Annotated in this window: 147 protein-coding genes, 7 tRNA genes and 3 pseudogenes; 102 read left to right on the forward strand and 55 right to left on the reverse strand. The window is 40.5% G+C overall.

The window, feature by feature from the left end; genetic code table 11:
• The first annotated feature begins 109 nt into the window (after positions 1 to 109).
• The 3 genes from uvrC to pgsA all read left to right on the forward strand — a co-directional run bounded on the left by uvrC (position 110) and on the right by pgsA (position 3,510).
• Positions 110 to 1,909 (forward strand): excinuclease ABC subunit UvrC, encoded by a 1,800-nt coding sequence (uvrC, locus tag HLH16_RS03390; RefSeq protein ID WP_171528254.1) that lies wholly within the window; start codon positions 110 to 112, stop codon positions 1,907 to 1,909.
• A 109-nt stretch (positions 1,910 to 2,018) separates the two neighbouring features.
• Complete coding sequence (locus HLH16_RS03395; protein WP_171528255.1) at positions 2,019 to 2,813, forward strand: thioesterase family protein; 795 nt, start codon at positions 2,019 to 2,021, stop codon at positions 2,811 to 2,813.
• A 109-nt stretch (positions 2,814 to 2,922) separates the two neighbouring features.
• Positions 2,923 to 3,510 carry a CDP-diacylglycerol--glycerol-3-phosphate 3-phosphatidyltransferase gene (gene pgsA, locus HLH16_RS03400; RefSeq protein ID WP_131290674.1) on the forward strand — a complete coding sequence of 196 codons (588 nt, stop codon included), beginning with the start codon at positions 2,923 to 2,925 and terminating at the stop codon, positions 3,508 to 3,510.
• 782 nt (positions 3,511 to 4,292) lie between these two features.
• On the opposite strand, the gene HLH16_RS03405 is transcribed toward pgsA, so the two are convergent.
• Both HLH16_RS03405 and argH read right to left on the reverse strand, forming a co-directional pair.
• Positions 4,293 to 4,562, reverse strand: coding sequence for an oxidative damage protection protein (locus tag HLH16_RS03405; protein WP_171528256.1), 270 nt, complete (start codon positions 4,560 to 4,562; stop codon positions 4,293 to 4,295).
• An 11-nt stretch (positions 4,563 to 4,573) separates the two neighbouring features.
• Positions 4,574 to 6,004 carry an argininosuccinate lyase gene (gene argH / locus HLH16_RS03410; protein ID WP_171528257.1) on the reverse strand — a complete coding sequence of 477 codons (1,431 nt, stop codon included), beginning with the start codon at positions 6,002 to 6,004 and terminating at the stop codon, positions 4,574 to 4,576.
• Between argH and HLH16_RS03415 the strand changes: the two genes are divergently transcribed.
• From HLH16_RS03415 to HLH16_RS03560, 30 genes are all read left to right on the forward strand, one after another.
• Positions 5,995 to 7,149 (forward strand): sensor histidine kinase, encoded by a 1,155-nt coding sequence (locus HLH16_RS03415; RefSeq protein WP_171528258.1) that lies wholly within the window; start codon positions 5,995 to 5,997, stop codon positions 7,147 to 7,149. The two genes, argH and HLH16_RS03415, sit on opposite strands and share 10 nt — an antisense overlap.
• A gap of 53 nt (positions 7,150 to 7,202) precedes the next feature.
• Positions 7,203 to 7,943 carry a LytR/AlgR family response regulator transcription factor gene (locus HLH16_RS03420; protein WP_171528259.1) on the forward strand — a complete coding sequence of 247 codons (741 nt, stop codon included), beginning with the start codon at positions 7,203 to 7,205 and terminating at the stop codon, positions 7,941 to 7,943.
• Between the two features lie 108 nt (positions 7,944 to 8,051).
• The gene (gene hemC / locus HLH16_RS03425; RefSeq protein WP_171528260.1) at positions 8,052 to 8,969 is read left to right on the forward strand and encodes a hydroxymethylbilane synthase; all 918 of its coding nucleotides are present in this window, start codon (positions 8,052 to 8,054) and stop codon (positions 8,967 to 8,969) included.
• A gap of 1 nt (position 8,970) precedes the next feature.
• Positions 8,971 to 9,750 carry a uroporphyrinogen-III synthase gene (locus HLH16_RS03430; protein ID WP_171528261.1) on the forward strand — a complete coding sequence of 260 codons (780 nt, stop codon included), beginning with the start codon at positions 8,971 to 8,973 and terminating at the stop codon, positions 9,748 to 9,750.
• Positions 9,747 to 10,589: a hypothetical protein gene (locus HLH16_RS03435; RefSeq protein WP_171528262.1), complete on the forward strand. Its 843-nt coding sequence runs from the start codon at positions 9,747 to 9,749 to the stop codon at positions 10,587 to 10,589. The genes HLH16_RS03430 and HLH16_RS03435 overlap by 4 nt, the downstream gene beginning before the upstream one ends.
• A 7-nt stretch (positions 10,590 to 10,596) precedes the next feature.
• Positions 10,597 to 11,790: a heme biosynthesis protein HemY gene (locus tag HLH16_RS03440; protein WP_171528263.1), complete on the forward strand. Its 1,194-nt coding sequence runs from the start codon at positions 10,597 to 10,599 to the stop codon at positions 11,788 to 11,790.
• A 10-nt stretch (positions 11,791 to 11,800) separates the two neighbouring features.
• Positions 11,801 to 12,223 carry an acyl-CoA thioesterase gene (locus HLH16_RS03445; protein WP_171528264.1) on the forward strand — a complete coding sequence of 141 codons (423 nt, stop codon included), beginning with the start codon at positions 11,801 to 11,803 and terminating at the stop codon, positions 12,221 to 12,223.
• A 172-nt stretch (positions 12,224 to 12,395) separates the two neighbouring features.
• Positions 12,396 to 12,722 (forward strand): H-NS histone family protein, encoded by a 327-nt coding sequence (locus HLH16_RS03450; protein WP_171528265.1) that lies wholly within the window; start codon positions 12,396 to 12,398, stop codon positions 12,720 to 12,722.
• Positions 12,723 to 12,894: 172 nt separating this feature from the next.
• Positions 12,895 to 13,638, forward strand: a complete 744-nt coding sequence (gspN, locus tag HLH16_RS03455) for a type II secretion system protein N (protein WP_171528266.1) — start codon at positions 12,895 to 12,897, stop codon at positions 13,636 to 13,638.
• Positions 13,638 to 14,486 carry a type II secretion system protein N gene (locus HLH16_RS03460; RefSeq protein ID WP_171528267.1) on the forward strand — a complete coding sequence of 283 codons (849 nt, stop codon included), beginning with the start codon at positions 13,638 to 13,640 and terminating at the stop codon, positions 14,484 to 14,486. The genes gspN and HLH16_RS03460 overlap by 1 nt, the downstream gene beginning before the upstream one ends.
• A 43-nt stretch (positions 14,487 to 14,529) precedes the next feature.
• A complete protein-coding gene (gene gspD, locus HLH16_RS03465) occupies positions 14,530 to 16,803 on the forward strand; it encodes a type II secretion system secretin GspD (RefSeq protein ID WP_171528268.1) in 2,274 nt (757 codons plus the stop codon).
• 69 nt (positions 16,804 to 16,872) lie between these two features.
• Positions 16,873 to 17,607 (forward strand): FHA domain-containing protein, encoded by a 735-nt coding sequence (locus HLH16_RS03470; RefSeq protein WP_171528269.1) that lies wholly within the window; start codon positions 16,873 to 16,875, stop codon positions 17,605 to 17,607.
• Positions 17,608 to 17,700: 93 nt separating this feature from the next.
• Positions 17,701 to 18,372, forward strand: coding sequence for a phosphoglycolate phosphatase (locus HLH16_RS03475; RefSeq protein WP_171528270.1), 672 nt, complete (start codon positions 17,701 to 17,703; stop codon positions 18,370 to 18,372).
• A gap of 116 nt (positions 18,373 to 18,488) precedes the next feature.
• Positions 18,489 to 19,982, forward strand: a complete 1,494-nt coding sequence (gene trpE / locus HLH16_RS03480) for an anthranilate synthase component I (protein ID WP_171528271.1) — start codon at positions 18,489 to 18,491, stop codon at positions 19,980 to 19,982.
• Between the two features lie 98 nt (positions 19,983 to 20,080).
• Positions 20,081 to 20,156: transfer RNA gene (locus HLH16_RS03485), tRNA-Thr, on the forward strand.
• A gap of 53 nt (positions 20,157 to 20,209) precedes the next feature.
• Positions 20,210 to 20,293, forward strand: a tRNA-Tyr gene (locus HLH16_RS03490).
• A gap of 38 nt (positions 20,294 to 20,331) precedes the next feature.
• Positions 20,332 to 20,407: transfer RNA gene (locus HLH16_RS03495), tRNA-Gly, on the forward strand.
• A gap of 14 nt (positions 20,408 to 20,421) precedes the next feature.
• Positions 20,422 to 20,496, forward strand: a tRNA-Thr gene (locus HLH16_RS03500).
• Positions 20,497 to 20,643: 147 nt separating this feature from the next.
• Complete coding sequence (gene tuf / locus HLH16_RS03505) at positions 20,644 to 21,834, forward strand: elongation factor Tu (RefSeq protein ID WP_131291179.1); 1,191 nt, start codon at positions 20,644 to 20,646, stop codon at positions 21,832 to 21,834.
• Between the two features lie 52 nt (positions 21,835 to 21,886).
• A tRNA-Trp gene (locus HLH16_RS03510) sits at positions 21,887 to 21,962 on the forward strand.
• A 73-nt stretch (positions 21,963 to 22,035) separates the two neighbouring features.
• Entirely contained in the window at positions 22,036 to 22,476 is a 441-nt protein-coding gene (gene secE, locus HLH16_RS03515; RefSeq protein WP_171528272.1) for a preprotein translocase subunit SecE, read from the forward strand.
• A 7-nt stretch (positions 22,477 to 22,483) separates the two neighbouring features.
• Positions 22,484 to 23,017: a transcription termination/antitermination protein NusG gene (gene nusG / locus HLH16_RS03520; RefSeq protein WP_067726918.1), complete on the forward strand. Its 534-nt coding sequence runs from the start codon at positions 22,484 to 22,486 to the stop codon at positions 23,015 to 23,017.
• Between the two features lie 120 nt (positions 23,018 to 23,137).
• Positions 23,138 to 23,566 (forward strand): 50S ribosomal protein L11, encoded by a 429-nt coding sequence (gene rplK / locus HLH16_RS03525; RefSeq protein ID WP_131291175.1) that lies wholly within the window; start codon positions 23,138 to 23,140, stop codon positions 23,564 to 23,566.
• A 3-nt stretch (positions 23,567 to 23,569) separates the two neighbouring features.
• Positions 23,570 to 24,265 carry a 50S ribosomal protein L1 gene (gene rplA / locus HLH16_RS03530; protein WP_131291173.1) on the forward strand — a complete coding sequence of 232 codons (696 nt, stop codon included), beginning with the start codon at positions 23,570 to 23,572 and terminating at the stop codon, positions 24,263 to 24,265.
• A 304-nt stretch (positions 24,266 to 24,569) separates the two neighbouring features.
• Entirely contained in the window at positions 24,570 to 25,076 is a 507-nt protein-coding gene (gene rplJ, locus HLH16_RS03535; protein WP_131291171.1) for a 50S ribosomal protein L10, read from the forward strand.
• A 48-nt stretch (positions 25,077 to 25,124) separates the two neighbouring features.
• Complete coding sequence (gene rplL / locus HLH16_RS03540) at positions 25,125 to 25,490, forward strand: 50S ribosomal protein L7/L12 (RefSeq protein ID WP_131291169.1); 366 nt, start codon at positions 25,125 to 25,127, stop codon at positions 25,488 to 25,490.
• A 304-nt stretch (positions 25,491 to 25,794) separates the two neighbouring features.
• Positions 25,795 to 29,883 carry a DNA-directed RNA polymerase subunit beta gene (gene rpoB, locus HLH16_RS03545; RefSeq protein WP_171528273.1) on the forward strand — a complete coding sequence of 1,363 codons (4,089 nt, stop codon included), beginning with the start codon at positions 25,795 to 25,797 and terminating at the stop codon, positions 29,881 to 29,883.
• A gap of 142 nt (positions 29,884 to 30,025) precedes the next feature.
• A complete protein-coding gene (rpoC, locus tag HLH16_RS03550; RefSeq protein ID WP_131291166.1) occupies positions 30,026 to 34,216 on the forward strand; it encodes a DNA-directed RNA polymerase subunit beta' in 4,191 nt (1,396 codons plus the stop codon).
• A gap of 165 nt (positions 34,217 to 34,381) precedes the next feature.
• Positions 34,382 to 34,921 (forward strand): hypothetical protein, encoded by a 540-nt coding sequence (locus HLH16_RS03555; RefSeq protein ID WP_171528274.1) that lies wholly within the window; start codon positions 34,382 to 34,384, stop codon positions 34,919 to 34,921.
• A 139-nt stretch (positions 34,922 to 35,060) separates the two neighbouring features.
• A complete protein-coding gene (locus tag HLH16_RS03560) occupies positions 35,061 to 35,420 on the forward strand; it encodes a YMGG-like glycine zipper-containing protein (protein ID WP_171528275.1) in 360 nt (119 codons plus the stop codon).
• A gap of 47 nt (positions 35,421 to 35,467) precedes the next feature.
• Here the strand turns inward: HLH16_RS03560 and HLH16_RS03565 are convergent, their stop codons facing one another.
• Positions 35,468 to 35,956 carry a PaaI family thioesterase gene (locus HLH16_RS03565; RefSeq protein WP_171528276.1) on the reverse strand — a complete coding sequence of 163 codons (489 nt, stop codon included), beginning with the start codon at positions 35,954 to 35,956 and terminating at the stop codon, positions 35,468 to 35,470.
• A gap of 117 nt (positions 35,957 to 36,073) precedes the next feature.
• On the opposite strand from HLH16_RS03565, the gene HLH16_RS03570 reads away from it, so the two are divergent.
• The 5 genes from HLH16_RS03570 to htpG all read left to right on the forward strand — a co-directional run bounded on the left by HLH16_RS03570 (position 36,074) and on the right by htpG (position 41,913).
• On the forward strand, positions 36,074 to 36,940 hold the full coding sequence (locus HLH16_RS03570; protein WP_171528277.1) for an alpha/beta fold hydrolase: 867 nt from the start codon (positions 36,074 to 36,076) through the stop codon (positions 36,938 to 36,940).
• Positions 36,941 to 37,070: 130 nt separating this feature from the next.
• Positions 37,071 to 38,438 carry a Na+/H+ antiporter family protein gene (locus tag HLH16_RS03575; RefSeq protein ID WP_171528278.1) on the forward strand — a complete coding sequence of 456 codons (1,368 nt, stop codon included), beginning with the start codon at positions 37,071 to 37,073 and terminating at the stop codon, positions 38,436 to 38,438.
• A gap of 318 nt (positions 38,439 to 38,756) precedes the next feature.
• A complete protein-coding gene (locus HLH16_RS03580; RefSeq protein ID WP_171528279.1) occupies positions 38,757 to 39,389 on the forward strand; it encodes an OmpW/AlkL family protein in 633 nt (210 codons plus the stop codon).
• 166 nt (positions 39,390 to 39,555) lie between these two features.
• Complete coding sequence (locus HLH16_RS03585; protein WP_171528280.1) at positions 39,556 to 39,900, forward strand: lysozyme inhibitor LprI family protein; 345 nt, start codon at positions 39,556 to 39,558, stop codon at positions 39,898 to 39,900.
• Positions 39,901 to 39,993: 93 nt separating this feature from the next.
• On the forward strand, positions 39,994 to 41,913 hold the full coding sequence (htpG, locus tag HLH16_RS03590) for a molecular chaperone HtpG (RefSeq protein WP_171528281.1): 1,920 nt from the start codon (positions 39,994 to 39,996) through the stop codon (positions 41,911 to 41,913).
• A 91-nt stretch (positions 41,914 to 42,004) separates the two neighbouring features.
• Here the strand turns inward: htpG and HLH16_RS03595 are convergent.
• The 5 genes and pseudogenes from HLH16_RS03595 to HLH16_RS03615 form a co-directional block, all read right to left on the reverse strand.
• A pseudogene (locus HLH16_RS03595) lies at positions 42,005 to 42,991 on the reverse strand (hypothetical protein); the annotation flags it as partial.
• Positions 42,992 to 43,213: 222 nt separating this feature from the next.
• Positions 43,214 to 44,689, reverse strand: a complete 1,476-nt coding sequence (locus HLH16_RS03600; RefSeq protein WP_171528283.1) for a hypothetical protein — start codon at positions 44,687 to 44,689, stop codon at positions 43,214 to 43,216.
• 10 nt (positions 44,690 to 44,699) lie between these two features.
• The gene (locus HLH16_RS03605) at positions 44,700 to 44,879 is read right to left on the reverse strand and encodes a hypothetical protein (RefSeq protein WP_171528284.1); all 180 of its coding nucleotides are present in this window, start codon (positions 44,877 to 44,879) and stop codon (positions 44,700 to 44,702) included.
• A 348-nt stretch (positions 44,880 to 45,227) separates the two neighbouring features.
• Positions 45,228 to 45,413, reverse strand: coding sequence for a hypothetical protein (locus HLH16_RS03610; RefSeq protein ID WP_086194216.1), 186 nt, complete (start codon positions 45,411 to 45,413; stop codon positions 45,228 to 45,230).
• A 232-nt stretch (positions 45,414 to 45,645) separates the two neighbouring features.
• A complete protein-coding gene (locus tag HLH16_RS03615; protein WP_131289349.1) occupies positions 45,646 to 45,873 on the reverse strand; it encodes a glycine zipper domain-containing protein in 228 nt (75 codons plus the stop codon).
• Between the two features lie 241 nt (positions 45,874 to 46,114).
• Here HLH16_RS03615 and HLH16_RS03620 point away from each other — a divergent pair, with 241 nt between their 5' ends.
• The gene (locus tag HLH16_RS03620; protein ID WP_067726883.1) at positions 46,115 to 46,315 is read left to right on the forward strand and encodes a dodecin family protein; all 201 of its coding nucleotides are present in this window, start codon (positions 46,115 to 46,117) and stop codon (positions 46,313 to 46,315) included.
• A 90-nt stretch (positions 46,316 to 46,405) separates the two neighbouring features.
• Here HLH16_RS03620 and HLH16_RS03625 read toward each other — a convergent pair whose 3' ends face one another.
• Complete coding sequence (locus tag HLH16_RS03625; RefSeq protein ID WP_131289347.1) at positions 46,406 to 47,107, reverse strand: DsbA family oxidoreductase; 702 nt, start codon at positions 47,105 to 47,107, stop codon at positions 46,406 to 46,408.
• A 180-nt stretch (positions 47,108 to 47,287) separates the two neighbouring features.
• On the opposite strand from HLH16_RS03625, the gene HLH16_RS03630 reads away from it, so the two are divergent.
• On the forward strand, positions 47,288 to 48,037 hold the full coding sequence (locus tag HLH16_RS03630) for a hypothetical protein (protein ID WP_171528285.1): 750 nt from the start codon (positions 47,288 to 47,290) through the stop codon (positions 48,035 to 48,037).
• A gap of 128 nt (positions 48,038 to 48,165) precedes the next feature.
• On the opposite strand, the gene scpC is transcribed toward HLH16_RS03630, so the two are convergent.
• From scpC to ompR, 3 genes are all read right to left on the reverse strand, one after another.
• Positions 48,166 to 49,683, reverse strand: a complete 1,518-nt coding sequence (scpC, locus tag HLH16_RS03635; protein WP_171528286.1) for a succinyl-CoA:acetate CoA-transferase ScpC — start codon at positions 49,681 to 49,683, stop codon at positions 48,166 to 48,168.
• 206 nt (positions 49,684 to 49,889) lie between these two features.
• Positions 49,890 to 51,350, reverse strand: coding sequence for an ATP-binding protein (locus HLH16_RS03640; protein WP_171528287.1), 1,461 nt, complete (start codon positions 51,348 to 51,350; stop codon positions 49,890 to 49,892).
• 269 nt (positions 51,351 to 51,619) lie between these two features.
• Positions 51,620 to 52,384 (reverse strand): osmolarity response regulator transcription factor OmpR, encoded by a 765-nt coding sequence (gene ompR, locus HLH16_RS03645; RefSeq protein WP_131289339.1) that lies wholly within the window; start codon positions 52,382 to 52,384, stop codon positions 51,620 to 51,622.
• A gap of 336 nt (positions 52,385 to 52,720) precedes the next feature.
• Between ompR and HLH16_RS03650 the strand changes: the two genes are divergently transcribed.
• Positions 52,721 to 55,084 (forward strand): Tex family protein, encoded by a 2,364-nt coding sequence (locus HLH16_RS03650; RefSeq protein WP_171528288.1) that lies wholly within the window; start codon positions 52,721 to 52,723, stop codon positions 55,082 to 55,084.
• A gap of 40 nt (positions 55,085 to 55,124) precedes the next feature.
• Here the strand turns inward: HLH16_RS03650 and HLH16_RS03655 are convergent, their stop codons facing one another.
• The 4 genes from HLH16_RS03655 to HLH16_RS03670 form a co-directional block, all read right to left on the reverse strand.
• Positions 55,125 to 56,117 (reverse strand): DUF2806 domain-containing protein, encoded by a 993-nt coding sequence (locus HLH16_RS03655; protein ID WP_171528289.1) that lies wholly within the window; start codon positions 56,115 to 56,117, stop codon positions 55,125 to 55,127.
• Positions 56,118 to 56,176: 59 nt separating this feature from the next.
• Positions 56,177 to 56,491, reverse strand: coding sequence for a hypothetical protein (locus HLH16_RS03660; protein WP_171528290.1), 315 nt, complete (start codon positions 56,489 to 56,491; stop codon positions 56,177 to 56,179).
• An 81-nt stretch (positions 56,492 to 56,572) separates the two neighbouring features.
• Positions 56,573 to 57,460, reverse strand: a complete 888-nt coding sequence (locus tag HLH16_RS03665; protein WP_131289333.1) for an SDR family NAD(P)-dependent oxidoreductase — start codon at positions 57,458 to 57,460, stop codon at positions 56,573 to 56,575.
• A 315-nt stretch (positions 57,461 to 57,775) separates the two neighbouring features.
• Positions 57,776 to 59,053: an O-acetylhomoserine aminocarboxypropyltransferase/cysteine synthase family protein gene (locus tag HLH16_RS03670; RefSeq protein WP_171528291.1), complete on the reverse strand. Its 1,278-nt coding sequence runs from the start codon at positions 59,051 to 59,053 to the stop codon at positions 57,776 to 57,778.
• A 307-nt stretch (positions 59,054 to 59,360) separates the two neighbouring features.
• Between HLH16_RS03670 and ettA the strand changes: the two genes are divergently transcribed.
• Positions 59,361 to 61,022 carry an energy-dependent translational throttle protein EttA gene (ettA, locus tag HLH16_RS03675; protein ID WP_131289329.1) on the forward strand — a complete coding sequence of 554 codons (1,662 nt, stop codon included), beginning with the start codon at positions 59,361 to 59,363 and terminating at the stop codon, positions 61,020 to 61,022.
• A 60-nt stretch (positions 61,023 to 61,082) separates the two neighbouring features.
• Here the strand turns inward: ettA and HLH16_RS03680 are convergent, their stop codons facing one another.
• Entirely contained in the window at positions 61,083 to 61,589 is a 507-nt protein-coding gene (locus HLH16_RS03680; RefSeq protein WP_171528292.1) for a tetratricopeptide repeat protein, read from the reverse strand.
• A 326-nt stretch (positions 61,590 to 61,915) separates the two neighbouring features.
• Between HLH16_RS03680 and HLH16_RS03685 the strand changes: the two genes are divergently transcribed.
• Complete coding sequence (locus HLH16_RS03685; RefSeq protein ID WP_171528293.1) at positions 61,916 to 62,881, forward strand: cation diffusion facilitator family transporter; 966 nt, start codon at positions 61,916 to 61,918, stop codon at positions 62,879 to 62,881.
• 30 nt (positions 62,882 to 62,911) lie between these two features.
• Here the strand turns inward: HLH16_RS03685 and HLH16_RS03690 are convergent, their stop codons facing one another.
• The 5 genes from HLH16_RS03690 to HLH16_RS03710 all read right to left on the reverse strand — a co-directional run bounded on the left by HLH16_RS03690 (position 62,912) and on the right by HLH16_RS03710 (position 65,576).
• On the reverse strand, positions 62,912 to 63,253 hold the full coding sequence (locus tag HLH16_RS03690; RefSeq protein ID WP_131270823.1) for a hypothetical protein: 342 nt from the start codon (positions 63,251 to 63,253) through the stop codon (positions 62,912 to 62,914).
• Positions 63,254 to 63,391: 138 nt separating this feature from the next.
• A tRNA-Glu gene (locus HLH16_RS03695) sits at positions 63,392 to 63,467 on the reverse strand.
• Positions 63,468 to 63,499: 32 nt separating this feature from the next.
• Positions 63,500 to 63,575, reverse strand: a tRNA-Ala gene (locus HLH16_RS03700).
• Positions 63,576 to 63,633: 58 nt separating this feature from the next.
• Positions 63,634 to 65,142 carry a glutamate--tRNA ligase gene (gene gltX, locus HLH16_RS03705; RefSeq protein ID WP_171528294.1) on the reverse strand — a complete coding sequence of 503 codons (1,509 nt, stop codon included), beginning with the start codon at positions 65,140 to 65,142 and terminating at the stop codon, positions 63,634 to 63,636.
• A 131-nt stretch (positions 65,143 to 65,273) separates the two neighbouring features.
• Entirely contained in the window at positions 65,274 to 65,576 is a 303-nt protein-coding gene (locus HLH16_RS03710) for a hypothetical protein (protein WP_171528295.1), read from the reverse strand.
• A gap of 351 nt (positions 65,577 to 65,927) precedes the next feature.
• On the opposite strand from HLH16_RS03710, the gene HLH16_RS03715 reads away from it, so the two are divergent.
• From HLH16_RS03715 to HLH16_RS03755, 9 genes are all read left to right on the forward strand, one after another.
• The gene (locus HLH16_RS03715) at positions 65,928 to 66,947 is read left to right on the forward strand and encodes a sulfate ABC transporter substrate-binding protein (RefSeq protein ID WP_284729904.1); all 1,020 of its coding nucleotides are present in this window, start codon (positions 65,928 to 65,930) and stop codon (positions 66,945 to 66,947) included.
• Between the two features lie 242 nt (positions 66,948 to 67,189).
• Positions 67,190 to 68,209: a sulfate ABC transporter substrate-binding protein gene (locus tag HLH16_RS03720; RefSeq protein ID WP_171528297.1), complete on the forward strand. Its 1,020-nt coding sequence runs from the start codon at positions 67,190 to 67,192 to the stop codon at positions 68,207 to 68,209.
• A 329-nt stretch (positions 68,210 to 68,538) separates the two neighbouring features.
• The gene (rsmH, locus tag HLH16_RS03725; protein WP_131270819.1) at positions 68,539 to 69,462 is read left to right on the forward strand and encodes a 16S rRNA (cytosine(1402)-N(4))-methyltransferase RsmH; all 924 of its coding nucleotides are present in this window, start codon (positions 68,539 to 68,541) and stop codon (positions 69,460 to 69,462) included.
• Positions 69,462 to 69,794, forward strand: a complete 333-nt coding sequence (ftsL, locus tag HLH16_RS03730) for a cell division protein FtsL (RefSeq protein ID WP_171528298.1) — start codon at positions 69,462 to 69,464, stop codon at positions 69,792 to 69,794. Before rsmH ends, ftsL begins: the two co-directional genes overlap by 1 nt.
• 13 nt (positions 69,795 to 69,807) lie before the next feature.
• Entirely contained in the window at positions 69,808 to 71,631 is a 1,824-nt protein-coding gene (ftsI, locus tag HLH16_RS03735) for a penicillin-binding protein PBP3 (RefSeq protein WP_131270818.1), read from the forward strand.
• Positions 71,632 to 71,641: 10 nt separating this feature from the next.
• Positions 71,642 to 73,138 (forward strand): UDP-N-acetylmuramoyl-L-alanyl-D-glutamate--2,6-diaminopimelate ligase, encoded by a 1,497-nt coding sequence (locus tag HLH16_RS03740; protein WP_171528299.1) that lies wholly within the window; start codon positions 71,642 to 71,644, stop codon positions 73,136 to 73,138.
• 9 nt (positions 73,139 to 73,147) lie between these two features.
• On the forward strand, positions 73,148 to 74,554 hold the full coding sequence (locus HLH16_RS03745; RefSeq protein ID WP_171528300.1) for a UDP-N-acetylmuramoyl-tripeptide--D-alanyl-D-alanine ligase: 1,407 nt from the start codon (positions 73,148 to 73,150) through the stop codon (positions 74,552 to 74,554).
• Positions 74,554 to 75,672, forward strand: coding sequence for a phospho-N-acetylmuramoyl-pentapeptide-transferase (mraY, locus tag HLH16_RS03750; RefSeq protein ID WP_067726838.1), 1,119 nt, complete (start codon positions 74,554 to 74,556; stop codon positions 75,670 to 75,672). Before HLH16_RS03745 ends, mraY begins: the two co-directional genes overlap by 1 nt.
• Before the next feature lie 80 nt (positions 75,673 to 75,752).
• Positions 75,753 to 76,556 carry a putative RNA methyltransferase gene (locus tag HLH16_RS03755; RefSeq protein WP_171528301.1) on the forward strand — a complete coding sequence of 268 codons (804 nt, stop codon included), beginning with the start codon at positions 75,753 to 75,755 and terminating at the stop codon, positions 76,554 to 76,556.
• A 38-nt stretch (positions 76,557 to 76,594) separates the two neighbouring features.
• Here HLH16_RS03755 and HLH16_RS03760 read toward each other — a convergent pair whose 3' ends face one another.
• On the reverse strand, positions 76,595 to 77,899 hold the full coding sequence (locus HLH16_RS03760) for an IS4 family transposase (RefSeq protein WP_171528363.1): 1,305 nt from the start codon (positions 77,897 to 77,899) through the stop codon (positions 76,595 to 76,597).
• 97 nt (positions 77,900 to 77,996) lie between these two features.
• Positions 77,997 to 80,525, reverse strand: a complete 2,529-nt coding sequence (ponA, locus tag HLH16_RS03765; protein WP_171528302.1) for a penicillin-binding protein PBP1a — start codon at positions 80,523 to 80,525, stop codon at positions 77,997 to 77,999.
• A 165-nt stretch (positions 80,526 to 80,690) separates the two neighbouring features.
• Between ponA and HLH16_RS03770 the strand changes: the two genes are divergently transcribed.
• The 17 genes from HLH16_RS03770 (at position 80,691) to HLH16_RS03850 (ending at position 101,023) form a co-directional block, all read left to right on the forward strand.
• Positions 80,691 to 81,752 (forward strand): type IV pilus assembly protein PilM, encoded by a 1,062-nt coding sequence (locus HLH16_RS03770; protein WP_323127607.1) that lies wholly within the window; start codon positions 80,691 to 80,693, stop codon positions 81,750 to 81,752.
• Positions 81,752 to 82,393, forward strand: a complete 642-nt coding sequence (locus HLH16_RS03775; protein ID WP_171528303.1) for a PilN domain-containing protein — start codon at positions 81,752 to 81,754, stop codon at positions 82,391 to 82,393. The genes HLH16_RS03770 and HLH16_RS03775 overlap by 1 nt, the downstream gene beginning before the upstream one ends.
• Positions 82,390 to 83,115, forward strand: a complete 726-nt coding sequence (locus tag HLH16_RS03780) for a type IV pilus inner membrane component PilO (RefSeq protein ID WP_171528304.1) — start codon at positions 82,390 to 82,392, stop codon at positions 83,113 to 83,115. Before HLH16_RS03775 ends, HLH16_RS03780 begins: the two co-directional genes overlap by 4 nt.
• Positions 83,115 to 83,642: a pilus assembly protein PilP gene (locus tag HLH16_RS03785; RefSeq protein ID WP_171528305.1), complete on the forward strand. Its 528-nt coding sequence runs from the start codon at positions 83,115 to 83,117 to the stop codon at positions 83,640 to 83,642. Before HLH16_RS03780 ends, HLH16_RS03785 begins: the two co-directional genes overlap by 1 nt.
• Before the next feature lie 61 nt (positions 83,643 to 83,703).
• Positions 83,704 to 85,842 carry a type IV pilus secretin PilQ gene (locus tag HLH16_RS03790; RefSeq protein WP_171528365.1) on the forward strand — a complete coding sequence of 713 codons (2,139 nt, stop codon included), beginning with the start codon at positions 83,704 to 83,706 and terminating at the stop codon, positions 85,840 to 85,842.
• Positions 85,843 to 85,878: 36 nt separating this feature from the next.
• Positions 85,879 to 86,427: a shikimate kinase AroK gene (aroK, locus tag HLH16_RS03795; protein WP_214646604.1), complete on the forward strand. Its 549-nt coding sequence runs from the start codon at positions 85,879 to 85,881 to the stop codon at positions 86,425 to 86,427.
• 17 nt (positions 86,428 to 86,444) lie between these two features.
• The gene (gene aroB / locus HLH16_RS03800; RefSeq protein ID WP_171528306.1) at positions 86,445 to 87,530 is read left to right on the forward strand and encodes a 3-dehydroquinate synthase; all 1,086 of its coding nucleotides are present in this window, start codon (positions 86,445 to 86,447) and stop codon (positions 87,528 to 87,530) included.
• A gap of 3 nt (positions 87,531 to 87,533) precedes the next feature.
• Positions 87,534 to 88,379: a hypothetical protein gene (locus HLH16_RS03805; protein WP_171528307.1), complete on the forward strand. Its 846-nt coding sequence runs from the start codon at positions 87,534 to 87,536 to the stop codon at positions 88,377 to 88,379.
• A 163-nt stretch (positions 88,380 to 88,542) separates the two neighbouring features.
• A complete protein-coding gene (locus tag HLH16_RS03810) occupies positions 88,543 to 89,685 on the forward strand; it encodes an RNA-guided endonuclease TnpB family protein (RefSeq protein ID WP_171528308.1) in 1,143 nt (380 codons plus the stop codon).
• A 582-nt stretch (positions 89,686 to 90,267) separates the two neighbouring features.
• Positions 90,268 to 94,743 (forward strand): glutamate synthase large subunit, encoded by a 4,476-nt coding sequence (gene gltB, locus HLH16_RS03815; RefSeq protein WP_155859857.1) that lies wholly within the window; start codon positions 90,268 to 90,270, stop codon positions 94,741 to 94,743.
• 73 nt (positions 94,744 to 94,816) lie between these two features.
• Positions 94,817 to 96,238 carry a glutamate synthase small subunit GltD family protein gene (locus tag HLH16_RS03820; RefSeq protein WP_171528309.1) on the forward strand — a complete coding sequence of 474 codons (1,422 nt, stop codon included), beginning with the start codon at positions 94,817 to 94,819 and terminating at the stop codon, positions 96,236 to 96,238.
• A gap of 166 nt (positions 96,239 to 96,404) precedes the next feature.
• The gene (locus HLH16_RS03825; RefSeq protein ID WP_171528310.1) at positions 96,405 to 96,995 is read left to right on the forward strand and encodes a LemA family protein; all 591 of its coding nucleotides are present in this window, start codon (positions 96,405 to 96,407) and stop codon (positions 96,993 to 96,995) included.
• Positions 96,996 to 97,101: 106 nt separating this feature from the next.
• Entirely contained in the window at positions 97,102 to 98,094 is a 993-nt protein-coding gene (locus HLH16_RS03830) for a TPM domain-containing protein (protein ID WP_502707635.1), read from the forward strand.
• A complete protein-coding gene (locus HLH16_RS03835) occupies positions 98,088 to 98,648 on the forward strand; it encodes a TPM domain-containing protein (protein ID WP_171528312.1) in 561 nt (186 codons plus the stop codon). Before HLH16_RS03830 ends, HLH16_RS03835 begins: the two co-directional genes overlap by 7 nt.
• A 301-nt stretch (positions 98,649 to 98,949) precedes the next feature.
• Positions 98,950 to 99,462, forward strand: coding sequence for a hypothetical protein (locus tag HLH16_RS03840; RefSeq protein ID WP_171528313.1), 513 nt, complete (start codon positions 98,950 to 98,952; stop codon positions 99,460 to 99,462).
• A 316-nt stretch (positions 99,463 to 99,778) separates the two neighbouring features.
• Positions 99,779 to 100,138: an antitoxin Xre/MbcA/ParS toxin-binding domain-containing protein gene (locus HLH16_RS03845; protein WP_004281163.1), complete on the forward strand. Its 360-nt coding sequence runs from the start codon at positions 99,779 to 99,781 to the stop codon at positions 100,136 to 100,138.
• A gap of 99 nt (positions 100,139 to 100,237) precedes the next feature.
• A complete protein-coding gene (locus HLH16_RS03850) occupies positions 100,238 to 101,023 on the forward strand; it encodes a hypothetical protein (RefSeq protein WP_171528314.1) in 786 nt (261 codons plus the stop codon).
• Positions 101,024 to 101,054: 31 nt separating this feature from the next.
• Here the strand turns inward: HLH16_RS03850 and HLH16_RS03855 are convergent, their stop codons facing one another.
• Together HLH16_RS03855 and HLH16_RS03860 are read right to left on the reverse strand one after the other, a co-directional pair.
• Positions 101,055 to 101,675 carry an HAD family hydrolase gene (locus HLH16_RS03855; protein ID WP_171528315.1) on the reverse strand — a complete coding sequence of 207 codons (621 nt, stop codon included), beginning with the start codon at positions 101,673 to 101,675 and terminating at the stop codon, positions 101,055 to 101,057.
• A 103-nt stretch (positions 101,676 to 101,778) separates the two neighbouring features.
• The gene (locus tag HLH16_RS03860; RefSeq protein ID WP_004281168.1) at positions 101,779 to 102,045 is read right to left on the reverse strand and encodes a hypothetical protein; all 267 of its coding nucleotides are present in this window, start codon (positions 102,043 to 102,045) and stop codon (positions 101,779 to 101,781) included.
• A gap of 160 nt (positions 102,046 to 102,205) precedes the next feature.
• Here HLH16_RS03860 and HLH16_RS03865 point away from each other — a divergent pair, with 160 nt between their 5' ends.
• Positions 102,206 to 102,433: a helix-turn-helix domain-containing protein gene (locus HLH16_RS03865; RefSeq protein ID WP_103800479.1), complete on the forward strand. Its 228-nt coding sequence runs from the start codon at positions 102,206 to 102,208 to the stop codon at positions 102,431 to 102,433.
• An 18-nt stretch (positions 102,434 to 102,451) separates the two neighbouring features.
• Here the strand turns inward: HLH16_RS03865 and HLH16_RS03870 are convergent, their stop codons facing one another.
• On the reverse strand, positions 102,452 to 103,450 hold the full coding sequence (locus HLH16_RS03870; RefSeq protein WP_171528316.1) for an Arc family DNA-binding protein: 999 nt from the start codon (positions 103,448 to 103,450) through the stop codon (positions 102,452 to 102,454).
• 112 nt (positions 103,451 to 103,562) lie between these two features.
• Between HLH16_RS03870 and HLH16_RS03875 the strand changes: the two genes are divergently transcribed.
• The 5 genes from HLH16_RS03875 to HLH16_RS03895 all read left to right on the forward strand — a co-directional run bounded on the left by HLH16_RS03875 (position 103,563) and on the right by HLH16_RS03895 (position 109,650).
• Complete coding sequence (locus HLH16_RS03875) at positions 103,563 to 103,712, forward strand: Arc family DNA-binding protein (protein ID WP_228153534.1); 150 nt, start codon at positions 103,563 to 103,565, stop codon at positions 103,710 to 103,712.
• Positions 103,713 to 103,877: 165 nt separating this feature from the next.
• Positions 103,878 to 105,305, forward strand: coding sequence for a tyrosine-type recombinase/integrase (locus tag HLH16_RS03880; protein ID WP_171528318.1), 1,428 nt, complete (start codon positions 103,878 to 103,880; stop codon positions 105,303 to 105,305).
• Positions 105,302 to 107,239, forward strand: coding sequence for a hypothetical protein (locus HLH16_RS03885; RefSeq protein ID WP_171528319.1), 1,938 nt, complete (start codon positions 105,302 to 105,304; stop codon positions 107,237 to 107,239). Before HLH16_RS03880 ends, HLH16_RS03885 begins: the two co-directional genes overlap by 4 nt.
• Positions 107,236 to 109,293 (forward strand): hypothetical protein, encoded by a 2,058-nt coding sequence (locus HLH16_RS03890; RefSeq protein ID WP_171528320.1) that lies wholly within the window; start codon positions 107,236 to 107,238, stop codon positions 109,291 to 109,293. Before HLH16_RS03885 ends, HLH16_RS03890 begins: the two co-directional genes overlap by 4 nt.
• A gap of 3 nt (positions 109,294 to 109,296) precedes the next feature.
• On the forward strand, positions 109,297 to 109,650 hold the full coding sequence (locus tag HLH16_RS03895; protein ID WP_171528321.1) for a hypothetical protein: 354 nt from the start codon (positions 109,297 to 109,299) through the stop codon (positions 109,648 to 109,650).
• A 23-nt stretch (positions 109,651 to 109,673) separates the two neighbouring features.
• Here HLH16_RS03895 and HLH16_RS15990 read toward each other — a convergent pair whose 3' ends face one another.
• A complete protein-coding gene (locus tag HLH16_RS15990) occupies positions 109,674 to 110,039 on the reverse strand; it encodes a prepilin-type N-terminal cleavage/methylation domain-containing protein (RefSeq protein WP_502707636.1) in 366 nt (121 codons plus the stop codon).
• A gap of 790 nt (positions 110,040 to 110,829) precedes the next feature.
• Between HLH16_RS15990 and HLH16_RS03905 the strand changes: the two genes are divergently transcribed.
• Complete coding sequence (locus HLH16_RS03905) at positions 110,830 to 111,198, forward strand: pilin (protein WP_284729905.1); 369 nt, start codon at positions 110,830 to 110,832, stop codon at positions 111,196 to 111,198.
• 464 nt (positions 111,199 to 111,662) lie between these two features.
• Here HLH16_RS03905 and HLH16_RS03910 read toward each other — a convergent pair whose 3' ends face one another.
• Entirely contained in the window at positions 111,663 to 112,058 is a 396-nt protein-coding gene (locus tag HLH16_RS03910) for a transposase family protein (protein WP_171528323.1), read from the reverse strand.
• A gap of 86 nt (positions 112,059 to 112,144) precedes the next feature.
• Between HLH16_RS03910 and tfpZ the strand changes: the two genes are divergently transcribed.
• Positions 112,145 to 112,828, forward strand: coding sequence for a TfpX/TfpZ family type IV pilin accessory protein (gene tfpZ, locus HLH16_RS03915; RefSeq protein ID WP_171528367.1), 684 nt, complete (start codon positions 112,145 to 112,147; stop codon positions 112,826 to 112,828).
• A gap of 89 nt (positions 112,829 to 112,917) precedes the next feature.
• A complete protein-coding gene (locus HLH16_RS03920) occupies positions 112,918 to 114,552 on the forward strand; it encodes an O-antigen ligase family protein (protein WP_171528324.1) in 1,635 nt (544 codons plus the stop codon).
• 50 nt (positions 114,553 to 114,602) lie between these two features.
• Here the strand turns inward: HLH16_RS03920 and bfr are convergent, their stop codons facing one another.
• Positions 114,603 to 115,067 carry a heteropolymeric bacterioferritin subunit Bfr gene (gene bfr / locus HLH16_RS03925; protein WP_171528325.1) on the reverse strand — a complete coding sequence of 155 codons (465 nt, stop codon included), beginning with the start codon at positions 115,065 to 115,067 and terminating at the stop codon, positions 114,603 to 114,605.
• 237 nt (positions 115,068 to 115,304) lie between these two features.
• On the opposite strand from bfr, the pseudogene HLH16_RS03930 reads away from it, so the two are divergent.
• A pseudogene (locus HLH16_RS03930) lies at positions 115,305 to 116,357 on the forward strand (RNA-guided endonuclease InsQ/TnpB family protein); the annotation flags it as partial.
• A 169-nt stretch (positions 116,358 to 116,526) separates the two neighbouring features.
• On the opposite strand, the gene HLH16_RS03935 reads toward HLH16_RS03930, so the two are convergent.
• From HLH16_RS03935 to gmk, 5 genes are all read right to left on the reverse strand, one after another.
• Entirely contained in the window at positions 116,527 to 116,721 is a 195-nt protein-coding gene (locus HLH16_RS03935) for a bacterioferritin-associated ferredoxin (protein WP_005259971.1), read from the reverse strand.
• A 164-nt stretch (positions 116,722 to 116,885) separates the two neighbouring features.
• Entirely contained in the window at positions 116,886 to 117,269 is a 384-nt protein-coding gene (ridA, locus tag HLH16_RS03940) for a deaminase RidA (protein ID WP_067726797.1), read from the reverse strand.
• A gap of 68 nt (positions 117,270 to 117,337) precedes the next feature.
• Positions 117,338 to 119,443: a RelA/SpoT family protein gene (locus HLH16_RS03945; protein ID WP_171528326.1), complete on the reverse strand. Its 2,106-nt coding sequence runs from the start codon at positions 119,441 to 119,443 to the stop codon at positions 117,338 to 117,340.
• A 220-nt stretch (positions 119,444 to 119,663) separates the two neighbouring features.
• A complete protein-coding gene (rpoZ, locus tag HLH16_RS03950) occupies positions 119,664 to 119,945 on the reverse strand; it encodes a DNA-directed RNA polymerase subunit omega (RefSeq protein WP_004650579.1) in 282 nt (93 codons plus the stop codon).
• Between the two features lie 76 nt (positions 119,946 to 120,021).
• The gene (gmk, locus tag HLH16_RS03955; RefSeq protein ID WP_171528327.1) at positions 120,022 to 120,645 is read right to left on the reverse strand and encodes a guanylate kinase; all 624 of its coding nucleotides are present in this window, start codon (positions 120,643 to 120,645) and stop codon (positions 120,022 to 120,024) included.
• A gap of 134 nt (positions 120,646 to 120,779) precedes the next feature.
• Between gmk and ispH the strand changes: the two genes are divergently transcribed.
• From ispH to rplS, 12 genes are all read left to right on the forward strand, one after another.
• Entirely contained in the window at positions 120,780 to 121,730 is a 951-nt protein-coding gene (gene ispH / locus HLH16_RS03960; protein WP_171528328.1) for a 4-hydroxy-3-methylbut-2-enyl diphosphate reductase, read from the forward strand.
• A gap of 163 nt (positions 121,731 to 121,893) precedes the next feature.
• Entirely contained in the window at positions 121,894 to 122,340 is a 447-nt protein-coding gene (locus tag HLH16_RS03965) for a pilus assembly FimT family protein (RefSeq protein ID WP_171528329.1), read from the forward strand.
• 10 nt (positions 122,341 to 122,350) lie between these two features.
• Positions 122,351 to 122,794 carry a type IV pilus modification PilV family protein gene (locus HLH16_RS03970; RefSeq protein ID WP_250850222.1) on the forward strand — a complete coding sequence of 148 codons (444 nt, stop codon included), beginning with the start codon at positions 122,351 to 122,353 and terminating at the stop codon, positions 122,792 to 122,794.
• Positions 122,787 to 123,635, forward strand: coding sequence for a PilW family protein (locus HLH16_RS03975; protein ID WP_171528331.1), 849 nt, complete (start codon positions 122,787 to 122,789; stop codon positions 123,633 to 123,635). Before HLH16_RS03970 ends, HLH16_RS03975 begins: the two co-directional genes overlap by 8 nt.
• A complete protein-coding gene (locus tag HLH16_RS03980; RefSeq protein ID WP_171528332.1) occupies positions 123,632 to 124,408 on the forward strand; it encodes a hypothetical protein in 777 nt (258 codons plus the stop codon). Before HLH16_RS03975 ends, HLH16_RS03980 begins: the two co-directional genes overlap by 4 nt.
• A gap of 10 nt (positions 124,409 to 124,418) precedes the next feature.
• Positions 124,419 to 128,075 carry a pilus assembly protein gene (locus HLH16_RS03985; RefSeq protein ID WP_250850223.1) on the forward strand — a complete coding sequence of 1,219 codons (3,657 nt, stop codon included), beginning with the start codon at positions 124,419 to 124,421 and terminating at the stop codon, positions 128,073 to 128,075.
• Between the two features lie 2 nt (positions 128,076 to 128,077).
• On the forward strand, positions 128,078 to 128,482 hold the full coding sequence (locus HLH16_RS03990; RefSeq protein ID WP_214646605.1) for a type IV pilin protein: 405 nt from the start codon (positions 128,078 to 128,080) through the stop codon (positions 128,480 to 128,482).
• Positions 128,483 to 128,491: 9 nt separating this feature from the next.
• On the forward strand, positions 128,492 to 128,908 hold the full coding sequence (locus HLH16_RS03995) for a type IV pilin protein (protein WP_171528333.1): 417 nt from the start codon (positions 128,492 to 128,494) through the stop codon (positions 128,906 to 128,908).
• 143 nt (positions 128,909 to 129,051) lie between these two features.
• Entirely contained in the window at positions 129,052 to 129,309 is a 258-nt protein-coding gene (gene rpsP, locus HLH16_RS04000) for a 30S ribosomal protein S16 (protein ID WP_067726777.1), read from the forward strand.
• Positions 129,310 to 129,340: 31 nt separating this feature from the next.
• Positions 129,341 to 129,889, forward strand: a complete 549-nt coding sequence (gene rimM, locus HLH16_RS04005; RefSeq protein WP_171528334.1) for a ribosome maturation factor RimM — start codon at positions 129,341 to 129,343, stop codon at positions 129,887 to 129,889.
• A gap of 42 nt (positions 129,890 to 129,931) precedes the next feature.
• Positions 129,932 to 130,672, forward strand: a complete 741-nt coding sequence (gene trmD / locus HLH16_RS04010) for a tRNA (guanosine(37)-N1)-methyltransferase TrmD (protein WP_171528335.1) — start codon at positions 129,932 to 129,934, stop codon at positions 130,670 to 130,672.
• A gap of 149 nt (positions 130,673 to 130,821) precedes the next feature.
• On the forward strand, positions 130,822 to 131,196 hold the full coding sequence (rplS, locus tag HLH16_RS04015; RefSeq protein WP_131217323.1) for a 50S ribosomal protein L19: 375 nt from the start codon (positions 130,822 to 130,824) through the stop codon (positions 131,194 to 131,196).
• A gap of 69 nt (positions 131,197 to 131,265) precedes the next feature.
• Here the strand turns inward: rplS and HLH16_RS04020 are convergent, their stop codons facing one another.
• From HLH16_RS04020 to HLH16_RS04035, 5 genes and pseudogenes are all read right to left on the reverse strand, one after another.
• Positions 131,266 to 132,237: an esterase/lipase family protein gene (locus HLH16_RS04020; protein WP_171528336.1), complete on the reverse strand. Its 972-nt coding sequence runs from the start codon at positions 132,235 to 132,237 to the stop codon at positions 131,266 to 131,268.
• Between the two features lie 216 nt (positions 132,238 to 132,453).
• Positions 132,454 to 132,630 (reverse strand): annotated as a pseudogene (locus HLH16_RS15695) (esterase/lipase family protein); the annotation flags it as partial.
• A 153-nt stretch (positions 132,631 to 132,783) separates the two neighbouring features.
• The gene (locus HLH16_RS04025; protein WP_171528337.1) at positions 132,784 to 133,749 is read right to left on the reverse strand and encodes a lipase family alpha/beta hydrolase; all 966 of its coding nucleotides are present in this window, start codon (positions 133,747 to 133,749) and stop codon (positions 132,784 to 132,786) included.
• 200 nt (positions 133,750 to 133,949) lie between these two features.
• Complete coding sequence (locus HLH16_RS04030; RefSeq protein ID WP_171528338.1) at positions 133,950 to 134,933, reverse strand: esterase/lipase family protein; 984 nt, start codon at positions 134,931 to 134,933, stop codon at positions 133,950 to 133,952.
• Positions 134,934 to 135,021: 88 nt separating this feature from the next.
• Positions 135,022 to 136,050 (reverse strand): lipase secretion chaperone, encoded by a 1,029-nt coding sequence (locus tag HLH16_RS04035; RefSeq protein WP_171528339.1) that lies wholly within the window; start codon positions 136,048 to 136,050, stop codon positions 135,022 to 135,024.
• Positions 136,051 to 136,204: 154 nt separating this feature from the next.
• On the opposite strand from HLH16_RS04035, the gene truB reads away from it, so the two are divergent.
• From truB to HLH16_RS04050, 3 genes are all read left to right on the forward strand, one after another.
• Complete coding sequence (gene truB, locus HLH16_RS04040) at positions 136,205 to 137,113, forward strand: tRNA pseudouridine(55) synthase TruB (protein WP_171528340.1); 909 nt, start codon at positions 136,205 to 136,207, stop codon at positions 137,111 to 137,113.
• A gap of 16 nt (positions 137,114 to 137,129) precedes the next feature.
• On the forward strand, positions 137,130 to 137,897 hold the full coding sequence (locus tag HLH16_RS04045; protein ID WP_171528341.1) for a sulfite exporter TauE/SafE family protein: 768 nt from the start codon (positions 137,130 to 137,132) through the stop codon (positions 137,895 to 137,897).
• 158 nt (positions 137,898 to 138,055) lie between these two features.
• On the forward strand, positions 138,056 to 138,514 hold the full coding sequence (locus HLH16_RS04050) for a hemerythrin domain-containing protein (RefSeq protein ID WP_171528342.1): 459 nt from the start codon (positions 138,056 to 138,058) through the stop codon (positions 138,512 to 138,514).
• Positions 138,515 to 138,580: 66 nt separating this feature from the next.
• Here the strand turns inward: HLH16_RS04050 and HLH16_RS04055 are convergent, their stop codons facing one another.
• The 3 genes from HLH16_RS04055 to serA form a co-directional block, all read right to left on the reverse strand.
• The gene (locus HLH16_RS04055) at positions 138,581 to 139,456 is read right to left on the reverse strand and encodes an EamA family transporter (RefSeq protein WP_171528343.1); all 876 of its coding nucleotides are present in this window, start codon (positions 139,454 to 139,456) and stop codon (positions 138,581 to 138,583) included.
• 178 nt (positions 139,457 to 139,634) lie between these two features.
• Positions 139,635 to 140,516, reverse strand: coding sequence for an EamA family transporter (locus HLH16_RS04060; protein WP_171528344.1), 882 nt, complete (start codon positions 140,514 to 140,516; stop codon positions 139,635 to 139,637).
• Positions 140,517 to 140,621: 105 nt separating this feature from the next.
• Positions 140,622 to 141,854 carry a phosphoglycerate dehydrogenase gene (gene serA, locus HLH16_RS04065; RefSeq protein WP_171528345.1) on the reverse strand — a complete coding sequence of 411 codons (1,233 nt, stop codon included), beginning with the start codon at positions 141,852 to 141,854 and terminating at the stop codon, positions 140,622 to 140,624.
• A 355-nt stretch (positions 141,855 to 142,209) separates the two neighbouring features.
• Here serA and HLH16_RS04070 point away from each other — a divergent pair, with 355 nt between their 5' ends.
• The 4 genes from HLH16_RS04070 to craA all read left to right on the forward strand — a co-directional run bounded on the left by HLH16_RS04070 (position 142,210) and on the right by craA (position 147,130).
• The gene (locus HLH16_RS04070; RefSeq protein ID WP_171528346.1) at positions 142,210 to 143,619 is read left to right on the forward strand and encodes a D-2-hydroxyglutarate dehydrogenase; all 1,410 of its coding nucleotides are present in this window, start codon (positions 142,210 to 142,212) and stop codon (positions 143,617 to 143,619) included.
• A gap of 112 nt (positions 143,620 to 143,731) precedes the next feature.
• Complete coding sequence (locus tag HLH16_RS04075) at positions 143,732 to 144,112, forward strand: hypothetical protein (protein WP_171528347.1); 381 nt, start codon at positions 143,732 to 143,734, stop codon at positions 144,110 to 144,112.
• A 93-nt stretch (positions 144,113 to 144,205) separates the two neighbouring features.
• Positions 144,206 to 145,657, forward strand: a complete 1,452-nt coding sequence (locus HLH16_RS04080) for an AbiH family protein (RefSeq protein ID WP_171528348.1) — start codon at positions 144,206 to 144,208, stop codon at positions 145,655 to 145,657.
• A 243-nt stretch (positions 145,658 to 145,900) separates the two neighbouring features.
• Complete coding sequence (gene craA / locus HLH16_RS04085) at positions 145,901 to 147,130, forward strand: chloramphenicol efflux MFS transporter CraA (protein WP_171528349.1); 1,230 nt, start codon at positions 145,901 to 145,903, stop codon at positions 147,128 to 147,130.
• A gap of 345 nt (positions 147,131 to 147,475) precedes the next feature.
• Here the strand turns inward: craA and HLH16_RS04090 are convergent, their stop codons facing one another.
• From HLH16_RS04090 to HLH16_RS04110, 5 genes are all read right to left on the reverse strand, one after another.
• Positions 147,476 to 147,781: a DUF3817 domain-containing protein gene (locus tag HLH16_RS04090; RefSeq protein ID WP_171528370.1), complete on the reverse strand. Its 306-nt coding sequence runs from the start codon at positions 147,779 to 147,781 to the stop codon at positions 147,476 to 147,478.
• Positions 147,782 to 147,903: 122 nt separating this feature from the next.
• Entirely contained in the window at positions 147,904 to 150,054 is a 2,151-nt protein-coding gene (gene yccS / locus HLH16_RS04095; RefSeq protein ID WP_171528350.1) for a YccS family putative transporter, read from the reverse strand.
• Positions 150,055 to 150,217: 163 nt separating this feature from the next.
• Positions 150,218 to 150,715, reverse strand: a complete 498-nt coding sequence (sodC, locus tag HLH16_RS04100; protein WP_502707637.1) for a superoxide dismutase [Cu-Zn] SodC — start codon at positions 150,713 to 150,715, stop codon at positions 150,218 to 150,220.
• A 163-nt stretch (positions 150,716 to 150,878) separates the two neighbouring features.
• A complete protein-coding gene (locus HLH16_RS04105; RefSeq protein ID WP_171528371.1) occupies positions 150,879 to 152,009 on the reverse strand; it encodes an AI-2E family transporter in 1,131 nt (376 codons plus the stop codon).
• A 139-nt stretch (positions 152,010 to 152,148) separates the two neighbouring features.
• A complete protein-coding gene (locus tag HLH16_RS04110; protein WP_131291672.1) occupies positions 152,149 to 152,793 on the reverse strand; it encodes a ParA family protein in 645 nt (214 codons plus the stop codon).
• A 120-nt stretch (positions 152,794 to 152,913) separates the two neighbouring features.
• On the opposite strand from HLH16_RS04110, the gene HLH16_RS04115 reads away from it, so the two are divergent.
• The gene (locus HLH16_RS04115; RefSeq protein WP_171528352.1) at positions 152,914 to 153,381 is read left to right on the forward strand and encodes a Holliday junction resolvase-like protein; all 468 of its coding nucleotides are present in this window, start codon (positions 152,914 to 152,916) and stop codon (positions 153,379 to 153,381) included.
• A 79-nt stretch (positions 153,382 to 153,460) separates the two neighbouring features.
• On the opposite strand, the gene HLH16_RS04120 is transcribed toward HLH16_RS04115, so the two are convergent.
• Positions 153,461 to 154,084: a class I SAM-dependent methyltransferase gene (locus HLH16_RS04120; RefSeq protein ID WP_171528353.1), complete on the reverse strand. Its 624-nt coding sequence runs from the start codon at positions 154,082 to 154,084 to the stop codon at positions 153,461 to 153,463.
• A gap of 172 nt (positions 154,085 to 154,256) precedes the next feature.
• Here HLH16_RS04120 and HLH16_RS04125 point away from each other — a divergent pair, with 172 nt between their 5' ends.
• Positions 154,257 to 154,817, forward strand: a complete 561-nt coding sequence (locus HLH16_RS04125; RefSeq protein ID WP_171528354.1) for a hypothetical protein — start codon at positions 154,257 to 154,259, stop codon at positions 154,815 to 154,817.
• 90 nt (positions 154,818 to 154,907) lie between these two features.
• Here HLH16_RS04125 and HLH16_RS04130 read toward each other — a convergent pair whose 3' ends face one another.
• Positions 154,908 to 155,240: a HopJ type III effector protein gene (locus tag HLH16_RS04130; protein ID WP_171528355.1), complete on the reverse strand. Its 333-nt coding sequence runs from the start codon at positions 155,238 to 155,240 to the stop codon at positions 154,908 to 154,910.
• Between the two features lie 176 nt (positions 155,241 to 155,416).
• Between HLH16_RS04130 and crcB the strand changes: the two genes are divergently transcribed.
• Entirely contained in the window at positions 155,417 to 155,797 is a 381-nt protein-coding gene (gene crcB, locus HLH16_RS04135; RefSeq protein ID WP_171528356.1) for a fluoride efflux transporter CrcB, read from the forward strand.
• 118 nt (positions 155,798 to 155,915) lie between these two features.
• Here the strand turns inward: crcB and HLH16_RS04140 are convergent, their stop codons facing one another.
• The 4 genes from HLH16_RS04140 to HLH16_RS04155 all read right to left on the reverse strand — a co-directional run bounded on the left by HLH16_RS04140 (position 155,916) and on the right by HLH16_RS04155 (position 159,649).
• Complete coding sequence (locus HLH16_RS04140; RefSeq protein ID WP_131291660.1) at positions 155,916 to 156,170, reverse strand: type B 50S ribosomal protein L31; 255 nt, start codon at positions 156,168 to 156,170, stop codon at positions 155,916 to 155,918.
• Positions 156,171 to 156,273: 103 nt separating this feature from the next.
• On the reverse strand, positions 156,274 to 157,572 hold the full coding sequence (locus HLH16_RS04145) for an ABC1 kinase family protein (RefSeq protein WP_171528357.1): 1,299 nt from the start codon (positions 157,570 to 157,572) through the stop codon (positions 156,274 to 156,276).
• 223 nt (positions 157,573 to 157,795) lie between these two features.
• Positions 157,796 to 159,151, reverse strand: coding sequence for an MATE family efflux transporter (locus tag HLH16_RS04150; protein WP_350643833.1), 1,356 nt, complete (start codon positions 159,149 to 159,151; stop codon positions 157,796 to 157,798).
• 36 nt (positions 159,152 to 159,187) lie between these two features.
• The gene (locus tag HLH16_RS04155) at positions 159,188 to 159,649 is read right to left on the reverse strand and encodes a DMT family transporter (protein ID WP_131291654.1); all 462 of its coding nucleotides are present in this window, start codon (positions 159,647 to 159,649) and stop codon (positions 159,188 to 159,190) included.
• Between the two features lie 124 nt (positions 159,650 to 159,773).
• Between HLH16_RS04155 and hemW the strand changes: the two genes are divergently transcribed.
• Complete coding sequence (gene hemW / locus HLH16_RS04160; RefSeq protein WP_171528358.1) at positions 159,774 to 160,928, forward strand: radical SAM family heme chaperone HemW; 1,155 nt, start codon at positions 159,774 to 159,776, stop codon at positions 160,926 to 160,928.
• Here hemW and HLH16_RS04165 read toward each other — a convergent pair.
• Positions 160,925 to 161,902, reverse strand: a complete 978-nt coding sequence (locus tag HLH16_RS04165; protein ID WP_171528359.1) for a phage baseplate protein — start codon at positions 161,900 to 161,902, stop codon at positions 160,925 to 160,927. The genes hemW and HLH16_RS04165 overlap by 4 nt on opposite strands.
• Positions 161,903 to 162,120 lie beyond the last annotated feature (218 nt).

Consider the following 162,120-nt stretch of genomic DNA (forward strand, 5'->3'; position numbering starts at 1 on the left):
TTGCTGGAACTTTGTATGATTATGGGAAAAATACCAAATTGGCTTGAAAATGGCGTGAAAACCATCACATCATGTAGCAAAGCAGACATCATTGTGAATAAGGCTGAATGTGAACGAAAACGCACGTGACAATATTGAAAAGATTTTAGCCCATATGACCACTTTGCCGGGGGTTTACCGGATGCTGGGTAAAGATGGCGAGCTGCTGTATGTCGGTAAAGCCAAAAATCTAAAAAACCGTGTGTCGAGTTATTTCGTTAAAACCATCGAGCATCCGAAAACACAGGCTTTGGTGGCACGGATTTATGATATTGAAACGCTAGTAGTCCGTTCCGAAACTGAAGCCTTATTGCTTGAACAAAACCTGATTAAACTGCATCGTCCACCGTATAACATCATGCTGCGCGATGATAAATCTTACGTTTATATCTTTGTTTCCAGTGATAAGCCTTATCCGCGTATTGCGGCCGGTCGTGGCAAAGGTAAGCATCAGGTCGGCAAGTTTTTTGGACCGTATCCAAGTGCCTATAATGCCCGGGATACCTTGGTGGTGCTGCAAAAACTGTTTAATGTGCGCCAATGTGAAAATAGCTATTTTGCCCAGCGTAAACGCCCGTGTTTGCAGTATCAGATTAAACGCTGTACCGCGCCTTGTGTCGGCTTAATTTCGCCTGAAGATTATCAGGAAGATGTTAAAAATTCGATTCACTTTTTACAGGGCGATACCAAAGAGCTGAATCAGGAACTGATTGCCAAAATGGAAGCAGCTGCAGAAGCTTTGGAATTTGAAAAAGCGGTCTTTTACCGTGACAGGATGGCATTGCTTCGCGATGTGCAATCACAACAGGCGATTTATAAACTCAAGGGTGAGGCCGATATTCTGGCGATTGCTTATCATGCCGGGGTGACCTGCGTGCAAATCATGCATGTGCGTAATGGCAAAATGCTCGGCGGTAAAAGCTATTTTCCCGATATGCAGGGCGATGATCTGGGGCAAATGCTGTCGGATTTCATGGCGAACTTTTATTTTCAGGTGGCCGATGAAGTACCTGCCGAACTGATTGTGAATGTCGAGATTCCCGATCGCAAAGAATTGGAACAGGCGCTACAACAGGAATTCGCCAAGAAAGTGCAGATCAAGCACAATGTGCGGGAAACCCGTGCTGAGTGGTTAGAGCTGGCCAATATGAATGTACAGCATGCCATTAAAGGGCAGCTGGCCAATCATTTTGAGCTGAATGAACGCTTTCATCAGTTAGAGCAAGTGGTCGGGCGTCCGATTGACCGGATTGAATGTTTTGATATCTCGCATACCATGGGTGAAGCCACGATTGCTTCCTGTGTGGTATTTGATACGGGCGGTGCACGTAAACGTGATTATCGCCAGTTTTCCATTGAAGATATTACCGGCGGGGATGACTATGCAGCCATGCGCCAAGCGCTGACTCGTCGCTATAAAAAAGCCATGTTGCCCGATTTACTGCTGATTGATGGCGGTAAAGGGCAGTTGCATATGGCGATGCAAGTGATGCAAGATCTCGGACTAGATGCCTTTATGGTGGGGGTATCCAAAGGTGAGGGGCGTAAGCCTGGTCTAGAAACCTTGCATTTTACTGATGGCACAAAAATCCAGTTGCCTGAGGACCATAAAGCGCTGCATCTGATTCAACAAGTGCGTGATGAAGCGCATCGTTTTGCCATTACCAAGCATCGCGCTAAACGCGACAAGAAACGTGGTTCCTCTGTACTGGAAGTGATTCCGGGTCTTGGCCCTAAACGTCGCCGTGATTTACTGACCCATTTTGGTGGCATACAAGGGGTGCTGAAAGCTTCGGAAAATGAATTAAAACTGGTTCCCGGTTTGGGTGATGTCATGGCAAGAACGATTTATAAAGTTTTGCATGAATAAATTCAGGAAAATTGGCCAAAGTGCTCACTGACGCAGCAGTCATTGATCATTCACAACAGTTAAAAATAAGTGAAAGATAGAGCAAATTAAAAACTCCAAAGGACTACGGATGTCACTGCGCCAATTATTTACCGCAATTGAACAGGATGAATGGGTCGATATTCCCCAAGGTTGGCTGCAAGGACGCACTATTTATGGTGGTCTGGTCGCAGGGATGATGATGCAAAAGGCATTGGTGACGATTGCTGATCCCTCAAAATGCTTGTTAAGCACCAGTGTGACTTTTGTCGGTCCAGTGCAAATGGCGCCAGTTCGATTAAGTGCTGAAATCTTGCGTCAAGGCAAGTCTGTCACCACTGTTGAAGTGCGGCTCTGGCAGGACGATGCCGTGCAAAGCATCTTGATTGCCAGTTTTGGTACGCATCGTCAGTCGGCTATTTCAGTGCAACAGCAACGACTTGCACCTGAATTTCCAATGCCTGAACAGTTGAAAATTGCACAACATCATCCTTTAGCACCGGAATGCTTTGGGCAGATGGACTTGGTCTGGGTGGATGGTCAATATCCATGTACCGCTAGTGAAAAGCCTGATTTTAGTGGCTGGATGCGTTTTAATCCCACGTTGCATGAGAACAGGGAAATGACCGTGGCTGATTTGATGGTGGCATTTGATATGTGGCCACCGGGGGTATTGCCGATGTTTAAAACCTTCGCACCCGCCAGTTCACTGACCTGGCACGTGACTTATGTTCACCCTTTGAATAATCATGTGCAAGATTGGTTTAAATATAAAGTATTTACCGATTATGCAGCAGAAGGGTATTCCACTGAATATGCTCATCTTTGGGATGCCGAGAATCGACTGATTGCGATTTCCAGACAGACAGTTACCGTGTTTGCCTAGTGACACTTTATAGCAATTCGTATAAAGTGAGTCTGAATTAACGATGAATCCATCCTCAAAATATGTGTGGTTTTTCATTGTACATACAGGGGAAAAATTGGCGGTGTCTATGACTACAGGTCGCATCCTGAATATTCCAAATATCTTGACTTTGGCGCGTATAGCTTTAATACCTGTCTTTTTGTTGGTGGCTTATTGGCCGCCTGCAGTTGGTGTTGCTGAGCAAGACAGTAACATGACTCGTCACATTATTTTAACGGCGATTTTTGTCGTTGCTGCGGTAACCGATTGGTTCGATGGTTATTTGGCTCGTTCACTTAATCAAACCTCGGCATTTGGTCGTTTTCTTGACCCTGTAGCCGATAAACTGATGGTCGCAGCTGCGTTAATTGTTTTGGTGCAATGGCAACCAAGTATGTCCATGGCATTTGCAGCGATTGTGATTATTTCACGTGAAATTACCGTATCGGCTTTACGTGAGTGGATGGCTGAATTAGGGGCACGTACCAGTGTTGCGGTATCCACCGTCGGTAAATATAAGACGGCGTTTCAGATGATTGCGATTTCAGTGTTTTTACTGAACTGGCAACCACTTGATACTTTAGCTTATCTTTTACTGTATACCGCGGTGATTCTGACATTGTGGTCCATGTTTATTTATTTGAAAGCTGCATGGCCATATTTAAAACAGCCCTAAATTAGATTTAAAAATTAAGTAAAAGCACCCTTTTTAGGGTGTTTTTTTTTGATCTTACTTTTAGGGGATTTCAAAATCTGAACACAAAAAAAATCCTAGATTTTGGGGGAAACCTAGGATTGAAATCGGGTATATTTATAGTTTTTATAAGATGTTTAACCATCTTCTTGAAACTGATTATAGGAGAATGAATTCTATGAATCATGTAGGTTATTGTATTGTAATGTAGAGTTTTATTGAGAAATGTAGCTTTGCTTTACAGTTATTTCTAGATGTAAAAAGTCGCATTTCAAAAGCCCTTAATAAAGGGGACTCTTTGCAGATTAAAGCTTGCGCACGCTTTCGGTGCTTGTGTTGCAGGAAAAAGGTAATGCCCTAGTTTTCATTCGAAGCATAGCGTCTCATCTTGTTGCTGAATATATTCCTCAGGGTGGAGCAGTGCTTCCAAAAATAAAAAAAGGAGCCTTTAAAAGACTCCTTTATTACATTAGAAACTACGCGCTTCGCTTATCTTATGTGATTTTTAGATTAGCTTAAAAAAGAAACCCCAAAAATATAGAAATTCTTTTAAAAGCGTACGCGAAGCATAACTTATTGTTTTGAGTAAAAAAGAAAAGAAGTGCTAAGAATAAAAAAGAGCCTCAAAAGAGACTCTTTTCAGACTAAAGCCTACGCGCACCTTCGGTGTTTGTTTTGCGTAAAAAAGAAAGCAGTGCTCTATCTAATTACGCTCAGGCACAGCCTTCGCCTTGCGTTCGGGTGGAGCAGTGCTCCACTGATCCTCACTCAGGCTTCAGCCCTTCAGCTTTTTCTAGTGACTCATCGTTACTAAAGAATTTTTCACGCTGTTCTTCAAGAAACTTTTTCGCATCCGGTTCAAACACGTTTAAACGCTTTTCATTGATCAACGTAGTTTGGTGTTTAAGCCATTCTTGCCAAGCTTGTTTAGACACGCTGTCAAACAATTCTTGACCTTTTGCACCTGGGAAAGGTGCAAAATCTAGACCTTCCATATCGGCTTGATACTTACGGCAAAATACTTGTCGAGACATATCATCCTTCCTTAAGCGTAAAGTTTTTCTAAGCGCGTGTAGGCACGAGCAATGGCTGCTTCGACTTGCGCAGGTGCAGTACCGCCAATGTGGTTACGTGCATTGACAGATGCTTCAAGAGTCAATGCTTTTTCGAACACGTCCGCTTGGATCAAGTTAGAGAACTGTTGCAGTTGTTCAAGTGTCAGTTCAGACAAGTCTTTAGCTTCTTGAACACCCAATGCAACCGCTTTACCGACAATTTCATGTGCATCACGGAAAGCCACGCCATTTTTAACCAGGTAATCGGCAAGATCGGTTGCAGTCGAGAAACCACGAAGTGCTGCTTCTCGCATGATTTCGATATTTGGAACCAATGCAGGAATCATGTCGGCAAAGGCCATCAATGAACCACGAACGGTATCAATTGCATCAAATAATGGTTCTTTGTCTTCTTGGTTGTCTTTGTTATATGCCAATGGTTGACCTTTCATCAGCGTTAATAAGCTCATTAAGTCACCATAAACACGCCCGGTTTTACCACGAATCAATTCTGGAACATCCGGGTTTTTCTTCTGCGGCATAATTGAAGAACCGGTGCAGAAACGATCTGGAATATTCACAAACTTGAACTGCGCAGAAGTCCAAAGAATCATTTCTTCAGACATACGTGATAAATGCATCATAATTAAAGACGCAGCAGCATTGAATTCAATACCGAAATCACGGTCAGACACTGCATCCAGCGAGTTTTCGCAAACCGCTTCAAAGCCTAAAAGCTGTGCTGTGTATTCACGTTCGATTGGGTAAGTTGTACCTGCCAAAGCAGCAGAACCTAATGGTAGACGATTCACACGTTTACGGCAGTCAATTAAGCGCTCAGAATCACGTACCAGCATTTCAAACCACGCCATCAAATGGTGACCGAAAGTCACAGGCTGAGCCGTTTGCAGATGAGTGAAGCCTGGCATAATCGTAGTGGTATTTTTAGCAGCTAAACCTAAAATACCTTTTTGTAATTTTTCCAGTAATTTTAGAATAGCATCAATTTCGTCACGTACATATAAACGAATATCGGTTGCAACCTGGTCGTTACGACTGCGACCAGTATGTAATTTTTTACCGGTGATGCCAATACGCTGAGTCAGACGAGACTCAATGTTCATGTGGACATCTTCCAGATCAACGCGCCATTCAAAGTTACCCGATTCAATATCAGCTTGAATCGCAGTCAAACCAGTGATGATATCGTCACGTTCTTGCTCGGTAAGTACGCCAACTTTTGCAAGCATGGTTGCATGTGCAATAGAGCCTGCAATATCTTGTTTATAAAAGCGTTGGTCAAATTGTACAGATGCTGTAAATTCAGCAACAAAAGCGTCCGTCGCTTCAGAGAAACGACCGCCCCACATACCCGAAGTTTGGGTTTGTGACGGATTTGAGGAATTAGAAGATGTGGTCATGTCGGCTCAATAGGATAAAAAGCATTAGAACTAAAAACAGTATAACAAATTCAGGTTCACTTGCCGAAGGACAAGACGAGCAAAGTTTTGCTGATACACAGGGAAATAAACCATACACTTATTTTTTTACGAAAATAGGGCGTTGGCAACATTTAATCGAATTATTTATTGCCAGTAATATTTTGGCGATGATTTTAGCTTTGGCAGAAGCACAATCCTGGACGGCCTTAAGTGTAGGGCGTTTATTGCAGTATATGTTGTTCATCAACTGGGTTTTGCTGGCTTTTGTCGCATTGGTTGAGCTGTTTCAGAAAAAAATTCAGCATTTAAGTTTTGGGCAAGTCTTATCTGTCGGCTTCATTCTGTTGCAAATGATTGTTTTATTGACCACCATCGTGCTGAATGGTTTGATTTATTTTGGACAAAATTTTCAAATCCATAATTTAAATCTTGATGTTTTACTGGATGGAGTGTTGCTGCATCTCAGTTATGGCGTGCTGATCGGGACCTTCTGTTTCCGTTATCTGTATTTACGCGAGCAATGGGCACGCCAGCAAAATAGTGAATTACATGCACGTATTCAGGCCATGCAAGCGCGAATTCATCCGCATTTTCTGTTTAACAGTTTAAATACGGTAATCAGTTTAATTACCATTGATCCGGATAAAGCAGAGCAAATGTTACTGAATTTATCACGGCTATTTCGTGCGAGTTTTAAAGAACTTAAACTGGTTCGCTTAAAAGATGAAATTGAATTATGTCAGCATTATTTGGCCATTGAGCAGATGCGTTTGGGGGATCGTTTAAGCGTAGAGTGGAAATATGACGATGAAGTTCTATTTTCTCAGATACAAATTCCGTTATTAACTTTACAACCTTTAGTGGAAAATAGTATTTTTCATGGAGTTGAAAAATTTTTAACAAAGAGTACGATAAGCATATTGGTTGAAATATTGCAAAATCAAGTCAATATAGTCATTACTAACCCCCATACACAGGATAAAATAAATATACGACAAGGAAATGGTATTGCAGTTGAAAATGTGAAACAGCGTCTAGAGGCTTATTATGGACGGACTGTGATCTTTCAGACATATGCGGGAAAGGGAATATTTACCACAGTTGTGCAATATCGATATAAATAAAAAATCATAGTTAACCTATAAAAAAAATCATGGTAACTGTGAAAGGAGGAAAAATGGACATCCTGATTTGTGATGATGAACCTCTCGCTGTAGAGCGCTTATCACGTTTAGTCACACAACTGGGACATCAAGTGGTTGCAACCGCAACTCATGGTCAACAGGCGATTGATATGGTTCAGTTTTATGAGCCAGATGTCGTGTTGTTAGATATTCAAATGCCTGAAATGGATGGTTTAAGCTGTGCCCAGCATTTGCGTCAGCTAGAACCTATGCCCGCGATTATTTTTTGTACTGCTTATGATGAACATGCTTTGGATGCATTTAAGTCGCATGCAGAAGGCTATCTATTAAAACCGGTGATGCAGCAAGAATTACAACAGGTTTTAGATCATTTAACCAAACTGACTCAAGCACAAATGAGCACTTTAAAACAAAAAGAAGATATGAACGAAATCAATATAAAACGCCATCAAATTGTGGCGAAAACCTACCGTGGGGTAGAGCTGGTTCCTGTAGAAAATATTTATTATTTTTTAGCAGATCAAAAATATGTCACGGTACGCCATAAAAATGGCAGTGTACTGATTGATGAAACTTTAAAAGACCTGGAAAATGAATTTGGCGACCAATTTGTTAGAATTCATCGTAATGCCTTGGTTTCAGTGCATTTTCTAGACGGACTTGAAGTGATTAGTTCGGGGCAGTACCAGGTGCGTTGTCGTGAATTGGAGGAGCGCCTGGCGGTCAGCCGACGTCATTTACCCAATTTAAGAGAACGAATACAAAAAATGTAAATCTCTTTTCATGATTTTGGTGACAACAACTGTGCAAATTCACTTGCATTTTCAAGTCAGCACGTTAAGTTTAGAATAACGTACTTACATTGACTGTTTCTAAAATTTATGAAGATTTTGAAGATTGCAACTCGACAAAGCCCACTTGCCTTATGGCAGGCTGAACATATTCGTGCCCGTTTAGAGGCATTGCATGCTGATCTTAAAGTTGAGTTGGTAACCTTCGTGACTCAGGGTGACAAAATCCTGGATACGCCTTTGGCAAAAATTGGTGGTAAAGGTTTATTTGTTAAAGAGTTAGAAGCAGCATTGCTGGATGGTCGTGCAGATTTGGCTGTTCATTCGATGAAAGATGTACCTATGGCTTTGCCTGAAGGTTTGAGCTTGCCGGTGATTTGTGAACGTGAAGATCCTCTGGATGCTTTTGTCTCCAATACCTATCACAGTTTTGATGAATTACCACAGGGTGCAAAAGTCGGGACTTCAAGCCTACGCCGTAAATCCCAGATTTTAAAACAACGTCCTGATTTAAATATTATTGATTTGCGCGGTAATGTCGGAACGCGTTTATCGAAACTGGATTCAGGTTTGTACGATGCCATTATTTTGGCGAGTGCGGGTTTAAAACGCTTGGGTTTGGCTGAACGTATTCGCCATACCCTGCAACCTGGAATTAGTTTGCCAGCAGTTGGACAGGGCGCACTCGGCTTGGAATGTCGTGCGACAGACCAAGCGGTACTTGATCTTATTTTACCGCTTTTACATGATGAAACCGATGTTTGTGTTCGTGCAGAACGCGCTTTCAATGCCTATTTAGAAGGCGGTTGCCAAGTACCAATTGCAGGATATGCCACTTTAAATCAAGGGCAACTCCATATAGAAGGCCGTGTGGGGAGTGTAGATGGTTTAACCCTGTTAAAAGTTGAACTCAGTGGCACTCCAGAACAAGCTGAACAGTTGGGGGTGAGTCTCGCACAGCAATTGCTGGAACAAGGCGCGGGTGATTTGCTTAAAGCTCTCTATTAATATGCTGTTTATTAATACCCGTCCTCAAGATCGTGCGGAAAAATTGAGTCATACCTTACGTATGGCTCAAGTTCCTGTTTTGGATTTACCTTTACTGGAATTGGTGGCTCGACCTTGGTCAGTGGCATTATCTGAGTTGTATCAGCAGTTGCTGTCTGCTCAGGTGATCGTGGTGGTGAGTCCGACTGCGGTTCAAATAGGCATGGATTATTTTAAACAAGCCTCGATTAACTTAAATCAGCTTCGGCAGATCCAGTGGATTGCGGTAGGTGAAACTACGGCGCAAGCTTTAGCGACTTATGGAATTGCTGCTGAAGTGCCTTTGGTTGAAACATCAGAAGGGATGTTGCAACTTCCAATGCTTAAAAGCATGAATGCTGGAACGTGCACCGCTTTTTGGCGTGGTGAGGGGGGGCGTCCATTTATGATGGATCAGTTAAAACAGCAAGGCATGCATATTTTAAATTTTATTTTGTATGAGCGCCGTTGTCCTTTACTCACTCAGCAGAATCTTCCCGATATATTGCCTTTATTGGAACAAGAACCAGAGTATGCAATGGTGGTGAGCAGTGAAGCGAGCTGGCTAAACTGGATTAAGTTGATGCAAGGTCAAGAAGCGATTATTGAAAAAGGGCATTACTTTGTTCTCGGTGAGCGCTTGTATCAAGTTGTTTCGGATTATAAAAAAAATCAATTAGCATGTTTTAATATCACGCGATTACCTGATTTAAAAACAGATTCAATTTTGCAGCAGATTGTTGTTGTGCAAGGGAACACATGAAGAAAATTCTCATTTTATTACTCATTTTAAGTTTGCTCTGGATTATAAAATTAAGTTATGAGGTATTTAATATCTCTGCACAACAAACAGAATTAAGCAGCAGCCTGCATCGTATTGAACAAAGCAATGCAAATTTAAATGATCAACTTGTGGCTTTGCAGCGTCATGTGAATGCTGAGGGTGGGGTAGTAGTGCAAGGTGCTCAAGCAGAACATGATTTAAAAACCATCGAAGCATCAAGCATTGATCCAATTGTAGTGATTAAACAGCAGCTGGATTTGATTGAATTTATGCTGAAACAGCAAAAATTAAATGAAGCCTTAGATAAGTTAATGTATTTAGATCGCAATTTGGAGCAATATGCTTTAGCAGCTTCACTGAAGCAAAGTTTGCATCAGGTGATTTTAAAAGATCAGCAGGTGATTCAGCAGTTTGCAAGTGCCCGAGTAGCGCAGCAGACAAAAGTGGATGATTTAATACACCAACTGGATCAAGCACTAACCCAAGAAATAAATACGCCACAATTAAGTTCAAGCCAACCCCAAAGTAAATATTTTTGGCAGCGCTGGCTGGTGATTGAGCCTGCAAAACAACCTGCCGTCGCTTTAATGCAACGTCCATTGATTTTAAAAGAGGCACAGCTCCGATTATTATTGGCGCATCAGGCTTTACAGCAAGGTCAATATTTAGAATATCAAGAATCGCTGACTGAAATTATCCAATTGTTAAATCAAATACCGGATAAGAAATCACGCCAACTGATTCAGAATATCCAAAAAATAAAAGGATTTACTGTTGTTCCGACGCCAAGTTTAAATACGCGTGCATTATTGGGGTGATGAATCAATGAAACAGGTTTTACTTGCCTATGCTTTTATCAGCTTGATTATAATCGCCGGATTAAGTGTTTTAAGTTATGGTTATGGTGCAGGTTATGTTTATTTATATTGGCGTGAATGGCAAATTCAAACCAACATCTGGGTCATTTTTATTTTTCTGGCCTGCCTGAGCTTAATGATTCAATTGCTATGGTTGGCGATCAAGCGTTATTTAACCCGAGAACAAAGAAAGCTAGAAACTGTTTTTAATTTTAAAAATTTACATCCCTATGAACAGTTGGCCGTGGTGTGGTTATTAGAGGCAGCTAAAGACCAGCATGAATTTATTCGAGGGGTATTTTCACAATCGGGTTTATTAAAAGGCATTATTGCTTCGCGATTGTATTGGATGCAGCAGCAATATCCACAAGCGCTTGCAATCTTAAATCAAAGCAATGCCATGGCATTTGAATTGGCTGAAATCCAACGCATTGAAATCTATCTGGCTCAAAATGATGGAGAGCAAGCCTTAACACATCTTGAGTTTTTAAATCAGCATGAGCTTTCACCGTGGTTAAAGGATGTCAAAAGTGCCTATGATTTACGCTTAACAGCGCTATGGGGGAAGTTTGCCCTTCAATTTCCATGGGTGTATTTGCGTTCGACAAAATATGGTCATTTAGGCACCGAAACCAAACAGGAATGGTTGCAACAGTTATTGCTTGATTTTGATCAAGCTGATGTTGAGGATTTGGAAAATTTACAACAACGTTATTTAGACTTGCAAGATCAAATTTATAGTCGCAATTATGAGATAAAAACTTTATGGTTAAAGCTGTTATCTCGTATGCCAGAAATGAGTCGGCAACATGAAGACTTGGCATTACATTTGTTAGATGAGCAGTTTAATCAAGACGTTTTTTATTTATGGTTTCAACAGCAATTATTGAAACAAAACCCTGATTATTTAAGGGTTGAGCAACGAATTGACTATTGGGAAAATAAATATCCTTCTTTGCCGGTGTTTACCTTTGCAAAATGGCATATATACGATGCAACCGCACGTTATGCTGAAGCGGATAAATTGCTTGAACTATACCCAGATAATGTAATGATGAATTATTTAAGAATTAAATCTACTTTAAAAGGTCAGGATGATTTAATTAAGCAGTTAAATTTAATATTTGAAAATAATGCAAATTTTGTTGAAATAAAAATATGAGGCCAAATAAATGTTAACCCTGTCGGATTATCCTGTTATTTATGAGCAGTCAGTCGCTTGGGGTGATATGGATGCCTTTGGGCATGTAAATAACGTCATGTATTATCGTTATATTGAAAGTGCTCGCATTCGTTATATGGATGAACTTAATATTTTTCAACAAGATGTTTATACGGTGGTTGCATCAAATCAGTGCAAATATATTCGTCCGGTATTTTATCCAGACCAGCTTGAAATTGGTGTACGTGTTGAGGAAATGCGTAATAGTGCACTGCGTATGAGTTATTTATTATGGAGTGAGGCACAACAAACGGTAGTTGCATTGAGTGAAGCGGTCATCGTTTGTGTAAATAAAGAAAATATGAATAAAACTGAAATACCTGCTGTGATTCGAGAAAAAGTGACTGAAATTGAGATGATCATAAATCATTAAATTTAAAACTATTAAAAAAGGTTTCATAAATAAATATAGAGATATATAAATGTGTGAAATCCTTTTAAATATTGTTATTTATTTAAATTTTTGTATTGAATATTTTAGATAATAAAAATATTATGATCGAGTTTGAATAAATAATATATAAAATCTATTCTTGGGAGTTAATATGATGCCGGACATTAGTAATTTATCTGTTGAAGAGTTAAAGCGTCTACAAATTGAAGCTGAAGCATTAATTGCTTCTAAAAAAGATCAAGCTGTTGAAGATGCTTATCAGCAAATTTTAGAGATTGCAGATAAAGTAGGTTTGACGATTGAACAAATCTTGGAGTTTGGTGCAACTAAACGCAAAAAAAGCACACGTAAATCTGTAGAGCCACGTTACCGTAGTAAAAACAATCCATCTGAGACTTGGACGGGTCGCGGTAAACAGCCACGTTGGTTGGTTGCTGAACTGGAAAGCGGTGCAAAACTGGAAGACTTCCTCATCTGATTTTAGAATTCATTAGATTGTCATCCAGTTGGATTAGGCTAAAAAAACCAAGCATATATGCTTGGTTTTTTTATATCTTTGAATTGGCGTTGTGGAAAAAGTGTGCATAATGTGTATAGAAATATAATATCGTGGCTCAGGGAAGAAGAATAGATATGTTGGTCGTGGTGGGATGATAAAGAAACCCAAATACATCACGTGGTGGATCTTTGCCATCATCGTTTTTTTTCTGTTTGTATTACTCCAAATTCCAGCGGCTTGGTTCATTTCAAAATTTTATAAAAACAACCAGGTCTTGCAAAATGTAAGCGGTAATATTTGGCAGGGGCAAGCAGATTGGCATAAAGGGAATCTAAGAGGGTCGTTAAGTTGGAAAACACGGCCATTGGATCTGTTTTTGCTGCGTTTAGGGGCACATGTCGAAGTTCATAATGGGCATACCCAGCTTGATGGGGTTATAGGTTATGGCTTGGGCAAGAAAGTCATGATCCAAGATTTGAATGGCCAAATTGCACATGAAACATTAAAAAATATGGTGGATTGGCAGTGGCCTACAAATGCGATTCAATTGCAGGATATCGATTTTAACTATAAAAAAGAGCAGGGTTTTTCCCAGGCAGATGGTCAATTGCAGTGGGCGGGTGGTGAGTTGATTTATAGCTATGCTCAGCGACAGGATCGAATGAATATGCCGTCATTGAAAGGAAAACTATCAGATGAAAATAACAAGCTGATGTTTGATCTTCGTGACCAGCGTGATCAAAAGCTGATTGCTTTAGAGCTGGATCCAAGTTTGATGCTTGATGTGCAATTGACACAACGTTTATTAATGAATATTGCTTCCTATAAAGGTAAAGCGGGTTTAGATACCTATGTCATTAGTTCGCGCCAACCTTTGTTTAAAGGTGGCTTCTAATGAATGAATGGATCGAAAAAATTCAACAGTTAAATTGGAAACAGGCAGATCGTGCTGCACCGATATTACTGGCACTGCTGATTTTATATTTATGCTGGAAGTTGGCGAGTATTTTTTGGTTGTTGATGGCTCCTCCTCAAGTGATACATTTAGAGCGGGTGGAATTAGGCTCACAACAACCCCAAGTCCCTAATCTATCTTCATTTGCACTGTTTCAAGAAGCTGGAAAGAGCGCTGCTGCGGACGAGAACATAAACCTTGTATTGCAGGGTGTGGTGGTGGGTTTCCCGAGTCAATTTTCTTCTGCAGTGATTAAAGTAAATGACGTGGCAGATCGCTATCGGGTGGGAGAAAGTATTGATACGACCTCTTACCAGTTGGCTGAAGTGTATTGGGATCGTGTGGTATTACGCCAAAACAATGGTACGACCCGAGAGTTACCATTTAAAAGGATTGAAAATGGACTGGATCAAACTATCGTTCAACCTGTAGTGAATGCTTCAAACTCAAATCATCAATCGAGTCAAACCAATCAAGCTGCGCCGAGTCAGGAAAATAGTGCTCTGGGGCAAGCAGTACAAAAAATACAGGAAGACCGTGAACAATATTTAAAAGATATGGGGGTTAATGCGGCAAGTGGGGGCTATGAAGTCACTTCAAGAACTCCTGCAGCATTACGCAGCAAGCTGGGTTTGCAACCGGGTGACCGGATTATGTCTTTAAATGGACAGGCTGTAGGGCAGGGACAAAGCGATGCCCAATTGCTGGAACAGGCGAGACGCGAAGGTCAGGTTAAATTGGAAATAAAGCGTGGTGATCAAGTGATGACCATACAACAGAATTTTTAAGTGATGCATTGTCACATTATAGGGTTAGGAAGCACGGAATTTTATGGCTTTATTTAATCATCATCGTTCAGTTTGGACCTTATTTGCAGCTGCACCACTTATTGCTATGGTGAACACTGCAAGCCATGCACAGACATGGAAAATCAATTTACGTGACGCTGATTTAACCGCATTTATTAATGAAGTGGCAGATATTACCGGGAAGAATTTTGCTGTAGACCCACGTGTACGTGGCAATGTGACGGTCATTTCGAATAAACCCTTAAATAAAGCTGAAGTTTACGAGTTATTTCTTGGTGTATTAAATGTGAATGGCGTGGTGGCGATTCCTTCGGGCAATACCATCAAACTGGTACCTGATAGCAATGTTAAAAGTTCCGGTATTCCTTATGATGCCAAGCAACGTGCCACGGGTGATCAGATTGTAACTCGGGTAATTTGGCTGGAAAATACCAATCCCAATGACTTGATTCCTGCGATTCGCCCTTTAATGCCGCAGTTCGCGCATTTATCAGCGGTTGCGGGGACCAATGCCCTGATTGTTTCAGACCGTGCCAATAATATTTATCAGCTTGAAACCATTATCCGTAATTTAGATGGTACTGGGCAAAACGATATCGAGACTGTGACACTGCAGTCGAGTCAAGCGGAAGAAATGATTGGTTTGCTCGAATCAATGAGTTCGACTGGAGCAGCACGAGATTTAAAAGGCTCACGGATCCGCATCATTGCCGATACACGAACCAACCGGATTGTGCTGAAAGGCGATACTGCAACGCGTAAGCGTATCCGTCAAATGATTGAAATGCTGGATGTGCCTGCTGCAGATCGTTTGGGTGGACTCAAAGTCTTTCGTTTAAAATATGCCAGTGCGAAAAGTCTGGCGGAAATTTTACAAGGCTTGGTCACCGGTCAGGCGGTTTCCAGTTCATCAAATTCGAACAGTTCATCGTCGAACGGTAATAATGCGATGAATAATCTCAGCAGTAATAACTCGAATAATTCAAGCAGTGGCTCATCAAATATTTCAACCCCAAGTATTAACTTGGGTGGTGGGTCGAGTAATAATAATCAAAATAGTATCACCAGTTTTAATGGCAATGGCATCAGTATTATTGCCGATGACAGCCAGAATGCATTGGTGGTGAAAGCTGATCCACAATTGATGCGTGAAATCGAATCCGCCATTCAGCAACTGGATATCCGTCGTCAACAGGTGCTCATTGAGGCGGCCATCATTGAGGTTGAGGGAAGTGATGCCGATCAACTTGGTGTGCAATGGGCCTTGGGTGACTTAAGCAGCGGCATTGGATTAATTAGCTTTGATAATGCAGGGGCAAGTCTAGCCAGCCTGGCAGGTGGCTATTTAACGGGTGGGTCTGCCGGTTTAGGTGCTGCAGCAGCCGGGTTAAAAGGCACTTCATTGGTTCTTGCTGATTATAAAGAAGGTAGTAATGGTTCGCGTAAACTTTATGGCGCACTGATTCAGGCACTAAACAGTAGAACCAAGTCCAATTTACTCTCCACGCCATCCATTGTGACCATGGACAATGAAGAAGCGTATATTGTGGTGGGACAGAACGTACCTTTTGTCACAGGTTCCGTTGCGACCACCACAGCCGGCATCAATCCGTATACTACGGTTGAACGTAAAGATGTTGGTGTGACTTTAAAAGTGGTGCCGCATATTGGTGAGGGTGGCTCAGTCCGTTTAGAAGTGGAGCAGGAAGTTTCTGCTGTAGCCCGTGATCGTGGTCAGGCACAGGATTTGGTCACCAGTAAACGCGCAATAAAAACCTCGATTTTGGCTGAGCATGGTCAAACCATCGTTTTAGGCGGTTTGATTTCGGATAATTCTCTTCAGGGTCGCCAGTCTGTGCCGGGTTTGGGTGCTATTCCGGGGATAGGGCGTTTGTTTAGATCTGATGTTAAATCCAATGAAAAACGCAATTTACTGGTCTTTATCCATCCCACCATTGTTGGTGATGCTAAAGATGTGAAGCGTTTGTCTCAGCAACGTTACAGTCAGTTGTATAGCTTGCAGTTGGCGATGGATCAGGATGGGACTTTCTCGAAGTTACCAGAAAATGTGGATGATATTTATCAACAACGTCTACCGGTAACGCCTTCAGCTGCAAAAGTACCGGGTTATCAAACTGTACCCTCAGGTGGGCAAAATAAGTCCAATGCCGCTACGGTTACCACCCCTGTGGCAATTGAGCCAATGGTACAAAGGCAAGTGATCCAAGTACCCAAATCTGAGGTTGAAAGAACTAAAAACACCGTAACTACGACCACGATTCGATCAGCTTCTTAACAGAGTGTGTAAAGAATTGCAGATTTGCCGTGATATGATGAGAAAAAATCGCAAAGAGAAGTGCATTTCATGACTTGGAAAATACAAGCAATTACCGGTGAATTGACGGGACAAGAAATTAGCATCGACCGTGATATGTTGGTCGGTCGTCATCAGAGCGCAGATATTGTATTGCAAGCCGGGGAAATCTCACGCAAGCATGCGGCTTTCTTGCTGAAAGAGCAGGCCTTGTGGCTGCAGGATTTAAATTCATCTAACGGCACATTCGTCAATGATTTACGGATTGAACATGAAACCTTGTTGAAACAAGGCGATATTGTTCAGTTTGCCAGTCTGAAGTTTTCGGTACTGGAACCTGCAAAAGACATTGCACGTGTCGTAATTGAATCAGCTGCAGTTGCGCTTGAACCTGTAGTGGCAGAAACAGAAGAGATTCCTGCTGTTGAGCAGCCTTCAGAAGCCGTTGCTGTTTCTGAAACTGCAGCCGCAGAAGCGGAGGAAGCATCTAAAACAGTTGCGCAACACATGAATGACCAAGGCATGCCTGAACTGAAAGAGCGTGATAGCAGTGTCAATGTGACACGTGATGGCATGCCAACCAATGTGGGTGTGCCAAAACCTGCTCCAATTCCTGAAGGTGTGGACTTAAGTGCCATTCCAGAGAAGCAAGCACCAATAGCCGTTGACGCACCGGTATCGCGTGTAGAGAAAGCCAAAGAAGAGCAAAAAAATGCATCGGTTGGCTTAATGACCATTATTGCATTGATTATCCTTGCAATCATCGCATGGTTATTCTTTAAATAAGTGTCTGCACGACCTACAATTAAGGCATGCAATCGCATGCCTTAATTATTTAGGCGAATGTCGTTGTATGAGATAAATTATGAGAGGAAGAAGATGTCTGTAGCAAAATTGGCAAGTCGTGAACTTATTTTATTTGACTTGGACGGCACCTTGGTGGATTCCGCATCTGATTTATATCGTGCCATGAATATGAGCCTGAATGTTTTGCAATTACCGGATGTGACTGAAGAACAGGTTCGGACTTGGGTAGGTAAAGGCACCTCCCTTTTTTGTCATAGCACTTTGCAGTATTTAACCGGACAGGTTGATCCGGCGCAACATCAACAATTATTAGAGACTTTTTTAAGAATTTATAATGCCGAGCCATGTGTGGATACCCAGCCTTTTAATGGGGTGGTGGATTTTCTTGAATGGGGTTTAAGTAATAATAAACAAATGATCTGTGTGACCAACAAGCCAGAACAGCCTGCGCGCATGATTGTGGAATCTTTGGGTTTAAGCAAATATTTTGTCGACGTCATTGGTGGCGATCGTTTTGAAGAACGCAAACCGCATCCACGTCAGTTACTTTATTGTGTTGATGAATATCAGCTAGCAAAAGAACAGGTATTGATGCTGGGCGATTCCAGTAATGATGTCGAAGCAGCACGACGTGCAGGAGTGGATTGTATTGTGGTGAGCTATGGCTATAATCATGGTGAAGATATTCATGATTGCCAGCCACAACAAGTGGTTGATGATTTAACAGAATTACTCGCGAAATAATTTAAAAGTAAGGATATTGGAATGAGAAATTGTATGGTTTTTCGATGGCGACACTAAGTCAGATAATACCAAAACGAACTTAAAACCCGCCCATATCGAAAACATAGAGAATCCTCATGACCACTCAAATTCAATTCGACAGCTTAAAATCTGACGGTTACAACCTTATTCCTGTTTATCGTCAGCGTTTAGCTGATACCGAAACACCACTTTCAGTGTTTGCACGTCTTAAAGACCATCAACAAGCATATTTGTTTGAATCGGTTGAAGGCGGGGAAAACTGGGCGCGTTATTCCATTATTGGCTTGGGTGAATCCACTGTTTTTTCATGCAATGAAAGTGTTTTAACTATTCAACAAGCCGATGGTTCAATTGAAACCCAAGCCTGTAGTGATCCATTTCAATATATCCGCGATTTTCAAGCCCAGTTCCATGTGCCAACGCAAAAGGACTTGCCAGCCTTGCCGAGTTTTACCGGTGGCTTGGTTGGTTACTTTGGCTATGATTCAGTTCGTTACATCGAGCCGCGTTTAACCAATGTGCCAGCAGCCGATCCAGTGGGTTTGCCGGATATCTGGATGATGTTGTCTAAAACAGTGATTGTATTTGATAACTTGAAAGACACTTTATTCTTAATTGTGCATGCTGATGTCAACGACCCAGATGCCTATGCTAAGGCACAACAACAATTAGATGACCTGGAAGCATTATTAGCCCAACCGATTAGCCTGCAAGCGAAAAAACATACGGCACCGCATTTTGAATCCCTCACAGGCAAAGAAAAGTACCTTGAGTCGATTGAAACGGTCAAAGAATACATTCGTGCAGGCGATGTGATGCAAGTGGTGCCGGGTCATCGTATGGTGTCTGATTTTGATGGTGAGCCTTTACAGGTTTATCGTGCGCTTCGTCATCTCAATCCATCGCCGTATTTGTTTTTGGTGCAAGGGCAAACCTTAGACAATAAAAAACCCTTCCATATTGTCGGTTCTTCTCCTGAAATTTTGTCACGTCTGGAAAATGGCATTGCCACGGTACGTCCACTGGCCGGTACACGCCCACGTGGCAAGACCAAAGAAGAAGATTTGGCACTTGAGCAAGACTTGCTTTCGGATGAGAAAGAGATTGCTGAACATTTAATGCTGATTGACTTGGGGCGAAATGATGTCGGACGTGTGTCAAAAATTGGCAAAGTGAAAGTTACTGATCAAATGGTGATCGAGCGTTATTCACATGTGATGCATATTGTCTCCAATGTACAGGGTGAAGTTCGCGATGATGTCGATGCCTTGGATGTTTTTAAAGCCACTTTCCCGGCAGGCACGCTTTCTGGTGCGCCGAAAATCCGTGCCATGGAGATTATTGATGAGGTTGAGCCAGTAAAACGCGGTGTTTTTGGTGGTGCTGTGGGTTATTTAGGCTGGCATGGTGAAATGGACATGTCGATTGCCATTCGTACCTGTGTGATTCGTGAAAATAAGGTCTATGTACAGGCAGGAGCGGGGCTGGTGGTAGACTCAAATCCTGAATCTGAGTGGAATGAAACCCAGATAAAAGCTCGCGCAGTGATCAAAGCGGTTGAATTATCATCAAATGGATTGATTTTATGAGTTTTTGACGGTTTTTTTGAAAAAAACACTTGCGCGGATTTCAAGTTTTGCTAAACTGCACACCGTTCCGATACGAAACGTACGAAACACTAAGAAACGCCGGCATAGCTCAGTTGGTAGAGCAACTGACTTGTAATCAGTAGGTCCACAGTTCGAATCCGTGTGCCGGCACCATCTTAGAGGTTTGAATGGTTAAGTTGAAGAGTGACACTGAAATAAGTGTATGTGGTGAGGTTCCCGAGCGGTCAAAGGGGGCGGACTGTAACTCCGCTACGAAAGTTTCGAAGGTTCGAATCCTTCCCTCACCACCAATTTAAGAAATTCGATACAGTGTGGTTGTACCAATAATGCGGGAGTAGCTCAGTTGGTAGAGCGGCAGCCTTCCAAGCTGCATGTCGCGAGTTCGACCCTCGTCTCCCGCTCCATCGAATATTTTATTGCTCTTATAGCTCAGTGGTAGAGCACTCCCTTGGTAAGGGAGAGGTCTCCAGTTCAAATCTGGATAAGAGCTCCAGATATACAGTTTAGTGACTTGGTCACAAAGTTTTTAAAAAGCAGGCTTATTAGTCTGCTTTTCAAGTATTGGGTGTTTAGTTTTTTAGGCGACCTGTCGAAGCTGAGTTGTTTAAGACCGTGTTCGACGTAAACGAGGAAGATCATCATGGCTAAGGCTAAGTTTGAACGTAATAAGCCACACGTAAACGTGGGTACAATTGGTCACGTCGACCATGGTAAAACAACTTTAACTGCTGCAATTGCAACAATTTGTGCAAAAACTTACGGCGGTGAAGCTAAAGATTACGCAGCAATTGACTCTGCACCAGAAGAAAAAGCACGTGGTATTACCATTAATACTTCACACGTAGAATACGATTCTCCAACTCGTCACTACGCGCACGTAGACTGTCCAGGTCACGCCGATTATGTTAAAAACATGATCACTGGTGCTGCTCAAATGGACGGCGCGATCCTTGTATGTGCTGCGACTGATGGTCCTATGCCACAGACTCGTGAACACATCCTTCTTTCTCGTCAGGTTGGTGTACCTTACATTCTTGTATTCCTTAACAAGTGTGACCTTGTTGATGACGAAGAATTGCTTGAATTGGTAGAAATGGAAGTTCGTGAACTTCTTTCTACTTATGACTTCCCAGGTGATGACACTCCAATCATCCGTGGTTCAGCGCTTGCTGCACTTAATGGTGACCAAGGTCAGTATGGCGAATCTGCTGTAATCGAATTGGTTGCTGCGCTTGATTCTTACATTCCTGAACCAGAACGTGCGATCGACAAAGCATTCTTGATGCCAATCGAAGACGTATTCTCAATTTCAGGTCGTGGTACTGTAGTAACAGGCCGTGTTGAAGCTGGTATCGTTAAAGTTGGCGAAGAAGTTGAAATTGTTGGTATTAAAGATACAGTTAAAACAACTGTAACTGGCGTTGAAATGTTCCGTAAATTGCTTGACGAAGGTCGTGCTGGCGAGAACTGTGGTGTTCTTCTACGTGGTACTAAACGTGAAGACGTTCAACGTGGTCAAGTACTTGCTAAACCAGGTACAATCAAGCCGCATACTAAATTCGACGCAGAAGTATACGTACTTTCTAAAGAAGAGGGTGGCCGTCATACTCCATTCCTTAACGGTTACCGTCCACAATTCTATTTCCGTACAACTGACGTAACTGGCGCAATCCAATTACAAGAAGGCGTGGAAATGGTAATGCCTGGTGACAACGTTGAAATGTCAGTAGAATTGATCCACCCAATCGCAATGGACCCAGGTCTACGTTTTGCGATCCGTGAAGGTGGTCGTACAGTTGGTGCTGGTGTTGTTGCTAAAGTAACTGCATAATACGATAAGTTGAAACTACAGGTCGGGGACTTTGGTTCCCGATTTGTATTATAGGTCAGTAGTTCAATTGGTAGAGCGTCGGTCTCCAAAACCGAATGTTGGGGGTTCGAGTCCCTCCTGGCCTGCCATTTTTTTAAAAAAAAACTTGATGCTGGTTAAATTGTCATATAATAAGTCGCGAAGCCTACGACGAGTACAAAAATGTCGAATGATAAATCGCGTGACGCATTAAGCGAAGCGCCAATTCCACAAAGAAATAATTCTGCTGAAGTTGTTAATTCTGGTTCTCCTTTAGATATAGTTCTATGGGTTATCGCATTGATTTTATTAGTCGGTGCGGCCATGGCGGGTCAGTATTTGCCAGCGTATTGGGCACCTGCGAATAATGTTGCTGTACGCGTTTGTGTGATTTTGGCTTGTATCGTAGTGGCTTTAGGTTTATTATACGCCACCCATCAAGGCAAAGGCTTTGTTCGTTTGTTGAAAGATGCGCGAATTGAGTTACGTCGTGTGACTTGGCCGACCAAGCAGGAAACAGTGACCACATCTTGGCATGTTCTTGCGGTTGTTGTAATCGCTTCCATAGTTTTATGGTGTTTTGATTACATTTTAGGCTGGTTAATGAAGTTTATTATCGGGTAAGAGAGCTATGAAACGTTGGTACATTATTCATGCCTATTCAGGTTATGAAAAACAGGTGTTACGCTCGCTTAATGATCGAATCCAGCGTAGCGCTGTAGCCGATAGCTTTGGTGAAGTCCTGGTTCCGACTGAAGAAGTCGTAGAAATGAAGGATGGCAAGAAGCGTAAATCAGAGCGTAAATTCTTTCCTGGCTATGTATTAGTTGAAATGGAAATGAATGATGATACTTGGCACATTGTTAAAGAATGTCCAAAAGTATTAGGTTTTATTGGTGGTACGGCTGAAAAACCGGCTCCAATTACGCAAAAAGAAGCTGATGCGATTCTTGCACGTGTACGCAATACTGGTGAAGCACCTCGTCCTAAGACGATGTTTGAACCAGGTGAAGAATTACTTGTTATTGATGGTCCATTCACCGACTTTAAAGGCGTGGTGGAAGAAGTTCAATACGAGAAGTCGCGTTTAACGTTGACCATTAATGTATTCAATCGACCAACTCAGGTTGAGCTCGAATTTCGCCAAGTCGAAAAAGCGAACTAATTTAAGTTGGTTGGAAAACGCCCGATTTGTTATGGATTGGGCATTGTTGTTGTAACGGTTATCGTTACTTGAAATCATTGGGGAGCCTTCATCGGCGTTTGCACCCAGAGGTAATTTGAAATGGCTAAGAAGATTGACGGCTATATCAAGCTGCAAGTTCCAGCTGGTAAAGCGAATCCATCTCCACCGATTGGTCCTGCACTAGGTCAACGTGGTGTTAACATCATGGCATTCTGTAAAGAATTCAATGCTGCTACACAAAAACTTGAAGCTGGTCTACCAATTCCTGTAGTGATTACTGTGTACAACGACAAGTCGTTCACATTCATCATGAAAACTCCACCTGCTGCTGTTCTTCTTAAGAAAGCTGCTGGTATCCAGAAGGGTTCAGCTGTACCTAACAAAACTAAAGTTGGTAAGTTGACTCGTGCTCAAATCGAAGAAATTGCGACTACTAAAGAACCAGATTTGACTGGTGCTGACTTAGACGCACGTGTACGTACCATTGCTGGTTCTGCGCGTTCTATGGGCTTGGAAGTGGAGCTTTAAGACATGGCTAAATTAACTAAACGTCAAAAAGCGATCGTAGCTGCTGTAGAAGCGCACAAAGTTTACACGCTAGAAGAAGCTGTTGCAGTTCTAGAGAGCCTTCCAGCTCCTAAATTCAAAGAATCTTTGGATGTTGCGGTAAACCTAGGTGTTGATCCTCGTAAATCTGACCAGGTTGTTCGTGGCGCGACTACGCTTCCTGCAGGTACTGGTAAAACTGTACGTGTAGCAGTATTCGCTCAAGGCGCTGCTGCTGAAGCTGCTAAAGCTGAAGGCGCAGACGTTGTAGGTTTTGACGATCTTGCTGAAAGCATCCAAGCGGGTAACCTTGACTTTGACGTAGTAATTGCTGCTCCAGATGCAATGCGCGTTGTAGGTAAACTTGGTACGATCCTTGGTCCACGTGGCTTAATGCCAAACCCTAAAGTTGGTACTGTAACTCCTGACGTAGCAACTGCAGTTAAAAATGCAAAAGCTGGTCAAGCACGTTACCGCGTAGACAAAGCGGGTATTATCCACGCTGCGATTGGTCAAGTAGGTTTCACTGCTGAAGCTGTTCGTTCAAACGTTGAAGCACTTGTTGCTGACTTGAAACGTTTAAAACCTGCTACGTCTAAAGGCGTATACATTCAAAAGATCACTTTGAGCTCAACTATGGGTCCTGGTTTGATCGTTGATGTAGCAAACGTTTCTAAATAAGTCTCGACTTATTACAGAATTTTAAAGCCCTGAGTAAAAATCAAAGCGCTGCTTTGATTTTTACGCAAGAAACGCTCCGTCGTATTTTGCAAACTTAGGCAAACTTTGAATTGATAAATATTTGTTTATCAGCGTCAAAGACCTCGGGCGAGGGGAGTTCTTCGGAACTCACTTCTTAAAAGTCCAGTCCGAGTAGACGCGGTGGTGTGATTTGTTCATCCTCCGCGTGTTAGTCCAGTGATGGATTAACGAATTGGGAGTGTGCTTCGCGTAAGCACATAAATCACCGTTAGGAGGTTTTACAATGGCTCTTCTTATCGAAGGCAAAAAACAGATCGTAGCTGAAGTAACTGAAGTTGCTTCTACTGCATTTGCTGCTGTTGTTGCTGACTACCAAGGTTTAACTGTTGAGCAATTAACTGCTCTTCGTGTTGAAGCTCGTAAACTAGGTGTTGCTACACGTGTTGTACGTAATACTCTAGCTAAACGCGCTCTTCAAGATACTCAATTCAATATCTTGAACGACAACCTTGTTGGCCCAACAATCTTAGCTTTCTCTACTTCTGAAGACGACATGGGCGCTGCTGCTCGTTTGTTCGAAGAATTTGCGAAAACTAACAAAGCATTTGAACTTAAAGCTGCTGCATTTGATGGCAAACTTTATCAAGGTGAAGAAATTAGCGTTATCGCGAATCTTCCGAACCAAGAAAAAGCGCTTACTATGCTTGCATCTGTTCTTCAAGCTCCTATTTCGAAATTGGGTCGCTTACTTACAGCGCTTCAAGAGAAAAACGAGTCAGAAGCTGCATAAGCTTAAATCTATTCACACACCATTCAATACCCATTTGGAGTTACTCTCATGGCTTTAACAAACGAAGAAATCCTAAACGCAGTTGCTGAAAAAACTGTTCTTGAACTTGTTGAACTTATTTCTGCTTTCGAAGAGAAATTCAACGTATCTGCTGCTGCTGTAGCTGTAGCTGCTGGTCCTGCTGCTGCTGCTGCTGAAGAGCAATCAGAATTCAATGTTGAATTGACTTCTTTCGGCGCGAACAAAGTTGCTGTAATTAAAGCAGTTCGTGAAGTTACTGGTCTTGGCTTGAAAGAAGCTAAAGACTTAGTTGAAGGCGCTCCACAAGTTCTTAAAGAAGGCGTTTCTAAAGAAGAAGCTGAAGAACTTAAAGCTAAGCTTGAAACTACTGGTGCTACAGTTACTGTTAAGTAATTTAGCCAGGGGTCAATTTTTAAATTGATCCCGAAATTTGGCTGATGGCTCTTGGGTCATCAGCCTTTTTGCGTTACAATAATCGGCTCGATTTTTGTTTGATTGATGTAAAAGCCGTCAATTATTATAATAAATCAATAAAATCAAATGTTTACCAATATTTATCATATTTGAAAATATTGCTAAGCGTTTTAATACCACTAAAAATTGCAGCATTTGTAAAAAGTGGTGGCCATATCGGCCTGTGTAATTCCTTCTAGGCTCGTTCTGCAGGCGGGCTTAGTTTACTTTCCGAGGACTCCAGATGGCATACTCATATACCGAAAAGAAACGGATCCGTAAGAATTTTGGTAAATTGCCTAGCGTCATGGATGCTCCGTACTTGCTTTCGATTCAAGTCGACTCGTACAGAACATTCCTACAAGATGGCAAAACTCCAAAAAACCGCGAAGATATCGGTCTCCAAGCCGCATTTCGTTCAGTTTTTCCTATTGAAAGTTATTCTGGCAATGCTGCTTTAGAATTTGTTGAGTATAGTCTTGGTAAGCCTGAGTTTGATGTGCGTGAATGTATTTTACGTGGTTCGACTTATGCAGCACCAATGCGCGTAAAAATTCGTTTGATCATCAAAGATCGCGAAACTAAATCAATTAAAGACGTACGTGAACAAGAAGTGTACATGGGTGAAATGCCGCTCATGACCGAAAATGGTACCTTTGTCATCAATGGTACTGAGCGTGTAATTGTGTCTCAATTACATCGTTCACCAGGTGTATTCTTTGACCACGATAAAGGCAAAACTCACTCTAGCGGTAAAGTTCTTTATTCAGCACGTATCATTCCTTATCGTGGTTCATGGTTAGACTTTGAATTCGATGCCAAAGACCTTGTGTTTGTACGTATTGACCGTCGTCGTAAATTGCTTGCGACTGTGGTTCTACGTGCATTAGGTTATAGCAACGAACAAGTCCTAGACATGTTCTACGAAAAAGTACCTGTGTATCTTGACATGGGTAGTTATCAAATTGACCTTGTGCCTGAACGCCTGCGCGGTGAAATGGCTCAATTCGACATTGCTGATGCTGACGGCAAAGTGATTGTTGAACAAGGTAAACGTATTAATGCACGTCATGTACGTCAAATGGAAGCATCTGGCTTAACCAAGCTTCCTGTTCCTGATGAGTACTTGTACGAACGCATCACTGCTGAAGATATCGCATTAAAAGATGGCGATGTCATTGCTGCAAACACAGTATTGAGCCATGAGATCATGGTGAAGATTGCAGAAGGTGGCGTTAAGCAGTTCAATATTCTATTCACGAATGACATCGACCGTGGTTCTTTTGTTGCGGACTCTTTACGTGCAGATACGACTTCTGGTCGTGAAGAAGCACTTGTAGAAATCTACAAAGTAATGCGTCCAGGTGAGCCACCAACAAAAGAAGCCGCTGAAAACTTATTCAACAACTTGTTCTTCTCTTCTGAACGTTATGACTTGTCTCCAGTCGGACGTATGAAGTTCAACCGTCGTTTGGGTCGTCCTTACGAAGTCGGTACTGATCAGAAGTCTCGTGAAGTTGAAGGTATTCTTTCAAACGAAGATATTACAGATGTATTAAAAACACTTGTTGAAATTCGTAACGGTAAAGGTGAAGTCGACGATATCGATCACTTGGGTAACCGTCGCGTACGTTCAGTAGGTGAAATGACAGAAAACCAATTCCGTGTTGGTTTGGTTCGTGTAGAACGTGCTGTTAAAGAGCGTTTAAGCCAGGCTGAAACAGACAATTTGTCTCCGCAAGATTTAATCAATGCGAAACCAGTTGCTGCTGCAATCAAAGAATTCTTTGGTTCAAGCCAGTTGTCTCAGTTCATGGATCAAAATAACCCATTGTCTGAAATTACACACAAACGTCGTGTATCAGCACTTGGACCCGGCGGTTTGACGCGTGAACGTGCGGGCTTTGAAGTACGTGACGTACATCAAACGCATTACGGTCGTGTATGTCCAATTGAGACTCCTGAGGGACCAAACATTGGTTTGATCAACTCGCTTTCTGTTTATGCAAAATGTAATAACTTTGGTTTCTTGGAAACACCATACCGCAAAGTTGTTGATGGTCGCGTAACAGACGAAGTTGAATACCTGTCTGCAATTGAAGAAGTAGGTACTGTGATTGCACAGGCCGATTCTGGTGTAGATAAAGACGGTAACTTGACAGAAGAATTCGTATCTGTACGTCACCAAGGTGACTTTGTACGTATGCCGCCTGAAAAAGTAACGCATATGGACGTATCTGCACAGCAGGTTGTATCTGTTGCGGCATCCCTTATTCCATTCCTTGAACACGATGACGCCAACCGTGCGTTGATGGGTTCAAACATGCAACGTCAGGCTGTTCCTACGCTGATTGCTGACAAGCCACTTGTCGGTACCGGTATGGAAGCAAACGTAGCGCATGACTCTGGTGTATGTGTTCTTGCTAAACGTGGTGGTCGTATCGAGTTTGTTGATGCGTCGCGTGTCGTTATTCGTGTCAACGAAGAAGAAATGATCGCTGGTGAAGCAGGTGTAGATATCTACAACCTGATCAAATATACACGTTCGAACCAAAACACTTGTATTAACCAAAAAGTTCTTGTGAACATTGGTGATAAAGTGGGTCGTGGCGACGTATTGGCCGATGGTCCATCGACTGACGGTGGTGAATTGGCGCTTGGTCAAAACATGCGCGTAGCGTTCATGACCTGGAACGGTTACAACTACGAAGACTCGATCTTGTTATCTGAACGTGTTCTTCAAGAAGACCGTTTGACTTCGATTCATATTCAAGAATTATCATGTGTTGCTCGTGATACCAAGTTAGGTGCAGAAGAAATTACTGCCGATATTCCTAACGTGGGTGAAGCTGCACTGTCTAAATTAGATGAATCAGGTATCGTTTATATCGGTGCTGAAGTGACTGCCGGTGACATCCTTGTTGGTAAAGTTACACCAAAAGGCGAAACCCAGTTAACACCGGAAGAAAAATTGCTTCGCGCAATCTTCGGTGAAAAAGCAGCTGATGTTAAAGACTCATCATTACGCGTGTCTTCAGGCGTTAAAGGTACAGTCATTGACGTTCAAGTGTTTACACGTGACGGTCTTGAAAAAGACGAACGTGCTCAAGCAATTGAAAAAGCGCAATTGGATGCTTACCGTAAAGACTTGAAAGAAGAGTTTAAAATCTTTGAAGAAGCAGCACGCGAACGTATTATTCGCTTGTTGAAAGGTCAAGAGTCGAATGGTGGTGGTACCACTAAACGCGGTGACAAACTTTCAGAAGATGTGTTAGCTGGTTTAGAGCTTGTTGATCTACTTGAAATTCAACCTGTTGATGAAGGCATTGCTGAACGCCTAACTCAAATTCAAGTGTTCTTGAAAGAGAAGAGCATCGAGATTGACGAGAAATTTGCAGAGAAAAAACGCAAACTTTCTACAGGTGATGAACTGACCACTGGCGTATTGAAAGTTGTTAAAGTTTACTTGGCTGTAAAACGTCGCATCCAACCGGGTGATAAAATGGCGGGTCGTCATGGTAACAAAGGTGTTGTATCAAACATCTTGCCAGTAGAAGACATGCCGCATGATGCCAACGGTGTACCTGTTGATATCGTGTTGAACCCACTGGGTGTACCTTCACGTATGAACGTGGGTCAGATTCTTGAAACTCACTTGGGTATGGCTGCAAAAGGTCTTGGCGATAAAATCGACAAGATGCTGCAAGAACAGCGTACTATTGCTGAACTGCGTATCTTCTTAGACAAGATTTATAACAAAGTTGGTGGCGAGCAAGAAGATCTTGATAGCCTGACTGATGATGAAATCTTGGCACTTTCTAAAAACTTGCGTAAAGGTATTCCTTTAGCAACGCCTGTATTTGATGGTGCTGATGAAAGCCAAATCAAAGAGTTGCTTGAACTTGCAGACATTCCACGTACAGGTCAAACCGTATTGTTTGACGGACGTACCGGTGAACGTTTTGACCGTCCTGTAACTGTAGGTTACATGTACATGTTGAAACTGAATCACTTGGTTGATGACAAGATGCATGCGCGTTCTACCGGTTCTTACTCGCTTGTTACGCAACAGCCATTGGGTGGTAAAGCTCAATTCGGTGGTCAGCGTTTCGGTGAGATGGAGGTCTGGGCACTAGAAGCATACGGCGCGGCTTATACACTGCAAGAAATGCTTACAGTGAAGTCGGATGACGTTGAAGGTCGTACCCGTATCTACAAAAACATTGTAGATGGTAACCATTATATGGATCCGGGCATGCCTGAATCGTTCAACGTATTGACCAAAGAGATCCGTTCTTTAGGTATCAACATTGAACTGAAAAATGGTGACTAATTAGTTCCATTGAATCTCCCTTGCGAAGCAGTGCTTCTCACCTCTTGATTTAAAGAGGGGCAAGGGGGATTTCTCAGTTAAAAAACAATATTTGTGACCCAGTCGAGAAAGTGAAAATCTTCCCGACACACGGAGAAAAAAATTGAAAGACTTGCTCGATATCATGCGCAAAAAGACGGATTCAGACGGTCATGCTCCTGTAGAGTTTGATCGCATCCGTATTGGTCTTGCGTCACCAGAAATGATTAAGTCATGGTCTCACGGTGAAGTTAAAAAGCCAGAAACCATTAACTATCGTACGTTCAAACCAGAACGTGATGGTTTATTCTGTGCCAAAATCTTTGGTCCAGTAAAAGATTACGAATGCTTGTGTGGTAAATACAAGCGTATGAAATACAAAGGCGTCATTTGTGAAAAATGTGGCGTTGAAGTAACAACTGCGAAAGTACGTCGTGAACGTATGGGTCATATTGACCTTGCTTCACCAGTTGCGCACATCTGGTTCTTGAAATCATTACCATCCCGTATCGGTCTTCTTTTAGACATGACTTTACGTGATATCGAACGTGTATTGTATTTCGAATCTTACGTTGTAACAGATCCAGGTATGACTCCAATGGAGAAATACCAACTTCTTAACGATGAAGAATACTTCACAGCGTTAGAAGAACACGGTGATGAATTCAGCGCGAAAATGGGTGCTGAAGCGATTCAGGATTTGTTGAAAGACATCGATCTTGAAGCTGAAATTGCGCGTCTTCGTGAAGAAATTCCACAAACAACTTCAGAAACGAAGCTTAAGAAAGCTTCTAAACGTTTGAAGTTGATGGAAGCGTTCAACGATTCGAACAACAAGCCTGAATGGATGGTGTTGACTGTACTTCCAGTACTTCCACCAGATCTTCGTCCTTTAGTTCCTCTAGAAGGCGGTCGTTTCGCGACTTCTGACTTGAATGATCTTTACCGTCGTGTGATCAACCGTAACAACCGTTTGAAACGTCTTCTTGACCTTTCAGCTCCAGACATCATCGTGCGTAACGAAAAACGTATGTTGCAAGAGTCTGTTGATGCATTGCTTGATAACGGTCGTCGTGGTCGCGCAATCACCGGTTCAAACAAACGTCCTCTTAAATCTTTGGCAGACATGATCAAAGGTAAACAAGGTCGTTTCCGTCAAAACTTATTGGGTAAACGTGTCGATTATTCAGGTCGTTCGGTTATTACAGTAGGCCCGACTTTACGTTTGCACCAATGTGGTCTTCCTAAGAAAATGGCACTTGAATTATTCAAACCATTTATCTTTGCGAAACTACAAGCCTCTGGTCAAGCGACAACCATTAAAGCTGCGAAGAAAATGGTTGAACGCGAAACGCCAGAAGTTTGGGACGTTCTTGCTCACGTGATTCGTCAACATCCAGTGATGTTGAACCGTGCGCCAACACTTCACCGTTTGGGTCTTCAAGCATTTGAACCGACCCTGATTGAAGGTAAAGCGATCCGTCTTCACCCGCTCGTATGTGCTGCGTTCAACGCCGACTTCGACGGTGACCAAATGGCGGTACACGTTCCATTAACACTCGAAGCTCAGTTAGAAGCTCGTGCGTTAATGATGTCTACAAACAACATCTTGTCTCCAGCGAACGGTGAACCAATCATCGTACCATCTCAGGACGTTGTCTTGGGCTTGTATTACATCACGCGTGATGCAATCAATGCCAAAGGTGAAGGCATGGTGTTTGCGGATACTGATGAAGTAAACCGCGCATTGGCTACCGGTCAAGTTGATCTACACGCTCGCGTGAAAGCACGTGTATACCAAACTGTGATCGATGAAGATGGTAACCGTGAACAACAAACCATTATTGTTGATACAACACCTGGTCGTTGCTTACTTTGGGAAGTTGTTCCTGAAGGGATGGACTTCCAGCAAATTAACCTTGAGATGACCAAAAAGAACATCTCGAAGTTAATCAACTCTTGCTACCGTAAATTGGGTCTGAAAGATACAGTTATCTTTGCTGACCAATTGATGTACTTGGGCTTCCGTCAAGCGACTCGCTCTGGTGTGTCGGTGGGTATGGAAGACATGTTGATCCCGCCTGCGAAATACTCAATTATTGAGAAAGCAGAAACTGAAGTTCGTGAAATTGAACAACAGTTCGAGCAAGGTTTCGTAACTGCTGGTGAACGTTATAACAAAGTAGTCGATATTTGGGCGCGTACCAATGACCAAGTCGCGAAAGCGATGATGGACAACTTGTCTTTCACCACTGTTAAAAACAAACAGGGTGAAGACGAGAAGCAAAAATCATTCAACAGTATCTACATGATGTCTGACTCTGGTGCCCGTGGTTCGGCAGCTCAGATTCGTCAGCTTGCAGGTATGCGTGGTTTGATGGCGAAACCGGATGGTTCGATCATTGAAACCCCGATTAAAGCAAACTTCCGTGAAGGTTTGACCGTACTTCAGTACTTCATTTCAACACACGGTGCGCGTAAAGGTTTGGCCGATACAGCACTTAAAACAGCGAACTCTGGTTACTTGACTCGTCGTCTGGTAGACGTAGCGCAGGATTTGGTTATTACTGAACCTGATTGCGGTACTTTAAGCGGTCTTGTAATGACTCCATTCATTCAGGGTGGTGATGTCATCGAGAACCTTGGTGCTCGAGTATTGGGTCGTGTGGTTGCTGAAGATGTGAAACGTGCTGGTTCTGACGAAGTCATTCTTCCACGTAATACGCTTATTGACGAAAAACTTGCTGCCTTCATTGAAGAAGCGGGTGTCGACGAAGTTAAAGTACGTTCAGTAGTTTCTTGTGAATCCACTTTCGGTGTATGTGCGAAATGTTATGGTCGTGACCTTGCACGTGGTCATCAGGTAAATCCTGGTGAGTCTGTAGGTGTTATGGCTGCACAATCAATTGGTGAACCGGGTACCCAGTTAACCATGCGTACATTCCACGTGGGTGGTGCTGCAAGCCGAACTTCTGCTGCAAACAGTGTTCAAGTGCGTAACAAAGGTACTGTACGTTTCCATAACGTGAAAACTGTACAACATGCCAAAGGTCACTTGGTATCGACTTCTCGTTCAGGTGAAATCGGTATTGCGGATGACTTAGGTCGTGAACGCGAACGCTACAAAATTCCATACGGTGCGTCTATCGTACTGAAAGATGGTGAAGCTGTAGCAGCTGGCGGTATCGTTGCAACTTGGGATCCGCATACGCATCCACTTGTTACCGAAGTTGCAGGTAAAGTACGTTTCAGCCAAATCGCTGATGGCGTAACTGTGACATCGAAAACTGATGATGCAACAGGTATGACCACGATCGAAATCTTGCCAGTGACTTCACGTCCTGCGTCAGGTAAAGATCTACGTCCTGCTGTTGTGCTAGATACAGTGGATGGTGGTGAACAGTTCTACTTCTTGCCACAAAACACGATTCTTTCTGTCCGTGATGGCGAAACAATCGGTGTGGGTGACGTTATTGGTCGTGTACCACAAGAAACTTCACGTACTCGTGATATTACAGGTGGTCTGCCGCGTGTAGCTGACTTGTTCGAAGCACGTAAACCGAAAGAACATGCGATCCTGGCTGAAATTTCAGGTGTTGTAAGCTTCGGTAAAGAGACCAAAGGTAAAAACCGTTTAGTGATTACTCCAGACGACGGCTCTGAAATTTATGAAGAGTTGATTCCGAAATGGCGTACCATTAACGTGTACGAAGGCGAACATGTAAACCGTGGTGAAACAGTTTCTGACGGTCCACAAAACCCGCATGACATCTTACGTCTGAAAGGTGAAGTGGCGTTGACTAACTACATCGTGAACGAAGTTCAGGACGTTTACCGTCTGCAAGGTGTAAAAATCAACGACAAACACATTGAAGTTATTGTTCGTCAAATGTTGCGTAAAGTTGAAATCACTGATGGTGGTGATACTAGCTTCATTAAAGGCGAACAAGTGGATTACATCCGCATGGTTGCTGAAAACCAAGCTGTACTTGCTCAGAACAAGTTCCCTGCGAAGTATGAACGTCAATTGATGGGTATTACTAAAGCATCGCTTTCTACTGACTCGTTCATTTCTGCTGCATCGTTCCAGGAAACAACTCGTGTGTTAACTGAAGCTGCTGTAACAGGTAAAGAAGATGATTTACGCGGTCTGAAAGAGAACGTAGTTGTGGGTCGTTTGATTCCTGCAGGTACTGGTCTTGCGTATCATTTAGAACGTCGTCGTCAAGAAGCTGAAGCTGCAGAGCATGAGCTTGTTAATGACTTCTCTGATGTAGACCAAGCTTTAAGCCAAGCATTTAACCAAGAATTTTAATTCTTAATTAAATGACTGAAAAAGGGCGCCTTCGGGCGTCTTTTTTTGTCTCAAATAAATGAAAATTAACGCTTTCCTCAAGTCCTATAATTTCCTATATTAAAAACAGAACACATAAAAACTTTCATTTTATTTAGACACTTAAAAACATAACGGGGCAAACTTATGAAACTGACACAGCACTTTTTAGCACTTTCACTTTTATCTGCTTCAGTTGCAGCCATTGCTGCACCCATGCCAAATAGTATTGTGGTAGAAGATAAAGCCGTCGTTCCGATCTTAAAGACTGAAGTGATTCGTCGAGTTGCCGGACAAGAACCGAAGCGTAGTGTCGATGCCACAATTTTTGAAGTGACCAATAAAGGGAAGGATATTGTTGCACGTGAAGTACATTTAGAAGATAAGCAAACGCAATTTTCTGAAAAAAAGCTTTCTATTCCTGTGATTCAAAAAGGCAGTGTCATTGTTCCAACATCAAAAATTGAATTGAACACGACGATCAAGCAAGAAGGCAAAGTACTTTCACAAACCAAAAAAATTGATGCTGAAGGTGTCGAGTTTAAGCAAGGACAAGAGCCTATTCATCGGACCTTAAAGCTGGATCAGGAAAAAAATCTGGACAGTAACACTAAAACGTCACATGCAGTTTTGACTGAAAATGGTGTAACCACACGCGATATTGTGGTACTGAGTGAAGATGAATAAACTTAAGTTAGAAAAACTGTGAAATGTTTCATGACTTTTACAAAATGCTGCATTTTAGCTGTAATGGGTAACATTTTCCTTTTATTACTCTCCATAAATTAAGCTTAATCTAAGAAGAGTGAGAACAGGGGGAAATCCCATGAAAAAGTTAATGAGCGTAATGGCAGTTGTGACCATGTCCACTTTTATGTTGGCGGGTTGTGACAGTATGTCGCCAAGGGAACAGCGAATCGGCGCAGCAGCACTGGGTGGTGCGGTTGGTGGCGGTGTAGGTAATACAGTCGGCGGTGGCATTGGTGCAGCAGTCGGTGGTGGTGCAGGCGCAGCGGTCGGTAGTAAAACCCAAGGCGGTTCTAACCGTAATGCAGTTTATAGTGGTGTAGGCGGTGCCATTGGTTCTGCAGTCGGTAAGAGCGTGATTGGTGGTAATGCCGGTGCTGCGATTGGTGGCGCAATTGGTGGCGGTGCTGGAGCTGCCATAGAACAGAAAAAACGTTAATTCAACGTCTTAATTGAAGTAAAAGCGCTTGTTGATCAAGCGCTTTTTTATTGTCGAGTGGCGGGTTTGGGATTTTTTCTACGGATATAGACGGTTTTTTCAACTTCTGCAATGCGGATGCCTGCATCATCAAAAACATTGACTGTATATTTACGATATACAGGCGCGTAATTATCAGTAAGCTCTTTAATATGGGCTATTTCCACGGCATCTAGGCGAATATCGGCATAGACGGTGTTGCGTCCTGGCGAGAGAAAATTAATGTGAGCCGATTTATCCCATACGATATATTTTGATCCGAGATGATGCAGCAGTAAAAGCATAAAAAACGGATCGACCATGGAGTACAAGCTTCCTCCAAAATGCACCCCAACCACATTTTGATTTTTACGCGTTAAAGGCATTTTCACGCGAATGTGATAATTTACCAGATCCATTTTTTCGATCTCAATACCTGCACCACGGTAAGGTGCGTAGCGATTGATCATAAATTTAGAGATCGCAGGTATTGTCTGTAGTTTTTTTAAAAGGCTCATAGAGGTCAATTTTTTTTATGGCTAGCCCGACCATACTAGAGCAGAATTAAAATTGGGACATTGATCAGGTTGCCCAATCATCAAGATAAATAGTCAATAAAAAAATGAGAAAGGCTTATGCAGAAAACCCAATGGGTAACGACCCGAGGTCAACAGCATCTCTACGTGAAAACGTGGGGGAATGAGGAAAAACCGGCTTTAGTCTTGGTGCACGGTTATCCTGATAATCAGGAAGTATGGGAGCCGGTTATTCAGGAACTTATCCAGGATTTTTATATTGTCACTTATGATGTACGCGGAGCAGGGCAGTCCTCCATTCCAGCACGTATCCGTGACTATCGCTTAGAACAGTTATCGTTAGATTTAGAAAGTGTAGTCAATGCTGTATTAAAGGTTCGGCCTTTCCATTTGGCAGCACATGATTGGGGTTCTATTCAGTCTTGGGAATCGGTCACCGAAGTTAAATTTAAAGCACGAATTTTATCTTATAGTACGATTTCAGGGCCATGTTTAGACCACGCTGCATTTTGGATGCGTAATCAGTTTAAACAAGACAAGGGCAAGTTCTTTCAGCAACTGACTAAGTCTTGGTATATCGCAGTATTTCAACTGCCTTTGCTGGCACCTACAGTATGGAATTTTTTCAGTCCTGAAAAATGGGGCAAAGTGCTTGAAAAGTTAGAGCACAAAAAAAACTTGCCTTTAAATCCCCATATTGCATCAGACGGGAAACATGGAATCGGGCTGTATCGTGCCAATTTTCTGCCACGCTTAATTCAGCCACGTCAGCGTTTTGCAGTCTGCCCCGTGCAAGCAATTGTGCTGAAACGCGACAATTTTGTCAGTCCTGAACTGATTGATGAAATGCCCAAATGGGCTGAAAATTTTCAGCGTGTAGATGTCGATGCCAATCATTGGGCACTATTAAGCCAATCCAAATTGGTCGCAGATTATATCCGGAGCTTTGCTTTGGAACAGATTTAAATTCATTTACTTGTATTTAATTACATGAATTTAAATGAAAAAGTTGATGGTGGATAAAAGCCATCAATTTACAGTTTCAATGAGTTGGATCTGCTAAAATATCGGCTTTTCATCTTCCTCTCAATTGATTATGTTCGCAATTATTGCCGCTATCGGAGTCATGTTCGGACTCTCATTAGCTCGTGTGCCTGTGGTATTTGCATTGGTGATCGGTGCTGTTGCCGGTGGTTTATTGGCCGGTTTAGGTCTACAAGGAACTTTAGATGCATTTAATAATGGCCTAGGTGGCGGGGCTAAAATTGCCTTAGCCTATGGTATTTTAGGTGCATTTGCACTTGCTTTAGCACGGTCGGGTTTGCCGGATTTATTGGCTTATAAACTGATTTCCACCTTAAAAGGGGATGCCAATGTTCAATCGCAAAATAAAGTTAAATATTTAATTTTCTTTACGATTGTCGCTGCTGCAGTGTCTTCGCAAAACCTGATCCCTGTTCATATTGCTTTTATCCCGGTTTTGATTCCACCTTTGTTAAGTGTCTTTAACCATTTAAATTTAGACCGCCGCGCTGTGGCCTGTTTATTAACTTTTGGTTTATGCGCCACCTATATGCTGGTTCCGGTCGGATTTGGTGCCATTTTCCTGAATGATATTTTAGGGCAAAACATCAATACTTTTGGTAAGCCTTACGGTTTTGAAATTAGCTACGATCAAATTCCATCTGCAATGGCTATTCCCGTTTTTGGCATGTTCGTGGGACTATTGATTGCGGTCTTTTATAGCTATCGTAAACCACGAATTTATAAAGAAATTCAGCTTGAGGCAAGTCATCATAGTATTTCCGGTGAGGTTGTTACCGATGCGAATGCTAAGCCACAAATTGCAAAATTCACCTTGATAATGGCCGCTTTTGCAGTCATTGCGACCTTGGCTGTACAGCTTTATTCAGATTCGATGATTCTTGCCGGTTTGGTGGGTGTCGCAATTTTAAGCTGCGCGGGTATTTTTAAGTGGAAAGAAGCGGATGATGTGATTATTACCGGTATGCGAATGATGGCATTGGTCGGTTTTATTATGATTGCCGCACAAGGTTTTGCATCCGTCATTGAGGCCACCAATCAAGTTCCTGCTTTGGTCAATGCATCTGTTGATTGGATTGGTAACAGTAAAGGTCTGGCTGCATTTTTAATGTTGCTGGTCGGTTTGCTGATTACTTTAGGGATTGGTTCATCGTTCTCTACGGTGCCGATTTTGGCCATTATCTATGTGCCTTTATGTATTCAATTTGGCTTTAGTCCCGCTGCAACCATTGCGATTATTGGTACCGCCGCAGCTTTGGGCGATGCGGGTTCTCCAGCCTCTGATTCAACTTTAGGACCAACGTCCGGTTTAAATATGGATGGACAACATGACCATATGAAAGACAGTGTGGTTCCTACCTTTATCCATTTTAATATTCCTTTATTGGTATTTGGATGGATTGCTGCAATGGTTCTTTAATCTAAACTAATATTTTAATTTAGTTTGATTATATTTTATGTATAATATTAAAAGATGTATTTAAAATAAATCTTTTAAATGCTTAATATAATAAACCTGATTAATATACTCGGAATACAATAATAAACCTGATTAACTTGGTTGGTATTTAAAACCAACCAAGTTAGTCTATTTAAAATAAATACTTAATATTATCAATTGCTTAAAAATAAATATAATTGTTATTAATTAATCACTATTGCATATTAATTTGTCTCGTGTTTATTATTAATTAATGTTTGAAAATCGTTGTTATTATTCTTCCATGGGGTATTTAAAATGTTAAAAAAAGTTGCTCTTATTGCATTAATGGGGATGTCTGCTTCTGCAATGGCGGGTCAGTGGCAGGTTAAAGTAGGTGCTTCAGCATTAGCTCCACAAAATGATGATAACGGTACACTAGACCTTACATCTAAAAATTTAGGTTATCAAAAAGCAGTTGTGAGCAATGAAGTCAATTTCACACCTTCGATTGAATATATTTTTGATAATTCACCTCTTTCTGTTGAATTACTATTGGCAGCGCCATTCAAACATGATGTGAACATTGGTCCATTTGCAGAAGCCGCTTCTTTTAAGCATTTACCTCCTACAATCACCGCAAAGTATAACTTTAAGAACTCAACTCGTTTTACTCCGTACGTAGGTGTGGGCGCGACAGTTGTGGTGCCTTGGGATGAAAAATTAAAAAATGATGCGGCTGGCTTAGGTAAGCTGGATGCTGATGTAGCCTATGGTGTAGCAGGGCAAGTTGGTTTTAACTTCCAACCAGCTGATGCGAAAAACTGGGGTGTTTATGCAGATGTGCGCTATGCTGATGTAAAAACTGATTTAACATTAGATGGTGCAAAAATTGGCGAGCTTGAAGTAAACCCTTGGGTTTATACAGTCGGTTATAGCTACAAATTCTAAGATAAAAATAAAAATTAGCGCAAAGAAACCTCATCTTTATAGATGGGGTTTTTTAATGGAAAACTTACAATAAATCACATAGATTGAGCACTTTGATACTATTTAATAATCAAGATTTTGTTTAAGTTGGTTTTATATACAATAAGCTAAAAAGAGAAAACAAATCATGAAATTATTCAATTTATACTGCGTGGTCTTTTTTAGCCTATTGAGTGGGTCTGTTTTTGCTGCAAGTTTCAATTGTGATAATGCCCTAACCCAAACAGAACATGCCATTTGTGAGCATCGTGCTGTAAATGATGCCGATGTGAAAATGGCAACCACTTATAATATTATTAAGCGCCTGGTTCCTATGGGGACACGTGGCATGATTCAGGATGAACAGGTAAAGTGGCTACAATTACGTGATCAATGTGGTAACTCGAGCCGTTGTTTAAGCGAAGTATATAAAATGCGCCAACAAAAACTGGATCTGTATATGGATCGTGTTTATAAACAAGGCCCTTTTTAAGAAAAATTTATTCCTTACTATTGAAAATTTCTCAAGTCACTCCATTCATTAAGCATTCAATAAAAAGTGTTTAATGAATTTAAGGAGTGACTGATGAGCGAACAAAGTACACAAAAACATAGTTTCCAAGCGGAAGTAGCCCAACTTTTACATTTGGTGACGCATTCACTTTATTCAAATCCGGAAATTTTCTTACGCGAACTAATTTCGAATGCATCTGATGCATGTGATAAGTTGCGTTTTGAAGGAATCAATCATCCAGAATATTATGAAAATGATCCTGAACTACATGTTCGTGTCACTCTAGATAAAGACAATAAAACCATCACTATTTCAGACAATGGGATTGGTTTAACTCAACAAGAAGCCATTGATAATTTAGGTACTATTGCTAAGTCTGGTACCAAAGATTTTATGTCTAGACTGTCAGGTGATCAGAAAGCCGATGCACAATTGATTGGTCAGTTTGGTGTCGGTTTCTATTCAGGCTTTATTGTTGCTGAAAAAATTACCGTTGAATCCCGTCATGCAGCTACAGATGCTACTGATGGCGTACGCTGGATCAGTCAAGGCACAGGTGATTTTGAAGTTGAACAAATCACCAAGGCTTCACGTGGAACAGATATCATTTTGCATTTACGTGATAATGCACTTGAGTATTTAGAGTCTTATAAAGTTAAGCAAATCATCAATAAATATTCTGATCACATTAGTTTGCCGATTGAAATGCAAAAAGAAGTTTGGCAGCAAGAAGAAGCGGCTGAAGGTGAAGAACCTAAAGCAGGTCAGATGGTCAAAACAGATGAATGGGAAGCGATTAACTCAGCAAGCGCACTTTGGACTCGAAATAAAAATGAGATCACTGACGAGCAATACATAGAGTTTTATAAGAACTTAAGCCACGACTTTGAGGCACCATTGGCTTGGGCACACAATCGTGTTGAAGGTAGTACCGAATATACCCAATTACTGTATGTCCCAAGCAAAGCTCCTCACAATATCTTTACTCGCGAAGCGAAAGCGGGCATCAAGCTGTATGTAAAACGTGTGTTCATTATGGATGAAGCAGATAACCTGATTCCAAATTATTTGCGTTTTGTACAGGGTGTTGTCGATAGTGCTGATCTTCCACTCAATGTCAGCCGTGAACTGCTACAGGAAAGTCGTGATGTTAAAACCATTCGCGAAGGTAATACCCGTCGTATTTTAACCATGCTGGATAGCTTGGCGAAGTCGGAAGATGAAAAAGACCAAGAGAAATTCAAACAATTCTATGCTGAATTTGGTTCAGTGATTAAAGAAGGTTTGGGCGAAGACTTTAGTAACCGTGAACGTATTTTAAAATTATTACGTTTCTCTACCTCGACCAATGATGAGATTGCAACTTCATTGGCAGATTACAAAGCACGAATGAAAGAAGGGCAAAAAGCCATTTATTACGTGACTGCAGATAGTCTAAGTGCTGCGAAAAACTCACCACAACTGGAACTGTTCAAGAAAAAAGGCATTGAAGTGCTATTGATGGCGGACCGTGTGGATGAATGGGCGATGGAATTCGTCAATGAGTTTGATGGTACGCCTATGCAAAACGTGGCTAAAGGTGCAGTAGACTTAGGTGATCTGCAAGATGCGGAGGAGAAGAAAGCACTTGAAACTGCCACTGAACAATTTAAACCAGTGGTTGAAAAACTGTCAGAATCACTGAAAGCCAAAACTAAAGAAGTACGTGTAACCACACGTTTGGTCGATTCTCCTGCATGTTTGGTGACGGGTGAAGGTGAGCTTTCTCCACAATTGATTCGTATGTTAAAACAAGCGGGTCAGGCTGTACCAGAAAGCAAACCGATTCTGGAAATTAACCCAGAACATCCTTTGGTAAAAAAACTGGAAGGCTCGAGTCAGTTTGATGATCTGGCTAATGTGATCTTTGATCAGGCAGTGATTGCAGAAGGTGGTTTACCCGATGATCCGGCTGAATATGTAAAACGTATTAACAGTTTGTTGTTGAAATAAGCCCTTTCCTCGTTAAGCAAAAAACCTCCTTCGGGAGGTTTTTTATTGAATATTATAGCTGTGGGCAAGTAGCAGTTATGCACAAAGCAGATTAAAACAATGCTTCCAAACGCACGGATGCACCAATGAAATGACTACGATCATCCCGATGATTATTAAAATAATTTAAATTGCCTTGGACATAAAACCATTCACGCCATAAAGGTTGGCGCCAAGAAACGAAGGGTCCCCAGCTGTTTAAACGTAAGTCATTGTTATTTAAAAAACCACCGGTATAAATACCATAACTAAAGGTATTTTCATGGAAAAATTGATGTTGTCTAAACAGGTTGTTATCCCAAGTTAAGTCGTCATCTTGCTCATCTGCATAAGTGAGATTGAGCTGGTTAGAAAGAATAGTTTTATTAGGATGGGCATGAGTGAGCTCAAAGTTGGTTCTTAAATAATTTTTACTATCAATGCCATAGCGATAAATTTGTTCAGCATGAAAACTGAAATCATTCTCCAGTGTCCAATCCCTGGATGCTTTTAGGCGGAGATAAATATCATTTCCTGAACGAAGTCCCAAATCCAAATCAGTTTCGAAAGGGAGGCGCTTAGAAAAATCTGACCAACGCAATGCAAAAGAACTGTTATTTTCACGGGTACGTTGCCGGTCTATGGTTTTATCATCGTTATTGCCTGGATTCTCATCGGTAATGGCAACATTGTTATCCAGTTCATTATCTAAAGAATCATCCCCAAAAACGACACTTGCTTTACGCTTTAAAGTTGGAAGTTTAATTTTGCCGCGGATACGCGGTTTAATTTCATAACCATCATGTTTATTCCAACTATTATCGACGATTACGCGTAATGTCGCCGATGCCGGTTTTTCTGGATCTGTTTTACCGAACCAATTGTCAATTTTATGTGAGGTATTATCTGCCCAGTTTCGAACTTTAAGCTGGTTGCGGTCTAACCAAGTTTGATCAGCAGTTTGCAAGATGGGTGGAACAATAGGTTCATTCGATTGTTGTGGTAAAAATGTCGGTAGCGCATCGATCCAATTTGGAATTTGATAAAGCAAATTATAGTCTTCATTCTTAGTCGATAATGAACTCGGGGGTGAATCAGTGACTTGTTCTGAAGTCTCAGATCCATTTGAGACGCTCATGATCCCAGAGACCAGTATAAATAACAGCGATTTCGATAAAGTGATTTTCTTTTTTGGCATATCCTTGCTCTTATATTTCTGATCATTTGATAGTCTTGTAAAAATTGCCACTAAAAAGCAAGCTTTGGCTACAAAAAATAAAACTTAATCTGAAATATGCTTTTGAATTGCCTTATATAGTTGATAACAGTCGATCGGAGATTTCAGCTGGGTAATAATATTCTGAATCAATTGCCAGCTTATCCCGTGCTGACGTTCTAATAAAAAATAAGGATAAGCCGATTCAGTACGAGACAGCCCTAAACGTTTTTGCCCATGAATAACCCGAATTTTTTGTCTGTCTTTTAATAAAAGCAGCGGTGTTTTAAAGTCAGCAGGACTTTCCTCAAATTGAATAAATTTTTGTGTTTGAAAAAGCTGTGTAGGAATAAAAGGAATATAGTTTTCACCCGTCCAAATTAAAGCCGCTTTTTGTGTATAGCTATAAAATAGAGCCTCAAAATCAGTAAAATTCTCTGCAAGATCTTCCCAGTGAATTTCTTTGATCGCAGCGATATGATGTTGGGATTGCCCAGTAAAGCCATTCATTAAAGGAATGGCTTGTACTTGGTTCTCTGCACCCAACAACGCTAAATATTTAATAAAACAACCTTGCGAATTGATTTGTTCAGCCAGATAAATTGGGCGTTGTTGCCAATTTTGTAAATCTGAAGCATGTATGAGCAAATCGAGATATTGAGAAATTTCTGGAAGGCCTGGAATTTCTAGAACATATAACGCTTGTGCAGAAGAATTTTCCTCATGCAGCGGATGAATATGTGCGATATATGAGCCTAGTTTTACGCTTTGAGGACAATCCTTTTTGCTAAGTTTTTCAGCTCTAAGGGGAGCTTGAGCCGTTATTGCAGGAATTGCCTGTTGATCATCCTCTGATCTTTGTGGCAGTTCATGAATAATTTGTGCATCACCTGGCTGTATTATTGAATCCAGCGGGGGCATAGGCTCATGAGCATACGGAATATCAACTTGTGACTTGATCAAACTTGGCTCATTGATTTGATTTTGTTGTTGTATGGCAGGTATCGACAGATTCAAGTTTGTCTCGGTCTCGGTTAAAGTAGGAGCAATGGGTTGGTCTAAAAGAACGGGTTTTTGTTTTAATTCATCATCCGTTTTTAGGCAGCTATAGTGTTGTTGCTGTTCTAGCATCCAGTGATAAATGTCATCTAGACCTCCCCAATGACTGATCAATGCGCTGCGGTTTGGCGCTGGAATTAACCAGATTTGCCAACCTTGTGCAGGGTGATACAGAATGGCCCAACCTGATTCAGTATTTTGATATAGCGCTTGTTGTAAAATACGATCCTGTCGAAAAAGACCACGATAAGAAAGTTTAAATAGTGTTTGATCCGCGAAATCTGTTGCGGCTTGCTCAGGTTGAGTTTGAGACTTAAATTTCAAAATTTGTTTTTTAAAAATCGGCTCATCACATAAGCGAAAAATTTCGATTAAACGTGATTTTGATTTTGCAATTTCAAAAAAAGATAAAGAGCGATGTTCCAAATCATCTAGCAAATGATGTAATTCTTTAATCAGTAGAGCTTTTTCTAAGGCATTCATAAATTGACCTCTAGAGATGTTTTTGTGCTTTTTCTAGATAACTTGCCAATACAATATTAATAGCAAGTTCAAGTAATTTATATTCTGCAGACGTGGGTGTGGGGTGTTGTTCAGCCAGCACAATCAGACGATCAATGTTGATTGTTTGCGGAGGAATTTTACCTTGAATCAGCGCTTGAAGTTCTTGCATAAGAAAACGGTTTCATTGAATGAAATTATTAATTTAATGCTTTGATTATATGGATTTAAAAAGAAAAAGCATGAAGAAATATTGTCATGTTTTGAGCATTTATCGACATAAAGAACAAAAAATGTAGATTTTAGATAAAAAACATTCAAATTTTTTGATGGGAGAATTGGAAAATAGATGGTGATTTATCGTTTGATTTTTCATCATATTAAAAATCAATAGATTAACTTATGGTTAAAATCTTGTGTCGATCCTGAATAAGATGAGAGTAAATAAAATGATTTTTTCAGCATAAAAAAACAGACTGAGTTAGATCAGTCTGTTTTTTTACTGGAATAAGGTAACTTATTAAGCTACTTTTTCACAGGCAGCTTTATCTTGAGTTACAGGTTCCAAAGCCGATACTTTTTGGTCGGCCTTTACGGTTGTAACTGCTTTTTTAGCAGGAAAATCTGGAACAAAAACAATTTGGGCAGATACATTTGCAGAAAAAGCCACAACAGCAATAGCCAAAAAAGATTTAATAGCATTCATGATCATTTCCTTTAGGTAAAAGGATGCCCAAGAAAGATGGGCAAGGGAGAGAAATAAAATAAACTTCATGTAAATAATATCAAATAATGATCAGATTAAGTAAGTGCTGGGGGGTTAAAAAAGATGAATGGTGAGTTTAAATTATTATATAAATCATATGTTTAGAGTTTTTGCTCTAAGACAGATTGTGTTTCAACAATCTGTCTTAAGTCATTTAGAAATATAAAAATTATCAATTTTTATGACATTTACTTTGGCACTTACTTTTGCATTTTTTCTCGTAAACTTTACCAGAAATACCACCAATAATAGCGCCACTCACTGTACCAAAAACAGGTAATACACTACCAGCAACAGCACCAATCAATGCACCTGTGACTGTAGGAGAAAAAGGTGATTTGATGTTTGAGCGCTGTTTAGGGGTAGAATCAACAGCAGCATCTTGAGTTTCAGTGTTCATATTTACCTCTTTAAGTTTCATGATTCAGAACTTAAATGTTCCGCATATCAGCCTAGCGAATTGTGCATCTGATTGTGTCCAAGCCTTGTATATATAAGTTGTGTTTTGTAAGAGCTGGATAGGGGGCAGCGATATTGTGTCTTACGTGTAAGTTTTTGCGGTGTAATGTTAAAACAAGGATTTTTGTTTAAAAAATACCCTATGATCAGACCTCACAAGAATAAAATTTGAGGTTTAAACAATGGCTATCGCAAAAGTAGTTGAGGTTAATTCAAGCAGTAATAAAAGTTTTGAAGATGCAATTCAAACAGGTATTCACAAAGTCACCGAAACAATAAAAAATGTGCAAGGTGCATGGATTAATGAGCAAAAAGTTGTGATTAAGGACAATAAAATTACTGAGTATCGTGTGAATTTAAAAATCAGTTTCTTGGTCGATTAGATTGATGAATTGTAAAATAAAAAATCCCCTGATTCGGGGATTTTTTATGACCAGTTACAGTAATTCTATGTCATTAATAATGAAATAGAATTATTTCTCTGGAACATCACAGAGATCATCTTTACAGATCGCCGCATCTTCAGCTTCAATATTCGCTTGTTGTGGTGCTTCTAAAGCCTTTTCAAAGACTTGTAGAAATACTTCACGCGGTTGTGCGCCTGCTAATGCAATGCGTTGATCAAAGACAAAGAACGGTACGCCGGTCACTTTTAATTGATCTCGTGCCACATCTTCATCAAATTTGACAAAGTCCGCATATTCTTCTGAATTGAGCACATCTTCCACTTCAACCGGATTTAGGCCAATGCGTGCAGCAACATCTTCAATCGTTTCACGTTCGCCAATCGGTAAACCTTGAGTCATATAACTATAGAAAAAGGCCTCTTTGGCTTCTGAACCCAAGCCTTTACTTTGAGCCAGGTGAATAATGCGATGTGCATTGAAGGTGTTACCTGAGTTGGCATTTTCCCAATTGAATTGGATGCCTTCTTCAGCTGCCATAGCGGCAATATTACGTTGCATCTCTTCAACGTCGGCAACGGTGCGTCCGTATTTTTGTGCAAGACGTTCAGAGTTTGAAATTTCCTGACGGATTGGCGCTTCTGGATCAAGTTCATAACTATGCCAATGAACTTCAAGTTCTAAACCTGCTTGTTCAGCAGCAGCTTCAAGACGTTTTTTACCAATATAACAAAATGGGCAAACCACATCTGACCAAATATCTACGCGCATGAGAAATCTCGAATCTTTTATTGCCTATATTGATGGGGGTTCGGACAAAAATTTAAAGCATGAAAATTGAATTAATGCTGAAACGGGCTGGAAAAACTTGATATGTTTTAGGTGAATAAATAACCGGTAAGGTTCTGAATCGGGTTATGCTATTGAAAAGTCAGTATAGGGGAGTTTCGCATGCCAAGGATTTTTCTCATCTTGGGATTGGCGACATGTGCCGTATTTGGTTGGATGTTTTATCAGTATTCGGTACAACAAAATGACCTGAGCCAACTCAAGACCTACCAAACTGTATTGTATGAAAAAGCAGAACTCATTTATGAGCAGGCCCAAGACTGGTCTGAACCGATTGATATCAATGTGTCAGATAACCGTTTACAGGGCGATTATAAAGTGATGGCGGACTTCGTGCTGAGTCAGATGATTCAAAATGCTGAAGCCCGGAATCAGTATCTGCGTGAACTCAAAGCAATTCACTGGGATAAGTTTTTAGATATCGACCGCTTGGATCAAGACCGTAAACAGAAATATGTAGAAACCGAACAGATGTTAAAACAGGCCCATCTTCTGGCTGCACAGTATCAACAACAAACCCGGCAACGTGAAGAAGATACCTTGGCAAGAGCCAAACATTTATCCATTAAAGCCAATCTGCGGCATCAATTAACAGACAGTCTACGTGAAAGTCGCGACAGTGATAAAACTCATGCTTTATTTGCTTTGGAGTTGCAAGTTTTAAGTAAAGCAGATGCTTTGTTTGAAATTCTGAAAAATAATAAATGGCAGAAAAAGAACAAAACCTTTATGTTTTATGAAGATCAACCTTTAAAGCAATTTAATGCCTTGTATCAGGAAGTGTTGCAGTTAAATGCAGAAATGGAAAAAATTAAAAAGCAAAATCGAAAAGCGGTTGAACAGCAGCTATAAAATTCGAGTTTGCATTCTACTGAACAGGGGATGATTGAATTTAATATGTGTTAGATCACAGAAATGACTTTCTTGAAATAAAAAAAGCGTACCGAAGTACGCTTTTTAAATGCTTTTAGCCGTTGCGATTAAGCACTTTTAGCTTCTGGTTGAGCTGCAAGCATATGACCAGTTTCTTCAAAGTTAGAGTGCCATGAAAGCGCTTCACGAAGAAGGTGAGGAGTATGGCCGCCTTTTGCACATGAACGGTCAAAGTAATCGTTCAATGCATCACGGTACATTGGGTGAGCACAGTTGTCGATAATGGCACGAGCACGTTCACGTGGCGCTAAACCGCGTAAGTCTGCAAGACCTTGTTCAGTGACAAGAATATCAACGTCATGTTCAGAATGGTCTACGTGTGACGCCATTGGTACGATTGAAGAGATGTCGCCACCTTTTGCAATCGATTTGGTCACAAAAATAGCCAAGTGAGCATTACGTGCGAAGTCACCTGAACCACCGATACCGTTCATCATTTTAGTACCGCAAACGTGAGTTGAGTTTACGTTACCGTAAATGTCAAACTCGAGTGCAGTGTTGATGCCGATAATCCCTAAACGACGAACCAATTCAGGGTGGTTTGAAATTTCTTGTGGACGAAGTACAAGTTTGTCTTTGTATGCTTCAAGGTTGTTAAATACTTTTTCGCCATATTTAGCAGAAAGCGTAATTGAAGAACCTGATGCAAACTTCATTTTACCTGCATCGATTAATTCAAAAGTACAGTCTTGAAGTACTTCTGAATACATCACAAGATCTTCAAAGTTAGATTCTTTAAGACCAGTCAATACAGCATTGGCAATTGAACCAATACCTGCTTGTAATGGACCAAGATCTTTCGGTAAACGACCTTCAGCAACTTCCTGTTCAAAGAAATTGATCAAGTGGTTTGCAATACCTTGAGTTTCATCATCTGGCTCAGTCACAGTTGATGGTGAGTCGTGGTATTCGCTGTTAAATACGATCCCTGCAATTTTAGAAGGATCGATATTGATCGCATGCGTACCAATACGTTCATCAACTTGAGTCAAAGGAATTGCTTGACGTGTTGGACGGTAAGTCGGGATATAAATATCGTGTAAGCCTTCAAAAGCAGGGCTTAAGTTGGTGTTGATTTCTACAATCACTTTTTCAGCAAAAATGGCAAAGCTTGCAGAGTTACCCACAGATGTCGTTGGGATAATGCCGCCATCTTCAGTAATTGCAACCGCTTCAATGATTGCAACATCTGGTTTTTTAAGCTGAAGATTACGCATTTGTTCAACTGTTTCAGACAAATGCTGATCGATGAACATGACTTCACCTTTGTTGATGGCTTTACGTAAAGTATTATCAACCTGGAAAGGTAAACGGCGAGCAAGAACACCAGCTTCAGTTAATTGTTTGTCTAAGTCGTTACCCAGACTAGCACCAGTAATTAAAGTAATTTTCAAAGGATTACTGTGAGCTTGTTTTACAAGTGCTAGAGGAACAGCTTTTGCTTCACCTGCACGAGTAAATCCACTCATACCTACAGTCATACCATCTTGGATAAAAGTAGCAGCTTGTTCTGCGCTCATGACTTTGTCATGAAGTGATGCTAAACGAATACGATCTAAAGACATGGTTTACGCTCAATTCTTGTTCAATAACTAGACGGATTGTACCGCCCTAAAAAGGAATTGTGCATGCCTGTTAGGCTAAGGTCTAATTTTTTGAAAAAATGTGGGTATAATAATTTTTTATGGTTATTAATCCATTGATTTTACTGATGTAAAAATGAATGGATTAATAGTTGCACAAAACCATTTGTTTATTATTTGCTCAATTGTTAAAAATGCTCGCTGAATGTTTGTTTAATTTTCCCCAATGTACTCGGAGGAACTTCTTCTTCTATTTTATTGTGAAGCACAGGTAAACAAATAAGGGCTTCCAACCCTCCTTGAGGGCGATTGTGAATAGTAAGTTGCCCTTGATGCATGTCGACAATCCGTTTCACAATGGCTAAACCCAAACCACTACCTTGGATCGTACGCGCTTCATTACCGCGAACAAAGGGTTGCATCAAGTCTTCAATTTGATCTTCCGGAATGCCTTCACCATTGTCTGCGACAGTAATAAAAATATGGTCATTTTCAACTTTCGCTGATAATTCGATGGGTTCAGCACCATAGCGTTTCGAGTTATTGATTAAATTGCCAATCATTCGTTTTAAAGACTGGCTACGTGCCTGAATGATGGGAACTTCCTGAGCTTCAAAACGGATATCTAATGGTTTGAACTGGATCACTAATTCCTGTAACAGCATATTAATGTCAGTGTCTTGCAGCTCTTCATCTGAGCCATCACGCATGTATGAGATGAACTGATCAAGAATCGCATCCATATCTTCGACATCATAAATCAAGCCTTCTTTAAGAAAGTCTTCATCTGGCATCATTTCTGCGCTTAAGCGAATTCGGGTCAAGGGCGTACGCAAGTCATGTGAAATCCCGGCCAGCATGATACGGCGGTCACGTTCAGTCTGGTCCAAGGTATAAATCATATGATTAAAGGCCTGGTTTACTTCGCGAATCTCTTGAGGACCATGATTAGTTTCCAGATAAGGCGCAGAACCGGTTTTACTATAGTTATTTGCCGCATTTTGCAGACGACGTAAGGGACGATTTAACTGGCGAACCAGAGTCAAAATGATGGCAGCGGCAATCAGTGGCACACCGAGCAACCAGCCAAAAACCAGTTCAGGGCTATAGTTGGCATAGGTTTTTAAGGGTTCACGTACCCAATGACCATTCATTTCCGGTGTTTGAATCCAAATACGCGGGCTTGGTTTAAATTGGAAATAAACTGTCACATTTTCAACTTGCAGTTCTTTGGCCAGCGTTTTTTCAATTTGATTGGTAAAAAATTCGGCAATGACTTTGTCGCGAACACTCGGATATTCTTTCGGATCGGTAATGTATTCGATACCGACACGGTTTTTGAGCCAGGTGTCGACATCCACTTCGGCATCATTATGGAAAATACGTAAATCGGGATTGTTAATGATTTCGAGTTCAACCCCTAAATAGCGGGCGTGTTGCTGAATTTCAGGAAGATATAGGGTGCGCCAAAAGAACCACAATGACATAAATAAACTGAAGAATACAATGAATAACACGAGCACTGTGGTACGCATTGCAGCAGAACGTGGCTTGATCTTATCCAGAAAGCGTTCCGAGCGGGTTCGCTTCTTTTCCGAATAAGCTTCATAATCAGTAAATTTTTGTGGGTCGATGGGTTCGAGTTTCACACCAGATTCCTGTGGGCGTATTCTAAAAATTGCAGTTATTTTATTCGCGGTGGAATCTTACTGCTTGTACCTTCGATGGAAGGAGCTCAGCATATTACTTTTTAAAAAAAAATGAGTAACACTGTTACGCAAGTAAAATTTTTGCCATTCGGTGAACTCGCCATCATTTATCTATAAATTTAGTTGAAGGATGGCTCAAACAGCAGCGAATGGCATTTCCGGACAATTTATGCGGGTGATACGGGCTAAATTGTCGGATCGAATTTTAATTACTCAGCACCATCTGGAACAAAGACATAACCGACACCCCAAACGGTTTGGATGTAGCGTGCGCGGGCAGGGTTTTCTTCAACCAGACGACGTAAACGAGACACCTGAACGTCAATAGAGCGCTCCATCGCACCCCATTCACGACCACGGGCAAGGTTCATCAATTTATCACGAGTCAACGGTTCACGCGGATGTTGTACCAGTGCTTTAAGCACGGCGAATTCACCTGTAGTGAGGGTAACTACTTGACCTTCACGAGTCAGTGTACGTGTAGACAAATCAAGCGACCATGGACCAAAGCTGACCACTTCCATTTGCTGGCTTGGTGCACCCGGAACTTCACGCACTTGACGGCGTAACACCGCACGAATACGCGCTAACAGCTCATTTGGATTAAATGGTTTTGGCAAGTAGTCATCTGCACCGGCTTCAAGTCCGGCAATACGGTCAGAGTCGCTGCCACGTGCAGTCAACATGATGATCGGTGTATCGATATTGGACTGGCGTAAACGACGGCAAATACTTAAGCCATCTTCCACAGGCAGCATGAAATCGAGCACGATTAAGGAGAAAAGTTCACGCTGTAATAAACGATCCATTTGTGTTGCATCGTGTGCAGTTTTGACCACGAAGCCTTTATCTTCTAGAAAGCGCTGTAATAACGTACGTAAACGCACATCATCATCTACAACGAGAATGCGTTCGACGCGATCAGTTTCGTTTTGTACTGGATCTGTTTTTTCAGCAGGTACAACTAAACTCATGATGTGCTCCTTTATTCTTTATTGTCATCGTAAACAAAAGTTCGGATAGTCTTGAGTATACGATTCATTTGTATCTGTTTACTATGCTCTAAAGCAACAAATATAGCAGGTAAAATCAAGACATAGATACCAAATGTATACATCTAAATTGTAGTTGATCTTACTGAATATGCAGATTAAAAATCTACTTATCAATTAATTTTGTAGGGAATTATAAAGGTCACATCGATTGGCAATATTGACCACTTATAAATTTAATAAAAACAATTGTGGATTTTATGGTCTTGGTCTTTATAATCATGCCATTTAGTACTTATCCTTGTAGGATCAAACACGATGACTGACTTAGTTCAGCAGTTAGCAAAAGAAATTGCCGTACGTCCAAATCAAGTAGAAGCTGCCATCAAGCTGATTGATGAAGGTGCAAGCGTTCCATTTATTGCACGTTACCGTAAAGAGGTCACTCAGGGCTTAGACGATACGCAGTTACGCCAACTCGACACGCGTTTATCGTATTTACGCGATTTATTTGAGCGCCGTGAAAAAGTTATTGAATCTCTGAAAGAACAAAATAAATTGTCAGATGATTTAGTGAACCGCGTAAACGCTGCTGAAACCAAGAATGCTTTAGAAGAACTTTACGCACCGTACCGTCCAAAACGTACTAGTAAGTCATTTAAAGCCAAAGAAGCAGGTTTAGGGCCAATCGCGGCAAAAATCTTTGCAGAGCAGGTTGATCCAACTGAAGCTTTAGCGGGCTTTAGCCATGAAGATTATCCTGATGTTGAAAGTCAGCTGGATGCGATCCAGCATATTCTGATTGATGATTGGGCGCAAAATATTGCGTTGACCACAGAATTAAAAGCGACCTTTGCTAAAACTGCAGTTTTAAAAAGTGCAGTTGCAAGTGATGAGAAAAAAGAAGTCGGCAAGAAATTCCGCGATTACTTCGACTTCTCTGAAAACTTCAATAAAGTTCCTTCACACCGCTTGCTTGCCATGTTACGTGGTCGTCAAGAAAACGTATTGGGCTTAAAGGTTGATGGTGAAGATGATGCACTATTGGCGCGTATTGAAACTGAATACCATCTTGATTCGGTTCAACCACAAGCACGCCAAAACTTCTTGAAACAAACTGCAAAACTGTTTTGGCTCGGCAAAGTTCGCCCACAAATCGAGCATTCATTGCTGACTGAAAAACGTCTTGCGGCTGAAAGCGAGGCAATGGACGTATTTGCTGAAAATTTACGTCATTTATTGCTTTCTGCACCAGCAGGCGCGCGTACGACTTTGGGTGTTGACCCAGGTATCCGTACCGGCGTGAAACTGGCTGTAGTGAATGCATCAGGTGATGTGGTTGCACATAGCACGATTTATCCATTTGCACCCAAAGAAGACAAAGAAGGTTCGATTGCTGAACTTGCGCGTCTTTGCCGTGAATTCAATGTTGATTTAATTGCAATTGGTAATGGTACAGCTAGCCGTGAAACTGAAGCAGTTGTGGCGGAAATGATGGCTGCAAACGCAGACTTGAACCTTACACGTGTTTCAGTCTCTGAGGCAGGTGCATCGGTGTATTCAGCATCTGAATTGGCTTCACAAGAATTGCCAGAGCTAGATGTTTCAATTCGTGGCGCAGTATCGATTGCACGTCGTTTACAAGACCCATTGGCTGAACTGGTGAAAATTGATCCTAAATCGATTGGTGTAGGTCAATATCAACATGACGTGAACCAAACAGGCTTGGCGAAAACGCTTGAAGCTGTGGTTGAAGACTGTGTGAACTCAGTGGGTGTAGATGTAAATACCGCATCTCCTGCAATCCTGTCGTATATTGCAGGTTTGAACAAATCGATTGCACAACAGATTTTTGACTACCGTAAAGAAAATGGTCGTTTTGACAACCGTCAAGCCTTGAAAAATGTACCTCGTTTAGGTGAGCGCACTTTTGAACAGGCAGCGGGTTTCTTGCGTATTCAAGATGGCACAGAGCCACTGGATGCGTCTGCAGTTCACCCTGAAAGTTATGCTTTGGTGAGCAAAATTGTTGCAGCAAAAGCAACGACTGTAAAAGATATTATTGGTAATTCTGAAATCATTCGTCAGGTGAATGCTGAAGAATTTGCAGATGAAAAATTTGGTCTGCCGACTATTCAAGACGTACTGAGTGAACTTGAAAAACCAGGTCGCGACCCACGTCCAGAATTCCGTACTGCGAAATTCCGTGAAGATATTACCGAAGTGTCGCAATTGACTGAAGGCATGCAACTTGAAGGCGTGATTACCAATGTTACCAACTTTGGTGCATTCGTAGATGTCGGCGTACACCAAGACGGTTTGGTCCATATTTCTGAACTTGCCAATGAGTTTGTAGCAGATCCGCATAAAGTGGTAAAACCGGGTCAAATCGTTCAAGTACGTGTATTACAAGTAGATGCTGAACGTAACCGTGTCAACTTGTCTATGCGTCCTGAAGGTTCTGAAGCACCCGCGAAAGCGCCGCGTCAGCCACGCCGTGAGCAAAATGCTCAAACTGAACAACGTGGTGAACGTAAACCGCAAGCGAAGCGTCCACAAACTGCGCGTCCTCAAGGCGACCGTCCACAAGGTAAAAAACCTCAATCTGCTAAACTACAAGAGCAAAAAATTGGTGGTTTGGGTGCATTGTTATTACAAGCAGGGATTAAAGGTTCGAAATAATTTTTGATTGCTAAAAAAACCTCCCATTTGGGAGGTTTTTTTATCTTTGAATAATAAGTTTAGATTGCCACTTATTGTCAATAAAAGATACTAATTCAAAGGCTTGTATAGAGTTAAATTCAGGAAGTTGTTTAAAACTATTTATTAGCTTTAAAAAATAATTTTCAATTTTAAAGTTACTCAGAGCAATTTCAAATAGCTTTTGTCCAATAGTGGTAAGTAAAAAGAAATTAGGTTTAATTTCGTGAAGGTTATCACTAAGGTGAAGAGCTATAAAATTAGTTTTATTAACATAAATTGATGGGAAGCTTTTATCACCATAAGTGACTTGATGTAGTTCTTTCTTGAAAAAAACATCTCCAGGATGTAGGCCTTTAATAATATTTAAGTCAATTAACTCAGATAAAATTGAAGGTGGTACATAAGAGTAATTTTCCTCAGCTGATAGAGCATTATTACAATATAAATTTCCATCGCAAATAAATGGTAATAGATCAATAAAACCTTCCAGATGCTTTTTACTCATTAATGAAAATGTATTTAAAACTAAATAATTGATAGAGCTTGGTGTAGTAATTTCTTCACCTAAAATTCTGCCCCATAAGTCTTGTAACTCTTCTTCAGAAACCTCTTTCCCATAATTCATCCATTTATTGAAGAAAGTTTCTGAGATTTGTTCATCACTGATTTCTTCATCAGCTTTTTCAGATAAATGTTCATAAGCTTTGCTTAAGCATTTACTTAAGTTTTTAGATTGGTTTTGATGATTTTGAGCAAGAATTAAGCCTAAAGGTGAGGAGGGATTCCCAATTTGATCTTCGATTAAAAGAAACTTTCCGTCTCTAAATTCAGCAAGACCATTTTGAATAAGCTCTGCATCTTTTTGATCTTGGGTTGTTGAAAGAGTTTCAAGGCGCTTTTGCTGAAGAATTTGTTTGGAAAAGACTAGATCTGTTAGTTTGCCAATACCTTTATTTGCTGCTGTAGTTGCGATATCTGTAGCTGCTTTAATAATTTCTTGTTCCATATTCATAGTTATTTGATTTAAATTTTATTATTTTAACGAAAAACCTCCCAAGGGGGAGGTTTTTCTTATGCAAGCTTAGGCACAATCCAGCTACAGATAATTAGCATAATGCCTAGATGTCCCAACTTACGGCTAACTTTTTCTACTGTTGAAACTTGCACAGGAGACCGTTGAGAACTTGCTTTCATTTTTATCGATGCAATCGACTTATTGAAATGCAAGAACATCGCCAAATCGATACAAATTAAAATACTACCGACATCACTGACGATATCCATCAATTGATAATCTTTTAGATAGATAGAAGTCGCTATTTGGTAGCAAAGGAAAAGGGCAAAAGCAAAACAGGCATATTGAAAAATAACAGCAGCAATCCGCATAAAAATCTAAAAGCAAAAAAAATGATGTGTGTTTATAACATAAAAAAGCCAGTCTAATGACTGGCTTAATATTGCACAATTTTACCAATGTTCACCCGGGAACAGACGAGCATATGCTTTTTGAACCCAATTTAATTTCTGTGGTTGACCAACCGAAGCTGAAGAGCTTGGGAACAGGTTATAACCAATCGACATCAATTTATTATTGATATCTGGTGCAATAGAGTAGGTGATCGATGCCAAACGGCCTAAGTGGGTTGCCACTTTCTTCGGACGTTTCACAATTGCATACGCAATTAAATCTGCCGCCTGTTCAGGAGAAAGCGTTGGCACATATTTATAAATTTTGGTTGGTGCGATCATCGGTGTACGTACCAATGGCATATAAACTGAAGTAATCGCAATTTTATGCGAATGAACTTCGGCAGACAGACAGCGACTGAACGCATCCAGCGCGGCTTTAGATGCCACATAAGCTGAAAAGCGCGTTGCATTGGCTAATACACCAATCGAGCTGATATTGATGATATGGCCATCGCGACGAACCATCATCTGTGGGAGAATGTTCATCACCAAACGAACGGCGCCGAAGTAATTCAGCTGCATGGTTCGTTCAAAATCATGAAAACGGTCTGTTGATTCATGTACCGCACGACGAATTGAGCGTCCTGCATTGTTGATTAGGATATCAATATGATCGACAGATGCTAAGATTTGTTTTGATACTTCATCTATAGAGTCCATGTTGTTTAAATCACATGGGAAAACAGAGGCTTTGCCACCTTTGGCTTCAATTTCTTGTTTGACTTGATCTAGTGTTTCTTTGGTACGAGCCACCAATAAAACGTGTGCCCCTGCATCGGCAAGTTTATGTGCAGCAGTTAAGCCAATACCACTGGATGCACCTGTGATTAAAACCACTTTGCCGTTAACTCGATTTCGAAAGAGTTTCTCTAGTCTTGAATTCACGCTGTTTTTTCCTGATTTAAATAGAATAAAATTCTAGATTATGTTTTTTGTAGTTGATTATTTGGCTCAAAATATTGGGGAATTGAGCTCTTCTCATCTCGGTTATGATAACCAAAGTTTAAAAAAAATCTATAAATAAGTTATTGAATTTACAAATATAATTAGAGTAATTGCTCTATTTTCATTCTTCTTATAACTTAATTTTTACCACGAATTCAAAACAAAGCAAAGAGAAATAAGCACAAAGTAGTTAAGAAATAAAAAACCTTCTTCCGGGTGAGGAAGAAGGTTGAATTCAAAGTAGATGACAAAAGATTAAACTTGAGCAAGTGCCTGTTCTAAATCTTCAATCAAATCATCAATATGTTCAATCCCAACCGATAGGCGAACCATATCCGTACTGACTCCGGCAGACTTTAGTTCTTCTTCATTGAGCTGACGATGAGTGGTGGTAGCAGGGTGGCAGGCGAGGCTTTTTGCATCACCAATATTCACCAGACGGGTGAAGAGTTGCAGCGCATCAATAAAGCGAGTCCCACCTTCAAGACCATCTTGTACGCCAAAAGACAGAATTGCAGATGGTTTACCTTTCACATATTTTTGTGCCAAAGCATGCTGTGGATGATCTTTCAGGCCAGCATAATTGACCCATTTCACTTTTGGATGCTGCTGTAAATATTCCGCTACTTTTTGCGCATTTTCAGTGTGTCGTTCCATACGTAAATTTAAAGTTTCTAACCCTTGTATAATCAGGAATACGCTCAGTGGGCTAATAGCAGCACCAGTATTGCGTAATGGCACCACACGCGCACGCGCGATATAAGCCGCGGCACCTAAAGCTTCGACATAATTCACTCCATGATAGCTGGGGTCTGGGCTATTCAACACTTTGAAACGCTCAGGATATTTACCCCAAGGGAATTTTCCACTATCAACAATGGCACCGCCAATCGAGTTGCCATGACCGCCAATATATTTGGTCAGTGAGTGCACTACGATGTCAGCACCATGTTCAAAAGGTTTCAGCAGAGCAGGGGTGGCAACCGTATTGTCGACAATGACCGGTACACCATATTCATGCGCAATTTTCGAAATCGCTTCCAGGTCAATGATATTGCCGAGTGGATTACCAATCGATTCCACAAACACCAGTTTGGTCTTGTCATCAATCAAACCGCGCAACGCTTCAGGATCTTGATAATCGAAGAAGCGCACTTCAATGCCTTGTTTTGGCAAGGTGTGTGCAAACAAGTTGTAAGTTCCGCCATATAAAGTGGAAACAGAGGCGATATTGTCACCCGCTTCGGCAATGGTCTGAATGGAATAGGTGATGGCTGACATGCCCGAAGCGAGTGCAAGTGCACCAATCCCACCTTCAAGCGCAGCCAGACGTTGCTCTAGCACCGCCGTAGTCGGGTTCATAATACGGGTGTAGATATTCCCTTGCACCTTTAAATCGAACAAATCGGCCCCATGTTGAGTATTGTCAAAGGCATAAGATGTGGTTTGATAAATCGGTACGGCTACAGCTTTTGTTGTTGGGTCTGGGCTATAACCGGCATGAATGGCGAGGGTTTCATCTTTATAGGTCATGTTTACATCATCTTTGTGAGTTAAATATTGATCGAGTTTAGCATTTCTATATATAAGTCAAAGTGCTATTTAAATGAAATTGCTATCTTAAATATTCATATGAATGTTAATTTTCAGTACAAGCTGAACAAAATTAACCGTGTATGAGTATGTTTAAAAAATAAACGTGCCCTGAGTTGTAACATTCTATTGAAGTTAGAAGGCATGCCTTATTTTTTCGGCACTTTCATCGTATAATGCCCGCGATTATTTGTTCACATAATATTGTTGTTATGTGAATGTTGTTTTTTCTATAGAGGAGTCCTACGTGGCCCAATATATTTACACGATGAACCGTGTGTCGAAGATGGTTCCGCCTAAGCGCGAAATCCTGAAAGACATCTCTTTATCATTTTTCCCAGGTGCAAAAATTGGTGTACTTGGTTTAAACGGTGCAGGTAAATCTACCTTGCTTCGTATTATGGCGGGCGTAGATAAAGATTTCTCAGGTGAAGCACGTGCTCAACCGGGTATTAAAATCGGTTATCTTGAGCAGGAACCACCATTAGATCCAAATAAAGATGTTCGTGGTAACGTTGAAGATGGTTTGCGTGAACCATTGGATGCCTTGGCGCGTCTTGATGAAGTGTTTGCAGAATATGCAGCAGAAGATGCTGACTTTGATGCACTTGCAAAAGAACAAGAGAAATTAGAAGCAATTATCCAGACTTGGGATGCACATAACCTAAGCAACCAAATGGATCAGGCTGCAGCTGCATTAAACCTTCCAGCTTGGGATGCAGATGTAACATTGCTTTCAGGTGGTGAACGCCGCCGTGTTGCATTGTGTCGTTTGTTATTGTCTAAACCTGACATGTTGCTTCTTGATGAACCGACGAACCATTTGGATGCAGAATCTGTATCTTGGTTAGAACGTTTCTTGAAAGACTTCGCCGGTACTATCGTTGCGATTACGCATGACCGTTATTTCTTGGATAACGTAGCCGAGTGGATTCTGGAGCTTGACCGTGGACATGGTATTCCTTACCAAGGTAACTATTCTTCTTGGTTGGAACAGAAAAATGCCCGTTTAGAGCAAGAGAACAAGCAGGAAGAATCTTTTGCTAAAGCATTGAAGAAAGAACTTGAATGGGTTCGTTCTAATGCTAAAGGTCAGCAAAAGAAAAACAAAGCGCGTATGGAGCGTTTTGAAGAGCTGAACTCGAAAGAATTCCAGCAACGTAATGAAACCTCTGAAATCTACATTCCACCTGGTCCACGCCTAGGGAATAAAGTTGTAGAAGTTGAAGGTATCAGCAAATCATTTGATGGTCGCTTACTCTATAAAGATTTGACGTTTACAGTACCGCCAACAGCGATTGTGGGTATTGTTGGTCCAAATGGTGCGGGTAAAACGACACTATTCCGTATGATGACGGGCGAGCAACAACCTGACACAGGTACTGTGACTCTGGGTGAGTCAGTTAAAGTGGCTTATGTGGGTCAGATCCGTGACACCCTAGACAACAACAAAACTGTTTGGGAAGAAGTTTCTGGCGGTTTAGATATCTTGCGTATTGGCGATTATGAAATTCCTTCTCGTGCCTATATCGGTCGTTTTAACTTCAAAGGTCAAGATCAGCAAAAACGTGTAGGTGAATTGTCAGGTGGTGAACGTAACCGTTTACAACTTGCGAAGATCCTGCAGATGGGTGCAAACGTCATCTTGTTGGATGAACCATCGAACGACTTGGACATTGAAACTTTACGTGCACTTGAGGATGCCATTTTGGTATTCCCGGGTACTGTCATGGTGGTATCGCATGACCGTTGGTTCCTGGACCGTATTGCAACGCACATCTTGTCATTTGAAAATGAAACGCCTGAATTCTACGAAGGAAACTATGCTGAATATGAAGCATATCGTTTGGCTCGTTTAGGTGATGCTGCTGTACAAAAGCGTTCTAAGTACAAAAAAATCGGCGTTTAATTGCTTGTTTTTGTATGATTAAAAAAACCAGCCTTAGGGCTGGTTTTTTATTGGGAATTTTCAGGAAAAAACTAATTGGCTATACGCTTTTTCTAAGGTTATTTGTGCTTCATGATGACCTTGCTGAGCCGCTTTTTTTAGCCATTCTTCCGCATGTGTATAGTTTTTATCTAGGCCTGATTGCCCATGAAGATAACATACACCTAATTTATATTGCGCATCACTATGACCTTGTTTTGCTGCTTTTTTTAGCCATTCTTCCGCATGCATATGGTTTTTATCTAGGCCTAATTGCCCATGAAGATAAGCTACACCTAATTTATATTGTGCATCACTATGGCCCTTTAATGCGGCACTTAAAAAGTTCCACATTGCATTTCGATTGTTATAAATGGATTGATTATCATCTAGCATGTAATTATGTTTGATCGCAAGCTGCTCGAATGCCTGCCCTTGTGCAAATTCCAAATTTGCCTCATTTGCAGTTGTATTTTGGATTCCTTGCAAATGTTGATCTGAAGGGCTAAGCAAAGCATCTACAATCTTTTTTATCTTATTCACGATCATAATCAACTCTTTTTTGCTGATGGATTATCATAGTCTAATCATTTTAATGAAATGATTATTTTTTATTCTAAAGTACAACCCGTTTGTAAGTAAATGAATTTTTTTTGTTAATTTAAAAAAATTAAAAAAGCTTTTAAGTTGATTATTAATATAAATAAAGGTGAATAGTTTTGATATTTTATACAGAGCTTATTGCCAACTCGTGAATATATTGCATCCTACTAAATAGGTTGATTTATATTCGGAGAGTGCTAAAAAATTATAGTATTTCTCTCTTTTTTATGGATAAATTATTTATATAAACAGAAATAAAATGGGAGTCTGCAATGAGTGGACATCATGGGCATGATCATAGTCATGCGGTTGTGACCGAAAATAATGCCAAAAAATTAACCTTTGCCTTGGTGCTGACCACCACATTTTTAATTGTAGAAGTGGTAGCAGGCTTTATCACGCAAAGCCTAGCTTTATTGTCAGATGCTGCCCACATGTTTACCGATGCTGCTGCGCTTGCCATAGCGCTTGTTGCCATAAAAATAGGCAGACTTCCTGCCGATGATAAGCGTACTTTTGGCTATCAGCGCTTTGAAATTTTAGCAGCCCTGTTTAATGCATCTATGCTGTTTGTAGTGGCGATGTATATTTTGTACGAAGCCTACCAACGTTTTTCCAATCCACCGGAAATTCAAAGTTTGGGCATGATGATTGTCGCGATTATAGGTCTGATCATTAATCTGATTTCGATGAGAATTCTATTTTCCAGCGCCCAAGAAAGTTTAAATGTGAAAGGGGCGTACTTGGAAGTTTTGAGTGATGCTTTGGGTTCTGTTGGGGTGTTTATTGGGGCTGTGATTATTTATTTCACTCACTGGGTTTGGATCGACACTTTAATTGCACTTCTGATCGGTTTTTGGGTATTGCCTAGAACGTGGATTTTACTGAAACAAAGCATCAATATTTTGCTTGAAGGTGTGCCTGAAGAAATTGATATTGAAAAATTACGTAATGATCTTCTTGGGTTGAAAGATGTTGAAAGTATTCATCAACTCAAGGTTTGGGCGATTACTTCGAAGAATGTACATCTGACTGTGCATTTGTATGCGCCACAGGCTGATCGTAATGCGTTGTATCAGCAGGCTTTGGAAATGTTAAGCCATATCCATGGCATTACTGAAATGACACTACAGATTGAAGAAGATGAATGCCTTACGCATTCACATTATCAGCCGGATGATCATCAACAAAAACATTTGCATCATCCTGATGAAGATTCACATCAGCACCAAGACTAAACCTGGGGCTGATGTAAAATGAATTTTATTTTAAATTTCCCACTCGTGGTGGCACTCACGACATTTCCATTTCTTTTGCGACTGCATAAAGCCTTGCATCGAAATTTTAAAGTCGGGTAGGTCTCGGTAAAACATAAAGCCTGCAATCAGACACAGCACAAATACCACCACAGTTGCAGATTGTAATGTTGTTCCTGCACCATCACCAAAAATCCACATGGCAATACTAATTAAAACCAACAGCAATAAGATGAAAACAGCAGGAATTAACAAGACTAAGCTTTTAGGTACCACTGGTCGTGCCGCAGGTCCGCCGGATTGCGCAATAGGCATAATTTTAGGGCTTTGGCATTTTGGGCAACGGTATTGCATTACAACTCCAGAATTCTAATCTAGGGGTTATTCTAATCTGAATGTCACGGAAAGCAAAAATACCGCTAATAAAATACCGTGAATAAAAAATTTAGACAATAAAAAAGCCACTGAATTGGTCAGTGGCTTTTTTGAATTTGGCGTCCCTACGGGGATTCGAACCCCGGTTACCGCCGTGAAAGGGCGATGTCCTAGGCCTCTAGACGATAGGGACTTATCGAGGCAACACAGGTAAAACAAATAACTTGGTGGAGTCAAGGAGGATCGAACTCCTGACCTCTACAATGCCATTGTAGCGCTCTACCAACTGAGCTATAACCCCCAGTCTGTGTGAGCGCAATATTAGGGGCATTGCGCTCATACGTCAACTATAAAATCAATTATGCTTCATCAACTGCGTCATTTTTCGGCAATTTTAAGCTTTCATTGAGTTTTTCCCAAACTTTTGCTTCTTTTTTACTCGGACCACCGACAATTTCAAGCGCATGACGTAAACGAGCAAAGGTTAAGTCAGGACCAATCGTTACCATAGACTGCATTACAGGAGTTGAACTAGTCGAACCGGCGATGGCAATAAAGAAGGTTGGCATGAAGTCACGTAACTTCACTTCCATTTGGGTAGCTAAATCCATCAGGGTTTGACTAACCATGTCGTTATTCCAGGTGAATAAGCTTTCTAAACGCCAAATTGCAAATTGTAAGCTTTGACGAACCTGTTCTTCAGACAATTTCTTGCTTTCAAACTGTTCTTTAGACAGTTGTGGGAACTGGTTGAAGTAGAAACCTGCCCAATTCACCGCTTCAGACAACAAGTTGATACGCGGCTGAATCGCAGCAGCAATATCTTCCAAAGTCTTACGGTCTGATTTCCAGGCCAAAAGTGTATTTAACAATTCAGCAGGAGAGAGCGCTTTAATCCATTGACCATTGAGCCAGTTGAGCTTTTCTACATCAAAGATTGGACCACCGAGTGATACGCGCTTAATGTCGAAATGTTGAATCATCTCATTCAAAGTGAATTTTTCACTTTCGTCCGGCATTGACCAGCCCATACGGCCTAAATAGTTCAACAATGCTTCTGGAAGTACGCCAATGTCTTTGTAATAGTTGATTGAGGTTGGGTTTTTACGTTTCGATAATTTTGATTTATCCGGATTACGTAATAATGGCATGTGGCAAAGCACAGGCATATCCCAGCCAAAGTATTGGTACAATAATTGGTGTTTAGGCGCAGATGGAATCCATTCTTCACCACGAATCACGTGGGTAATTTCCATTAAATGGTCATCAACCACATTGGCCAAATGGTAAGTTGGCAAGCCATCAGTCTTAAGCAAAATTTGCATATCGACTTGTGCCCATGGAATTTCCACTTCGCCACGTAGCATATCGTCAAATTTGCAGCTGCCTTCAGCAGGCACTTTCATACGAATTACGTGTGCTTCGCCTGCAGCTAAACGATTTTGAACTTCTTCTTGAGATAAAAGTAAACCACGACCGTCATAACGAGGACTTTCACCGCGGGCTTGCTGTTCAGCACGCATTTGATCCAATTCTTCACTCGTTGCGAAGCAGTAGAATGCATGACCTTTTTCAACAAGTTCTAACGCATATTGTTTATAGATGCCCATACGTTCGGATTGACGATACGGTGCATGTGGACCACCAACATCTGGACCTTCTGACCAATTCAAACCTAACCAACGTAATGAATCTAAAATCATTTTTTCAGATTCAGGGGTTGAACGAAGTTGATCGGTGTCTTCAATACGAAGAATAAATTCGCCACCATGCTGTTTGGCAAAACATAAGTTGAACAAGGCAATATATGCAGTGCCTACATGTGGGAAGCCTGTAGGAGAAGGGGCAATACGAGTACGAACAGTCATAATCAATATTTTTCAGAATGTGAATGGAAAGTATTATAACGAAAAAGCCTAATCACTTAATGTTAAATTCAACATTGAGATGATTAGGCTTGGTCTAAACTTCTTAAAGGGGCAAGAAGTTCGGTATTAGGTTAAGAATTATTTTGTGGGAAAAATACTTGTACAAAACGAGTAAATTTTTGATTTTGAGCAGCAAAAAAGCTTTGTGTCGGTGCAACTTTAATTTCAGTCAGGACTTTTAAATCATTGTCATTATGAAAAGTATTTGAACCTTGCTTGTGTTGTTGCAATGCTTTTTCAATCAGTGATGATTTTTCAGGTAAAAGACTGATTTTGGTATCTATGGCTTTAATGGCAGCTGCGTGTCCAATTTGAGCCATAAACCCTAAAGTTAGACTTAAACTCAATGCTGTTATAATCGGTGTAAATTTCATTTCCACATCCCCCTTACTGGTGCTGGAATTCTCTAGATATTGTTTTTCTATTCTAGTGATAACCATTTAAACACATAGAAAAATACAAAAGTAGAACTAGGTCACACTTTTTTACAAAATGATAAAGAACTAATTCAATGTAGTCACTTTGTATCAAACAACTATGGAGATAGCATGGAGATTGAGCGAAAGATGAAGATTTACATCGGTTTATGCGTCTTTTAGTGGTAAAAATGCATAGAAAAGCATTTTAGTGGATATCTCTAAAACTGATTTTTAATCAATAAAACAATATAACCATATGATTGTTAAAAATATTTCAGCTTTATATAGTGCTTTAATCAATTAAGTATGAGCTTAAAGCACATGAAAAAAATAATAGCATCTACAATTCTTGCGGTATTAGGGGGAATTACTTCACATAGCTTCGCCGCAAAAGATTTTCTCAATGTGTCGTATGATCCAACGCGCGAATTTTACCAAGAATATAATCAGGCCTTTGGTGAATTCTGGAAGCAGCGCACTGGGCAAGAAGTGAATTTCAAACAATCCCATGGTGGCTCGGGTAAGCAAGCGCGCTCAGTGATTGACGGTTTACAAGCCGATGTGGTGACCTTGGCCTTAGCCAATGATATTGAAGAAATTGTAAATGCAGGTCTAATCAATAAAAACTGGCAAAAACAGTTCCCGAATAATTCCGCACCCTATACCTCAACCGTGGTGTTCCTGGTACGCAAAGGCAATCCTAAAAGTATTAAAGACTGGAATGATTTAACCAAGTCAGGTGTAGAAATCATCACGCCAAATCCAAAAACCGGTGGCGCGCCACGTTGGATTTATCTTTCAGCTTGGGGGTATGCGCTGAAACAGCCGGGTGGTAACGATGCCAAAGCCAAAGAGTTGGTGAAAAAACTTTATCAAAACGTGAAAGTACTCGATTCAGGTGCACGTGGTTCTTTAACCACTTTTGCTGAACGCGGTATTGGTGATGTGTTGTTGTCTTGGGAAAATGAAGCCTTACTGGCGAGTCAAGGTTTGGGCAAAGATAAATACGAGATTGTTTATCCTTCAATTTCAATTCTGGCAGAGCCTTCTGTGGCAATTGTCGATAAAAACGTGGATAAAGATGGCAACCGCAATTTAGCTAAAGGTTATCTCAACTATCTATATTCACCAAAAGGGCAGGATTTGGCAGCACAGTATTTCTTCCGTCCACGTAATCCGCAAATTGCAGCAAAGTATGCGGCACAATTTCCAAAAATTAAATTGTTTACCATCGGAGATGTTTTTGGTGGTTGGACAAAAGCACAGAAAACCCACTTTGTGAATGGTGCAATTTTCGACCAAATTTATGCTGAAAAAAGTAATTGAGTAAGGGGTTATTTAGGTGAATGAAAAGAAACGAATATTAGAAGATATTCGTTTCTTGCATATGCAAAGCATAAAAAGGTATATCATTGTGATAAAGGATTTAATTTATTATTTGTAAATAAAACAATTGTTTAAAATAAATAGCAGTGTATGGGTTAGGTTTAAAATTGTATGCATCAATTGCGATTTATGATTTTATTTCATATATTTAGCAGTAATGAAGATAACTTGTCTGTACTGTAATGAAAACTCAATTTAAAGCGTTATTCAGTGCGGCATTGCTGGCAACTGGCATTGCTTTTACTGCAACAACTGCTCAGGCAGCTGATCGTGAATTTTTAAATGTATCTTATGATGCAACTCGTGAATTTTACGATGAATTCAATAAATCATTTGGTACTTACTGGAAACAACGTACCGGTCATACTGTAAATTTCAAACAGTCGCATGGTGGTTCAGGTAAACAAGCGCGTTCAGTCGTGGATGGCTTAAAAGCTGATGTGGTGACTTTGGCTTTAGCCAACGATATTGAAGAAATTGTTAAATCAGGCCAAATCCAGCCGGGTTGGCAAAAAGAGTTCTCGCATAACTCTGCACCTTATACCTCTACCATCGTATTTATGGTGCGTAAAGGCAATCCAAAGCATATTAAAGACTGGTCTGATTTAACCAAACCGGGCGTACAGATTATTACCCCAAATCCAAAAACCGGCGGTTTACCACGTTGGGTATATTTATCCGCGTGGGGTTATGCACTTAAACAACCCGGTGGTACTGACGCTACGGCTAAAGACTTTGTCGGCAAAATGTACCACAACGTAAAAGTGATGGATTCTGCTGCGCGTGCATCGATGACGACATTTGCTGAACGTGGCATTGGTGATGTGTTGCTGACTTGGGAAAATGAAGCCTTAGTGACTCAAAAGACCATGGGTAAAAACAAGTTCGACATTATTTATCCTTCTATTTCAATTTTAACTGAACCTTCAGTGGCAATCGTGGATAAAAATGTCGAAAAAGATGGTAACAAGTGGTTAGCCAAAGGCTATATCAATTACTTGTATTCACCATTGGGTCAAGACATGGCAGCAAAATATTTCTACCGTCCACGTAACCCGGAAGTGTTAGCCAAATATTCTGCTCAATTCCCTAAACTTAAAACCTTCACCATTGATGAAGTGTTTGGTGGCTGGGCTCAGGCACAAAAAACTCATTTTGTGAATGGTGCAACTTTCGATCAGATTTATAACACTCGTAAATAACTGATTGATATGTGATTTAAAAAGCCTCCTGATTTGGGGGCTTTTTTATTTCTGATAAGATGTGTTTTTAAATAAAATTTTGAATCAAAAAATAAATTTTCTTTTCTTAATTTTTGTAGAGAACTTTATTTTAATAAAGAATCAGGATAAGTATTGAGCTTTAAAATGATATAAAAGCACATGAAATATGAGCTAAATCTGAATTGCATAAATCCAGAAACGGTTTTCTCTATGGAAAGTAATATTTCCCTACAAAAAGTCGTTTGGAGCTTTATCAAAACAAGGTAATAATGTGCAGTTAAATTTTTCATAGTTCTGATTGAATCCTTATGTCGCATATTTCTGTATTACTTCACGAAACTGTTGATGCCTTATTGGCAGATCGAAATACAGGAATTTATGTAGATGGTACCTTTGGCCGAGGTGGTCATACCCGTTTATTGCTTTCTAAATTAGATGAAAATGCACGTGTATATGGGTTTGATAAAGATCCACAAGCGCTGGAAACTGCGGCCATACTGGAACAAGAAGATTCACGTTTTAAAATTATTCATGCCAGTTTTGCCGACTTAAAACAAGAGCTTGAAGCACGTGGTATTGGTTTGGTCGATGGCGTGATGGCAGATTTAGGGGTGTCATCGCCACAACTCGATCAGGCTGAACGTGGTTTTAGCTTTATGAAAGATGGCCCACTGGATATGCGGATGGATAATTCAAAAGGTCCGACTGCAGCTGAATGGCTGGTGAATATTGAAGAAGAAGCCCTAGCCAATGTTATTTTTAAATATGGTGAAGAGCGTTATAGCCGTCGTATTGCCAAAGCCATTAAAGCTGCGGGCTATATCGAAACCACTGCGCAACTGGCTGAAATTGTGAAAGTTGCCCATCCGAAATGGGAAAAAAATAAACATGCCGCAACTCGAACTTTTCAGGGCATCCGTATTGCCATTAATAAAGAATTAGAAGATATTGAAGCATTCTTGCCGCAAGCAGTGGATGTGCTAAAAACTGGGGGGCGTTTAGCGGTCATTAGTTTCCACTCGCTAGAAGATCGTTTAATTAAACAATTTATTCAAAAAGAATCGACTTTAGCGGAAGATACCAGTTGGGGCATGCCACAAGAACGGGAAGATACCCGTCGATTAAAGAAAATTTCCCGAGTACGTGCCAGTGAAGAAGAGATTAAAGCCAATTTTCGTTCACGTAGTGCATGGCTTAGAGTTGCAGAACGCTTAGCTTCGAAAGGCGAATAATGAAAACTGAAGTTGTTGAAAAGAAAACAGATAACTTGCCGATGAAAAAATTCATCAGTTATATCGTTTTACTGGTCTTGGTCTTTTTTAGCGCAATTATGGTGGTGTTTCAAGTCTTTGAATATCGTCACGATTACCGTGAATTAAGTGCCTTTAACCGGGAAAGGGATGACCTGAATGCAGAGTGGGGGCGTTTGCTCATCGAGCAGCAAACCTTCGGTGCAACAGCGCAAATTGGCACACGCGCTGTGACTCAGTTGCGAATGTACTCGCCCCCTGCAGCGCAGACGGTTGTAATTTCTTTACCAATGACTTCAGAAGATAAAAAATAAGGCTAGCTGTAATATGGTGGACAAGAGAAACAAGCAAGTGCGTAAAAAACAGCAGTCTGTGACCGATAAAAACACCCTTAGTGTGGATATGTGGCGTTTTTATCTGATGTGGAGTGTGGTTTTACTCTGCTTTTTAGCTTTAGTGGGTCGTGCATTTTATGTGCAGGTCATCAACAAAGACTTTTTACAAAACAAAGCCAATGCCAATATTTTAAGAACCGAAAAAGTCAAGGCGATGCGTGGCGTGATTTATGATCGTCATGGTGTGCCCTTGGCGATTAGTACGCCGGTCATGAAAGTGGTGATTGACCCACGTGATTATTTTGAAACTAAAAAACAGTTTGATGATATTACTGCCGAACTGGCTAAAGATCCAAATAACCGTAAATTAAAACGTCAATTACCGGATAAAAACTTAAACCTGGACGAACTTGCCGATGCGGTTGGCATTGATCGTGCCGAGTTGAAAAAGAAAATGAACGAGAAACCTCGTTCACGTTATCTGGTTCTGCAAAAAGAAATTCCACCGCAGCAGGCTGAACTGATTGCCAAACGCGAGTTTCAAGCGGTTTATACCGAGAAAAACTATAAACGTTACTATCCTCAACCGCAGCCAAATGCGCAGATTATTGGCTTAACCAATAGTGAAGGGATCGGGATCGAAGGTCTGGAAATGCAGATGAATACTGCTTTATCAGGTCATGATGGCGCACAACAAGTGGTACGGGATAAAAAAGGTAACCGTTTTAAAGATCCGGAAGTGATTAAAGAAGTTGAAGCCGGAGAAAATATCACTTTAAGTATTGATTCACGTCTGCAATATATTATGTACCGTGAATTGACTGCTGCCGGAGTGGCCAATAATGCCCGTTCAGCTACTGCCATAGCAGTAGATATCAAAACAGGTGAAATTCTGGCAATGACCAGTTGGCCATCTTACAACCCGAATGATAAAAAAAGTTTAGGCAATAAAGATGCCATGCGTAACCGTGGTGCAGTGGATTCATTTGAACCGGGTTCGACCATGAAACCCTTGACTGTGGCAATGGCTCTGGAAAGTGGTAAATACACTACAAATTCAGTGGTGAATACTTCACCGGGCAGTATGCGTATTGGTAACCATACCATCCGTGATACGCATAACTATGGCGCATTGACCTTAGGTGGAATTATCCAGAAATCATCTAACGTGGGTGTTGCGAAACTTGCATTGTCCTTGCCTTATGCCACCTTACCTACTTTTTATAAGCGTGTAGGAATGGGCCAGCGTTCAGCAGTAAAATTCCCGGGTGAAAGTGGAGGCTTAATCTTGCCACCAAGCAAATGGAATGTCTCTGAAGTGGGAACCATGGCTTATGGTTATGGCCTGAATGCGACAGTGCTGCAAATTGCTGATGCCTATGCCATGCTTGCTAATAAAGGCGTCAAGGTTCCTTTAAGTTTATATAAATTAGAGCAACCTCCGAAGGGTGAGCAAATCGTTGATGCAAAAATTGCCGATCAAGTGCTGTTGATGATGGAAACAGCGACATTGCCAGGCGGAACTGCTACACGTGCCACTATTCCGGGCTATCGTGTGGCCGGTAAAACTGGTACTGCACATAAGCTACGTGCTGACCGTAAAGGTTATTCAACCAGCGAATATCGTGCTTTATTTGCCGGTGTCGCACCAGTGAGTGATCCGCGTTTGGCCATGATTGTCGTGGTGGAAAATCCTCAAGGCTCTTACTATGGGGGTACGGTATCCGCCCCTGTATTCGCACGCGTAATGCAAGAATCGCTACGTTTAATGAACGTGCCTTTAGATAAACCTTTAGATACTCCCAAAATCCAGTAATAGGTGATGAATGTCCATTACATTTCAAGATCTCTACACCGCTGAAAAAATCACTGGATGGATGACCAAGCCATTCAGTGGCTTTGGTTTAGATAGTCGTAAAGTTGAGCCAGGGCAAATTTTTATTGCCCTGAATAGTTTTTCTCAGCCTGAAAAAACCTTGCAGTTTGCACAGTCAGCTTTGGCAAACGGTGCCTTGGCTATGGTCAGTGAAGCCGATTTGGGTTTGGAAAATAGTATCGTGGTGCCAAATGTCCGTCATCTGATGGGGCAGTGGCAAAAGCAATATTTACAAGCGACTCAGCCCGTACAAGCCGCACGAATTCTTGCGGTGACGGGCACCAACGGTAAAACCACCATTTCACGACTTGTTGCTGAGTTATTGATGCTGCAAGGAAAGAAATGTGCAGTGATGGGAACTACGGGTAACGGAATTTTACCGAATCTGGAAGCGTCTTCGCATACCACACTAGATGCATTGCATCTGCAAAATGCCTTGCATGGTTATGCTCAACAAGGTGCTGAATTCGCAGCGATCGAAGCCAGTTCTCATGGTTTGGAACAAGGCCGTTTGAATGGCTGCGATATTGAAATTGCTGCCTATAGTAATTTAAGCCGTGATCATCTGGATTATCACGGTACGCTTGAAGCCTATGCTGAAGCCAAGTCACGATTATTTAAATTTCCGACTTTAAAAGTGGCGATTATCAATATTGATGATGAGCATGCCAAAGTCATGATCGATGCTGCAAAAGCCAATCCTGCGCAACCGAAAATTTTAAGCTATTCAACGACGCAAACTGCGGATTATCAGGTTAAAGATATTCAATATAGTTTGAATGGCGCAAACTTTAAATTGATCACCAAACAAGGTGAGTTTGAAGTTCAGAGTCCATTGCTCGGTCATTTTAATGTAGAAAACCTGGTGGCAAGTTTGGTGACTGCAGAACAAGCCGGTTTTGATCTTGCAACACTGATTTCAACAGTGTCGCAATTGCAAGGTGCGCCGGGTCGTATGCAGGTGATTCGTGATGTCGACCGGTTATTTGTGGTGGATTATGCCCATACTCCTGATGCCTTAATTCAGGTGCTGAAAACCTTAAAACGTCATGTATCCAATCAGTTATGGGCTGTGTTTGGTTGTGGTGGCGATCGTGATCGTGGCAAACGTCCACTGATGACTCAAGCGGCACTCAATGGTGCTGATATTGCCTTGATTACCTCAGATAATCCACGTACTGAAGATCCAGAACAAATCTTTGCTGACATGAAAGCGGGTATCGATTTTTCAGCACATGCTGTGCATGAAATTCATGACCGCCGTGAAGCGATTAAATTTGCCGTGCAAAAAGCTCAGGCAGGCGATATTGTAGTCATCGCAGGTAAAGGTCATGAAAACTATCAAGAAATTGACGGTGTGCGTCATTGGTTTGACGATGTTATTGAAGTGCAATCGGCCATCGATACACAGCATCACACCCCAGATTCAGCTTATCCGGCTCAATAGGAAAAAACAATGCATACATCGACTACCAGTACAGTGCCTTTAGAGCCGTGGACAGCTGAGCAGCTTGCGGATGCCACTCAAGGTTACTGGTTGAATGAGAAAGTGCCTCAAGGCAACATTAAACGGATTTTGACAGATTCACGTGATGCTGAAAAAGCCGATGCTTTTTTAGCGCTGCAAGGTGAGCGCTTTGATGCGCACGATTTTGTTGCTCAAGTTGCGGAAAATGGGTGTGAAATTGCCATTGTCAGTCATCCAGTGGATGCAGATATTTGTCAACTCGTGGTTGAAGATACGCGTTTGGCCCTCGGTCATTTAGGGGCTTATCGCCGTGCACAAAACTCACAAGTGAAAGTGATTGCATTGACCGGCAGTAGCGGTAAAACCACGACCAAAGAAATGCTCGGTAGTATTTTATCGCGCTTGGCACCTACTTTGATTACTCGCGGCAACCTGAATAATGATTTGGGTGTGCCGGTGATGTTGTTAGAGCTTCGAGCTGAACATCAATATGCAGTGATGGAACTCGGTGCGAGTCATCAGGGTGAAATTGATTACACCTCGAATCTGGTTCAACCGCATGTGGCAGGGATCATCAATATTGGTACTGCGCATTTGGGAGAATTTGGCGGACGCGATGGCATCTGCCGGGCTAAATCTGAAATTTATGCACATATCACCAAAACCGGTGTATCGATTGTTCCTGCTGCAGATGATTTTGCAGAGCCGATTCGTCAGGCCGTACAAACCGAACAGGTCTTAAGCTTTGGTGAAAATGGGGATGTTTTTGCAACCAAAATTGAATTACATCCGCAATCCTCTACGTTCACATTAAATACACCGCAAGGTAACCGTCAGGTGAATTTACCTTTTGCCGGTGAACATAATGTGCAAAATGCCACTGCTGCGACCGCTTTTGCACTCGCGATTGGTGTTGCTCTGGATGATATTGTGATGGGTTTAGAGCAAGCAACAGGTGCCAAAGGTCGCTTGAATTTTATTCCAGCTAAAAACCATTTATTTATTGATGATACCTACAACGCCAACCCAACCTCGATGCGTGCAGCAGCTGAAGTGCTTGCTCAGCAAGATGGGGTGAAAGTGATGGTGATTGGGGATATCGGTGAATTAGGCGCAAGTGCGGCACAACAACACTATATGTTGGGTCGAGATCTGGTTGCGACAGGTGTCAATTTTGTTGTGGCTGTGGGGGAGTTTTCACCTGCCACTCAAGAAGGCGCGCGCAGTACCCAATATGGTAAAAAAATGCAGGCTTTTCTGACTCAGGAACAAGCCCTTCCTTTCTTACTGAGTCTAATTGAAACACATCAACCTCAATCCATGAGTTTCCTGTTTAAAGGTTCTCGTTATACCCATATGGAAACATTGATGGCTGATTTGATGGAGAAACTTTAATGCTGTTATGGCTATTTGAACAACTGGCAGGCTACAACAGCTCGTTCCAGGTGGTTCGTTATTTAACATTACGTGCTTTGCTCAGTGTCTTAACCGCATTGACCATTGGACTGGTCTTGGGTCCGGTGATGATCCGTAAGCTACAAGCACTCAAATATGGCCAAGCAGTCAGTTCGTTTGCTCCTGAAGGTCATGCCAAGAAAATGGGCACCCCAACCATGGGTGGGGTATTGATCCTGCTTTCGATTGGTATTTCAACCTTGCTTTGGGCCGATTTATCCAATCCCTATGTCTGGATTGTACTTGCGGTGATGGTGATCTTCGGTGCCGTGGGCTGGGCAGATGACTGGATTAAAGTCCGTTATAAAGACAATGCCGGCTTGCCTGCGAAGAAAAAATTCTTCTGGACTTCTGTCGGTTCTTTGGGTGCAGGTATTGCACTGTATGTGATTGCGACTCAACAGGCCAATCCTGTGCATACTGCGAATATGCTGGATCTGCTGATTCCGTTCTTTAAAAACATCAGTATTCCTTTTTCCGCTATTCCACTCGGTATCGGTTTTATTATCTTTACTTATCTGGTGATTAACGGTGCATCGAATGCGGTCAACCTGACTGATGGCTTGGATGGTTTGGCGATTATGCCAATCGTCCTTGTTGCGGCAGGTTTGGGGGTATTTGCATACCTTGCAGGTGATGTTCGTTTTGCCAATTATCTGCACATGCCTTATGTAAAATATTCATCTGAACTCGTGGTGATCTGCGCTGCAATGATTGGTGCTGGCTTGGCCTTCCTTTGGTATAACGCACATCCGGCTCAAGTATTCATGGGTGATGTTGGTGCATTATCTTTGGGTGCGATGCTCGGTACAATTGCTGTCATGGTTCGCCAGGAAATCGTCTTTGCGATTATGGGCGGTGTATTTGTGGTTGAAGCTATTTCTGTATTCCTGCAAATTGGTTCACTGCGTATGCGTAACAAACGTGTATTCCTGATGGCGCCTTTACATCACCATTACGAGAAAAAAGGCTGGCGTGAAACCCAGGTGGTGATTCGTTTCTGGATTATCACGATTATGCTGGTAGTTTTAGGCTTAATGACCTTAAAATTGCGTTAAGCAAATATTCGAAAAAGCCGGCATTTGCTCCCACATCTGCCGGCTTTTTTAACGCCTGATTTCAGGCACTGGAGAAAAATATGAATCTGCTGATGTGTCCTGTATGTCATGAAGCACTGAAACTAACCGAGAAAACATGGCACTGTGCCAATAACCACAGTTATGACGTGGCAAAACAGGGTTATGTCAATTTACATGTGGTACAGCATAAACACAGTAAAAACCCGGGTGATACCGTGGAATCGGTACAGGCACGCCGTGCATTTTTAAGTGCCGGGTTCTATGCACCGCTGCAACAGGCAGTGGTCGATAAAATTCGTGAATTAAGTATTGAAAACCTGCTCGATATTGGCTGTGGCGAAGGCTATTACACCAATGCCATGCAAGCTGAAGTGCTGCAATGTGTGGGTGTGGATATTGCTAAAAATGCAGTACAGGTTGCTGCCAAGTTGAATAAAAAAGTGACCTGGGTGGTGGGGACGGGTGCAACACTACCTGTTTTAGATGCTTCAATTGACTTATGTACCAGTTTGTTTAGCCCTATTCCAAAGCAGGAAATATTACGTGTATTGAAGCCCAATGCCTATTTGATGGTCGTGACACCAGCAACGGAACACTTATATGCGATGCGTGAGGCGTTGTTTGAAGAAGTGAACCCACATGAACCGAATAAGTTTGTTGATCAATTGGCAGATGTCTTTGAATTGGTAGAGGAAAGTGTTGTTGATGCGCCTTTTACTGTGCAGCAAGCGGACTTGAAAAACCTGATTGCGATGACACCGTATGCTTATAAAGCAAAACCTGAGCGTCGTCAGGCTTTAGAGCAGAATGAGCAATTCGAGTTAAAAGGGCAGTTCCAAATTTATTTGTTTAAAAAGAAATAAGCCAAATAAAAAGCCCTCATTTGAGTAATGCCAGTCAGTTAAGAAATTGACTGGCATTTTCTTGGATATTTCTGTGGTTTTATCTTCACAACCCGAGGACAATTTCTTTTCCTCCTCTCAGGCAAGATATACATCTTGGCTTTCCCTAGTAAGCTTTCTAAATGTTTAGGTAAATTGCCTGCTGAATCTAAAGGGGTGAATCTTAAGATATTGAGGATACTAATGGATGCAAGATGAAAGCTGATTCTCAAAGGACTCACTTTTACTCGCTGAGCCATGTACTTCATTTGTCTTCTTAGGACATTATACGCAATCAATACCCCCCATAATTCTTGATAAACTAAATCAGGTTGCTTGCTCTTTAAATGCTTACCATCCTGTAAATCACTTTTGATTTCTCGATAACACATTTCTATTTCCCAACGCTGAGCATAAAGCTTCGCTAAGGCGGTGAGTGGATATCTCTTTGAATCAGTTAATGAAGTGATATAACGCCTCATTTTTCCTGCATGCTCAACCTCAATCAAACGCGCCTCCCAATAATCTCCCAATGTCGGATTAAGCTTCTTAGCTCTTGCTGATATTGGCATTCTGATATGAAAGTCATGCGGGGAATGACGCTTAACCACCTCATAACGTAAGTTGTCTTTTGCTCGCATCAACCAATGACTTGCCTCTGCACGTGTTTGCCAACCCATTAGAAAGTCAGCAGAGAAATAGGCTCGATCAAACAGAGTAATACTATGCGATGGAGGGCATAATTGATTTGCCAGTGTAAGTTCACCCTGATCCATACTGCCTATTTGGGCATCAATGATTTCATGAGTGTTGGTATTTACCAGACAGGTCGCTCTCACTTGCGGATAAGGGGCTGCAGCTGTTTTACCTTTAGATGAGCCAAAGTGATTAAAGTTATCATCGGTCTGTGGCATAGACCAAACGACCCCATCAACAGCACACACACTGAGACCATGAAAGTTTGAATATTGCTGTTGCGATTCTTCAAACCAGGCTTGGCTGAGCAGAGAGAATAAGGTATTTAAGGGCTCCCGCCCTAAGCGTTGTCGTGCTTGTACTGCTGCACTGGGAACGCAATACTCTGTTGTACCAAACACAAGTTTGAGTTGCTCTACAACATACCTGATCGGTTGATCTCGAAACAGGGCAAGCCCAATCACCAGCCATACCACATGTTCGGCAGGTAATTTTCTTCTCCTGATAGAAGCCTTACCTGTTTGACGCAGGCTCTCTTCAATCCAGTTGAAATCAATCAACTCGCTAAAATTAGTGAGTGATGGCATGGATTGCTGAAGGGTTAAATCTAAATTCTGAGATAAAGTCATAAAAAAATGAGCGTATTTACATACACTCATTTTTACTACATTTCTCTAATGTCTGCTTAACTGACTGGCATTACTCATTTGAGGGCTTTTTATGACTTTATTCAAATACATCAATTAAACGTTCAAGTGCATCTGGTTTATTATTTTGGTTTTGCGTATTTGAAGAGTCTGCATTATCTGGAGCTTGTATTTCTTCTCCAGGCAGGTCATCAAAGTCACGTTCAGGTGCACGTGTTGGGGCAACAGGTGCTGGACGATACAATGGGCGAGCCAATGGTGGAGAAGAGCGATCCTCTCTGACAGGTTCACCAATAGTTACAGTCTGGGTGTGGTTGGTCGGTGCTTTGGCATTTTTATCGAAATGAACCCATGCCGCTGGCGTTCCTTTTAAGGCATTACCCATAAAATTGGTCCAGATGGGTAAAGCTGCAACACCACCATATTCACGACGACCGAGTGTGGTGGGTTGGTCGAAACCGACCCATGCCACAGTCACTAGCTTGCCATTGAATCCGGCAAACCAGGCATCTTTAGCATCATTGGTGGTACCTGTTTTACCGCCAATATCGCCACGACCAATTTTAAGTGCTGCACGACCTGTACCCTGTTGAATTACATCACGCAGAATGTTGGCCATATCATAAGCAGAGCTGGATTTTAAAATGCGCTGTGCTTGACGATATTGACTTTTTGATTCATCTAATTGCAATTGCGCAAGTTCTTTTTCTGCTTGCAAAGTTTGATTGGTGACTTCAATCACTTCATCATCTGGGGTAACCGGTGCAGCTGATTCCAGTTCTGCATCATTTTGATTGATACAAGAAATACACGCATATTCTGGATTGCTTTGATAAATCACTTTGCCATAAGCATCTTCAATACGATCAATAAAATGCGGCTGAATACGGTAACCACCATTGGCAAAAGTGGCATAACCGGTTGCCATTTGAATTGGGAGGACTTGTGGTGTACCTAGAGCAATGGTGTAGTTACGCGGGATCTGATCTTCATGTAGACCAAAATCCATGAATAATTGTCGTGTACGTTCAATCCCGACAGTTTGTAATAATCGTACAGAAACGGTATTTCGGGATAAGTACAAGGCACGACGTAAAGGAATCATTCCTAAATAACGACCATCCGAGTTCTTCGGTGACCATTTGCCAATCGTAATCGGGCTGTCATTGACCATGCTATAAGGCGTCATGCCACGTTCAAGTGCCAAAGCATAAACAAACGGTTTAATGGTCGAACCCGGTTGGCGCCAGCCTTGTAGTGCACGATTAAATTTAGATTGATAAAAATTATATCCCCCGACAACGGCTTCAATGGCACCGTTATTTGGGTTGATTGCAATCAGTTGCCCTTGAGCTTTAGGGATTTGAACAAGCGCCCATGAGGTTTTGTTGTCATTGGGACGTAATCGAATAATATCTTTAACTTTAACAATTTGAGAAGCTTGACGTGGAGCAGGGCCGACACTGTTGGCATTTCTATAAGGATAAGCCCAAGACATCCCTGACCAAGGCACAGTCACGGTAGAGCCATCTTGCATCAGTGCATCAAAGGAATTGCTATTTACTTTAATAACTTTTGCGGGATAAGTGTTTGCATAAGCACTGAATTCAGTAAGTGGTTTGTCGTTTGCTTCAGCACCGCGCCAACCATGGCGACGGTCGTAAGCCTCTAAACCTTCTTGCACCGCCTGTTCTGCATAGGCTTGGCGTTTGCTGTCGACAGTTGTATAAACTTTATAACCAGAATCAATGGCTTGTTCACCAAATTTTTCAACCAGTTCCGAGCGTACCATTTCCCCGACATATGGGAATTTATTGTTAATACCTCGGTCTGGCATATCGAGGTTGACGGGTTCAGCAATGGCTTTTTGATACTGTGACTGGTTGATATAACCCAATTGCAGCATACGTCCAAGAATCCAGTTTCGACGTTCCAACGCGCGTGTTGGGTTGACTACAGGATTATATTTAGAGGGTGCTTTCGGCAGACCAGAAATCATCGCCATTTGAGCAATACTCAGCTGATCCAGATTTTTGTTGTAATAAATTTTCGCTGCTGCAGCAATACCGTAGGCATTTTTTCCCAAGAAAATCTTATTCACATAGAGGGTTAAAATCTCCTCTTTGGTTAAGTTTTGTTCTATTTTGCGAGCAAGGAAAATCTCAGTCAGTTTGCGTTTGAGGGTACGTTCAGGGCTTAAATAATAATTTTTTGCTACTTGCATGGTGATGGTTGAACCACCGGTTTGCACATTTGATCCCGTAATTGTTTCACTGACTGCTCGTCCTAAGCCTTTGAAGCTAATACCGCTATGCTCAAAGAAAGAGGAATCCTCTGCTGCAAGGAAGGCAGAGATAAATGGTTTGGGAATTTGTTTGTATTCTACAGGGACAGATAACTTGCCACCATACTCTGCAATAAGCTCATTATCGGCACTATACACTTGCAAGGGCTTGAGTAACGGCGCCTTTTTTAAAGTGGTCATTTTAGGTAAAGATGGGGCAATATAGAGATACATGCCATAGAATCCCATCGGAATTGCGACCAAGGCTATAATTATGATCAAAAAAAATGGATGAACATGGCCCGAACGAGATAGCTTTTTCATAACAAGTAAGTTTTAATAAGAGCTAATGGCAAACTAATTGGCGGTCAGTATAGCCTTTACACATACAGATTGTTAGATGCGTTATTGTATCTGTATAAAATTATAGACCAACACTGATTAGTAGGTTACTTTTATTGGGGATAAAAAAATAATAGGAATTATATAGTGCTCAGGTTATATCGTAAGCCGAATAAGGGGTTAATTGGAGTAGATATTAGTTCTACTTCTGTTAAGTTGTTAGAACTTTCTGTTAAAAGCGGTAACAGGTATTGGGTTGAAAGCTATGCGCTGGTGCCTTTACCTGAAGGTAGTGTTGTCGAAAAAAATATATTGAATCCAGAGGCGGTAGGGGATGCATTAGAGCGAGCACTCAATCTGGCAAATACTCAATCCACAGCCGTAGCACTTGCAATTCCGACTTCAATGGTGATTACCAAAACGATTGAGATGGATGCGGATATGACGGACGATGAACGAGAAGTTCAAATTCGTATGGATGCCGAGCAATATATTCCTTTCCCATTAGATGAAGCGAGTCTTGATTTTGAGGTGTTGCCGGAGCGTTTGGCAAACCCGAATCGGGTGAATGTGCTTTTGGTTGCGACCCGTCTTGAAAATGTAGAAGCGCGTTCTGAAGTGTTGGAGCTTGCTGGCTTAACACCAAAAACTGCGGACGTTGAAAGTTTTGCTATCGAAAATGCATATCAAGTGTTTTCCGATACTTTACCTATGGGTGTAAATACTGTAGGTATTTTAGATATTGGTCATACCATGACGACCTTATCTGTGATGCAAAACAATAAAGTGATTTATACGCGTGAGCAGGTGTTTGGTGGCAAACAGCTTACTCAAGAAATTCAAAATCGCTATGGTCTGTCTTTTGAAGAAGCCGGCCGTGCCAAGAAAAGTCGTTCATTACCTGATGATTATGATGTTGAGGTTTTAGAACCCTACTTAGAAGCAGTGGTTCAACAAGCAGCAAGATCATTACAGTTCTTTTTCTCATCTTCACAATTTAATGAGATCGATCATATTTTATTGGCAGGAGGTAATGCCAATATTCCGGGGCTCGCGAAGCTACTCCAACAAAAACTTGGTTATCGTGTGACTATTGCCAACCCATTTTTACAAATGGGCTTTTCTCCACAAATTGATATTAAAAAGATAGAGAATGATGCTTCCTCACTCATGGTGGCATGTGGTTTGGCATTGAGGAGTTTTGATTAATGGCGAGAATTAACCTGCTCCCTTGGCGTGATGAGCTAAGAGAGAGACGAAAAAAAGAATTTATTACCATTTGTATCGGGGTGGCATTAATCGGGGCTTTAGCGGTCGCATTGGCATGGTTCTACTATGACCATAAACTTGAAGATCAAGAGCAAGCGAATCAACTGATTACCAGTACCAATCAAAACCTTGATGTGCAATTGAAATCCTTAGAAGGTTTGGAAGCTCAACGCAATGCCATTATTGAACGCATGAAGTTGATTCAAGGTTTACAAGGGCAACGCCCGATTGCGGTTCGCCTGATTGATGAAATGGTACGCGTTACGCCAAGTAATTTGTACATTACGAAATTTGTCCGTACAGGGGATAAATTTACCATTGAAGGTAAAGCGGAAAGCCCGAACACGGTTGCAGAGTTCTTGCGTAGTTTGGAAGCATCAGCTTGGTATAGAAACGCATTTATGAATTCTTTTTTAGCTGTTGAAGAGAAGAAAGATAAGGCACCTAGTTCTGTAGTTCCACGTGTTGAAGAAGGTTATGGTGCATTCGTCATTACTGCTGACTTGGATGAAATCGCACAACCTACCACACCCGAAGCACCACAAAATACAGCTAATTCAACAGCGGGGGCAGCACAATGAGTCTCGATGAATTTGATGAATTAAATCCAAATGAAGGTGTTGCTACACACAAAAAAAAGATGACCTTAGATAAGTTTCTTCAGCAGTTCAATACCTTGGATATGAATAACTACGGGAGCTGGCCATTATCGGTTAAAATCACTTGCTGGATTTTAATCATGATGATGATTGGTATTCTGGGATATTTTGCGCTGATTAAAGGTCAAATAGACGCAATTTCCAATGCCAGTGCTCAAGAGCAAAATTTACTGAATGAATTCCGTGAAAAAGATTCCAAGCTGCGTAATTTGCAACAGTTGCAAGCGCAGTTACAGGAAATGGAAGCGAATTTTAATCAGCAACTCGAACAATTGCCTAAAGAAACTGAAATTCCAGGATTAGTTGAAGACATCAACGTCAGTGGCGTGAATTCTGGTCTGAAATTTAAAAATATCCGTTTAGAAAATGAAATTAAGCAAGAGTTCTTTATTGAGCAGCCAATTTCTATGGAAGCAACCGGTGATTATCATGCCTTTGGTTCTTTTGTCAGTGGTATTGCAGCGCTTCCGCGTATTGTCACTTTGCATGATTTTGATATTATCGGTACTGAAAATAAAGAGAAAAAAACTGATATTCCTCAAATTACCTATAACGTTAAAGCCAAAACCTATCGTTATATCGGTGCTACGGATACTCAAGCAGCAGATGCGAATTCAACTGCTACAGCTGGGGGGGCACAGTAATGAAAATAGAAAAAATGACTTTAAGTCTGGTATTAGGCTTGTTATTGGTAGGGTGTGATTCTCGTATTGATGCGGTCAACGAGCAAATGGGAAGTATTCGTAATCAAGCGCCATTGCCTATCGAGCCGGCACCGGTTTTTCCACCTGTGCCAACATTTGACTATGCAGCCCATCAACTGAAAAGCCCTTTTTTACCGAGTTCACTCGCGGCTGAATTGAGAATTATGGCAGGAAAACGTGTCTATCCTAACTTGTCACGTCAACTGCAACCTTTAGAAAGTTATGCCATCGAATCCTTGAATATGAAAGGAAGTATGCGTAGTCAGTCTGGGCAGATCCTGGCATTAATTCAAACACCAGATGGCGAAATAGAGCGCGTGCAGCGCGGTAGCTACATGGGTGTGAATCATGGTCGTGTGGTGAATATCACGCCAACACAAATCGATCTCGTGGAAATTATTCCAGATGGACGGGAAGGATATGTAGAGCGTCCAAGAAGTCTGATATTAATTGGACCAGCGCCTTAAGTTTAAAGGAATAAAAATGAATAACAGTTTGAAAGATTTTATATTTGGGGATGGCAATACAATGAACCATTTGTTCCGTCAATTTTCTATGGGTGCTGTTGCAATCGCAGTAATGCAAGTTGCCAATGCACAAGTCAGTATTACCAATATTGTGCCTATGCAAGTTGCAGGTCAGGGTACAGAAATCCGTGTCATGTTTAACGGCTTGCCTCCGCAGCCGCAAGCCTATCAATTAGAACAGCCATCACGTCTGATTCTGGATTTTGATAAAGCACAGCAAAATTTAAAGCAAAATAGCATTGCAGTTGCCACCAAAGAAGCCAGTTCTGTTGATGTAAGTTCTGATGCGCAACGTTCACGTTTAACGGTGAATTTAGCGGATGCCGGTGCCTTTACCACACGCGTAGAAGGCAATACTTTTATTTTAAAAATTAATTCTGCTGCGGGTAATGCATTTGCACCTCAGCAGGTAGTTGCGCAAAGATCTACCCAAGGAATTTCCAATATTGGTTTTCAGCGTGGTGGTCAGGGTGAAGGGCAGGTTGTTATTGATTTGCTCGGCACAAACACACAGGTTGATGTGCAGCAGCAAGGCAGTAAAGTTGTCGTGCGCACTTTAGGCAGTAAAGTTCCTGCACACTTGGCTCGTCGTTTAAATGTAAATGATTTTGCAACGCCAGTTTCTACTATCGATGCAAATAATAATGGTGGAAATGGTGTAATTACCATTCAGACTTCTGGTAGCTATGAATATATGGCATATCAGGCGGACAATAAACTTACCATCAGTTTAAAACGACCTGAAGATAAAAATCCGCTTAAACCGAAAGCAGCGAATAGTTATACCGGTAAAAAGATTTCTCTAGATTTTCAGGATATTGAAGTACGTCGTGTGCTTCAATTATTGGCAGACTTCACTGAAATCAATATGGTGACTGCTGATACGGTACAAGGCAATATTACTTTACGCTTAAAGGATGTACCTTGGGATCAGGCATTAGATATTATTCTAAAAACCAAGAATTTAGATAAGCGTCGTAATGGTAATGTAATCTGGATTGCACCAGTAACTGAACTTACTAAGGCAGAAGAAGAAGAAGCGAAAGCTATTGCACAAAGTGTTAAATTGGCCCCATTACAAACAGAATATATTCAATTAAATTATGCAAAAGCGGTTGATATTGAAAAGTTAATTACTGAAGGACGAAATTCCAATAATAATTCCAATAATAATTCCAATAATAATTCCAGTAATAATGTAGATACTTTAGGAGATAGTGTTGGGAGCTTGTTGAGTCCACGAGGTACTATTTCGACTGATCCGCGTACTAATACATTAATAATTAATGATACCGCACAGAAAATTGATCAAATTCGAAAAATGGTTGATTTGTTAGATGTTTCTGTAAAACAAGTCATGGTCGAAGCTCGTATTGTTCGTGCTTCAACAGAGTTTAGTAAAGAAATGGGTGTGAAGTGGGGGATTTTGTCGCAAGGGATTAATCAAAATAATGATTTGTTAGTTGGTGGTAGTGATACAACCTTATGGGATTTAAAAACACCTGATGATGATGGTAAGTATACTATTGAGCGTCCACAGAATTTAAATGTGGATTTAGGTGTAACTAATGCAGCTGGTAAAATTGCCTTTGGTTTAATCAGTTTATCTGACTTCATGCTTGATCTGGAACTTTCTGCCTTACAGGCTGATGGCTATGGTGAGGTGATTTCAACTCCAAAAGTTCTTACCGCAGACAAGCAGCGAGCTAAAGTGTCATCAGGACAACAAATACCTTATCAAACAACCACAAATTCTGGTGCTGGTTCATCTGTCGATACTCAATTTAAGGATGCTTTACTTAGTTTGGATGTAACACCAAGCATTACACCAGATGGTAAAGTGCAAATGTTGTTGAATATTACTAGTGATTCTCCCGCTGGAACAGCACCAAATGGCGAGATTATTCTCAATAAAAATGAAATTAATACAAATGTACTGGTTAATAATGGTGAAACAGTTGTCCTAGGTGGGATTTTTGAGCAGGAAACAAAAAATTCGCAGACTAAAGTACCATTCTTAGGGGATATTCCTTACGTAGGTCGTTTATTCCGTAAAGATATCAAGTCTGATAATAAGCGAGAGCTATTGATTTTTGTTACACCACGAATTGTTAATGACAGTGTTTCAAGAAATCATTAATATATTTTGAATTTAACAAAACACATAGGTGACTCCTTGCCAAGCAATGAGTTTGAAACCCTACCAAATATTTATTTGGTAGGGCCAATGGGGGCTGGGAAAACAACGGTTGGTCGACATTTGGCGGAACTGTTAGGTCGAGAGTTTCTTGATAGTGATCATGAAATTGAACGGAAAACAGGGGCGACAATTCCTTGGATTTTTGAAAAAGAAGGTGAAAAGGGGTTTCGTAACCGTGAAACAATGGTGATTGATGAATTAACAGCTCGTTCACACCTGGTTCTGGCAACTGGTGGTGGTGCAGTGACTCAAGCTCCTAATCGTGAATTTTTAAAACATCGAGGAATCGTTGTTTATCTCTATACTCCTGTCGAAATTCAATTACAGCGCACCTACCGGGATAAAAACCGTCCTTTATTGCAAGTTGAAAATCCTGAACAAAAGTTACGTGATTTATTGGCGCTTCGCGATCCTTTGTATCGAGAAGTTGCACATTATATTATCGAAACCAATCAGGGAGCTGCTCGTGATTTAGCTCAAAAAATCTTACATATGATTGTTTCTCAAGAAGCAGATTTAGTCTAATTAACGGTTTTAATTTCATGCAAACTTTACATGTTGAACTCGGCGATCGTCGATATCCTATTTTTATTGGCAGTGATTTAAACCCACAATCTTTGCTTGAGCCCTATATCAAAGGTAAGCAAGTAATGATTGTGACCAATACCACGGTTGCACCGTTGTATTTAGAACACTATATGGCTGCAATAGAAGTTTTGGGGAAAACCGTTGCAACATGTATTTTGCCTGATGGTGAAAAATATAAAAACATTGAACATTTAAATTTAATTTTTGATGCCTTATTAGAAGCAGGATTTAATCGTGATGCTACAGTTCTAGCTTTGGGTGGTGGCGTGATCGGGGATATGGCTGGCTTTGCATCTGCATGTTTTCAACGCGGTGTGTATTTTATTCAAGTACCCACTACGCTGCTTTCACAAGTGGATTCGAGCGTGGGAGGAAAAACCGGCATTAATCATCCCTTGGGTAAAAACATGATTGGTGCTTTCCAGCAGCCACAAGTGGTGCTGGCAGATATGGCGCAATTAAGCACTTTACCTGATCGTGAACTGTCAGCAGGTTTGGCAGAAGTGATTAAATATGCCTTATTGGGAGATCTAGATTTCTTGGTCTGGCTCGAAGAAAATATGGATGGCCTGGTGGGGCGTGATTCAGAGTTACTGGCTGAAGCTGTTTACCGTTCATGTGCACATAAAGCACGTATTGTAGCCAATGATGAAAAAGAACAAGGTGAGCGTGCCTTACTTAACTTGGGGCATACCTTTGGTCATGCGATTGAATCTTACTTAGGATATGGCGTTTGGTTACACGGGGAAGCGGTTGCAACTGGTATGGTGATGGCTGCGGATTTGTCGCAGCGTATGGGCTGGATTTCAGCGGAAGATTTGGAACGTACAAAAAAAATCATTCAACGTGCTCATTTACCCGTAAAATGCCCAGCTATTCCACTGGATGAATTCCTCGCATATATGGCACATGATAAAAAAGTGCTGAATGGACAATTACGCCTTGTACTGTTGAAATCTTTGGGGCAGGCTGTAATTACTAGAGAATTTGATGTGGAATTGATGAAACAAGCGATTTTAGCGAATCAAGAGAAGGCATAAGTCATGGCAACCATCCGTACACAATGGCAACGTATTCAAAACTATATCTGGCTAGTGTGTGGGGTGGTGTGTCTGTTTGCAGCACTTATTTTTTGGGCAATCACGGACAGTGATGCTTTGGTAGAAGTAGAAAAATCTGCTGAAACTGAATCTGAATTGCAAATTCAACCGGAAAAAGTTGCTGCAACTAACCTTCTTGGTGCACTTCAAAAAGAAGTCCGTCCTTTGGAAATGACTACGCGTGTGGTCAATACTGCAAGCTATGAACCAGAGTTTCGTGGCACTAAGTTTATTAATGACAATAAAAATGCGGCCACGATTGAACTGTTTCGAGCGACCAAAGATGATGTGATTCGCAGTTTTCTCAAAAAACAGTCCGATCGTAAGAACTTTTTCTACATTCGCCTGAGTGGTGAAAATCAAATTGAACAATATGTTCTGCTTTATGGAATCTATGGAAATAGCGATCAAGCAAAACAAGCCCTACAACAATTGCCATTCCAGTTTCCCAAGTCTATTCAACCTCAAGTTCAGGATATTGAAAATTATGCTGCATTGGTCAATGACATGGGCGCAGAAGAAATGGGGTCGAATAGCAAAATATACGCAGTCAATTTGAAATCTGCACCATTACCTCGCATTGATGAGAGTCTTGTGGCTCAACCTAAACCCAAACCGACTGTACCAGTAGTTGATCCTAAAGCAGCAACGACAACCACAACGGTCACACGTCGCGATGAAGAGGGGAATGTCGTGGATGTGCAGCAGTCTCATTCTGGTGTTGAGTCTGCGCCGAAAAAAAATGGCAATAAAGTAGCAGAAACTGAAATTAGCGATCCATTTAACTAAGTATCTGTAATTCTATATCTATAATCTGTTTGCAAAGCAGTTCTTCTCAGCTGGAGATGGGTAGGAACGTTAGCGAATAACTCTTTTATTTATGCGACACAATATGTCGCACTTGTGTATTGGTGGTATGTATTTATCACTTTAATTTTATTAAAATTATTGTATGAATAATCCATTTTTGAAAGCATATAAATATCGCATTTATCCAAATCGAGAACAGCAAGTGTTGATTGAAAAACACTTTGGATGTGCTCGTTTTACTTTTAATTGGGCATTGGCTTTACAACAGAACTATTACGAAAAATATAAAAAATCTTTATCTCGAAAAGAAATTCAAGATCAGCTTGTATCCCTGAAAAAAATTCCTGAATTTGAATGGCTGAATAAGGTCAACAGCCAATCGTTGTTGAGTAGTTTATTGCACGTATATACAGCATTTGGTAATTTCTTCAAAGGTAGAGCAAAGTTTCCTAAATTTAAATCTAAAAAGATACCGCAACGCTCTTATCAATGTCCTCAACACTGTACAGTGAGTTTTACTAGTGGGGTGTTGAATTTACCCAAGATTAAAGGGATTAAAACCGTATTTAGTCGTCAATTTGATGGCAAGATCAAAACAGTGACCATCAGTAAAACAGCGACAGGCAAATACTATGCTTCAATCCTTGTTGAAACAGAGGTTAATCTACCTGTACCAAGCATCATTGAAGTAGAAAAAACTATCGGGATTGATCTAGGTCTGACTCATATGCTGATTCAGTCAGATGGCGACAAAGTTGAAAATCCACGATATTTGAAAAAAGCTCAAAAACGATTGGTGATACAGCAAAAGATATTTTCCCGAAAAAAGAAAGAAGCCAAGAATTATCGACGACAAAAATTAAGGGTTGCGCGTGTCCATGAAAAGGTACGAAATCAACGCTTAGACCTACATCATAAACTTACGCATAAATTGATCTGTGAAAACCAAGCGACCACGTATGCAGTAGAAGATTTAGGGATTAAAAGTATGGTGAAGAACCGTAAACTTGCAAAATCCATTAGTGATATTGCATGGGGGCAGTTCCTCACGCTCTTGCAATATAAGGCTGAATGGTATGGTAAGAACATTCTTAGGATTGGTCGTTTTGTGCCCAGTTCAAAATTATGTTCCCAATGTGGCTACACAATGGAAAAGTTACCCTTGCATATTCGTTCATGGAGCTGTCCTGACTGTTTATCTGTCCTGGATCGTGACTTGAATGCGAGTATGAATATCCGCAATTTTGCTTTAGCTGATGTGCTAGGACAATTTAGCACTGTATAAAGAGTTCCTGTGCCACTATATCTGTCAGCGCAGGTGTGGTATCGAAAGGTGTAAGTATTACTGCTTACATGGGTCGCAAAAATTCCCTATTATAGCTTTCAGCTTAGTGGTGGGAGTATGTCAATTAAAAATAGAGTACTAAAATAGAGCAAATTAAGTTATAAAAATATCTATATGCACAAATATAGTGCGAAAAAGGGTTTCAAGAAAATAAGATGAAGCAGATGAAACTTTAATATTTCTATATTTAAAACATTTAGCATTGTCTTTTTTTAATTGGCATCATTTTTGCTTTATTGGTGCATGAATTGAGTTATTGTCCCTATTTTGGCGCGAAAAGATTCAATGATTGTGCGAAGTTACTGAATTTTCCTGCTTTAAAAGAGTGCGTAAATCAGTAAATTTTTTTTGTAATTGATACATGCACGCAAGATAAAATGCGATTATCTTAAGTATGTGAAGAAAAATGATTCTGCCCAATCTTGATCTGAGTGTAAGTAAATTGGACTAAATCGCAAAGAAAATATTTGATTGTTAGATGCCCGCTTTATGGGCCATGTTGAAGAAGGGTACGCTATGCACATGCCATCGCCTAATACTGTAGCTCCCGCTCAAGGTTTATACCAACCGGATGAGTTTAAAGATAACTGTGGTTTCGGTTTAATCGCCCATATGCAGGGTGATGCAAGCCATGATTTGGTCAAGACCGCGATTCATAGTTTAAGTTGTATGACCCACCGTGGTGGTATTGCCGCAGATGGCAAGACAGGGGATGGTTGTGGTTTATTGCTGGCTATGCCAAAAGCATTTTTCCGTGAAGAAGCAAAAAAACTCAGTGACATCACTTTAAGTGAAGTATTTGCAGTTGGTACTGTATTTTTAAATCTTGATCCAGCAATCGCAGCACATTCAAAACAGGTTTTAGCCAAAGAAATCGAATCTGAAGGCTTAAAAGTTCTTGCTTGGCGAGTGATCCCAACCAATGTCGATGCTTTGGGTGAAATTGCACTTCAATCGATGCCTGCATTTGAACAAATTATTGTCAATTGCCCAATGGGTGTCACTGAAGTTGAATTTAACCGTAAGTTATTCCTTGCGCGTCGTCGTGCGGAACAATTGCTGAGCAATGATTCTTCATTCTATGTAACTACATTGTGCTCAACAGTCATCACCTATAAAGGTTTGATGATGCCTGAAGCAATCGCAGACTTTTATACAGATTTAGCTGATCCGCGTCTGGAATCACACATTGTGGTCTTCCATCAGCGTTTCTCGACCAATACATTACCACGTTGGCCTTTAGCGCAGCCGTTCCGTTATCTTGCACACAATGGTGAAATCAATACCATTACTGCAAACCGCAACTGGGCAATGGCACGTGTGCCAAAATTTGAAAACCCATTACTTCCAGGTTTAACTGAGCTCAATCCAATTGTGAACCGTACCGGTTCGGATTCTTCAAGCCTGGATAATATGCTTGAGATTCTGGTAGGTGGTGGTATGGACTTGTTCCGTGCACTACGCATGCTTGTTCCACCCGCTTGGCAAAATGTTGAAACTTTAGATGCCGATCTACGTGCATTCTATGAGTTTAACTCTAAGCACATGGAAGCATGGGATGGTCCTGCAGGTCTGGTGATTCAAGATGGTCGTCATGCGATTTGTATGCTGGATCGTAATGGTTTGCGTCCTGCACGTTGGGTAATTACTAAAAATGGTTACATCACGCTTGCATCAGAAATTGGTGTTTGGGGTTATAAACCTGAAGACGTGATTTCTAAAGGTCGTGTTGGTCCAGGTCAAATTCTGGTAATTGATACCCTCACTGGTAAATTGCTCGATACTCAAGATGTCAGCAACCATTTGAAAAAAATGCGTCCTTACCGTGAATGGTTACGTGAAAACTCAATTCGCCTACAAGGCAGCCCAGAACTTGAAGAATATTTATGTGATCAAGGCTTAAAAGGCGATGCCTTAAAAGCATCACAGAAAATGTTCATGGTGACGTTTGAAGAACGTGATCAATTGCTTCGTCCAATCGCAGAAAGCGGTCAGGAAGCAGTTGGCTCAATGGGTGATGATACGCCAATGGCCGTATTGTCTCGTCAGGTTCGTCATGTATCGGATTATTTCCGTCAACAGTTTGCCCAAGTCACCAACCCACCGATCGATCCATTACGTGAATCGATCGTGATGTCTTTAGAGACTTGCTTGGGTCGTGAGCAAAACGTATTTGAACAAAGCCCTGAACATGCAGATCGCCTGATCATTTCAAGTCCGGTACTTTCAAACTCAAAAATGCATCAAATGCGTACTTTGGGTCGTAAAGGCTACGAAATTGCTGACATTGACTTGAACTATGTGGCAAGCGAAGGTTTGCAGGCGGCAATTGCACGGATCTGTGAGGAAGCGGCTCAAGCGGTTCGTGATGGCAAGACTTTACTGGTGCTTTCAGACAAGAAAATCCGTGAAGGCTATTTACCAGCCAATGCATTAATGGCAACAGGTGCGGTTCACCATCACTTGATTCAAGCCGGTTTACGTACTGATGCCAACATCATTGTAGAAACAGCTTTGGCACGTGATGCGCACCAATTTGCCGTGATCTTAGGATTTGGTGCAACTGCGATTTACCCATACTTGGCCTATGACGTGATCAATGACCTGATTGCCAAGGGCGAATTGTTGGGTGACCCAATTCATGCCCAAGCGAATTTCCGTAAAGGTATTGAGAAAGGCCTGCTCAAAGTTCTTTCTAAAATGGGTATTTCAACTGTTGCGTCTTATCGTGGTGGTCAGTTATTCGAAGCTGTTGGTTTGTCGAATGAAGTGGTTGATAAATGCTTCACTGGTGTGCCAAGCCGCATTCAAGGTGCAACCTTTGCAGACCTTGAAAATGATCTTAAAAAATTGGCTGAAAATGCGTGGAAAGCACGTAAGCCAATTGATCAAGGTGGTTTACTGAAATTTGTATTCGATAAGGAATATCACGCATTTAACCCGGACGTGATCAATTCACTTCATAAAGCAGTACGATCAGGGGATTATGCTGACTTTAAAGAATATGCAGAATTGGTGAATAATCGTCCGATTACTACGATTCGTGATTTATTCAAACTGAAAACAGACAATTCAATTGCATTAGAAGAAGTGGAATCGGTTGAAGAAATCTTGCCGCGTTTCGACTCTGCCGGGATGTCTTTAGGTGCATTGTCTCCTGAAGCGCATGAAGCGATTGCAATTGCCATGAATACCATTGGTGGTCGTTCAAACTCTGGTGAGGGCGGTGAAGATCCTGCACGTTATGGCACAATCCGTAACTCGAAAATTAAACAGATTGCATCAGGTCGTTTTGGTGTTACACCAGCGTACCTAACTTCTGCGGAAGTATTGCAGATTAAAGTGGCACAAGGTGCTAAACCGGGTGAAGGTGGTCAGTTACCGGGTGGTAAAGTGAATGGCTTAATTGCACGTTTGCGTTATTCCGTTCCGGGTGTGACTCTTATTTCACCTCCACCGCATCATGACATCTACTCAATTGAAGATTTGTCACAATTGATCTTTGACTTAAAACAAGTCAATCCGCAAGCGATGGTGTCGGTAAAATTGGTCTCTGAACCGGGTGTAGGAACTATTGCGGCAGGTGTGGCGAAAGCATATGCCGATTTCATTACCATTTCTGGTTATGACGGTGGTACTGCGGCATCTCCATTATCTTCAATTCACCATGCAGGTTCGCCATGGGAGTTAGGTTTGTCTGAAGCGCATCAAGCCCTTCGTGTAAATGACCTTCGTGGCAAAGTACGTGTACAAACCGATGGTGGTTTGAAAACAGGTTTAGACGTGGTTAAAGCGGCTATTTTGGGTGCTGAAAGCTTCGGCTTTGGTTCTACTCCAATGATCGCGTTGGGTTGTAAATATCTGCGTATTTGCCACTTAAACAATTGTGCAACCGGTGTAGCAACTCAGCAAGACCATTTACGTCAAGAGCATTATATTGGCGAGCCAGAAATGCTGATCAATTTCTTCCACTTTATTGCAGAAGAAACTCGTGAATGGTTAGCAGCTTTAGGTGTTTCAAGTCTGAAAGACTTGATTGGCCGTACAGATTTACTTGAAGTATTGCCAGGTGAAACGGATAAACATGCTCACTTGGATTTAAGTGCATTGTTAACTTCTCATCCTTCTGCTGAAGGTAAAGCGCAATATTGCCAGGTTCAAGGTAATGCACCATTTGATAAAGGCTTGCTGGCTGAGAAAATGGTACTCGAGATGCTTCCGACCATTGAAGCGGGTAAGAGTGGTGAGTTTAACTACAATGTTGTCAATTGTGACCGTTCAATTGGTGCACGTATTTCAGGTGAAATTGCGCGCCGTTATGGCAACTTGGGTATGGAAACGCATCCTGTGGTCATGAATTTGAAAGGTACTGCAGGTCAGTCACTCGGTGTTTGGAATGCCGGTGGTTTGCATATCAAACTTGAAGGTGATGCCAACGATTACGTGGGTAAAGGTATGGCTGGTGGCCGTATCTCCATCTTCCCGCCAAAAGGTTCGCCGTTCCAGACTCAAAATACTGCAATCATTGGTAACACATGCTTGTACGGTGCAACTGGCGGTAAAATCTTTGCTGCAGGTACTGCAGGCGAACGTTTTGCGGTTCGTAACTCGGGTGCATTTGCCGTGATTGAAGGCGCAGGCGACCACTGTTGTGAATATATGACGGGTGGTATTGTGACTGTACTGGGTAAAGTAGGTCATAACTTCGGTGCTGGTATGACCGGTGGTTTTGCTTATGTACTTGACCTTGATAATGACTTCGTTGACCACTATAACCATGAGTTGATCGAGTTAAATCGTATCTCTACAGAAGCGATGGAAGAACATCAAGAATTCTTGCTTCGTATCTTGGATGAACATATTAAAGAGACAGGTAGTGCTTGGGCGTACAAGATCCGCAACGAGTTTGATTTTTACAGCCGTAAATTCTGGCTTGTAAAACCAAAAGCTGCTAATTTGCAAACGCTTTTGAAAACGACTAAAGCTGATCCACAATAATTCCACGACGAACAGATTGATAGGCAGGTGTAGCTGATAAATAAACAGACTACACCTACCCACGGAGAGAGACATGGCAGAGCGCCTAAACAATGACTTTCAATTCCTGGATGTAGCACGCCAAGATCCAGAAAAAAAAGATCTAACTGTCCGCAAAGCAGAGTTTGTGGAAATTTATAAACCTTTTACAGCGGAAATTGCGACCAATCAATCGCACCGTTGTTTAGGTTGTGGTAACCCGTATTGTGAATGGAAATGTCCAGTCCATAACTACATTCCAAACTGGTTAAAACTGATTGCTGAAGGTCGTATTTTCCAGGCAGCTGAACTTTGCCATCAAACCAATACATTGCCAGAAGTCTGTGGTCGTGTATGTCCGCAAGACCGTTTATGTGAAGGTGCTTGTACCTTGAATGACGGTTTTGGTGCAGTCACCATTGGTAATGCAGAAAAATACATCAATGACACCGCTTTTGCTTTAGGCTGGCGTCCAGACATGTCCAATGTAAAATGGACAGATAAAAAAGTTGCGATTATTGGTGCAGGTCCTGCTGGTCTAGGCTGTGCAGATATTCTGGTACGTGCAGGAGTAAAACCAGTCGTCTTCGATAAGCGTCCTGAAATTGGCGGTTTGCTAACTTTTGGTATTCCAGAATTCAAGATGGAAAAAGACGTCATGAAACGTCGCCGTGAAATTTTCGCGGGTATGGGCGTTGAATTCCGTTTAAATACTGAAATTGGTACAGATATCACCATCGATCAACTCCTTGCAGATTACGATGCCGTGTTCATGGGTATGGGCACATACACCTACATGAAAGGCGGTTTTGCTGGTGAAGATCTGGATGGCGTTCATGATGCGCTTGATTTCCTGATTGCCAACGTGAATCGTACTCAAGGCTGGGAAAAAGACGTAGCTGAATACATTAGCGTTGAAGGTAAAAAGGTGATTGTACTGGGCGGTGGCGACACTGCGATGGACTGTAACCGTACTTCAATTCGTCAAGGTGCTGAATCAGTGGTATGTGCTTACCGCCGTGATGAAGAAAATATGCCGGGTTCACGTCGTGAAGTGAAAAATGCGCGTGAAGAAGGTGTGGACTTTATGTTCAATCGTCAGCCAATTGAAATTGTCGGTGAGAACGGTAAAGTCACTGGCGTTAAAGTGGTCACTACACAATTAGGTGAGCCTGATAGCCGTGGCCGTCGTAGCCCAGAACCAGTTCCAGGTTCAGAAGAAGTTTTACCTGCTGATGCTGTGCTTTTAGCTTTCGGTTTCCGTGCAAGTCCAGCAGATTGGTTTGCTGGTGCAAACATTGGTTTGGATGGTTCAGGTCGTGTGGTTGCAGCTGAAAAGCAACAATACAAATTCCAAACTTCTAATCCGAAAATCTTTGCCGGTGGCGATATGGTTCGTGGTTCTGACTTGGTTGTAACTGCAATATGGGAAGGTCGTGAAGCAGCTGAAGGTATTCTTGATTACTTGGATATATAAGCAGGATATTTAATCTGATTTAAACTTCAGATGAATTTAAAAACCCACTTCGGTGGGTTTTTTATTTGGATGATTTGCAGTACTGAAAATAAACAAAACTAAGCCCAAATATGTTTACAATAAAAATATTCAAACAAATACAAAGAAATATAGAGGATATAGGCATATGAATGTAATGAAAAAAAGTTTAGTCACTATGGCTCTGGTAAGTACTTTAACGCTATCCGGTTGTGGCTATAACACGCTACAGGTGAAAGATGAAGCGGTGACAGCCTCTTGGTCTGAAGTGCAAAATCAATATCAACGCCGTGCAGACCTTGTACCCAACTTGGTCAATGTGGTGAAAGGCTATGCCAAACATGAAGAAAAAGTTCTAACAGAAGTCACTCAAGCGCGTGCTAATGTCGCAGGCTTAAAAGTAGATAAAGAAGTCCTGGAAGATCCTGCCTTATTCCAAAAATATCAAGAAGCACAGGCGCAGATGACCAGTGCATTATCTCGTTTAATTGCAGTTTCTGAAAATTATCCAGATTTAAAAGCCAATGAACAATTCCGTGATTTACAAGTACAACTTGAAGGTACTGAAAACCGTATTGCAGTAGCGCGTAACCGATATATTACGACAGTCCAAGACTTTAACTCTTATTCGCGCCAGTTCCCGCAAGTGATGACTGCCAAAGTTATTGGGATGAATCCCAAGCCGAACTTTAGTGCAGAGCAAGGTGCACAAAATGCACCTAAAGTATCTTTCGAATAATTCATTGATTGTTGAATAAGGATTGCTGATGTCTGATTCTTATAAAGAATACATCTCACCCCCAATCAAAATACTTACGGTATTTTTATTGGGTTTTAGTGTGCTGATGAGTTCCCTGACTTGGAGTGAGGTTGCAACAGCCACAGATGAGAATACTGATGCTGTAGTTGTCGGCAAAATCATTAAGGATCAACAGCAGACCTCTCAAAATCAAACAGTAACCAAAGAAAATACTGAAACCACGGTTCAATCCCCGCAAATTGCTAATGATATGGCGGAAGGAGAATCCATACGTGGCTTGCCGACCTTAAATGAGCCAGTTGTTGATCAGGCAAACGTATTAACTGAAAGTCAGAAGCAGGAAATTAGTCAACGGATTTTAGCGTTACATGAACAAGGAAAGGCGCAAATTGGTGTAGTAATTGTACCCACCACAGGTCAGGAAGATATTTTTGATTTTGCCATGCGTGTTGCTGAAAAATGGCAATTGGGTTCAGCTAAACAAGATAATGGTTTGTTGATGGTGATTGCTGTTAATGACCGTCGTATCCAAATTCTGACAGGTTATGGATTGGAAGGTGTGATACCTGATATTGTGGCCAGTCGGATTATGCGAAATCAAATCACACCTTATTTTAAACAAGCCCAATATGCACAAGGTATTGAAGCGGGACTGGTTGAAATAGAACGTATTTTAAATATGGATCCCGAGGTGGCGCAAAAAGCCGCGCAAGAACTTAAAGAACGCCATGAACAAGCTTTGCATGAACAGCAAGCCAAAGAGAAAACTTTTAGTACAGCATTATTTATACTGATTGCAGGCATTATTGGTTCCTTTATTTTTGGCAAGGGTTTAAGTGCGTCCACTGCTGCGGTGGCTGGAACGGTAGCCGGATTGGTGAATGGTGCAGGATTAGTGACTAGTTTATTAATTGGTGGTGGGATTTTCTTTTTACTGATTACCGCTATTGCACAAACCATTTTCCAGCTGTTTTTGGCTTCTGCCGGTCGTGGCGGTGGTGGAGGACTTGGAGGTGGTGGCGGATTTAGTGGTGGCGGTGGTGGTTTTGGCGGTGGAGGGGCATCAGGCTCATGGTAATAAAAACAGAAACGACAGAGATTGTCACACAGCCTAAAATAGAAGAAGTAAGCCAACCCAGTTTTAAACGTTGGTTAAAGCATTTTTTATATATGCCTGCGGCTAAGCGTTATTTCTCTAAGCAGGATCAGCAAGCAATTGCCCAAGCTGTAACTGAGGCAGAACACGAGCATGTGGGTGAAATTCAGGTGGTCATTGAAGGTTATCTTCCCGCCAGTCAAGCGTATAACCAAAATACATGTATGCGTGCACGGCAGCTTTTTGCTGAACTAGGTGTGTGGGATACTGAATATAATAGTGGTGTGCTTTTATATTTAAATTTATGTGAACGAAAAGTTGAAATTGTGATTGATCGGGGAATTCAGAAAGCGACTGAACAAGCTGTTTGGGATGAAATTTGTCAAAAAATGATTGAACAACTTTCACGACATCAATATCGAGACGCTGTTATGACAGGTGTATTTCGCATAGGTGAAGTGTTAAATGAGTTTTATGCCCACTCCACAACAGATCAGCATAATGAATTGAGGAATGAGCCCATCATATTAGGCTAGAAAATAGTGTTTAAGTGACAAAAAATGTCATTTTTTTACTAAAATAAACATTAAAACTACGTTGTAACAATTTTATTTTTTTAAAGTGCTGTTTTTTCTGTTTATTTTATTATAATCAGTTTTGGCACAGTTAGTGCTAACTATAAATTAGCTTACAAAGCTTATAAATAAACAAAAACATTTGTGGAGAATGTTATGAATGCTCAAAAAGGTTTTACTCTTATTGATACTCCATAAGTGTCCATATAAAATGAACAATCCATAAGTAAGTCAATATGGACATAAAAATAATAAATTTGATATGAAGAATCACTATTATCTTTTTCTACTTTTTTCAATCTCCGTTTTTACTCATGCTCAAGAACTAGACTTCATTCAATATTCAGATATTTCATCAATTCCTCAAATTGTTTTGAATCCAAAAATCCAAACAGAACTTCAAACATTGTTAAAGCATGATTATCTAAAATTTCAATCTAATTTCGACAATTACTCAGCGCCCTATTTACTGAAAACAGATGAGGCTCTGTATTATGAAGGTCTGTCTGGAAGCAGTTTAGATGCTTCATCCGCGATTGTGTTTAAAGATGGGCGATTGTTTGCTGCAATATATTTTTCCAATACCAAGACTTTAAAATACTTTAGCAACGATGCCAGTTGCTCAGAACAGTTACATCCTGCGATTCAAGTTTTTGCTCAGCAGCGTGAAATTCAAGGTATTGAATATGCGACAGCTAGAGCCAATACCGCTTTAAAATATAATTTTGGCCCCGCTTCAAAATGTGAAACCTATTTTAAAAAATTAGGAAGATAGCTGTGTTATCGGCAGTGTAAAAATGCCCCCCTAACGGCATTTAAAAACTGATCCCCTTGGTTAATATAGTGGTCGATTTGTTATTCGTGTTCCATCATTGTTCATCAAAAACTAGCCTTGGAAGCAGCAGAGCGTGGTGTAAGTATGAATCATCAGGTGTCGGCAAAATTAGCTTATGTGACTATTTATGTTGGTCTAACAAGTAAGAATAACTGGTATGGTACGAACAGGAATAGGTGATCGTTTTATCTAGCAATTTGCATGATATTGTTAGATTTAAGGCTTGATCAGTAAAATTAGAGCTTGAGATGATGCTATGACGTTATTGGAACAGCAGGCTGTACCAGAAGTTGTGTTTGGAAAATCAGTACTTAGGGCTGCTAAACTGCTCTCCCTTAGTCAGTCTCAGCTCGCAATAGTGCTAGATATGGATGTTGAGGCAATCACTCAATTGCACAACCAACCTGAATTAGATCCAAATTCTAAACAGGGGAAATTAGCACTGTTGCTGATTCGTCTATACCAGGCTTTACATGCTTTGACAGGTGGTGATCAGGCTGCGATGAAGATTTTTTTAACGTCCGAAAATAGAGTCACTAGCGGTATCCCAATTCATCAAATTGAAACAATGAGTGGCTTGATTTCTGTTCTTAATTTTGTTGAAGCCATTGTGTGACAATATACTCCTATGGACTAACTTACACTGAACTTTCAAAAATTATGTTGTGTAACATATGTAACAAGTTGAAATTATTAAAAAATAGGATAACTAAAAATGCAGCTAACTGAATTAAAACAATTACCAGGCTGGTTATTAGAACAGTTACCCCAAATAACTGAACCAGCAGTTTTATCACTGCGAGATACGAAACTTGTCATCACTTACCCTGATCGTATGGAAGCAATTCACGAAAGCTTAAAAGACGTACAACACCAGATCCATCATGTCAAACCTACAGATTTACAGATTCTACCAGAGGTTTATCAATATTTTGGTGAGGATAAAGAGAGTGGTTGCCTATTTTTTAAAACCTCTGAGCATTTTTCTAGTAGTTTGTTTTCCTACACAGATAAAAATAAATTTGAGCATTTACAATCTGCTTTACAGACTGCCTTTGAAAATGAGCAAGCATATCTCGCAAATCCAACAGACTTTTTAACTGCATATCATTTTATTGATACACACCCAGCTTTTTGGACGGTTATTGGCGATGTACCATCATGGCACTGGAATACATGGGGGCATTGCCAAAATGTTTATCACGGTGCATATAATGATGAAGATGATGGGCAATTAGTGATTTATTTAGAGACTGGCTCACATCTTAATAAAGTAGAAGATGGTGGTAAATTATACCAAGAGCATTATCACGATTATCGTTTAGATGTTTGGGCAAATACGTTTGAACAGGCGTTTATCAAGTTGGCGGCAATGGTGTATAAATTTTTTGACCATCAAGGTGTTGAGCGTCCAAATGTGCCACATATAAAACCAGCATGGGTTCTGGAGCTTGATGAACGAATTGCAGAATTTAAAAAATGGAAAGATGAGGAGCTGTGAGTATTCACTATTAGGTGGCGTCCACGAGTTATTAAAGTATGTCGTTTAAAACATCTGCCAGCTTTTGCCCATTCTTACGATCAATTAAACGTGCTGACATACCAAATTCAGTTGGACCACTGTAATCAGCTAAAAGTGTATCTCCAATAAACAAAATGTCTTTGGCATAACATTGTAATTTATCAATTAAATATTGATAAATTTGTGACTCGGGTTTAATTGCTCCAACCTCATAACTCCAAGCATAAGCATCAAGAGAAGGTAAAAATGAAGAAACAACTTTTCCATATGGCATCGCTAAATTGGAGCATAATGCCAATCTGAATCCCAATTTTTTTAATTCTTCCAAAGTTGATAAGGTATCTTCATACAGTCTAATAGAGCGTAACTCTTCATCTAAATCATGCTCAAGTTCTTGCAGAAATTGGTCTGGAATATTTACTGCTAATCGCTTTGCAAGCTCTGCCAAATTTAAATTGTGGGACATAATAAATTTGGCATCATCAGGTTTTGGTTGTCGCCCATTTTCTTTTAGCCATTTCATTAATTTTCTATATGGGGAACGTCTTTCCCCTATCTGCACAAGTGTGCCAAATACGTCAAAAACAATGACTGAAGGCTCAATATGGCCTGCTTTTATAAATGATTCCATATTTTTACAACCAATTAAATTGAATTTTACTTTTTGTTGAGATTACCATAAGAGCATTGCTAAACAAATTAAGGGAGATATTTGATATCTCCCTTTGATTATTTTATTCACTGAAATTTGCAAACATAATTTTAGGAAAATTTTTCATAAAGTGGCGTCTAACATGATTGAAGTCACTGAGATCATGTTGATTTTTTTCAAAATAATTCACCCAGGCTAAAGTCGCATCTTGGTCATTTAAATTGGGGTTAACATTAAGAAACAAAGCTAAATCAAATGTACGGTCAATATTAAACTCTTTGATTAGTGCAACAGCAGTTGAACGAACTTCCTCTGAAACAGAGAATTTTGGAGAAAAGTAGTTATTCATAGCTGAACTTCCTTAAAAAACTATATAATGAAATTTAGAACGGCTAATTTGGTTTTTAATAAAACAATATAACCTGCTGCAGGTTAAATTAGCATGGTAAAAGTTATTTATCAAGTTTAATTAACCTGCTATAGGTTAATTTTTTAATTTAAAGGTTGTTATGATTAGATGTAGGTTGTCAAATTTGATGGGTGAGCGAAAAATTTTAAAGTTAAGTGAGGTAGCTCAAGCGACTGGTATCAATCGTAATACATTAACAAGTCTTTACTATGATCGTGCAGTACGAATTGAGCTTTCAGTCGCAAATACCTTATGTGAATATTTTAATTGTAATATGCAGGATTTATTTGAATATACCAATGAGCCTAGAAAAAGGGATGGCATTTAGTAAAATGTCATCCCTTTTTTAAAACTCAATAGGATGCTTTAAATACAACTCAGGATCATTCCAAATTTCCTGAATGTATTCTTTCGCTGCAAAGTCTCGTAGTATTCTTGCTCTTAACGTATCAAAACCATCCCAATAATCTAAATTTTTATTTGGGGGGCTATCCGCTAAATCATCAACCCAAGGAATATGATGTAATTTTTCTGCAATTGTTAAGGGATGAACTGTTCCAGTCAAAATAAGTTTAAACTGCTCTTTTGAAAGCAGATGACTATATACATTCACCTTAGATTTATAATATCGCAACAGTACTTTGATCAATAAACAAAAATATAACAATGAGTTATATCCACCAACACCATTTACGTCACTGATATGATATGGGGGATAAAAAGTCTCAACTGCGTAATTTTCATAAATTTTAAGAATAATTAACTGTCCTGTTTCTGATAATTCGCGAATAAATTTTATTTCTTTCACTTTTGATGCAGATAAATATTCATTACTAGGGGCTGAACCTAAAAGCAGCTTTATATCTTGATCTAAATATTCATTTAAACGTATGTGCTGAATATCATATGGAGTCTGTTTACCAAAGAGTAACCAGTTTGGATTCACTGAAGTATGTTGCGCTATTTTTTCCAATTGTCCGAAGGTGGGTTCTAATTCTGCTCTAAACCATGCTTCAGCCTCATCAGCCGTATCTTCATTGATCTCAAAAGCTAATTCAGCAATTGTAAATTCATTGAAATGATAAATTTTTTTCAATTCACTTAATACAAAATTTAAACGTTCAGCTACCACTTTTTTTCGCTCTGTCGGAGATCGAGCTCGAAGAAAGTTTTCAACGATTTTTGCTGCTTCAACTTGAATATTGTCATTCATGACGAATGAATCGTAAAGTCGAGAGGTCGCTTCTGCATTGATAGAGCGTTGATTCGCTTTCGCTGCAGCATCAATTTTAGCTTTTAGCTCTTCAGGAATACGAAGATTAAATTGGATATCTTTCTTACTCATACATTCTTTAGTCGGTAAAAAATAGCACTAGCATTATGCTATAAAAAAAAAGTTGACATAAGTGTTAGCATATTGCTATGTTAGCAATATGCTAACAAGTGGTATGATGCACATGAAACAGACGAATCTCCGTTTACCCATAGATTTAGTTTCTTGGGTCAAACAAATGGCAAAGCAAAGACATCAGTCAATGAATGCTTTTTTTATTACGGAATTGGAACGATTAAGAAAAGAGGAACAGAGAGAATTGACAAAAAAGTAATTATTTTCATTCGGCAAAAAGTATAAAAGCCCATGCGGGAACATGAGCTCTTATGAATGTCTTCATTGCTGATCAGACATTTGTATTTTGATGAATAGGGGCATTTTTGTCAATCCTATCTCAAGATCACTTTTTGCCTGTTTTTTAATAAACAGGAGGCTCAAAATGAGCACTAAACTTAAAAATGGTCAGTCACGCTACCAGTCTAAAGCCAAAGTTGTGAGCATCAAAAAATTTCAGTTATTGACGTTGGTTAAGGCAACCCGTTGTTTAAATGATGCAGAATTCGAAAAATATGGTGATGCTTATCTCAAATTCCCCAGTATTATTCAAGGGGATGGGCAGCCATCTGAAATTTTTAATCTGTACTTACTGAAAAAATTACAACAAACAATACAGTATGATTTTAAAACATTTGCATCTATTGCCAATCAGCTTGTTGATTTTCAGCGTTTTTTAGAAGATGAGCAACTGAACTGTTTGAAGTTTCACAAACTAAAACAGTCAAATGCGATTTTTAAATATCGTACTCGTCTTATTGAGCAGACAAATGCAGGTCTAATTTCAGCTCGCTCTGCAAGTAATCGAATTAATGCGGTAGTGAATTTTTACCGATTTCTCGTTACAGAAGATTTGATCGATCATCAGTGCTATGGCATACCGTTTAAAGACGTTTACAAATATATTGCTGTAGATAATGAATTTGGTGCACGTCGAAAAATGGCAATTAAGTCACATGATCTTGCAATTCATGTTCCAGCCAAAGCTCCAAATTCTGAAGCGATTGTGGATGGTGGTGAATTAAGCCCTCTCAGCGTTGAATCGCAAACTGTCATATTAAAAGCACTGCAAAAATCATCACGTGAATATCAGCTGATGTTCTATCTAGCATTATTCACAGGTGCTCGTTTACAAACGATTTGTACTTTGCGAATAAAAAGCTTAATTGGTTGTGAGCTTGATAGTCATGGCTTTATTCGTCTGCCAGTTGGGGCGGGTACAGGTGTGGACACTAAATTTCAAAAGCCGATGATACTTTTGATTCCAAATTGGTTAGTACAAGATCTTAAAATCTATATCAATAGTGAGCAAGCGCGTCTGCGTAGACAGAAATCAAATTATGGCGACTCGGATGAAAACTATGTGTTTCTCACCAAGCTTGGTACACCTTTCTACACCAGCAAAGCTGAACAGCAAGAACTGACTGAGCAGATTAAAGCTTCTGACTCATTTGGGGCGAGGCTGAAACTGTATGAGGGTGAAGCGGTACGTAGTTATTTAAAAGTCGTGCTATTACCCGAAATTCGCTTGATTGATCCACAATTTAAAAGTTTTAAATTTCATGATTTACGTGCCAGTTTTGGGATGAATCTGCTTGAAAGTCAATTGCAGCATCTACCTGAAGGGCATTCTGCTATGACAGCGGTCGAATATGTGCAAGCTCGGATGGGACATCGCAACATCAGCACAACTTTACAGTATTTGAATTATAAATCACGATTGCAATGGCGCAGTAAAATTCAGCATGAGTATGAATCAAGCTTAATGAAATACGTGATGTCTTCTGTCAATTTAGCAGGAGAATTGTCATGAATTTTAGACGCTCTCCGATTTTTGTGCATATCTCAGATATCAACAAACAAATTAATGAGCATGAGCGACTTGTTCTTGTCTGCAAAGATAAGACAGCTTCTTTTGCTTTTAAAACATTTGACATCGGAACTCTGTTTTATCGGAAAAGAGTATCTGGCGAGGCTTTGTCAGAACGACAGTTATCTGCATCTTTTGATGAAAAAAGACGTTATTTTTTGCAGTGTTTAACGGACTATTTGTTGCAAATGAGCGGATCAGATTTGTCAAAAGGACTATTTTATTACACCAGTAAACTTTTTTTAGATTGGGTGGATAGCCAAAAGAAAATTTTTGATTTATCAAATCAAGACAGTGTGATAGATGCGTATCGTCGTTACAGCAAATATTTAGTTGATCGCACTTTGCTTGCAGATACTGATGAAGAAAACCTAGCTGCACATACCGCAAAGCAGTATCAGCGTTATGTTGCCAAACTGATTGCATATGTATTTGATTGTCATGAAATTGATATTTCTAGTCAAGCGATGCAAGTACAGTCTCAGCGTTATGATGTGCCTATTTTACCGATTGCAGAACAAGATCATCAAAAAACTTATGCAACTTTGTTAAATGTCTTTCTTGAAATTCATCGTATTGTTGTACAAGAAAATGACTTTCCTGCGCATTTTCAATCTGTAGATGACGAAATTTTTAATTTCTATTCTGGATTTCATCATCAAGTTGAAAAACAGCATATTCAGTTCGATATGCAGAGGTATCTAGCTAAATATACGGCTATTCCATCTTTGTCAAAAATGCTAGCTGATTTTGAGTTAGAAGAAGATAGTGAGCATCGAAAGCGTGTACGTGAAAACCGCAATCAAGCGATCCGTAAACTTGAAGAACGCAACAAAAATAAGCGGCATTTAGAGCGTGAAAGACTTGCATCCTACGGCCTGACCATCGGCATGCTGTTATTTATTGCACAAACTGGAGCAAATCTAGACACTGCTCAACAGTTACACCTTGATACGATGGAAATCCTACCGAGTACACAAGGCCGACGCTTTTCAGGAACGAAAAGCCGTGCAAGAGGCAAGACAGTACGGCCAGAGTTTGGAGTTAAATTTGAGCCGATTTTTAGAAAAATTTTAGAACTTCGGGCTTGGTATATTCAAGATGAGCAGTGTGATTTGGTCTTTCCAATGCGCGATAATATTCGAAAATTAAGTTCAATTGGAAATAGTAAATTACAGTCACTAAAAAAATTTTTGCAGCGCATTTTCCCGAAAATGGCTTGGATCACACCACGAGAGTGGCGCAAGCATGTTAGCAGTCAATATGTTGAATTGAGCGATGGTGATTTATTGCTTGAAGTCGAAAAAATGGGACACTCACTCGATACTGCGAAGAAAAATTACAGTCGAACTTCATTTAAAGATGCAGCTCAGCAAATTTCACAATTTTTTAATGAGTTGAGAGAAGTTGCGGTAGCACAAACTCGAACCGTTGAGCGTATTCCTGTGCAAACGCTAGATGAGCCTGTTGATGTTCAGACCTTGCCAGTCGGGGCTTGTATGACAACAAATCTACAGCCTGAAAAAGCAACGGGTTTTACTGCGCAAGCTCCAACTCCAAACTGTCAGCAATTTGAGCACTGTTTATTTTGCCAGCATTATGCAGTTCATGCTGATGACGAAGATGTGCGTAAGCTGTTATCACTGAAAAGTCTACTCGGCTATGTAAAACAAAAAGCCACGGACTTAATCAAGTGGGAACAGCAGTTTGGGGTTGTACTACACCGAATTGACGAAGTACTCAACGAGTTATCAAATACTTATGAAAATTTACGTGATCGTATTTTTTCAATTCAAGAAGAAGTAGAAAGCGGTGATTTAGATGCCTATTGGCTCAATCATTTTGAATTGCTAATTGATTTGGGGTGGATATCATGAGTTCATTTAATTCGTATTTGTATGCCAGTGGCGTTGCTGAGCAGTTTTTACCAGATGAATATCGTTTGGAGAATAATCAGCTGACTGTTCCCACAAGCTTTATTTTATCCCGTATGTCAAATGGCGCAACATTATCTCAATTTGGCGATGATGTTTGGGACTTTTCACCCTATCTGCCGAAGTGTCACTGTAAATTAAATTTTAAGAGCTGGTTGAAACATGCTCGTGAGAATGATTTTCTCTTCTGTCAAATACGTGCTGAAATGAAAAAAATCATTTTTGCGTTGCTTTATATAAAATCAGGTAAGTCGATTATTAAAAGTGTTGAGCAACGCCATCTTGTCTTGCGACAGTTTGCTGCAATTGCTTACCGCAATGGTTGCACATTGACACAATTATTTAGTGATGCAGGTTATATTGCGAAAGTGCATGAGGCTTATGCTGGTATCAGTTATCAAAGAGCTAATCACATCAAAGCATTTTTAACTGATTGTTTTGCATTACAGCAGCAGTACCCATTGCTCATTCCTGCGTTTAGTACATATAAGCCAATAGAGCATTTAGCAAAGTTGGCTGCTCAACTCAGGTTGCATTCAGGCAAAGTAGGCCCACAAACCAAAGTTGTTCCTTCACGGCTTTATATAGCCTTAATTAATGCTTTAGCAGATAAATTGAATGAATTTAATCAAAATGCATCAGCACTTCTGAAATGGTTTCAGCGCAAGCAGCAGGCTTCAAATTTTGCTTTGATGCCGACAGAATTTAAGCGTGAAAAAAATGCAGTAAGTTTTGCTGATGCTCGAGATTTACTCGGTTTAACGGCACTGTTTGAAAATAATCAGATTCAAAAACATGCCAACCTCACCCGTTATATGACGCTGATTCAAGGTATGGCCAAGTTGTGGATTCATCTGTTTACAGGGATGCGTGATAATGAAGTGAATCAGCTGTCATCTGATTGCTATCAAACTATTCAAAGTAACGAGCATCTTGTGCATGTCATTATGGGCTATACATCAAAATTACATGGGGGTGGCAACAAGTCTACCTATTGGATCACGTTTGAAGATATTCAAGTAGGCGTACATGCAGCACAAAGTATTGGTGAAATATATGCCCTGCTCAACCCACATTATGATATGTCTAATTCTGCTGAATACCCATTATTCCCAACGCTGTACTCGCAAAAGCATCGAAATAAAAATAATCAAAATATTAAAAACGAAACGGATTTTGTGTCACATTTTTTAGGTGCTCCGACCCGAACACAAGCTAATTTTAACCAGTATCTAGGCCGTATTTGCGTATCACTGGGTGATGGACTGAAAATTATTGAAAGTGATTTAGCCGAGCTTGAAGCTTTCGATGCTTTTCGCAACTGGCGGGACGAAAAAGACTGTCAGATTGGCAAATATTGGAATATCTGTACTCATCAATTTCGGCGTTCTTTAGCTGTGTATGGTGCACGTTCAGGGATTATTGGATTAGGAGCTTTATCCGTTCAATATAAGCATTTAACCGAAGCAATGACTTTATTTTATCGAGATAATGCTGTATTTACGCCGAATATTCTAGCCAGTGATAGCCAAAAGGAATTTATTCAAGAGCTGGAATATCAACGTCTCGTTCATTCTTATACACAATTTGAAGATGGTGTAATTAATAGTGCTAGCCGTTTACTCGGTGGTGCAGGAACCTATTTGCAGCTGCAAAAAGACCGCGAGCAATTACTCACAGTATTTCCGAATCGTGATGAAACCATCAAGCGTATGAAAAAAGGGGAAATTGCTTGCAAGACTAGCCTGTTTGGTGCTTGTACTAATCCTGATTCTTGCGAAAAAATTTCATTTACTGCGATTACGAGCTGTTTGAGTTGTGCCTATGCAGTGTTTGATGCAGAGAGTGCGGAAAAGATGCAAAAAGCGGTGCAACGACTAAAACGAATGCGTGACGTAGAAGTGCAAGGTAGTTTGTTATATGGGCAGATAGACAATGACATTATGGCTTTAAACAAAATGATTCAAAGAATTAAAACGATTAATATTGAGGTTTAAAACATGAGTGTACTCAGTGAATATTATGCTGCTTTGGAGCGATTAAAAGCCAACAAACCGATTATTCTACCGAAAGGCTCTGCCATTAATAACGATACGGTTGCAATGGAGGCAGGGCGTAAGCGTGGTTCGATTAAGAAGAGCCGTCATGCTGCACTTATAGAGGCAATTGAGCAAGCTGCACAGGCAGCAGGGCAAAATGTTCTTTCGCCTGCACAGCAAATTGAAAAAGCGAAAACTAAGACCAAGGCAGTGAAAAGTGATTATGAGCAGCTGAAAGAAGATTATGAAAAACTTCTGGAAAAGTTTAATTCTCTATTGCTAGAAAATTTCGAATTAAAAAAAACGCATCTCTAAGGATGCGTTTTTATATGAAGTGATTAACTTTCAACTTCACCGTCTTTTAGTTCGCATTTACCAGTAGCAATAACACATTCAACAGATGCACCTGAACCTTTGCCCTCTGGAATTGTACCTGTTACCTTCGTTGGTGTCTCGCCCTCCTCTAATGCTACTTCGCATTTACCTTCGATCGAGAAATTTTCTGCATTCGGCTCATCAGTTTGGGAATCAGGATCATTAGAATATAAAATATATTGGCTAGTAAAGTTTTTAGTACTTGCCATACATGATTGATCAGTGGCGCGCTTTGTATAGTTTTGATAAGCAGGAATCGCGATTGCAGCCAAAATACCGATAATAGCGACCACAATCATGAGTTCGATGAGCGTGAAGCCCTTCTGCATTGTATTCATAACATTCTCCACAAATGTTTTGTTAATTTAATTATAAGCTTTGTAAGCTAATTTATAGTTGCACAAAGTGTGCCAATGCATATTACTCAATTATTTCTTATGAAATCAATAGATTGTTTAATAGATTAAAAATCTTAAAAACTTAAAAGTAAATTTATGTAATTAAGTGACAAAAAATGTCAGTTTTGTCGGTTTTGAGATATGTAAATATAAAAATTGCTTGTACTGGGAAAACTTAAATTATTAGCAGCTAAGCGAGCAGAAAACTATATTGGTTTGGTAGTGGTTGCTTGTGTGGGGATGAAAGCAATTTGAAATTGAAAGTGCTGTTGTATACGGAATATTTCATATATGGGTGAGTAATAGAATGAAACGGCTTAAAGACTTCAAAATACCCGAACGAATACCTCGTGCAGCTGTGAAAGTTGTGTCCATGCAATTTGTTGATGACGAAGCGACTAGGTGTATTGTTCTACATCATGCAAGACGTGTGATTCTTCAGCATAAAGAAGAAATACAGAAGTTGGCTTATAAATGAGTCTGGATTTTTTACTCTATTTTTAGCTAGGCAAAATTTTAAAATATCTCATGAGCAGTCTGCCATTATAAAAATTCATTCTATCGCCCCGAGTAAAAGCCATTTTCTGATATGGACAAATTGGAAAAATTTGTCCATTGAAAACGATGTCCATATGGACAAAGCAAGTAATTATATAAAGCAAGATAATTCAATGGTTTGATGCATGTCCATATAAAGTGACTTATGGAATGTATTGAATTAATGATCGTTGTAGCGATTATCGGTATTTTGGCTGCAATTGCGATTCCCGCTTACCAAGATTATGTCCGTAAGGCACGTTTTACAGAAGTTATGTCTGTAGGTAATGGATATAAAACAACAGTCGCTGAATGTCTTAATGATACTGGTGCGTTAACCACTTGTGATGCTGGTACAGCTCCAATTCCTGCCGCACCTACTACTATGCCAGCAAATGTATCTGCTCTTACTGTTGTAGATGGCGTAATTACAGTAACGGCTGTTGCAGCTGCTGGCGGTTATACATCTGTATTAACACCAGTAGTTGATGGGGCAACAGTTAGATGGACACAGACTGGTACTTGTTTAGCTGCTAATTTCTGTAAGCCTTAATGGTGTAACTAGACTAAGCACATAGTAAGTTAAAACTTAGATTTCATAGTGACTTTTGATTCTTACTATTATGTAGTCAACTAATAAACTGATTTAAAAGTTAAAACAAAAACGCATCTTTAGAGATGCGTTTTTGTTTTAACTTAAAATTTTCTAACAATAGCGAATTACACTTTTCCAATATTTCTCTTAGCCAATCCTTATTGAAGCTTAGGTATAGCATTTTCTGCCCAAACCCAAATGATTCGTCCAAAGTAACCCACAATGTAATAGCGTTCTTGGAAAGTTGGGTTTCGATAGGCTCAACCCACACGTTGTCTGAACTTGTCGAAGACAAAACAACACTTTCGCAAGAACTCTATTTAGTTTCAATATATTTTAAGCAAAACTCAACAGGATTTTTTGAGATAACTTCTTTTCTAATAAAGGCCTGTACTTTGAAGGTATGGGTCTTTTTCTTGCCGCTATAGCTTTTCTTCTGTTTTTTTAGGCCTTTGGATTGGAATTTCTGTGGCATCTACGATCACAACATTCCAGTCGATGCCTTCGCCCTCGGGTAAATCTTTGGGTAAATTAAACAGATTGGACTGAATCAGGCAGTCTTTAACATGACGTACAACTCTTGAAGCTGTCGGCTCTGAAACCCCGTAACTCGTCGCAACGTGAAATAAGGTTCGGTATTCCCGCCAATAGCTCAGACAGAGCAGAACCTGGTCTTCCAGGCTTAACTTGGGCGGTCTGCCTTTGGCAGGGACATGCATTTTCAATTGCTCAACCATTAAATAGAAGGTTGACCATGAGATGCCAGTGTATCGCTTGAATTGAGGAACAGAAAGCTGGTTTGAATCGATGTATTTCATCCGCAGATTATGCACGAATGCTAAAAAATATGGAGTACAAATATCAACCAAAAGAAGGTCATTTTTTTGATTTATGAAAGAGACCTATTATTGCACTTATTGCTAGTAGCATCATTTTTTTTGTATGGTATTCCGCACTGCTTACCACAGCAGTTGGTGTAACGCACATTTTACTTATGATGCTTGCTATTGATGTGGTGATAGGGCCGCTCTTTACACTATTAGTTTATAAACAGGGGAAAAAGACTCTTAAATTTGATTTAATTGTAATTGTGCTGATTCAGCTATCTGCTTTTGTGTACGGATTTTATAGTATCGAACAAGGTCGTCCTGCGTGGATTGTGTTTAATGTAGATAGCTTTGAGTTGGTGCGAAAAAATGAAATTGTGGATCAAAATATAAAACAGGCTAAACCACAATTTCAGCAACCTTCTTGGTTAAAACCGCAGTTCGTTGCAACAGAATTTGCCAAAAATACTCAGCAGTGTAATGATGATATGTTTGCAGAAGTCTTTGGTGGTATTTCCCTTGCACAACGTCCAGAACGATATGTCGATTTTGTCGAAGCAAAAAAACAAATACAGCAGCGTGCCCAAAAATTAGAATTATTACAGCAGTATAATAACAAAACCGATGTAGATAAAATTTTAGCAAAATATCCACAGACAGTCGCATTTTTACCACTTAAAGCTACAGCAATTGATATGACCGTACTTGTAGATAGTAAAGGTGATGTAGTTAAAATCGTCAATTTAAGACCATGGAACTAAATCACTAAGAACGTTCTGAAAAAAAGCAGATTATCATTTAATCTGCTTTTTTATTATCATACTGTCATTCTATTTTCACTGATTTAATCATGAAATTTTTCTTGTTGCTTTTTGCCGCTGTTTTTATCTCCCTTGCATGGCTCCTCCCTATTCATTACAGACCATGGGTCACTTACACAGGTGAATTATTTGCCTTTTTATCACTTTTTGCCCTTGCTACAATTTATTTAAAAGACAAAATTAAATTACCTGTGATCAGCTTGCCTTTACTACTTCTTGCTACTATTCCGCTTATTCAATATTTCAGTGGTGAATTATTTTTCTTCGATAAAGCTTTGATCTGTACACTCTTTGTCTTTGGTTTTTGGCTGAGTATAGTCATCGGCTATAATTTGCCGGTCAAAAAAATAGATCGTGAAGATGTTTTTATGGGACTAAGCTATGTATTTTTAATGGCGGGAACAGCGACGGGTATTATTGCAATCTGCCAGTGGTTAACCTTGGACGCATATATCCCAGGCATGGTGGATATGAAACGTGCTGTTCGCCCATATGCCAATTTTGCCCAGCCCAATAATATGGCAACGTTTTTACTCATGTCTCTTTTAGCATGTTTATATTTATACGAAAAAAAGAAAGTTCATACAAAATGGTTGATTCCAGCAGTATTTATGATGTTGATGAGTTTGGCATTAAGCCAATCTCGTACATCATGGGTGGCTTGCATCTGCATTATTGTGTATTTGGCTTATCAGCAGTTTAAAGGCTATATCTCAATTAAGTGGTATTACTTAACGGCATGGTTGGCGATATTTATAGGATTAGTCCTTGTATTGCCTGTGATTGGGAGCTATTTAACCCAATTATTAGATATGCAGATTAAATCGGTAGATATCGCACGTCGTGCAACAGGAGATATGTCACGTTTAGCCATCTGGCAGCAAATGCTGCACGCCATTATGGATCGTCCATGGTTTGGTTATGGGTGGAACCAGACCAGTGTCGCTTATACATTGGTCAGTGATCATTTTCAGGGACCAGTATGGGTTCGTAGTGCACATAATTTTATTCTGGATTTTATTCTGTGGAATGGTTTAATTATTGGCATGCCATTCTTGGCATATTTTGGCTATTGGGGCTATCAACTCAACAAGCATGTCAATTCAGTTGAATCCGTGATCGGTATTTTAATGATTGGTGCAGTATTGATTCATTCAATGCTGGAATTTCCGCAATACTATGCTTATTTCTTATTACCTGTTGGTTTTATTATTGGTCTAGTTCAGTCCCAACAAGCTAATATTAAAACCATTACACTTTCACCCAATTATATGCGTGTAGGTTATGCGGTATCTTTGCTATTGCTGATTTTAATTGTCAGAGATTATTCAGTTATGGTGCCCAAACTGAATCAGTCGATGCGTTATGAGCAAATGCCTGAGAAAATCACCAATCAAGATCAAATCTATCTACTTGAAGAGTTTGATCGACGTATTGAATGGATTCGGATGAATCCATATACCAAGGTCAATCCGCAAGAGTTGGAGGATATTAAGGAGATAGTGCTTAACTATCCGACTAAATATGATCTAATTAAATATGCCAAAGTTCTGGCTTTTAATGGCTATGAGCAAGAAGCAAAACATCAACTGTGGTTGTTAAAAACATTACGTAAAGTCGATCTGGACTATGCCTCATTAGCCCAACCGGTTTCTGAAAAGTAATAGCTAAAACTAAAAAAGCCAGTCAATCGACTGGCTTTTTTCATAGACAATTAAATTTGGCTTTGAATATAGTTTTCTATACCCACTTTCTCAACCAAATCAAGTTGAGTGGTAGTCCAGTCCAAATAGTCTTCTTCTTTTTCCAAAATTTCCTGTACAAGATCACGGGTCACATAATCCATTTCCTGCTCAGCCAAGCTGACCGCTTTTTGTATCACTTCAATATTTTCGTTTACTTTGCGCACATCACAATTCAGTACTTCAACAGTATGCTGACCAATGTACAACTTGCCTAAATTTTGCAGGTTAGGTAGACCTTCGAGAAATAAAATACGTTCAATGATTTTATCTGCATCTTTCATTTGGCGAATGGATTCTTTGTATTCTGCAGAACCGAGTTTCTCAATTCCCCAGTCATTAAACATGCGCGAATGAAGAAAATATTGGTTAATGGCAGTCAATTGGTGATAAAGCACCTGATTTAACTGATTAATCACATCACGATTGCCTTTCATTGTAAGTTCTCCATCAACAATTTCTGCCTTAACCATGTGTCAGGCAATCAAAAAATTATTATTACAATGATCTTAAACAAGAACCGAAATAATGGCGAGTAATTTATTAAGCTGAGTGTAAAACCATGTTTTTCCGGGCCAGAATATAAGCGACTTGCCCCAGCCATACGACATGAAACGTCGTTTAAATTGGAATATATCCAAAATAATGAAGATATCAATGTTAAAGTATAATGTATGAAAACACTTAAACTTCGCATAAAAGACAAACATTCTGCGGTGCTTAATCAAATGGCATCTGAGGTCAATTTTGTCTGGAATTACGTGAATGATTTGTGTTTTAAACACCTCAAAAAGAAAGGTGAATTTCTCAGTGCTTTCGATGTAGCAAAGTACACCAAAGGCACTTCAAAAGAGTGCCATCTCCATAGTCAGACTGTTCAGGCAATTACCGAAGAACTGGTGATTCGCAGACAGCAATTCAAGAAATCCAAACTGAAATGGCGTGTCAGCAACAGAAAATCAGCCAGACGTTCACTTGGATGGATTCCATTTAAGAAAGTCGCAATCAAACATGCCGATGGCTATGTCCAATATGGAAAGCATCAATTCAAGCTATGGGATAGTTATGGTTTGTCTAAATACAAGATTAAGACAGGCTCATTTGTAGAGGATGCACGTGGTCGCTGGTACGTCTGCTTAATTGTGGATAGTCCTAAATTGGAAAAAACCAAAGCCACTAAAGCGATCGGGATTGACTTGGGCTTAAAGGATATTGCGACCTGTTCTGATGGTACGGTGATTTCTAATCCTAAATTCTATCGCCAGTATGAACAAAAGCTCGGTATTGCTCAGCGAGCAAAGAATAAAAAACGTGTACGTGCATTACACGCCAAGATTGCAAACTGTCGAAAAGACCATTTGCACAAAGCAAGCACCATGCTTGTGAAAGACAATGCACTCATCATTGTAGGTGACTTAAGTGCGAAGAAATTAGTCAAAACCAAGATGGCAAAATCGGTTTTGGATACAGGATTTTCAGCACTCAAAACAATGCTCAAGTATAAATGCGAGAACGCAGGGGTATTATTTGAAGAAGTCAATGAAGCCTATACCACCCAGATGTGTTCATGCTGCAGGAAGATATCCAGCAGCAGTCCGAAAGGTAGAGCAGATCTTGGAATAAGGGGATGGCGGTGCGTGGAATGCGGTACATTCCATGAAAATCGGGATATAAATTCCGCACTGAACATTCTCGCGCTCGGACATGAGCGTCTAGCTGTAGGAATCCCCGTCTTTCAGGCGGGTGAAGATGTCAATGAACGGCAAATGAAAATCGCAATCAAAACGCTTAAAGGTCAAATTGGAATAATGTGATAAGAAAACCCGCTTAGAGTCATAAGCGGGGGAGGAAGATGATCTTTCGATCATTAAACTTTGATTATTATGGTTATAGTATTTAAGCGGCTATCGATATACGGGCAGCAATTTCTGAGAGTTCGTCACTAATGATGGCGCGCGCTTCTGGTGCACAGCGACCACAGCATGTACCCAAATCAAGTAAGTCGCGAATTTCGCGATAGCTTTCAGCGCCATTGGCTACGGCATCTTTAATATCTTGATCGGTAATACCACGACATAAACAAACGTACATTTTCAACTAGCCACAATAGTGAAATGGGATAAGTAATATTATTGATAATTGTTATCGTTTGTCAATGAAATTCATTTGAAATATCTTTTATCTTAATTGAGTTTTTGAATAAAAAAATACCACCTGATCGGTGGTATTTTAGACAATTTCTTAACTATCTGATTTTATTTATTAATAATGACCACACCATCCATTTCCACTAAAGCATCTTTAGGCAGGCTTGCGACACCTAATGCTGCACGTGCAGGGTAGGGTTGTGCAAAATATTCACCCATAATCTGGTTTACCAGCTGGAAATGTGAAAGATCAGTCAGGAAAATGTTCAGTTTGGCGATATCTGCCAAAGAGCCACCCGCTGCTTCACAGACTGCTTTTAAATTATCAAATACACGACGAATCTGAGCCTCAATACCTTCAACCAATTCCATACTGTAAGGATCTAAGCCAATTTGACCTGAAAGATACAGTGTATTTTCAACTAAAATCGCTTGAGAATATGTACCAATTGCTGCTGGTGCATTTTCCGTATGGATTACTTGACGGGACATTGATTTCTCCTTATATCATCTTCATACATCATAGCGTATATCAGTCAAAAAAGTTGCATATGATTGAATTAACTTGCTTTAGATGCTTCTGTAATATTAATCGGTTGGGCTAAACGGGTAATGCGCGGAAAACCAAAATGCATACGTAAATCACGAATGATTTGAGCAATTTGTTTGCGGTTATGCACCACAATATTCACGTAAGTTTTTCCTTCATGGTTATGCACCATTTCTACGCCAGTTTTTTCTTTACGGCATTGGTAGATGAGGTCGGAAATTTGTTCATCATTCATCACCATATCAATGCTTAAATAGGCGGTAAAGCTAATATCATCGGTATCTTCAGAAGCCCACTGCAAAGGCATAATATTTTCTGGATGCTGGTGTTGTTCATGTAGCAGGTTGTGACAACGGGCGCGATGGACGATTAATCCACGACGCGATAAATGTCCTTGAATTGGATCACCGAGAACAGGATTGCAGCAATGTGCATATTTGACATCTACCCCTTCAGTACCTTGAATCAGGCGGGTTGAAGATTGAGTCTCGATACTTTTACCTTGTGCAAACAGATGGTTGGCAACCAGTTGCGGAAGTAGGTCTCCCACAGCGACTTGTTCAAATAACTGCTCTTTAGATTCGATGTGTCGCCATTGCAAGATATCAATCCAGTCCGCCTCGGTTAAATCCTTTATCGAGCGATTAAACAGTTTCAGTGCACGATTCAGCGCTTGTTGACCGACCAGTTGCTGCTCTTCAATATCTTGATCGCGCAAAATATTTTGTAAGGCGCGACGTGCTTTCTGGGTATTAATAAAACTGAGCCAGTCTGGATTTGGGGTCGCGAGTACATCAGTAATAATCTCAACCACTTGCCCGCTGATCAGTGGGGTTGAAAGCGGTTTTGTTTCACCATTTACTTTAGCGCCCACAGCATGATTGCCTAAAAATAGGCTAGCTGAATAAGCAAAATCGACTGCTGTTGCCCCTTGAGGGAGTTCATGCAAATTGCCATGTGGGGTATAAACCCAAATTTTTTCTTGATGTAAATAATCTAACAGGTCGCTAAATGTGGTTTTCGCACATGCACCATCAATCAGGACATTAAGATTCTGCATTGAAGCTTGAATGGCTGAACGGCAGGCTTGTGGTGCATTTTCGCCCAGCACCACACCAAAACGGGCAGCCTTACGCATCAGTTCAGTTTGAATGGTTAGAGATAAAGTGGTTTTCTCGCCTTTTAAACGCATCATCAGCGATTGATTGCCGCCTGGAAGTGGACGGCGAATATGATCTTCATAATGCAAAATTTGGAAATTTTCCCGCAAAATTTCTGCCAGACGGTCACAGTCAGCAATACTTTGTAAAACAATTTCAAAAGCATGGCTATGTGTCAGTTCTTGCAGATTGATATCATTTTTAACAAAGTGGCGCAGTAATTCGATATTGTTGTTTTTCTTTTTAATACGACCTGAAATTTGATGCTGCTGCAGCAATTCAGTGAGGTTTTTTTCCCAAATACTTTGATATTCACAGCGTTTGGGTTTGGTTTGAAATAATGCTTCTTGCACATTATTAAACATATCGAGATCGAGATTTTGATAGCACAGATGTTCCAGGTTATCGGCCATCTCATTCATACCGACAATACGTGCCATCGGAACAAAAATATCAAAGGTTTCTTGGGCAATACGCCGACGTTTATCTGGGCGTAATGAACCCAACGTGGTCATATTGTGATAACGGTCTGCGAGTTTAATAATAATGACACGTGGGTCTTGTAGAGTCGCTTGCAGAATTTTACGGAAGGATGCGGCCTTATTATATTCTTTATCACTGGAATGACTGAGCTTGGTGACGCCATCGACCAGTTCTGCAACGGTACGTCCAAATTTTTCAGCAATATCTTCTTTATTGAAGTCAGTATCTTCAATCACATCATGCAAAAGGGCAGCCATGAGGGTTTCTGCATCTAAGCGCATATGCGAAAGAATACTACTCACCGCGATAGGATGCAGGATGTAAGGTTCACCACTTTTTCGGGTGATCCCATCATGTGCAATATCGGCATAATCGCAAGCCACAAGCACGCGCTCGACATCGCTTGCACTTAAGTAAGCGTCGATAATAATTTTGAGCTGTTGTCTGGCTTGGCTGACCTGTGGGCCTGGCATATAACACCTTTATTACTTCAATTTTACAGTTTAAATTGCTAGACCTTTAATGAAAAACATATTGTATGACTTGTCAAATTTTTCATTTAAAAAAAAGCAAAAAGATACCTATTGAATAATGTATCTTTATACTTATGTTATAACGGTTATTGAGCAAATATAAAAGTTTTCCAATAAAAAAAGCCTAGTTAAAAACTAGGCTTTTTTAAGATTTTTTTTCTTATTGGAAAGAAAAGCCATCTAAATTCAAGTTGTTTGCAGAAAGTGCAAGGTCAAGACTAGAAGTTTGATAATCTTGATCACGTTGTTTCAAAATATCTTTAGATACATGACCTGCTGCAATTTCACGTAAAGCAACCACAGTCGGTTTGTCGTTATCCCACTCTACAGTTGGTTCGATACCTTGACGTGCCAATTGACGCGCGCGTTTGCTTGCCACTAGTACAAGCTCAAAGCGGTTGTCTACATGGTCTAAACAATCTTCAACGGTTACGCGTGCCATAAGAATTCTCGTTTGAATATTAAATTTGAACAGACTGAGCAGTATAAAAGGCTTTGCCTGTAGACTCAAGTTTTAATCACAATTCAACTGGAGTAATTAATTTTTCAATCAATTGTTGATGACGATCCGCTTGTTGAGATATCACCAAACGATTGGCGATAATCACGCATTCCAAGTCATGTAATGCTTTATTAAAGTCATCATTAATAATGACATAGTCAAAGTTTGTATATTGCTGCATATCTTCCACAGCGCAACTTAAACGATGTTCAATCACTTCAACAGAGTCTGTGCCGCGATTTGATAGACGTTGACGTAAATCAAACTGGCTTGGCGGTAAAATAAAAATTTGTTTAGATTCAGGGAAAAGTTTACGAACTTGTTCTGCACCTTGCCAATCGATTTCAAGTAAAACATCATGACCTTTCGCCAATTGTTGTTTTACTGTGGCTTGAGCGGTACCGTAATAGTTACCAAAAACTTCGGCATACTCAATAAAACCACCTTGCTCAACTAAAGCAAGAAAATCTTCTTTTTGCGAAAAATGATAATGCACACCTTCGAGTTCACCAGGGCGTTGACCACGAGTTGTGTGAGAGACAGAAACGTGTAAATTATTTACACGCTCAAGTAGGGCTTTAACGAGAGATGTTTTGCCTGTTCCAGATGCAGCAGAAACGACAAACAAGAGACCCGACATGATATTTTTCCTGATATGATAAAATATCTTCTCTATTTTAGAGCAGACAGCCAGCAAACTAAATAGCTGATCGTAGGTTGTTTGCATTTATTTCAAATTATTCACTCTAAATTCAAGTGAACATTGAGGGTCTTATGGAAATTGTATTGGCCAATCCACGTGGTTTTTGTGCAGGTGTCGACCGAGCAATTGCGATCGTCAATCGGGCACTTGAATGCTTTAATCCTCCGATTTATGTACGTCATGAAGTGGTACACAATAAATTTGTGGTCGATGATTTACGTCAGCGTGGGGCAATTTTTGTTGATGAACTGGACGAAGTGCCCGACGACAATATTGTTATTTTTAGTGCGCATGGTGTCTCTAAAGCGGTGCAAATCGAGGCGGAACGTCGTGGTTTAAAAGTCTTTGATGCAACTTGTCCATTGGTGACTAAGGTGCATATTGAAGTCACTAAATATGCCCGTGAAGGGACTGAAGCCATTTTAATTGGTCATGAAGGTCATCCTGAAGTTGAAGGCACCATGGGGCAATATGACAAGAAAAATGGCGGTGAAATTTACTTGGTTGAAGATGAACAAGATGTTGCAGCTTTAATAGTTCATAATCCTGAAAAAGTGGCTTTTGTCACGCAAACGACTTTATCCATTGATGATACAGCCAAAGTGATTGACGCACTGCGTACAAAATTTCCTGAAATTCAGGGTCCGCGCAAAGATGATATATGTTATGCCACCCAAAACCGTCAAGATGCAGTACGTGATTTGGCTATGCAGTGCGATGTGGTTTTAGTGGTTGGTTCTCCCAATTCATCTAACTCAAATCGTTTACGTGAATTGGCTGAGCGTATGGGGAAACAGGCTTATTTAGTCGATAATGCAGATCAGCTTGATCAAAATTGGTTTAATGAAAATACCAAAATTGGGGTCACTGCTGGCGCATCTGCACCTGAAATTTTAATCAAACAAGTGATCCAGCGATTACAAGATTGGGGAGCTAATGCACCAGAAGAGCTTGCAGGACGTGAAGAGAATATTACTTTTAGTTTACCCAAAGAGTTACGTATTTCTGTAACTCAAGCATAAAGCGTGAATGATTTAACATTCTGAAATTTTTAAAAATTTGACAGATAATTGTATTTTGACAGTTATCTGTTTTTTTATGCCTTTTATCCTGTTATGTGTTTAATTTGTAATTAAGTGAGATATTATTTTTAATATGGTAAAGTTTTGTTGCCTTGGGGGGAGTATGCAAAAAAAAGAACAGGGATTCACTTTAATTGAGCTGTTGGTGACGATTGGGGTGCTTGCAATTATTGCATCTATAGCTACCCCCTCTATGACTAATTTTAGAAAAAATCAAGAAATCAGTGAGCAAGAAAAAAAAGTTAAATTGGCTTTAAGTGAGGCTCGCACTGAAGCGAGGCTGCAAAATAAACCAATGAAAGTTGTCTTTTCATCATCGGGGGAGGGGGCTGCCGATACGCTATATGTTGATATTGACTCAAATAAATATAGTTTCAATATGAAAGACAAAAACTTGACTTTTTACAACAATGGACTGGTTGATACAGGGGGGAAACCTAGATTGTGCTTACGTATATCTGATAAAAAAGATGCTAGCCGATTTCGAGTTTTGGAACTTTCTAAATTGGGGATAGTGTCAAAAAGCACTGAGAACTGCACTGAAACATAAGGTAATGATGATGAATAAGCAAAAGGGTGTGGGCTTAATTGAAATTATCGCTTCTCTAGTCATTCTTGCGATTGCAGCTATGGGGTTTATTGCTCTGCAGTATAGAACTTTAGAAATGGCTTCAGAGTCTTTAAATCGAGTTGAGGCTGTCAATATTGCAAGAAATCTTTCAGAGCGCATGTATGTAAGCCGAGCTTCCTATGTGGACTGTTTAAAGGACTCTTGTTCTAGCAATACTTTTGCAGGCAAGGATTGGGGTGAGATGTATGCTTTGGCGACCCAAAGAGGTATGAACATAGGCGTGTTTACGTGTCCTGACACGCAAAATGGTCGCCAATGTATCTATGTGGCATGGGGGAAAACTACTGCTGAACCAGGTTCTTGCACTGAAACTGATCAATTTGCATATAAATCTGATTCTAAGTGTGTAGTTGTGGAGGCATTCAATGAATAGTTCTAATCAAGGCTTCACCCTCATTGAGCTGATGGTATCGCTTGTACTTGGTCTTATTATCGTTGGTGCTGCATTTCAGATGCTTATCTCTGGACAGAGAAGTCTAGCATTTCAGGAGTCCATTCAAGGTTTGCAAGATAATGCAAACATAGGCATTAACTATGTTGCAGATGATATTAAACTCACAAACCTTAATTTTCCATTTACTGAAATTAAGCCTAGTCAGGTATCGGGATTAATTGTAAATACTAGCAATTATCTGAATGGAGCTGCGAGTACGACTGTTTCTGGCGAAGGTAGTAATTCCAGCTTTGTAAGTGCTAAAAGTGATGTATTAGTTATTCAATATAAGCCTGATCAGACTAAGGCATACGATTGTGAAGGTAATGGTATAGATGCAGATGATGTTATTGTTCAGCGTTACTTTATACGAAAAGATGATAATGGTGGTGCAAACGATTTTGTGTTGGCTTGTGATGCAGGAAAATATAAAGATGGCGTTGCATTATCTGGTCTGAATGGTAAAGGGCAGATCATTATGAAAGGTGTTGATCTTTTTAAAGTTCGGGTAGGGGTAAGAGATAATGCGAATAATATGTCTTATAAAACGTTAACTGAGTTTAAGGCACTTCCAAATACATCTAAAGCGGTTTCTTTACAGATTGGAATTTTAGGGCGTTCCTTAGATAGCATTAATGTTAATTCGGTAGAAAAAGTAAAGCAAAATATATTTGGTACCAAATACTCAATAACAAAACCAAATGGAGTAACAACCAAATATGTTTGGATCCCTGTTGAACGCACGATTGCTTTGCGTAATGGACAGGGAGAGGAGCTATGAATAAAGCTAATCAAAGTGGTTCAACTATTGTAGTCATTATGGTTGTGGTTGTATTGCTTACCATTATTGGTGCAATGGCAATGCGAGGCAGTATTTTTGGTCTTAGAATTGCGACCAATAGCCAAGCAAATAACATCATGGATCAAAATAATGATGCCTCTTTTTATCATATTGAAAATTTAGATTTTATTAAGAGTCAATTGATTGGAACAGGGTTATTGGGTTTTCCTAAAATGGTCGATAATCGTAACAAGGAGTTGGTGCTTTGTTATCGTAGTAGTACTTCAAAATTTTATCAATTAGGTAAGGCAAGTCTAATATATTCGGAACTCGCAAGTGGTTCGGAAACAGTAAAAAAAGAGCATATTGGTGGCTCTTCTAATATGGGGTTTTGCCAAATTAATGCTTCTAAGTCTGACTTTGTAAGTGGTCGCGGTGCCGCTATGACTCAAATCGCTGTTCGCATGTCAGGTTACTCAGAGGATGAGCCATTTGCGCATTATCAAATTGGTACTGATGCTGAGACAGGAAAGTTAGAGGACACATTACGTGTGGTTGTAACCTCAACCACAGTTATGCCTGTACTAAGTTCTGCAACGAATAAGACCATAAATGATTGTATGCAAAATTTAAGTTATATCGATGATCCAGATTCAAGCTTGCAAACCGTATCTGAATGTCTAAGTGAAGCAGGGGTTCCATTCAAAACGCAGGTAGCTGAATACAATCTAGGTCAATTTATTAAAAAATATGTTGCTCCACCAAGCGCATAGGAGAGTCGTTATGAAAATTAGCACACAGATGAAAACAAAATGGATGCAATTTAAAGTATCGGCTTTATCTGCATCTATGACTGCATTAATTGTAAGTAGTATCCCAACACAAATATCAGCTTCTGATATTGATATTTATCAGGCGGGTGGTACTGGTGAAGTAAATATTAAGTTTATGCTCGACCGATCATTAAGTATGGGGCATGAAACTAGTTATGGAAAAGTAAAAGAAGATTACTTTTATAAAAGTAAAATATGTCCGGAAAAAACTTATACAGTAACTCATTATAGTACTAGTGCTACTGGTGGTTATAGTGATCGAAAACGATATGATGTGGAAAATGTTGGTGAGGGTAAAGGAGATTATAATAGTAATTACCAATATGTAGGTGAAGGTAATGGCAAGTATACAATTACTTTACGTACGAATCAAAACAATGGAGGAACACCACTTTATAAAAAAGCTGGGAGTTATACTGGGCCTGTATGCCAAAAATATTGTAATACTCTTAGTAGTCTGGATACAGACTTAAAGATATCAGGTCAGCTCGCACTTAATAATACAAAACCAAGCGAATTAACAACTGTTACGTATAAATACGCTAATGAAGATGAGAATTATTGTTCAATTATATTAGATAATAAAATACTGGCTTCTGCAGATCCTGAAGATTCTGGGTATGTAAAAAAAATAGAGAATACTTGTGAATTGAAAGCCAATAAAACGAATGAATATTATTGCCTTGCTAGATTTTCCAACTTAAAAAAAGCACTATATTCATTGGTTCTAGATGAATCTATTGATTCGACTAAGAATTTTGCTTTAGATATTTACGGTAGTGATCGCAATTTTACTCCGCTAACATTTACAAGTATGACTGATTCAGGTAAGAAAACCTTCATGGATAAGGTTAATAGTATTTCATTAAGTGGTGCAACACCTATTGCGGAAGGTTATTTTGCTGCAGGAAACTATTTTTCAAAAGCAAATATGCCGACACATCAAAATACTAAATTAAGTTGTACTGGTAATGGTGTGTATTTCTTGACGGATGGGGTGCCACAAAGTGGTGCAAACTCATTTTTAACAGATACTGATTCAAGCTCAAAATTTACTCCATCACCAACTAAGGTAGTTAAATCTTACTTTCCTTTATATTGGCAAAGCATGGCAGGGTATGCGCAGGCTTTAAAAAATAGTACTTATAAAATTAAAACAGCAACGGTTGGCTTGGGCTCGGAATACTATTTAGCTAACGAAAACTTACCTACAGATGGGACATTTAATTGTTCTTTATATGCTGGTAAAAGAGATCAACAAGCCTTATGTTATTTAGGTTCAAAAGGATACGGTGAGAATAGTGAAACTTACGGACAAGGGGGATTCTATACTGCACAGTCTGCAGATGACCTCATCCAAAGTATCCATCAGTTTGTAAGTGATGTTTCTGTTAAGATCGAAGGCTCGACTATGGGAACCAGTACAATTCCTGTAGATGCCCTGGACTCAACTAGACTTCAAAAATTTTCTTATTTCCCAATGTTTAAACCTATTGTAGGTGGGGATGAACAACTCTGGGCAGGTAACCTTAAAAAATTTGCAGTTAAAACCAGTACAGGTACAGTCGTAGATACATCGGATAATGCTGTATTTAAAGATAGTAAAATACAAGAAAAGTTAAGCGATTATTGGTATGAAAGTGTTGGTAGTTCTGAAGACGATGTGTATATGGCATGGGGCGGTTTGTTAAGTAAACTTAAAGTTCATCACAAGCCATTAGTTACATCAGGGACTTTAGGTTTTAATCGGAATGTCTATTTAGATATTGGAGTTACCAATGGTAATGGTCTAAAGCATGCAGTGACTGACATTCTTGAAGGTAGTGAAACTCTAGGAAATAAAAAACATTATTTGTACGGTTTGTTAGGTTATTCAAAACTCACCCAAACTGACCTTGATGCGTTGGCAAGTAAATCATATGCGGAGCAAATGAATTACTTGCAAACAAAAACAACAACTCAAGATTTCCAAATGGGTTCAGTTATTCACTCAAGTCCAATCATGTTGACTCAAAAAGGTGTTTTTGAGGAATTAGATGGTGAATATAGCGTTACTGAAAGAGAAGACTATATTCTAGCGGGTACTACACAAGGTTTAGTACAGGTTGTAAATGCAGATACAGGTAAAGAAGTCTTTAGTTTCTTACCAAGCGAATTTTTAACGCGCACCAATAATGCTCAAGAAAAAGGCTTTGCTGAATCACTTGCACTAGATCGTTTTACAACGACAAATACTGATAAGTTTTTTTATGGTGTAGATGGACCATGGGTTGCACATACTGAATACGAGTATAGCTTTGAAGGCGATAAAGAAATTATGACTGCCAAAAAGCAATATGCTTATGGTGGTCTTCGTATGGGTGGCAGAAGTTATTATGCATTAGATTTAACAGATTTGGGCAAGACCTCTGGCAAACCAAAACTCTTATTTGCTGTTAAACCAGATAATCATACTTCTGGAGCTTTATCTTATATGGGTGAAAGTTGGTCAAAACCAGTCGTCACTTATATTCCTTGGAAAGGCCAGAAAAAATTAGCTATGATTGTAGGTGGTGGATATGACCGTAAGTATGAGAGTCAGGAGGTAACTGGAACCGTTAAAGGTAATGGAATCTATATCTTTGCCGCTGAAGACTTGGATACCAATACCAAAGCAGGTACTTTACTGTGGTGGGGAAGTAGTAATGCGACGTCTAAAGGTGGTGCTATTGAATCTACAGAAATTAAAGCAATGACACATAGTATTCCATCACGCGTTAAAGCAGTTGACCGTAATGGTGATGGTATAACAGATCACTTATATGTAGGTGATTTAGGTGGGCAAGTCTTCCGAGTCGATTTTAATTCCAAGTTAGGTGCAAGTGCTGTTAATTCTTCCTTAGTTTATCAAGCAGAGAAGATTGCTGACTTAAATACTACTGGAAAATATCCAAGACGTTTTTATGAAGCCCCTACATTTACAATTCATAAAGATGATAACGGTAAACGATTTGCGATGGTGACATTGGCTTCAGGTGACCGCAGTAGTCCATTAGATACTGACACTGGGTATCCTGAAGATTATGTAGTTGCGCTTAAGGATGATACTGTTACTCAAACACCAGTAGCCACCCCAGCATTAATTACTTTAAATTCTATGCACGATATAAGTAGTGCCTCAGTTTTCAATAAAGGGACACATAAAGGCTGGTTCTATCCAATGCCTAAGTCAGATAGTAAGCAAATCCGTGGTATGCAAGAAGGGGTCGCATTGGATAATGACCTTTATTATTCACTTTTCAACCCAGATGCGAGCACGGCTACAGAAGATGGAGCGGATGAATGTACTGGGGGGGTAACAGGAAAAAGTATAGCGTATAAATTCTGTCTACCATATGGTGATAAAAGTTGTTTTGGAACGACTACAGCGACCAATCCGGAGAAAATTGGCGAGTTGGGTGCAGGTATTATCGGTTTAACATTTGGTGCTGGTCGTTCAAAAGCTACCAATAGAACCTTAATTTTTAACAAGGATGTTAATCCTAAACCACCAGAATATGCTGTATCTGACAAATTGGTACCTAAGCGTTGGTTTGAATATTTACCATTTAATTCTGGTGGTAAATAATTATGCGAATCAAAAAAGGTTTTACACTGATTGAGTTAATGATCGTAGTTATTGTCTTAGCTATCTTGGCAGCCATTGCTTTGCCAAGCTATCAGGCCCAGGTGCGTAAAGGCAATGAAAAGCTTGCATTGCAGCAGATTGCTGATTTAAGTTTAGAACTTGAAAAAGAGAAGTCACGTAACTTTAGTTATGAGGGTTTAAATGGGAAAAGTTTGTCAGCAAAAGCAGGAACTAAGGTTATATATACGAGTACTGTTTCTGCTGAATTGAGAAAGTGGTCGATTAAATCATGCGTGAATCAAGCTTTGGAAGATGCTAGCTTATATAAAAATTTTGCTTCTAATAGTAAGGGTGCAACGTGTGAATGGTCTGATACATCATGTACAGTCCCATCACAATGTCAATAAGGTGTAAAAATGAAGCGATATTTAAATAACGGTTTTACACTCATTGAATTAATGATTGTTGTTGTTATATTGGGGATTTTAGCTGCGATTGCTTATCCAGGTTATACGGGTTATCAGGAACGTACTAAGAGAGTAGAAGCACAAACTACAATGTTAGAGATAGCGAATCAACTATCAGCATATAAAGTTGCTCACGGTGATTATACAGATGCTTCATCAGCTCCATTTCTGGTATCTAAGATTCCAAGTACTGGGACCGAAAATTATAATTTAGCGTTAACAGTTTCAGTGGATAAGCATTCCTGGGCTTTAACAGCAACGCCCGTGAATTCTATGGCAAGCACAGGAGCTATTACTTTAGACAGTACTGGTCAACAATGCTGGGAAAAAACATCAGGTGCTTGCGAGCCGTGGGATGGTAAGTAATTAAATTCAAACTGTGGGTAACTTAAAATTTGATCTTTCTTTCAAAGTAAATATGACGTAAAATATTGCCCTCTATGAAAGGGGTTTGAAATGCTGCCGATGGTCGGCACAGGGATAATCCGTAAAAACTATAAGGTTGTATCATGGTCGTAATTCGTCTAGCACGCGGTGGTGCTAAAAAACGTCCGTTCTATCAAGTTATTGTAACTGATAGCCGCAATGCGCGTGACGGTCGTTTCATCGAACGTATTGGTTTCTTTAACCCTACAGCTCAAGGTCAAGCAGAAAAACTTCGTTTAGATGCTGATCGTTTTGCTCATTGGGTTGCTCAAGGCGCTCAACCGTCTGAACGTGTTGCTTCTTTAGCTGCTCAAGCTAAGAAAGCTGCAGCTACTGCATAATTTATTGCGAATTAAGTAGTAGGTATAACCCATGACACCAACACAGAATGTTCCCGAAGATCGTATTCAGATTGGACAGTTACGTTCAGCATATGGATTAAATGGGTGGCTCTGGGTCTATTCCAATACTGACCCCATGAGCAACATCTTTGACTATCTTCCTTGGTATATTGAGACCAAAGAAGGTTGGCAAACAATAGATGTAAAACGCTGGAAACCGCATGGTAAAGGCTTGGTTGTTTCGTTGAAAGGTGTGAGCGATCGCACGGCAGCGGATGGCTTGGTTGGCACAAATGTCTGGATTTCAAAATCGCAACTTCCGAAAGCAGGAATGGATGAGTTTTACTGGACAGATTTGAATGGCTTAACAGTGTTAGGTTTGGATGATGCTGAACAAGAAGTAAATCTCGGTAAAATCCATGAATTGTTTGAGACGGGTGCCAATGATGTGATGGTGGTTCACGCAACACCAGACAGCGTTGATGCTGAAGAGCGCATGATTCCATGGCATAAAGATGTGGTACAGCGAGTTGATCTTGAAGCTGGTCGTATCTACGTAAATTGGGGCGTAGATTATTAATCCTTTAAGGATGAACGCAGCAGGAAAATAGAGGAGTCTGCGATGTTTTTTGCAGTCATTACGCTTTTTCCTGAAATGTTTGAAGCGATTACAGCCTACGGTATTAGCGGGCGTGCAGCAAAACGTGAAATAGTACAAGTCACTTGTATTAATCCACGCGATTTTGCGACGGGCAACTATAAGCGGGTGGATGAACGTCCATTTGGCGGTGGTCCGGGTATGGTGATGATGGCTGAGCCTTTGTCTCAAGCAATCCAGCATGCCAAAGAGCTTGCAGCGCAAGCAGGATGTATTCAGGTTCCCGTGGTGTATATGTCGCCACAAGGAAAAACCTTAAACGAAGCTGCTGTACAACAGTTTGTCGAATATGATGGATTGATTGTGCTCTGTGGACGTTATGAAGGTGTCGATGAACGTTTGATCCAGCAATATGTTGATCAAGAATGGTCAATTGGTGATTATGTTTTGTCGGGTGGCGAACTTCCTGCGATGGTTTTATTGGACAGTATTATTCGGAGACTTCCGGGTGCAATGTCGGATGAACAATCAGCGATACAAGACTCATTTGTGGATGGTCTTTTAGACTGCCCGCAATATACCAAGCCAGACCAGTTTGAAGGTTTGGATGTGCCTGAGGTGTTAAAGTCTGGGCATCATGCCAATATCGAAAAATGGCGGTTTTTGCAGCGTTATCAACGAACTCTTGATCGTAGGCCCGAGCTTGTAGAAAAAGTTGAGTTGACCAAGCAGCAAAAGAAATGGCTAAAAGATTTGAATACTTAAAGTCGACTTTAAGTATTTTTAAATAGGCTCTTTATCGACCGAAGTGAAGACTTAGGTGATAAAGGGAAAGATAAACGGGTTGATATGCGCTTTAGCCTCTGTCCCCAGCGGTAACAGACCTCTTCTGTCCGCACATTGGAGATTCCCACATGAGTGGTAAACATCCTTTAGTTCAAGTTATTGAAAATGCTCAATTAAAAACTGATATCCCAGCTTTTGCACCAGGTGATACAGTTATTGTATCTGTAAAAGTAAAAGAGGGCGATCGCGAACGTCTTCAGGCTTTTGAAGGCGTTGTAATCGCAATCAAAAACCGTGGTTTAAACTCTGCGTTCACAGTACGTAAAATTTCTAGCGGTGTTGGTGTTGAGCGTGTATTCCAAACTCACTCTCCAATCGTTGCTAAAATCGAAGTTAAACGTCGTGGTGACGTGCGTCGTGCTAAACTTTACTACCTACGCGAATTGTCTGGTAAAGCTGCACGTATTCGTGAAAAATTACCAGCTCGTAAAGTTAAAGCTTAATTTTAAGTTTTATCTCGAGTTAAAAAATGCGCCAAAAGGCGCATTTTTTATGTCTGAATCTTTTTAGTTTTATAAACCTTGCAGTTTTAAACGATTGGCATGTTGACGGTAAATTGCCACAGGGTCTTGTGCAAATATACCTTGTATCCCAAAGAAGTGGTTAATCTCATCAAAGTGATTGTGCTTATAATCTTGACGAATCACTTGGCCGTAGCGACCACTACACAGTGAGACAAGGCCATCATGGTCTTTGCTTTTTAACAAAGTTGTGCCTAAAGCTACAATTGAGGTATCGATCACATCTAAAGGATTGGTAATTTGTTGATTGCCCATCCAGGAATAATGATAAATACCATCAGCAGTCTGTTTTTGCCCCTGACTATTACAATCTTGGGGAATGGCCGCTGAACCATATTTCGCATTAAATGCCATAATACCCGTGGTGCTTAGAGATTGCATCGAGCCTTCATAATCAACACTAAGTTTTGGATTCGACTGGATCAGCGCGATACTTTTACCCAGTAAACCAAAAACCACTTCTGCAATCGGATCGAGAAATTTACTTTCTACCATCACATCGGCCAGTTTTGTGCCTTTCATTGCTCCTGCGACCGCCGTCATGGAGGCAACTTTCTCGGGGGCAACACCTTCAATATATTGAATGGTTGGGCCACCATGGCTATGACCGATCAAATTCACTTTTTTCTTGCCGGTGAGGGCCATGACTTCATCGACTTGTTGTAAAAGCTGCTCACCACGAACTTCCGTCGATTCCACCGCAGACATTTCCGCTGCAAAAACCGTCGCACCATTACGTGCCAAGTCTGGCAAAATTTGATACCAATAATCTAAGCCCAACATTTGTGTACCAATACGCGAGAAGCCTAAGCCGAACCCATGTGCCATCACTAACGGGTATTGGGTGCTTGCATAATTCGATACAGCTTTTGCCTGATATTGGGTTAAGCCGGCAGCTTGCGCAGGTAAATGCACGAATGCAACGCTGCTCAGTGCAGCGAGGACGATGTGTTTAAGTTGCATTGAATATCCTTGATTATTTTTTTTAACATTTTTGTTTTTTAGACAATTCATATTGTCAATATTAGGTAAATTAACAATTTTTAGTTTATAAATAAAGCAATAGAGGATGAGTGGTGAATTTTGAAATCATCAGGATTCAAGATCAACAGATAGAGATTTTAGGTATTTATTTTTATTAAAAAGAACGATTTTCGGCTCTTTTTAGCAAGGTGGAACTTATAAACCTTCTAGCTTTAAACGGTTAGCATGTTGGCGGTACAAGGTGACAGGATCTTGTGCAAATACACCTATAATTCCAAAGAAATGATTCACTTCATCAAAGTGATTATGCTTATAGTCTTGACGAATAATTTGTCCATAACGACCGCTACATAAGGGCAGAGCACCATCATTTTGGCATGGGTCAATTGTAATGTCGTCATGCCATATAGGGTCAATGCGAGAAAGAATTTATTCATAAGTGCTCTGAAGAATCTAAACAAAATGATTTTTTATTTTTAAGGGCTAAAAAGGGATTTATACAGTTACTGATAAATCCCTTATTCTTTATAAACCTTGCTGTTTTAAGCGGTTGGCATGCTGACGATAGACATCGACCGGATCGGGTGCAAACAACGATTTCAGACCGAGTACCTGATTCACTTCATCTAAATGGTTCCAGTTGTAATTGTCACGGATGGTTTTGCCAAACTTGGCGCTGCAACGGCATACCAGACCATCATTTTCTTTACCACCATTAATCAACAAACTGGTGACCTTTAAAGCACCGTCAGGATCCAGTAAATTGGTCACTGTACCGATACCGGTAAAGGAATAGTTATAAATACCCTGGTCTAGGAACTTGCCTTCTCCACATGCTGTGCTTGGCATGCCTATGGGGAAATTGGCATTAAACTGTGCAGAGCCTTCAAGAGTTAAACTTTTACCACCGGCTAAAGAATCATGCGGGAAGCTTTGTGGGTCAAGACCTTGTGCCCAGGTAATCGCTTTGGAAACAAAATTGATGACACCTATGAGTGGGCCCTCAATAGCCGTACCTTCAGCAGACAAGATCAAGTCCGCTACAGGCGAGCCTTTATGTGGCGCACCTACTCCCGTCATTGAGGCAACTTTACCCGGTAAGGCTACACCAACGTAGCGAATGGTTGGACCTCCATGCGAGTGGCCAATCAGATTGACTTTTTCTGCCCCGGTCAATGCCAGAATCTCTTCGACTTGTCGTGCCAGTTGTTCACCACGAATTTCAGATGAATTAAATGGCGATACACGGGTTGCCCACACGTTGGCACCGTTACGGGCCAAGTCCGGCAGAATTTGATACCAGTAGTCGAGACCAAACTGGTCGGTTCCTACAGTGATAAAACCAGCCATCCCATGACTAAAAACAATCGGGTATTTGGTTTTTGCATAGCTTGAGGTTGCTTTTCCCGTGACTTGGGTAGCGTTGCCTGCTTGTACTTGGCTAAAAGCACTGAGTGACATTAGGCCAGCAATGAAGAGTCCGTATTTCATATTGAGTACTCAAAATATTATTGTTTTAAACCAGTTGTTTTATTAGACAATTTAAATTGTCAAAATTTAGTATTGAATATAAGTGGTCTGATTTCTAAATTTAACAGACCAATGCAATATAGAGTTGTAACAAGGTATGAATATGAAAATGCCCATAAAAATAGTGCCTTTATGTGCATGGATTTGTTTAGAAGCTCGGTTTATAAACCCTTAAGTTTTAGACGATTGGCATGTTGTCTAAACAGGGCAACTGGATCAGGAGCAAACATCCCTTTTAAACCAAACATCATGTTGGCAAGGTCAGTATGATTGAGGTTGTAATTATCACGGATGACTTGACCGATATGTGAACTACAGCGGGCAACCATACCATCATTGTCTTTGTTTCCATAAGACAATGGCCCGAGTTGCATCAGAATGCTATCAATGTCCAGAAGGTTGGTGGTTTGCGCAGTTCCACCCCAAGAATAGTAGTAGATTTCCTTATCCACTTCCGCACCGCTCTCGTTACAGTCAGAAGCTAAAGCAGCGGTCGGGAAGCGTTTATTAAAGTTTGCCGATTCTACTTCGGTCAAAGACTTCATCGAAGCATCAAAGTTCACCGGAATATCCGGATTGGCTTGAGCCCAGGTCATCAGTGGTCCAATGATGTATTGGCCCAAAATATTGAAAGCAGTACGGCTAAGAGTATTGTTTTGAATATCATCGGCCACTTTAGAACCGCGGTATGTTCCACCCACGCCAGTCACCGATGCGACGTATTCGGGTTTCACTGCCGCTACGTATTGTACGGTTGGACCACCATGACTGTGACCAATCAGGTTGACTTTATCCTGACCTGTAATCGCGAGCACTTCTTCAACCTGAGCAACCAGTTGTTCACCACGAAACTCAGTGGTATTGGCAGGGGATAACTGTGCTGCAAATACGGTTGAACCATTACGTGCCATATCGGGCAAAATTTGATACCAATAATCAATGTTGAAACTATCATTTCCGATACGTGACCAGCCTAGCCAGCCGTGGGTCATGACAATGGGATATTGGGTTTTTGCATAATCAGACTTAACCGTTTCTTTGATTTGCAAAATTCCTTTTGCTGCTTGTGTTTCAGCGGTTAAACCCATGGTAAGGGTCGTCATTACCGCAAGCATGATCACTTTTTTGTTTTTTAAAGTTTTCATCGACTTTTCCTTAAATATTTTTGTTTTTATTTATATAAGTACATAAATCAGATGATCAATTTAGTCACCTGATGAGGCTACATTGCGATTACTCGCCATATGGTAATTTTCCTCCTTGATCATGAACTGATTCAAACGTTCCTACCCGGAGTTGTTCTTCTGGTTTATTAAAATGCTGTATCCTTAATTGTTGAACGGCTTTTTGTTTGGCATCCTCACTCATGCCACTTTTTATAATGTTGTCGCGTTCTTTCAGATAGCCATCGACCTTGTTTTTCCAGTCGCGGCGTTGTCCATCTAATCTTTCCAAACGCTGTGTGGCTTCAGGACCGACCAAATTCATCCGCATCTGATGAATTTCTTCCGCAGAACCCCCACGTGCTTTAATGTCTGCGGTCAGTTTGCGTAAGTCTTCGAGTTTATTGAGCTGCTCTAGGTTTTCTTTCCAGTCTTGGGGTAATTGATTGAACAAATCTTTTAATTTTTGTACTTTTTGCGCTTCAGTTAAGCTTTTGTCATCCATGACCATCATGCGACTTAAGGTGTATTCATGGTAAGTATCTTCGGTACCGAATAAGCCTTCAATTTCGTAATCCGAGAAAAGCTGTTTACGCAGATTTTTCATATTGGCAAAGATACTTTGATAATATTTAGGATCTTCTTTATTGATATTTGGTGCTTGCAGATCACCGAGTTTTTCGCGGTAATCGATATAGCGATTCCACAAATCTAGAATTTGTGCGAGGGCAGGCGCTTTATATGTTTGCTGGATATAAGCCTTAAAATCATTTTTAATCTGCTTGAGATCTTTTTCCCCATACTGGGTAATGAAATATTCAAAACAGTTGCGTGTTTGCTCATTCACAATTAAATGGTTGGCAGCATCAAGACTCAACTGACAGTTCACTTCAGTGTCCTGTTGGCTTTTACTCATAAAAGCCCCGCCTTGAACTACGTTTGCTGGCGTATTTTCAGTTAAGCTATTACCTTGATGATCAACAGTTTGTGCTGCACGTGTTTTTTCTGCACTCGATTGCGAGGGCGCTAACCAAAATAATAGTGCGCCGATAGCCACAATAATAAGCGCCAAAATAATCCATAACTTATATTTCCGCATTTCCTATGCAACCTTTTTGCTTGTTTTGTTTTTATAAGTCTAAAAATAGGATTTAAATTTGCCATTAAAGCTGTAAATGTAACGTAGAAAAGTTGTAAATGCAGACAAGCGGTTGTTAACATGTCATCCGTTTCAACTTGCCTGATCTTTCGCTATGAAAAAGACTTCACCTAAAATTCAACGCCGGAATATTAGCGGTGTGTTTTTACTTAATAAGCCTTTGGGTATTAGTTCTAATGGCGCTTTACAGAGAGTGCGTGGGTTATATCGAGCGCAAAAAGGTGGTCATACCGGTGCTTTAGACCCTTTAGCCTCGGGTCTGTTGCCGATTTGTTTAGGTGAAGCGACTAAGTTTTCTCACTATTTGTTAGATTCGATCAAGCGGTATCAAACCACCATCCATTTAGGTCATAGCACCACCACCGGTGATGTAGAAGGTGAGCTGTTGTTGGAGCAAGCTGTTCCGGTGCTAACGGAAGAAAAAATTCAGCAGGTTTTGGCAAGCTTTACAGGGGACATTCAGCAAGTTCCGCCGATGTATTCCGCTTTGAAGAAAGAAGGGCGTCCGTTGTATGAGTTGGCACGTCAAGGCATTGAAATTGAACGTGAAGCACGCCCCATCACCATTGAGGCGATTGAGTTATTGTCCTTTACTGAAAATAGCCTGACTTTAGATATCACCTGTTCTAAAGGCACTTATATTCGGGTCTTGGGTGAAGACATTGCCAAAGCCCTCGGTACTTTGGGACATCTGACCTATCTGCACCGGATTAAAACGGGTCAGTTTGACCTGATTCCCGAATACACCATTGAGTATCTGGAAAGCCTGACTGAACAAGAGCGCGAAGCTTTGTTACTGCCTGTTTATGCCCCAGTCGATCATTTTCCAAAAGTGCAGGCGCCGGAAGGGCGTGCGGAATACTTTAGCCGCGGCATGGAAAGTAATATTGAGCATGAGGCGGAAGCACAGGTTCTGGTTTTTGATGGTGAAAAATGTCTGGGCTTGGCAGAGATTACTGACCGTAAGCGTCTGGTACCAAAACGTGTACTGAATCTCGAATAGGCTTTGAAGACCATGTATGGAAATTGAAATTTTAATCAGCCTGTTGGTCTTTGCTTTCTGTGCGGGGGCGATTGATGCGGCTGTGGGTGGCGGTGGTCTGATCCAGATTCCTGCCATTATGAATGCGATGCCACAACTCAGTCCAGCGACTGTGTTTGGGACCAATAAGTTGTCTTCGATTTGTGGTACGGCATCGGCAGCGTGGAGCTTTGTTCGCAAAGTCAAACTGCGCTGGAAATTGCTGGCGGTAATTGCCAGCTGTGCCTTTATAAGCTCGTTTGCAGGTGCTGCCTGTGTCGCGATGATTCCAAAGGAAGTCCTCAGACCCTTTGTCCTGATCATGTTGATTGTGATCGCGATTTATACCTTTAGTAAAAAACAGTTTGGTCAGGTGCATATTCGTCAGGAACTGACACCGAAAATATTGATGCTGGCTGCAGTCGGCAGTTTGTTGATTGGTTTTTATGACGGTATTTTTGGTCCCGGGACTGGAAGTTTCTTTATTTTCTTTTTTATTCGCTATTTAAAAGCGGATTTTATTCATGCCTCGGCCTTGTCTAAAGTAGCGAATTTAACCACCAACCTGGCGGCTTTAAGCTTCTTTGCCCCCACCGGACATGTGCTGTTCCAGATCGGTTTGATGATGGCGGTCGCCAATGTACTCGGTTCATTGGTCGGTGTACGTGCCGCCTTAAAATATGGCAGTGGTTTTATCCGGATTCTGTTTCTGATTTTGGTGAGCCTATTGATATGCCGTTTGGCTTATCAAACTTTTTTCCCGTAAATTCTGCTCAATATTAAACTTTATTATACAAATTGCTTCATCTCGTCACCCACATGCCGGGCATTCGCTTTTAAGATCATCAAACAGAATATCTTCACAAGAAGGATAAACAGTCCTTTCAACATATCGGGTCTGTAAAAGATAGCAGGGTGATGTAGATGAATATTTTCGAAGCTTTACGTGCAAGTCATGAAATACAACGAGAACTGTCTGAAAAATTAATCCAGACTTCAGGGAATACCGTAGAGCGTCGCGAGCTGTTTGAATTGCTGAAAAATGAATTATTTGCCCATGCCGTGGGCGAAGACCGTTATTTTTATATTCCTTTGATGATGACTGATTCAGGCTTAAATATTACCCGCCATGCCTTGTCTGAACATCATGAAATCGATGAGTTACTTGAGCAATTAACCGAAACGGATATGAGTAATCATGGTTGGCTGGCGATTGCAAAAAAACTGTCGGAAAAGGTCCATCATCATTTGCAGGAAGAAGAACATGGTTTTTTCCAGCAAGCCGGTAAAATTTTGGAAGATGAACAAAAGCAAAGTTTAGCCCAGCAATATTTGGCTGAATACAACAAGTATAAAAAGTTAAATAAAGACAGTTTGACTTAAATCTCCCTAAAAAATCCTAAATAAAAAAGATGGTTTGAAGCCATCTTTTTTATGTTGATCTATGGATTATTCAGGTTGAAGATCTTTATTTTTACTCGCTCTAAACGTCACACCCACCGAAGCAATCATGATGCAAAGTAAGGCAATACTTTGTAAAATCGTGATTTGTTCTTTAAGTAACAACCAGCCTGCCAAAGCAGCTAGTGCAGGTGATAAACTGGACAGTGTGCCGTAACTGAGTTTGCTTAATCGCTTCAATGCCATCAAGTCTAAAGCATAGGGAATCGCGGTTGCGAGCAGGGCAATGATTAAGGCTTGTCCCCAATATTGAGTCTGAATAAGCGCTGCTGGATTATGTACTGCACTGATCGGCAACATCACCAAGGCAGATAGCACAATCGCAATACTCAGCGCATGCATGCCAATATTTTGACGAACCACACGTTGCCCAAAATAAATATAAATCGCCCAGCAGACACCGGCACCCAAAGCAAAAGCAGCCCCTAGATAAGAAAAGTTATCGGCTGATGCATCTTGCCACGGCACCATTAAGGCAACCCCTAAAATAGCCAGACAGACCCAGACATAATCAGTTTTTTGTTTGATCGAAAGCAGCGCCAGTGTCAGTGGCCCCAAGAATTCTAAACCGACGGCAATCCCTTGCGGTAATTTGCCTAAAGAGGCATAAAACAACACATTCATTAAGCAGACCGAACCACTATAAAACAGTAAATCTTTCCATTTTAGATAGGGTAAACGCTTGATGATTTTCCAGGAACGGAACATCAGCACAATTAAAATGGAAGCAAAGGAAAGCCGTAATGTGACCACGGTCAGTGGATCAAGCACTTCAAACAGTTGTTTGGCAAATGAGGCACTGATCTGGTACGCAACCATGGATAAAACCATGAACAGAACAGCAGTAAGTTGGGAGTTAGGCATGCGACACGCAGGATCACCGAGTCAGGTGAATCCACTGGAAAAGATGGCGCCAGTATAGCAATTCTGTTTAATTTTTGAGGGAATGAAGAGTCTTAAACGCTTTAAATTTAAAACTTTGAATTTAAAAAATCAGCGCGTAAATTTAGCCTGATTAATTTGAATTTAAAGGATGTATTTTCTATTTTTCTTCAGCTTTGTTCTTGGCTTGTTGCGTGGTGTAGGTACAGCCCATGGAAGCGGTAATAATGGTCGCAAGTGCAAGCCATTGGTTCCATAATAACTGCTCGCCTAAAAATATAAATCCAGATAATGCTGCAATTGCCGGTTCTACGCTCATTAAAGTACCAAAACTGAGTGCCGTTAAATTACGCAGTGCAATCATTTCCAGAGTAAAAGGCAGGGCACTGGCCAGCACCGCCAAAGCAATAAAATAAACAAGGTTTGAAGGTTCAAAAACGCTGGCTGACATGCCTGAAAATAGAGCGATTGGCATTAAACACAGCATGCCGATAAACATACCCAAGCACACGGTATGATTACCTGAAATACCGGAAGGTTTTTGTCCGGCCACGATATACAGCGCCCAGCAAGCCCCTGCACCTAATGCAAAAGCAATCCCGATTAAATCGAGGCTCTGTGAAACCTGATCAAACGGAAACAATAAAATAAGACCAAGAATGGCCAGTCCGACCCAGATAAAATCGAATTTTTGGCGTGCGTAATATAGCGCCACGCTGAGCGGACCAATGAATTCAAAAGAAACGGCAATACCAAGCGGCAGGCGATTAATTGACAGGTAAAACATGGCATTCATACCGGCTAAGGCGATGCCGTAGCTGATAATCGCTTTCCATTTCACCTGTTTAAAATTGATCTGCCAAATTTTAAAAATAAGTGCCAAGATTACCGCACCAATGAGCATACGCATGGCTGCAACGCTCAGGATGGGAAATTGACCGAACAGGATTTTGGCAAGCGAGCCACTGCTTTGCACGCTGATCATTGCAATCAGCAATAACAGCAGTGCCTGAACATGGGGTATATTTTTAAAATTCAACATTCACTAAATTTGTTTCGATTTCTCGAATAGCGGGAGATCAGCAATAAAAGCTGTAAAAATAAAAAACCACAGCACGAATGCTGTGGTTTAAGGTTCTAAATTAAATTAGAACAATACGCGAACGCGGATTGTACCTTCAACGTCTTGAAGTGTATCAAGCGCTTCTTTAGACGCAGTTGCGTCAACATCCATGACCAAGTAACCCACATCACCTTTAGTCATTAATGACTGACCAGAGATGTTGATACCGTGTTCAGCAAACAGGTTGTTGATTTTAGAAAGCACGCCAGGAATGTTTTTGTGAATGTGAAGTAAACGGTGTTTACCTTCAGTCAACGGCAACGCGATTTCCGGGAAGTTCACAGCAGATAAAGTCATACCTTTATCTGAGTAAGCAACAAATTTCTCTGCCACTTCTAAACCGATGTTGGCTTGCGCTTCCATAGTCGAACCACCCACGTGAGGAGTCAAAATCACGTTGTCTAAGCCACGAAGTGGAGAAACAAATTCTTCACCGTTTGCTTTAGGTTCTTTAGGGAATACGTCAATTGCAGCACCGGAAATATGACCCGATTTAATCGCATCAGCCAAATCTTCAATCAGTACACATGTACCACGTGCAGCATTAATGAAGATAGAACCTTCTTTCATTTGTGCAAACTGGTCTTTTCCAAAGAAGTTACGTGTTGATGGCACGTCAGGAACGTGTAGAGATACCACGTCAGCGTTTGCAAGTAACTCGGCAAGAGAACCTACTTGACGTGCATTACCCATAGGAAGTTTGGTTACTGCATCATAATAAATCACGTGCATACCCATGCTTTCAGCAAGAACTGAAAGTTGAGAACCGATTGAGCCGTAACCCACGATACCTAAAGTTTTACCACGAGTCTCAAATGAACCCACTGCAGACTTGTTCCAGCCACCACGGTGAGTAGAAGCAGATTTCGCAGGAACACCACGAAGTAAAAGAATTGCTTCAGCAAGTACCAGTTCAGCTACTGAACGGGTATTTGAATACGGTGCGTTAAATACTGGAATACCACGAACCATCGCAGCATCAAGATTTACCTGATTGGTACCGATACAAAAACAGCCAACAGCGATGAGCTTGTTGGCTGCTTCAAATACTTCTTCAGTCAGTTGAGTACGTGAACGAATACCGATGAAGTGAGCATCTTTAACCGCTTCTTTCAACGCTTCACCCTCAAGCGCAGTTTTACGGTAATCGATGTTGGTGTATCCAGCAGCATTTAATGTGTCGATTGCGTTTTGATGAACGCCTTCTAACAACAAGAAACGAATTTTATCTTTAGGTAGAGAAAGATGTTGGCTCATTACGGCTCCGCTACAAAGGCCAAATTTAGTCGCGATATGATAACATACGAGAAGGGTCTATATACATTTCCTTTATGACGGAGAGTCTAGGTATTTTTGCCATACATACGCCGTTCCCTGCAGATTTTGGTTTAACTAAAGCTGTAATTTTTAAGGCGAGATTGTCAAAATGCTTATTTACTCAGGGTTTCAATGGAAAATGCCTTATAATGTCGGGTAGTGAAAACCGCCACAGCCATGCTGTTGCTTTTATGTTCACGCCAGTCTAAGACACCATTGCATTGTTAATCTTTTTACAAATGAATGATCTATAGACCATCCACCACTTGTATATTTCTTGCTAGGTCTGCAAACGATGAATGCTCCAGTCGCTTTAACACCTGAGTTATTAAACCAATTGACAGTCATTGTCGGTGAAAACCGCATTAAAACTGATGCTGCTAGTCTCGATGCCTGGGGCAAAGACTACACCAAGCATTTTGATCCAAATCCATCAGTCATCGTTTTTCCATCGAGCACGGAACAGGTGCAGGCGATTGTTAAATTTGCCAATGAACACAATATTGCCATCACGCCATCGGGCGGCCGTACCGGTTTATCTGCTGGTGCAGTTGCATCGAACGGTGAAATCGTCGTTAGCATGGACAAGATGAACCAGATTCTGGAATTTTTCCCTGCAGACCGTATGGTACGTGTACAAGCGGGTGTTGTGACTGAACAATTGCAGAATTATGCTGAAGAACAAGGTATGTATTACCCAGTAGATTTTGCGTCTTCAGGTTCTTCACAAATTGGCGGCAACATTGGTACCAACGCTGGCGGTATTAAAGTTATTAAATATGGCATGACTCGTAACTGGGTGCTTGGTCTAACTGTTGTAACAGGTAAAGGTGACATCCTTCGTCTGAATAAGGGCATGATCAAGAATGCAACCGGTTATGCGCTTCAACACTTATTCATTGGTGGTGAAGGGACTTTAGGTTTGGTGACTGAAGCTGAAATCAAGCTTGAGCGTCAACCGCATGATTTACAAGTGATGGTGTTAGGTGTGCCTGACTTTGATGCGATCATGCCGGTACTTCACGCATTCCAGAAAAAAATTGATTTAACTGCGTTCGAATTCTTTGGTGAATTGGCCATGCAGAAAGTGCTGGATCATGGTCATGTGCAACGTCCATTTGAAACGGCTTGTCCTTTCTATGTTTTACTTGAGTTTGAAGCGCCGTATGAACCAATCATGGATGCTGCGATGGAAATCTTCGAGCATTGTATGGAAGAAGGTTGGGTGCTTGATGGCGTAATGAGCCAAAACCTTGACCAAGTGCATAGCTTATGGCGTTTACGTGAAGATATTTCTGAATCGATCGCACCGTTCACACCATACAAAAATGACATTTCAGTGTTGATTACCCACGTTCCTGCATTTATTAAAGAAATTGATGCAATTGTGGAAGCGAATTATCCTGATTTTGAAATTTGCTGGTTCGGTCATATTGGTGACGGTAACTTACACTTGAACATCTTGAAACCAGAGAACTTGTCTAAAGATGAATTCTTTGCCAAATGTCAGGTAGTGAATAAATATGTATTCGATACTGTGAAAAAATATGACGGTTCGATCTCTGCGGAACATGGTGTCGGTATGACCAAAAAGCCTTACCTAAATTACACCCGTTCTGAAGAAGAAATTGGCTACATGAAAGCTTTGAAACAAGTATTCGATCCAAATGGTATTATGAACCCAGGTAAATTATTCGATCTTTAATATTTGACCTGTAAGTTGTTTTACCGATGACTACATAACTGTTATCGAGTAAGAAAAAAAGGCATGGCATCATAGATGCAGTGCCTTTTTTTTTATGGGGGGAGATTTCCCAATGTTACGTTTATTGTCTACCTCTCTAATTTGTTTGGGTTTAATGACGACGGGTTGTGCAACAATAAAAAAAATAGCTTCTAAAGTCAGTCTTGGTTCATCAGATACGCCTTTGCAACAAGTCTTGAAAGAAAGACCTGACTTGCGTAAGAATTCGGCAACGGTTGAGATTCGTCAATATTTTAACAGCGCCGAGTCACCCACTGCTGCACAGGTAAAAGTGACTGAAACGGGTTTAAAAGATGATTCGGTTCGTTCGATTCGTACCACGTACAGTTTTAAAAATGTAGAGGGTGACTGGAAGAAAACAGGTACGCAAACAGAGTATCAATGTATGCGCAGCAAAAATACCAAGTCTTTTCAAAAAGCAAAATGCTCTTAATAAATATTTGATTTACGGTTGTAAGTTAGGCTGTAATGCCTCATAAAAAGCGTATCGATTGATGCGCTTTTTGCGTTTGGGGTAATAAGAACAATGAATATTTTAATTGTGGGAAATGGATTTGATTTGTCACATTACTTACCGACGAAGTATGACCATTTTATGGATGTAATGAGTGCGATTGAAGGTAAAAATACAGGGGAAAAAGTTCCAAATTTAACAATTCATACAGTGCATGAGTGGATGGATATATTGGATGAAATGTTCTTAAAAAATAAGAACTCTAATTCCTTTAAGTTTGAAATGAGCTTTGATGAGTTATTTTCAAAAATAAGAGATATTAAATTCATAGAAAAAGCTAAAGAATATTATTTTATAGACAAAATTAATCTATCAGCTAAAGATGTATTAAAGACTCAATATAAGTTAGAGCTAAATTGTTGGTATCAGTATTTTAAAAATCATGTAAAAGAGGTGAAAACTTGGATTGATTTTGAACAAAAAATTGAAGAGGTTTTGATAGTTGCCGCACGTTGTATTGTAGATATTGAAAATTTCCACATAATTGAAAATTTGTACCAATATTTTGTTAAGAATAAAAAAGATGGTTTGAAAATTAGAAATCGTGATTCAAAGATTTTAAATTTTTTTAACGCCGTAAAAATTGAGAAATATGAAACTCTCAAACCGAGGCCTTTGCTTAAAGATGGGAGCGGGGAAGAAACTATTGTAATTAATGAGCGAGAAAATATTAATCCGAAATTTTGTTATGGAGGTAAAATTATTAATGGCTTCAGTCCTGAATTATTCTTAGATTTCCTTTATGAACAATTAGACGATTTTATAGAAATTTTTAATCTTTACTTAGAATTAGTTGTGAATAAATTTCTATTGAATTGTGAGGTTGAAATTAAATCTCCAGACTGGGTGTGCCCAGTTAAAATTTTCTCATTTAATTATACCAATACTTATCAACGTCTTTATGATTCTGTTGATGTTGAATACTTGCATGGTAGTTGTGGCGAGCATCAAAATATTGTTTTAGGTGTTTCAGATGTAAAAGATGAGGCATTAAAGAAACTTAAAGCTTATGGTTTTACCAAATATCATCAAAAGCTTTTTAAAGACACAGATTATTTATTTTTAGATCATTTTAAAGAAAAAGTTCAAATACATAAGAAAAAAATAGAATATTTTGAGAAAGATTTTGGCGATAGTGATCCAACGGCAAAGAAATTTACAAGACAGAATTTAATGGAAGTAGATAGTAAAATTAATCTAAATATAAGCATTTGGGGATATTCATTAGATATTTCAGATAAAGATTACATTATTGATTTATTTAGCTTAAATGATGAGATGGATAGAAATGTAAGAGTAACAGTCTACTACTATGATCCAAATGCTAAATTTTCTTTACTCAATAATTTATTAGCTATTTTGAATAAAGACAAAGTTGAAAAATGGATGAAAAATAAATGGCTTCAATTTAAGCCGAATCCTGAAATTAAATTTGGTGAAATTATTTCAGAAAAAACCGCTTAAAGACAAGAAAAATGGTCTCTGTTAAACTACACCTACTCAACCAAGTAGGTGTTTTTGTTTGAGACAAATATTTCTCACGAATTTTTCATTTAAACACCTTGTGAATACGGTGTTTTAAGTCACTTATAACTCAGTGCATTTCCGAAATTTAATTTAAATACTCAATGCTTGTCATTGGGCTGATGCTTCTCTCCCTAAAAATAGTGCGTAGCTCTACAAGCCTAAAATATATGTAGAAAAACAATGCAAAAAGTTCAAACCTCCACCTTAAACCGCGCCACGCTGATGTTCCCATTGGCATTGGTACTGTTTGAGTTTTCCGTCTATATCGGCAACGACTTGGTTCAGCCTGCCATGCTCGCCATTACCAAAGACTTTGGCGTGAGCAGTTCATGGGCACCATCTTCCATGTCGTTTTATCTGCTCGGCGGGGCATGTGTGGCCTGGTTACTCGGTCCATTGTCCGACCGACTGGGACGAAAAAAAGTTCTGCTCGCAGGGGTACTGTTCTTTGTACTCTGCTGCTTGCTGATTTTACTGACGAAAAATATTGAAAGCTTTTTAGCACTACGCTTTTTACAAGGGATTGGCCTCACGGTCATTTCTGCTGTCGGTTATGCCGCCATTCAGGAAACCTTTGAAGAACGTGACGCGATTAAAGTCATGGCACTGATGGCCAATATTTCACTGCTTGCGCCATTACTCGGCCCTGTGGTAGGTGCATTCATGATTGATCATGTGTCATGGCATTGGGGTTTTATAGGCATTGCTTTGTTGGCTTTTTTAAGCTGGTTTGGGCTTAAAGCCAAAATGCCTGATACAAAGGTGAGCATTCCAAAACAGCCGTTCAGTTATATTTTGGATGACTTTAAACAGGTCTATAAAAACAAACGTTTTTTAGGGATGACTTTGGCATTGCCGATGGTCAGTATGCCGCTGATGCTGTGGATTGCACTTTCACCTGTCATATTGGTGGAAGAGTTGGGTCTTAGCAGCATGCAATATGGCTTGGCACAATTTCCGGTATTGGGTGGATTAATTGTCGGTAATATCGTGCTGATTAAAATTATCGATAAACTGGCATTGGGAAAATCGGTGCTGATGGGCTTGCCGATTATGCTCCTCGGAACGGTGGTTTTACTGGCTGGGGTGATCTGGCAAGATTATCTGATCTGGTGCTTAATTGCAGGCATGACTTTAATTAGTTTTGGTGAAGGCATCAGTTTTTCGGTGCTGTACCGTTTTGCGTTGATGTCTTCGGAAGTTTCCAAAGGTACAGTCGCAGCCGCCGTTTCGATGCTGTTGATGTTCAGCTTCTTTATTATTATTGAACTGGTTCGGATGATGTATGAGCAATACCATCTTTGGGCCTATGCGGTGGCTTGTTTTATTTTAATTGCGCTGTGGTTTAGTTTCCCTCGAGCGATGCTCAAAGACATTTTAAAAGAACGTGTCGAAAAGGGGGAGTTTTAGCAAAAGCTCCTTCTCCCTCTGGGAGATGAGGAATATATTCCGCAAGGGATCAGGGTATATCCTTGCCTGAGAAGTAAAGTATAGGAAGGGATTTCTGTATTTACCTCCCCTAACCCCTCCTGAAAGGAGGGGAATCTACCGGTTTGAAATCAGTATTTCTTCCAGTTGGAGATGAGGAATATATTCCTCATCTCCTAGAAGGAGAGGGAACATGCTGGTTTGAAAGCAAATTTTTTGATAAAGAATACTTCATCTTCCTTTGGGAAATCAGGAATATATTCCGTAAGGGATGAGAGGGGGTATCCTTATTATTCATTAAAAAGAAAATAGCCTTTTAATAAAAAACTATATCTTGGATTCAGCGATGGGCTGTTCAAAGCGCTTTAATTTACGATCAAAAACAAAAGTGCCAAATGGTAAAATGGATGCGATTAAACCCAGAATAAACATGGTAATCGACCATTTCTGTTTTTCACATACCCTAAATAACACGATTAAAAACAGGATAAACAGTACGCCATGCCCCATACCGACATATTTCACCAGGATCGGATTATCCAGCATATATTTCATCGGCATCGCGATAAAAAGAAGCAACAGAAAGGAAATACCTTCTAAAAGACCGACAACACGTAAAGTTTGAATATTCATGGTCATGCTTAAATCTATGAGAATGAACCCTGAGTGTACCGAATATTGCAGTAGTGGTGAATGAAAAATTTGATGTATTTATAAAATATATCAAATACTTATAACTAAGTGCTGAACTTGGGTTATTTGATCTCCTGCGTCCATAGTTTGGTTCTTAAATTTAACAGTTCAGGCAGTGTTTCCAGTAATAAGCTGATCTGTTTCAGTACCAATAATAAATCTTCAGACAGGTTTTCTTGCTCACTCATCTGCTTAATTTCATTGAGCTTGCCTTGAATTTTTTCTACTGCTAGAGGTTGTTGCTGTAATAGTACAGCGAATAATGTGTCTTTACACCACAGCATTAAATCCAGCACTTGAGCATCTTGAACCTGTTCACGGTGACTGCCCAAAGCCGAAATATAACTGAGTTGACTGTGGCTATACACCAGATAACGAAAGGCAGAATGAATCAGCGCTTGGTCAGGATTCGGTTCGGTACTTAAACTGGAAATCATGCTCGACAGTTCAATTTGCGCATTGTGCGCGGTGCGACGCGCACGACGGTAATCCAGACTGTTGTTTTTACCGAATTGATATTGCTTCACCACCGCATCGAAATAGTCCAAAGTCGCTTGATTACTTTTTTTGATGGTGCTGGAAATATTACGGAAGTTCCAGTCGGGCCAGATAAAACTGACCGCAAACCAAGCAATCAGACAGCCTAAAAGGGTATCGACAATACGTGGTAAAATAATGGCATAACCTGCACCTTTTAAATTGAAAATCAGCAGAACCATTAAGGTTGCCATCAATGTTGCCATGGCATATTTTTTGGAACGTAAATAGAAAAAATACACACCAGAAATAATGGTCAGAACCAGTTGTCCTTCAATACTCGGCACGAAATACAATATTGGAATACCGAGCAGCACCCCTAAAACTGTGCCTAAAGTCCGCAGTTTCAAACGGCTTTTGGTGGCGAAATAGCTGATCTGGCAGACAAATAAACTGGTGAGTAAAATCCAGTAACCATTTTTGGCGAATGGCATTAATGAGATTGCATAACCCACCGCAAAAACAAAGGCAATCCGTACTGCATGCCGGAATAGTGCTGAATTTGGGGTGAGATGTTGTTTCAGTTTCAGGCATAAGTCGGGAAGATCATGAATATCATCATCCAGCAGATTTAAATTTTCCTGATGCTGAAGATAGTTTTGACGATAATTGTTTTGTTCATGACTCAAATTTAAAAACTGTTCCTGAATTTTTTTCAGATTACGCAAAATCAGCAGCAGGTTTTTCACCTCTAAATTCTGCGGATTTTCCTCAATCCATAATTGAATCGAGCTTTCCAAATTGGCGATGGCAACATCCGTGTCTGGATTGGATTGATAGGTTTGATGGGTAAGAATATCCTGCGCCAGTTTCTGACAGGAGAGGGCATGCAGTTTTACATTTTTCTGAATCCGGAAAATCAGGTCGGTACGGCTAAAGTTTTGATGAATATTTTCGTAATGTAGATAGTTTGATGTCGCTTGCTCATGAATATCTTGCGCCAGAAAATACAGATTGAGCCAGTAAATGGTGTTTTTATTGGCACGCGAGGCTTTTAAACGGGTCAGTAAGGATGCCTTGGTGGTATTCAGGCTTTGCACCACTTCACTGTTTTTTAAGGAAAGCTCATACAGCAGTGGTTCAATGTTGTCGGTATTATCGGGGTCAAACAGACGGGCTTTAGCCAACAGTAACTCAGCAATGGCATTGAAGTTGGCAGCCAAATTATCTTGTACAGCCTGTGTGGGTTTGAGTAAATAGAAGACGATCGAGGTCAGCCCATACCATAGCGTACCCAGCACAAAATAGCTCGACTGCTGATACCATTGGCTATATTCACCCAGTCCAAACATGGTGTAAATGGAGAGTAAAATGGTACCGAAAGAAATGGTGGCATAGCGCTGTCCCAGTGCACCCATTAAAATAAAAGCGGCACTCGACAAGGATAAATACAGGATAAAAAGCAGTTTATAAGGATAGAGAAATTCAAGAATACTGCTGACGCTGAAAAACAGAATGCAGACATAGACCAGATTACGTAAGCGAATACTTAGGCGATCATCAAAATCGGTCAGTGCAGTGGCAATGGCACCTAACGTGACCGGAACAATTAAGGACTCATAGTTTAAAAACAGTAAACCTAAGGTGGTTCCAGTCAGGACAATAAAAATTTGCAGACAATAAATTAAAATGGAATTGGATTTAAAGCGTTGAATTAAGTCTTTCAGGCTATTCACGATTTTTCTAAAGATCAATTATTGTGGATACAGCGTGAGCTTTTTTATTTGTCGTGTCAATTTATGATCTTTTAAATTCAGGGAGTTGTTTGAATTATTTCGCAATTTATGGAGCAAAAAAGCAGACGTTGCGCCTGCTTTTTGTTTATATTTTTTAGGACAATTATTTAATCAGACCACAGGCAATACGATCTCCGCCACCGCCTAGAGGTTTAGGTTGGTCTGAATAGTTATCACCACCGGCATGAACCATAATCGCTAAACCTTGAACATCAGCCAGTTTTAAACGCGGTGCCACTAAAGTAACTTTTGCGTTACCTTGAGCATCGACATTTAATACAGGTAAATCCCCTAAATGACCGGTAAGTGGCGTTCCGTGATGCGGTGCTTGGTTCGGGTTAAAGTGACCACCCGCTGCAATCGCCGCACCGATTTTTCCATCTTTTTCAGCCGGGTCACAAGAACCTTTTTCATGGATATGGAAACCGTGAGGGCCGGGTGGCAATTCAGCCAAGTCAGTCGTAAGCACTAAGCCCGCTGGACTGTCTTTGAATTTAATCGTACCAATGGCTTTACCGACTCCTTGAGCCGATACCGCATGAACGGTTGTCTGATGGTGAGCTTCATGAGATGAGGTAGGGGAGTTGGCACAGCCCAGCATTGCAAAACCTGCAATGGCACAGAGCGTCGTTAATTTGAATAGTGAAGAAGACATTGAGTTGCATCCTTTTGTTTTATTATGACCTTGATCATTCAAACAAGGCATCAGATGCAATTCAATAATAATTAAGTATTTGAATGTATGAGTTTCTTAAACTTTAAGCTTAAGTTTTATCTGGATTGTTTTCATCTTTATCATCATCAAGATCATATGCCATGGTCGATTTTGGCATCATGAAGGGACCAAATTCATTGGTTTCATGTAGCCATTCACGCCAAATCGCCAACAAGACTGCAAGAATCACCGGACCAATAAACAGACCGACCAGCCCAAAACTCGCAATCCCCCCTAACACCCCGAACATAATCAGCAAGAAGGGAATTTGGGTTGCACCCGAAATCACCAGTGGACGAATCACATTATCTGAAGTACTGACGATACAGACACCCCAGACCATTACCCCAATGGCTTCCATGGTTTGCCCTTGAGAGAACAGCCATAATGCAACTGAACCGTAAGCAATCGGTGTTCCAAACGGAATCAGTGCCAATAAGAAGGTTACAATGGTCAGTACCATTGGGTTGGGTACACCGGCAACAAAATAACTTAAACCGGCTAATATGGCTTGCGCCACCGCGGTTAAACCAACCCCATAAACTACAGCACGTGTCGTTTCAGAAATGGTATCTAAATAATGATGAATCCGTGGGCCAATAATCATTTCCAAGGCTTTGCTGACCTGGTTCAAAATGGTTTGACCATCACGGTAGAAAAAGAACAGTGATAAGACCGCAAAACATAGCTTAACGACGTTTTTACCAATTTCATTTAAAACGAAACGGCCATAATTGAGATGACCCTGAATCCAGATGGAAACATTTTGTACAATACTGTTCGGATCGGTATTGATATCATTTAAGGTTCGGCTGATTTCCTTGCCGATAAACGGTAAGTCGCGAATAAATTGCGGAACATTTAAATGACCTGAAAACACCTGCTTTTGCAATTCATAATATAAATTTCGACCTTCATGCTGCAGCATGAAAATACCGAAGGTCAGCGGAATACCGATCAGCAAAATAATCAGGCTGATCATGATGGTCGCACTCAGCGTGGCACGTGAGCCAGACTTGCGATAAATCCATTGATACCAGGGCCAGGTCATATAGGCAATAATGGCTGCCCAAAGTACAGGCACAATAAAGTATTTGAGGACGTTAAAACTCAAGAAAAGGAGGATGAAAAACAATCCAAATAATAATACTTTTTGTAATGTTGGCGCGTACTGTTGCACTGCATTCACTGATTTGTTTCTAAGGTCCATGCCATCTTAACTGAAAAAAAAGCTCGCGAAAATGAATGCCGAGTAAGTTCTAATGAATAATCAATAAACAAACGCTGCTTCAAGACAGAAAGCTAGACCTTATAAGACCCTAAAACCATTTGGTCGGATCATCAATAATGGCATTTAAAACCGGCTGCCACTGATTTTGCATGCTTAAATAATTTTTTTGCGTTTTATCAAACACGGTTAGACCCTGCATCGCCAACTGACTATAAGCCGTGCGTTCAGAAATCCAGGCGACAGGTTGCTGTTCAATTTTATTGAAAAAATCCTGAATTTCTTTAGCGCTGGCACTATTGGCTTTAACGCGATTGGCAAGAAGTAAAATTTGCACTTTACCTTTACGAATACGCTTGATGTCCTGTAAATGTTTCAAGAAACGGCGCGTACTGTCGATATCGAAAAAAGAGGGTTGTAATGGCGTGATAATCGCGTGAGCTTCACTAATCAGTTGTTCAGCATGTTCACCAGAAAGTGCCCCGGGTGCATCAATAATCAGATATTCTAAATTTTTAGGCACATTATCAAACGATTTTCCAGGACGCCAGTCTAGGCTTTGAATCGGGGCAGCATCTTCAGGGCGGTGTTTAAGCCATTGCATAGTTGATTTTTGGTTGTCGGCATCGGCAAGTGCAACCCGATAACCTTTTTGTGCTAAAGCCGCAGCCAGACTGATTGCGGTAATGGTTTTACCACATCCACCTTTTTGATTTGCAATTAAGATTGTTTTCATGACCCTGACGATTTTATTCTGCTCCGCCCTAGCATATCATTGTTTGATGCGATGAATATGACACATGACAAAAGTCTTAAAGACTCATGTGGTAGTAAATTTTTGAATTAGGAAAGAATAATGTCCATCTGGATGGCAATGTTGATTGGTGGGTGTATAGGAGTGGTATTAACTACCCTGATTTTAAGCAATACCCGTAATGGACGGGTCAAAGCAGAGTATGAGCAATACATTGCTGAGCTGGAGTTAGAGCATCAACAGGCTTTAATCCATGCACAAAAGCGTAGCGTCAATACCAGTCGTGCGGTGTTGAAAGGAAAAATGGCAGAGCAGATGGCACCGATTATGCCCGAGTTTCAATACTTGCCCAGTGATGCCAAATTCTTGGGTGATCCGGTCGATTATGTCGTGTTTGATGGATATACCGACTTACGCGATGGTGAAGGGCGAGCTGAAGATATTGAAGTGGTGCTGATTGATATTAAAAGTGGTGGGGCACGACTCACTAAAGGGCAACAGGCGATTGCCCAAGCCATTCGTGATGGACGAGTTCGTTTTGAAACGGTTCGCATCGACTTTGATGATTAATTTTTTAATTCATTAATTTGCTCAGATTCAATCTGGGCAACAGAGGTATTGAGCAGAGGGTTGAGTCTGAATTCAAGCGCTAGGCTTTTTCTGCCCGGGCAAAGAACATGCGACTGCCTATTTTAGGAATCCCGGTCGCATCGAAATAATGCTGTTCTTTAAAGCGGAAATTCGCATCTAACAACGCTTGTTCAATATTACGGTTGAGATGACAACCATCAGCCAAACGCTTTTGAATCGGAGTCAGTAAATTCTGTAAATGCTTAAGCGTCTTGTTGTCCTGATACTGAACATGTTCAACTAAATGCAAAATACCGGTCGGTTTGAGTACACGATGCAACTCAGTTAAAGCCTGTTGTAAATGTTCAATACTGCATAAAGTCCAGGTACTGACAATGTGCTCGATGCTGTTATCTGCAAAAGGCAGCTTTTCTGCACTGACCTGAATATGCTGGACATGTATTGCACTTTCAAGCACGCGCTTGCTTGCCAGTTGATAAATATCTGCATTCGGTTCGAGTGCGTATAACGTATCGACATTTTGATAAAAAGGCAGATTCACCCCGGTCCCAAAGTCAATTTCCAGAACTTCACCTGAAATCGGTAACAGTAATTCTCGACGTTGTTCCATCAGGCTCTGCGTTTGCATTACCTGATTGAGTAAATGCGGAAAAATATGCTGCTGATAAAATTTATAAATCATGGATTGCTTAATTTTTCTTGATATGGATTTAGCTTAATGGATATTTCAGTCAATTAATAAGACAAAAAAGTGACTGAATATATCTAGATTGTTACCAAGTCGATATGGTGATTTAAGTTTCATGACTTAAGATAAAAGTTGCAAATAAAGAAATTCGTTTTGAGGTATGCAGATGACTAGACAATTATTATTCAGTGCTTTACTTGCGACTTGCATGTTACAAGTGAGCGCCAGCGCATCTGTCGATCATAATATTTCTAAAGGTTTGGCACCTGTCTCTAAAGACCAGTCGATTAAAAAACTACAATCCTTTAGAGGGGATTTTCGTATTTTAGGCTCGAAAATTTATACTAACGATGAACAGGCCAAGTTTTCGCCGATTGATTATGCTGTAAGTTGGGGCTTGTTTGCCGAACCTGAAATTGCACGACATATCTCGGTGAATCAATACGACCGTTATTTAAATTGGAAGATCGATCGCCTGCCTGTGCCGAAAGAGCAAGCCATACAGATGGTGTCGAATATGCACATCATTCCGGCAAACCCGCAAATTGCCAAGCAAATTAAAAATGTGAAACGGGGCGATCTGGTGCGTTTAACAGGTGAATTGGTTGAAATTAAAGATAAAGATTTGGTCTGGACCTCGTCTTTAACCCCGACAGATACTGGCGATGGCGCCTGCGAATTATTCCGTGTCAGTTCAATTGAATGGATTGAAAAAGTAAAAGGTTAATCCTTTTAAAGCCTCCCTTTTTGAAAGAGAGGAGTAAAAATCCCGCTTTATTAAAGCGGGATTTTTATATTCTAAGACTGATATAGAAACTTATTTTGCAGTTAAAGCCTGACCTTCAAATTGAATGCCATCCCAACCATTTTGCATAAACTGGCGGATATTCTGGTGATCGGTGGCTTCAGGTGTAGCCAATACCGCAGCATAATGTTCAGCAAACAGGCTTAAAGTCTGCGCTTGATCTAAACCGTTCAATTGCGCAAAAGAAAACACTTTCGCACTGCCCTGATTTTCAGTCGCAGCATTGGCTTGTTGTCCATTTTTAAATGCGGTTGGCGTATGATTATAACGGGCTTCAATATACGCAATCACATCTGAAAATTTCGCTTCGCCTGCTTGAAGTTGTGCCAATAAATCTTGAGCCATGATTTCCTCAGTCCATATAAATAGTCAATTTAACCGCACGACTATAACAATGTTTATGCATTTTATTCAGCATTATTTCTTTGTAAAAAATACAGAATCATGCAAAAGTATTGTTCAATGAAAACAGGGCTGTGGATAAAACACGGGTTGTGCACACCCCATACTGGATGAAATAAATGAGCTGGTTACTGGTAGCGATGGGTGGGGCGATTGGGGCAAGTTTGCGTTATGGTGCAGGGGTATTTTTACTGAAACCGACCAGCGTATTTCCCTGGACGACATGGTGGGTGAATATTTGTGGCTGCTTGCTCGCCGGTATTTTCTTTGCCTATAGCCAAAAATTTCCGAGCTTGCAAAATGAAGCACGGCTGTTCTTGATGGTCGGGATTTTAGGTGGCTTCACCACATTTTCCAGTTTTGGTTTAGAAACCTTTCAGCTATTAAAACATGGTCAGACCACACTCGCTTTGGGCTATGTGATTTCAAGTGTGATTATGGGTGTAATATTTTTGGCTTTGGGTTTTTATCTATTTCAATGGTTATTACACAGCAAATAAAACCTGAATACTGTTTGAGCTAAAAATACAATAGATAAAAAAGAAGCCCAAGCTGGAGGAGAGTGCTTGGGCTTTTCAAGTTTTAAGACTAACCTTGAAATCTTAAAATAATATGAAGTTAATGTGAGCGTTTGAAACGCGCAAAACGTTTATTGAAACTTGCCACGCGACCTTCATTACTCGCTTGACGTTGCTCACCGGTATAAAACGGATGCGATGCACTTGAGACATCTAAAGTCACATAAGGATAGTCCTGACCTTGGTAACTCTTAGTTTGTGAGGTTTGCAAGGTACTGCCAATAATGAAATAGGCATCTGCATTGGTGTCATGGAACAGGACTTCACGATATTCTGGATGGATGTTTGCGCGCATAATGAATTCCAAAATTACTGTTAATATTGTTATGTTATAATATAACATTAAATTTGGCAAATAAAACCCAAATCAGAAACTGTATTTGGGTTTTAAAAAGGGCTTATTGACGTGGTGGCACCAGTTCATCAAACAAGTCATTAAGATTGTCATGCATTTTTAAATGAATCATATTCCAGTAATGTCCAGACACGGTACGATTTACCATCAATGTTTCTGGTGAAGGCTTAAATACATCCCAATATTTTAATGAGGGTTTGAGCAACTCCATGCCATCATGATGCGCCGAGTTTTCTTCAAAATCATACATAGTGGTGAGCGGGCGCATCAGCACTTCTAACCATTGCTTATACAGTTCAGCCGGGAATTTGCCTTGTTCTGAAATGGCATGCAGGGCATCTAGTTGTTGTTCCATTTCGACAATATTGCCTTCACGGGCAGACTGCACCAAATGTTTAAAGTGCTGTACCGTGGAACTGGATAATGTTTTTACACCGCCGTAATCGTAAATAATCACCGTGCCATCTTCACGAAAGGCAAAGTTGCCGGGATGCGGGTCGCAATGGAAACGTTTTAAATAGAAAATCTCTTGCCCAATGGCACGAAATAAACGGCGGCCCAGTTCATTGCGGGTTGCTTGAGACCAGATACTGGCAGTTTCAATACTTTCACCCTGTTCTAGGCTCAAGGTTAAAATATGTCGTGAAGAATAGTCTTTATACACTTGCGGAATAATAATTTTAGTATCTAAAGCTTGATGGAAGGTACGTGCGACTTCGAGGTTTTGCGCTTCAATCTCATAATTCAGTTCATTATCCAAACTTTCCTGAATTTCCTTGAACAGCCGATCTTGTAATTTACGGTCAACCTTAAGCACACCCATTAAGCGTAAAGCCAAACGCACCTGTTTCAGATCGCTTTCACAGGCTTCATCGACACCCGGATATTGCACTTTAACCACCACTTGCTGCCCATTTGGCAAAAAAGCTTTATGCACTTGTCCAATCGAAGCCGCGGCAAAAGGCTGTTCATCGAAATGTTTAAAGATTTGATCAAGTGGCTTTCCCAGTTCTTTTTCGACTTGCGCTTTAATTTCAGCAAAAGGCATCGCAGGCGCTTGGCGCTGTAACTTGCTAATGGCACGAGCCACTTCAGGCGGAAAAATGTCTTTATATTGTGAAGCAATTTGCCCCACTTTCATGACCGCACCCTTCATTTCCCCAAGGGTATCTGCAATTTGTAGCCCTATATCTTGAAAAAGCTTGCTGCGCGAGGCATTTTTTTGTTCTTCATCGGCATTAAAATTTTTGATTGAATTTGAGACGGTTTTAGTTGCGATGCTCGCCGTCATAGTGGCAAGTTTCATAAAACGACGACCGGGTGTGCTAGCCGTTTTTGCCATGCGATATTCCTCAGGATCATCAAAGATGTGTTTCAATGATCATAGGCGTTAAACTGGATATTGCCTACTTTAAATTGTTAAAAGCTGCATTTTTAATGTTCAATTTTAAAAAATAGAAGCATTTTTTTAAGCTTAAATAGATGAAGTTTTTATGATTTTTTTTTATTCATATTGCTGTTCATCTCATTCCTTTTTCATGAGAAAAGGAATGAGATCGAAATATTTAAGCCGTTTTGATACGGTTATTCATCATAAATAAACGTGTCAATAACAGTATACATGCAACAGTTAAACCAACAATCAAGCCGACCCAAACGCCAGCCGCTTTCATTTCGGTAAAGCGTGCCAAGTAAATTCCCACAGGGAAAGCAATCACCCAATACGCTATCATGGTAATCCACATGGGTCCTTTGGTGTCTTGCATGCCACGTAGGCAACCTGCTGCACTGACTTGCCATGCATCCATCAACTGATAGGTAATTGCGAATAACAACAGATACATTGCCACTTGTGCCACCTCATAATCTGAAGTGTAAATGGAAACAATTTCAGGACGGAAGAACCAGATCAATGCCATGGTGGCAAGGGCTAAAATCGTACCGGTCAGTAATCCCAGATACTGAACTTTACGCATCGCCAGCCAGTTTTTTTCACCATAATAGGTGCCAACACGTATGGTGAGTGCAATCGCGAGTGACATCGGAATCATAAACAATTGTGAGGTCACAGAAATGGCAATCTGGTGGGCGGCTACCAAGGTTTCACCTAAAGGACTTAAAATAATCGCGGCAGTACTGAAAATACTGACTTCAAAAAAGATGGCCAAACCAATCGGGAAACCGAGCTGTAAAATACGTTTTACCCAATACGGATCAATTTTTTCCCATGCGGCAAAGACTTGGGTTTTACGGTAAGCCTTGCCTTTAAATACATACGTTGCCAAAGCAATGAACATCAGCCATTGCAAAATAGCCGTAGCAAAACCACAGCCGGCACTGCCCAGTTCAGGAATTGGACCTAAGCCATACATAAAAACAAAGTTCAGTGGAACCAGTGCAACCAATGCGCCCAGACTAATGGCGGTGACGGGGCGTGGATAACCGAGGGCTTCAGAATAACCACGTAATGCAGCATACATTGTCACTGCAGGCATACCCAAACCGATTGCATGCAAGAACAAACTTGCTTTAGGCAGTAAGGCTTCAGGTACGCCTAAAACAGGCAACAAGAATGGCATGACTTGTAAAATCAGTGCAGCAATAATCCCCAAAATAAAGGCCACCCAGAGTGACTGCCGTGCAATGGTGGCAATTTTTTCAGGCGTACGTGCACCGTTAGCTTCTGCAACCAGAGGTGTTGTTGCAATCATGATGCCACTAAATAACAGCATCACTGGAATCCATAAACCCACCCCGACTGCAATGGCAGCAAGGTCAGTTGGGGAGAGATGTCCCGCCATAATGGTATCAATCAGACCCAAACCGGCTTGGGCAAATTGAGTCACCAAAATTGGAATCATCAAATGAAAGAGTTGTTTTAATTCATAACGGGTCGTTGTAAGCGACGAGACATTAGACACAAAAATTACTCATCATGTGCTTAGAATAATGAGGTGTTAGCGTTGTAAAGTGAGAAGCACACCAATAAAAATCACTACGCCACCGAATAGACGTTGCCAATTGATCGCTGTTTTTTCTGTACCCAATAAACCAAAATGATCGAGGAACATTGAGGTAACAACCTGTCCAAAAACAATCAGCCCTGTGAGCGTGAGAAACCCCAGTTTGGGCGCAGTATAAATGCTGATACTAATCGCATAGACCCCTAAAAACCCACCCAGCCACATAAACCACGGCAGTTGAGCCAAAGTTGTAAGATTAGGTTTATCAACGTTTTGAAAAAACACCAACACAGCGAGCACTATTGTACCAACCAAAAAGGAGAAAAGGGCGGCTTGCAAAGGTGAATATAGAGATTCTCTTAACTGGCTATTGATTGCAGTTTGAAACGTCATCGCAATACCAATACCCATGGCTAAGGGCATCAGCAAGAGTAACTGGGCTGATATTTTCATCATATTAAGCATTTATTCTTGTTGGGTTTTTCTTAGTCTAAAACAATAACACGGAGAATTTATCAGAGTCTTGATGCAGTCATGTTAAAATATTCATCTTCCTGTTTTGTTGTTTTGAGCTTATTCCTTGGCTGATTTAAATCCTGCACTTGTTCCATTGTCTTTATATATTCACATGCCGTGGTGTGTGCGGAAGTGTCCCTATTGTGACTTTAATTCGCATGCGGTACCGGATGGAAAATTGTCTTTAGATTTAGAGCAGCAATATTTACAGGCTTTGGTTGCAGACTTTAAAACCCAGTTTGATTTTGCTCAAGGTCGCCAGATTCATAGCGTCTTTATTGGTGGGGGGACGCCATCTTTAATTTCAGCCAAAGGTTATGTGTGGTTGTTCGAGCAACTAAAAAACATAATTCCGTTTGAAGATGGCTGTGAAATTACTTTGGAAGCCAATCCGGGAACCGTGGAACACGATCCTTTTGCAGGTTATTTAGAGGCAGGGATTAACCGTCTTTCCATTGGCGTACAAAGTTTTAATATGGATCACCTGAAAAAATTAGGGCGTATCCATAGCAATGATGATGCAGTCAATGCCATTCATTTAGCCCGCGATGCCGGTTTTGAACGCATTAATGTCGACTTGATGCATGGCTTGCCAGAACAGACTTTAGAGCAGGCGTTACTAGATTTAAAACTGGCAGTAGAAAATGGCGCAACGCATGTATCATGGTATCAACTGACCATTGAACCGAATACGGTATTTTTCCGTACCCAACCTGTTTTACCCGTTGAAGACGTGTTGGAAGATATTCAGGAACAGGGTGAAGCTTATTTAAAAGCTCATGGCTTTGTGAATTATGAAGTCTCGGCTTGGCGTAAAGAAAAGCCATCTGCACATAATTTAAATTACTGGCAGTTTGGCGATTATTTGGCGATTGGTGCAGGTGCACACGGTAAAGTGACTCAACCTGATGGCGTGTACCGTTTTCAGAAAACCCGTTTGCCGAAAGATTATTTGGCCAAAGTGCCGGCAGAGCATCTTCAGTTTAAACGTATTGAAGATGAAGACATGCCGTTTGAATTTATGATGAATGCGCTGCGTTTAAATAATGGCGTAGATGCAAAACTTTATCACGAGCGTACAGGTTTAAATTTAGAAAATTTAGGTGAACTTTTAACTTCATTACGTTCACGTAAGTTGATGGTTGAAGATCAAAACCGTTTGTCTTGTACAGAGCAGGGGCATGTGTTTTTAAATTCGGTGTTGGAAGAGTTTCTTTAATCAGATATGTTCTTATATTTATTAATTTTCATTCGGTAAATACGGCCTAAAAATTGGCCGCTATTGCCTATGGTATATAAAATGTAGAGCTGATGGTTTTGACTATCTACCGTTAGGCCTTCTGGCTCCCAATACTGGATGGCATGATTAGATAAGGAATCAAAATGACCCAGTGTCACATGATCCATTTTTTGAATCAGTTTGCCGGTTAAGTCATAAACATAAATTCTTTTAGGGCCTTTATTTTTATTTCCGCTTAACAAATATACGTAAGTCCCATCGGTGCTCAGGCCTTGAAATGCAGATTTGTCATGCGTGAAGTCTGAATCAATAGGCCATTCATCTTCATATAAAAAACGAATATCGGTTAAGTTTTTTTGGGTGATGAGATCTAATTTAAAAATACGGATGACATTTACTTTATGGTTATTGCCTCGCACCAACAGATATTTTCCATCTGGTGTGATCGAAGGCATGGTGTTGGTGATCTTGCTGTATCGTTTATCAAATACCTGAATGACTTGGGTGTTACTGGGCGCAGCATTGGGCGTGTATTGAAATTTGAGAATATACCAGCCTTTATTGGGAATGCCGGTTCCTGCAGAAGCAAAAATAAAGTCACTGTGTGGATCGACTGAAATACCTTGATGACCAATCAGGGAGGAGGGTTTTTGTGCATCTTGAGCAGACCATAAATTTGAGTGGTGCAATTTAAATCTATTCATCACGCCTTGTTCAGGATTGCCCTCGACATGCGTGGTGTACAAAAGCTCGTGCCTGTGATCAAGCGCTAATCCCTGAAGAATATGATTATTGCCCAGTCCTGTTCTGATCAGTGTAATCGGCTGGGCAGCATCACCCAAGTTGGCAGAATCAGGTGAATCAAAATTTTGCTCAAGATGATGGGCATTTAGAGGGGTAGTTGCGCTATAAATCTGATAAAAGCGACTTAGAAACGAAATCAATTTTTTCATCTAAAAGGCCACCGGATTAATTTTTTATTATTCTATTCTTTGGAAGATTGAGCTTGCATTGGGATTATTGTAGCGCATAAAAAAGAGCACCGAAGTCACTGCTGTCCCACAATTTTTCATAAAAGGAGGCTCAATTGAGCTTCCTTTTGTTTTATCGGTATTTTATCGGGCATGAATAAAGCTTTTAAGGTTTTTCTCTCAAACAGATTTACTTGGAT

The organism is Acinetobacter sp. ANC 5378, from assembly GCF_013004315.1.
GTDB lineage: Bacteria > Pseudomonadota > Gammaproteobacteria > Pseudomonadales > Moraxellaceae > Acinetobacter.

Excerpts from the sequence above, each read along its gene's own strand:
- ridA (WP_067726797.1), bottom strand. The coding sequence starts at position 117,269 with ATGTCCCGTCAAGTAATCCATACGGAAAATGCACCAGCAGCAATTGGT.
- HLH16_RS03625 (WP_131289347.1), bottom strand. The coding sequence starts at position 47,107 with ATGCGCGTAGATATTTGGTCAGATGTGGTTTGCCCATTTTGTTATATT.
- HLH16_RS03975 (WP_171528331.1), top strand. The coding sequence starts at position 122,787 with ATGAATAGTTCTAATCAAGGCTTCACCCTCATTGAGCTGATGGTATCG.
- HLH16_RS04020 (WP_171528336.1), bottom strand. The coding sequence starts at position 132,237 with ATGCAACTTAAACACATCGTCCTCGCTGCACTGAGCAGCGTTGCATTC.
- HLH16_RS04035 (WP_171528339.1), bottom strand. The coding sequence starts at position 136,050 with ATGCGGAAATATAAGTTATGGATTATTTTGGCGCTTATTATTGTGGCT.
- HLH16_RS03890 (WP_171528320.1), top strand. The coding sequence starts at position 107,236 with ATGAGTTCATTTAATTCGTATTTGTATGCCAGTGGCGTTGCTGAGCAG.
- rpoB (WP_171528273.1), top strand. The coding sequence starts at position 25,795 with ATGGCATACTCATATACCGAAAAGAAACGGATCCGTAAGAATTTTGGT.
- HLH16_RS03775 (WP_171528303.1), top strand. The coding sequence starts at position 81,752 with ATGGCGAGAATTAACCTGCTCCCTTGGCGTGATGAGCTAAGAGAGAGA.
- HLH16_RS03420 (WP_171528259.1), top strand. The coding sequence starts at position 7,203 with ATGGACATCCTGATTTGTGATGATGAACCTCTCGCTGTAGAGCGCTTA.
- HLH16_RS03845 (WP_004281163.1), top strand. The coding sequence starts at position 99,779 with ATGACGTTATTGGAACAGCAGGCTGTACCAGAAGTTGTGTTTGGAAAA.
- HLH16_RS03785 (WP_171528305.1), top strand. The coding sequence starts at position 83,115 with ATGAAAATAGAAAAAATGACTTTAAGTCTGGTATTAGGCTTGTTATTG.
- HLH16_RS03875 (WP_228153534.1), top strand. The coding sequence starts at position 103,563 with ATGAAACAGACGAATCTCCGTTTACCCATAGATTTAGTTTCTTGGGTC.
- HLH16_RS04045 (WP_171528341.1), top strand. The coding sequence starts at position 137,130 with ATGGAAATTGAAATTTTAATCAGCCTGTTGGTCTTTGCTTTCTGTGCG.
- HLH16_RS03805 (WP_171528307.1), top strand. The coding sequence starts at position 87,534 with ATGGCAACCATCCGTACACAATGGCAACGTATTCAAAACTATATCTGG.
- gspN (WP_171528266.1), top strand. The coding sequence starts at position 12,895 with ATGATAAAGAAACCCAAATACATCACGTGGTGGATCTTTGCCATCATC.
- HLH16_RS03395 (WP_171528255.1), top strand. The coding sequence starts at position 2,019 with ATGTCACTGCGCCAATTATTTACCGCAATTGAACAGGATGAATGGGTC.
- HLH16_RS03470 (WP_171528269.1), top strand. The coding sequence starts at position 16,873 with ATGACTTGGAAAATACAAGCAATTACCGGTGAATTGACGGGACAAGAA.
- secE (WP_171528272.1), top strand. The coding sequence starts at position 22,036 with ATGTCGAATGATAAATCGCGTGACGCATTAAGCGAAGCGCCAATTCCA.
- HLH16_RS04145 (WP_171528357.1), bottom strand. The coding sequence starts at position 157,572 with ATGGCAAAAACGGCTAGCACACCCGGTCGTCGTTTTATGAAACTTGCC.
- HLH16_RS04025 (WP_171528337.1), bottom strand. The coding sequence starts at position 133,749 with ATGAAATACGGACTCTTCATTGCTGGCCTAATGTCACTCAGTGCTTTT.
- HLH16_RS03585 (WP_171528280.1), top strand. The coding sequence starts at position 39,556 with ATGAAATTATTCAATTTATACTGCGTGGTCTTTTTTAGCCTATTGAGT.
- gltB (WP_155859857.1), top strand. The coding sequence starts at position 90,268 with ATGCCATCGCCTAATACTGTAGCTCCCGCTCAAGGTTTATACCAACCG.
- HLH16_RS03720 (WP_171528297.1), top strand. The coding sequence starts at position 67,190 with ATGAAAACTCAATTTAAAGCGTTATTCAGTGCGGCATTGCTGGCAACT.
- ompR (WP_131289339.1), bottom strand. The coding sequence starts at position 52,384 with ATGAGTTTAGTTGTACCTGCTGAAAAAACAGATCCAGTACAAAACGAA.
- HLH16_RS03610 (WP_086194216.1), bottom strand. The coding sequence starts at position 45,413 with ATGAATGCTATTAAATCTTTTTTGGCTATTGCTGTTGTGGCTTTTTCT.
- HLH16_RS03405 (WP_171528256.1), bottom strand. The coding sequence starts at position 4,562 with ATGTCTCGACAAGTATTTTGCCGTAAGTATCAAGCCGATATGGAAGGT.
- HLH16_RS03690 (WP_131270823.1), bottom strand. The coding sequence starts at position 63,253 with ATGCAATACCGTTGCCCAAAATGCCAAAGCCCTAAAATTATGCCTATT.
- HLH16_RS03935 (WP_005259971.1), bottom strand. The coding sequence starts at position 116,721 with ATGTACGTTTGTTTATGTCGTGGTATTACCGATCAAGATATTAAAGAT.
- HLH16_RS03650 (WP_171528288.1), top strand. The coding sequence starts at position 52,721 with ATGACTGACTTAGTTCAGCAGTTAGCAAAAGAAATTGCCGTACGTCCA.
- HLH16_RS03870 (WP_171528316.1), bottom strand. The coding sequence starts at position 103,450 with ATGAGTAAGAAAGATATCCAATTTAATCTTCGTATTCCTGAAGAGCTA.
- bfr (WP_171528325.1), bottom strand. The coding sequence starts at position 115,067 with ATGAAAGGCAATCGTGATGTGATTAATCAGTTAAATCAGGTGCTTTAT.
- HLH16_RS03855 (WP_171528315.1), bottom strand. The coding sequence starts at position 101,675 with ATGGAATCATTTATAAAAGCAGGCCATATTGAGCCTTCAGTCATTGTT.
- HLH16_RS03435 (WP_171528262.1), top strand. The coding sequence starts at position 9,747 with ATGAAGAAAATTCTCATTTTATTACTCATTTTAAGTTTGCTCTGGATT.
- rsmH (WP_131270819.1), top strand. The coding sequence starts at position 68,539 with ATGTCGCATATTTCTGTATTACTTCACGAAACTGTTGATGCCTTATTG.
- gltX (WP_171528294.1), bottom strand. The coding sequence starts at position 65,142 with ATGACTGTTCGTACTCGTATTGCCCCTTCTCCTACAGGCTTCCCACAT.
- HLH16_RS04030 (WP_171528338.1), bottom strand. The coding sequence starts at position 134,933 with ATGAAAACTTTAAAAAACAAAAAAGTGATCATGCTTGCGGTAATGACG.
- hemC (WP_171528260.1), top strand. The coding sequence starts at position 8,052 with ATGAAGATTTTGAAGATTGCAACTCGACAAAGCCCACTTGCCTTATGG.
- HLH16_RS04125 (WP_171528354.1), top strand. The coding sequence starts at position 154,257 with ATGACTAGACAATTATTATTCAGTGCTTTACTTGCGACTTGCATGTTA.
- argH (WP_171528257.1), bottom strand. The coding sequence starts at position 6,004 with ATGACCACATCTTCTAATTCCTCAAATCCGTCACAAACCCAAACTTCG.
- rplJ (WP_131291171.1), top strand. The coding sequence starts at position 24,570 with ATGGCTCTTCTTATCGAAGGCAAAAAACAGATCGTAGCTGAAGTAACT.
- serA (WP_171528345.1), bottom strand. The coding sequence starts at position 141,854 with ATGAGCCAACATCTTTCTCTACCTAAAGATAAAATTCGTTTCTTGTTG.
- rplL (WP_131291169.1), top strand. The coding sequence starts at position 25,125 with ATGGCTTTAACAAACGAAGAAATCCTAAACGCAGTTGCTGAAAAAACT.
- tuf (WP_131291179.1), top strand. The coding sequence starts at position 20,644 with ATGGCTAAGGCTAAGTTTGAACGTAATAAGCCACACGTAAACGTGGGT.
- HLH16_RS03880 (WP_171528318.1), top strand. The coding sequence starts at position 103,878 with ATGAGCACTAAACTTAAAAATGGTCAGTCACGCTACCAGTCTAAAGCC.
- rplA (WP_131291173.1), top strand. The coding sequence starts at position 23,570 with ATGGCTAAATTAACTAAACGTCAAAAAGCGATCGTAGCTGCTGTAGAA.
- HLH16_RS04110 (WP_131291672.1), bottom strand. The coding sequence starts at position 152,793 with ATGAAAACAATCTTAATTGCAAATCAAAAAGGTGGATGTGGTAAAACC.
- HLH16_RS03670 (WP_171528291.1), bottom strand. The coding sequence starts at position 59,053 with ATGACCTATAAAGATGAAACCCTCGCCATTCATGCCGGTTATAGCCCA.
- HLH16_RS03990 (WP_214646605.1), top strand. The coding sequence starts at position 128,078 with ATGCGAATCAAAAAAGGTTTTACACTGATTGAGTTAATGATCGTAGTT.
- ispH (WP_171528328.1), top strand. The coding sequence starts at position 120,780 with ATGGAAATTGTATTGGCCAATCCACGTGGTTTTTGTGCAGGTGTCGAC.
- HLH16_RS03580 (WP_171528279.1), top strand. The coding sequence starts at position 38,757 with ATGTTAAAAAAAGTTGCTCTTATTGCATTAATGGGGATGTCTGCTTCT.
- HLH16_RS03840 (WP_171528313.1), top strand. The coding sequence starts at position 98,950 with ATGAAGAATCACTATTATCTTTTTCTACTTTTTTCAATCTCCGTTTTT.
- HLH16_RS03980 (WP_171528332.1), top strand. The coding sequence starts at position 123,632 with ATGAATAAAGCTAATCAAAGTGGTTCAACTATTGTAGTCATTATGGTT.
- rpsP (WP_067726777.1), top strand. The coding sequence starts at position 129,052 with ATGGTCGTAATTCGTCTAGCACGCGGTGGTGCTAAAAAACGTCCGTTC.
- HLH16_RS04165 (WP_171528359.1), bottom strand. The coding sequence starts at position 161,902 with ATGAAAAAATTGATTTCGTTTCTAAGTCGCTTTTATCAGATTTATAGC.
- rplS (WP_131217323.1), top strand. The coding sequence starts at position 130,822 with ATGAGTGGTAAACATCCTTTAGTTCAAGTTATTGAAAATGCTCAATTA.
- HLH16_RS04090 (WP_171528370.1), bottom strand. The coding sequence starts at position 147,781 with ATGAATATTCAAACTTTACGTGTTGTCGGTCTTTTAGAAGGTATTTCC.
- HLH16_RS03575 (WP_171528278.1), top strand. The coding sequence starts at position 37,071 with ATGTTCGCAATTATTGCCGCTATCGGAGTCATGTTCGGACTCTCATTA.
- gspD (WP_171528268.1), top strand. The coding sequence starts at position 14,530 with ATGGCTTTATTTAATCATCATCGTTCAGTTTGGACCTTATTTGCAGCT.
- trmD (WP_171528335.1), top strand. The coding sequence starts at position 129,932 with ATGTTTTTTGCAGTCATTACGCTTTTTCCTGAAATGTTTGAAGCGATT.
- HLH16_RS03985 (WP_250850223.1), top strand. The coding sequence starts at position 124,419 with ATGAAAATTAGCACACAGATGAAAACAAAATGGATGCAATTTAAAGTA.
- HLH16_RS03835 (WP_171528312.1), top strand. The coding sequence starts at position 98,088 with ATGGTAATAAAAACAGAAACGACAGAGATTGTCACACAGCCTAAAATA.
- HLH16_RS03970 (WP_250850222.1), top strand. The coding sequence starts at position 122,351 with ATGAATAAGCAAAAGGGTGTGGGCTTAATTGAAATTATCGCTTCTCTA.
- HLH16_RS03895 (WP_171528321.1), top strand. The coding sequence starts at position 109,297 with ATGAGTGTACTCAGTGAATATTATGCTGCTTTGGAGCGATTAAAAGCC.
- HLH16_RS03680 (WP_171528292.1), bottom strand. The coding sequence starts at position 61,589 with ATGATCGTGAATAAGATAAAAAAGATTGTAGATGCTTTGCTTAGCCCT.
- HLH16_RS03830 (WP_502707635.1), top strand. The coding sequence starts at position 97,102 with ATGAGTTCCCTGACTTGGAGTGAGGTTGCAACAGCCACAGATGAGAAT.
- HLH16_RS04140 (WP_131291660.1), bottom strand. The coding sequence starts at position 156,170 with ATGCGCGCAAACATCCATCCAGAATATCGTGAAGTCCTGTTCCATGAC.
- ponA (WP_171528302.1), bottom strand. The coding sequence starts at position 80,525 with ATGAAAAAGCTATCTCGTTCGGGCCATGTTCATCCATTTTTTTTGATC.
- HLH16_RS03630 (WP_171528285.1), top strand. The coding sequence starts at position 47,288 with ATGCCAAGGATTTTTCTCATCTTGGGATTGGCGACATGTGCCGTATTT.
- HLH16_RS03710 (WP_171528295.1), bottom strand. The coding sequence starts at position 65,576 with ATGAAATTTACACCGATTATAACAGCATTGAGTTTAAGTCTAACTTTA.
- HLH16_RS04155 (WP_131291654.1), bottom strand. The coding sequence starts at position 159,649 with ATGATGAAAATATCAGCCCAGTTACTCTTGCTGATGCCCTTAGCCATG.
- HLH16_RS03660 (WP_171528290.1), bottom strand. The coding sequence starts at position 56,491 with ATGCGGATTGCTGCTGTTATTTTTCAATATGCCTGTTTTGCTTTTGCC.
- HLH16_RS03555 (WP_171528274.1), top strand. The coding sequence starts at position 34,382 with ATGAAACTGACACAGCACTTTTTAGCACTTTCACTTTTATCTGCTTCA.
- HLH16_RS03570 (WP_171528277.1), top strand. The coding sequence starts at position 36,074 with ATGCAGAAAACCCAATGGGTAACGACCCGAGGTCAACAGCATCTCTAC.
- pgsA (WP_131290674.1), top strand. The coding sequence starts at position 2,923 with ATGACTACAGGTCGCATCCTGAATATTCCAAATATCTTGACTTTGGCG.
- HLH16_RS03865 (WP_103800479.1), top strand. The coding sequence starts at position 102,206 with ATGATTAGATGTAGGTTGTCAAATTTGATGGGTGAGCGAAAAATTTTA.
- craA (WP_171528349.1), top strand. The coding sequence starts at position 145,901 with ATGCAAAAAGTTCAAACCTCCACCTTAAACCGCGCCACGCTGATGTTC.
- trpE (WP_171528271.1), top strand. The coding sequence starts at position 18,489 with ATGACCACTCAAATTCAATTCGACAGCTTAAAATCTGACGGTTACAAC.
- htpG (WP_171528281.1), top strand. The coding sequence starts at position 39,994 with ATGAGCGAACAAAGTACACAAAAACATAGTTTCCAAGCGGAAGTAGCC.
- HLH16_RS04075 (WP_171528347.1), top strand. The coding sequence starts at position 143,732 with ATGTTACGTTTATTGTCTACCTCTCTAATTTGTTTGGGTTTAATGACG.
- sodC (WP_502707637.1), bottom strand. The coding sequence starts at position 150,715 with ATGCTGGGCTGTGCCAACTCCCCTACCTCATCTCATGAAGCTCACCAT.
- HLH16_RS03655 (WP_171528289.1), bottom strand. The coding sequence starts at position 56,117 with ATGAATATGGAACAAGAAATTATTAAAGCAGCTACAGATATCGCAACT.
- HLH16_RS15990 (WP_502707636.1), bottom strand. The coding sequence starts at position 110,039 with ATGCAGAAGGGCTTCACGCTCATCGAACTCATGATTGTGGTCGCTATT.
- HLH16_RS03820 (WP_171528309.1), top strand. The coding sequence starts at position 94,817 with ATGGCAGAGCGCCTAAACAATGACTTTCAATTCCTGGATGTAGCACGC.
- HLH16_RS03745 (WP_171528300.1), top strand. The coding sequence starts at position 73,148 with ATGCATACATCGACTACCAGTACAGTGCCTTTAGAGCCGTGGACAGCT.
- HLH16_RS04050 (WP_171528342.1), top strand. The coding sequence starts at position 138,056 with ATGAATATTTTCGAAGCTTTACGTGCAAGTCATGAAATACAACGAGAA.
- rplK (WP_131291175.1), top strand. The coding sequence starts at position 23,138 with ATGGCTAAGAAGATTGACGGCTATATCAAGCTGCAAGTTCCAGCTGGT.
- HLH16_RS03740 (WP_171528299.1), top strand. The coding sequence starts at position 71,642 with ATGTCCATTACATTTCAAGATCTCTACACCGCTGAAAAAATCACTGGA.
- HLH16_RS04080 (WP_171528348.1), top strand. The coding sequence starts at position 144,206 with ATGAATATTTTAATTGTGGGAAATGGATTTGATTTGTCACATTACTTA.
- HLH16_RS04120 (WP_171528353.1), bottom strand. The coding sequence starts at position 154,084 with ATGATTTATAAATTTTATCAGCAGCATATTTTTCCGCATTTACTCAAT.
- nusG (WP_067726918.1), top strand. The coding sequence starts at position 22,484 with ATGAAACGTTGGTACATTATTCATGCCTATTCAGGTTATGAAAAACAG.
- HLH16_RS03715 (WP_284729904.1), top strand. The coding sequence starts at position 65,928 with ATGAGCTTAAAGCACATGAAAAAAATAATAGCATCTACAATTCTTGCG.
- truB (WP_171528340.1), top strand. The coding sequence starts at position 136,205 with ATGAAAAAGACTTCACCTAAAATTCAACGCCGGAATATTAGCGGTGTG.
- HLH16_RS03825 (WP_171528310.1), top strand. The coding sequence starts at position 96,405 with ATGAATGTAATGAAAAAAAGTTTAGTCACTATGGCTCTGGTAAGTACT.
- HLH16_RS03920 (WP_171528324.1), top strand. The coding sequence starts at position 112,918 with ATGAAATTTTTCTTGTTGCTTTTTGCCGCTGTTTTTATCTCCCTTGCA.
- HLH16_RS03475 (WP_171528270.1), top strand. The coding sequence starts at position 17,701 with ATGTCTGTAGCAAAATTGGCAAGTCGTGAACTTATTTTATTTGACTTG.
- gmk (WP_171528327.1), bottom strand. The coding sequence starts at position 120,645 with ATGTCGGGTCTCTTGTTTGTCGTTTCTGCTGCATCTGGAACAGGCAAA.
- HLH16_RS03905 (WP_284729905.1), top strand. The coding sequence starts at position 110,830 with ATGATCGTTGTAGCGATTATCGGTATTTTGGCTGCAATTGCGATTCCC.
- HLH16_RS03415 (WP_171528258.1), top strand. The coding sequence starts at position 5,995 with ATGTGGTCATGTCGGCTCAATAGGATAAAAAGCATTAGAACTAAAAAC.
- HLH16_RS03780 (WP_171528304.1), top strand. The coding sequence starts at position 82,390 with ATGAGTCTCGATGAATTTGATGAATTAAATCCAAATGAAGGTGTTGCT.
- HLH16_RS03460 (WP_171528267.1), top strand. The coding sequence starts at position 13,638 with ATGAATGAATGGATCGAAAAAATTCAACAGTTAAATTGGAAACAGGCA.
- rimM (WP_171528334.1), top strand. The coding sequence starts at position 129,341 with ATGACACCAACACAGAATGTTCCCGAAGATCGTATTCAGATTGGACAG.
- HLH16_RS03450 (WP_171528265.1), top strand. The coding sequence starts at position 12,396 with ATGATGCCGGACATTAGTAATTTATCTGTTGAAGAGTTAAAGCGTCTA.
- HLH16_RS03860 (WP_004281168.1), bottom strand. The coding sequence starts at position 102,045 with ATGAATAACTACTTTTCTCCAAAATTCTCTGTTTCAGAGGAAGTTCGT.
- mraY (WP_067726838.1), top strand. The coding sequence starts at position 74,554 with ATGCTGTTATGGCTATTTGAACAACTGGCAGGCTACAACAGCTCGTTC.
- HLH16_RS03850 (WP_171528314.1), top strand. The coding sequence starts at position 100,238 with ATGCAGCTAACTGAATTAAAACAATTACCAGGCTGGTTATTAGAACAG.
- HLH16_RS03620 (WP_067726883.1), top strand. The coding sequence starts at position 46,115 with ATGGCTATCGCAAAAGTAGTTGAGGTTAATTCAAGCAGTAATAAAAGT.
- HLH16_RS04060 (WP_171528344.1), bottom strand. The coding sequence starts at position 140,516 with ATGTTGAATTTTAAAAATATACCCCATGTTCAGGCACTGCTGTTATTG.
- HLH16_RS03885 (WP_171528319.1), top strand. The coding sequence starts at position 105,302 with ATGAATTTTAGACGCTCTCCGATTTTTGTGCATATCTCAGATATCAAC.
- HLH16_RS04070 (WP_171528346.1), top strand. The coding sequence starts at position 142,210 with ATGAATGCTCCAGTCGCTTTAACACCTGAGTTATTAAACCAATTGACA.
- HLH16_RS03615 (WP_131289349.1), bottom strand. The coding sequence starts at position 45,873 with ATGAACACTGAAACTCAAGATGCTGCTGTTGATTCTACCCCTAAACAG.
- HLH16_RS04130 (WP_171528355.1), bottom strand. The coding sequence starts at position 155,240 with ATGGCTCAAGATTTATTGGCACAACTTCAAGCAGGCGAAGCGAAATTT.
- HLH16_RS03965 (WP_171528329.1), top strand. The coding sequence starts at position 121,894 with ATGCAAAAAAAAGAACAGGGATTCACTTTAATTGAGCTGTTGGTGACG.
- HLH16_RS03945 (WP_171528326.1), bottom strand. The coding sequence starts at position 119,443 with ATGCCAGGCCCACAGGTCAGCCAAGCCAGACAACAGCTCAAAATTATT.
- HLH16_RS03995 (WP_171528333.1), top strand. The coding sequence starts at position 128,492 with ATGAAGCGATATTTAAATAACGGTTTTACACTCATTGAATTAATGATT.
- scpC (WP_171528286.1), bottom strand. The coding sequence starts at position 49,683 with ATGTCTTTAGATCGTATTCGTTTAGCATCACTTCATGACAAAGTCATG.
- HLH16_RS03445 (WP_171528264.1), top strand. The coding sequence starts at position 11,801 with ATGTTAACCCTGTCGGATTATCCTGTTATTTATGAGCAGTCAGTCGCT.
- HLH16_RS03685 (WP_171528293.1), top strand. The coding sequence starts at position 61,916 with ATGAGTGGACATCATGGGCATGATCATAGTCATGCGGTTGTGACCGAA.
- HLH16_RS04055 (WP_171528343.1), bottom strand. The coding sequence starts at position 139,456 with ATGCCTAACTCCCAACTTACTGCTGTTCTGTTCATGGTTTTATCCATG.
- HLH16_RS03605 (WP_171528284.1), bottom strand. The coding sequence starts at position 44,879 with ATGCAAGAACTTCAAGCGCTGATTCAAGGTAAAATTCCTCCGCAAACA.
- HLH16_RS03600 (WP_171528283.1), bottom strand. The coding sequence starts at position 44,689 with ATGAATGCCTTAGAAAAAGCTCTACTGATTAAAGAATTACATCATTTG.
- HLH16_RS03565 (WP_171528276.1), bottom strand. The coding sequence starts at position 35,956 with ATGAGCCTTTTAAAAAAACTACAGACAATACCTGCGATCTCTAAATTT.
- HLH16_RS03760 (WP_171528363.1), bottom strand. The coding sequence starts at position 77,899 with ATGACTTTATCTCAGAATTTAGATTTAACCCTTCAGCAATCCATGCCA.
- HLH16_RS04115 (WP_171528352.1), top strand. The coding sequence starts at position 152,914 with ATGTCCATCTGGATGGCAATGTTGATTGGTGGGTGTATAGGAGTGGTA.
- HLH16_RS03910 (WP_171528323.1), bottom strand. The coding sequence starts at position 112,058 with ATGAAATACATCGATTCAAACCAGCTTTCTGTTCCTCAATTCAAGCGA.
- HLH16_RS03790 (WP_171528365.1), top strand. The coding sequence starts at position 83,704 with ATGAACCATTTGTTCCGTCAATTTTCTATGGGTGCTGTTGCAATCGCA.
- ftsL (WP_171528298.1), top strand. The coding sequence starts at position 69,462 with ATGAAAACTGAAGTTGTTGAAAAGAAAACAGATAACTTGCCGATGAAA.
- rpoZ (WP_004650579.1), bottom strand. The coding sequence starts at position 119,945 with ATGGCACGCGTAACCGTTGAAGATTGTTTAGACCATGTAGACAACCGC.
- HLH16_RS03440 (WP_171528263.1), top strand. The coding sequence starts at position 10,597 with ATGAAACAGGTTTTACTTGCCTATGCTTTTATCAGCTTGATTATAATC.
- aroB (WP_171528306.1), top strand. The coding sequence starts at position 86,445 with ATGCAAACTTTACATGTTGAACTCGGCGATCGTCGATATCCTATTTTT.
- HLH16_RS03560 (WP_171528275.1), top strand. The coding sequence starts at position 35,061 with ATGAAAAAGTTAATGAGCGTAATGGCAGTTGTGACCATGTCCACTTTT.
- HLH16_RS03810 (WP_171528308.1), top strand. The coding sequence starts at position 88,543 with ATGAATAATCCATTTTTGAAAGCATATAAATATCGCATTTATCCAAAT.
- ftsI (WP_131270818.1), top strand. The coding sequence starts at position 69,808 with ATGGTGGACAAGAGAAACAAGCAAGTGCGTAAAAAACAGCAGTCTGTG.
- HLH16_RS03755 (WP_171528301.1), top strand. The coding sequence starts at position 75,753 with ATGAATCTGCTGATGTGTCCTGTATGTCATGAAGCACTGAAACTAACC.
- HLH16_RS03430 (WP_171528261.1), top strand. The coding sequence starts at position 8,971 with ATGCTGTTTATTAATACCCGTCCTCAAGATCGTGCGGAAAAATTGAGT.
- crcB (WP_171528356.1), top strand. The coding sequence starts at position 155,417 with ATGAGCTGGTTACTGGTAGCGATGGGTGGGGCGATTGGGGCAAGTTTG.